The sequence below is a fragment of the Microbacterium aurantiacum genome (assembly GCF_040532595.1).
GTDB lineage: Bacteria > Actinomycetota > Actinomycetes > Actinomycetales > Microbacteriaceae > Microbacterium > Microbacterium chocolatum_B.
The window spans coordinates 279,839-501,382 of the sequence record NZ_JBEVYX010000001.1 but is presented as its reverse complement, the minus strand read 5'-3'; the positions used below and the strand labels follow the sequence as shown (position 1 = coordinate 501,382).

Here is a 221,544-nt window from a genome sequence, read left to right as displayed (position 1 = left end):
AGACCGCCACGTGACGGACGAGGCCGTCGGTGACGAGGTCGCCGAACGCCTGCACGGTCTCCTCGAGCGGGGTGTCCGCGTCGTCGAAGTGGGCGTAGTAGAGGTCGATGGTCTCGGCGCCCAGACGCTGCAGGGAAGCCTCGGCGGCCGCTCGCACGGTGGTGGCCGAGAGGCCGCGGAAGTCGGGATGCTGGCTGACCTTGGTGGCCACGACGACGTCACGGGTGCCGCGCGCGGCGCGCCACTCGCCGATCAGCCGCTCGCTCTCGCCGCCGGTGTGGCCGGGCACCCACGCGCTGTACGCATCGGCGGTGTCGATGAAGTCGCCGCCGCCCTCGACGAAGGCGTCGAGGATCGCGAACGAGGCATCGCGGTCGGCCGTCCAGCCGAAGACGTTGCCGCCGAGGGCGAGGGGGAACACGGACAGGTCGCTGGTGCCGAGTGTCGTCATGCCTCGGTCCAAGCCCGGGTGGGCGGTGTCTATTCCGGATGCCGCGCCCGGCGCCGGCCCACCACGAGGGTCGCGACGCCGCGCCAGCCGACCAGCAGCAGGCCCAGCGTGAGCGTCGCCACGATGACGAAGGCGAGGGCGGTTCCCTGTCCGGACACGGCCCGCAGCAGCATTCCGGCGACGACGGTGGTGACCCAGATCGGGATGCCGGTGCGGATCGGCGTGAGCGGTCGGCGCCAGCCGAACGCGATGAGCCAGCCGAGCGCGAGGGCGACCAGGAACGGCCACGCGGTGATCGCCAGGCCCTCGAGCACCGCTTCGCCGTGGCTGGCGCGTCCGGTGGCGGCGAACGCGATCACGGCGACGACGTCGAGGAGCGCGGCGACGGCGATGGTCCGGGTGTTCAGTCGAGGAGGCACCGTGGCATTCTCGCAGGGACGGCAGCGCCGGCCGCGGCGGGGAGAATGGTCGGGTGAGCAGTTCTTCCTCCCCGTCGTCGTCCACCTCCTCCGATCGCTACGTCGTCGCCACTGACGGTGCGTGCAAGGGCAATCCGGGGCCCGCCGGCTGGGCGTGGGTCGGGGAGGACGGCCACTGGGCGGCGGGTTCGATTCCGAAGGGGACGAACAACATCGGCGAGCTGCTGGGGCTGCTGTACGCGATCACCGATCATGCGGGAGTGCGTGAGCTGGTGGTGCAGGCCGACTCGAAGTACGCCATCGACACGTACGCATCGTGGATGGACGGCCACCGCCGGCGCGGGTGGGTGACGAGTGCCAAGAAGCCGGTCGCCAATCGCGACATCCTCGAGCGCCTCATCGAGGCGCGCGATGCGCGTCGCGCGGCCGGGCTTCCCGATGTGGTCCTCGAGCACGTGCGCGGCCACAGCGGACACGTGCTGAACTCGTGGGCCGACGAGCGCGCGGTGCGCGCCTCGACGCACGCGGCGAAGGGCGAAGAGCTCATCTGGACCTCGCTCCGTGGACTCGAGCGCCTCGACGTGGCGGCGGCGCCGCCACGGTCCGCGGGGGACAAGGCCGGTCGCTGACGGCGGGCGGGTTCAGGCGGGGCAGCTCGGAATGCCGGGCTCGTCCCCCTCGGCTACCGGTGCGGTGACGGCGGCGACGACCTGGACGGCGCGGTCCCAGTAGCGCGCGTAGTGGTTCGGGTCGTCGTTCACCTGGACGCGATGGGCGACGGCGGTCGGGGTGAGCTCTTCGCGGTCGGGTGCATGCTCGGCGAGGGCGGCGTAGAAGAGGGTCGCGGCCGTATACGGGTCGAGGCGCTGGTCGCGGGTGCCCCAGCCATCCTGCTGCTGGAAGAGGCCGATGGAGGTCGTCGGTGTGCCGTCGGGGTTGCGGACGCCGTTCGTCTCCCAATCGCCGTAGGGCAGGTTCCGCAAGGATGATTCGCCCATCGCGGTCATGACGGCGATGGTCTGGTCGCGCTCGCCGAAGCCGAGGTCGCGGCCGGCGCCGATGATGGTGCAGGCGTTGCCGAGCTGTTCGGCGCCGTATCCCGCGACGCGTCGGTCATCGTCGCGCGGGGCGAAGGCGTCGATCGCTGCCGCGGCGAGGAAGAGGCATCCGCTGAGGAGTGCCACCGGGACGAGGATCAGGGCGAGGATGCCGGCGACTCGACGGGCGCGGGGGCGGCCGCGACGGCGTCGCTTCGCGGAGCGGCTCTTGGCCGGGCTCTTCGAGCGGCTGGTCGGGGTGCGGCCCACGGTGTCGTCCTCCTCTCCGCGCGTCGGCGCCTCGCCCAGCGTAGGCGGCGGGTGTGCGCCTCGGCTGTGGATGCGGCGGATCTGTGGAGGGCCTGGGGCGGATTCTCGGCCCGTAGGCTTCGGGTCATGCGTCGTGTGCTCGGAACCGTCACCCTCGCCGCCCTCTGCGCGGGGGTTCTCGCCGCGTGTGCTTCTCGGGAGGTCGACTGGGCGGATGCGGCGGCGCGGGCGGAAGCGTTCCAGGAAGAGCGCACGGGGGATGCGTCGCTCGGCGTGGCGACCACGAATATCGGATCGACGGAGTCCGGTTCGGAGGACGAGACTGTGGTGCGAATGGAGTTCCCCGAGCCCGTTCGTGTCGACGGCTTCACGGTCGTGTGTTTCGGCGATCCGGGGTCGGTGGTGTTCTTCGGGTACACCGTGCGGCAGGGCTCGTCGTGGGTGGGCGGCGCTGCGGCGGAGCTGAACTGCGACGGCGCGGAGACGCGCGTGGCACCGGCGACGCCGTCCGAGCGCGTGGATGCCGTGAGCGTGACCGGTCAGCGGACCGCGGGCAGCGGTGGTGTGCTCGTCGTCCTGATCGACGGCGAGGATTCGGGCGGGGAGTAGCCCGCCGAGGGGTGTCAGAAGGGCGCGGGGTCGGGTGGCGGTGCGCCGCCACCTTCGTCCGGGGGTGGTGCTCCACCTCCGGACGGCATGAATCGCACGAGTGGTGCGGGTGGGTGGTCGATGTAGACCCTGCCGGTGGGGGAGGTCCACTCGAGGACCCCGCCGCCGAGTTGTCGGACGCCCCAGGAGGTGAATTGCTTCATCGAGTGGTGTCTCTGGCAGAGGTGGCAGAGGTTTCGGATGTCCGTCCGCCCGCCGAGGGCGTAGTCGAAGGTGTGGTCGAGTTCGCAGCGGATCGCGGGCCGGCGGCATCCGGGGAACCGGCAGTGCCGGTCCCGGGCCTTCAGGAATCGCGCCATCGACGCCGTCCGCCGGTACGAATCGGTGCACAACACCTGTCCCGACACCGGGTGCACCACGAGACGTTCCCACGACGCGACAGCGCCGGCCAAGGCTCGGGCGGTGGCCGGGTCGATCGGTGCGGACCCGACGAGGTCGGCGGTGGTGGTGTCGTTCGCCGGGCCGTCGTCTTTCCCGAGCAGCGCGAGGGCGGGGACGACGACCTGCACTTTCGCGCGGATCATCCCGAGGGTGCCGTTTCCGTCGCCGTCGATGGTGGGGTCGACCAGGGGTGAGGCGGTGAGGAGCATGTCGCAGAACACGTCCGCGCGGATCTGATCCCGTGTGCGGCAATCCGGCTCCGCTTCGCCAGCGTCCGCGTCGGCCCCGTCGTCGCCGGGTGTGTTGCGGGCGTCGATGATCGACGACGCCTGCTCGTTCAGCCGGTCGCTGATCCCCTCCGCCAGAAGGGTCGGAAGGGTTGCGACGAGTTCCGACATCCCATCGCGCAACGGCGTGACACTCACCCGACGCTCCTCGCGGGCCTTCGCGTGCCGCTCCGCCAACGTGCGGGGGTGCAGCTCCTGCGCGAGGTGGTCGAGACGGTCCTTCACCCTCCCGACGCTCTGCCCCACGCACAACTCCGCCGCAGCCGCGTCGAACTCCGCCCGCGCACCCCGCGGCAACACCGTCCCGCACCGCAACACCGCCGTCGCATGCCCGCGGGTGATCCGGCCCGCCTCCCATGCGGCGAGGGTCGCCGGATAGCACTCGACCCACTCCACCGCCTGGTTGATCTGGACCTGCATCGACCGGTCGGTGGTGAACGTCACCCCGGCAAGCTCGGCAGCGACGGAGCGGTAGACCATCTCCTGCGACCGCACCGACGCCGACTGCCGCTGCGCCACCCGCTCCGCGATCGCCCCCGCCCGCGCCTGGTTCCGGACGTTGCCGACTTCCATCGCGCCCAGCGCCGGGGTCATCGCCTCCGCGTACTGCGCGACCTCATCCAGCTCCGCGAGTTCCTCCTCGCTGAACTCGATAAAGCCGCTCGTATTTATGTTCGAATACTAGCGACGGGCTCCGACATTGACCTAGAACTCTTCACCGAGACTGCATCCTCCCGACGAGACTGCACCTTTCGCTCACAAGCGCCGCTATCTCTCGCCCACAAGCGCGGCTGGCACTCGCCGATGCGTGTGGCGTCAGGTGCCCGCCGGGTCCCATCGGACCGGGGTCGTCTCGCCCGACTCCCAGTCACGGCGCAGCACGCTGTAGGCCACGGAGGCGACCGGGTCTCCGCCCTCGACCGGCCATCCCTCGCGGTAATAAGCCTCCTGCACCCATCCCGCGCGGCGGAACGCCCGCCGCATCGCGACGTTGTCCTCGCGGGTCTGGCCCTCGAACCGGCGGACCTCCGGCATCGTGGAGAAGACATGGTCCGCGCCCAGCGCGAGGATCGTCGCGGCGAGCCCCTTCCCGCGCGCTCGGTCGGCCAGCCGGAGGTCGAACAGGGGCGCCTGGTCGGTCAGATCTTCGAAGCGTAGGAATCCGACCCGCCCCTGCTCGGCGTGGTCGATCCAGTAGGAGTCGTTGTCGTCGTCGCGGAACCGTCCCGCAGCGATCGCCTCGTCCACCCGCTCGCGCGTCGGCTGGGGATCGACGTGGAACGGGAAGCGGTTCGAGGTGAAGAAGTCGACGAGCGCCTCGCGATCGGTGCCCGTCGGATCGATGCGGGTGAGGGAAAGAGCCATCGGACGAGCCTACCGACGCGACGCTGCAGCCGACCATTCCGGCCGACGTAGGCTCGAGGGATGATCACCGCCGACGATGACACGATCGCCGCCTTCTGGACCGAATGCCGTGCGGTGGTCGACGGGCTGCCGGATGCCGCACCCGAGGCGTGGGCGTTCGGCGCGACGCCGGAGCACGCCGATCAGCTCCTCGCCCTCGTCCTGTCGGGAACCAAGACGGCGACCTCGTCGGCGCTGTGGGATTTCGAGGCGGACGGGGAGGACATCCCCGAGGTTGGGAGCTGGAACATCATCCTGGACGGAAGCGGCCGGCCGGCGGCCCTCGTGCAGACCGTCGGCATCACCATCGTGCCGTTCGAGGACGTCACGGCCGCGCACGCTCACGCCGAGGGTGAGGACGACCGGTCGCTCGCGTCGTGGCGCGAGGAGCACGAGCGCTATTGGCGTCGCTACTCCACCAGCAGGAAGGCGTTCGACCGACGGATGCCGATCGTGTGCGAAGACCTGCGCCTGGTCCACGCCCGAGGCGCTCGGGGCATTGACCCCGTGCCGCAGCCCGCCTGACGGGCCGCGACCCGCCTCAGCGACGCACCCCTCAGGCCTGCGCGCCCGCCCGTGTCCCGACCCAGCCGAGCGAGGGCGCGACGTACTTCGCGAACGACTCGACGATCCGCATGTTGAACTCCACGCCCAGCTGGCTGGGGATGGTGATCATGAGGGTGTCGGCGGAGGCGATCGCGGCATCCTGCAGCAGCTGCTCGACGAGGACGTCGGGCTCGGCGGCATAGGACTTGCCGAACGTCGAGGTCATCCCGTCGATCATGCCGATCTGGTCGCCGTCCTGGCGGCCGCCGAAGTACATGTGCTCCTCGGCAGTCGTGATCGGGATGATGGAGCGGCTCACCGACACGCGCGGTTCGCCCGCGTGACCGGCCTCGCGCCAGGCGGCGCGGAACGCGTCGATCTGCTCGGCCTGCAGGATGTCGAACGGACGGCCGTCCGCGGAGGTCAGCAGGGTCGACGACATGAGGTTCACGCCGGTGCGCCCGGCCCACTCCGCCGAATCGCGGTTGCCCGCACCCCACCAGACGCGCGAGCGAAGCCCGGGGGAGTGCGGCTCGATGCGCTGCATGCCGGTCGCGCCGCGGCTGAACGGGCTTGCGGGATCGCGCTCGGCGAGCCCCTCGCCGTCGATCGCGCGGAGGAAGAGGTCCATGTGCGCACGCGCGAGGTCCGCCCCGCGCGGATCGGTCGAGCCGGTGTACCCGAAGGTCTCGTACCCGCGCACGACGGTCTCGGGTGACCCCCGGCTCACGCCGAGCGCGAGGCGCCCGCCGGAGATGAGGTCGACCGCCGCCGCTTCCTCGGCGAGATACAGCGGGTTCTCGTACCGCATATCGATGACACCGGTGCCGACCTCGATGCGCTCGGTCCGGGCGGCGATGGCCGACAGGAGGGGCATGGGCGCCGCCTGCTGCCGCGCGAAGTGATGGACGCGGAAGTACGCGCCGTCGACCCCCAGGTCATCCATCCCCTGCGCGAGGTCGATGGCCTGGAGCATGGAGTCCCCGGCGGTGAGGATGCGTCCGCCGCCGAGCGGGCCGTAGTGGCCGAACGAGAGGGTGCCGAATCGCTGCATGCTCGTCCGAACGTCGCCGACGCGGCATCCATTCCCGTGAATGGGAAGCGCCCCCGCACTGTTCGGGAATGCGTACCATCGGCGGGTGGATCACCGAACGCACCCCCGCCCGACCGCGATCACCCTGCGCCCGATGGCCCTCGCGTACCGCCTGGTCGCGCTCGGCCTGATCGCCACCGGCGTCATCCGGCTCCTCGACCTCTTCACCGCCGACCCCAGCTGGAAGACCCTGCTGTACTTCACGGCCCTCAGCAACGTCGCCGCGACGGTCTGGATGCTGATCCTCGTCGTCGCGACCGTCCGCGACCTCGTCCGGCGGGGCGTGCGCGGCACGACCGAGCCCGCGTCGCGGATCCAGGGTGCGGTGATGATGGCGCTCGTCGTGACGATGCTCGTCTACACCGTCGTGCTGGTCCCGAGCCTCACCCAGGACCCCGCCTACGAGGCCTACACGCTCACCGACTCCCTGGTGCACGTCATCTCGCCCCTCCTCATCGTCGGCGAATGGCTGCTGCTGCGCACCAAGGGACGGATGCGGTGGCTCGACCCGCTCTTCTGGGCCCTCTTCCCCCTCGCCTACCTCGCCTTCGCGTTCACCTACGGCGCACTCGGCGGCGAGTTCGAGCCCGGGGTGAACCACCCCTATCCCTTCATGGACGTCGGCGCGCTCGGCGTCGGTGGGGTGGCGCTGTGGATCCTCGCCCTCGTGGTCGTCCTCGAGGCGTTCGGGTTCCTGCTCGTGGCCATCGACCGGGGGCTCGGTACCCTCGCGGGCAGGCGCACGCAAGAGGTCGCTCCCCTGCGCGCGGAGGGCTAGCGTGTGCCCATGGACACCTCCGCATACGACCTGATCGTCATCGGCGCCGGCCCCGTGGGGGAGAACGTCGCCGACCGCGCCGTCGCCGGGGGGCTCTCCGCCGTCATCGTCGAGTCCGAACTCGTCGGCGGGGAGTGCTCGTACTGGGCGTGCACGCCGTCGAAGGCGCTCCTGCGGCCGATCGCGGCGCTGCGGGCTGCGCGCGGCGTTGACGGCGCGAAGCAGGCGATCACCGGCGAGCTCGACGTCGCGGCCGTGCTCCGCCGCCGCGACCACGCGGTCCACGACTTCAACGACAGCGGGCAGGTCGAGTGGCTGCAGGGTGCGGGGATCGACCTCGTGCGCGGGCACGGTCGCCTCACCGGCGACAAGCAGGTGGAGGTGACGGATGCCGCGGGCGAGGTCGTCGCGACACTCCACGCCCGGCACGCCGTCGCCGTCTGCACCGGCACCTCGGCGGCGATCCCCGACATCCCGGGTCTCGCGGAGGCCGCCCCGTGGACGTCGCGCGAGGCCACCGCGGTGCAGGAGGTCCCCGACTCCCTCGTCGTCATCGGCGGAGGGGTGGTGGCGTGCGAGATGGCGACGGTTTTCGCCGCGCTCGGCAGCACGGTGACGGTGCTCTCGCGCTCGCGGCTGCTCGGAAAGGTCGAACCCTTCGCCTCGGATGCCGTCGCCGAGGGCCTGCGCGACGCCGGCGTCGACATCCGCCTGGGCGCGACCCCCGTGCGGGTCTCGCGTGCGGATGGCGGCGGCGTGATCGTGACCCTCGAGGGCGGCGACGAGGTCCGGGCGGCGGAGGTCCTCGTGGCGACCGGCCGCACGCCGAACACCCGAGGCCTCGGGCTCGAGACCGTCGGCCTCGCCCCGGGAGAGTGGATCGAGGTCGACGACACCCTCCGCGTCGCCGGATCCGAGTGGCTGTACGCCGTCGGCGATGTCAACCACCGCGCGCTGCTGACCCACCAGGGCAAGTACCAGGCGCGGGCGGCGGGCGACGTCATCGCCGCGCGCGCCAAGGGCGCCCCGGTCGACGACGCACCGTGGGGAGCGCATGTCGCGACCGCCGACCACGACGCGGTCCCTCAGGTGACCTTCACCGAGCCGGAGGTCGCCTCCGTCGGGCTCACGGAGCAGGCCGCGCGGGAGGCGGGTCTCGACATCCGCGTCCTCGACTACGACCTGTCGTGGGTGGCAGGCGCCTCTGCGCACGCCGACGCGTACTCGGGAGCCGCACGCGCGATCGTGGACTCGACACGGAACGTCCTCGTGGGAGCGACGTTCGTGGGTCCCGACGTCGCCGAGCTCCTCCAGGCCGCCACGATCGCCGTCGTCGGCGAGGTGCCGATCGACCGCCTGTGGCACGCGGTGCCCGCCTACCCGACGGTCAGCGAGGTCTGGCTGCGCCTCCTCGAGCAATTCGGGCGCCCCGGGTCCTGACCCGCTCACGGCGCTCTAGCCTCGATCCATGAGCAGGCACCCCGTTCCCGATCCCATCGGCCCCGGCGAGGAGTCCGTGTGGGACTACCCCCGTCCTCCGCGTCTGGAGCGCGTCGACGGGCGCGTGACGATCGAGCTCGGCGGCGAGGTCATCCTCGCGACCGACGACGTGGTGCGCGTGCTGGAGACGAGCCACCCACCGACCTACTATCTGCCCGAGGCCGACTTCATCCACGGAGCGCTGACGCCCGCGGCAGGATCCTCCTTCTGCGAGTTCAAGGGCGCGGCCCGCTACTTCGACGTGCACGGCGGCGGGGGAGTCACCCGCGAGCGCGTCGCGTGGTGCTACCCCGATCCGTCGCCCGGATTCGGGGAGCTTCTGGGCCGCGTCGCGGTGTACGCCGGCCCGATGGACCGGTGCACCCTGAACGGCATCGAGGTCGAGCCGCAGCCCGGCGGCTTCTACGGCGGATGGGTGACCCCCGGCATCCGCGGTCCCTTCAAAGGCGGACCCGGCACCCTCGGATGGTGAGGATGCCGGGCCGGCGGCGCTGCTGAGGGGCGCGCGTCAGGCGGTGGCCTCTGAGCGCTTCGGAAGGACCCATCCGGCGCGCGGGAAGTGGCACGTGTACCCGTTCGGGTAGGTGATCAGGTAGTCCTGGTGCTCGGGCTCCGCCTCCCAGAAGGGGCCCGCCTCCTCGATCGTGGTCACGGCCTTGCCGGGCCACAGGCCCGATGCGTCGACGTCGGCGATCGTCTCACGCGCGACGCGCTCCTGCTCGGCATCCAGCGGGAAGATCGCCGAGCGGTAGCTCGAGCCGATGTCGTTGCCCTGGCGGTTGAGCGTCGACGGGTCGTGGATCTGGAAGAAGAACGCGAGGATGTCGCGGTACGTCGTCTGCGTGGGATCGAAGACGATCTCCACCGCCTCGGCGTGGCCGGGGTGGCGACGGTAGGTGGCGTGGTCGTTCTCGCCGCCGGTGTACCCGACGCGGGTGTCGAGGACGCCGGGCTGGCGGCGGATGAGATCCTCCATGCCCCAGAAGCAGCCTCCGGCGAGGACCGCCGTCTCGGTGCCGGGGGTGCGGGTGATCTCTCCGGTGTCGGTGGGTCCGCTGGTCATCGGATTCTCCTTCTTCTCTCTCGGTCGATTCTCTCGCGTGCGACGCCGCAGTGGGCGCTGTCAGGGTCAACGACGGATGCCGTTCATTTGGTCCCGCGAAGCTGGACGTGCGGTGTGAGTTCGGATGCTGGAGACTCGCGCGTCGGTCGGGTAGCGTGCGAGGACACGGGCTGGGGGAGCACGTGCGGAGCGAGACCTGGGGGCACTTCGACGATGACGGCGCAGAACACCCGCACCGCGGCAGATCCGGCCGCGGCGGCGAAACGCAGGAGGCGGCAGGCGCTGCGGAACGTCGCCGTCGCGATGGGCTCGACGGTGCTCGTCGCCGGGTTCCTCGTCGGCGTCTTCTTCGCCTTCGGCGAGGCCGGTGACGTGATCGCCGCGACCCCGGAGGCGACGGCATCCGCCGAGATCGGCGATGCATCGGTGGTCGTGGAGGTCAGCGGAGACCGCATCCGCGTCGGCGCGCCCGAGGCGGCCACCACGATGGCGATCTGGGAGGACTTCGCCTGCGGGCACTGCCGCGAGTACGAGACGCAGATCGGGCCCACGGTGCAGGAGCTGGTGGGCGCCGGAACGCTCGCGGTGGAGTATCACCTGCTGGACTTCATCTCGGACTACAGTGCGGTCGCCGGGAGCGCTGCGGCGTGCGTGGCGACCGAGCAGCCGGATGTGTTCTTCACCGTTCACGCGACGCTCTTCGCCATCCGCGAGAACGCCGAGGACGAGTACACGGCCGACCAGCTCGAGTCCTACCTGGAGACCGCCGGCGTCACCGACGAGGGAGCCCTCGAGTGCATCGGGCAGGCTCGCTACGGCGACTGGGTGGCGCAGAACGCCGGCGCGGCGCGCGACGCCGGTATCACCTCCACACCGACGGTGCGGATCAACGGCGAGGACGTCGGCCGGGTCGACGCGGCGCAGCTCCGGGATCTCGTCGCGCAGGGCGCCGGCTGAGCGTTCCCTCCGAGTCTGCCGGAGCCGCCCGGGCGGCGAGTGGGCGATATATCGTTATGTGTCGTCGGGGTGTCGTTCGGCATCCGTCTCACGCCAGGAGGTCGTCATGAGTGATTCGTTCATGGGTGCAGGATTCGGCGGTTCGCGCGGATTCGGTCCGATGCAGCCCGGAGGTCAGCTGTGGGAGGCGATGGATCAGCTCCGCTCGGCATTCGAGCAGCGTGTCGGCGGCGGTTCGTCGCGGATGGGTCGTGGCGACGTCCGCGCGGCGGTGCTCGCTCTGCTCGCTGAGGCCCCGATGCACGGCTACCAGATCATCCGCGAGATCGAAGAGCGCAGCCACGGGTCGTGGAAGCCGAGTGCCGGGTCGGTCTATCCGACCCTCCAGCTCCTCACCGACGAGGGACTCGTCGTCGCCGAGGAGTCCGGTGGGCGCAAGACCTACGCGCTGACGGATGCCGGGCGCCTCGAGGCCGAGTCGGCCGACCGATCCGCACCGTGGGAGTCGGGTTCGCGCGAGCGCAAGGACCTCACGGCCCTGCCCAAGGCCGGGCTCGAGCTCGCCCAGGCGGCGGCCCAGGTGGGCCGATCGGGCACCGCCGCCCAGCAGGCGGAAGCCGTCGCCGTCCTCGAGGACGCGCGCCGTAAGCTCTACTCGATCCTCGCTCAGGACTGAGCCGGGTGCCGCCGGCGCCCGGGCGCCCGCGTCGGGATCGGGGAGGCCTGATGCCCGACGCCGCCGACATGCGCGCCCGCTATCGCCGCATCCTGCGGTTCGCCCTGCGCTACATGGTGCAGTCGTGGTGGTACGAGCTGTTCCTGCCGCGCTTCGGTCTCTCTGCGATCGCCACGCGCACCCGCGCGCGACGCATGCAGCGGATCGCGCGACAGTTCCACGGGCTCGCCGTCGACCTCGGCGGGCTCATGATCAAGGTCGGGCAGTTCATGTCCTCGCGTCTGGACGTGCTCCCGCCCGAGATCACGAAGGAGCTCGAGGGGCTGCAGGACGAGGTGCCCCCGGTTCCGTTCGCGCAGATCCGCGCGCTCGCCGAGGCCGAGCTCGGGGTCAGCCTCGAGCACGCGTACGCCGCGTTCGACCCGACCCCCGTGGCCGCGGCATCCCTCGGTCAGGCGTATCGGGCGCGGCTGGCGCCCGAGGACGCGGCCCAGACCGGCCTCGACGCCGTCGTGGTCAAGGTCCAGCGCCCCGGGATCGAGCAGATCGTCGCGGTCGACCTCGCGGCGCTGCGGAAGGTCGCCGGGTGGCTCGACCGCGTCCGGTTCGTGTCCGACCACGTCGACCTGCCCACGATCGTCGAGGAGTTCGCCGTCACGAGCGAGGAGGAGATCGACTACCTCCACGAAGCGCAGAACGGGGAGCGATTCGGTGAGATGTTCGCCGGCGACGCCCGCGTCGGTCTTCCCGAGGTGGCGTGGGAGCGCTCGACGCGGCGCGTGCTGACCCTGCAGGACGTCACGGCGATCAAGATCAACGACCTCGACGGGCTCCGCGCCGCCGGGATCGATCCGACGCAGGTGGCCGAGCGCTTCGCCGCGGTCATGTTCGACCAGCTCTTCGGCAACGGGTTCTTCCACGCCGACCCGCACCCCGGCAACATCTTCGTCACGCCCCTCGCCGACGGCGAGTGGGAGCTGACCTTCATCGACTTCGGGATGATGGGCCAGGTGCCCCCGACGCTGCGGCGCGGGCTCCGACGTCTCCTGATCGCGGTGGCCTCACGCGACGGTCGCGGCCTGGTCGACAGCATCCGCGATGTGGGTGTGCTCCTCCCCTCGGCTGAGACCGCCGAGCTCGAGCGGGCCATGAGCACCCTATTCGCGCGCTTCGGCGGGATGGGCGTGTCCGAGCTCGCCGAGGTCGACGAGCGGGAGCTCCGCCGCTTCGCGATCGAGTTCGGCGAGGTCGTGCGGTCGCTGCCGTTCCAGCTCCCGGAGAACTTCCTCCTCATCATCCGCGCGCTCTCGCTCGTATCGGGGATGTGCAGCGCGCTCGACCCCGATTTCAACATCTGGGACTCGGTCGAGCCGTATGCCGCGCAGCTGCTGCGCGAGGAGCGCGGCAACGTGGTGCAGGGGTTCGCACAGGATGCCGTGACCTCGGTGCGGATCGCCGCGCGGCTGCCGCGTCGCATCGACGACCTCGTCGATCGGGCGCAGGAGGGGCGGCTGTCCTTCGAGACGCCGCGGCTCGACCGCCGTGTCGGCGCCGTCGAGCGGGCCGTCCGGCGAGTGGTCTCGGCAGTCGTCTTCGTGGGCCTGTTCATCGGGGGCCTCGTCCTCCGCGCGGACGACCTGGTGTGGGGAACGATCATCGTGCTCGCGTCCGTGCCGCCGCTCCTGCACGCGACGTTCGCGGGGCTCGCGGCACGCAGCCGCGGCCTCGAGTGAGCGGGGGAGGGGCGGCGTACGCTGAGCGGATGCCGCCCGTATCGCCCTCGCCCGCGCGGGCCGAGCTGGCGGCGCTGGCCGCCGGTGCCCGCGACGGATCGCTCGACGCGGCGCTGGTCGATCTGCCGTCGGCTCCGAATCCGCGACCGGCATCCGTGCTCATGCTCTTCGGTGTGCTCGACGCCGTGATGAGCGATCACGCGGCGGCCGACGCGGCCGTCTCGCGCGACCTCGATGTGCTGCTGCTGTCGCGCGCCGAGACGCTCCGCTCGCACCCGGGGCAGATCGCCTTCCCCGGCGGACGACAGGATGCCGGGGATGACGGCCCGGTCGCCGCGGCCCTCCGCGAGGCGCAAGAGGAGACCGGCCTCGACGTCTCGGGCGTCGAGGTCCTCGGCGCTCTGTCGCCGGTGCCGCTCGCCTACTCGCGACACGTCGTGACACCGGTGCTGGCGTGGTGGCGGCATCCGTCGCTCGTGCGCGTGATGGACGAGGCGGAGTCGGCGGAGGTCTTCCGGGCGCCGGTGGCCGACCTGCTCGACCCGGCGCATCGCGGGGTCACGGTCATCCGGCGCGACGGCGGCGAGTGGCGCGGGCCCGCGTTTTTGCTGCCCGGCGCGGACCGCGAGCGTCTCGTGTGGGGATTCACCGGCATGCTGCTGGACGCCCTCTTCGACCGGCTCGGCTGGACGGAGCCGTGGGACGATGATCGCGAGCTGCCGCTGGTGCTGCCGCCCGAGGCGTCCGGCTGAAGGAGGGTAGTTGGCGGGAGTCCTTCGCGCGGGCGATCAGCTCAGCGACTTCCAGTAACAGACGCCTGGATCCATCTCGATAGCGAGGTCGATGAACGCTCGGTCGTCAAGGTCGAGAAAGTCAAGGTGGTTCAGAAACACCAGTCCGCGCTCGAACGCCGCGGCGAACGTCTCAAAGAGCAACGCAAGGCTGGAAAATTCGACCGGATGAGTCGTGTCATCGATCCAGAAATGGCGGATTGGCTGCCCTGTACCGCTGGCGAGATCAATGATGTAGAAGTCTCCTCCGCCGTTTGCCAGAAACGGCAGCCAATCAGGGGACCATCGTGGATCGCTCACAAACGCGCGGTAGTTGGCTACGGCGTCCTCGAGCGACAAGAGATAGAACCCGGGGAAGAGTGCGAGGTCCCCAAGGGATGCATCCCCCAACGACGTGCCATTGCGCCACCCGTATAGGGCTTCGAGCTCGCCGTTCGCCTGCAATCCGATGGTCCTGAGCTCTTCGGAGACCTTGCGTGCTGCTATGCCTGTCTGCAGATGTGCGAGTGCGATGTGCCGATTCAGCAGGCGGAGACGATCCCCGATCGTCCTCAGCGCCTCAGTGAGGCGGGCACTCGTCATGGTTCTGACAGTAGACGCAGCCTGACTCGACATCTTCCGATAGACGCGAAAGATTCGTGCCTTTTCGTCTATTCCACTTCGAAGCAGAAGTATCTCGGCCTGCTGGACGAGAACAAGGTCGAGTCACGTCACGCAATCGACGCGGTGGATGACATCTATCAGCACGCTGAGGGAATTCGCGAGGCGGTACGACGGTACATGTGATCGAGGTCACGACGCCGGTCGGAGCTCACGCACCAGGTTCTTCAGCTCGGCGATCTCGTCTCGGAGAGCCTCAACCTGCGCTTCGGTTGCCGCTGCCGTAGAGGCGCTTTGGTCGGAGACCCGCTCGACGATCCACGACGCCAACGTGGCCGTGACGACTCCGATCAGCGCGATGCCGCCGATCATGAGGCCGAGCGCGACTGCGCGGCCCGCGGCGGTCACGGGTGACAGATCGCCGTATCCGACGGTCGTGATGGTGACGAACGCCCACCAGATGGCATCCCCGAACGTTGTGATGGCGCCGCCGTCCTGCTCCGCGTCGAGCACAGCGAGCCCCGCGATGAGGACGGTCAGTGCGGTGGCGCCGACCGTGTAGAGGACGACTTTTCCGCGAAGCATGTTCCCGGTGTTGCGACTGATGAGCGCGATCACGGTGAGGAACCGCATCAGCCGCAGGGGGCGGAGCATCGGCAGGATCACGATGGCGAGATCGAGGAGATGGCGAGAGAACCAGCGCCAGCGATTCTCGGTGATCCAGAGGCGGGTCACGTAGTCGATCGCGAACAGAGCCCACGTGGTGATCAGCACGATCTCGCAGATGAGGGCGATGACACCATCGGGGCGCGCGACGATCTGTGTGGCGTACGCCACGAGGAACAAGATGGCTGCGATCGTGAGTGGCCACTCGACCGCGCGGTCCCATTTCTGGATTCGCTGTCCGTACATCGGGCGATTATCCCAGCAGGGCTGAGTGAGCCGCATGCCGCAGCCGGTCAGGGAATGGGGACGGCCGCACCGGAGACGATGATCCCCCCGGATGCGGGGATGTCGACGGTGAGGAGGCCGGGTCGGCCGACGTGTGCGCCCTGGTGCACCTCGACCCGGGAGGGGACGGGCACGGCGCCGAGCTCTCGCAGGTAGCCGCCCAGCGCCGCGGCGGCAGAGCCCGTGGCGGGGTCCTCGGTGATGCGGCCGACCGGGAAGATGTTCCGCGCGGCGAACGCGCTGTCGCCGGGGCGGTGCACGACGGTGATCGTCGCCGGCCAGCCGCGGGCATCCATCAGCGTGCGCGCTGCGACCGGGTCGAACGCGAACCGGTCGAAGACCTCGAGATCGGCGATCACGAGAAGTGGATGCGGGTTCCCGGCGTCGGCGATGCGGGGCGGGAGTGCGGGATCCAGGTCATCGGCGGCGAGGCCGAGCAGGTCGAGGATCGCGTCGAGGTCGGCCTCGGGGAGGGGCGTGATCACCGGCGGCCTGCTGGTGAACGCCGCCCGCACGCCGCCGGGCCCGCGCGTCACCGTGATCGGGATATCCCCGACCGGGGTGGCGAACCGGATCGTCGTCGGCAGCGGGCCGAGCGTGTCGCCATCCTCGGCGAGCGCGATGGCCGTGGCGATCGTCGCGTGGCCGCAGAAGGGCACCTCCGCGATCGGGGAGAAGTACCGGATCGCCCGGGCTCCGGCATCCGTCATCCCGGTGAGGAACGCGGTCTCGGCGTAGTCGACCTCAGCGGCGATGCGCTGCATCGTCTCGGGGGAGAGGTCTCGCGCATCGAGGACGACCCCCGCGGGGTTCCCGCCGTCGGCGGACGACGCGAACGCGGCGTAGCGGAGGATGCGCGGGTCGCTCATTCCGCCAGCGTAGGCCGAGTGGCGGGCTCGCGGACGGCCAGGCGCGTGCCCCAGAGGAGCAGCCAGGCGATGACGACGCCGAACCACAGCCACGCCGCGATCCCGCCGATGGTCCCCGTGAGGAACAGCCCGGTCGCGATCGACACCACGAGGCTCACGCCGCCGAGCACGATGACGCCGAGCATCAGCGTCAGAGCCCTCCACGGATGCCGCCGCACGACGCCGAAGCCCGCGAGCGCCCCCGCACGCCCGGCCGCAGCCGCCGGCAGGATGAAGGTCGCCGCGATGGCGGCGAGCAACCCTGCCGGAGCGAACAGCGCCGACAGGACCGCGCCGATCAGCACGAGCACCGCGGCCCAAGCGAGGGCGAGTCCGGCGTGTGCACGGGCGTCCGGGACGACGATCCGCCGCGCCGCCCACGCGGTCGCCGCGAGCTGCAGCGCGAGCGCCAGAGCGGATGCCGCGGCGACGGCCAGAAAGGCCAGAAACGGCATCCGACCGAGGCCGGGATCTGCGGAGAAGCCCTGCGCGAGCGCACCGAGCACGACGGCGGCGCCGAGCACCACCCCGCCGAAGGACCGCGCGCTCATCCGCTCGACCCCCGATCCAGAACGTCGAGAAGCGACCCGTCGTAGAGGGTGCGGTCGCCGACCGTGACGACGACGTCGTCCTGGGCCTCGGCGGTGGACTCGACGCGGATGACCTCGCCGTCCATCGTCTCCCCCTCGCAGGTCACGGCGATCTCGTCCGGACTCGTGCAGACAGGCGCCGTGAGGATGTCGATCCCTTCCTCGAGCAGCACGTCGTTCGCGGCATACCGCACCTCGGCCAGCCGGTCGCCGCCCACGGGGGCGATCGCGGCGACCTGCGAGCATCCGGCCAGGGCGAGCGTGACGGATGCCGCACCCAGGGCGGCGACGACGCGGCGCGTCCGCACGCCCCGCGTCACGAGGCCGCCCTCCGCTCGTGCGCGAGGATGCGCGAACGCTCGGTCATGCGCTGGGCCTCGAGGGCGGCATCCGTGATCGTCTCCAGGTCGAAGGGGGCGGGGAGGAGCAGCTCGGTGTTGCGGTCGAGAGGGGAGCCGCGTCGCATGATCGGCGTCTCCGCCCAGTCGTTCGCGGCGAGCTCCCGCGCCTGCGAGGCGAGGTCGGCGGTACTGCCGGACGCCCCCGGCGTCACCGGCGAGGCGTGGTCGAGCACCGTGGTGAACAGCGACAGGGTGCCGTCACGGTTGTCGACGATCTCGATCACCTGCTGCTGGTGGGGGAAGTCGATGCACGAGGCGGTCGTGATCTCCCAGAACCCGCCGCGATCGCCGGCGCCCGCGGGTCGGGGGTGGGCGAGGATCTGATTCAGGTGCGTATGCCCGTTCAGCCATGCGACGGCGACCGGGAACTCCAGCAGCAGATCGATGACCTCCTGGCCGTGGCGGAGGATCTCGTCCTGACCGGGCCGCTGGGCGGTGTTCTCCATCGTGAGGCTGTTGTGGTGGCTGAGCACCACGACCAGCTTCTGCTCGGTCTCGGCGCGAGTCAGCTCTTCGCGCAGCCACTGGAACTGGACGTCGGGGAGCGCTCCGTCGGGGCCCGCGACGGCGTTGCACGTGTCGAGTCCGAGGGCGCGCACGTGCGGGCTGAGGTCGGCCTTCCACCACGTCTCGCCAGTACGGAGGTTGTCGCGCGTGAAGCCGTGCCCGACCGGACCGGGCTCGGGTTCGGTGACGAAGTGCTCCGCCATGAACTCGCGGGTCTCGAAGATGCGACGCTCGGGGTTCGCCGTCACCGCGCGGAACCCGGGACGACCGAAGGCGAGCCCCGCGGCATCCACGGCCTGCTGGATGGCGCTCGTGCTCGCGCCCCATCCGCCGAGGAACGAGGATGTCGTCGCGGCCAGGGTGTACGCCTTCTGACCGCCGACGGCGAGGGCGTGCAGCGACGGGCTGAGCTCGAACGTGCCGAGGAGGAGCGTGTCGTGGTTGCCGTAGACGGCGTACCAGGGTGCGGGGAGCCCCGGGGAGCGGACGGGCGCGGCGATCGCATCGGCGAGGAGTGTCGGAAGCGTCGGGAAGCCGTAGTCGCCGAACGCCCCACCGGCGGGGTCTCCGGGTCGGTACGCCCACTCGGCATCCGCCCAGGCCTGCACGCCCTGATACTCGCGCCCGGAGGATGCCGGGTCCACGGCGACGCCGTCCATGAGGTCGATGTACCAGCGCAGCTCCAGGTGGGAGTGCATGTCGGCGCTGTCGCCGGTGACGACCGCGGCCCCCATCGGCGCTCCGGTGAGAGGGCTGTACCGGGCATCGGCGAAGGCCTGCACCATCGCCGCGGTCGTGTGCGGGCTGAGCGGATCGTGCGGGTGGAACGCCGACCCCCACGCGGAGTGGTCCTGCACGATCATCGGCTCGATCCGCCCGGGGGACTGCGCGTCGATGACGTGGAGGTCCGAGAGGTGGCCGAGGTACAGGAGCGAGCGCCGACGCGCGGAGCGACCGGCATCCGGCGTCCGCCTCAGGACGTCGAGGCGCGGGATGTACGGTTCGCCGGGGCCGGCGATGAGGCGCCGGTAGCTGCCCTTCTGCACGCCGCCGTAGAGGATCGTCTGCTGCAGCGTGGAGGGGATGTCGGCGACACCGGCCGGGGCGGTCGCGAGCACGCGGGCGAGGTCGTCGACATCGACGCCGAGCGCTGCGGCGAGGACGGCGGCACGGGTGAGGAACTGACGTCGCGAGAGTGAACCCATCGGCGCCTTTCGGGCAGGCGGAGCAGGATGACACACATCATGGCAGACCCGGCACCCGCGAGGGCGAGGGTCAGCCGGCGGCGCGGCGGACGAGGTCGCGGAGGGTCTGCTCCACCTCGTCGGTGACCTCCAGCACGGCGAAGGAGGTCGGCCAGAAGACGCCGTCGTCGAGCAGGGCGTCCTCGTTGAAGCCGATCGATCCGTACCGCGTGTCGAACTTCGAGGCCGGCTGGTAGAAGACGACGACTTTGCCGTCGCGCGCGTACGACGGGAAGCCGTACCAGGTCTTCGGGTCCAGGTGCGGGGCCTCCTCGCGGACGATCTCGTGCAGCCGTTCGGCGATGCCGCGGTCGCGGCCGGTCAGCTCGGCGATGGCGTCGACGCACGCCTGCGCCTCGCGCTTCTTCTTCGCCGATCCGGTCCCGCCCGCGCGTGCCTCGCGCAGCTCCGCCGCGCGCTGCGCCATCGCGGCGCGCTCGGCGTCGCTCCAGGTCCCGTCCTCGCTCTTCGCGTCCTCGTTCGCGCCCATCGTCGTCCTCCTCGTCGTGATCGTTCGGGCCGCGTCGCTGCGCGCCCCGGTTCGCTCGTCTCCTCGTGCGTGTGCAGCATCCGCACACCCGCATCACGGGACAAGTGAACCGGGTTCGTCGGTCAGGCGACACCCCCGGAGCGTGCGAAAGTGGTCCCATGCCGCAGTTCCCGATCGGCCGGCGCATCGCCGCGCGTGGTGTCGCCGCGCGCCGCACCCCCGCGCGCCGCATCCCTGCGAACGGGGTCCGCGCGTGAGCCTCCTCCGCGAGTACGCCGCCGCGCAGGCGCAGCCGACCCTCGCCTTCGGCGCCGACACCGGACCGGGCGTCCGGTTCGACGAGGTCGTCGCGCCCGACGGCACCCTCCGTGCCGCCTGGAAGGGCATGGCCGCCGCGGCCGACCTCACCGCCCTCGACCTCGCGCGCGTGGACGCCGAGATCGCCACCCTCCTCGCCGACGACGGCGTCGGGTACGAGCACTCCGTCCGCGGATCGGTGCCCTGGCGGCTCGATCCCCTGCCCCTGGTGATGGATGCCGCCACCTGGGCGCGACTCGACGTCGGCCTCGCGCAGCGGGCCGAGCTGCTGGGCGCCCTCCTCGGTGATCTCTACGGCCCGCAGCGCACCCTCGCCGAGGGGCTGATCCCGGCCGAGACGGTCTTCGCGCACGCCGGGTACACCCGCCCCCTCGCGCGCGCCTCCGCGCTCGACGCGCACCCCCTGATCCTCACCGGCACCGATCTCGGACGCGACGCGACGGGGGAGTGGCACGTCCTCGCCGATCGGGTGCAGGCCCCTGCGGGTCTCGGCTACGCGCTGGAGAACCGCCGCGTGCTCTCCAGCGTCCTGCCCGAGCTCTACCAGGGCGCGGGGCTGCACCGGCTCGAGCCGTACTTCGGCAGCGTCCGCGCGGCGCTCCTCCAGGCGGCCCCCGCGGGCGTCACCGACCCCCGCATCGTGGTCCTGACCCCCGGAACCTACTCCGAAACCGCGTTCGACCAGGCCTTCCTCGCCAACCTCCTCGGGTTTCCGCTCGTGCAAGGGGAGGACCTCGTCGTGCGCGGCGGCGCGGTGTGGATGAAACCCGCGGGGTTCCCGAGCAACGCGCCGCACGAGAGGGTAGACGTCATCCTCCGCCGCGTCGACGCCGACTGGTGCGATCCGCTGGAGCTGCGCGCCGGCAGCCGCCTCGGGGTCGCCGGTCTCACGGAGGCGGTCCGCCGCGGCACCGTGCGCCTGGTGAACGGCCTCGGCGCCGGCGTGCTCGAGAACCCGGGGCTCATGCCCTTCCTCCCCGTCCTGTGCGATCGGCTCCTCGGCGAGCAGCTGCGCCTGCCCTCGGTGCCGACGTGGTGGTGCGGCGAGGTGGAGGGCCGGGATGCCGTCCTCACCGCCCTCGAGGAGGCCCCCGACTCCGTCATCGTCCGCACCATCGACGGGCGCGCGAGCGAGTTCGACGACCTCGATCCCGCCGACCTCCGCCGCCGTATCCTCGACACGCCCTACCGCTACGTCGGCCAGCAGCGCCTTCCGCTGTCGCACGCGCCCGGCTGGGCGCCGGATGAGAGCGGGGCGATCGAGACCGCGATCGGGGCGCTCCCCGTCACCCTCCGCGCCTTCACCGTGCGTGACGGCGGCGCCTACCGCGCGCTCGTGGGCGGCCTCGCCACGCACGTCGGCGGTGACCCCACCCAGGCGCCGGTGACGAAGGACGTCTGGGTGCTGAAGGCCGCGGAGGACGACCCCGATCAGGGCGTGGCCGCGCCGTCCTTCCTCCCCATCGGGCGTGCGACGCCGATGCTCTCGCCGCGCGCGGTCGAGGACATGTATTGGGCAGGCCGCTACTCCGAGCGCGCCGAGGACCTCGTGCGCCTCGTCCTCACCGCCCGGAGCTACGCCGAACAGCTCGACTTCGGGTCGTCGAGGGACGGGGCGGCGACGCTCTCGGCCCTCATTGCGGCGCTGCAGCGCCTCTGCGGTCACCGGCACGACGACCCGACCGCCGAGCTCCGGTCTCTCCTGACGGATGCCGATCGTCCGGGGAGCGCGGCGCACTCGCTCGGTCATCTCCGAGAGGCCCTGGAGGGTGTCCGCGACCAGCTCTCCGGCGACACATGGCGCGCGTTCGCGGTGACCGACCGTGCCGCGGCGAGCCTGCGAGCGACCCCGCGGGCACGGCAGATCGCGGAGTCGGCGGGACGCATGCTCACCGGCATCCTGTCGCTCCAAGGGGTGACCGCGAGCATGATCCGCGACGACGGATGGCACGCGATCGAAGCGGGCCGCTACCTTGAGCGCGCGGTGCAGCTGTGCGTGCTGCTGGATGCCACCGTGACCACGACCGCGGCGCGACGGGGAGTGGACCGCGCCGTCATGGGCGGCGTCCTCCTCGCCGCCGAGAGCGCGGTGACCCACCGCCGTCGCTACCGCGGCGACCTCGCCGAGGCGGGGGTGCTCGAACTCCTCATCGCGGACGAGGAGAATCCGCGCTCGCTCGCGTTCGCGTTCGCGCGCGTGCGGGAGCACATCGCGAGCCTCTCGGCGTCCACCGGATCCACGCGCCCCGAGCGGATGATCGAGGAGCTCGAGCAGACCCTCGCCACCACCGACGTCGTCGCGCTCGCGCGCGTGGAGGGCGAGCGCCGGGAGGAGCTGGACCGCTTCCTGTCGGAGACCCGCGCGCAGCTGCATCAGATCAGCGAGGCGATCGCGCTCCTGCACTTCTCCGCCGGCCCGCAGCCGCAGGCGCTGTCGGCACTGTCGACCACCGAGCTCGTGGGGGTGGGACCGTGAGATACCGGGTGATCCACCGGACGTCGTACGAGTACGACGCCGACGTCAGCGACAGCTTCGGCATCGCCCACGTCGTGCCCCGCGAGCTCCCCTGGCAGCAGGTGCACTCCCGGGGCGTGGCGATCGAGCCGGTCCCGGCCGACACCGCCGACGATCTCGACGGCTACGGCAACCTCTCGACCTACTACCACGTGACCGAACCGCACCGCCGGCTGCGGGTGGATGCCGAGAGCGAGGTGACGGTCCTCGCGCCGGCCTACGATCCCGCCGCGCTCGCGCAGCCGTGGGAGGCGGCGCGCCCGATGGTGCACCGCGACCTCTCCGACGCGTGGGCGGCGGCGGAGTTCGCGGTCGAGTCGCCGAAGGCGCAGCACGCGTCGGCCGCGCGGGAGTATGCCGCGGCATCCTTCCTCCCCGGGCGAGCGATCGGCGACGCGGTGATCGACCTGACGCACCGGATCTTCCGGGACTTCCGCTACGACGGCAAGGCGACCACGGTCACCAGCACCGTCGCCGACGTTCTCGACGCCCGCGCGGGCGTGTGCCAGGACTTCGCGCACCTCGCCCTGGCGTGCGTGCGCAGCCACGGCCTCGCCGCCCGCTACGTCAGCGGCTACCTCGCCACCCAGCCCCCGCCCGGCAAGGAGCGCGTCTTCGGCGCGGACGCGTCGCACGCGTGGCTCGCAGTGTGGCTGCCGCTGTCGGGGGAGTGGCTCGCGGTCGACCCCACGAACGACCAGGTCGTCGGCGACCGCCACGTCACGACCGCGTGGGGGCGCGATTACGGCGATGTCGCGCCGGTGAAGGGCGTCATCTTCACCGAGGCGAAGCGGTCGACGCTCCGCGTCGCCGTCGACGTCGCACCGCTGGAGGGTGCGGTCGTCTGACGCGAGGCCGGGCGGAGTTCCTCGCGAGCTCAGCCGAGGATGCCGCGGGCGGCCCGAAGGCCCGAGGTCAGCGCCCCCTGGATCGACGGGGTGGAGCGGTGATCGCCCGCGACGTGCAGCCCGGTGCCGATGCGCGAGGGCATCCGGCGACGCATCGGCGGCGGCAGGGCCGGCAGCGCCGCGGGGATGTCGTCGCGGCGGAGGAGGTCCCACCCCTCGGCCACCGGGCCCCACACGTGCCGCAGCTGGGCGCGCACCTCGCGCTCGGTGGCCGCGGGGCGGGCACCGTACAGCACCGTCGCTGCGATCAGGTGTCGGCCCGCGGGGGCGTACGAGGGTGCGGTGCGCGACATCACGACGGTGTTCACGAGCGGACCCGACCGCGTGCCGTCGACCGACAGCAGAGCGGATGCCGGAGCCTCGGCGCCGGCGAACCACCACGTCTGGAGCCCGCGCACCGCGGGCGCGGGGAGTCCCGTGAACGCCTCGACGGCTCCGGGATCGACCGCCACGACGACCTCCTGTGCGCGGACGACGTCGGCGCCGGCGACGTTCAGCTCCCATACGCCGCGGTGCCGCCGGAGGCGCCGTACCGGGTGCGAGAGCCGGATGTCGGCGCCCGCGCGCCCGGCGATCTCAGCGAGCTGCGCGGGGAGGTCGGCGATCCCCCCGGCGGGGAGTCCCGGCCGCCCGAGCGCGAAGAGACGGAGGAGGAGGCGCACGTAGTTCTGACTCGTGCGCCCGTCGTCATCGGCGATGACCCCGGCGAGGAACGGCTCGAGCACCTCCCGCCGGAGCGGTCCGCGCACCCCCGCGGCATCCCATCCGGCGAAGAGTGCGGCGTCGGGCGCGTCGGCGAAGGCGCGCGCCGTGCGTGCCGGGGCGAGCCAGCGCACAAGTGCGGCGATCTCCGAAACCGAGAGCAGTCCGCTCGAGAGGGTGGCCGCCAGATGCTGCGGATGCCGGAGCGGGTGGGCGACGGTCGCGACGCCGGCCGCGCGGCGGACGCGCGCTCCCACGGGGAAGGGTCGCAGCCGGAGGGCGTCGAGGTCGACGACGCCGCGGAGGGCCGGGTACGCGGGGTTGAGCACCTGGAACCCACGATCGAGGAGGAACCCGTCGACCTCGTCCGTGCGCTGTCGGCCGCCGACCCGGTCGGCCGCCTCGAGGACGACGACCTCCCGGCCGGCGCGGGCGAGTTCGAGGGCGCAGCGGAGTCCGGCGAGTCCCGCCCCGATGACGACCACGTCGTGCGCGCGCATGATGCGAGCATAGGAGCCCGCGCGCATTCGCCGATCGAAACCTGGGGGTCTCATCCTCGATGAGCCTATGAGCCGGGTACGTCCTAGGCGGCAGACGGATCCCATCCACGAGTGGCCCCGAGCACTGGCGCATAGCGGCCCGCCGCGGCAGGCTACGACTGTGTCCGCCACTCCCACCGACCGCGCGATACCGAATCTGCCGTCGCGGAATCTCGAGAGCACCGAGGCGTTCTACGCGCGCCTCGGCTTCATCACCGTGTTTCGTGACGACGGGTGGATGATTCTTCACCGCGGCTCGGTGCAGCTCGAGTTCTTCTTGTGGGCCGACCTCGACCCCACGCGGAGCGCAGCGCGCTGCACGGTCCGGGTGGGGGACGTGGATGAACTCGCTGCGACGATCATCGCCGCGGGGATCACGATCACGGACCGGGGATTCCCCCGCTTCCACGAGGTGAGCCACCAACCCTGGGGACTTCGCGCAGGCCACCTCGTCGACCCCGACGGCAACCTCCTCACGCTGATCGAGGAACGCTAGACCGGCGCTCCCGACGATCGACGGGTCGGACGCCCGCCAGGCGCGCGCTCGACGCCTCCTCCGACTCCGTGGCCCTTCGCCAAACGCGGCCCTCATCGTCGCCCAGCGTCGGTACGCTGACGGCACGGGCCGCCCCGACCCCATCGAACCTGAACGAGCGGAGAACGCCGTGGACCCGACCGCACCCGCCTCGCCCTCGCCCGACTCGGAGCCTGGCGCCCCCCTCACCGCGGTGGCGACCGTCGTCGTATCGGATGCCGTGACCAAGGTGGACGCCCTCCAGGTCCTGTCGGTGCTCGCCGGCGCCCGGATCGTGGGGGAGCGGACCGCCTCCCCGCGGGTGCCGCTCGCCGACGGAGCGTGGGCGGAGATCGAGATCCCGAAGTTCGGCGAGGCTCCGCCGCTCGCGATCGACGTCCACGCCGCCGACGAGGCAGTCGCCCGTGCCCAGGCGCGCGCGGTCATCGCCCTGCTCCGCGACGGCGCGGGCTGGTCGGTGCACGGGATGTTCCCCGACGCCTGACCTGTGGACTGAGCCCCGCGACGCGCCCGGGACGCACCACCGGTTTGCCTGCCGCGATGATGGTTAGGTTAGCCTTACCTTCATGAACGTCCGCCTTTCTCGCCGCCCCCGTCTGCTCCTCCCCGCCGCGTCGCTCGCCGCCCTCGCGCTGGTCGCCACCGGATGCGCCTCGCCGGCCGCCGACGCCGCCCCGGAGGCATCCGCCGACGTCGCCACGATCGTCGTGGAGGACGCCCGCCCCACCCTCCTGCAGCTCGAGGAGGGCGGCGAGACGTACTACGAGGAGGACACCGAGATTCCGCGCGAAGCCGTGGAGATCGCCGCGTCCCCCGACGCCGTCGTCACCTTCGACATCGCGACCCTCGACACCCTCGACGCCATCGGCGCCGGGGACGCCGTCGTCGGCATCCCCGACATCGCGCTGCCGGATTACCTCTCGGAGTACGCAGACCTGCCGAAGGTGGGCACGCTCTTCGAGCCGGACTTCGAAGCCGTCGCGGGCCTGGAGCCCGACCTCATCGTCACGGCGGCCCGCAGCACCGGACAGTACGACGCGCTCGCCGAGATCGCCCCCACGATCGACCTCACGGGTACCTACGGGGGCACGTTCGACCCCGCCGCAGGCCTGCGTCGCGCGGCCCAGCTCGGCGAGATCTTCGGCGCCGAGGAGGCGGTCGATGCGGCGACGGCACGCATCGAAGAGCTCGAGTCGGCGATCGAGGACCGGGTCGATGCCACCGCGCTCGTCCTGTCGGTCTCGGGCGGCGAGTACGGCGCCTTCGGCGAGGGATCGCGCTTCGGCTACTTCTTCGACACCCTCGGCTTCACCCCGGCCGTCCCTGCCCTCGAGCTCCCGGGTGCGGAGGCCTCGCCGCACGGCGACACCGTCACGAACGAGTTCCTCCTCGAGACCAACCCCGACTGGATCATCGCGTTCGACCGCGGCGCCGCCACGGGCGAGGGATCGACCGCGGCCGAGACCCTCGACAACGAGCTCGTGCAGCAGACCACCGCCGGCGCCGAGGGTCACATCATCCTCCTGCCCGCGAGCGAGCTGTACATCGTCATCAACGGCCTCACCGCCATCGAGAACGTCCTGACCACGATCGACGCCGCGCTCGCCGCGTGATCCGCGGGAGCGCCGAGTCCTGAAACGTCCCTCTCCCACCGCGCTCATCGTCGCGGGGGTGGTGATCGTCACCGCCCTCGCGACGGTGTCGCTGTTCATCGGTGTCGCCCGCCTCGACGGGTTCGTCTTCTTCGCCAGCAGACTGCCGCGCACCCTCGCGCTGATCCTCGCCGGCGCCGCGTTCGCCATCACCGGGCTGATCATGCAGCTGCTGACCCGGAACCGCTTCGTCGAACCGGGAACGACGGGCGCGACGGATGCCGCGAGCCTCGCCCTCCTGGTCGTGCTGCTGACGACCCCCGGCCTGCCGCTGTGGCTGAAGGCGGTCGCGGCGACCGCCGGTGCCCTTGCGGGCGTCTTCGGCTTCCTCGCGCTCGTGCGTCGCATCCCGTCGCGCTCGAGCGTGCTCGTCCCGATCGTCGGGATCCTCTACGGCGGGGTGATCGGGTCGGTGACGACCTTCTTCGCCTACCGCTCCGATGCCCTGCAGGAGCTGCTGAGCTGGGGGATCGGCGACTTCTCCGGCATCCTCCGAGGACGCTACGAGATGCTCTACCTCGCCGCGGCGGCGGCGCTGGTGGCCTGGATCGCCGCCGACCGGTTCACCGTCGCCGGCCTCGGCGACGACGCCGCGCGCGGACTCGGGCTCGACACCCGCGGCGTCCGGACCCTCGGTGTCGGCATCATCGCGGTCGTCACCGGCGTGATGATGGTCGTCACCGGGGCGATCCCCTTCCTCGGCCTCATCGCCCCGAACGTCGTCAGCCGTCTGATCGGCGACAACATGCGCCGTGCGGTGCCGCTCGTCGCGCTCCTCGGCGCCGCGCTGGTGCTCCTCAGCGACATCATCGGACGGGTCGTGCGCTTCCCGTTCGAGCTGCCGATCTCGGTCGTGATGGGGGTGATCGGCGGGGTGGTCTTCCTCTGGATCCTCCTGCGCACCGCCCGTCCCGCCGACGGCGCCCGACGACCGGCGGCGCGGCGGCGGAAAGCGCGGGTGGACGCATGACGGCCCTCGCTCCGCGCCTGCCCGCCCTCGCCCCTCTGCGGTCGCCACGGCTCCGCCTGACTCTCCTCGCTCTCCTCGCGCTCTCGGCCGTCGCCCTGTACCTCCTCATCGACCTTCCTGCGGCGTGGGAGTACGTCGTGGGCCTCCGCTCCCGCACGGTGATCGGCATGATCCTCGCCGCGGCGGCGGTCGGCGTCTCGACCGTGCTGTTCCAGACGATCACCGCCAATCGCATCCTCACCCCGGGGATCATGGGCTTCGACGCGGTCTACATGGCCATCCAGGTCGTGACCGCGTTCGCGATCGGTCCGGCGCTGCTCGTCGCCGCCCCGCCCCTGGCATCGTGGGGTGTCCAGCTCGTGCTCATGGCGGGCGCCGTCACGGCGCTGTACCTGTGGCTGTTCGTCCGCCTCCGGCTCGACCTGCACGTGATCGTGCTCACCGGCCTTGTCCTCGGCGTCCTCTTCCGATCGGTCACCGCATTCCTCCAGCGGCTGCTGGATCCCGACACGTTCGCCATCGTGCAGAACCTGCTCTTCGCGAGTTTCACCTCCGTCGACCGGGAGCTCCTCCTCCCCGCCGGCATCGTCATCGCCGTCGCGATCGCGTCGCTCTGGCCGATCCGCCGCGCCCTCGACGTGATGTCGCTCGGCGAGACCCGGGCGATCTCGCTCGGCGTCGACCACCGGGCGACCTCCGTGCACGTGATCCTCGTGGTCTCCGCGCTCGTGGCCGCCTCCACGGCGCTCGTCGGTCCCGTCGCGTTCCTCGGGCTCCTCGTGGCCAACCTCGCTTACAGCCTCGTCGGGCACCGCCACGTCCTCAGCATCCCCGCCGCGATCCTGATCGGGGTGCTCACCCTCGTGGGCGGGCAGCTGCTCCTGCAGCACGTCCTCGGCTTCGCCACCGAGCTCCCCGTGGTGATCGAGTTCGCCGGCGGACTCTTCTTCCTCCTCCTCGTCCTGACCGGAAGGGCCCGCTGACATGATCACGATCGACGCCGTCACCAAGAGCCACGGTGCGCTACTCGCCGTCGACGACGTCACCCTCGACATCCGTCCGGGGGTGACGGCCATCATCGGCCCGAACGGCGCGGGTAAGTCCACCCTGCTCGCCGCCGTCGGGCGGCTGGTGGGAACGGATGCCGGAGCGATCGCCGTCGACGGGCGGGACGTCGCGCGCAGCCGCACGCGCGAGATCGCCCGGCTCCTGGCGATCCTCCGCCAGGACAACCACCTGGCGATCCGGCTGAGCGTCGAGGACCTCGTCGCCTACGGACGGTTCCCCCACGGCGGGTCGGGCCGCACCCCCGAGGATCGCGCGCACGTCGAGCGCGCGATCGCCCTCCTCGACCTGGAGGCGGTGCGCACGCGATTCCTCGACGAGCTGTCCGGCGGACAGCGTCAGCGCGCGTTCGTGGCGATGGCGATCGCGCAGGACACACCGCACCTCCTCCTCGACGAGCCGCTGAACAACCTCGATCCCCGGCACGCCGTCGGGCTCCTCCGGCTCGTGCGGGAGCTCGCCGCAGAGCGGGGGCTCACCGTCGTGGTCGTGCTCCACGACATCAACGTCGCCGCGCAGTTCGCCGACGACGTCATCGCCATGCGCGACGGCCGGGTCGTCCACCACGGCCCCGTCGCCGAGGTGGTGACGGCGGAGAATCTCTCCGCGCTCTACGAGACGCCCGCACGCGTGATCGACGTCGAGGGGCGCCGCGTCGTCCTGTGGGAATGAGCCGGGCGCGCTTGGTGCGCCCTCGTGAACGGCATGTGACCGGTACCTGAAAGAGACCTGGGAGAGGCGGGCATCGCCAAACCGGTTCCGGGGGTCGCCCCGAACCTTGCCCGTGACCATCGCCGCATCCCCCCGTCTGCAGCACCTCGGCCACGCCCTCCGCGGCGCCGGTGCGCGCGTGCGCGCGCTCCTGCCCGAAGTGAGCGTCTTCGGCCTCGTCGGGCTCCTCGCCTTCGTCGTGGACGTCGGCGGCTACAACCTGCTGCGAGTGACCGTCCTCCCCGACGGCGTGATCGCGGCGAAGGTCGTCTCGGTCTCGGTCGCCACCATGGTCGCCTGGATCGGCCACCGCACCCTCACCTTCCGTGCCCGCGGCGGCCGCGCGCCGCTGAGCGAACTGGTCCTCTTCGTCTTCGCCAACGCGGGCGGTCTCGCGATCGCGGCCCTGTGCCTGTTCGTCTCCCACGAGGTGCTGGGGTTCACCTCCACGCTCGCCGACAACATCGCCGGCAACGTCGTCGGCCTCGCGCTCGGCACGGCGTTCCGCTACGCCGCGTACCGCCTCATCGTCTTCCGTCCGTCCGTGTCCGCCTCGAAGGAGTAAACCCGTGTCTTCCTTCTCGCTCGCCCTCTCCGGGCTGCTGCCCGCCGATCCTCTCCTCCCGCCCGCACCCGACGAGGCGCCCGCCCTCCCGTCTCCGAACCGCGGCACGCCGGCGGACATCGCCCCCGTCGACACCGCGGCCGCCGTCGACTGGCTCGCCGTGGCGGGGTGGTCGGCGCTGCTGGCCCTCGCCGTCGGGCTCACCGTCGTCGCCGTGACGACGCTGTGGTGGATGCTCTACGCGTGGCGCACGACCGGAACCCTCCGGGGAACCGGCTTCTCCGACGACCCTCTCCCGCCCGCGCACACCTTCACCCTTCTCGTCCCCGGGCGTCACGAGGAGGAGGTGATGGGGCAGACCCTCGACCGGCTCGCCGAGCAGACCCACCCGCACGTGCAGATCATCGCGATCGTCGGGCACGACGACCCCGGCACGGAGGCCGTCGTCCGCGCCGCCGCCGAGCGGCATCCGCACCGCATCGAGGTCGTCGTCGACGACAGCGTGCCCAAGAACAAGCCGAAGGCCCTCAACCGCGCCTTGCCGATCGCGACGGGCGACATCGTCGGGGTCTTCGACGCAGAGGACGAGGTGCACCCCGAGCTCCTCCGTCACATCGATTCGCGCTTCAGCGAGACCGGCGCCGAGGTCGTACAGGGCGGCGTGCAGCTGATGAACTTCCAGACCTCCTGGTGGTCGCTGCGCAACGTCCTGGAGTACTACTTCTGGTTCCGCTCGCGCCTGCACTTCCACGCCGAGTCCCGCTTCATCCCCCTCGGCGGCAACACCGTCTTCGTTCGTCGGGACGCGCTCCTGCGCAACGACGGATGGGATGCCGAGTGCCTCGCCGAGGACTGCGAGCTGGGGGTACGCCTCTCCAGCCAGGGTGCCAAGGTCGTCGTGGCCTACAGCCCCGAGTACGTCACCCGCGAGGAGACCCCGGGCTCGCTCGGATCGCTGTACAAGCAGCGCACGCGCTGGAACCAGGGCTTCCTCCAGGTGCTGAAGAAGGGCGAGTGGCGCAAGCTCCCCACCGCCCGCCAGCGGATGTTCGCGCGGTACCTGTTGGCGATGCCGTTCCTGCAGGCGGCCACCGGGCTCCTCATCCCGCTCTCGGTGCTCCTCATCCTCTTCGCCAAGGTCCCGACCGTCGTGGCGCTGCTCACCTTCATCCCCCTCGCCCCGACCCTCGTGACGGTGGCGGTCGAGATCGCCGGCCTGAACGAGTTCGGTCGGGCCTACGGGCAGAAGGTCCGCGTCCGCGACTACGCGCGCCTCATCCTCGGCACCATCCCGTTCCAGGTCTTCCTCGCCCTGGCGGCGATGCGCGCGGTCGTGCGGGAGCTCCGCGGCGACAACAGCTGGGAGAAGACCGCCCACACCGGAGCGCACCGTGACGACAGCGGAGACACGCCCGCTGCGGTCACCGTCGCGGCACCCGCCGAGGGCGAGCTCGTCGGAGCGGGGGTCGACCGATGACCGTCATCGCCCCCCGTCGCTTCGGCGCTCCGGCGATCGCCGACGGCGTGCGCTCGTCTGCGGATGCCGTCTCCCTGTGGCTCGTCCGGCACCGTGCCGACATTGCCTGGCTGACCCCCGTCCTCCTCATCGCCGCGGCGGTGTCGTTCATCAACATCGGCGGCGCTCCCCAACGCATCGACGACGAGGGCACGTACACCGCACAGGCGTGGGCCGTGCTGAACTTCGGCGAACTCGCCCACTACACCTACTGGTACGACCACCCGCCGCTCGGCTGGCTGCAGATCGCGGGGTACGCCCAGCTCACCGGCGCCTTCGCGCGATGGGACATCGCGGTGCTCGCCGGCCGTGAGGCCGTCATCGTCGCCTCGCTGATCGGGGCGCTGCTCCTCTGGCTCCTCGCCCGGCGGGTGGGGCTCTCCCGGGCCGCCGCGTCGGTGGCCGCCGTGATCTTCTCGCTGTCGCCGCTGGCCCTCCAGTTCCACCGCACGGTGTACCTCGACAACATCGCGGTGCCCTGGCTGCTGCTGGCATTCCTCCTCGCCAGCGAGCGTCGCGCGCAGCTCGCCGCCTTCGCCGGTGCTGCCGTCGCCTTCGGCATCGCCGTGCTGACGAAGGAGACCTTCCTCCTCGCCCTGCCGTTCCTCGCCTGGGTGATGCTGCGCACGTCGCACCGCAGCACCCGGCGCTACACCGTCTCGGTGGCCGCCAGCATCCTCGTCCTCATCGGCGGGAGCTATCTGCTGCTCGCGGCGATCAAGGGCGAGCTCTTCTCGTCGCCCGAGCGCGTGAGCCTCATGGACGGCGTGCTGTTCCAGCTCGTCAACCGCGACGCCAGCGGATCCCTCTTCGACGCCGGGTCTCTGTCGGCGCGGACGCTCGGGATGTGGTGGCAGCTGGACCCGGTGTTCATCGTCACCGCGCTGGTCGCCGCGGCCCTCGCGCTCACCCAGCGGCGCCTCCGGCCCTATGCGGTCCTCGTGCTCGCCCTCACCGCCTTCATGCTCCGCCCGGGCGGCTACCTCCCGGTTCCCTACGTGATCATGCTGATTCCGTTCGGGGCGCTGCTGATCGCCGGCGTCGTCGAGCGGGCGGTGCGCACCCTGTCGCGGAAGACCCGGGACCGGATGCCGCGGGGTCGCCGGATCGTTGCCGGGGCGGTCGTCGCCGCCTTCGCCGCCGCCGCGATCGCCGCGGGACCGCTGTGGTTCGCCCAGCTGCGCGGTTTCGTCCTGTCCGACCTCGACGAGCCGATGCGGGATGCGCAGACCTGGCTCGGCGAGAACGTGGCGAGGGAGGACCGTCTGATCATCGACGACGCCATGTGGGTCGACCTCGTGCAGGCCGGATGGGACCGCGAGAACGTCGTCTGGTACTACAAGCTCGACACCGACCCCGCCGTGGCGGCCCAGTCGCCCAACGGGTGGCGCGACGCCGACTACATCATCACCACCGACTCGATGCGGACGTTCCCCTCGAGCTTCCCGCAGGTGAAGCAGGCGATCGACAACTCCGTCGTCGTCGCGGCATTCGGTTCCGGCCCGCAGGCGGTCGAGGTGCGGCGCGTCGTCCTGGACGGGCCGGGCGCGGCGACCGCCTCCGTCGACGCCGCGGTCCAGACCAACGCCGCACTCGGTGCGCAGGTGGCCGAGAACCCCCGGGTCGCGCTCTCCGACGCCGACCGCGACCTCCTCCGCTCCGGTGCCGTCGACGCGCGCATCTCGGCGCTCCTCGGCTCGCTCGCGGGCGGGGGAGAGGTGGCCGTGGCGGGGCTCCCCGCCGTCGGCGGCGAGGGGGAGGACGCCGTGGGCACCGGCATCCGTCAGGTCGCTCTGTCGGCGGTCGCAGGTTCGGCCGCCGTCGTCGACGGGCGCCCGAGCGCGGAGGCGCAGCTGCTCCTCGACGGCCTCCAGGGGCGGTTCGCCCCGACCGAGGTCGAGGTCGCCGGCGATGCGCTCCTCCTCCGCTTCCCGTTCGCCCTCCAGGCGGTGGTGTCCTGAGCGCCCCGGCGACACGAGACCCCCGCCCCCGACCCGCACCGATGTCCCTCCACCCGAAGAAGGAGAATCCCATGACGAAGTCCCGTTCCCCCCGCCGCTCCGCGCGCACGATCGCCCTGTCCGCCGCGGCCGCCGTCGTCGCCTCGCTCGCCCTCGCCGCGCCCGCCCAGGCCGCCACTGCGGAGACGGACGGCGCCGGGTGGCTGCGGCTCGGTCACCTGTCGCCCGACACGAAGTCCGTCGACGTGCGCGTGTCCGCGCTCGCCGGCGGGTCGACGGAGTTCGAACTCGAGTCCGTCGGGTACGGCGACGTCTCCGACTACACCGAGCTTCCGGCCGGCTCGTACGCGGTGAGCATGGTGCCCGCCGGCGCCGACGAGACCACGGTTCCGGTCCTGTCGTCGACCGTGACCGTGTCGGACGGCGAGGCCGCCACGGTCGCGGCCTACGGTCCGTCCGACGATCTGCAGATCAAGGCCTTCGCGGACGACCTCTCCACTCCCGCCGCGGGCAACGCCCGGATCCGGCTGATCCAGGCGTCGACCCTGACGCCGACCGTCGACGTGGAGACCACCACCGGTGAGCCGATCGCGCGCGACGCGCGGACGGGGACGGCGACCGGCTACGCCGAGATCCCCGCGGGTGCCTGGGAGCTGGCCCTCACCGGCACCGAGGCCTCGGGCATGGCCGACGTCGAGGTCGGAGCGGGGAGCGTCACGACGCTGTTCGTCCTCGACACGGCCGACGGAGGCCTGACCCTGATGCCGGTCCTCGACTCGTCCGCGGTCGGCGACATCCCCGTCGGCGGGGTGCAGACCGGCGGCGGCGGCCTCGCCGCGCTGTTCTCGGCAGCCGCGCCGGCGTCCGCGTTCGCGCTCGGCGCCGGCTTCCCCGTGGCGAAGGCCGTCTGATGCGCCGGGCCACCCTCGCCGTCGTCGCCGTGTCGGCGGTGGCGGTCGTCGCCACGATCGCCGTGCTCGCCGTCGGCAGCGGCGGTGGCCTCCGCGAGGCCGTGACGGCCTCGCCGGAGCCTCCCTCGTCGTCCGCGCCCGTCAGCCCCGAGGAGACTTCTCCGGTATCGGGGACGGATGCCGTCGCCCACGCGGAGGCGTTCCTCGCCGACTGGGTCGATGAGGGGCGTGTCGTCCGCCGCGACGAGGGCGGCGACACCGTCAGCGAAGGCCAGGCCTACGGGCTGCTCGCCGCGGTGGTCGCGCGGGACGAGGCGACCTTCGACGAGATCTGGGACTGGACGCGCGCTGAGCTCGTCCGCCCGGACGCACTGCTCGCGTGGCGCTGGGACAACGGGGCGATCGTCGACGACGAGCCGGCCTCCGACGCCGATCTCGACGCCGCCCGGGCTCTGGTCCAGGCGGGAAGCCTCTTCGGTCGCGACGACCTCACCGCCGACGGTGTGGAGCTCGCCACGGCGCTCCTCGACGAGCTCACCGCCGGCACCGCCTTCGGCACGGTGCTGCTGCCGGGGCTGTGGGCCGCCGATCGCGACCCGGTGCCGTACAACCCCAGCTACGCCTCGCCGGCGGCCTACCCGATCCTCGCCGAGGCGACGGGGGACCCGCGGTGGCAGGAGCTCGCGGAGGGCAGTGCCGCGGTCACCACCGCGGTGCTCGAGACCGCGCCCCTTCCTGCCGACTGGGTGCAGCTGACCGCGGACGGCGCCGTCGAGCCCATGCCGGGCCCCTTCGGCGGCGGCGCGGGCGTGGAGTACGGGTATGACGCGGCGCGTTTCGCGCTCCGCTACGCCGAGTCGTGCGCGGCATCCGATCTCGCGCTGGCCGGGCAGATCCTGCCGACGTTGTCGTACGAGGAGGCCCCGGCCGCCCGCATGGACCTCGGCGGCGGCGCACTGACCGAGGAGACGTCCCCTCTCGCCCTCGCCGCCCGCGCCGCCTCGGCCGCGGCCATCGGCGATGCGTCCGCCGCGCGGACCGATCTCGCCGCCGCCGCGGCTTTCGCGGACGAATACCCCACCTACTACGGCCGTGCGTGGGCGATGCTCGCCGCGGCGATGCTCGGTGACACGCCGATCGGCGGATGCGGCGCCGAGCGGGGCGTGTCGTGAGCGCCGTGCTGACGCGAGCGCGGATCGTCTGGGCGGTCATCGCCGTGGCGATCGTCGCCGTCGTCGCCGGCACCGTCGCGATCGTGTCGGCGACCTCCGCCGGACGCGCCGACGCGGCGCCGACGGCCGTCGTCTCCGAGGAGGAGAATCCGTTCGCCGCCGGTGGCCTCCAGGATCCCGCAGCGGCGACACCGGATGCCGATCGCGGCGTCCCCGTCCGCATCACGGTCCCTTCGATCGGCGTCTCATCCTCTCTCGAGGATCTCGTCCTGGGCGCCGGCGGCGAGCTCACCGACCCCGAGGACTACGACCTCGCGGGCTGGTACACCGACGGCGTCGTCCCGGGGGAGGTGGGGCCGGCCATCATCGCCGGACACATCGACTCACCGACCGGTCCCGCCGTCTTCACGGACCTCCCCGCCGTCGCCGACGGCGCCGAGGTCGTCGTGGAGATGTCGGACGGCTCCGAGGTGCGCTTCGTCGTCAGCGGGCGGATGCAGTCCGAGAAGGCCACGTTCCCCACCGATGCGGTGTACCGGAACGTCCCGACTCCGCAGCTGCGCCTGATCACGTGCGCCGGGTCGTTCGACCCCGCCACCGGCCACTACACCGACAACCTCATCCTGTTCGCCTCGCTCGCCCCCTGACCGCGCGGCCTCACCCGAAGGAGCCCGAACCGTGCTGAACACCCTGGTCGTCATACCGACCTACAACGAGATCGACAACCTCGAGCCGATCGTGGCGCGCGTCCTCGCCGCGAACGCCCACACCGACGTCCTGATCGTCGACGACTCCTCGCCGGACGGCACCGGGGAGCTCGCCGACGCGCTCGCCGAACGGCATCCGGAGGTCCACGTCCTCCACCGGACCGTCAAGGACGGACTCGGCGGCGCGTACCTCGCGGGGTTCGCGTGGGGACTCGCCCGCGGCTACTGGGCACTGGTGGAGATGGACGCCGACGGCTCGCACCGCCCCGAGGACCTCCCGCGCATGGTCGATCAGCTCGTTGAGCACGATCTGGTGCTGGGGTCGCGCTGGGTCCCGGGCGGTCGCGTGGTGAACTGGCCCCGCCGGCGCGAGCTGCTCAGCCGGGGCGGGAACGCCTACGCGCGCACGGTCCTCGCGATCGACGTGCGCGACGCCACGGGCGGGTATCGGGTTTTCCGCGCCGATGCGCTCCGCCGCCTCGATCTCGCCGATGTGGCGTCCCAGGGCTACTGCTTCCAGGTCGATCTCGTCTGGCGTGCGCTGCAGCGGGGGCTGCGGGTCGTGGAGGTGCCGATCGTCTTCGTCGAGCGCGAGCACGGCGAGTCCAAGATGAGCGGGGCGATCGTGGGCGAGTCCCTCATCCGGGTGACGGTCTGGGGACTGCGCCGCGCGGTGCAGAACGCCGTGCGCGTCATCCGCGGCCGGGGCGCACTGCCCTCGGTGCGCGCGGTGTCGCACCGCGTGCTGCCGCGCTGAGAGCGCCGCACGGAAACGCGCATGAGGGTCGGGGCTCCGCGCCCCGACCCTCACGCGCGTTCGGCGAAGACGATGCGGTTGTCGGTGTAGGAGGCCGCGGCGGTGTCGAAGAGCCCGCCGCACGTGATGAGCCGCAGCGTGTCGGCCGCGGTGGCGCCGAAGACCTCGGCCGTGGGGAACGCGTTCTTCGCGACATCCCTGACCTCGGTCACGACGTACTCGTGCACCGAGCCATCGGCCGCGGTCACGGTCACCGCGTCACCCGGGACGAGCTCGTGCAGGCGGAGGAAGACCGCGGGGCCGGTCGGCGAATCCACGTGGCCGGCGATGACGACGGGCCCGCGCCCACCCGGGCGGCCGCCGGGGGTGTACCAGCCGACGTCGTCGAAGTCGACGGGCACCTCCATCGACCCGTCCGCCTGGAGCCCCAGGTCGATGAGCGGCTCGGCGAGATCGATCGCGGGGATCGTCACCTGCGCCGGCGGAGGCTGCTCCACGCTCGGCGACGGCGCGGGCGCCGGGGTGGCGGGCGACGCCGGGGCGGGGGAGGCGGATGCCGTCGCGGGCGGGGCGGGTGCGGCATCCGTCGTGTCCCCGGTCGTGCACGACGTCAGGATGATCGGTAGAAGCACCGCCGCCGCGAGAGCGGCGCCGCGGGCACGACCGCGCCGGGACGCTCCGCGCGTGTGCGCGGAACGCCCCGGCGATGAGGGGGATGCGGTCACGAGGTGGTCGTGCGGCGACGCCACACGACGACACCCGCCGCAGCGGCGAAGACGAGCCCGCCCACGGCGACGCCGGTGACGAGGCCCGTCGACGACGAGGCCGCGGCGGTGCCGCCGGCGCCGGTGTCGACGCCCCCGACCGGGATCGCCGTCAGCTGGCCGCGGACGACGCCCGCGGGGAAGTCGGCCGTGTGCGAGTCGGCGGAGAATCCGGCGGGGTTGGCCTCGATCTCGGCGAGCGAGAAGCCCTCGCCGGTGTCGACGCCGTCGTTCTCGATACCGGTGGTGAAGGGTCCCTGCATGCAGCCGGACGCGGTGCGGGGTCCGTCGCCGACGGGCTCGGGGTTCGGGAACGCGATGCGCGGGGGCCCGGGCTGGCCGGCGTCGGCCTGGTGGATGTGGGTCGCGGTGCGCGCGGGGCTCTCGTAGTCACCGGACACGCCCTCGAGACGGATGTCGTAGCAGATGATCTCCTCGTCGGAGTTGATGCGGAACGTGAAGGTCCCGCTCGCCCCCTCCTCGCCCGGAGCAGCCTCGCCGTCGTTGTTGACGACGTTGCCGGGGGTGGCCATCACGGTGAAGGCGCTCGTGAACGACGAGGGCTCGTCGACCTCGGTGTCGGCGTGCGCGGCGGGACCGGTGAGGAGCAGACCGGCGGCGGCCGCGACTCCGATCGTGACGGCCAGCGGCGATGTCTTCTTCAGCATGTCCTGAACCTTTCGACGGGATGCCGGATGCATCCGTTGCGGGGACATACGCCGCGGATGCGGCATCCGTTCATCGTGTGCCTACGAATTTCACAGTGAACGCTTCGCCGGGAACCGACGTATCCCCCGGGGAGCGGATCGAGAGGAGCACCGTATGCACGCCCCGCGACGACGGACGCCGCCGACCCCCGCGGTCGACGGCGCGGACGCCGACGGTCCCGGGCGCACGCGCCCCGACGCCGCGTTCGACACCGCCGCCGCGTTCGACGCGCACGCCGGGGCGCTCCTCGGGTTCGCGGTGAACGCCGTCCGCGACCGCAGCGTCGCGGAGGACTGCGTGCAGGAGGTGTTCCTGCGGGCATGGCGGGCGCGTGAGCGCTTCGACGCCGATCGGGCGAGCGAGCGCACCTGGCTCTTCGCCATCGCGCGGAACGTCATCGCCGACGCGCTGCGCCAGCGCGCCCGCATGCCGCGCATCGGGTCGGATGCCGACCTCGAAGAGGTCGCCGCGGGGGACGCCGACCCGCTCGAGCGGCTCGCGCTCGTCGAGGCGCTGGCTCGCCTGTCGGACGCGCACCGGGAGGCGGTCGTCGCCGTCCACCTCCACGGACGCACATACCGCGAACTGGCTGAGGCGACCGGAATCCCGGTCGCGACGTGGCGCACCCGCGCGTACCATGCGCTGCGAGCGCTCAGAGGACACCTGGAGCAGACGGAGGGACACGATGCGCGCGCGTGACGAACGGATCGAAGAACTGATCGCCGCCGCGGTGGCGGACGACCTCACGCCGGTCGAGAGGGCCGAGCTCGACGACCTGCGTGCGGTGCACCCCTGGATCGACGACGAGATCGCATCGCTGTCGCGGGTGGCCGCACGGGCGGCGGCCGAGGGGTCCGGCTGGCGCGACCTGCCGGTGAGCGCGGCGCTGCGCGAGCGGGTGCTCGGCTCGGCGTCGGCGGTGACCGCCGCCGGACGTTCGGTCTCCGTCGCGCCGCGTCGCTGGTTCGCGCCGGCGCTCGCCGCCGCCTGCCTCGTGGTCGGGATCGTCACCGGGTTCGGCGTCGCCTCGCTCACCGCCATCGATCCCGAGCCGTCCCTCGCTGAGCCCGCCCCGACGGGTCCGGTCGGCACCCTCGGGGCGGTCGAGCCCGTGGCGATGCGCGCCGATCCGGGCATCGACGTCGACGCCGACGTGATCGCCCACACGTGGGGCACCGAGGCGCTGCTGGAGGTCGAGGGTCTCGCCGTCGGCGAGACCTACGCCGTGGTCTTCGTCGGCGAGGACGGCAGGGAGTACTCCGCCGGTGAGATGCTCGGGTCCGAGGTGCCGATCGTGTGCCGGCTCAACGCGGCGCTCCTCCGCGAAGACGCGGTGCGCATGGAGATCCGGGATGCCGGCTCCGACGTCGTCGCCGGGGCGGAGCTGCCCTCGGCCTGAGTGCGCGGCGGCGGCTCGAGCCCCCCGCCCGAGGGAGGCATCTCCGACGCCCGGGGGAGGTGACGCCCCGGGCGAACCGGCAGGCTGGGGACATGTCCACTCCCCGGCATCCGTCCCCTCGTTCCACCCGCGTCCTCGTCGGCGCCGCGCTCGCCGCGGCCGCCCTCGCGCTCGGCGCCTGTGCACCGGCGGGAGGGGGCGGCGACCCGACCCCGACCGCGGTGACGATCCCCGACACCCCGGTCGGCGCGCAGACGCAGTGGGTGATCGATGAGATCAACGCGGGCGAGGCGAGCAGCGCCGGTGAGGTCGAGGCGCGCTTCGACGAGACCGCGCTCGCCGAGCTCTCGGCCGACGACCTCCTCGCGGTGTTCGGCGAGCTCCGCGCCCTCGGCCCCTGGACGGCGACGTCCTACGAGGGCGATGACGCGCAGGCCGTCGCGGGCATCTCGGCGGGGACGACCGCCCTCGACATGTCCGTCGCGGTCAGCGCCGCCGGGCGCATGACCGGGCTGTTCTTCGCCGAGCCCGCGCCCGAGCGCACGCCCGCGGCCGATCTCGACGACCTGAGGACCCAGGTCGAGGACGCGGGGTCGGTCTCGCTCACGGTCGCCGAGCTCGGCGCAGACGCCCCGGCGCTCGAGATCGGGCCGGGAGGGGCCCACCCCATCGGCTCGGTGTTCAAGCTCTGGGTGCTCCTGGCCGTCGTCGACGCCGTCGAGGCCGGAGCGCTGACGTGGGAGGACACCGTGACGATCGACGCCGAGGTGCGGAGCCTCCCGAGCGGCGAGCTGCAGAACCTCCCCGACGGCACCGAGGTGTCGGTGCGCGAAGCGGCGGAGAAGATGATCGCCATCAGCGACAACACCGCCACGGATGCCCTCATGCGCGCGGTCGGCACGGATGCCGTCACCGCCGCCCTGGCCGAGACCGATTACTCGCGGCTCGCCACCGACGCGCCCTTCCCGACCACGCGAGCCCTCTTCTGGCTCGGCTGGGGAGACGAGGCGCTCGCGGAACGCTGGAGCGCGGCATCCGGTCCGGTGGAACGGGCTGCCGTGTTGGACGACCTCCCGGCCGGGGTGCCGCCCGTGACGGCGGTGGATCCGACGCAGGCGGCCTGGACCGGCGGCGCCGACTGGTTCGCCACCCACGCCGACGTCATCGCCGTTCATGCGGCGCTGCAGGACCGGGCGGCGACCGACGCCGGTGCGCCGCTGCGCGGCATCCTGTCGACGAATCCGGGAATCGAGTTCGCATCCGAATGGGACGTCGCCGCGTACAAGGGTGGGAGCTCGGTCGGCGTACTGGCCGGATCGTGGGTCCTGGAGTCCCCCGGGCGACCCGCGACCGTCGTGGTGGTGACGGCGGCCTCGGAGGACCCGGGCGACCTTCCTGCCCTCCCGACGGTGTTCGGCTTCGCGCAGGACGCCGCCGCCCTGCTGGGCGACGGCGCCACCGGGTGATCCGCGGTCAGTCCTTCGCGGGGAGCTTCCGCAGACCCGCGCGCTGGTGGGCGGCCTTCTTGCCGCTCTTCTCGGACTCGACGATGTAGGCCGGTTCCTTCTCAGTGGCGATGAAATCCTGGTCGGCGAAGGTGAAGTCCGACGTGCGCTTCTCAACGATGCGGCCCTGCGTGCGGCCCTGCGGGGTGTTCCAGCTCACGCGGTCGCCCTTCTGGAGGGCCTTCGGCGCGCTCACGGCTGAACCTCGTCCACATCGTCGCCCTCGTCGACCATGGCGGGCGCGTCTTCGGGGTCGAGGTCGTCGTCCACGTGCACCGACTGGGCGGCGGTGGAGGTGTCCGGTTCGGGACCGGGGGTGCGAGGCGGGATCGAAGCGTCGGTCATGGCGGTAGTCCACCAAATCCGCGTGTCCGGCCGAAGGGGGTTGACGAGCGGGCCTCTCCCTCGGTAAGCGCGATCCGTGCGCGGATCTCAGCGCCGGCGGAGCAGGAGGACACCGTCTCGCAGGGTCACCGCATCGCCGTCGGGCGAGGTTGCGGTGCGCTCGCGGAGCTCCTCGATCTCGACCTCCCACCGCGCCGGATCCAGGGCGAGCGCCGCCCGGTCCTCGCTCGGCGTCGACATCGGCGCGTGACGACCGTAATGGCCCGCCCACGGCGGAGGTTCGGCGTGCCCGATGACCAGCAGGCGACCGCCGGGGACCACCGCGGCCGCCGCACGCCGGAGGATCTCCGTGCGGGGGAGGTCCACCGTGGAGTGCAGGAAGCTCGCCAGCACGAGGTCGGCGGGTTCGAACGCGGCGACCTCGGCGAGGTCGGTCGCGACGAAGCGAGTGCTCTCGCCCACTCCGGCGCCGTCGGCGGCATGGCGTGCCCGCTCCACCGCGGTGGGGGAGATGTCCAAGCCCGTGACCTGCCAGCCGGCGCGCGCCAGCCACACCGCGTCTCCGCCTTCGCCGCAGCCGAGATCGAGCGCGCGACCGGGTGGGAGCGGGGCGACCACGTCGGCGAGGGCCGCGTTGACCCGACCCGACCAGATCGCCGGCCGCTCGGCGTAGCGCGCTTCCCAGTGCGTCGCCGGATCGGTCGGGTCCGCGGCATCCGTTCCGAGGGCGGCGCGGATCTCGTCCTCGACGAGCGTCATATTCGCCCCGGCACCCGCCATCGATCCCTGTCCGAGCGACAGCGGCACGTTCGCGAACGCCGACCCGACGTTGCCGGCGATCCACACGCGCGGGTGCGCGGTGCGGCCCATCGGATCGGCGGCGATCGGGCGGCCCGGTGCCTCGTCGTCGCGGGGGAGGTCGAGGGCGTCCAGATAGGCGTCGCGCGGGCGCGGGATCGCGGCGACGAAGAGCGCGTCGAGCGGGACGGTCGTGCCGTCCGCGAGGGTTACGCCGGTGAGGGGCCCGGGCGCGCCCGTGAGGGCGGTGACCGGGGAAGCCACGATGCGGGTGCCCCGCGCCTCGAGACGACGGCGCGCCTCGTCGTCGAGCGCGAGGCCCTGGCTGAACACGGTCAGATCAGCGCTCCACTGCCGCACCAGATCCGCCTGGTGGATGCCGAGGGGTGAGGTGAGCAGCACGCCGAGTCGCTCGTCCCGCACCTCCCACCCGTGGCAGTACGGGCAGTGCAGGACGCGGGTTCCCCAGTGCTCCGCAAGGCCCGGGATCGCCGGGAGCTCGTCGACGATGCCGCTCGCGGCGATCAGGACGCGGGTCGTGAGCGTGTCGCCGCCGGTGATCGTCACCCGGAGTCCGGCATCCCGATCCGCGGTCGTGTCGGCGACGCCTGTGACCCGAGCGCTCCGGAATTCGACCCCGTAGCGCTCGGCCTCCGCGCGTCCGCGCGCGGTGAGGTCTGCCGGCGGAGCACCATCGAAGCCGACGACCGCGTGCATGTGGGCCGCGAAGCGGTTACGCGGCAGATCGTCGTCCACGACGAGGACCCGGCGACGGGCGCGGCCGAGCATGAGGGCTGCGGCGAGGCCCGCGGGTCCGGATCCGACGATGAGGGCATCCCAGGTGTGCATAGGCCCATCGTGCGAGGAGAAGTGCGATGATGGCAAGCCGATATGCGAAATCAGCAAGAGGAGAACGGGATGGACGAACTCGACCGACTCGGACCGCGCCTGCGCGAGGCCCGTCGTGCCCGTGACTGGACGCTGGAGGACCTGTCGCGCGCGGCCGGAATCTCGCCTAGCACCCTGTCGCGGCTGGAGTCCGGCAAACGCCAGGCGAGCCTCGAGCTCCTGCTGCCGGTGACGCGGGCCCTCGGCATCCGCATCGACGACCTCCTCGTCGAACCCGCACGGGACCCGCGCGTGCGCCGGCCCGCACGACGGGTCGAAGGCATGGTCATCGCGCCGCTCACGGCCGAGCAGTCGCCCGTGCAGGCGTTCAAGATCGTCTACGAGCCCCGCAGCGACGCGCCCGAACCGCGGGTGCACGACGGCTGGGAGTGGCTCTACGTCCTCTCGGGCCGACTGCGCCTGCGTCTCGGCGACGAGGAACTCGACCTCGGGCGCGGCGAGGCGGCGCAGTTCGACACCCGCGAGCCGCACGCGATGTGGGCGCCCGGTCCGCGGCGGACGGAGGTGCTGAGCATCTTCAACGCCGAGGGGGAGCGGCTGCACACGCGCACGTCCGAGGGCTGACGCGGCCGGGGTGCGGGGTGCGGGGCGAACGCGCGGGGTCGGGTTGAGGCGGTCGGCGTCAGGCGGTCGGGTTCAGGCGGTCGGCGCGCGGAGCTCGCGGCCGATCGCGACCCACGCGCGAAGGAATTCCGGCTCGTCGAGGCGGCGGCGCCGCATCCAGCCGGTCACCTCGGCGTTGCATTTGGAGGCGTTGCACGAGCGGCAGGCCGGCACGACGTTCTCGAGCGTGTACCGGCCGCCGCGGGAGATCGGTTGCACGCAGTCCCGCTGCAGGGCCACGCCGTCCGCGCCGCAATAGGCACAGCGACGCCACGCGTCGAGGATGCGCTGCCACTCGGCATCCGTCAGATCGCTCCCGGATGCCGCCACCCGGCGTGTGCGCCGCCGCGCCGCCCGCGCGCGTCGGGATGCGGGAGCGGCCATGCGTCCACGCTACGCCGGGCTTTCGGCGGTTAACGGGACCTACGCCGGGAAACGCCGTTTCGGGGCGTCTCCCGGCGCAGGCCGCGGGGGATCGACGAGGGGTCGAGGCCGGGGTCAGTACCAGCCGACCGCCTGCGAGTGCTGCCACGCGCCGCACGGCGATCCGTAGCGGCCGGCGATGTAGCCGAGGCCCCACGAGATCTGGGTGGCGGCGTTGGTCTCCCAGTCCGCGCCGGCGGAGGCCATCTTGCTGCCGGGCAGCGCCTGCGGGATGCCGTACGCACCGCTGGAGGCGTTGTAGGCCTGCGAGTTCCAGCCGGACTCCTTGTTCCACAGCTCCACGAGGCAGCCGAACTGGTCGTCGCCCCAGCCGTAGCCGCCGAGCATCCCGTACGCGATCGACTGCGCGTCGCCGGCGGGGGTGTAGACACCCGCCGGGCGCGCGGGCGCGGCGGATGCGGCCGAAGAACCGGTCGACGTCGCAGCTTCGGCCGCCGCGGCGGCCTCGGCCTCGGCGGCGGCTGCGGCAGCGGCCTCCTCCTCGGCGAGGCGCTTGGCCTCCTCTTCGGCGGCGATGCGCTCGGCCTCGGCCTTCTGGGCGGCCTCGAGACCGTCGCGGACGGCATCCACGCGCTTCTCGACGGCCGAGACGGCGTCGGCGACCTGCTCGGCGATGCCCGGAAGAAGCGGGGCGGGGAGATCCAGCGACGCGGTCAGGCGCTCGGCGGCATCCTCGAGCTCCGCGGTGTCGATGTCGGTTTCAGTGTCTCCGAGATCGAGGCCGGAGGCGTCCACCGCGGAGGAGACGTCGTCGGATGCCTCGAGGGCGGCATCCGCGTCCGCCAGGGCGGCCCGCACGGCGGTGGAGATCTCGTCGGTGCCCGTGAGGCTCACCACGGGGGTCGGCTCGACGGTGGTGGAGAACGAGGCGAGCGTGATGTCGCCGAAGGAGGAGGTCGAGGCCTCGGCCTCCGAGGTCGGGAGGGCCGTCACGCCGGCGACGGCGATGAGGCTGAACGCCGCCGCGGCGGCGACGATCCCGGCCCGGCGCTGAGCGCGGCGCTGGGCCCGGCGGGAGCGGCGAGTGAGGGCATCTGCAGACATGGAGCGCATAGAAAAGAACCGAATCCGTGGGAATGTCCGCGCCGCGAAATCCGACGCACGGTGCCCTCGGGCGGGCACAAGTCCCCGAGTCTGCCCACCCCGTCTGGGCGCTTCCCGTGTGTTTGCTGGACGCGGCACTCAGAAAGGCGGCCCCTAGGATGGCGCTCGTGCACCGGATCTTCAGCGACAGCGTCGCCTCCGTGTACCCCCTCTACGTCGCCAAACTCGCGCGGAAGGGGCGGACACAGGCCGAGCTCGACGCCGTCATCACATGGCTCACCGGGTACGACGCCGACGATCTCGCGCGCATCCTCGCCGAGGGCGTGACCTTCCGCGACTTCTTCGCCGATGCCCGGATGAACCCGAACGTCGCCCTGATCACCGGGGTGGTCTGCGGCATCCGTGTGGAGGAGATCGAGGACCCGCTGATGCAGCAGATCCGGTACCTCGACAAGCTGGTCGACGAGCTGGCGCGCGGGAAGGCCCTCGAGAAGGTGCTGCGCGGATGACGACGATCGCGTCGTTCCCCTACCTCGGCATCGGGTTCGCTCTGCTGTCCGCGGCGCTGCTCACCGTCGGCAATCACCTGCAGTCGCTCGGCGTGGCCGCGCGGGTGCGCGCGGACCCGGGGGCGGGCGCGGCGGCGCTGTGGTCCCTCGCCCGCCAGCCGCTCTGGGTGATCGGATCGGCGCTGTTCGGGCTCGCGATCCTCGCGCAGCTCGCCGCGCTCGCCTTCGCGCCGCTGATGGTCGTGCAGCCGGTGGGGGTCGCCGCCCTGGTGTTCTCCTCACTCTTGACGGCCGTGATCACCCGTACGCCGCCGCGCCTCGGCGAGATCGGCGCGATCGCGCTGAGCGTCGTCAGCCTCGGGGTCTTCGTGACGGTCGCGGCGGCGGTGAGCACGCAGGCCACGATCACCGACGCGCAGCTCATCGCGGTGCTCGCGGTCCTCGGAGTGGTGCTCGCGCTGACCGGGGCGGCGTTGGTGATGCGCCGCGGACGCGGGCTGCGCGCGGGCGGATACGTGATCCTCGGCGGACTGTTCTCGGGATTCGTCGCCACGCTCGGGAAGACGGTGATCCTCCGCGTGCAGACGGCGGTGGCCGACGCGGACTATCGACTGGACGAGAACAACCTCCTGACCCTCGCGTGCCTGCTCGCCATCGTCGTCGCCGGTGCGCTGTCGATCACGTTCGTGCAGATCGCCCATACCGTCGCTTCACCACAGCTCGTCGTGGCGGGCCTGACGGTCGTCGACCCGTTCGTGGCGGTGGTCATGGGCATCACCGTGCTGGGCGAGGCCGCCGGTGCGCCCGCCTGGAGCTTCGCGGTGTTCGTCCTCGCCGGGGCGGGTGCCCTCGCCGGGGTGTGGCTCCTCGCCCGCTCCGGCGGAGCGACCGACGCCGCCGTCGACGCCACGTCCGCCCGCGTGACCTGACCCGCGGGGCGCGGGCGTACCGAACTCCTCAAGAACGCGGGCGGGGCGGCCTGCGGGCGGGGTTTTCGGGCGCCTGGGCCGTGGATCGGAGGAGTTCGGTACGCGTGTGGTGCGCGCCCGCGCGGTGTGGCTCGGGGCGGGGTGGGTGCGGCTAAACCCGCTGGCGGTGCGGGGTGGGTGCGGCTGAACCCGGGGTGGGTGCGCGGGCGGGGCGTACCGAACTCCTCAAGAACGCGGGCGGGGCGGCCTGAGGGCGGGGTTTCCCGCGGTCGGGCCGCGGATCAGAGGAGTTCGGTAGGAGGCTGGGCCGGGAACGGGAGCCGCGGCGCAGGGTCAGAGGGGCGTGCCGGTGACCGCCTCGTAGGCGCGGTGCGGGCCGGGCGTGCGGCGCTGACCCTCCGCGATCTCGGCGAGCGTCGCCCGCCCGCCGAAGTCCTCGGCGCACAGCGCCTCGAGGGCGGCGCGCAGCTCTGCCGGATCCGCCGCGTTCGGATCGGCGGCGATCCCCGTTCCTGTGCGCTCGAGAGCCGCGGCGCCCGCGAACTGATCGGTCGACATCGGCAGGACGAGCAGCGGCACCCCCTGGCCCACCGCCTCGGTGACGGAGTTGTTGCCGCCGTGGGTGACGGCCGCCCTCGCGCGGGCGAGCAGACGCACCTGCGGGAGGTACTCGCGGACCAGCCAGCCTCCGGGGATCGGTCCGAGCCGATCGATCGGCGTGCTGCCCGTCGCGATCGCGGCGCGTATGCCGGTTGCGGCATGCAGGGTGCGCAGTGCCTCGGCGATGCGCGCGAGGACGTCGTCCCGCACCGACAGGAAGCTGCCGAGGCTCACGTACACGAACGGCTCGTCCGCTGTCAGCCAGACGTCGACCTCGTCGTCCCGCGGTTCGACACGCTGCGCAGACCCGAGGAAGACGTGCGGCGGCAGCTTCCGGCCATCGCCCGCCGTGAGCTCGCCGGGATAGTTGTAGAGGACGGTCTCGCCGTGCAGACGGAAGGCATCCGCCACCGGTGCGGCGTCGGGATCGAGCTCGGCGGCCGCGCTGTTCCACTGGGCGGTGAACCGAGTCGACACCTCGTCGCAGATCGCGCGGAGCGCCGTGAGGCTCGCGTCGTCGGCGGGGAGCGCGGCCGGCCACGACTGCGGATAGCCGTACACCTCGTCGCCCACCGGGAGGGCGGTCGGGTGGCCGAGCACGACATCGGCGTACGGGATGCCGGCCGTGTGGAGGGCTAGGCGCGCGCTGAAGGCGAGGTGGTCGACGAGGATCGCGCTGGGTGCGACCTGTTCCACGACCCGCAGAGTCTCGCGTGCCCGACCCACCGGGTCCCACATGAGGTCGGTGAGACGCTCGCGCGCCTGATACGTCAGCGTCTCGACCATCCCGCGCCGCGTCGCGGCGAAGAAGCCCGCGAGGGAGTCGGCCTCCTCGGCGACCTGGTCCTCGGCGCGGATCACGCCCGCGTTCGCGCCGCGGCCGAGCGGGAGATCGACCCGCCGGAACCCGAAGCGGTGCACCAGGGGCTCCGTCGCGGGCCCTGTGGCGACCACCACGTTCTCCGCGGCATCCGTCCACGCCGTGGCGAGGGTCGCCAGCGGAAGGAGGTGGGAGGCGTAGTCCGGGCTGATGACCAGCAGCGTCATGCCGGGATCCCGGTCGCGGCGCGCACGATCTCCTCTTCCGCCGCGGCGACACCGCGGTAGACGGGGGCGAGGGCTCGCGCCATGGCCTGGATCGTGAAGCGGTCGGCCACGATGCGGCGTGCGCGGCGGGCGAGGTCGTCCTCGGAATCCGCCGCGGCGTCGGCGGCACGGTCGAGCGCTGCGCCCACGGCTTCCGCGAGGCGCGCGGAGTCCCAGGTCGCGGTGAGGAATCCGGTGTCGCCGTCGAGGACGTAGGTCGCGGGTCCGCCGCCGTCCGGGGCGACCACGACGAGCCCCGCGGCCATCGCCTCCAGCAGCGCGAGTCCGAACTCCTCCTTCATGCTCGCGCAGACGTAGGCGCCGCCGGGGGCGGCCCGCCCCGGCATCCCTAGGCGCGCTGCCGCGAGCCACCGGGCGGTGACGTCGTTCGGGCGGTGACCGGCGATGACCAGGCCGCGCGCGGCCCACTCGTCCTCGGGGACGGCATCCGCGATGAGGTCCAGCTGCTCGCGCTCGTCCGGGGAGGGGGTCTCCAGGTCGCCGCCGACGATGAGGAGGTTCGCGCGCGCGGACAGCGCGGAGCCGGCCCACGTCGACACCAGCGTCGCCATCCCCTTGACCTTGTGAAGGCGTCCGACCGAGATGAGCAGCGGGAGGCGCCGACGCTCGGCGGGAAGGGCATCCAGCATCTCGGCGAGGTCGGGACTCGCCCCGGGGTAGGCCGCGGCCGCGACGGCACGGTCGATCACGTCGAGGTCGACGCCCTCGGCGACGACCGTGCGCCGGTCGGCGTGCTCGTCGAGGTCGATCCCGACGAGCTCGCGCATGTCGCGGGCGAGTTCGGGGCGGGGGAAGAAGACGGTGTGGGATGCGGAGGCGGCGAGACCCTGCACGAGCCGTGTGCGGAACCAGAAGTGCTCCCGCTGGTCCACCGCGCCGAATCCGGATCGGGTGAGGGCGCCGGAGCGATCCATCGAGGCGATCACGCTGTGGGGATCGGGGGCGACGGTGAACACGGTCGGGATGCCGAGCTCGCGCGCGACGTCGGCGGCGGCGAGCGATCCGACGTCCGCCATCCGCAGGTGCAGGACGTCGACACGTCCCGCCGCGCGCAGAAGCCGTCGGATGCCGCGGCGAGCCGAGACCCGCAGGGGCCACGCCGCGGCCGACCCGGTCGAGGCCGGACCGAGCGGAACGCGACCGTACACGTGACCCGAGGCCGTGCCGGCGACGGCGAGGAGATCGCCGCCGGCGGCCTGCACGGACCCGCGCGAGAGGGTCAGGACCCGCGTGACCCCGGCACCGCCGAGCCCGGCACCGGCGTCGTCCGCCGGACCGTCCTCGGCCGACAGCAGGGCGTCGCCCAGGCGGACGAGCAGGGTCGCGATTCCGCCGTTGTCGCCCGCGCCCGCGGACGACAGGCTCGGGTCGATGTCGGCGTGGAGGAAGAGCTGCGCCACCGTGAGCCCCTCGCGCGGTGCGGCGGCCGGCGGGGGATCGAGGTCGATCAGCGCGAGACGCGCGACGTCGCCCAGGCGTCCGCCCGCGTCGACGAGGGCGTCCAGCTGTCGTTCGAGCTCGCTCTGGCCGCGGGCGTCGGCGCGCTGCCCGAGAGCGGCGATGGCGGCCTCGCGGACGCCGTCCGTCTCGGCCCCGTCGAACGCGAACCGCCGCAGCGGTGCGTCGGCGGACGGATGCCGCACCAGACCGAGGGTCTCGACCAGGCGTGTGCGCGCGGCGTCGTCCCAGCCGCCGAGGAGCGCGGCCTCGAGCGCGATGACGAGGGTCTCGCCGGCCGGGGACGACCACTTCTCCAGCGTCTGCTGGGCGAGCATCCCGGTGAATCCCCCGTCGGAGACGAGGCGGGCCAGAGCGGCGATCGCGTGCGTCTGCGGCATCGACTGGCCGAGTGCCCACGCGGCGTGCTCGCGCACCCACGGACGCGGGTCGCGCAGCAGCTCGCACAGGAGCACGCCGGCATCCGCGTCCTGCATCTCGGCGAGCGCGTGGACGGCGGCGAGGACGATGATGTCGTCGTCGCCCGCGAGGGCCGCGGTGAGGAGGCGGAGGGTGCGCACCCCGGGGTCGCGGCCGGCTTCCACCGCGAGCTCCTCCGCCGCACGGAGGGCCGAGACGATGGTCGGCGCCTGGGCGATGCGATCGATCGCCATCTGGGTTCCCATGGCGTGAGCGTATCCACTGCCGGAGGGGGTGAGGGTCGCTTGACAACAATGGGCCCCCGTGCTCGCGGCGGGTGTCAGGATGGCCTGGTGAAGGCGGCCCTGATCCTCGGAACGCAGCAGTTCGACGCGCATCCCGCCGTCGTCGACGACGACATCGACGTCTTCATCTTCGTGGAGTCTCCGGCGGTGTTCGAGCGACGCCCGCACCACGCGCACAAGATGGTGCTGATCCTCTCGGCGATGCGCCACACCGCCGCTGCTCTCGAGGCCGCGGGACGACGGGTCGAACGGGTTCCGCTGGCGGAGGGCCGGGGGTTCGCCGACGGCGTCCGGCACCTCGTCCGGACGCACGGCGTCGAGGGTCTCGCCTGGATGAGCGCGACCGACCGTGGGGTGGATGCCCGGCTGCGGCGCCTCTGCGCAGGAGAGGGACTGCGCACGCGGGTGTACCCCGACGGGCTCTTCCTCACCCCCGCCGCCGAGCTCGACGGGTGGTTCGCGGGGCATGCGAGCGCGCGCATGGAGGACTTCTACCGCTGGCAGCGCCGGCGCACCGGCATCCTCATGGACGGGGCGAAGCCCGTCGCGGGGCGATGGAACTTCGACGCCGACAACCGGGAGCCGCTGCCGAAGGGCGGGATCGACATCCCTCCCCTTCCGCCGCTTGCGCACGATGAGATCACCCGGACGGCGATCGCCGAGATCGCCGAGCGGTTCCCCGACCACCCGGGCGACCCCGCACGGTTCTGGCTCCCCGTGACACCGGAGGAGGCGCGCGGCTGGCTCGCCGACTTCGTCGCGCGCCGGCTCGCGCAGTTCGGCCCGTACGAGGACGCGATGGCAGCGGACGAGCCGTTCCTCTTCCACTCGATCCTGAGCCCCGCCCTGAACATCGGGCTGCTGACGGTCGACGAGGTGATCGAGGCGGTGACGGACGCCGAGGGGGTGCCCCTGAACTCCCTCGAGGGATTCGTGCGACAGGTCATCGGCTGGCGCGAATACATGCGCGGCGCCTACCGTGCCTGGCCGCACCTGCGCGACGCCAACCACTTCGCGCTGCGGCGCGAGCTGGAACCGTGGTGGTACGACGGGGACGGAATACCGGATGACCTGCCGGTGCCGGTCCGGACGGTCCTGGAGCGGGTGCTCGAGACCGGGTACGCGCATCACATCGAGCGGCTCATGGTGCTCGGCAACTGGTTCCTGCTGCAGGGATACGCGCCCCGCGCGGTGTACGAGTGGTTCAGCGCCCTCTTCGTCGACGCGTACGAGTGGGTGATGGTCCCCAACGTCCAGGGCATGAGCCAGTACGCGGACGGCGGCGGCGTGGCCACGAAGCCGTACATCTCCGGCGGGGCCTACCTGCAGCGGATGGGATCGTGGTGGCCCTCGCAGAAGGCGGCCCGCGAGTCGAGCTTCACCACCGCGTACTGGGACTTCCTCGCGGCGCACGAGGAGCGTCTGGCGGAGAACCACCGCATGGCCGTGCCGCTCGCGCAGATGCGCAAGCGGCACGGGGAGTGAGGGAAAGACCCCTCAGCGCTTCGGCGTACGGTTCTCCGCGCTGACCATCCAGGACAGCTGCTCGAGGCGGCCGAGGATCTCGTGCAGCAGGTCGGCGCTGGTCGGGTCCTCCTCGTCGATGCCGTCGTGCACCTCGCGGCACGTCGTGCAGACGGCGTCGAGGCGCTCGGTGATGAGGTCGACGACCTCGGTCGTGTCGATCTCGCCCTGCGGGAACTCCGGCAGGGTGGTGGTCTCGGCGACGACGTCGCTGCGGCCGTCCGGAAGGGCGTGCAGTGAGCGCATGCGCTCGGCGATGGTGTCGGCGAACTCGCGTGCGGCATCGATGATCTCGTCGAGCTGGAGGTGCGTGTCGCGGAAGTTGCGGCCGACGACGTTCCAGTGGGCCTGCTTGCCCTGCAGCGACAGCTCGATGAGGTCCACGAGGACCTTCTGCATGCTCTCGCTCAGCTGCTCGGAGGCCTGGAACCCCTGCTCGGCGTTCTGCTCGGCGGTCAGTTCTGCGCCCCGACGCGAGGGGCGGCGCTTGTTGGTCTTGGTCGTGTTCGTGGTCACGAGGACGACGGTAGACCCGACCCGGCGGGCCGTGCGAGGGATTGTCGGAGTGCCGATCACGTGCTAGCGGGGATGCTGCCGCGGCCGCGGGTCACGGGGTTCGGCGGTACAGCACTTCGGGACGCCCCCGCGCGCCGAAGCGGTGGGAGACGGTCGCGCCGCCGGTCGAGGCGAGATGGTCGAGGTAGCGACGGACGGTCGCGCGAGAGGCGCCGAGCGCCTCGGCGAGGCTCCGCGCGCTCACCGGAACCGTGGTGTCGAGCGCCTCGACCACGCGAGCGAGCGTCGACGCCGACAGCCCCTTGGGGAGGGGCGTCGACAGGGGATCGGATGCCGCGACGGGGGGTGCCGCTCCGGGAGGCGTCACGAGCCCGTCGATCTGACCCTGCCCGAGCCCCACCGCCGTCTCCGAGGGGCGGGCGGGGCGTCGGTCGGCGTACTCGGCGAGCCGCGCCGCGAACGCCTCCCTCGTGAAGGGCTTCACGAGGTAGCCCGCCACGTGCGCGGCCAGCGCCTGGCGCACGGTGAAGGTGTCGCGCGCCGAACTGATGACGATGACGTCGACGTCCCATTCCCGGACGAGCCGGAGACGGTGCAGCACCTCGATGCCGCTGAAGTCGGGGAGGTTCATGTCCAGCAGCACGAGATCGACGGCGCGGTCGGCGGCAAGTCGCGCCGCGGCGGCGCCCGTCCGTGCGGTTCCGATGAGGCGGAAGCGCGGCAGCGCGGAGAGATAGGCGGTGTGCAGGCGCACCACTGCCGGGTCGTCGTCGACGATGAGGGTGCGGATCGCCGGCACGCTCGCCCGCGACTCGTCGTCCGCCGTCGTCCCCCCGCTCACCGACGCACCCCCGCGGGGACGGCGGGCATGTCCACGGTGAAGCGGGCGCCGCCCCACGCGGATCGCCCCACCTCGACGGTCCCCGCCCGCGCGGCGATCTCGCGGCGGACGATGTCGAGGCCCACGCCGCGATCCGGCGAGGCCGCCGTGCCCTCCGCCGGCTTCGTGGTCACCCCGCGCTCGAAGATGCGCAGGCGTGCGTCGTCGGGGATGCCGGGCCCGTCGTCGTCGACGACGATGTGCAGGGCGTGCGCATCGGCGACGACCAGCAGCCGGACGCGACCCGCAGCGGCGGCGTGCGCGCTCGCGGCTTCGATCGCGTTGCGGCAGAGGTTCGCGATCACCACGAGATCGGCATCCGCCAGCACCTGCGGCGTCACGGTCGTGAGGGGGTCGAGCTCGAACGCCACCGAGGCGTGCGCGGCGTCGTCGGCGAGACCGGCGACGAGGGCACGGAGGGCCGGATCGGCGACGTCCGGGGCATCCCGGCCGGGCGTCGAGACGGGGGCGATGCCGTCGACGTACTGCAGCGCCGCGTCGGCGTCCCCTTCTGCCACGAGTCCGCGGATGACGTGCAGGCGGGTCCGGAACTCGTGCGTGGCGTCGCGCAGCGCCCCCGCGATCCGCCGCTGCGTCTCGGCTTCGCGCGCGCGTTCCTCCAATCGCCGCACCCGCGCCCGCAGCGCGATCACCAGGGCGGCGCTGATGGCGCATCCGGCCACCACCGATCCGAGCACCCACGGCAGCAGAGCGCCGACCGCCTGATCGAAGTCGGCGGCGATCTCGCTCTCGAGGATGCCGACCGAGGCCGTTCCGACGACGGTCCCGTCCACGATCACGGGCACCTTCGCGCGGAGCGTCGGGCCGAGCGTCCCCGTCTCGGTTCCGACGAACGTCTCGCCCGCGAGGACGTCGGCGGGATCGGTGGATACCTCGAGGCCGCGCTGCGAGGGCGTGGGGTGGGTGAGTCGGATCCCGTCGGCGTCGGTGATCACGACGTAGTCGACACCGGCGGCCTGCTCGATGAGGTCGGCGAGCGGCTGGAGCTCGGACATCGCGGCGGCGCGGTCGCCGGTCACCGCCGCCCTCACCTGATCGAGCGCGGCGAGGCTCTCTGAGACGTCGAGGACCCGTTCGGTCGTCGCCTGCCGCAGGGTCCGCTCCTGCACGGAGGTCGCCACCAGGGTCGTGATCGCCACGCAGGCGAGGACGACGAGGCACTGGACGACGAGCATCGGCAGCAGGCGCAGACGGCGGGTGCCGGTCGAGGTCGTCATCGGCTCCTCCGTCGCGTGCGGCCCGCGCCGCCCCGGGCGTCGTCGCCATGAGCATCAATGAGCGAAAGTCGTCTCGGCTCCCTGCCGGGGGGCGCGCGGTGCGAGTCTACCTCCCACATTCGCGGCCACGACGGCGTCCGCGAGGGAGGCGAAGATGCGTCGGAGAATCACCGGAACGATCGTGGGAGTGCTCGCCGGAGCGCTCTTCCTCACCGCGGCGGTGCACGCCGCCGGAACGGGAGGTGCGGCCAGCCCCCGCACCAAGGTGACCCTCGTGGCCCCCGCGGCCCCCGGCGGGGGGTGGGACGCGTTCGCCCGCGAGGCGCAGCAGGTCATGCGCGCCGACAACATCGCCCAGGGTGTGCAGGTCGTGAACGTCCCGGGGGCCTCCGGCACGATCGGGCTCGCCCAGGTGGCCGAGATGGGTGACCGGCACGACCTGATGATGGTCACCGGCGGCGTCATGGTCGGCGGCATCCTCATCAACGACTCGCAGGTGAGTCTCGAGGACGTCGTCCCCGTGGCACGCCTCGCCGACGACTTCAACGTCCTCGTCGTCCCGGCCGACTCGCCCTACGAGACGCTCGCCGACTTCGCGGAGGACCTCGCTGCGAACCCCGGCGGCACGGCGATCGCCGGCGGGTCCCTGGGCGGCATCGACCACCTCCTCGCCGGGATGCTGGCGAAGGAGGCCGGCGCGGATCCCGCCGCGGTCAACTACCTCGCCTATCCGGGCGGCGGCGAGGTGGTCACGTCGCTCCTGTCGAACACCGCCAAGGCGGGGCTCTCGGGCTACAACGAGTTCCGCGACCAGATCGCCTCCGGCAACCTCCGCGCGCTCGGGATGTCGGCCGAGGAGCCGGTCCCCGGCATCGACGTCCCCACCTTCCGCGAGGAGGGCGTCGATGTGGCCATGTCGAACTGGCGCGGCTACGTCGCCCCGCCCGGGGTGTCCGACGAGGTGCGCGACGAGCTGGTGGCGATGCTCACCGAGCTCCGCGAGACCGAGGCGTGGACCGAGGTGCTCGAGCGGAACGGCTGGGTGGACAGCTTCATGGTGGGCGATGAGTTCGCCGACTTCATCTCCGAGGAAAGCCGCCGCACGGCGCAGATCATCGAGGAGCTCGGACTGTGAGCGCAGGAATCGACCTCGGGCCGGGGAACGACCCGGCCCCGCCCACCACCGGAACCCTGCGGGTGCAGCGGATGCCGCGCTGGTACACCGGCCGGAGCGAGCTGATCGTCGTCGCCGGCGTGATCGCGCTCGCGGTCGCCCTCACCGCCGGCATCGTCACGATGGAGATCCCCGAGGGGACGGCCTTCCCCGGTCCCACGTTCTTCCCGATCATCGTCGCGGTGTTCCTCTACGTCGTGGGGGTCGCCCTCGCGATCGACGTCCTCCGCGCGCCGCGGCGTCCGCACGTCGCGGATGACCCGGTGGAGATCTCGGACGAGATGCTGCGCGACCTCGGCGGCATCGACGCCACGAGCGAGATCCGCGTGGTCTCGCCCGAGGACTCCGCTCCCGGCGCCGGTGCGTCCGCCCGCGGCGCCGTCGACGTGAAGACCGTGGTGATCACGATCGGCGCGCTCGCCGGATTCATCCTCGTCCTCCCGATCGTGGGCTGGCTGCTGTCGGCGGCGGCGCTGTTCTGGGTGATCGCATGGGCCTTCGGCAGTCGCCGCCCGCTCATGGACATCGCCATCGGCGTGATCATGTCGGCATCCGTGCAATTGGCGTTCGGCGCCGGACTCGGGCTGTCGCTGCCCGCCGGCTTCCTGGAAGGAATCCTCTGATGGATCAGCTCGGCAACCTCATGGAGGGGTTCGCGGTCGCCTTCACCCCGCAGAACCTCCTCTTCCTCGTGATCGGCGCGATCCTCGGCACGGCCGTCGGCGTGCTCCCTGGCCTCGGTTCTGCGATGGCCGTGGCGCTCCTCCTCCCGGTCACGTTCAGCCTCGATCCGACCGGTGCCTTCATCATGTTCGCCAGCATCTATTTCGGCGGGCTCTTCGGCGACTCGACGTCCGGCATCCTGCTGAACACACCCGGGAACTCCTCCGCGATCGCGACGACCTTCGAAGGCCATCGCATGGCGAAGGACGGCAGGGCCGCGAAGGCACTCGGCACTTCGGCGATCGGCGCCTTCATCGGCGGCACGATCGCGTGCGTCCTGGTCGTCTTCTTCTCCCCGTACATCGTCCAGCTCGCGACCGTCTTCGGTCCCGCCGAGTACTTCGCCCTCGCGGTGTTCGCGTTCGTGGCGATCTCCGCCGTGGTCGCCGACTCCATCGTCCGCGGCCTGGTCGCCCTCGGGCTCGGCTTCGCGCTCGCGCTGGTGGGGATCGACGGGATGAGCGGCACCGAGCGGTTCACGCTCGGAAGCCCGGTCCTCTTCGACGGCATCTCGATCATCGTGGTGACCGTCGGACTCCTCGCCCTCGGCGAGGTGATCCACGTCGCCTCCCACATCCGTCGCGGCGACGGCCCCGCGCGCCTCGTGAAGCCGACGGGCTCCCCGCTGCTGTCGTGGCGCGAGTGGAGGGCGACGTTCCCGGCGTTCCTCCGCGGCACGGCGTACGGCGTGCCGTTCGGCGCGATCCCCGTCGGCGGATCCGAGGTGCCCACCTTCCTCGCCTACGGCACCGAGAAGAGACTGGCCCGTCGCCGCGGCGACACCGACTTCGGAACGCGCGGCGCGATCCAGGGCGTCGCGGCGCCCGAGGCGGCCGGCAACGCCACGGCGGGCTCGGCGATGGGCGCGCTCCTCGGGCTCGGTCTTCCGACGTCCGCCACCGCGGCCATGATGATCGCGGCCTTCCAGCAGTACGGCATGCAGCCCGGGCCGCTCCTGTTCGAGCGGAGCGGCGACCTGGTCTGGCCACTGCTGGCGAGCCTCTTCCTCGGTCTGATCATCCTGCTGATCATCAACCTGCCCTTCGCGGCGGTGTGGGCGAAGCTCCTCCTCATCCCTCGCCACTACCTCTACGCGGGGATCACGGTCGTCGCGATGCTCGGCATCTACGCCATCGCCTCGCGCCCGGTCGACCTGTGGATGGCACTCGGGATCGGCGTCATCGGCTTCGCGATGCGGCACTTCTCCATCCCGCTCGCTCCCGTGCTCATCGCCGCGATCCTCGGACCCCTCGCCGAGACGCAGCTGCGTCGTGCGCTGGCGGTGTCCGAAGGCGATCCGGCGGTCCTCGTCGCCTCGCCGATCACGATCGTGCTCTACGCCCTCCTCGCGGTGACGGTGGCGCTCAGCGTGATCCAGCACTCCCGCCATGCCGCTCGGGCGCGGGCCGCCGCAAGGGCGGAGCGCATCCCGGTCAGTCGGTGAAGCCGAGGAGCCCTTCGACGTGGAGGGCGCCGTACCCGAGGCCCGCGGCGGCGACGAGGACGAACAGCGAAACCCACAGTCCGCGCACCGCGGCGGCGGCGCGCACCTGCCGACGGAGTGACGCGAAGGCCTCGGCATCCGGAGGTCGGGTGAGGTCGGCCTCCGGCACCGGAGCGCGGCGACCGGTCAGCACGAGCGGAACGGATGCCGCGGCGGCGAGGCGGTCGACCACGATGGCGCGCGCGACCCCCTCCAGGACCGGGCGCCGGCGGCGGAGCCACCGGGTGAGGTCACGGTCGCGCAGCACGACGACATCGGGCGGCGGGTCGACCGATTCGACATGGCGGGCTCCGACCACCACGACGAGGGGGGTGACGGCGACGGCGGGAGCCGGCGGCGCGGGGTGTCCGGTTCGCGGCACCGGGGGCGGGGCCGACAGCACGGTGCGGACGCGCGCGGCCTCCTCTCGCGCGGTGCGGACATAAGGCATCCGCGACCCGTCGACCAGGAGACGGAGGCTCCCGACCCGGACGCGCGCGTCCTGGAGGAACTTCGTGGTGACCGTGTAGACGCCACCCGGGCCGACGAGGACGAGCTCGACGGGCGGACCGTGATCGTCGAGGCGGATCTCGGCGGCGGAGACCCAGTCGGGACCGAGCCGGCGCAGCCGTGCGGCGACGGCGCGTTCCGCCACCGCCCCGACGTACCACGGCAGGGCGTCCTCGCAGACGGGGCTCCGTCCGACCAGACGCGCCCACGCCGTCCGGGGTCGAGCGCGCTCCTGCACCGCCAGACATCGGGCCATGGCCGAGGCGCCGGGCTCGCGCAGGGTGTCGGGGGACATGGCCCGACCTTAGCCATCCCGAGGCCCCGGGGGCAGGGGGAGGAACCCCGGCGTCGTCCTCCCGGGGCCCGGGATCGGCGGCGGCCGGGCCCGGGGCGCGTCCGCCGTCGTAACACGGCGACGCGGGAAGTTGGGCCGCAGCGGAGGGCGGCCCCAAGATGCTCTGACGGAGCGCGCGGGCGGAAACGCGCCGCCGGGGAGGGACGGAACGATGGCGCACGCGGGATTCTCTACGCGACAGGTGCACGGTGCACGAGCGCGCGCGGCCGATCCCCGCGCCACACCCATCTACCTCACGGCGGGGTTCCGCTTCGAGGGCTTCGACGACGCGGCGGCGCTCTTCGGCGGCGCCGACGGATTCGCGTACACGAGGGTCGGAAATCCGACGGTCGACCAGGTCGAGCGCACGCTGGCGGATCTGGAGGGCGGGACTCGGGCGCTGCTCGTCGCCTCCGGACAGGCAGCGACCACGATCGCCCTCCTCAGCCTCGTGTCCGCCGGGGGACACATCCTCGCCTCGACCCACATCTACGAGGGCACGCGAGGACTCCTGCGCGACAACCTCGAGCGGTTCGGCATCGAGGTCGACTTCGTCGACGACATCGACGATCCCCTCGCCTGGGAAGCCGGCATCCGTCCGCACACGCGCGCGCTCTTCGCCGAGTCGATCTCGAACGCCGCGGGTCGCGTGCTCGACGTGGCCGCCGTGGCGGCTGTGGGCCGCCGCCACGGGATCGCCGTCGTCGTGGACAGCACCTTCGCCACGCCCTACCTCCTCCGCCCCATCGAGCACGGCGCCGATGTCGTGGTGCACTCGGCGAGCAAGTTCCTCGCCGGACACGGCAGCGTGCTCGGCGGAGTGATCGTCGACAGCGGACGGTTCGATCCGGTCGCGGCGGCGGAGCACTACCCGCACCTGGTGACCCGCGGCCGGGACGGACGGCCGAGCGCGGCCGAGCGCGCCGGCGGCGACGCGCGCATCGCCTACGCCCGCGACGAGCTCGCGCCGCGGTTCGGACCGACCCCGTCGCCGCTGAATGCGTTCCTCATCGGGCAGGGGCTCGAGACGCTGAGCCTGCGCGTGGAGCGCCAGAGCGCCACAGCCCTCACCGTCGCCCGATGGCTCGCCGCGCACCCGTCGGTCGAGCGCGTCGATCATCCCGGGCTCCCCGATCACCCCTCGCATGATCTCGCCCGCCGCTACCTGCCGGACGGGGCGGGGTCGGTCTTCACGGTGACCCTCGCCGCCGACGACGGCGTCGCAGCGGCGCGCCGCTTCATCGAGGCGCTCGGGCTCATCACACACATGACGCACCTCGGCGATGTGCGCTCGCTGGCTCTGCACCCCGCGTCCACCAGCCACGCCCACCTGACCGACGGCGAGCGCGCCGCCGTCGGGGTGCATCCCGGCACCGTGCGCCTGTCGATCGGCATCGAGGACGTCGACGACCTGATCGCCGACCTCTCCCGTGCGCTGTCAGCGGCGGCGGAGGCGGACCCCGTGCACGGAGGTCCGACGGCGCTCGAGCGGATGCCGGCGGACCGGGTGCCGGCGGATCGGGTGCCGGCGTGAGTCGCCTGCAGCACTTCGGCTGGTTCCTCGCCCGCGGGTTCGGTCCTCACGGCTGGGGCCACCCGTATCTCGACTGGGACTGGCGCTGGACCGCTCCCGAGCTGTACCAGCAGTCCGCGCGCGAACTCGAGCGGGCGGGGTTCGACTTCCTCCTGATCGAGGATGCCCCGTCCCTGGGCTCACCCGAGACGATCGACCTGCGCGTCCGTCACGCGTTCGGCGGACCCAAGCACGATCCGCTGCTCCTCGCTCCCTACCTCTTCCAGGCGACGCAGCACCTCGGGGTGATCCCCACCGTCAACCCCGCCGCGACGCTGCCCTACACCGCCGCGCGCCAGTTCGCGACGCTCCAGCACCTCAGCGATCACCGGCTGGGACTCAACGTCGTCACCGACACCGGCAGTGCGCGGCACTTCGGGGACGCCCCGCCGCTCGCACACGACGCCGCGTACGATCGCGCCGAGGAGTGGCTCGGCGCCTTGCGCGCGCTCTGGCGCAGCTGGCAGGACGGCGCGCTCGTGACAGACCCGGTCTCCGGCGTCTACGCGGACGGCCATCGGATGGAGGCGGTCCGCCACCGCGGGGAGTACTACTCGTTCGACGGGCCGCTCAACGCGCTGCCCTTCGACCGCGGCGACCCGGTGATCGCCTCGCCGGGCGGCTCCGGACGCGGACTCGCTTTCGCGGGGGCGAACTCCGACATCCAGCTCGCGCTCGCGCCGCTCACCGAGGCGAGCGTCCGCGACTACCGTGCGCGCATCCACCGCGCCGCGGCGGAACGCGGACGGGCGGCATCCGACATCCGCATCCTCTTCGCGATCCAGCCGGTGCTCGTGGCGAGTGCGGGGGAGGCCGACCGGCTCGTCGCGGCCTCCGCGCACTCCGACGACGCGGCGCTGCACGAGATCGCACGCCGACAGTCCAGCGACCTCGAGACGGATCTGACGGCCCTCGATCTGGAGGCGCCCCTGCCCGCCGGGATATTCGGGGAGCACGTCTCGCAGGGCAGCGTCCGTCGCCTCGTCGGCGATCGCGACGTCGCCACCGCACCGCTGCGCGCACACCTGACTGCGCTGTCGACCCTGGGGCGCATCTCCGACCGGTCCGGCTTCGTCGGCACCGCCGACGAGTTCGCCGACCTCGTCGAAGAGCTCGGCGAGTGGGGCAACGACGGCATCCTCCTGTGGGGGGATCTGCACCCGGTCACCGTGCATCGGATGCTGGACGAGCTCGTGCCGATCCTCCGGCGTCGCGGCATCCTGCGTCGGGAGTTCGTCCCGGGCGGGCTGCACGCGAACCTCCGGGCCTTCTGAGGTCGACGCGCCCGGGCGGGTGGAGGATGCCGAACGCCCCCGGCGCGCTGTGCGCGGGCCGGGGGCGTTCGGACCTCTCCGAGGAGGTCGGTGTCAGACGAGACCGTTCTCCGACAGCCACGCGGCAGCGATGTCGGGCGTCGATTCCTGGTCCTCGGTGCTCTGGACGTTCAGGGCGACGAGGCCTTCGGGGGTCAGCGCCGCGCTCACCTCGTTGAGGATCTCGGCCGCACCGTCGGGCAGCTCACCGCTGACGACCGGGACGACGTTCGAGGCCAGGAACAGGCCCTCGGGGTCCTCGAGCACGACGAGGTCGCCGGTCTGGATGCGCGGGTCGGCGGTGAAGATGTTCGCGACCTGGATCGTGTTCGCCTCGAGCGCCTCGAAAGTGGTGTCGGCGGTGGGGGAGAACTCCACCGTCACGCCGTAGACCTCCTCGAGTCCGGCCGGGCCGTACGGGCGCTCGGCGAGCTCCGGCGGTCCGCCCAGGGTGATCGGGCCGGCTGCATCGGCGAGGTCGCCGATCTCGACCAGTCCGTTCTCCTCCGCGAAGGCGGCGGTCACGGTGTAGGAGTCCTGATCGGTCGCCGTGGACTGGTCGAGGACGCTCAGGCCCTCCGGGAGGGCGTCGGGGAGCGCCGCGTAGACCTCGTCCGCGGTGCGCGCCTCGGTCTCGGGGTCGAAGTACTGCAGGAGGTTGCCCGAGTACTCCGGGAACAGCGTGATCTCACCCGACTCCAGGGCTGAGATGTACGCGTCGCGCTGGCCCGAGTTGAAGGCGTCGCGCGACACCTCGAACCCGCCGTTCTCCAGCGCCTGAGCATAGATCTCGGCGATGATCTCGTTGGAGTAGTAGGCCTGGGAGCCGATGACGATCGTCTCGCTGGTCTCGCCTCCGGCGCCGGAGTCGTCGGTCTCGGGGGCGAGCGGGTCGCTGGACGCGCACCCGGCAGCGACGAGCGACACACCGGTCAGGAGCGCCGCCGCCAGGGCGAGACGGGACTTCTTTGCTGTGAACATGTGATTTTCCTCTGTTGTGTGATGGTGCGGGGAAGGGGACGATCAGGCGGTCGCGGCGCGGCGGGCCGAGCGCGCGGGACCGGAATGGTGGCGGGTGGCGGCGCGGATGCCGGCGGGCGTGGCCACGCGCTGCCACAGGGCGAAGAGCCCGTCGAGCACGAGCGCGAGGGCGGCGACGAGGATCGCACCGCCGAGGACGATGTCGAAGCGGCGGAGCGGGATGCCGGCGATGATGTACTGCCCGAGCCCGCCGAGGTTGACGTAGGCGGCGATGGTGACGGTCGCCACGACCTGGAGGGTCGCCGCGCGCAGTCCCGCCACGAGGAGGGGGAGCCCGAGCGGCACCTCCACGCGCCACAGCACCTGCCACGGCGTCATCCCCATCGCGCGGGCAGCGTCGATGACCTTCCGGTCGATCGCCTCGAACCCGGCGTAGGCCCCGGCGAGGATCGAGGGGATCGCGAGCAGGACGAACGTGATGACCGCCGCCTCGGCGCTCCGCAGCACGCCCAGGAGGAGGACGAGGAGGATCAGCAGGCCGAATGACGGGATCGCCCGGGCGGCCCCCGAGATCGCCACGGCGATGTCGCGCCCCTTGCCGGTATGGCCGATGGCCCACCCGGCCGGAACGGCGATCAGGGCGGCGACGAGCACCGAGATCACGGTGAACCACAGATGTTCGCCCAGGGCGACCGGGATCGGGGCGAGTCCGCGGCCCGGGTCGCCGGAGAAGATCCAGGCGAAGGCCTCGAGGATGAGGTTCACGCGACGCTCACCTCCAGGGGCACGGCACCGCGACGCGCCCGGCGACGCTGCGCGCGTGTCCACGGCATCGTCACGCGTCCGGCGGCGACGAGCACGAGGTCGATGACCACCGCGATGAGGACCACCGCGACGATTCCGGCGACGACCTCCGCGATGATGCGACGCTGCAGGCCGTTGGTGAAGAGGTAGCCGAGGTTGGTGATGCCCACGAGCGCGCCCACGGTCGCGACGGCGATCGTGCTGACCGCCGTGACGCGCAGGCCCGCGAGGATCACCGGCCCGGCGAGGGGGAAGTCGACCGCGAAGAAGCGTCGCACCGTGCCGTAGCCCATCGCCGTCGCCGACAGCCGGACCGCCGGGTCGACGGCGTCCAGGCCGTCAGCGACGGAGCGGACCATCAGCGCGACGGCGTAGATGGTCAGCGCGAAGATGAGGTTCAACTCCGACCGGTAGAGCGTCCCGAGCACGACGGGCAGGATCGGCAGCAGCGCGAGGGAGGGGATCGTGTAGAGCAGGCCGGTGACGGTCAGGATGCCGCCGCGAAGCCGGGTGAACCGCCACGCGACCCACCCGATCGGCACCGCGACGAGAAACCCCAGGACGATGGCGATCAGCGACTGACGGAGGTGCACCACCGTCAGCTCCCAGATGAGGTCCAGGTTGTTCAGGACCCAGGTCATGGGAGGTCTCCCACGATCGCTCCCTGCGTGCGTCCGGCGCTGTCGACCACCACCGTTCCGCGATCGGTCTTCTTCAGCGTCAGCGCGCGCGATCCGCGGTCGACGCCGATGAAGCTCGCGACGAAGTCCGTCGCCGGATTCTCGATGATCTCGCTGGGGGATCCGACCTGGGCGATCTTCGCGCCCTTCTCGAGGATCACGACCTGATCTCCCAGGAGGAAGGCTTCGTCGATGTCGTGGGTGACGAACACGACGGTCTTCCCCAGTTCGCTCTGCAGGCGGATGAGCTCCTGCTGCAGGTCGGTGCGGACGATGGGGTCCACCGCGCCGAACGGCTCGTCCATCAGAAGGATGTTCGGGTCGGCGGCGAGCCCCCGTGCCACGCCGACGCGCTGCTGCTGGCCCCCGGAAAGCTGGCTCGGGTACCGATCGGCGAGCGCGCGGTCGAGGCCCACGGTGTCCATGAGCTCCAGGGCGCGCTCCCGCGCCCTCTTCCGAGGCGTCCCCTCGAGGACGGGGACGGTCGTGATGTTCTCCACGACGGTGAAGTGGGGCATGAGGCCGGAGTTCTGCATCACGTACCCGATGCTGCGGCGGAGCCGCACGGCATCCTTGTCCAGCACGCTCTCGTCGTCGATGGCGATGTCGCCGCCGGAGGGATCGACCATGCGGTTGATCATGCGCAGCAGCGTGGTCTTGCCGCACCCCGAGGAGCCGACGAAGACGGTGGTCTTGTGGGCGGGGATGACGAGGTCGAAGGCGTCGACGGCGACGGTGCCATCGGGGAATCTCTTGGTGACGGAGCGGAACTCGATCGACATACGGGCCCTTTCCGGAGCGTGGGGACAGCAAACCACACGGGACGGACACCCCGCCCCCCTTGACACAACACAGCGTCATACGCCAGGCCCGGAGCGGACGGAATCGCCGCAGCTAGGCTCGGACCACCCTCGGAAGGAGTCCCCATGTCTCGCGTCCTGCTCATCGGCGGCCACGGAAAGATCGCCCTGCTGCTCGAACCCCTGCTCGCCGACCGCGGCGACACCGTCACCGCCGTCATCCGCAATCCCGATCACGAGAGCGACGTCGCCGCGACCGGCGCGACGCCCCTCGTGGCCGACGTGCAGTCCTTCGACCTCGACCAGCTGACCAACCTGGTCAGCGGCAACGATGCGGTCGTCTGGGCCGCCGGTGCCGGTGGGGGCGACCCCGAGCGCACGCGCGCGGTGGACCGGGATGCCGCGATCCGCTCCATCGACGCCGCCGTGGCCGCGGGGGTCCGCCGCTACGTGATGGTGTCGTACTTCGGAGCGGGCCCCGACCACGGCGTCCCCGAGGACAACGACTTCTACGCCTACGCCGAGGCCAAGGCCGCGGCCGACACGCATCTGAGGGGCAGCGGACTCGACTACACGATCGTCGCGCCCAGCGCCCTCACCCTCGACGAGCCCACGGGGCGCATCGACGTCCGCGCCCAGGACTCCGGCTCCGTCGCGCGCGCCGACGTGGCCGCGGTGATCGCCGCCGTCCTCGCGGACGACCGGACGATCGGGTACACGATCTCGTTCAACACCGGCGACCAGCCGATCGCCGATGCGGTCGCCGACGCCGCATCGTGACCGGGCGGGTCCTCGCGGACGGCGCGATCGTCCGCGCCGCGGTACCGGACGATGCTCCCGGCATCCTGACCTGCATCCAGGCGCTCGCGGTGTACGAGCGGGAGCCGGATGCCGTGGAGAACACCGTCGAGGCGCTGACCGAGACGCTCTTCGGCGCGGACCCGCGTGCGTTCGCGCACGTGGTCGAGCGGGACGGCGAGGTCAAGGGCATCGCGGTCTGGTTCCTCACCTACTCCACGTGGACCGGCCGTCACGGCATCTGGCTCGAGGACCTCTTCGTGCACGAGTCCGAGCGCGGACGCGGGTACGGCAAGAGCCTCCTCGCCGCGCTCGCCGCGGTCTGCGCCGAGCGCGGCTACCCGCGACTGGAGTGGACGGTGCTGGACTGGAATACTCCGGCCGTGGAGTTCTACCGCGCGATCGGCGCCGAGCCGATGAGCGAGTGGACCACGCAGCGGATGACCGGGGACCGGCTCGCCGCCCTCGCGGCGGTGAACGGCTCCCGCGACTGAGAGGAAGCGATCGCATGGTGCAGGTCCGCGTGGCGGGGGTCGCCCTCGATGCCGCCCAACAGCACGTCATCCTCCTGAAGCCCCTCGACGACCTTCCGGGGGAGGGGCGCATCCTGCCGATCTGGATCGGGGCGCAGGAGGCGACCTCGATCCTCGTCGCCGTGGAGGGTGCGCCGGTGCCGCGTCCCCTCGCGCACGATCTCATGCGCGAGATCCTCGACACCCTCGGGGCGACGGTCGATCATGTCGAGGTGACGCGCATCGACGAGGGCACGTACTACGCCGACGTGGTCCTCGACACCCCGGTGGGCTCCCGCGTGGTCGATGCCCGACCGTCGGATGCCGTGGCTCTCGCCTCCCGGACCGGAGCGTCGATCTTCGTGGCCGACGAGGTGCTGGCCGAGGCCGGGGTGATCGACACGGTCACGGGCGAGGACGAGGACGGCGTGCCGCTCGACGCGGAGGAGAGCGTCGACGAGTTCAAGCGCTTCCTGGAGGACGTCGACCCCGACGACTTCCGGGGCTGATCCGGTTCATGTGCGCGGCGGTCACGGCCGCAGGAAACCGGCGGCGCGGATGAGGGCGTCCGGCTCCACCCGGTAGTACGCCCAGCGTCCTCTCTGCTCCCGTGACACGAGGCCGGCCTCGCCCAAGAGGCGCATGTGGTGGGAGACGGTCGGCTGCGACAGGCCCACCGGGGCGGTCAGGTCGCAGATGCACGCCTCCCCGTCCTCGGAGGCGGCGATGAGCGAGATCAGCCGCACCCGGGTGGGATCGCCGAGCGCCTTGAAGATGCGCGCGATCGGCTCGGCATCCGTGGCGGAGAGGGCGTCGGCGCTCGGCGTGGCGCACGATGCGCGGTCGAGGGGCACGAGAGGGAGAGCGGAGGCCATACCTGATGGTGACATATCTATTGACATCTGTCGATGTATCGATGATCCTCGATGCATGGTTGACGCTCGATACGCCCACCCGCACCCCTCCCCCCTCCCGGTCGTCGTGATCGGCGCGGGACCCCAGGGGCTCGCCGCCGCCGCTCATCTCACCGAGCGCGGCGTGCCGTTCCTCCTGCTCGAGGCGGGCGCGGGCCCCGCGTCCGCCGTCGCGGAGTGGGAGCACGTGCGCCTCTTCTCCGCGTGGCCGGAGCTGATCGATGCGGCTGCCGCGCGCCATCTGACCGCACGGGGCTGGGAGGCGCCGACCTCCGGCTACCCCACGGGGGCGCAGTGGATCTCGGGCTACCTCGCGCCGCTCGCGGACGCACTGTCCGCCCGCATCCGCTACGACGCGCGCGTCACCGGTGTCTCCCGCCTCGGCCGAGATCGGCTGGTCGACGCCGGTCGCGGCGACCAGCCGTTCGTCGTCCACACGGTGTCCGCAGACGGGGCCGAGGAGAGGATCCTCGCCCGCGCGGTCGTCGATGCCTCCGGGACGTGGTCATCGCCCAGTCCCGCGGGTGCGGACGGTCTGCCGGCGATCGGCGAGGCGGCCGCCGCCGACCTCCTGTCGTACCGGATCCCGGATTTCCGCGATCGCATCGGTTTCGAAGGGCGGCACACCGTGGTGATCGGGTCCGGTCACTCCGCCATCACCGCCGTCCTCGCCCTTTCGCGGATGGCGCGCCGAGACCCCGGTACGCGTGTGACCTGGGCGCTGCGCCGCGCCGACGCGGGCGGCGCGTACGGCGGTGGCGCCGGTGACGAGCTCCCGGCCCGCGGAGCGCTCGGCGAGCGTGCGCGCGACGCCGTCGGCGCCGGGCTCGTCGATCTGGTCACGGCGTTCCGTGTCGAACGCATCGGGCGCGACGGTGAGCGGGCAGTGCTCATCGCCGAGGACGGACGTACGCTCACCGCCGACCGGGTCGTCGTGCTGACCGGGTTCCGACCCGATCTGTCGTTTCTCGGCGAGCTGCGCCTGGATCTCGACCCCACGCTCCAGGCGCCGCGCCGCATCGCGACCGAGATCGACCCCAACGTCCACTCCTGCGGCTCGGTCGCCGCCACCGGCGCGGCCGATCTCGCTCAGCCCGAACCCGATTTCTACCTCGTCGGGGCGAAGTCGTACGGTCGGGCGCCGACGTTCCTCGCGCTCACCGGCTATGAGCAGGTGCGCAGCGTCGTCGCCGAACTCGCGGGCGATCGCGCGGCTGCCCGGCGCGTGGACCTCGTCCTCCCCGACACCGGCGTGTGCGGCGGGGCAGGGCTGTTCGATGCTCCGGCGGCAACGGCGGAGGGGGGCGGCGGATGCTGCTCGGTGCCGGCTGCAGCGGCATCAGGTGTGCTCCAGATCGGGCGCGCACCCGCGCAGGTGTGAGCGGCCCGCGGGCTCAGTGCGACAGGATCTCCGCGCCGATGCGTGCTCGGACCGCCTCGCGAAGGGGGCGAACGGCATCGAGATCCCACGCCTCCGGGTTGGGGAAGCTCCACTCGAGCAGCTCTCCGCGCACCGGTGCGGGCAAGCTCAGCCCCGGCTTCATCAGCACCACGACGTCGGCATCCTCGAGGTCCTGAGCCGTGACGGCGCGCGGCATGCGATCCGTGATGTCGAGGCCGAGCTCGGCCACGCTCGCCGCGACAGCGGCATTGACCTCGCCCGCGGGGGACAGCCCGGCCGAGACAGCGGTGAACTGCTCGCCGCCGTCGAGCTCGAGGAGGGCCGCGCCGAGCTGGGAGCGGCCGGCGTTGTGCTGGCAGATGAACAGGACGACGGGTGTGCGGCTCATGACCGGGTGGCTTCCGTTTCGGCGGATGGGGCCGTCACCGGGGACGGTGCGGCGACGGGGAAGAGCAGGCGCACGACGAGCAGTCCGACGGCGGCGCCGACCACCTGCGCCCCGATGAACGCCGGAGCGGACGCGGGTGCGATGCCGGCGAACGTGTCGCTGAACATGCGCCCGATCGTGATGGCCGGGTTGGCGAAGCTCGTCGACGACGTGAAGAAGTACGCACCGCCGATGTAGGCGCCGACCGCAGGCGCAGCCCACGCCGAGCGTCCCGTGCGCACGAGCGCGAAGATGACGGTGATGAGGCCGGCGGTCGCCACGACCTCCGACAGCAGGAGGTTCACCGCGGAGCGGTCGGTCGTGCTCCACGCGATCGCGGGCACGTCGAACAGGAGGTTCGCCAGCACCGCGCCGGTGATGCAGCCGACGATCTGCGCGGGGAGGTAGCCCGCCGCCGTCGCCCACGACCGGCGGTGCAGCAGGATGTCGACCAGGGTCACGACCGGGTTGAAGTGCGCGCCGGACACCGGGGCGAAGACGAGGATGAGCACGGTGAGTCCGAACGCCGTCGCGAGGGCGTTCTCGAGCAGCTGCAGGCCGGTGTCGCCCGGGGAGAGGCTCTGGGCGGCGATCCCGGAACCGATGACGACGACGGCGAGTCCGGCGCTGCCGAGGAACTCGCCGATCAGGGCGCGGACGGAGGGCGTCATGCGAGGACGCGGAACGGATGATCGGGCACGCATAGACCATAGTCGATGTTTCCGGCGCGGATAGACTGCCGTCTATGGATTCCGTCGAGCAGGTGCGCGCGCTCGGCGATCCGACGCGCATGCGCATCCTCGCCCTGATCCGGACCGCGCCCGACGGGCGTGCGCTCGTCGGCGATCTCGCCCGTGCGCTCGACCTCCGGCAGCCCACCGTCAGTCATCACATGAAGGCCCTGGCCTCCGCGGGCATCGTGCGCCGCGCGCCGGACGGACGGCGCGTCTGGTACTCCATCGCGCCGGAGGTCGCGGATCGAGTCGACGCGCTCCTCGGGGCGGACGGGGTGGCCGAGGGTGCCCCGGTGCCCGATCTGGACCGCATCGCGAGCGATCTCGACACGCGCTTCCGGGGGGTGTTCGCGCCCGAGACGGTGCGCGCCGTGGTCGCTGAGAGCTACGATCTGCTCGCCGCCGCGGGGTCTCGGCCACTCCTCGCCAGCCGATCGGCGTCCTTCGCCGCATCACGGCTGGAGGCGCTCGCTCGAGTCGGCGACGCCGTCGACGGGAACGCGGATGACGTTCCGACGGTGCTCTTCGTGTGCGTCCAGAACGCGGGCCGTTCGCAGATGGCCGGGGCGATCCTCCGGCGGCTGGCGGGGGACGCCGTGCGTGTCCGGACCGCCGGCTCCCGTCCTTCCGGAGAGGTGCGATCGGCGATCGCGATGACGCTGGATGAGATCGGGGTGGCGCTGGAGGGCGAGTTCCCCAAGCCTCTCACCGATGAGGCGGTGCGCGCCGCCGATGTCGTCATCACTATGGGATGCGGCGACGCCTGCCCGGTCTACCCGGGGCGCCGATACCTGGACTGGGACCTCGAAGACCCCGTGGGGGCATCTCCGGCGCGCATCCGCGCGATCCGCGACGACATCGAGGAGCGGGTGCGGGGGCTCGTGCGCGAGCTCCTCTCCGATCGTTCTCCCGCCGTTCACCCAATTGATAGATGACGGTCTATGCTTTTCTCGAGAGAAAGCGAGACCTCATGACCGCCACCCCCACCGTCCTCTTCGTCTGCGTCCACAACGCCGGACGCTCCCAGATGGCTGCCGGCTACCTGCGCGAGCTCGGGCGCGGTGAGATCGAGGTCCTGTCCGCCGGTTCTGCGCCGAAGGACGCGATCAACCCCGTCGCCGTCGAGGTCATGGCGGAGGAGGGCATCGACATCGCCGCGAACACGCCCAAGGTTCTGACGGTCGAGGCCGTCAAGGAGTCCGACGTCGTCATCACGATGGGGTGCGGCGACGCGTGCCCGATCTTCCCCGGCAAGCGCTACGAGGACTGGGAGCTCGACGACCCGGCCGGTCAGGGCATCGACGCCGTCCGGCCCATCCGCGACGAGATCCGGCGCCGCGTCGAGGCGCTCGTGGCCGACCTCCTCCCCGCTCGGACCGCCTGATGAACGCCGGGCCCGGGCAGGCGCCGCTCCTGTCTCCGGATGCCGTCCTCCACCGCGCGGCGGAGCGCCTGGCCCATCAGTTCGCCGGGATGGTCAGCGAGGAGACCGTCGAGCGCGTCGTCTACGAGTCGTACACGGCCCTCGGGCGCACCGCGCGGGTCTCGACCCATCTCGCCGCGCTCGCGGAGAAGTTCGCGCGCGACCGGCTCACCGCTCTCGCGCAGTCCCGCGGGCTGATCGTCACGACGGTTCCCGAGGTGCTGTACGTCTGCGTGCAGAACTCCGGACGCTCGCAGATGGCCGCGGCGCTCACGCGCCACATCGCGGGAGACCGGGTGCACGTCCGCTCGGCGGGCTCGCAGCCGGGGGAGGGGATCCTCCCGACCGTCGTAGAGGCGCTCGCCGAGATCGGCATCGACGTCTCCGAGGAGTTCCCGAAGCCCCTCACCGACGACGTGGTGCGCGCCGCCGACGCGGTCGTGACGATGGGCTGCGGAGACGCGTGTCCCGTGTATCCGGGCAAGCGGTACCTGGATTGGGAGCTGACCGACCCCGCCGGCCTCTCGCTCGCGGAGGTCCGCGTCGTCCGCGACGACATCCGCGCGCGGATCGTGACGCTGCTCGACGAACTCGGCGCTCCGGGAGAGGTCGCCGCGGGCGTCTGATCGGAGCTGTCGTCCAGCGTGCTCCGGTAAGATGGCGCGGTGCGATTCCTGCGTGTGACGACGACCCCGGCCCCCGCGCCGGCGTTCTCGGTTCCGCTGCACACGGGCACCAACGGCTACATCTCCCGCTGGGGCGCGAACCTGTCCGGCAGCGCGCCGGCATCCCGCCTCCGGTAGGCGCCGGCTCGGGGTCATCGCACGCGTGGCGAGATGGCCGCATCCCGACCGGTGAAGTCATGACGGATGAGGTACGCGGATGCTGTGGGCATCTCTGATTCTTGTCGGCGCCACGTGCGCCGTCGCCGCCCCTGTCGCGCGCGTCGCGGGCCGGGCCGCCGGATGGTGGCTCGCACTTCCCCTGATCGCCGCGGCCGCGATGCTGGCGACGCTCGGGTCCGGAACGGTGTGGGTGCCGTGGATGCCGACCCTCGGGGTCGGGTTCGGCCTGCGCCTGGACGGGCTGTCGCTGCTGTTCTCGCTGATCGTGCTGGTGATCGGCGCACTGGTGCTGATCTATTCGGCCCGCTATCTGCCGAAGGGCCCGAACGCGTCGTTCTTCGTGCTGATGACCGGCTTCGCCGCCGCGATGCTGCTCCTCGTCCTCGCCGACGACCTCGTGCTGATGTTCGTGGCGTGGGAGGCGACGACCCTCTGCTCGTTCTTCCTCATCGCCCGCTCCGGCAGGGACGCGCGTGAACCGGCGATCCGCACGCTTCTCGTCACCGCCGCCGGGGGCCTGAGCCTCCTCGCCGCGGTCGTGGTGATGTGGGTGGGGACGGGCACGACCCGGATCACCGACGTCCTCGTCTCCGACGCCTGGGCACAGCCGGGCTTCGCCATTCCGGTGGCGCTGCTCCTGGCCGGCGCGGTCTTCACCAAGTCCGCCCAGTTCCCGTTCCAGGCGTGGCTGCCCGACTCCATGGTCGCCATCACCCCGGTCTCGGCGTACCTGCACGCCGCGGCGATGGTCAAGGCCGGCATCTACCTCGCCCTGCTGTTCTCCCCGGCCCTCGCCGGGGAGCTCGTCTGGTCGGCGCTCCTCATCACCTCGGGTCTCATCACGGCCGTCTTCGGCGCCGTCACCGCCCTCCGCCAGACCGATCTGAAGGCGCTCCTCGCCTACTCCACGATCAGTCAGCTGGGGCTCCTCGTCGCCATGATCGGCGTCGGCACCCCCGAAGCCCTCACCGCCGCCGTCGTCCACACCGTCGCCCACGCCCTGTTCAAGGCGGCGCTCTTCATGCTCATCGGGGTCATCGACCACGAGGCCGGCACCCGCGACATCCGCGAGCTGGCGAACCTCCGAATCCGGATGCCGATCACCATCGGCGCGCTCGCCCTCGCCGCGGCGTCCATGGCCGGCATCCCGCCGCTGCTCGGGTTCGTCAGCAAGGAGTCGATGTTCGCGGCCTTCATCGAGGCGCCGGGGCCCGTGTGGTTCCCGGTGGTGCTCACGATCGTCGGAGCCCTCACCGCGGTGTTCACCTTCGCGTACTCCGGCCGCATCGTCCTCGGAGCCCTCGGCGGGCGCACCGCCCCCCGCGCCATCCCCGAAGCTCCGGCGCTCTTCTGGGGCGCTCCCGGACTCCTCGCCGCCGCCGGTCTCGTCCTGGGGATCCTGCCCTTCCTGCTCGACGACCTCGTCGCCGCAGGCGCGACCTCGTCGGTCGGGGCTCCCGTGGATGCGTATCTCGAGCTCTGGCACGGGTTCAACCTCCCGCTCGCCGTATCGGCCGCCGTCATCGCGCTCGGAACGGCGATGGTCGTCGGCCGCGCGCGCGTGGAGCGCGTGACCGATCGCCTGCGCTCGCCGGTCTCGGGGCTGGCCGCCGTCGACGCCACGCGCGCGGGCATCATCCGCTTCGGCGGGCTGGTGGGACGCACGACCGGCACGACGAAGCCCGCGCTGCACCTCGGCATCCCCGTCGCCGTCCTCATCGTGATCGCCGCGGTCGGCGTCTTCACGATCCCGCGACTGCCCGAGGTGGTCGGCGACCCGACCGAGCCGATCGACTGGCTACTGCTCGCCCTCGTCGCGGCGGGGACGATCGCCGCGGTCCGCGCCCGCACGCGGATCGCCGCGGTCGTGGTGACCGGTGTGGTGGGGACCAGCATGACGGTGTGGTTCTTCGTCCTCGGGGCCGCCGACGTCGCGATGACCCAGCTGCTCGTCGAGATCCTCACCGTCTGCGTCATGGTGCTGCTGCTGCGCCGCCTCCCGCGCGAATTCGCGCCGTCGCGGGCGAAGCGCCGTCGGATCCTCCCCGCAGCCCTCGCCCTCGGTGCGGGAGCCGCCACGACCCTGGGTGTCTGGGCGCTCACCGGGCGTCGCGAGATGTCGCCGGCGGCGGAGTTCTACCTCAGCGAGGGGGAGACGCTCACCGGCGGGGCGAACATCGTCAACACGATCCTGGTGGACTTCCGCGCGTTCGACACCCTCGGCGAGCTCACGGTGCTCGGGGCCGCGGGCATCGCCATCGCCGCGCTGCTCTACTCGCGCCGGCCGACCCCCGTGCGGTCGTCCCGGCTCCTGCGCGGCACCCCGCTGTCGGATGCCGCGCACAACAGCGTCTTCGTCCGCACCGTCGCGCGCGTCCTGGTGCCGGCGATCGTGCTCCTCTCCGTCATCCTCCTCGTCCGGGGCCACCAGGAGCCGGGCGGCGGGTTCATCGCCGCCCTGATCGGCGGTGCCGGATTCGCGCTGCTCTACCTCGCCGCCCCGAGCGAGTCGGCCGCGCGGATCCGCTGGCCGTTCCTCGCCCTCATCGGGGCGGGCATCGTGATCGGCACGGGAACGGGTCTGCTCGGGTACTTCGACGGCTCATTCCTCCGGCCGCTGAGCGTCGACATCCTCGGGACGAAGCTGACCACCGCGCTCGTGTTCGACGTGGGCGTCTACCTCGCCGTCGTCGGCGTCGTGCTGACCGCGCTGAACCTCCTCGGTCGACAGCACCACACCGAGCGTGAGGAGGGCGGATCCGACTCCGATCCGAGACCCGGTGATGCTGTGAAACCCGACCGCGACTCGAGAAAGGTGGCCTCGCGATGACCGTCGCCCTCACCGCCGGCATCCTCGTCGCCGGCGCCGTCTACCTCTTCCTGCAGCGCGAGATGCTGCGGGTGATCCTCGGCTTCATCCTGCTCGGCAACGCCGCGAACCTCGTCCTGCTGGCCGCGGGCGGCACCGCGCGTCGCGGCGAGCCGTTCGGCACCCCGGCGGACCCGAGCACGATCGCCGATCCGCTGCCGCAGGCGTTCGTGCTGACCGCGATCGTGATCGCGTTCTCCATCACGATCTTCATGCTCGTCCTCGCCGTCACCGGTCGGAACGACGACGACACCTCCGACGGCACCGAGCCGGACGAGGATGGCGACTCCGTGGCGGAGGACGACGGCGTGCACCCGGACGAGGTCGTCGCCGCCGAGAAGGGGATCACCTCGTGAGCGCCGCCCTTCTTCCGCTTTTCGCCGGCCTGCCGATGATCATCGCCGGCGTCCTCGCCTTCACCCCGACCCGTCGTCACATCCACGTCATCGTGATGATGGTGACGATCGCCGCCTCGACGGCGGGCGGCATCCTGCTCATCCTCGACTTCCTCGACGGCGGCGCGATCGCGCACGGTGTCGGCGGATGGGTCGCGGGAATCGCGATCCCCTTCGCCGCCGACATGTTCACGGCCCTCATGCTCACCGTCACCGGCATCCTGTCGCTCACGTGCGCGTGGTTCGCCGTCGCGTCCGGCCGCGCGCAGTCGCGATTCTTCGCTCCGATGCTGCTGGTGCTCCTCGCCGGTGTGAACGGCGCGCTGCTGACGGCTGACCTGTTCAACCTCTTCGTCTTCATCGAGGTCATGCTCCTGCCCTCGTACGGGCTGTTCCTGCTGGCGGCGCCCGACCGCGCGCCGATCCGTCGGATCGCCGGCGCGCGCCTGTACGTGACGATCAACCTGCTCACCTCGACCGTGTTCCTCATCGGCGTCGGGTTCCTGTACGGCACCGCCGGCACCGTGAACATCGCGGAGCTGTCGGGCATGGCCGCCGCCGACGAGACCGTCGCCATCGCCACCGCCGTGTGTCTGTTCGCGCTCGGGATCAAGGCCGCCGTAGTGCCGGTGCACGGTTGGCTCGCCCGCGCCTACCCCACGACCTCGCCGGCGATCACCGCCCTCTTCTCGGGGCTGCACACCAAGGTCGCGATCTTCGCCATCTACCGCGTGTACGCGGTCGTCTTCGACGGCGACCCGCGATTCCTCTGGATCGGGATCGCGGTGTTCGCCGTGACCATGGTCGTCGGCGTGCTCGGGGCGGTGGGGGAGAACACCAGTCGGTCGATCCTGGCGTTCCACATGGTCAGTCAGATCGGCTACATCCTCCTCGGGGTCGCGCTGTTCACCCCGCTCGGTCTCGTCGCGGGCATCTTCTACCTCCTGCACCACATGATCGTGAAGGCGTCGCTGTTCCTCTCGACCGGCGCGGTGGAGGTCCGCTACGGCACCGACAAGCTCGGCGCGTTCCGGGGCGTGGCCAAGACCGAGCCGCTCATCGCCGCGGCGTTCTTCGTCGCTGCTCTGTCGCTGGCGGGGCTCCCGCCCTTCTCCGGGTTCGTCGCGAAGCTCTCCCTCATCGTCGCCGCGCAGGATGCCGGCGAGATCGTGGCGGTCGTCGTGATGATCCTCGTGAGCCTGGTGACCCTCCTGTCCATGCTGAAGATCTGGTCGGGGATGTTCTGGGGCTCGCGCGCCAAGGAGGCCGACGCGTCGATCGACGCGGCTCCGGATGCCACGGCATCCGCGTCCGGTGGGGGCGTCGACACACGCACCCGTACCCGGCCCCGCATCGGCGCGTCGCTCGCGGCTCCGGCCATCGTGCTCGCCGTCATCACCCTCGGACTCGGGCTCGGAGCGGAACTGCTCCTCGGGCTCGCGCAGATCGCCGCGGACGGCCTGCTCGACACCTCCTCCTACGTCGAGGCGGTGCTCGGATCATGACGCAGCTCACCACCTGGCTCACGTGGCCCTTCCGCCTCCTCGGATTCGTGGCGTGGTTCACCAAGGAGGTCATCGTCGCCAACATCGCCGTCCTCCGCGACAACCTGACGCCCGGGCAGGATTCCGCGCCGGGCATCGCGCGGGTTCCCACGCGGTGCGCCACCGACGTCGAGCTCACCGCGCTGGCGGCGCTGGTCACCCTGACCCCCGGCACCCTCACCCTCGGCACGACGATCGAGCCCCGCACCCACGCGCGCGTGCTCTTCGTGCACGGAATGTACTCCGACGGCCCGGACGCCCTGCGCGCCGAGGTCGGTCGGATCGAGGATCACCTCCTGCGCGCCCTCCGTCGGAAGGGGGACCCCCGATGATCGGCCTCGACATCGCCATCGGCATCCTGGCCCTGTCCATGCTCGTGACGACGTACCGGATGCTGACCGGTCCCGACGACGCGGACCGCGTCGTCGCCGCCGACCTTCTGCTCTTCGGCGCCGTCGGGCTGATCGCGGTCATCGGCGTACGGGTGGCGGCCACGTACGCGTTCGACATCGTGCTCGTAGCGACGGTGGTCGGCTTCCTCGCCGCCCTCTCGCTCGCCCGGGCGCTGACGAGGGGGAAGCGATGAGCGAGATCCTGGCCGTTCTCGGCAACGTCTTCGTCGTCCTCGGAGCCCTCGTCTTCGCCACGGCGGCGCTCGGCGTCATGCGCTTTCCGGACGCCTTCACGCGGGTCTCGGCTGTCGGCACCGCCGGGGGGCTCGGCATCGCGCTCGTGGTGGGCGGGGCCTTCCTCGTGCAGCCGTCGGTGCCCGACCTCGTGAAGGTCGTCCTCGCGATCGCGATGCAGCTCACCACCTCCGCGGTCGGGAGCATCGCCATCGCACGGGCGGCGTACCTCTCGCGCTCGCCGCGCCGGCGGCTCGGCTACGACGAGCTCACGCCGGACGAGGACGCGACCGACGGGAGCGGCGCGCCGAGATGATCGCGGTGCGGGATGCCGCTCGACGGGTCCGCGTGCTCCTGGTGGGACGCCACCGCTGGGGGTACGCGACCTCGCGCTTCTCCCGCTACGGCGCCCACACGGTCGAGGTGCACATCTATCCGCCGAGCACCCCGCCGCTCGTGCGCGGGTTCCTGCACGTCGCCCGGCACTGGATCGCCTTCGGGCTGGTGGCGGCGGCGCTGACCGGCCTGCTCACGGCATCCGTGGTGCCGATGAGCTGGCCCGCGGTGTTCGCGATCAAGCTCGTCGCGGTCGTCGTCGCCGCTGCCACCCTGCGGGCGATCACCGCCGACGTGCGCGCGCGGACCAAGACCCTCGCCGGCACGCGGCGGCCGCGCGACGCCGAACCCGACCCGCGGTACGTGCGCACCCTCGAGTGCTGGGTGCGTCTGCGCGAGGGGGAGGAGCGCCTCGATGCCGGGGCGATCTCACCGCGCCAGTTCGCCGCGCGCTGGGCCGCCGAGTACGCCTGACCTCGGCCCGCTTCGACCCCGCCCCGCGGGCCGAACTCCTCAGTTTCGGGGGTCGGGAGGGCCGGTGCGGGGTGGGGAGCGCTCCCGCGACCCGTTTCTGAGGAGTTCGGCCCGCGCTGTCCCGGGTGACCCGGGCCGTAGCCGCTGCGTCGGGGGGCACGCGGGACCGAACCGAACTCCTCAGTTTCGGGGGTCGGGAGGGCCGGTGCGGGGTGGGGTGCGCTCCCGCAACGCGTTTCTGAGGAGTTCGGCCCGCGCGCAACGCGCACTGAGCTGTGCGAGCGTTCGGTGGAGGACGACTCAACAGCGGGGAATGTGGCGGAGGATAGGGGATTCGAACCCCTGAGGGCTTGCACCCAACACGCTTTCCAAGCGTGCGCCATAGGCCACTAGGCGAATCCTCCAGGGCCCCGGAGGGCCGTCGTCCATCCTACCGTGCCGCGAGGGGGTCCTTCGACCGCGGGGGCGCGTAGGCGCTTCCCGGCCGCACGAGCAGCGAGCGCGGCACGACCGCGGCGAGCACCCTTCGCGCCGGCGACGCCGACGCCCGCACCGCGCGCCGCACGTCGTCCGCGGCCCGCACCGCGATCGCTCCCGCACCGGGGTTCCGCGTCCCCGGCGGCGCGTAGCTGGCCCGCTCCATCTCCGTCGCGAGTGCGGTGGTCGCGTCGGCCGGCGCGCCGTGCGCGTCCCGCAGGCGCGCGGCGAACGACCGAGGACTCTCGCTCGTCGGGATGCCGATGCCGACGTCGATCGCGGCATCCTGCACCATCGCCCATGCCGCCGAGACGTCGCCGCCCTCGGCGAGTGCACGCTGCCGGCCGAGTCGCACGCGGTGCACGAGGGCGGGCAGGGCGAGGAACCCGAGGACCAGCAGCACGGCGCCGATCGTGGGAAGCGGGTTCTCACCGGCATCACCGGCTGCGGTGCCGGGAAAGAGGGCATCCGACTCGGCCGGATCGTCGACGTCCACGGGAGCGCCCGGTGTCGCGTCCGGAGCCTGCGGATCGGTGTCGGCCTGATTCTCGGTGACAGATCCGGGGATGCCGGTGCCCGAGGAGAACCCCGTCGGGACGCCGAGGCTCGCCGTCGGCTCGAAGGGGATCCAGCCGATCCCCTCGAAGTGGACCTCCGGCCAGGCATGCAGCTGGTTGCTCGTCACGGAGTACACCGTCTGCGCGTCGATGACGTCGCCGTTCGCCGTGCCGGGGAGGTACCCGATGACGATACGGCTGGGCATGTCCATCGTCCGGGCCATGAGGGCGAAGGCCGACGCGAAGTGCACGCAGTAGCCCTCGCGCTGCTCGAGGAACTCGGCCACGGCCTCGGCGCCGCTGCCGTCGAATCCCTCCTCCACGGGGGCATCCAGCGAGTAGGCGAAGTCGCCGCCGCGGAACCAGCGCTGCAGCGCGATGAGACGGTCGTAGTCGGTGGCGGCCTCGGCGGTGACCTCCTGCGCGAGCGCCGAGATGATCTCGGGGATGTCGGCGGGGAGGGCGCGGAGCTCCTCGTCCTCGGTGCCGGCGGCGGGGACGGCCCGGGCCTGCTCAAGGGTCGGGCGGGGCACATCGGCGAGCACCGTGTACTCCTGCCCCTGCGATCCGCCTGACTGGGCGATCACCGTGCGGTTGGCGGGAGCGGCCGCCCAGTCGCCGTCGAGACCCTCGACCCCGACCGCGGGCCACGGAACGGGGAGCCAGACCGAGTTCAGGTTCACGACGTCCACGGTGGTCGCGGTGGAGGCGAGCGCGACATCCTCCGCCACGGACACCGCGCCGAGCGCCCCCTCCTCCTCGAGGGGGACGGTGCGCACCCGGTCCGGCTCCCATTCGTCGCCTTCGAACGTCGACAGGGTCGTGGCCCGGAGATACGGCGGCACGGACGCGTCGCTGCGCACCTGCAGGACCTCGACGTCGGCGGGACGGCGCAGGTCGTCGCCGAGGGCGAGAGTGGCGTCGATGCCGGGCCCGAACCCGCTCCCGGTGGCCACGGCGGCCCGCGGCTGCGGGAGGAGGGGGGTCGCCGCCACCGCCACGACGAGTCCGACCGCGGCGATGCCGAGCGCCGTCGCGGGGACCCCCGCACGACGTTCGGAGGCGCGGACGAGCGGAAGCTCGCGCGCGCGGGTCTCGGCGCGGAGGAGGAAGAGGATCATCGCGGCCAGGACGACGAATGCCGTGACGTCGACGCGGCCGGGGACGGCGATCGCCGGGATGAGCGAGACGGCGACGATCCCGATCGAGGCGAGGAGCGGCATCCGCGCGGTGAGCACGACGTGGTCGGTGATGAGGGCGAGGAGTCCCATCGCGCCGACGATCACGAACGACAGCGCGAACGTGGCGTTCAGCGGAGCGGAGCCGCGGACGATCTCGTCCATCGCGGCGGGGATCACGAGAGCCGCGGCATCGATCGTGGCCGGCGTCGGGATCACCCAGAGCAGTGCCGTGTCGCCGAGGAAGACGCCCGTGAGGAACATCACCCACACGACCGCGCCCGCGAGACTCGCCCACGCGGGGGCGATCCCGGTGCGCCGCACGAGGACTCCGGTGCCCAGGATGCCGGCGGCGAGGGCGGCCGCGCCCAGGAACCACGCGCCCATCTCGACGACCCGGAGTACGGGGATGAGCGCGGCGACGAGGGTGCCGAGGGCCGCAAGTCCCAGTGTGATGAGGCCCGGGCGCCGGCGTCGGCGGTCGGCGACCCGCCCCCGCGGCGACTCCGCCTGCCCGCCCGTCGTCGGAGCCGGCCGCTCCGCCGTCTCAGTGCGCGACATGGCGCGTCCCCCTTCGACCGGCGTCCGCCCACGCCGCGGCGACGTCGCCGTCGTGCCCGATGACCCCGACACGCCAGCCGGCGGATGCCGCGTGCTCGACCGCGTCGCCGAACGGCTCGGTGCACAGGAGCAGCGGCAGGGCGCTGCGCGACGCGAGCGGCGCGAGCGCGGCGGCATCCCCGGGGCCCAGGCGACCGGTGATGACCACCACCGGTCCGGTCGACGTGTTCGCGAACTGCCGGGTGAGAGCGGCGAGCGCGGAATCGCGGTGCGCGGTGATGAGCGCGAGACGGGTGCGCAGCTCCTCCACCTCCGCGCTGTCGCCGCTGTCGATGCGCTCGGCGAGGATTCCGCCCTCCTCATCGACGACCTCCACGGCGTACCCGTCGCGGACGAGGCGCGCGGTGGCCGAGACGCATGCCGACACGGCGGCGTCGAACGCGGCATCCTCTCCGGCGAGATCCTGCGCCGCCACGCTCCACCGCGGGGCGCCGCGGTCGAGCACGACGGAGGCTTCCGGAGTGGACTCGCTCTCCTCCTGGCGGACCATGAGCTGGTCGCGGTGGGCGGTCGCCCGCCAGTGGATGCGGCGCATCGAGTCGCCCGGCGCGTAGGGCCGTGCGACGAGATTGTCCGCGCCCTGCCCCAGACGGTCGGTCGTGGCGTGCAGGGTGCCGCCGGATTCGCCCGGCGCATCGGTGAGCCCGGTGAGGTCGACGATCGCGGGGGCGACCGTCACCTCGGTGCGGGAGGCGAAGCGCACGCGCCGACGCACCAGCCCGAACGGGTCGGTGAGGGTCACCGTGAGCGGCCCGAGCTCGTGCACGCCGCGGCGGCTGCCGGTGACGGTGTAGACGAAGTCGATCGCCCGCTCTTCCGAGGTGCTGCCCCGAAGGCCCGACGCGAAGGCCGGGAGGACGCCGGCGGCCGTGCCGTCGAGACCGTCGCCGAGGTCGTCGGACCACGTTCCGGGAGGCACGGGCAGGAGGCTCCGCATCCCCACCCGCACGCGCACGCGACTCGGACGCCCCACCGTGACCGTCTCGGGGTCGACGACCCGCCGCGCGGGCTCGGTGCGCCGCACGAGGAGCAGGGACAGGAAGCCGAGCGCCGGCATCGCACCGAGCAGGATGCCGAAGTAGAGCAGTTCCACGATCCCCGATTCGTGCGCGAGCACGATGCACGCGACGGCGAGGACGACCGCCCCCGTTCCGCGGACGGTCAGCGGCCACGCCCGCCGCGCGCGGGCCGGGACGACGGATGCCGCGGGGAGCACCATCAGGCGCGGGCGGCGATCGGCACCCGCACGCTCGCCGCGATCCGGTCGAGGATGGCGGCCACCGCGTCGGCCGCGCCGCTCGCCCGCGCACCGCCGGCCGCCCGGGTCGGGAGGAGCCGGTGGGCGAAGACCGGACCGAGGAGCGCGGTGATGTCGTCCGGGATCACGAAGTCGCGGCCGTCGAGGGCCGCCCAGACCTTCGCGGCGCGCACGAGCTGGAGCGTCGCGCGGGGGCTCGCCCCCAGGCGCAGGTCGCCGTGGCTGCGGGTCGCCTGCGCGAGGGCGACCGCGTAGTCCTCGAGGGCCGGGGCGACGTGCACCGCGCGCGCCGCGGCGATGAGGCCCTCGACCTGCCGCGACGTCACGACGGGGGTCAGCGCATCCAGCGGGTTGGTGGTCTCGCGCTGGCGGAGCATGAGCGCTTCGGCCCGGGCATCCGGGTACCCCATGGAGATGCGCATCATGAAACGGTCGCGCTGCGCCTCGGGGAGGGCGTAGGTGCCCTCCATCTCGAGCGGATTCTGCGTCGCGACGACGAGGAAGGGGGAGGGGAGGCGGTGCGTGCGTCCGTCGACGGTGACCTGCTGCTCCTCCATCGCCTCGAGGAGCGCCGACTGCGTCTTCGGCGACGAGCGGTTGATCTCGTCGGCGATGACGATGTTGGCGAAGATCGCGCCGGACTTGAACTCGAACTCCCGCTCGACCGGGTTGAACACGCTCACGCCGGTCACGTCGCCGGGAAGGAGGTCGGGGGTGAACTGGATGCGGCGCACGCTCGCGTCGACCGATGCGCCGAGCGCGCGGGCGAGCATCGTCTTCCCGACGCCCGGCACGTCCTCGATGAGGAGGTGCCCCTCGGCGAGGAGGCACACCAGAGCACTGCGGATCGCGTCGGGCTTGCCGTCGATGACCGAGCCGATGGAGGTCAGCACGGCGCCGGTGAGGGCCGCGAAGTCGGGGGCGTCCTCTCCGCGGCGCCGCGTGGGAGCGGGGGCGATGTCGGTCACGGAGGGCCTCCTAGCGCGCCGTTCGGGCGGCGGATCGGGCGGACGCGGGCGTCCTCACCCACCCCTCGATGGTAACAACCAGATCACGGTGCGGGGCCTGGGAGATGCCTGCATCGGATGCCGCGCAGGACGCGCGTTCGGCGTCGGGAGGTGTCGGGGGTAGACTGTCCGAAGCTCTCCGCGAGGCGGCATCCAGGCCAACTCCCCCAGGACGGAAACGTAGCAAGGGTAACCAGGCTCTGCCGGGTTCGCGGAGAGTCTTACTTTTCCCGGCGTTCTCAGGAACCGCTCCCCGTCGGCCCCATAGGCTGGAACGCGTGGCGCAGAGCATCTACATCACGTCCGCAGAAGGTCATTCCGGCAAGTCGACGGTCGCCCTCGGCGTCCTCGACGCCCTGAGCCGCGCGACCTCCCGTGTCGGGGTGTTCCGCGCGATCGCGCGGTCGACGCGCGAGCGCGACTACGTGCTGGAGATGCTGCTCGACCACGACGGCGTCGACCTCGCGTACGAGGAGTGCGTCGGGGTCACCTACGACGATGTGCGCGAGGATCCGGATGCCGCGCTCTCGACGATCGTGGAGCGGTACAAGGCCGTCGAGGCCCAGTGCGACGCCGTCGTCATCGTCGGCAGCGACTACACCGACGTCGGGAGTCCCGCGGAGCTGGCGTACAACGCCCGGATCGCGGCGAACCTCGGCGCTCCCGTCCTCCTCGTCCTCGGCGGTCGCGCCGCGCAGGGCCAGGCGGAGCAGCTCGGCGCGACGCTCCCGCGCACCCCGGCCGAGATGGGCCAGATCGCCGATCTCGCCCTCGCCGAGCTCGTCCACGGCCGCGCGCAGCTGTTCGCCGTCATCGCCAACCGCGTCGAGGTGGACGATCAGGACGAGGTCGTCGCCGCCGTCCGCGCCTCGCTCACGTCGGAGCGGAGTCTGGACGCCGCGAACGTGCCCGTGTGGGCGATCCCCGAGGACCGCTTCCTCGTCGCGCCGTCGATGCGCGGCATCCTGCGCGCGGTCGACGGCGAGCTGATCGCCGGCGACCCGGAGCTGCTCACCCGCGAGGCGCTCGGTGTCGTCGTGGCGGCGATGTCGATGGTCAACGTCCTCCCGCGTCTTCTGGAGGGTGCGGTGGTGGTGATCCCCGCCGACCGCTCCGAGGTCCTCCTGGCTGCGCTGCTCGCCAACGCCTCCGGTACCTTCCCGTCCATCTCGGGCATCGTCCTCAACGGCGGGTTCGATCTGCCCGAGCCGGTGCGCCGGCTCATCGACGGACTCGGATCCAACGTCCCGATCATCTCCACCGAGCTCGGCACCTACGACACCGCGGTCCGCGTGATGAACACCCGCGGCCGCCTCGCCGCCGACTCGCAGCGTCGCTACGACACGGCGCTGTCGCTGTTCGAGACCAGCGTGGACACCGAGGAGCTGCTGCGCGCGTTCGGCATGGCGCGGGCCACCGTCGTCACGCCGCTCATGTTCGAGTTCCAGCTGATCGACCGGGCCCGCGCATCGCGCAAGCGCATCGTCCTCCCCGAGGGCGACGACGACCGGGTGCTCCGCGCCGCCGCCACCGTGCTCAAGCGCGGCATCGCCGACCTCGTGATCCTGGGGGAGCCCTTCGAGGTGCGCGCTCGGGCCATCGAGCTCGGCATCGACATCCAGGATGCCGAGGTCCTCTCGCCCTTCGACGCCGTCCACGTCAGCCGGTTCGCCGAGGAGTACGCGCGGCTGCGCGCCCACAAGGGCGTCACCGCCGCGCAGGCGGCCGACACGGTGACGGACGTGTCGTACTTCGGAACGATGATGGTGCACACCGGTCTCGCCGACGGCATGGTCTCGGGGGCGGCGCACACGACCGCGCACACGATTCGTCCGGCCTTCGAGATCATCAAGACCAAGCCCGGGGTCTCGGTGGTCTCCAGCGTCTTCCTGATGGCGCTCGCCGACCGCGTGCTCGTCTACGGCGACTGCGCGGTGATCCCCGACCCGACGGCGCCGCAGCTCGCCGACATCGCCGTGTCCTCCGCCGCCACGGCGGCCCAGTTCGGCATCGAGCCGCGTGTGGCCATGCTCTCCTATTCGACCGGCGAGTCCGGATCGGGAGCCGACGTGGAGAAGGTGCGCGAGGCGACCGCGCTGGTGCGCGAGCGCGCCCCCGAGCTCCTGGTGGAGGGGCCGATCCAGTACGACGCGGCGGCCGACGTCGCTGTGGCTGCGGCGAAGATGCCGGGTTCGCAGGTCGCGGGGCGGGCGACGGTGTTCGTCTTCCCGGACCTCAACACCGGCAACAACACCTACAAGGCCGTGCAGCGCTCGGCGGGTGCGGTGGCGATCGGGCCGGTCCTGCAGGGGCTCAACAAGCCCATCAACGACCTCTCCCGGGGCGCGCTGGTCGAGGACATCGTCAACACGATCGCGATCACCGCGATCCAGGCCCAGGCCGAAGACGCCGACTCCGCGCAGGGAGGGGCCCGATGAGCATCGTCCTCGTCGTCAACAGCGGATCGTCGTCGTTCAAGTACCAGCTCCTGGACGCGGATGCCGAGCGCGTGCTCGCGTCGGGTCTCGTCGAGCGCATCGGCGCCGACGTCGGGCAGGCGCGGCACACCGTCCACGCCGCGCGCACCGATGGCCCCGCCGCCACGATGCACAGCGCCACGTCCACCCGTGAACTGCCGATCCCCGACCACACCGCCGGGTTCCAGGTGATGCTGGACGCGTTCGCCGTCGACGGACCGTCGCTGGCGGAGAACCCGCCGGTCGCGGTCGGCCACCGCGTCGTCCACGGGGGCGCGCGCTTCTTCGCGCCGACGCTCGTCACGCCGCAGGTGCGGTCCGACATCGAGGATCTCGCGGTCCTGGCGCCGCTGCACAACCCGGCTAACCTCGCGGGGATCGTCGCCGCCCAGAGCGCCTTCGGCGACGTCCCCCACGTCGCGGTGTTCGACACCGCCTTCCACCAGACGCTGTCCCCGGCGGCCTACACCTACGCGATCGACCGGGATCTCGCCGCGAAGCACCGCATCCGCCGCTACGGATTTCACGGCACCTCGCACAAGTTCGTCTCGGAGGAGGCCGCCCGGTTCCTCGATCGTGCGCTCTCCGACCTGCGCCAGATCGTCTTCCACCTCGGCAACGGCGCGTCGGTGACCGCGATCGACGGCGGACGCTCGGTGGAGACCTCCATGGGGTTCACACCGCTCGAGGGCCTGGTGATGGGGACGCGTTCGGGCGATCTCGACCCGGCCGTGCTGTTCCAGCTCGCCCGTCGGGAGGGCCTGTCCGTGGACGACCTGGACGATCTCCTCAACAAGCGCAGCGGCATGCTCGGCCTCGCCGGCGCCTCGGATCAGCGCGACATCAAGGACGCCATCGATCGAGGAGATGAGGCGGCCATCCTCGCCTTCGAGGTGTACGTCCACCGCCTCCGCGCCTACGCCGGGGCGTATCTCGCGCAGCTCGGCGGCGCCGACGTGATCTCCTTCACCGCCGGCGTGGGCGAGAACGCGCCGCTGGTGCGAGCGCGCGCGCTGGAGACGCTCGGCTTCGCGGGTGTGGAGATCGACCCCGACCGCAACACCGCGCCGGAGCGCGGCATCCGTCGGATCTCCTCGGATGCCTCGCGCGTGACCGTCCTCGTCGTGCCCACCGACGAGGAGCTCGAGATCGCCCGCCAGACCCTGTCGGTCGCGCGCGGCTGAGAACTCCCGCTGTCGCCGCGACAGCGGGGGCATTACGCTGAGTCGACGGCCTGATGAGGCGCCGCTCGCTGTTGTCCCGTCCCCTCGCCCGAAGGTGTCGCCGTGCCCCCCCACGACCTGCCCGACCTCCTGTCCTACGACGCCGTCCTGTTCGATCTGGACGGTGTGCTGACTCCGACCGCCGAAGTGCACATGCACGCCTGGCAGACCATGTTCGAAGAGCTCTTCGCGGCGTGGGAGATCAGCCCCGCCTACACCGAGCGGGACTACTTCGACCACCTCGACGGGAAGAAGCGCTACGACGGCGTCGCCGCGCTCCTGCGCTCCCGCGACATCGAGGTGCCGTGGGGCGACCCCTCCGATGCGCCGAGCAGCGACACCGTCTGCGGCATCGGCAACCGCAAGAACGCCGTCTTCGAGCGCGTGCTGCGCGCCGACGGCATCGCGCCCTACCCCGGGTCTCTCCGCCTCCTGGACCGGCTCGTCGCGCACGGGATGCCGGTGGCCGTGGTCTCCAGTTCGAAGAACGCGGAGGAGGTGCTGGCCGCGGCCGGCATCCGCGACCGGTTCGAGGTGGTGATGGACGGTGTGATCGCCGAGCGCGACCACCTGGCGTCCAAGCCCGCGCCGGACGTCTTCGTCGAAGCCGCCCGGATGCTCGGCGTCGATCCTGCCCGCAGCGCCGCCGTCGAAGACGCCATCAGCGGCGTCCGCTCGGCTGCCGCCGGCGGCTTCGCGCTCGTCGTCGGCGTGGACCGCGGGGTCGGGGCGGACGACCTCCGCGCCGCCGGAGCCGACGTCGTGGTGACCGACCTCGAGGAGTTCGTCGCATGATCGACCGCGATCGCTTCCCCGTCGACCCGTGGCGCCTGGTCGAGACCTCCTTCCGGCTCGACGACGTCGGCGTCACCGAGACCCTGTTCGCCCTCGGCAACGGCTACCTCGGGATGCGCGGCAACCACCCCGAGGGGCGCTTCGCGCAGGAGCACGGGACCTTCATCAACGGCTTCCACGAGACGTTCCCCATCCGCCACGCCGAGCAGGCGTACGGCTTCGCCGAGGTAGGGCAGACGATCATCAACGCCCCCGACGCCAAGGTGCTCCGGGTGTATGTCGACGACGAGCCGCTGTCGCTGGACGTGGCGGACGTCCGTGATTACGAGCGCGTCCTCGACATGCGCGACGGCATCCTGACGCGTCGCATCCGGTGGATGACGCCCTCCGGCAAGGACGTCCTGATCGACTTCGAGCGGCTCATCTCGTTCGCGGAGAAGCACCTCGCGCTCATGAGTGTCGAAGTCACCGTCCTCAACGCCGACGCACCCGTGACCGTGAGCAGTCAGCTCATCAACCGGCAGGACGGCGAGGACGTCTACGGCGGGACGCCGTCGGCGCCGAAGAAGGCCGGGTTCGATCCGCGCAAGGCCGAGCGCATCAGCGAGCGCGTCCTCCAGCCGCAGGAGTACTGGCAGGACGGCCACCGATCCGCGCTCGCGTACGAGGCGACCGAGTCGGGCATGACGATCTCCGTGGTCGCCGACCACGTGGTGGAGACCGAGAACGACGTCGAAGCACGACACCTCGTCGAACCGGATATCGCCAAGAACGTCTTCCGGGTGGACGCGAAGGCGGGCGTCCCCACGCGGGTGACCAAGCTCGTAGCGTACCACACGTCCCGCGGCGTCCCCGCGCGCGAGCTCGTCGACCGCGGCCGTCGCACGATCGACCGGGCCCTGCGCGTCGGGATCGCGGCGATCGTGGCGGAGCAGCGCGCCTGGATGGAGGCGTTCTGGGAACGCTCGGACGTGCGCATCGGCGGACACGACGACCTGCAGCAGGCCACGCGCTGGTGCCTCTTCCAGCTCGCCCAGGCCTCGGCGCGCGCCGACGGTCAGGGCGTGCCCGCGAAGGGCATGACCGGGTCGGGGTACTCCGGTCACTACTTCTGGGACACCGAGATCTACGTGCTCCCCTTCCTCGCCTACACGACGCCGCAGTGGGCGCGGAACGCGCTGCGGATGCGCTACCTGATGCTGCCGGCGGCGCGCAAGCGCGCCTACCAGCTCAACGAAGCGGGAGCCCTCTTCCCGTGGCGCACCATCAACGGCGAGGAGGCCTCCGCCTACTACGCCGCCGGCACCGCGCAGTACCACATCAACGCCGACGTCAGCTTCGCCCTGGCCAAGTACGTCCGCGCCACCGGGGACGAGGAGTTCCTGCACCGCGAGGGCGTCGACATCGCGGTGGAGACCGCGCGGCTGTGGACCACGCTCGGCTTCTGGCGCCGTGACGACACGGGCGAGGAGAGCTTCCACATCCACGGGGTGACCGGCCCGGACGAGTACACGACGGTCGTCAACGACAACCTCTTCACCAACGTCATGGCGCGCTTCAACCTCCGCTTCGCCGCCCGCACGGTGCGGGAGATGGCCGAGCGCGACGGCGAGGTCTACCGCGTGATGGTCGACCGGCTCGGGCTCGAGCCGGGGGAGGAGGACGACTGGGAGCGCGCGGCCGAGGCCATGCACATCCCCTTCAGCCCCGCCCTCGGCATCCATCCGCAGGATCACGTGTTCCTGGAGCGCGAGATCTGGGACCTGGAGAACACGCCGCCCGAGAAGCGTCCGCTGCTGCTGCACTTCCACCCGCTCGTGATCTACCGCTACCAGGTGCTGAAGCAGGCCGACGTGGTGCTCGCCCTGTTCCTGCAGGGAAACCACTTCTCGCCCGAGGACAAGCTGGCCGACTTCGAGTACTACGACCCGCTGACCACCGGCGACTCGACGCTGTCGGCCGTGGTGCAGTCGATCCTCGCGGCCGAGGTCGGCTACCAGGAGCTCGCGCTGGAGTACTTCCGGCAGTCGATCTTCGTCGACCTCGCCGACCTCCATCACAACGCCGCGGACGGGGTGCACGTCGCCTCGGCGGGCGGGGTGTGGACGGCGCTGGTGAGCGGATTCGGCGGCATGCGCGATCACTTCGGCGAGCTGTCCTTCGATCCGCGTCTGCCCGCCGACTGGCCCGAGCTCGCCTTCACCCTGCACTGGCACGGCACCCGGCTGGAGGTCGTCCTCACGCGGGATGCCCTGCGCCTGCGCGCCGGTGACGGCGATCCGCTCGGGTTCAGCGTGCGCGGCGTCGGCTACGTCATCGGCCCGAACGACGAGGTCGTGGTGCCGCTCGATGACCAGGGGCCGGTGATCCCGGGGCGGCCGTCGCTGAAGGAGCTCGCGGACGCGCGACGCGAGGACGGCAGCATCCTCTCGGCGTCCGTGCCGACGGTGACCACCTCGATCCCGGTCATCGATGCGGCCGGTGAGGTCCCCATCGGGTTGGACGCCTGATCCCGATGGCGATGTCGCAGGCACGCCGTAGGCTGGGGGAGTGACCACCGCCCTCTACCGCCGCTACCGCCCCGAAGCGTTCGGCGAGATGATCGGGCAGTCCCAGGTGACCGACCCGCTCATGACCGCGCTGCGCGGCGACCGCGTCGGGCACGCGTATCTCTTCTCCGGTCCGCGCGGGTGCGGCAAGACGACCTCCGCCCGCATCCTCGCGCGCTGCCTCAACTGCGCCGAGGGGCCCACCGACACCCCGTGCGGCACGTGCGACAGCTGCGTGGAACTCGGCCGCGGCGGCGGCGGGTCGCTCGACGTCGTCGAGATCGACGCGGCCTCCCACAACGGCGTCGACGATGCGCGCGACCTGCGCGAGCGCGCGGTGTTCGCCCCCGCGCGCGACCGGTTCAAGATCTTCATCCTCGACGAGGCCCACATGGTGACCCCGCAGGGGTTCAACGCGCTGCTGAAGCTCGTCGAAGAGCCGCCCGATCACGTCAAGTTCATCTTCGCCACGACCGAACCCGAGAAGGTCATCGGCACGATCCGGTCCCGGACGCACCACTATCCCTTCCGTCTCGTGCCGCCGGCCGCGATGCTCGCGTACGTCGAGGATCTCTGTGCGCAGGAGGGTGTCCGCGTCGACCCGGGCGTGCTGCCCCTCGTGGTCCGCGCCGGCGGCGGCTCGCCGCGCGACACCCTCTCGCTCCTGGACCAGCTCATCGCCGGATCGGATGCCGAGCACGTCGCCTACGCGCGGGCGGTCGCGCTGCTCGGATACACCCACGCGGAGCTCCTCGACGAGGTGGTCGACGCGTTCGCCCTGCAGGACGCCGCCGCGGCCTTCGCCGCGGTCGACCGCGTCGTGCAGACCGGTCAGGATCCGCGTCGCTTCGTCGACGACCTCCTGGAGAGGCTGCGCGACCTCATCGTCGTCGCCGCCACCGGCGAGGGCGCCGCAGCCGTTCTGCGCGGCATCTCCGAGGACGACCTCGCCCGCATGACGAAGCAGGCGGGGTCCTTCGGGACGGCGCGGCTGTCGGCGGTCGCCGACCTCGTCATCGCGACCCTCGACGACATGACAGGCGCGACCTCGCCGCGCCTGCAGCTCGAGCTCATGGTCGCCCGCGTCCTCGCCCGAGGCGGCGGGGCGACGGCGCCCGCCGAGACGGCCGCCGCTGTCCCGGCATCCGCTCCCGCCGTGCGGACGACGACACCGGCGTCCGAGACGCCGCGCCCGGCGCCGGAGTCCGCCCCTGCACCGGTGGCGGCCCCTGCACCGGAGTCCGCGCCCGCATCCGGGTCGGCGGCCGCCCCGCCGACCCCGATGCCGACGGCCGCACCCTCGGCTGCCGCGCCGCCGAGGGCGGAGCCCGAACCCGCCCCGCCCGCGGGGCCGGTGACGCTCGAGCGCGTCCGGGCGGTGTGGCCCGACGTCCTCGGCCGGCTCGAGAAGATCAGCCGCTCGTCCTGGCTGCTCGCCGCGGGCGCCACGGTGCTGGCATACGCGGACGACGTCCTCAGCCTCTCGTTCACCAGCGCGGGCGATGTGGCGAAGTTCAAGCAGCTGCAGGCGGGCAAGGGGCCGAGCGAAGATCTGCGGCAGGCGATCCTCGCCGTCCTCGGTGTCCGCGTGAAGTACCTCGCCCGGCACGACGCCGCGGCGTCCGACACTCCCACGCCCGGGACAGGCGACGGTTCCCCGGCCAAGGGCGGACCGAGCGGCGGGCGAGACGCCGGCACTCCGCCGCGCGGCGCCGGTGCGCCCGCCTCCGCGGGAGCGCGAGTGAGCGCCCCCGCCGCGGCGGCACCGGTGACCGACTGGGCCGTCGCGCCGATCCCCTCCGACGACGATGCGCCGCCGCCCGATCCCGGACCGAGCGCGTCCGTCCCTCCGGCCCAGTTCCCCGTCGATGACGAGCCCGAGGACGTCGACGCGCATCGTGCCCCGGCGCGTGTCGCGACCCTCGCCCCGGCGCCGGCCGGTGTCGCCGACGCCTCCGGTCCGGTGACCGACGCGCCCCCGGAGGAGGACGACGACCTCGACGCGCCCGCGGACGCCGACCTTCCGCCGGTCATCGTCCCGCCCGCGCCGACCGTGACCCCGCGGGCCGCGTCGCGCCAAGACGGCGTCGAGCGGTACGGGGAGGCCGTGGTCCGTCAGGTCCTCGGCGCGACCTTCGTCCGAGAAGAGCCGTACGAGCCGCCCACGAGGTTCAGCTGATGTACGAGGGGATCGTCCAGGACCTCATCGACGAGTTCGGCCGGCTTCCGGGGATCGGGCCGAAGTCGGCCCAGCGCATCGCCTTCCACATCCTCCAGACGCCGCAGTTCGACGTCTCCCACCTCGCCCAGCTCCTCGTCGACGTGCGCGAGCGCGTCCGCTTCTGCGACATCTGCGGCAACGTCTCCGAGCAGCCGCGCTGTGCGATCTGCCGCGACCCCCGGCGCAACCAGACGCTCATCTGCGTGGTGGAGGACGCCAAGGACGTCGCGGCCATCGAGCGCACGCGCGAGTTCCGCGGGCTGTATCACGTCCTCGGTGGCGCGATCAGCCCGATCGCCGGGATCGGACCGGACGACCTGCGCATCGCGCCCCTCATGCAGCGCCTCGCCGACGGCACGGTGCAGGAGGTGATCCTCGCCACCAACCCCAACCTCGAGGGCGAGGCGACGGCGACGTACCTGTCGCGGCTGCTGCACACGCTCGAGATCCGCGTGACCCGGCTGGCGTCGGGTCTCCCTGTCGGCGGTGACCTCGAGTACGCCGATGAGGTCACGCTGGGCCGGGCCTTCGAGGGCCGTCGTTCGGTCTAGTCCGGCTTCCGCCACCCTCGGACGTGGGCGCGCGCCCGCGCGACGCTCGACAGCGACTCGCGCACCGGCTGCCCGATGTAGATGCCGAGCGATGCCCCGACGGCCAGGCTGATACCCACCGTCGCCGCCAGCGCGAGCGTGCTGAACCCCTGCAGCAGGAGCTCGGCGGACCCTCCCGATTCGACGATGCTGAGCAGACCCCGGAAGACCGCCGCCCCCGGCACCATGGGGAGGATCGCGGCGGTCGTGATCGCGACGGACGGGACGTGCAGACGGTAGGCGAGCACGATCCCGACGAAGCTCCCGACGAAGGCACCGATGCCGCTCGCTGCGGCGACATCGAGACCCGCGGACGACGCGATCAGGTAGCCGAGCCAGGCGACGAGGCTGAGAAGGGCGCTCACCGTGATGATGCGGAGCCCGGCGCCGTTGTACACCGCCACCGCGATCGCGATGAGGGCGGCCCCGAAGAACTGCAGGGGCACGGGACCGAACGGGAGGACGTCGTCGGGCGGATCCACCCCGAGCCCCAGCACGCGAGCGGCCTCGAGGCCGGCGAGGATGCCGACGACGACGCCGAGGGTCTGGATCGTGAGCTCCAGGATCCGCCCGGTGGCGGTGAGCGCGAAGCCGTCGATCGCGTCCTGGGCCGCGCCCACCACGGTGAGGCCGGCGAGCATCAGCACCACCCCGGAGGCGACGATGACCGATGGGCGCAGTCCCGCCGCGGCATCCCATCCGGTCATCTCGAGGAGCGGCGACAGAGCCGCGACCAGCGTGAGCACGAACGCGCCCGCGATCTGACTGAAGAAGAACGGCACGCTCGCCTTCGTCAGCAGGTGCTGGGTGAGGGCCGCCACCGCGGCGGCGAGGAAGGCCAGGGCGATCACGAGCCAGTTGACGCCGAACATCACCGCGACCCCGACCGCCAGCAGAGCCTGCGCAGCGATCACGATGAGAGGGCGATAGGCGAAAGGCGTGCGGCGGATCTCGCGGTAGCGCGCCACGGCCGCGTCGAGGTCGAGTCCGGTCCGCACCTCGGTGACGAGAGCCTGCAGGCGCTGCAGCTTCTCATGATCCGGGACGGCCCCGCGGACCACGCGGAGGATCGTGATCGGTCGGGGAGCGCCGCTGCGGTGATACGCCGCGGTGATCGAGTTGTAGGTGACATCCACGTGCACGGGGTCGAGTCCGTACGTCTTGCCGACCCTCACGATCGTGAGGGTGACGTCGCTCGCCGTCGCGCCGGTGACGAGCATCGTCTCGCCGATGCGCACGGCGAGGTCGAGGATCCGCACCGCCAGGGCGTCGTCGATGACGGGGATCGTCTCGGTGAGATCGGACGTCGATCCCGTCGATCTCATCAGGTGTCCGAGTGAGGGCAGCGCCCTCCGCCGACGTCGTTCCATCGCCTCCACGCTTCCCGGGGTCGGCCGTGCTCGGCGGACCTCCTCGATGGTAGTCGTGCCGGTGGACGGCGACCCGCGGGCTCCCGTCACATGCCGGACCGCGCATCGGCGGGTTCCGTAAGATGGACCGTCGGGCGCGGCATCCGTCTGCGCCCGGATCGCACCCGTGCCGCTTCGCGGCGTCCCCAGGAGTTACACCGTGGCCTTGATCGTGCAGAAGTACGGCGGCTCCTCCGTCGCCGACGCGGAGAGCATCAAGCGGGTCGCCAAGCGCATCGTCGACGCCCGCCGCGCCGGTCACGACGTCGTCGTGGCGGTCAGCGCGATGGGCGACACCACGGATGAGCTCCTCGAACTCGCCGCCGAGGTCGCCCCCATCCCGGCCCCGCGCGAGCTCGACATGCTCCTCTCCAGCGGAGAGCGCATCTCGATGGCGCTCCTGGCGATGGCGATTCACTCGATGGGCTTCGAGGCCCGCTCCTTCACGGGATCGCAGGCCGGGATGATCACGACCGCCGACCACGGGTCGGCGCGCATCGTGGACGTCACCCCGATCCGCCTGCGCGAAGCGCTGGACGAGGGCGCCGTCGTCATCGTCGCCGGCTTCCAGGGCTTCAACCGCGACACCCGCGACATCACCACGCTCGGTCGTGGCGGCTCCGACACCACAGCGGTGGCGCTCGCGGCCGCCCTCGAGGCGGACGTCTGCGAGATCTACAGTGACGTCGACGGCATCTTCACAGCGGATCCGCGCGTCGTGCCGAAGGCGCGGAAGCTGCCCGTCGTCTCGGCTGAGGAGATGCTGGAGCTCGCGGCGAACGGGGCGAAGGTGCTCTACATCCGCGCCGTGGAGTACGCGCGCCGTCACGGCGTGCTCATCCACGCACGATCGACGTTCAGCTCCAGCACCGGAACCTACGTGCTGGGCGCCGGGATGAGCATCCCCGACGGGGAAGAGGGAGAGAAGATGGAAGAGCCGATCGTCGCGGGGGTCGCCACCGACCTCAGCCAGGCCAAGATCACCGTCATCGGGGTCCCCGACGTCCCCGGCAAGGCGGCGGAGATCTTCAAGGTCGTCGCGCGCTCGGGCGCCAACGTCGACATGATCGTCCAGAACGTCTCCGCCGCGGCGACCGGACGCACGGACATCTCGTTCACCCTGCCCAAATCGGACTCGGCGGCGGCGCTGAAGGCGCTGGATGCGGTCCGGTCCGAGATCGGATTCGGCAGCCTCGTCCACGACGACCAGATCGGCAAGCTCTCCGTCGTCGGCGCCGGCATGCGCACCCACTCCGGCGTCTCGGCGACCCTCTTCGAGGCGCTCAGCGTCTCCGGCGTCAACATCGAGATGATCTCGACGTCCGAGATCCGCATCTCCGTCGTCGTGCGCGGCGACGACCTCGCCGAGGCGGCGCGCGTCGTGCACACCGCTTACGGCCTGGACGGCGACGTCGACGCCACCGTCTACGCCGGCACCGGCCGCTGACGATCCCGCAGACACCCGCCGACAGTCGCCGCTAGGCTGTGGGCTCCGCTCCGACATACCCGAGGTACCCGTCATGACCCGCATCGCAGACTCAGGACTCTCCGTCGCCGTCGTCGGCGCCACCGGCCAGGTCGGCACGGTGATGCGGGAGATCCTCGCCGAGCGCAACTTCCCCGTCGGCGAGCTGCGCCTGTTCGCCACCGCCCGCTCCGCCGGCACCTCCGTCGACTTCGCCGGTCACACGATCGTGATCGAGGACGTCGCCACCGCCGACCCCGCAGGGATCGACATCGCCCTCTTCTCCGCCGGGGCCACGGGCAGTCGTGCGCACGCGCCGCGGTTCGCGGAAGCAGGCGCGGTCGTCATCGACAACTCCAGCGCCTGGCGCATGGACCCGGACGTTCCTCTCGTGGTCAGCGAGGTCAACCCGCACGCGATCGACGAGGCGCGCAAGGGCATCATCGCCAACCCGAACTGCACCACCATGGCCGCGATGCCCGTGCTGAAGGTCCTCGACGAGGCGGCGGGTCTCGAGCGCCTCGTCGTCTCCACCTATCAGGCGGTGTCCGGCTCCGGACTCGCCGGGGCCCAGGAGCTCCTCGGTCAGGTCGAGGGCGTACTGGCCCAGGGCGACACGCTGCGTCTGGTGCACGACGGCTCCGCCGTCGACTTCCCGCAGCCGGAGAAGTACGTCGCCCCGATCGCGTTCGACGTCATCCCGCTGGCGGGCTCGATCGTCGACGACGGGTGGGAGGAGACCGACGAAGAGAAGAAGCTCCGCAACGAGAGCCGCAAGATCCTCGAGCGCCCGGAGCTGCGCGTCTCGGGCACGTGCGTGCGCGTTCCGGTCTTCACCGGTCACTCGCTGTCGATCAACGCGGAGTTCGCGCGGGAGATCACTCCCGAGCGCGCACGCGAGATCCTCGCCGACGCGCCCGGCGTCTCCCTCGCCGACGTCCCCACCCCGCTCCACGCTGCGGGGAAGGACCCGAGCTTCGTCGGCCGGATCCGCGCCGACCAGGCGGCGCCCGAGGGACGCGGACTGGCGTTGTTCATCTCGAACGACAACCTCCGCAAGGGGGCGGCCCTCAACGCCGTGCAGATCGCGGAGGTCGTCGCGGCGCGGCTCGGCGCGCGCGCCTAGAATCGAACGGTGACCGAAACGCCCTCCGACGCTCTGCCCCATCCCGACGACAGCACCCTGCCCGCGGGCACGGTCGATGTCCTGCTGATCGGCGGCGGGATCATGAGCGCGACCCTCGGCACCATGCTGGCGCGTCTGCAGCCCACGTGGAAGATCGCGGTCTTCGAGCGTCTCCACGACGTCGCCCTGGAGAGCTCCAACGCGTGGAACAACGCCGGCACCGGGCACGCCGCCCTCTGCGAGCTGAACTACATGCCCGAGGCGCCGGACGGGTCGATGGACCCGGCCAAGGCGATCTCCATCAACGAGCAGTTCCAGCAGAGCCGTCAGTTCTGGTCGTCCCTCGTCGACGACGGCGTGCTCGACGCGCCCTCGACGTTCATCAACGCCACCCCGCACATGACCTTCGTCCGGGGGGAGAAGGATGTCGCGTTCCTCCGCAAGCGCTACGAGGTGCTGAAGAAGGAGCCGCTGTTCGCCGGGATCGAGTACTCGGAGGATTCGCGCGTCATCAACCAGTGGGCGCCGCTGCTGATGCACAAGCGTCGCGCCGGGGAGCCGTTCGCCGCGACACGCGTCCCGGCCGGCACGGATGTCGATTTCGGCGCGCTCACCCGCCAGCTCTTCGCGGCCCTCGCCGAGAACGGCGCGGACGTGCGGACCAACACGGAGGTCCGCAAGCTCAAGCGGCTGAAGGACGGGACCTGGCGGGTCGGATACCGCCGTGCGGTCGGACGCACTCCGGGCGAGATCCGCGCGCGCTTCGTCTTCGTCGGCGCGGGCGGATGGGCGCTGAAACTTCTCCAGCGCTCCGGCATCCCCGAGATCTCCGGCTACGGCGTCTTCCCGATCGGCGGGCAGTGGCTGAAGACGGACAACCCCGACCTCGTCGCGAAGCACAAGGCGAAGGTCTATTCCCAGGCATCCGTCGGCGCCCCGCCGATGTCGGTGCCGCACCTGGACACGCGGGTGGTGGACGGCAAGGCCTCCCTGCTGTTCGGCCCGTTCGCGACGTTCAGCCCGAAGTTCCTGAAGAACGGCTCGATGCTCGACATCGTCACGCAGGTGCGTGCGGGGAACATCCTCCCGATGCTGAAGGTGGCCGTCGACAATCCCGGTCTCATCAAGTACCTCGTCAGCGAGCTGCTGAAGGATCACGGCCAGAAGGTCGACAGCCTCCGCGACTTCATGCCCTCGGCCAAGGACGAGGACTGGGAGCTCCTGGATGCCGGGCAGCGCGCACAGGTGATGAAGAAGGACCCGAAGAAGATCGGCGTCCTCCAGTTCGGCACGGAGGTCGTCACGGGCGCCGACGGTTCGATCGCCGGACTCCTGGGGGCGTCCCCGGGCGCCTCGACTGCGGTGTCGATCATGCTGGGGCTGCTGAAGACCTGCTTCCCGGACCGGATCGCCGAGTGGGAGCCGCAGCTGCGCGCCCTGATCCCGAGCTACGGGTCGACTCTCAACACGCGACCGGATGCCGCGGCCGACGTCCTCGAGGAAACCGCGCAGACCCTCGCGCTGCGCGCCTGATCGTCGTCCTCGTCGTCACGTCTTGACGGCGCGGTGGACTCTCTGGCAGAGTTTCATCCGCCCGATTGTTCCCGCTAACAGAAGTGGGAGCCCAGACGCCCACGTCGCTGACGACGTGAGGAAGGAAGTCGCGATGACGCGCACGCGTCGGTTGAAGAGGACATCGATGCTGGCGGCCGCCGGCACGCTCCTCGCCGCGCTCGTGGTGCCGGTGTCCGGTGCCCACGCCGATGTCGGATCAGACCCGATCATCCACTACACCTTCGATGCCGCGAGCGGCGGAGTCGTCTCCGACGTCTCCGGCAACGGCAACGACGCGACGCTGCGTCAGAGCGGCGGCGAGGTGCGTGACGGCATCCTCAGCCTCCCCGGCGGGTCGCGCTCGACGTCGGCATATCTGGAGATCCCGACCGCCGCGCTCGTCGGCAAGAAGGACCTCACGATCTCGACGTGGCTCTCGCCGCGCTCCGGACCCGGTAACGTCGCGGCGGCGTTCATCGGTGCGCCGGTCGCCCAGGGGGCATCGTTCTCGAGCGGCTACTGGCTGCTGAATCCCAGCAACCCCAACGGCTACGTCAAGTCCGTCGTCACCAACGCCGTCAACGCCGGCGCACCCTGGTCCACCGAGATCGGCGCGGGCTCGACAGCCGCCCCCAGCTCCGGGGTCCGCACGCCCCAGGGGATGAGCCTGTACACCACCGTGATCGACGGCACCTCGGGGCAGCTGCGCAGCTACCTCAACGGGCAGCCCGTTCTCACGAGCACGATCGCCCGGGATGTTTCGTCCTTCGGCAGCCAGCTCGTGGCCTACCTCGCCCGATCGACCTACAACGACCCGCACTGGGCCGGCGACGTCGACGACTTCGCCGTCTACGGCACCGCCCTGAGCGCGACCGATGTCGCCGCGATGTTCCAGTCCGATGCCGTCGACCGCGCCGTCGCCGCGGTGTCGGTTCCGGAGCGCGCGGAGGCGGACTTCACCGTGCCGACCACGTCCTACGGCATCGCGGTGGCGTGGGCGTCGGACAGCCCCGCGGTGGCGGTCTCCGGCGGAACGGCCACCGTGACCCGACCGGCTGCGGGCTCGCCTGACGCCCAGGTGACACTGACCGCGACCTTCGGCTCCGGCCCGGATGCCCCGACCCGCACGTACGCCGTGACGGTGCCGGCGCAGCTGTCGGACCAGCAGAAGGCCGATGCCGATCTCGCTGCGGTGTCGATCGCCCAGCCCGACGACATCCGGACCAACTTCTCGGTGTCCACGCGAGGCGCACTCGGATCGACGATCTCCTGGACCATCGCCGAGGGCGGGGACTATGCCGCTCTCCGCACCGGCGTCCGCGACACCGCCGCCACCGTGGAGGTCTCGCGTCCCGCTGCCGGTGCGGACGCGGTCGAGGTCGTCCTCGTCGCGACCGCGAGCTCCGGCTCGGCATCCGCGACGCGTGAGTTCCGTGTCCGCGTGCAGCCGATGCCCGCGGCGGGAGACGCGAACGAAGCCTACGTGTGGGCCTTCTTCACCGGCGAGGGCGCCGGTGCCGAGCAGATCAGCCTCGCGGCCTCGCGCGGCAACGACGCGCTGGCATGGAACACGCTCAACGACGGAGAGCCCCTGTTCTCCTCGACGCTCGGCACCCAGGGGCTGCGCGACCCGTTCATCATCCGCTCTCCCGAGGGCGACCGGTTCTACATGCTGGCCACCGATCTCAAGATCGACGGGCTCCCCGGGGGCTTCCGCACGGCGCAGATCTCCGGATCGACGCACATCGAGGTGTGGGAGTCGAACGACCTGGTGAACTGGTCCGAGCAGCGCCACGTGAAGGTGTCGTCGGACTTCGCCGGCAACACGTGGGCGCCGGAGGCGTACTGGGACGAGGATCTCGACACCTACGTGGTGTTCTGGGCCTCGAACATGTACCCGACCGCGAACCCCGCCGACCGTTCCGACGTCACCTACAACCAGATGATGTACGCCACGACCGACGACTTCGTGACCTTCTCGGAGGCGAAGCCCTGGATCAACGTCCGCCGCGGCAACGGCCTCGGCATGATCGACTCCACGGTCGCGCAGATCGGTGACACCTACTACCGCTTCACGAAGGACGAGGCGTCGATGACGATCCGCCTGGAGAAGTCGACGAAGCTCACGTCCTCCGTCTCCGGCAGCCTCCCCGGCACCACGGGATCCGCGGACCAGTGGACTCTCATCAAGGAGCGGGTGGCCTCGGGCCTTCCGAACGGGGAGCCGGGCGGTACGTACAACCAGGGCGAGGGGCCGAGCATCTTCCCGTCGAATCCCGGTGACGTGAACGGCTTCGACTGGTTCCTCTTCATCGACCAGCCCTCGTACCACGGCGGTCCGAACTACTACATCCCGTTCGGTTCCGACGACCTCACCGACGGAAACTCCTGGCAGCCCCTGGGGTCGAAGCTGCGCGCGAACCTCCCGCAGAACAGCGACGGCGGCAAGCCCCGGCACGGCACGATCATCCCGGTCACCCGCGCGGAGTACCAGAAGGTGCTCGAGGAGTACGCGCCGGACATCGCGGTCGCGTCGGTCGAGGCGATCGCGGTGGAGACGGAGGCGGGAACCGCTCCTGTGCTTCCGCAGGCGTCGCTGAACAAGGCGGACGGCTCCACCGAGACGGTCGCCGTCGAGTGGGAGACCGTCGACCCCGCCGACTACGCCGACGCCGGGTCGTTCACCGTACGCGGTGTGGCGCAGGACGCGTCGCGGATGCCGGTCGAGGCGACCGTCACCGTCACCGCGTCCACCGCGCTCGAGGTCACCGTGGGGACCCGATGCCTCCAGGCCAAGGTGCTCGTCACCGCGACGCTGCGCAACGTCTCCGACACCGCGGTGACCGCGGACGTGTCCACGTCGTACGGAACGCGGACGGTGACGATCGCCCCCGGAAAGGCGGGGTCGTACGCCTTCACCACCCGCCAGGCCGCGATTCCGGCGGGGGAGATCCGCGTCACCGTCGACGGTGAGACGGCCGCGACGGCCTACGGCGCGCATTCCTGCACAGCAGCGCGCTGATCGACCTACCCGGCCGAAGGCCCCCGTCTCCGCTCCGGCGGCGGCGGGGGCCTTCGGTGTGCGGACCATAGACTTCTCCGGTGGCCAAGCTCTACTTCCGCTACGGAGCGATGAACTCCGGCAAGTCGACCTCCCTGCTGCAGGCGGCCTACAACTACGAGGAGCGCGGACAGCACGTCCTCCTGGCCAAGCCCGAGATCGACACCAAGGCGGCCGACCAGATCTCCAGCCGGCTCGGCGTGAGCCGGACCGTCGACTTCCTCATCCGCCCGAACGATGATCTGCGCGCGCTGTTCCGTGAGCATCGCGCGCGGGTGCGGACGCGTCTCGAGGACGCCCTCATCCCGGAGTCCGCCGCCACAGGCGCCACGCCCGACGTGGCGTGCCTCCTCATCGACGAGGCGCAGTTCCTCACGCGCGAGCAGGTGGACGACCTCCTGCGGATCGTCGTGGAGGACGGAGTGCCGGTGCTGGCCTACGGCATCCGCACCGACTTCCAGACGCAGGCCTTCCCCGGGTCGCGGCGGCTCCTCGAGCTCGCGCACACCCTCGAGGAGCTGAAGACCATCTGCCGCTGCGGGAGCAAGGCGCTCTTCAACGCGCGGCTGGTCGGCGGGCGGTTCGTGTTCGACGGCGATCAGGTCGCGATCGACGAGCTGTCCGCCGATCGCGTCACGTACGAGTCGATGTGCGCAGACTGCTACCTGCGGGAGTCCGGAGGACACCTGGGCTGAGAGCCCGCGATCGCTAGGGTGGAGCTATGCGTGTTCTCCTCGCCGGCGGCGCCGGCTACGTCGGTGCCCACACGGCCGTCGCCCTCCTGGATGCCGGTCATGACGCCGTCCTCCTGGACGATCTCTCCAACACCTCCGCCGTCGCGGCGGACCGGATCGCGCAGATCACCGGCAGGACGGCCCCGCTCGTCGTCGGCGACGCGTCCGACGACGAGGTCGTGGCGGGCGTGTTCGACGCCCACGGCCCCTTCGACGCCATCGTGCACCTGGCCGCCTACAAGGCGGTGGGGGAGTCCACGCAGAAGCCGCTGGACTACTACGCCAACAACCTCGACACGACCTTCGCGCTCCTGCGGGTGGGGCTTGCGCGCGGCATCCGCTCCTTCGTGTTCTCGAGCACCGGCACCGTCTACTCCGACCCCGCCGACCTGCCGTTCACCGAGGAGTCGACCACGAGCGTGGACCTCTCCAACCCCTACAGCAAGTCCAAGCGCATGAACGAGGTCGTCCTGGAGGATCTCGCGCGCGTGCAGCCCGACCTCGCGGTCACGGTGCTGCGCTACTTCAATCCGGTCGGAGCCCACCCCAGCGGTCTCATCGGCGAGGACCCCGCGGGCATCCCCAACAACCTGATGCCCTACGTGCAGCGGGTCGCCATCGGCGAGCTCGAGCGCGTCGGGATCTTCGGCGACGACTACGACACCCCGGACGGCACGGGTCTGCGCGACTACATCCACATCGTCGACCTCGCCGCGGGGCATGTCGCGGCGCTGGAGCAGGCCCGGCCGGGCTACGAGGTGTTCAACCTCGGCACCGGCACGCCGGTGAGCGTCTACCAGCTCGTCGCCGCATTCGAGAAGGCCGCGGGGCGAGAACTCCCGAAGGCGGTGCTCCCGCGCCGCCCGGGCGACGTCGCCGCGACCTACTGCGACCCGGCGAAGGCGCGGACCGTGCTCGGCTGGCGGGCGGAGCACGGCATCGACGACGCCGCGCGCGACGCGTGGCGCTGGCAGTCGCAGAACCCGCGGGGCTTCGCCTCGGCCTGATCCCGGGCAGCGGATTCCTCCGGGGGCTTGCTCTGTGGTCTGACCACCTTGTACTGTGGTCCGACCACAACACGGAGGAGCAAGGATGCCGCCTGCGTCACCCGCACGCGCGTGGCAGGTCGTTCTCGAGTCGATCGAGACGGACCTGCTGGAGCAGCGCCTGAAGCCCGGAGACCATCTCCCGCCGGAGCGCGAGCTCGCCTCGACCCTCGGCGTCGGCAGGTCCAGCGTCCGCGAAGCGCTGCGCGTACTCGAGGTCATGGGTCTCATCCGCACCGGCACCGGCTCCGGGCCGAACTCGGGCGCCATCATCATCGCCACTCCCCGGGGAGGGATGTCCGCCCTTCTCCGCCTGCAGGTGGCAGCGCAAGGCTTCCCCCTCGACGACGTCGTGACGACGCGTCTGGTCCTGGAGACCGCGGTCGTCACCGCGCTCGCGGTCGCCCCGGCATCCGACACGTCCGCCGCGCACGCCGTCGTCGCCGCGATGGAGGATCCGAGTCTCAGCGTGGAGGATTTCCTGGCACTCGACGCCCAGCTCCACCTGGCGATGGCCGAGGCCTCCGGCAACGTCGTGATCACGGCGATGATGGCGGGCCTGCGTACGGCGATCGAGTCCTACGTGCAGGCCGGGGCCTCGCGGATCGCCGACTGGGACGCCGCCGCCCGGCGGCTGCGAGCCGAGCACCGCGCGATCCTCTCAGCGGTCGACGACGGCGACGCCGACGCCGCACGCACGCTCATCCACGACCACATCACCGGGTACTACGCCCAGGCTGCGCTCTCGCGTCCGTCCGCGTGACGACGAGCCTCGCACCGCACATCTCCGAGAATCGAAGGAACGAGAATGGTCCGCCGTCAACTGCCCCAGCCCGCGGAGCTCCTCGAGCTCATGCAGTTCAAGAAGCCCGAGCTGAACGCGAAGAAGCGCCGCTTGGAGGCGGCGCTCACCATCGCCGATCTCCGGGTGATCGCCCAGCGCCGCACCCCGAAGGCCGCCTTCGACTACACCGATGGCGCCGCCGAGGGCGAGCTCTCGCTCGGGCGGGCCCGACAGGCCTTCCAGGACGTGGAGTTCCACCCCGACATCCTGCGGCCGGCGGCCGTTGTCGACACCTCCACAGAGATCCTCGGGGGCCGCAGCTCCCTGCCCTTCGGGATCGCCCCGACGGGCTTCACCCGCCTCATGCAGACGGAGGGCGAGTCCGCCGGCGCCGGAGCGGCCGGAGCAGCCGGCATCCCGTTCACCCTCTCGACGCTCGGGACGACCTCGATCGAAGATGTGAAACGTGCCAATCCGCACGGGCGCAACTGGTTCCAGCTCTACGTCATGCGTGACCGCGACGTCTCCTACGGGCTCGTCCGCCGCGCCGCGGAGGCCGGCTTCGACACCCTGCAGTTCACCGTCGACACCCCCATCGCGGGCGCCCGTCTGCGCGACAAGCGCAACGGCTTCTCGATCCCGCCGCAGCTGACGGTCGGGACGATCATCAACGCCCTGCCGCGCCCGTGGTGGTGGATCGACTTCCTCACCACCCCCAAGCTCGAGTTCGCATCGCTCTCCACCACGGGCGGCACCGTCGGGGAGCTCCTCAACGCGGCGATGGACCCGACGATCAGCTACGACGACCTCGACGTCATCCGCGAGATGTGGCCGGGGAAGATCGTCGTCAAGGGTGTGCAGAACGTGGAGGACTCGCGCCGGCTCATCGATCGGGGCGTGGACGGCATCGTCCTGTCCAATCACGGAGGGCGCCAGCTCGATCGTGCCCCGATCCCGTTCCACCTGCTCCCGGAGGTCGTCCGGGAGGTCGGGCGGGATGCGACGGTCATGGTCGACACCGGGATCATGAACGGCGCCGACATCGTCGCGTCGATCGCCCTCGGGGCGAAGTTCACCCTGATCGGACGGGCGTACCTCTACGGACTGATGGCCGGAGGACGCGCGGGGGTCGATCGGACGATCGAGATCCTCCGCAGCGAGATCGAGCGGACGATGACGCTGCTCGGGGTGTCGTCGCTGGAGGAGCTGGAGCCGCGCCACGTGACGCAGCTCACCCGCCTGGTGCCGCGCGGGACGACGGCGGCCGTGGAGGCGTGAGGACGCGCGTCAGCGGACGGGCAGTGTCGGGATGAGCTGCTCGAGATAAGCCGCGGTGTCCTGCCACCCCTCGACGGCGTGGCAGGACACGCCCATCGCGAGCACGGGGTAGTCGTTGCCCTCCGGATCGAGGCGGTCGCCGAGGAAGAGCATGTCGTCGAGGGGGATTCCGGTCTGCTCGGACAAGCGCGTCATGCCGTACGACTTGTCGATACCCCGCTCGGTGATGTCGACGGACGTCGAGCCGCCGGAGCGGACCTCGAGGTCGGGGAGGAGCTCGGCCACGGCCGCGCGCAGGGTGTTCTTCTTCTCGCCCGTCGGATCCCACGCCGCCTTCGCGTCGACGGGTGCTTTCTGCCCGAGCGCGGAGAACGTGATCTGCGAGCCGCGGTCCTCGAGGATGTCGCCCCACGTCTCGCTCTCCCACAGTCCGAGACGGCGCGCCTGCTCCTCGACCGCGCGGAGGGCGCGCTCCTTCTGGTCGTCGGTGAGGGTGCGTGCGTACACGGTCGTCACCTCGCCGTTCTCGAGCCGGTAGTACTGCGTGCCGCAGGTGGGGAGGAGGTGCATCCGCGCGAGGACGTCGGGCGAGGTCTCGGGGAGGCGGTCCACGACCTGCGCGGTGAACTGGGCGAGCTGCCCCCCGGAGATGATCGCGACCTCTACGCGCTCGGCGAGGGCGATGAGCAGGTCGCCGATCCGCGGGTCGATGGCGCTCTTGCTGGGGGCGAGGGTGTCGTCGAGATCGAACGCGACGAGGCGGGGCGCGAGGGTCATGAGGCTTCCGTCCGGTTCGTGATACGCAAGGAGGCTCCGCCCCTCTTCCGTGTGGAGAAGGGGCGGAGCCTCACTGCTGTCGAAGACAGTGTATGTCGGGGTGACAGGATTTGAACCTGCGGCCTCGTCGTCCCGAACGACGCGCGCTACCAAGCTGCGCCACACCCCGTGGCAACCCCCCTAGCCTACCTGATCGAGACCGCATCTCCGAACCGGCGTCGGTGCACGAGGGTCGCGGCGGTGAGTCCGGCGGTGAGGAGGATGACCGACATCCCGGCGATCCCGCGGAGCCCCTGACGGTCGGTGCCGGTCTCGGCGAGCTGCGCCGACGCATGCGGGGCGGCCGGTTCCGCGGGCGTGTCGGGCGCGGCCGGTGCCTCGGTCTCGATCGGCGGCGGCGGAGTCTCCACGCGGGTGATCTGCGTCGGGGAGGCGAAGGCCTCTGTGAAGGCGAAGGCCGAGGCGAGATGCGCGGCGACCACGGGGGACTGCGCCTCGCGGGTGATGCTCCACACCGCCACGTACCACCCGGGCGAGTCCATCGTCCAGCCCGACACCACATGCACCGGCCCGTCGCCCTGCGTCTCCAGGCTCAACTCGCCGACGAGGACCGCTCCGGCGGGGATGTCGGGCGACGGCTCGCCCGGCTCCGCGTCCAGACGGTACACCGCCGCGTGCGCCCGCACGGGCAGACGGTCGCCGTCCGGGGTGCGCGGCCAGTGGGTGAGGTCGCCCTCGACCGTGACGTCGTCGATGAATCTCTCTCCGGGAAGGGCGGTGGACAGCGCCACCGTCGAGATCGTGGGGGAGAAGAGCGGATGCCGCACCTCGTCGTCGCCGGCGACCTCGAACTCGACCGGTCCCGCGGGGCCCGCGGTGTCCTGGCCGCCCGGGGTGGTGAAGTACCGCACGGCCGCCACGGTATCGATGCGGAACCGCCCGTGCGCGGAGACCTCCACGGGGCGGCCCGGAGACGCCTCGGCCGCCGGGGCGACGCTGATCCGGTACTCCTCGCCGGGGACGACGTCGCCGCGCTCGGCTGCGCCGCTGTCGGCGAAGACGGCGCCGACGAGGGTCAGGGTGCCGCGGGCCTCCGCGGCGGAGGTATCCACGCGGACCGCGCCGCCGAGGGGATCGGCGTCGTCGCGGAGGAACACGACCGTCCCCGCGGCATCCGTGACTCCGGGCGTGGCGACGCTGCCCTCGGCGTAGTAGGCGAGCGCCAGCTCCTGCACGCGGGCGTTGTGTGTCGGAGCGAGCCGTGAGAAGGTCCAGTCGATGGCGCCGGCGAGGGAGTCCCCGCGGTAGCCGAAGGTGCGCAGCGTCGTCTCCCAGTCGGCGATCGCCTTGACCGCCCAGCCGACGGCGGCCGCCTGCACCGGGTCCTCGGTCTGGCCGTATCGGGTGACGAGGAAGTTGATGCCGGTGAGCTGCTGCGGGCTGAGGCCGGCGGCGTCGGCACGGACGCCGTGGTCGGTGCTGGTCCCCGTGGGGAGGGGGATGCCGGGCAGGATGCAGTAGGTGTGGACGTCGCCGACGCGCATCGACCCGTGCCAGCCGTGCGTCGAGGTCGGCTGCCACGACCCGAACCCTGCGCCCTGCGTCGCGGCGGTGGCCGCGTGGGCGGGGGCGAGGACCAGGGCGGTGGCGGCGAGGGCGGTCGCGACGCTCAGGGCGAGCATCCGGAGCGCGCGGCGGAGCGGGGAGGCGAGCATGGGGTGCCTTTCGATCGGTTCGTGCTCCCGATCGTGGGCCGCGCCGACCGCCCGCGTCGGCCGCGAGGGCGCAGCCGGGGATAACCCCTCAGCGACCGTGCGGCGTGCGTGGCTGGGGAGGAGGGGCGCTCAGCCGCCCGCGGTGAGGACGATCAGGCTCGCCTCCGGCCGACACGCGAACCGCACGGGGGCGTAGATCGAGTGCCCGAGGCCGGCGCTGACGTTGAGCGGCACCGCGCGGCCGCCGTGCTCCCACGCGCTGAGACCGCGGGCCTGCCGCAGGGGGATGTCGCAGTTGGCGACGAGGGCTCCGTAGCCGGGGACGCGCACCTGCCCGCCGTGGGTGTGGCCCGCGAAGATCGCGTCGGCGCCGAGGTCGATGAAGCCGTCGAGCACACGCCGATAGGGGGCGTGCGTCACCCCCACGCGCAGGGCGGCATCCGTGCTCTGCGTCGCGGCGATCGCCGCGGGCAGGGAGTCCAGGCGGTCCCACCGCCGGTGCGCGTCGCTCACGCCGAAGCCCGCGACGCGCAGGCCCGCGGCCCCGACGACGCCCGCGGCGTTGTTCAGGTCGGTCCACCCGAGGTCGTCCACGAGGAAGGCGTCGAGGGCGTCGGCGTCGATCGCCTGCGCCCTGGGCTGCTGGCGGGACGGCCCGGTGAAGTACTTCAGCGGGTTCCGGGGGGAGGGGGCGACGTGGTCGTTGGACCCGTGGACGAAGAACCCGGGGATGCCGCGGAGCGGGGCGAAGGCCCGGCGGATGCCGACGAGACCCTCGGCGTGACCGAGGTTGTCCCCGGTGTTGATGACGAGGTCGGGGTGCAGATCGACCAGGGCGGCCATCCACCGCTGCTTCCGGTGCTGCCACGGCGCCATGTGGGCATCCGAGACGTGGAGGATGCGGAGGTCGGGTGAGCCTGCGGGGAGGATCGGCAGGGTGTGCTCGCGGACGATGAAGAGGTAGCGCTCGACGGCGACACCCCAGACGGCGGTGGCGACGCCGACGGCCCCCACCGCCCCGAAGGCGGTGAGGGCCGTCCGCGTGACGGTGTGCGTCACTTATCCGTCGCTGTCGGAGTCGGGCGCGGGGCTCTCGCCGCCGCCACCGCCGCCACCGCAGTTGCGGCTGACGTAGTCGACGCTGATCGCGGTGTTCCGGTTGACGAGGGTGCCCGCGGCCGGGTTGGTGCCCGTCGCCTGCTCGCCGCCGCCGGCGTTCTCGTCCTGCTGGCAGCTGCCCGGGCTGACGTTGCCGAACCCGGCGCCCCGCAGTGCCGAGATGGCGGCGCTGAGCGATCCCGAGACCGCCGGCACGGAGATGCCCTGTCCGTTGGAGGGGTTGATCGTGACCGACGTGCCGCCGGCGACGCGCCCGGCACCGGGGCTCTGCGCCGCGACGACGCCCTCGGGCTCGGAGGAGTCGACCGCCTCGCCGACGGTGACGCTGAATCCGGCGTTGCGGAGCGTCGCGGTCGCCTGGTCGATCGACTGGCCGACGACGTTCGGCAGGTCGCGGAGGACCTGACGGGTCAGGTTGTTGTCGGGCGCGGGGAACGGGTTCCCGCCGAAGAGGGAGTTCGCCGCCCCCTGGACGTCACGGGCGATGAAGTAGCGGAGGTTGGAGAGCTGGATGCCGTTGTGCCAGTTGCGGAACATGTCGCCGCCGCCCTCGATGTTGCCCGCCCACACCGCGGTAGAGACGTTGGTCGAGGACTCCACGAGCCACGTCTGCAGCTCTTCGTGGGTACCGGTCTTGCCGATGAGGGGCGTGCCGTCGAAGGGGTTGCCCTGCGCGCCGGTTCCGCCGCCGACCATGACGCCCTCGAGGGCGAAGGCGGCGGTCGCCGCGACACCCGGCTCGAGCACCTGCTCGCACGTGCGCTCGGGGAGCGGCACGTCGTTGCCGTCCGAGTCGGTGACGCTCTCGATGACGCGCGGCTGGCAGTAGACGCCGTTGTTGGCGACGGTGCCGTAGGCGCCCGCCATCGCGATCGGCGAGATGTTGTCATCGCCGATGACCTTGTTGGCCACGCCCATCGTGATGGGCTCGCCGTCTCCGGTGGTGACGCCCATCTTCGTCGCGACGTTGGCGATGTCGCACAGGTCGAGCTCGGAGGCCATCGCGAGGTAGCCCGAGTTCAGCGAGGCCGCGGTGAACTGCAGAGGCGTGCCGACGTACCCGGGGACGCGACCGAAGTTCCCGATCGTGGTGTTCTCCGTGTTGACCCAATCGCCGGTGCACGAATTCGTCATGCGCGGGAACGCGCGGTTGACCCCGTTCAGCACCTCCCGCACGGACTTCCCCTGCTCCAGCCAGTCCACCAGCGTGAAGAGCTTGAACGTCGAGCCCGCGGCGAATCCGCGGGAGCCGCCGTAGGTGCGGTCTCCGGCGAAGACGATGGAGCTGAAGTTGTTGTCGCCGGTGATCGTCTCGTCGAAGCGCGTGTTCTGCGACATCGCGAGGATCTTGCCCGTGGTGTTGTCGATGCTCACGGCGGTCGAGCCGAACTTCATCCCCTCCACCGAGGTGGGGGCGTAGGTCGACATCGAGGCGTTCGCGGCGTTCTGCAGGCGCCAGTCGATCGTCGTGTAGACGTTCAGACCGCCGCGGCGGAGGGCCTCGCGACGCTCCTCGTCGGTCTCGCCGAACGCGGGATCGTTCTCGATGACGCTGCGGACGTACTGGCAGAAGTACTCGCCGCCGGCGGCGGCGGTGCAGCCGGTGCGCGGCGTCGTGACGTTCGGCTCGATCGGTGCGTCGAAGAGCTCGTCGTACTGCTCCTGCGTGATCTTGCCGTCGTCCAGGAGTCGGGAGAGCACGTACTGCTGTCGCTGCTTGGTCAGCGCGTAGCCGTTGTCGGCCCCGTTGCGCTCGTTGCCCGGCTGATCGATGCGGTAGGTGTTCGGGTTCTGCACGATGCCGGCGAGGGTGGTCGCCTGAGCGAGGTTCAGCTCGCCCGCCGTGACACCGAAGTAGCGCTTGGCCGCGGCGTCGATTCCGTAGGTCGTGCCGCCGAAGTTGGCGATGTTGAGGTACCCGAGCATGATTTCGTTCTTCGAGTACCGCTGCTCGAGGGCGATGGCGTAGCGCATCTCCTGGAGCTTGCGCTGGATGCCCTCGGTGCCCGCGGCGGTGGTCGCCTCGAACCAGCACGCCTGCTTCTCCTCCTCGGTCTCGGCGGTGGCTTCGCACCGCTGGACGAGGATGTTCTTCACGTACTGCTGGCTGATCGTCGATCCGCCCTGCGTCTCGCCGCCGCCCTGGACGTTCGAGAGCACGGCGCGTGTCGTGCCGATGAGGTCCACGCCGCCGTGCTGGTAGTACCGGGGGTCCTCACTGGAGAGGATCGCGTCGTACATGACGGGCGCGACCTCGTCGAACTCGACGGGGGAGCGGTTCTGGTCGTAGAACTGCGTCCACTCCTCCCACTCGCCGGAGTCCTGGTTCTTCGTGTACAGCGTCGTCGGCAGCATGAGCTTGTCGATCTCGAGGACGCTGGGGAGATTGTCGAACATCGTGATCGCGCTGGAGGCCGCGTAACCCGACACCGCGATCGCGGGGGTCACCGTGGCGGTGATGAGAACGCCGGCCACGGCGCTGAGGCCGACCAGTCCTGCGAGGCCTCCGAGCACACCGGTGGCCGTGCGTTTGGTATCAGGCATAGGCTTGATCGTAAGGGAGATACCTGGGCGATCCCTCGACAGGCATGCCCTGTGCGCGATCCCCGATCTTCCGCTTCTTTCCGCCGAACACGCCAGGAGTCGCGATGACGACGTGGGAGTACCTCACCACGCCCCTGCTGATCCACAACACCGCCGCCATCCTCAACAACTGGGGCAAGCAGGGCTGGGAGCTCGTGCAGGTGATCTCCGGCCCCGAGGGGGGCCTGGTCGCCTACTTCAAGCGCCCCGTCGGCGGCGGCGACGCCAACGCCGGGCTGGATGCCGCGGCCCAGGCCGCGCGGCAGTTCGAGGGCTGAGCCGGTGCGCGTCTCCGATCGGCTCGCCGAGCTCGGCATCCGTCTTCCCGCGGTGGTGCCCCCGGTCGCCGCGTACATCCCGGCCACCGTCCACGGCGACCTGGTCTACACGTCCGGCCAGCTGCCGATGCGCGAGGGCGTCCTTCCCGAGACGGGCAAGGTCGGCGAGGGCGACGGTCTCGTCGACCCCGCCGCGGCGAAGGACTACGCCCGGACGTGCGCGCTGAACGCGATCGCCGCCGCTGCGGACGTCGCCGGGGGAGTGGACCGCCTCGCCCGCGTGGTGAAGGTCGTCGGGTTCGTGTCGTCGGTCCCCGAGTTCACCGGTCAGCCCGGGGTCATCAATGGCGCCAGCGAGGTCCTCGGCGAGATCTTCGGCGAGGCCGGCCGGCACGCCCGATCCGCGGTGGGGGTTCCGGTTCTGCCGCTCGACTCGCCCGTCGAGGTCGAGGTCGTCTTCGCGCTCGGATAGCTCGCCTCGAGGTCCCGTTCGTGAGGGCCGGCATCCGCTCCTCGTATCGGATGCCGGCCCTCACGTCTGCCGTCACTTCGTGGTGATCTTGGCCTGGATCGTGCTCATGACCATCGTGTCGGCCAGCGTCGTGGTGTCGCCGACCTCGCGTCCCTCCGCGACGTCGCGGAGGAGGCGCCGCATGATCTTCCCGGAGCGCGTCTTGGGGAGCTCGCCCACGATGTAGATGTCGCGTGGCCGGGCGATCGGGCCGATCTGCTCGCCGACCCAGGCGCGGAGCGCGCTCGCCAGGCCCTCCGCGGAGTGCCGATCGAGGTAGCTCTGCTTGAGGATCACGAAGGCCACCACCGCCTGACCGGTCGTCTCGTCGGCGGCGCCGACGACCGCGGCCTCCGCGGTCGCCTCGTGAGCGACGAGCGCCGACTCGATCTCGGCCGTGGAGAGGCGGTGACCGGAGACGTTCATGACGTCGTCGACGCGGCCGAGGAGCCAGATGTCGCCGTCCTCGTCCAGTCGCGCGCCGTCGCCGGCGAAGTAGAAGCCGCGGTCGGCGAACTTCTCCCAGTAGGTCTCCACGAACCGCTCCGGGTCGCCCCAGATGCCGCGGAGCATGCTCGGCCAGGGCTCCGTGACCACGAGCAGGCCCCCGTTCCCGGTGCCCACGTGCTCGCCGGCGTCGTCGACGACGTCGATCGAGATGCCGGGCAGCGGGACCTGTGCCGCGCCGGGCTTGGTCTCGGTGACACCGGGGAGGGCGGAGATCATCATCGCGCCGGTCTCGGTCTGCCACCAGGTGTCGACGATCGGCGTGCGCTCCGCGCCGATGATGTCGCGGTACCAGACCCACGCCTCCGGGTTGATCGGCTCGCCGACCGAGCCGAGGACGCGCAGCGTCGACAGGTCGAAGCCCTGCGGCACCTGGCGGCCGATCTTCATGAACGATCGGATGGCCGTGGGGGCGGTGTAGAACACGGTCACGCCGTACTTCTGGATGATCTCCCACCATCGTCCGGGGTGCGGCGCATCCGGCGTCCCTTCGTAGAGAACCTGTGTCGCGCCGTTGGCCAGGGGGCCGTAGGTGACGTAGGTGTGGCCGGTGATCCATCCGACGTCCGCCGTGCACCAGTACACGTCCGTCTCGGGGTGGATGTCGTGCACGACGCGATTCGTGAAGGCCGCCTGGGTCAGGTAGCCGCCGGAGGTGTGCAGGATGCCCTTCGGCTTTCCCGTCGTCCCCGAAGTGTAGAGGATGAACAGCGGCGTCTCGGCGGGGAAGGCGCGGGCGCCGTGCGTCGCCGACGCCGCCGGCACGACGTCGTGCCACCACAGGTCGCGTCCCGGGGTCCAGTCGACGTCGTTGCCGCCGCGGCGGACGACGATGACGTGCTCGACGGTCTCCTGGATGCCGGAGCCGTTGCGGTCGGCGAGGGCCATGTCCACGGCGGGCTTGAGGGCTGAGACCTTCCCCTTGCGGTAGCCGCCGTCGGCGGTGATGACGACCTTCGCGCCCGCGTCGTCGATGCGCGAGCGGAGGCTGTCGGCCGAGAATCCGCCGAACACGACGGAGTGGATCGCGCCGATGCGGGCCACGGCGAGCATCGCGGCGACCGCCTCCGGGATCATCGGCAGGTAGATCGCGACGCGGTCGCCTTCGCCCACGCCGAGGCCCTCGAGCACGTTCGCGAGCCGGGAGACCTCGGCGGTCAGCTCGGCGTACGTGATCGCGCGCGAGTCGCCGGGCTCTCCCTCCCACAGGAGGGCGACGCGGTCACCGTGTCCCGCCTCGACGTGCCGGTCCAGGCAGTTGTAGGCGACGTTGAGTTCACCGTCGCCGAACCAGCGGGCGAAGGGCGGCGTCGACCAGTCGAGCACTTCGGTGAACGGCGTCTCCCAGTGCAGCTCCCGCGCCTGGTCCGCCCAGAACGCCTCGCGATCCTCGGCGGCGCGCGCGTACAGGTCGGCGGACCCCACGGCCTGGTCGGCGAATCCCTCCGGCGGGGCGAAGCGTCGGGTCTCGTTCAGAAGGTGGTCGATCTGCGGGCTCATCGCGCGCTCCTTTGCGGCCTGAGGTCGGATGCCGGCATCCGGCGAGTCTTCGTCGAAGGCTAGCGACGCTGCGATGCGCGCACTACCTCCGATAGTGGGGAGCGGGATGCGGACGGGGCATCGGTGAGAGGACGGTGAGAATCGCCGGAGCGGCGTTTGGCCGCCCTCGGCGCGTCGCATAAGCTGTCCTACGGCCGAACATCGATTCTGGCATCGGCGACACCCGACCCACCCCCCGAAGTGCGGTGTCGCCCGAGGCGGCATCCCATTCCCCCCATGGGATGCCGCCCCTCTTTTTCCCGGCGGAGTGAGCCGCCCCTCCTCCCCAGTCGCGGGCGGGAGCCCATTCTCCACGGATGACGCGAGGGCCCGCGGCGCCGCGCGTCCCCGCTCCTAACGTCATCGGCATGACCGAGCGCTTCGTCCCCCGCAGGCAGGAACCCGCCCGCGACCCACTGGCGTGGCTGGACGGGTCGGCGCCCCGGGCGACGTGGTGGCAGATCCCCGCGTCGGCTCCGGTCGACTCCGGCGACGTCGGCAGCACGTCGCCGGGGGTCATCCCGCGGATCCCCGACTTCGCTCCGGCCGTCGTGGAGGACGCGCCCGCGGATGAGGCGCCGCCGCTGCCGATCGTGCACCACGCGGCGTGGGAGGAGCTGTCGCACCATCTGCGAGACGGCGCGGTGACGGATCTCTTCGTCAACGGCGCACAGGGCCTGTTCGTCGACCGCGGACACGGAGCCGAACCGGTGCCCGGATGGAGCCTGCACGAGGACGACGTGCGCGATCTGGCGGTGGCCCTCATCGGCGCGGGTGGCCGGCACATCGACGACGCGTCTCCGTGCGTGGATGTGCGCGTGGGCGGGCACCTCCGCGTGCACGCGGTGCTCCCTCCGGTCTCCGGCGGCGGCACGGCCCTGTCCATCCGCGTCGGTCGACGCACGCGCGCCGACCTCGGCGCGCTGCAGGCCGCCGGGATGTTCGATGCGGCCGGTCGCGCACGGCTGGAGGAGATCGTGCGTCGACGGGAGAACGTCCTGGTCTCGGGGGCAGCCGGGGCCGGGAAGACCACGCTCCTCGCGGCGCTCCTCGGGACGGCATCCGCGCGCGAGCGCATCGTCACCATCGAGGACGTCGCCGAGCTCTCCTTCGCCCACCCGCACCATGTGCGGCTCGAGGCGCGCCAGCCGAACCTGGAGGGGGCCGGGGGTATCGGCCTCGCGCGCCTCGTGCGCGAGGCCCTGCGCATGCGCCCCGATCGACTCGTCGTCGGAGAGTGCCGCGGAGAGGAGGTGCGCGAGCTGCTGAGCGCCCTGAACACCGGACACGACGGCGGCGCGGGCACCGTGCACGCGAACGGCCTGGCCGATGTCGCGGCGCGGCTCGAGGCGCTCGGCGCGCTCGCGGGGATGAGCGACCAGGCTCTCGCGCGGCAGGTGGCGAGCGCCCTGCACTGGATCCTGCACGTCGAGCGGGATGCCGCGGGGACCCGACGGCTGCTGAGCATCGGGCGCCCCCGCGTCGGACCCGACGGCCGGCTCGAGATCGAGGAGACCCCGTGGTCCCCGCCGTGACCCCCCGCCCGATGGCGGCGGGAGAGGCGGTGCCCGCGGCGGAGAGCGTCCTCCAGCTCGCCGTCCTGCTCCGCGCCGGAATCGCTCCGCGCCGCGCGTGGGAGTACCTCGCCGGGACCGGGGACCCCGGCGCCGCCCGGGTCGTGGCGGCGGTCGCGGCGGGATCTCCCCTCCCGCACGCGATCCGCGAGGCGGGGGTCTCCGCCGGCGGCACGGGTCGACGGCGCGGCCACCGGAGGCGCCGCCGGGGGACCGAGGCGGGGGAGTGGCGCGAGGTCGGGGCCGCGTGGCAGGTGGCCACCGTCGTCGGGGCGCCTCTGGCGGAGAGCCTCCGCGGTCTCGCCGACGCGCTGCGGGACGCGCGAGCCGCCGCGGACGATGTGCGCATCGCCTTGGCCGAGCCCGCGGGGACCGCCCGGCTCCTGGCGTGGCTCCCGATCGTCGCGGTCGTCCTCGGCGCCCTGCTCGGATTCGACACGCTCGGCATCCTGTTCTCCCACCCCCTGGGGGTCGCCTGCCTCGTCCTCGGAGGACTGCTCATCGTGCTCGCGCATCGGTGGACGATGCGGCTCGTCCGCGCGGCCACCGGGGACGACGCGATTCCCGGGCACCGTGCCGAGCTCCTCGCCATCGCACTGAGCGGCGGCGTCTCGATCGATCGCGCGCTGACGCTCGTCGCCCGGGCGCGGCCCGAGCCGCCGGAGGACGCCGCGCAGGGGCCGAGCGCGCCGCCGCGCGACGACATCGACGCGGTCCTCGCGCTCTCGCGCACGGCCGGCGTCCCCGCCGTGGACCTGCTGCGGGCGTGGGCCGTGCTCGCCCGTCACCGCGCGCGCGTGGACGGACGCCTGCGCGCGGCGCGTCTGTCCACGCGTCTGCTCCTTCCGCTCGGGGTGTGCACACTCCCCGCCTTCCTCCTCCTCGGCGTCGCCCCGATGCTCCTGAGCGTCGTCCGCACGATGCCCTTCACCCTGTGACCTTTCCGTCTGCGATCCGCCACCCGAATAAAGGAGAATCCATGTCCCGGTCCGACGCCCCCATCCCCCTGCTCACCCGTCGGCGCGCTGAGCGCCTGTACCGACCGGCTGCGCGCGGGTTCGCCGACGACGAGGGCGCCGCCACCGCGGAGTACGCCATCGCCACGATGGCTGCGGTCGCCTTCGCCGGACTCCTCGTCGTCATCATGCGCAGCGACGAGGTCCGCGGGATCCTCACCGATCTCATCCGGCGCGCGCTGACCGTGGCGTGATGCGTCCTCGACGACGGATGCCGCACGTCGGCGGTGCGCGCGCGGCATCCGCTCCGCCCGGCCGGGACGATGGGGGCTCGGTCGTGGCCGAGTTCGCCGTCGCCCTCCCGGCGGTGCTGCTGGTCCTCGTCCTCGGAGTCGGCGCGCTGGGGGCGGCGTCCCGCGCCGTGCGGCTGCAGGACGCGGTCGGCGACGCCGCGCGCCTCGCCGCGCGCGGCGAGCCCGATGAACGCGTGCACGCGGCGGTAATCGCCGCCGTCGGCGATGCGTCCGCCACGATCGAGCATCGGGGCGACATCGTGTGCGTCACCGCACGGGCGCCGGCGGCCGTGCGCACCCTCACCGCGACCGGCTGCGCCCTGGCGGGCGGCGGCTGATGCCGTCGACGGTCGCGATGGTCGGCGTCGTGGCCGCGGGCGCGACGCTCGTCGCAGGGCTCGCCGCGGCGGGCTCGGCCGCCGTGCACTCGCAGCGCCTGGCCGGCGCGGCGGACTCCGCCGCCCTTGCCGCCGCCGACACCCTCACGGGTCTGGCGACGGGCGATCCGTGCGTCCGGGCGGGGGATCTCGCGGCGACGGCGGGCGCGGTCGTCGCCGGGTGCGTCATCGACGGATTCGTCGTGACCGTGACCGTGACCGCCCCGTTCGGGGTCTTTCCGGCCGCCGCGACCGCCCGCGCGGGACCCCCTCCCGGCTGAACCCGGCGCCCGCCGCGACGGCGGCTCACAGCATCCGCCCCACCCCACCCCGTGTATGGTGTGCGACGAAGAAAGGACGCCCCCCTTGGCACAAGGCAAGAAGCTCGTCATCGTCGAGTCTCCGACGAAGATGAGGTCGATCCAGGGGTATCTCGGTGACGATTACGAGGTACTCAGCTCCGTCGGACACATCCGCGATCTCGCGGACAAGAAGGACATCCCCGCCGACAAGAAGCAGGCGTACGGCAAGTACTCGATCGACATCGACAACGACTTCGACCCTTACTACGTCGAGAGCGATCGCGGCAAGAAGACCGTCACCGAACTCAAGCGTGCGCTGAAGGGGGCGGACGAGCTCCTGCTCGCCACCGATGAGGATCGCGAAGGCGAAGCCATCGCGTGGCACCTGCTCGAGACGCTGAAGCCGAAGGTGCCCGTCAAGCGGATGGTCTTCCACGAGATCACCAAGGACGCCATCCGCGCCGCCGTCGACAACACCCGCGAGCTCGATCTCGCCCTCGTCGACGCGCAGGAGACCCGCCGCATCCTCGACCGCCTGTACGGCTGGGACGTCAGCCCCGTCCTGTGGTTCAAAGTGCAGCAGGGGACGTCGGCCGGCCGCGTCCAGTCCGCCGCCACGCGTCTGGTCGTCGATCGCGAGCGCGAGCGCATGGCGTTCGTCTCGGCGTCCTACTGGGACATCGCCACCCTCGCCACAGCCGAGGCCGGCGGCTCCTTCTCCGCCCGGCTCGCCCGCGTCGACGGTGCGGCCCTCGCCCGGGGAACCGACTTCGATGACACCGGGGCACTGCGCAAGGCCGTCGTCGTCCTCGACGAGCAGGCCGCGCGCGACCTCTCCGCCGCCATCGAGGCCGCCGGAACGGCATCCGTCGCCTCGGTCGAGGCGAAGCCCGGCACCCGGAGCCCCAAGCCCCCGTTCACCACCTCCACCCTCCAGCAGGAGGCGGGGCGCAAGCTCTCGATGAGCGCGAAGCATGCGATGAGCGTGGCCCAGCGCCTGTACGAGAAGGGCTTCATCACCTACATGCGCACCGACTCCACGGCGCTGGGCACCCAGGCCGTGCAGGCCGCCCGCGCCCAGGCCGTGCAGATGTACGGGGACGCGTCCGTGCCGGCGAACCCCCGCACCTACCGGAACAACGCCAAGAACGCCCAGGAGGCGCACGAGGCGATCCGTCCCTCGGGCGAGACGTTCCGCACCCCCGCGGAGGTGGGCGGCGAGCTCGATCGCGACGAACAGCGTCTGTACGACCTGATCTGGAAGCGGACGATGGCCAGCCAGATGTCCGACGCCAAGTACGAGACGACGACCGTCACGCTGGCCGTCGACGCGGACGGACGGCGCGCGGAGTTCACCGCCTCGGGCACCGTCTACACCTTCAAGGGCTTCCTCGAGGCCTACGAGGAGGGACGCGACGAGAAGCGCAACGAGTCCGACGCGCAGGACGACCAGTCCCTCCCGGCGCTGTCGGTCGGCGACATCCTCGCGCTCTCCGACGTCGAGCCGAAGGGGCACGCCACGAGCCCCAAGCCCCGCTACACCGAGGCGAGCCTGGTCAAGGCGCTCGAGGAGAAGGGCATCGGCCGCCCCTCGACCTTCGCCAGCATCATCGACGTCATCATCAATCGCGGCTATGTCGCCAAGCGCGGTCAGGCCCTGATCCCGAGCTGGTTGGCGTTCAGTGTGGTGCGTCTGCTCGAGCAGCACTTCCCCGACCTGGTCGACTACGACTTCACCGCGGCCCTCGAGGACGACCTCGACGCCATCGCCCGCGGCGAGCAGAGCCGTGTGGCGTGGCTGAAGGAGTTCTACTTCGGCTCCGAGGCGCACGTGGGGCTGCGGAACATCGTCGACAATCTCGGCGAGATCGACGCGCGCGCACTGAACTCGACGCCGATCGGGGATGTCGCCGTGCTCCGCTTCGGGAAGTACGGCCCGTACCTCGAGGTCGCCGACCCGGAGAAGCCGGAGGGCGAGCCCCGACGGGTGAACATCCCCGAGGATCTGGCTCCCGACGAGCTCACCCCGGCCAAGGCGCAGGAGCTCATCGACGCACCGGTCGCGGGCGACCGGGTCCTCGGAGAGAATCCGGCCAACGGAAAGCTGATCATCGTCAAGGACGGTCGCTTCGGGCCCTACGTGCAGGAGATCGACCCGCCCGCCGAGGAGGAGGTCGATCCCGAGACCGGAGAGGTCCGCGAGGTCGTCGCCGAGACCCCGGCGCCGAAGAAGCGCGGTGCGAAGAAGGACGTCGCGCCGAAGCCGCGGACGGCGTCGCTGTTCAAGTCGATGTCGGTCGACGAGATCGACCTCGACACGGCGCTGCGCCTGCTCGAGCTGCCCCGCGAGGTCGGGGTCGACCCCGAGTCCGAGCAGATGATCACCGCCCAGAACGGCCGGTACGGTCCGTACCTGAAGAAGGGCACCGATTCGCGCACACTCACCAGCGAGCAGCAGATCTTCGACATCACGCTCGAGGAGGCGCTCGCGGTCTACGCCCAGCCCAAATACGGCGCCCGCGCGGCATCCAGCGCTCTGAAGGAGTTCGACGCTGACCCGACCAGCGGCAAGCCCATCAAGCTGAAGGACGGCCGCTTCGGGCCGTACGTCACCGACGGGGAGGTCAACGCGACCGTTCCGCGGGGCGAGGATGCGATGGAGATCACCTTCGAGCGCGCCGTGCAGCTGCTCGCGGACAAGCGCGCGAAGGGGCCCGCCCCCAAGCGCGCGACGCGACGGACGACGACGAAGAAGGCCCCGGCGAAGAAGTGAGCGTCCCCGCGCACCCGGCGGACCAGCCGCACGCGGGACTCTTCGTCACCTTCGAGGGCGGCGACGGCGCGGGCAAGACCACGCAGTCCGTGCTCCTGCAGGAGTGGCTCGAGCGTTCCGGTCGCACGGTGGTCCGCACGCGCGAGCCGGGCGGCACGGAGGTCGGCGTGCTGGTGCGCGACATCGTCCTGCACCATCGCGGGGACATCGCGCCCCGCGCCGAGGCGCTCCTCTACGCGGCGGATCGGGCTCACCACATCGCCGCCGTCGTCCGGCCCGCCCTCGCCCGCGGCGAGGTGGTGATCCAGGACCGGTACCTCGATTCGTCCGTGGCGTACCAGGGGGCGGGGCGCGTCCTCGGACGCGACGAAGTGCGCGACCTGTCGCTCTGGGCGACCGAGGGTCTCCTTCCCGACCTCACCGTGCTCCTCGACCTCGACCCGAGAGTGGCTCGGGGACGCCTCGACGCCGACGACAAACCGTTCGATCGGCTCGAAGCCGAGCGAGAGGGCTTCCACGCGCGCGTGCGGGCGGAGTTCCTCGCGCTGGCGGAGGCGGAGCCCGCGCGCTTCCTCGTGCTCGACGCGACGCGACCGGCGGCGGATCTCGCCGCGGCCGTCCGTGCGAGGGTCGGCGACATGCTCCGCCGCTTCCCCGAGGCCCGCGAGGGCGTCGGGGACCGCGGATAGGCTGATGCCCATGGATGCGCCGAGCCTCGATGCGGCCCCTGCGCCGTGGAGCGAGGTGTGGGGCCAGCCCGACGCCGTCGCCACGCTGCGCGAGGCCGTCGACGATCCCTCCGCGATGACGCACGCGTGGCTCATCACGGGTCCGCCGGGCTCGGGCCGATCCACCCTCGCGCACGCATTCGCGGCGGCGCTCATCGCCGAACCGGGCGACGACCATGCGCAGCGACAGGTCCTCGCCGGGACGCACCCCGACCTGACCGCGCTGCGCACCGAAGGCGTCATCATCTCGATCAAGGACGCGCGCTCCCTCGTGGAGCGCTCGTACTTCTCGCCCTCGCTCGGCCGCTTCCGCGTCATCATCATGGAGGATGCCGATCGCATGGCCGAGCGCACCTCCAACGTGCTCTTGAAGGCTCTCGAAGAGCCGCCGGAGCGCACGGTGTGGATCCTGTGCGCACCGAGCGACGCGGACCTCCTCCCCACGATCCGCTCGCGGGTGCGCACGCTGCGCCTGCCCGAACCGGACGTCGCCGACGTCGCCCGTCTCATCTCCGTCCGCACCGGAGCAGACCCGGAGATCGCCGAGCGCTCCGCGCGTCACGCCCAGCGCCACATCGGCATGGCTCAGCGTCTGGCCACCGACGAGGCGGCGCGCGATCGCCGCGATCGGACGCTGCGGGCGGTCCTCGCCGTCCGGGGGGTCGGCGACGCCGTCGAGGTCGCAGGGCGGATCGTGCAGGCCGCCACCGAGGACGCCACCTCCCTCACCGCCGAACGCGACGAGGCCGAGCGCGCGTCGCTCCTGCGCACCCTCGGCGTCCCCGAGGGCGGACCGGTGCCCCCGGCGGTGCGCTCCCAGGTGACCGCTCTGCAGGACGAGCAGAAGCGCCGCGCCACGCGCAGCCTCCGCGACGGCATCGATCGGGTCCTCACCGATCTCGAGTCGATGTTCCGGGACGTGGTCATGCTCCAGTTCGGCCGCGACGATCTCATCAACCGGGAGATGGATGCCGAACTCCGCCACCTCGCCGAGATCTGGTCTCCCGAGCGGACGCTGATCGTCCTCGACGCCATCGGACGAACACGTGAGAACCTGGAGATGAACGCCGCCCCCGCCCTCGCGCTCGAGAGCATGCTGATCACCGTCGCCAGCGGAAGGACCCCGTGAACACCCTCTCTCCCCGTCGTCGCGCGCCCCGGCTCCTCGCCGTCATCGCGGGCCTCGCCGTCTCGACGCTCGCGCTGAGCGGATGCCTGTACGCGATGATCCCCGAGGAGCGGCCGGTCGCCACCTCCAGCGCCTCGCCGGACAGCACCGGCGTCCCCGAGGAGCTCCGCCCCTTCTACGAGCAGACGCTGGAGTGGACGGCGTGCGGAGACGGCATGGAGTGCACGATGGTGCGCGCGCCCCTCGACTACGCCGACCCCGGTGCGGGCGAGATCGAGCTGTCGGTCATCCGCAACCGCGCCGAGGGGGGCGAGGCGATCGGCTCCCTCCTGACCAACCCCGGCGGTCCCGGCGCGAGCGGCGTCGGCTTCATCCGCGACTCGCTCGGGTTCGCCGTGGGGCAGGCGCTCCGCGACAGCTACGACGTCGTCGGCTTCGACCCGCGCGGCGTCGGCGAGTCCACGGCGGTCCGCTGCTTCGACGCCGCCGATATGGATTCCTACCTCTTCGACGTCCCCGAGAACCCCCGCGGCTCCGCCGAGTGGGACGCGGAGCTGACGGCCCGCAACGCGGCGTTCGCCGAGGCCTGCGAGGCGAACAGCGACGGCATCCTGCCGTACATCACCACCGAGAACTCCGCGCGCGACATGGATCTTCTGCGCGGCGTGCTGGGGGACACCGAGCTCAACTACATCGGCTTCTCGTACGGCACCTTCCTCGGGGCGACGTATGCGGAGCTGTTCCCCGAGCGGGCCGGCCGGCTCGTCCTTGACGGGGCGCTCGACCCGTCCGTTCCGGTGACGGAGGTCTCCACCACCCAGGGCGTCGGGTTCGAGTCCGCTCTCCGCGCCTACATGGCCGACTGCCTCACCCAGGATGCGTGCCCGTTCCGGGGTTCCGTCGATGACGCGATGGCCGATCTCGCGACCCTGCTGGCGACCGTCGATGCAGCGCCGCTGGAGAACGTCGACGGACGCCTCCTCGGCGCCGATTCCCTCATGACCGGCATCGTGGCGGCGCTGTACTCGCAGGACAGCTGGAGCTTCCTCACCCAGGGCCTCACCGGTGTCCTGGCCGGCGACCCCGAGGTGGCGTTCATCCTCGCGGACTTCTACTACAACCGTGTCGGCGGCGAGTACCTCGACAACTCGACCGAGGCGTTCCGCGCGTACAACTGCATGGACTACCCGGCGGGCGTGACGGCGGAGGAGGAGGCGGCGGCCGCGGCGGAGCTCGCGGAGCGGGCGCCGACGGTGGCTCCGTACTGGTCCGGGCCCGACACCTGTGCCGATTGGCCCTACCCGCCTTCGGGTACGCGCGACGCCATCGCCGCCGAGGGAGCGCCGCCGATCGTCGTCGTGGGAACGACGAACGACCCCGCCACGCCGTACGAGTGGTCCGAGGCGCTGGCTGCGCAGCTGTCATCGGGCGTCCTCGTGACCCGCGTGGGCGAGGGGCACACGGGCTACAACAAGGGCAACGCGTGCGTGGACGCCGCGGTGGAGGGCTTCTTGATCGACGGGGTGGCGCCCGAGGACGGCCTGCGTTGCGAGTGACGCGCCCGGGGGCGGGCGCCGCGTTCGCGGAGGCATCTCGGACCCTGTAAGATCGGTGATCGTGCATCGCGCGAGCGACGCGCGCCACCTTAGCTCAGACGGCAGAGCGATTCACTCGTAATGAATAGGTCAAGGGTTCGATTCCCTTAGGTGGCTCCATATGGATCAGACGATCGAGGCGATCTTCGAGATCTTCTCGTGGGTCGGCATCGGCCTCGGTGCTCTCCTGCTCGGTCTCGCCCTCATCCTCTATCTCGCTGACGGGACCTGGCTGCCCGTGCGCGCCGTCATCGACGAGGTCGAGGGTGGTCGCGTGGCGCGCTGGCACGACGACGAGGTCGGGGGCGTGAACGAAGCGATCCTCACGGCGGAGCAGGATGCCGGGATCGGCGACGCCGACATGGCGGACCTGTTCTACCGGCGTGGTGTGCGGGGCCGGGTGCGGCTGACGCCGGGGTCTCCCGTGGTTCGCGGCGTGGTCCGTCTGGGCGGAGGGCTCTTCGCGCTCGGGGTCGTCGCGATGATCGCGTCACTGATCCTGCTGTTCGCGCGGGGCTGAGCCGCAGGCGGCGTCGGCGTACTCTCGGAGGATGACCAAGGCGCTGTTCATCGTCGATGTCCAAAACGATTTCACCGAGGGTGGTGCTCTCGCCGTTTCGGGCGGCGACGAGATCGCCCGGCGGATCACCGATCACCTGCGCGCCCATGCCGGTGACTACGCGGTGATCGTCGCCTCCCGCGACTGGCACGACGCCGACCACGACAACGGCGGCCACTTCCATCCGGAGCCCGACTTCGTCGAGACCTGGCCGGTGCACTGCGTCAGCGGTTCGGTCGGAGCCGAGTACGATCCCGAGCTCGACACCCGCGCCGTGACGCACCACGTGAAGAAGGGGCAGGGGATTCCCGCCTACTCGCTCTTCGAGGGCACCACCGACGACGGAGTCCGGGTGTCGGAGCTGCTCGATCGGCATGGCATCGTCGACGTCGACGTCGCGGGTCTCGCCACCGACTACTGCGTCCGCGCCTCGGCTCTGGACGCCCTCGCGCACGGTCGGCGGGTGCGGATCCTGAGTGATCTGGTCGCGGGCGTCGACGCGACCTCGAGCGCCGCGGCGCTCGTCGAGCTGCAACGCGCCGGCGCCGACGTGGCGGAGTCCGCGCCGTGAGCGGCATCCGTCCGCTCCGTGCCGCGGACCGGGACGCATGGCTTCCGCTCTGGAACGCCTACCTCGAGTTCTATCGCGAGGCGCTGTCGTCCGAGCAGACTGCGCTCACCTTCGACCGGCTGATCGACTCCGAGTCGGGCATGCGCGGCGCGATCGCCACCGATGCCGACGATCAGGCGATCGGGTTCGTCCACTGGCTGCCGCACGCCAGCACGTGGAGCCGTGCGGATGTCTGCTACCTCGAGGATCTGTTCGTCGATCCGACCGCGCGGGGCGAGGGCGTCGGGCGCGCGCTCATCAGGCACGTCGAGGAATGGGCGAGGACCGCCGGATGCGCGCACGTGTACTGGCTGACGCAGGCCGGCAACGCCGCCGCGCGCGGCCTCTACGACCGCCTCGCCGAGGACACCGGCTTCGTCCAGTACGTCCTCCGTCCCGAGGAGGCCTGACCACCCGATGGAACGCCGAAGGGCGCCGCCTGAGCGACGCCCTTCCCTGTGCGTGGGCCCCGTGGGGCTCGAACCCACGACCCGCGGATTAAAAGTCCGATGCTCTACCGACTGAGCTAGAGGCCCGCACCGTCCAGCCTACTTCGCGACGCGGGGTGCGATGCGCGTCTACCGCCCGTCGTCGACGGGGACCTCCGCCGTGACGGAGACGCTGGGCGGCGGGCCCTCGCCGCCTCCCACGGTCACCGGGGCGTCATCGCCGTCCCACACCCCGGGCTCGGGGAGTGACGCAGCCCACAGCACCGTCACGACGGCGATGAGCAGCGCGGCGATCCCCGCGATCGTCACCCAGACCAGTCGGCCGATCTGTCGGTCCCCGTGGTACTTCGCCGCGGGATTCGTGCCGGTCTGGACGGATGCGGCCGCCGGCGCCGCTGCGGCGGCCGCTGCCGCTCCCACGAGGGTGACCGGGATCTGATCGGTGACCGGACGCGCGGGAACGGGCGCGGCGTCGAGCTCGGCGACGTCGACCGGGGCGGTGGATTCGTCGATGATCGGCGCGGGCTGAGCCGCCTGGGCGTAGCCGGCCGCGACGACGGCGACCTCGAGAGCACTCGGGCGCTCCTCGGGCCGCAGAGAGGTCATCCGACGCAGCAGGCGCCGCCACCCGGCATCCAGTGTGCGAGGGATGTCGGGCGCGGCCGTCATGCGGGCGACGACCGCGCCGACGCCCTCGACGTCGCCGTAGGGCCGTACCCCCGTCAGGGCCTCGATAAGCAGGAGGCCGAAGGCGTAGATGTCGGCGGGAGGCGCCGGAGGGGCGCCGCGGGCCTGCTCCGGGGCGATGTACGCCGCGGTTCCCATGATCGGGCCCGCGACCGCCTCCTCCGCGTCGAGCAGGTGGGCGATCCCGAAGTCGGCGAGCTTGGCGCGCCAGTCGCGGCTCGGCACGGGCGAGCGCCACAGGAGGACATTCGACGGCTTGAGATCGCGGTGCACGATGCCCGCTTCGTGGGCGACGTACAGGGCCTCGGCGAGATCGGTCGCGATGCCGGCGAGGACGACGGGAGCGACCGGACCCTCGGAGATGAGGTCGCGGAGGGTGATGCCGGAGACGTACTCCATGACGAGATAGCTGATGCCCTCGTCGTCGATGTGCGCATCGAACAGGGTGACCAGGCTGTGGTGGTTCAGCGAGGCGAGGGATGTCGTCTCGGCGCGGACGCGATCGGCGGTCAGGGCGTCGTGGACCGGCCCCCGCATGATCTTGATCGCGACGGGACGGTCCAGGTAGGTGTCGTGGGCGCGGAACACCCGCGCCATCCCCCCCTCGCCGATGCGCTCGAGGAGGCGGTACCGGCGCGCGACGATGTCACCGGTGACCGGTGTCGTCGACCCGCGCAGATCCGTCATGCCATCCCTCCCCGAACCGGGACCCCCGCGGGGGAGGGGAAGCGAGGGCCCCGGTGGTCTTCAAAATCTAGAACCCGGCACGGATACCGATCGGAGGCTTGACGGCGGCCACGTGCGTATGCAACCGCGCCGCCCTGAAGTCTCGGGAAAGTGCGACGCGGCCGCCGGCTCCGTCTCGCACGGTGCCGACGGCCGCGCCGCCCCATTCACCGGCCAGGCACCGGTGAAAAGTGGATCACTGAGCCGGGGGCATCAGGACCGAGTCGATGAGGTAGACCGTGGCGTTGGCGGTCTGCACACCACCACAGATGACGTTGGCGTCGTTGACCATGAACGCGTCACCCGAGCCGGTCACCTCGACCTCGGCGCCCTGCACGGTGGCGTGGGTGCCGGCGATGTCATCCGGGGAGATCTGACCGGGGACGACGTGGTAGGTGAGGATGCTGGTAAGCGTCTCGGTGTCGGTCTGCAGCGACTCGATGACCGCGGGGTCGATGGCGGCGAACGCGTCGTCCACCGGGGCGAAGACGGTGAACTCGCCGCCGTTGAGCGTGTCGACCAGGTCGACCTCGGGGTTGAGCTGGCCGGAGACCGCGGCGGTCAGCGTGGTCAGCAGCGGGTTGTTGGAGGCCGCGGTGGCGACCGGGTCGAGCGCCATGCCCTCGACCGAGCCGGCGCCGTCCGGAACGGCCTCGGCGTAGTCGGCGCAGCCGGGGCCGACGAGCATCGCGGCCGGGTCCATCTCCATGGGCTCTTCGGTCTCCATGGGGGCGGTGGTGGGCTCCATCGGCTCCTCGGTGGTTCCGGCGGTGGTGCCGGCTCCCGAGCAGGCCGTCAGTGCGAACGTCGCCGCGACCGCGAGGGCGAAGCCCGACGAGACACGCTTCGTGGTGATGCTGGACATGACTTCCTCCTGAATGTGATCCGTGTGTGGACCGCTGTGTGTGGTGATTGCACAACCCCTGGGGAGGGGTTCCGCCGGTTGGCGTACACAGGGTCTTCGGCACCCCGGGGGGATCGGATGGGAAGTTTTTTCACGATTGCCTCACGGATGCCGTCTGAGACCCCGCGGATACCGGGCAGAACGGCGTGATGAGGCATGCTTGAACCCATGGTCATCGACGGTGTGGAAGTCCCCGAAGACGGCGCACCCGTCGATCACGTCGGAGAGCTGCTCGTGCGTGTCGCGGCGGGCGACCAGGGCGCGTTCGCGCGCGTGTACGACATGCTCTCGCCCCGGGCCTTCGGGCTCATCCTCCGCGTCCTCGTCGACCGTTCGCAGAGTGAAGAAGTGCTGCAGGAAGTCTTCCTCGAGGTGTGGCAATCCGCCGGGCGCTTCGTTCCGAACAAGGGGCAAGGGAGAACGTGGGTTCTCACGATCGCTCACCGTCGGGCGGTTGATCGCGTGCGAGCGTCGCAGGCGAGCACCGACCGGGATGTGCGCGTGGGGTTCCGCGATCTCGACGTCGCGTACGACGGGGTGGCCGAGCAGGCGCAGCTGCGCATCGAAGGCCTCCAGGTCGCCACGGCGTTGAAGACCCTCCCCGACCCGCAGCGCGAGGCCCTCACCCTTGCGTACTACGGGGGATACAGCCAAAGCGAGATCGCGGCGCTGGTGGGAGCGCCGCTGGGGACGATCAAGACCAGAATGCGCGACGGATTGACGCGCCTACGGGCGGAGATGGGGGTGACGGTGTGAACGAGCAGGAATTCTTCGAGCTCGCGGCGGGCTACGCGCTGAACGCGCTGACGCCTCGTGACCGCGCAGCGTTCGAGCACGCGCTGCAGCAGCATCCCGAGTGGGTGGAGCGGGTGGACGCCGACGTCGCGGCCGCCGCATCCCTCGCCGAGACGGTGCGTGAGGAGGTGCCGCCCCTGACGGCGCGTTCCACGCTGCTGGCGCGCATCGCCGCGACGCCGCAGTCCGCGACGGGACCCGATGCCGGCGCCTTCGGCCATCACGCCTTCGCGGAGATCGTTCCTCCGCGTCCGCCGCTTCCCGATGCGGATGCCGCGCCCGCACGTCGCGACCCGACCCCGTCGACGTCGGTCGTGCAGACCGTGTCGCGACGGAACTGGACGAAGGGACTGTTCGCGCTCGCGGCCTCCCTGGTCCTCCTCGTGACCCTGGGCTGGGGGGCGGCATCCGTCAACGAGTTCGTCAACCGCCCACCGGCGGTCGTGGCCCTCGCCGAGATCGAGTCCGCGCCGGACGCGCAGTCCATCACCGCGGAGGTGACGGGCGGCGGCATCGCGACCGCGCACTGGTCGGCATCCCTCGAGAAGGCCGTCCTGGTCTCGAGCAACCTCCCGGGCATCAGCGCCGATGAGGCGTTCGAGATGTGGGTCGTCGACGCCGACGGTGCAGTCTCCGCGGGCACATTCGCCCCCGAGGACGGGCAGACCACCGTGCTTCTGGACGCGGCGGTCGCCGAGGGTGACGTCATCGCGCTCACTGTCGAGGCGGCGGGCGGCTCGGCGACGGGTCAGCCGACGTCGGATCCGATCGTGGCAATCCCGACGGCCTGAGTCGTTCCCGCGGTCTCTCGAGGCTCCCGCGATCCGGACCGGGTTCGCGGCCGCGGAGTAGCCTTGATCCGATGACTGACGACGCGCGAGGATTCCACAAGCCCGTCCGGCGACCCGCCGAGCTCTTCGACCGCCTGTTCGCGGCTGAGGACCCCGCCGAGGTCTCCCGCGTGGCCCACTCGACGGCACGCGCGCTCGTCTCCCGCGTCCGGGAGGAGCCCGACGCGGGCGTCGTCGAGCGTCTCGTCGCCTTCACCGACCGGAACGGGATCGACGACATCGCCGAGCTCTGGTCGCGGTCCCCGGCGAAGTCGCTCCCCGGAACGCTGTGGCGCCTGTATCTGCTGCAGCTCATGGTGCACGACGACCCGCAGACGGCCGCGGTGACCTATGAGCGCGGTCGGGTCGAGCTCCGCTCGGCCGACCCGGTCGTGGCCGGGGCGCCGACTCCCGCGGGTCCCGAGGAACTGGTCGGTTTGGTCGACATGATCCTGCGCGGTGTGTTCGTCGGCGACTTCGCAGTCGCGCTGGAGCGGGCCGCGGCGTTCTGCCGCGTCCAGGCGTCGGGCGCGAGCCACCTCGCGGACGACTACGAGGGCACGGAGTCGGATCGGGCGTCGGCGTTCACGACGCGCGCGCTGCGGCTTTCCGACTATGCCGGCGATCTCACGGCTTCCGCTGCCCTCTGGCGGCGCGACGCGCTCGTCTAGGGCCGCTCGGACACAGAAGTGCCGGGCCGCAGAACGCCTCTCGGCGCGAGGCCGCTCGCAGCGGCAGAAGATGGAGCCCGGGGTTACTGCGGCCCGGCTGTTCCAGTGTAACGCCAGCCCCACCGCCCGGCATTCCCGCCGATGGTGATCGGCGTCGTACGCTCGTCGAATGGCACTGCGTCACGCCCTCGCGTTCGATCCGATCGCCGTCGACGATCCACGGTCCGATCTCGCCGGAACGATGCGGTCGTTCGATCCGAGAAGTCCCATCGTGCAGATCGGCGACCTGAGCGCGCAGCGCGGGGACGGCGTCTTCGAATCCCTGGGGATGGTCGGGCGCCACGCGCAGGAGGTGTCCGCCCACCTCGCGCGCCTCGCGCATTCGGCGGCGCTCTGCGACCTCCCGGAGCCGAATCTCGCGCAGTGGCGGGAGGCGATCTCCCGTGTCGTCGTTCACGCTCCCGAGACGGGGGAGAGCGTGCTCAAGCTCATCCTCAGCCGCGGGGTCGACGGCGCGGGTGCGCCGACCGCGTGGGTGACGCTCGCCGATGCGCCCGACAGCACAGCGGCGCGGGAACACGGCATCCGGGTGGTGACCCTCGACCGGGGATACACGGCGGATGTCCCCGAGCGGGCGCCCTGGCTGCTCCTCGGCGCCAAGACGCTGTCCTATGCGGTGAACATGGCGGCGATCCGCGAAGCGCGGCGTCGGGGTGCGGATGACGCGGTGTTCCTGTCGTCGGACGGGTACGTCCTCGAGGCCCCCACCGCGTCGGTGATCCTGCGGCGCGACGGCCGCTACCTCACCCCGGAGCCCGCGGCGGGGATCCTCCACGGCACCACCCAGCGGAGCATCTTCTCCTACCTCGGCTCCCTCGGCGTCGACACCGCGTACGCGCGGATCACCCGCGACGAGCTCCGGAGCGCTGACGCCGCGTGGGTGGTCTCGAGCATTCGACTGGCGGCGCCGATCGTTCAGATCGACGGCGAAGAGACGGCGAGGGATGCCGCGATGACGGCATCCCTCAACCGGTACCTGCTCAGCCCTCGCGACTGAGCAGGAAGCTCATCCGAAGCGGCCGGAGACGTAGTCCTCGGTTGCCTGCACGGAGGGTGTCGTGAAGATCGTCGTCGTGTCGTCGTACTCGATGAGCTTGCCGGGCTTGCCGGTGCCGGCGATGTTGAAGAACGCCGTCTTGTCGCTCACACGGGATGCCTGCTGCATGTTGTGCGTGACGATGACGACGGTGTAGTCGTTCTTCAGTTCGCCGATGAGCTCCTCGATCGCGTAGGTCGAGATCGGGTCGAGGGCCGAGCAAGGCTCGTCCATCAGGATGACCTCGGGCGACACCGCGATGGCGCGCGCGATGCACAGACGCTGCTGCTGACCGCCGGACAGACCCGAGCCGGGCTTGTCGAGGCGGTCCTTCACCTCGTTCCAGAGGTTCGCCCCCTGCAGGGACTTCTCCACGAGGGCATCGGCGTCGGACTTGGAGAGCTTCTTGTTGTTGAGCTTCACGCCCGCCAGGACGTTCTCCTTGATCGACATGGTGGGGAAGGGGTTCGGGCGCTGGAAGACCATGCCCACCTGACGGCGGACGAGCACGGGGTCGACGGAAGGACCGTACAGGTTCATGCCGTCGAGCATGACCTCTCCCTCCACGCGGGCCCCGGGAATGACCTCGTGCATGCGGTTGAGGGTCCGCAGGAAGGTGGACTTGCCGCACCCGGACGGGCCGATGAAGGCGGTGACGCTGCGCGGCTCGATGTCGAGCGTGACGCCCTCGACGGCCAGGAAGTCGCCGTAGTAGACGTTCAGGTCGTTGACTTCGATGCTCTTGGACACGTTGTTCCTCTGGATTCGGGTATTCGGGCCGCGCGGACTCAGCGGCCGAGCTTGGGGGCGAAGATGCGCGCGACGAGTCGCGCGATGAGGTTGAGCGCCATGACGATGACGATGAGCACGAGGGCGGCGCCCCAGGCCCGGTCGATGAAGGCGGAGGCGGGGATGCCCTGGTTCATGTACTGCGAGTAGGCGAAGACCGGCAGGGTCGCCATGCGGCCGTCGAAGAGGTTGTAGTTCATCGACGCGGTGATGCCGGCGGTGAGCAGCAGCGGGGCGGTCTCGCCGATGACCCGCGCGACGGCCAGCATCACGCCGGTGGTGATGCCGGCGATCGAGGTGGGGATGACGACCTTGACGATCGTGAGCCACTTGGGCACACCGAGCGCGTACGAGGCTTCGCGCAGCTCGTTGGGGACGAGGCGCAGCATCTCTTCCGTGGCCCGGACGACCACGGGGATCATCAGGACGGCCAGCGCGACCGAGCCCATGATCCCCATGCGGATGCCGGGTCCGAGGAACAGCGCGAACAGGGCGTAGGCGAACAGGCCGGCGACGATCGACGGGATGCCGGTCATGACGTCGACGAGGAACGTGATGCCGCGCGCCAGACGGTTGCCGGCGCCGTACTCCACGAGGTAGATCGCGGTGAACAGTCCGATCGGGATGGAGATGACGGCCGCGGCGAGGGTGATCAGGAGCGTCCCGACGATGGCGTGCAGAATCCCGCCGCCTTCGCCGACGACGTTGCGCATCGAGTTGGTGAAGAACTCCGCGGACAGTGCCGCAACGCCGTTGACGATGACGGTTGTGGCGACCGAGACCAGCGGCAGCATCGCGATGAGGAACGCGATGGTCACGACACCCGTCACGAGCCGGTCGATGCCCTTGCGTCGGCCTTCGACGACGGCCGACACGGTGAAAACGGTCGCGAGGTACAGCAGGGCGCTGACGACCAGCCAGCCGGGGACGTTGAAGTCCCCCGAGGCCAGCGAGACGACGAAGAAGATGAGGGCGGAGGCGCCCGCGGCAAGACCGAGGAGCGCCCACGGCGCCCAGGTGGGGAGCTTGCCGCTGGTGATGCGGCGACTGTCCTCGACCGGAGTGGAGCTCGCGGGGTTCGGCGGCGCGATGGTGGTGGCGCTCATGTCAGTTGGCTCCCGAGAACTCTTTGCGCCGGCTGATCACCCAGCGGGCGACGGCGTTGACGGCGAAGGTGACGATGAACAGGATCAGGCCGGTCGCGATCAGCACGTTGATGTTCGCGCCGTAGGCCTCGGGGAACGTGAGGGCGATGTTCGCCGGGATGGTGGAGGGATTCTCGGACGTGAAGAGCTGGAAGGTCACGACGCCGGTAGCGGAGAGCACGAGGGCGACCGCCATCGTCTCTCCGAGTGCGCGCCCGAGCCCGAGCATCGAGGCCGAGATGATGCCGCTGCGGCCGAAGGGGAAGACGGCCATGGTGATCATCTCCCAGCGCGTGGCGCCGAGGGCGAGCGCTGCCTCCTCGTGGAGCGTCGGCGTCTGCAGGAAGACCTCGCGGCAGATGGCGGTGATGATGGGGGTGACCATCACGGCGAGCACGATCGCCGCGGTGAAGATCGTGCGACCCGTCGCCGATGCGGTCCCGCCGAACAGCGGGAACCAGCCCATGTTCGTGGTGAGCCACACGTACAGGGGCTGCACGGCCGGAGCGAGGACGAGGATGCCCCAGAGGCCGAAGACGACCGAGGGGACGGCCGCGAGGAGGTCGATGATGTATCCGAGGGTCTGCGCGAGCCGGCGGGGCGCGTAGTGCGAGATGAACAGGGCGATGCCCACCGACAGGGGAACGGCCATGAGGAGCGCGAGGAACGACGCCCACACCGTGCCGAAGACGAGCGGCCAGACGTAGCCCCAGAAGTCTGTGCGAAGCAGCGAGGCCGACTCCGGTGTCGCCGTGAGGCCGGGAATCGACTGGATGATGAGGAAGATCGCGACGGCGGCGAGGGTGACGAGGATCATCGATCCCGCGGCCAGCGCGGTGCCCGAGAACCAGCGGTCACCGGGCCGCTGTTTGGCCTTGATGGCCGGGGCTGTCGTGGTCATGGCTTCCTGTTCTCGGGTGTGTGTTCGTGGGAATGGCCGGCCCGTCGCGGTGCGACGGGCCGGCCACACGGTATCAGTCGACGACGATCAGGTCGATCGCGGCGTTGACCTGCTCGCGCAGGGTGTCCGAGATGGGCGCGCTGCCGGCGGCGGCGGCGGCCTCGTCCTGGCCCTCGGGGCTGGCGACGTACTGCAGGTAGCCCTTCACCAGCGGCGCGGCGGCGGTGTCGGTGTACTCCTGGCACGCGATCATGTAGCTGATGAGGACGATCGGGTACACGCCCTCCGCGGTCGACGTGCGGTCGAGCGCGATCGCGAGGTCACCCTCGGTGCGACCCTCTTCGAACGGTGAGGCGTCCACGATGGCCGCGGCGGCCTCGGGCGAGTACTCCACGAACGCGTCGCCGACCTGGACGGCGGCGGTGGACAGGCCCTCTTCGGCGGCGCGCGAGGCGTCCGCGTAGCCGATGGTGCCGTTGCCGCCGGCGACAGCCGAGACGACACCCGAGGTGCCCTGCGCGGCCTCGCCGCTGTTGAACGGCCAGACGCCGTCGGGCTCTTCGGTCCAGACCGAGGGAGCCGCTTCGAAGAGGTAGGCGGTGAAGTTCTCGGTGGTGCCCGAGTCGTCGGCACGGTGGACGGGGGTCACGGCGAGGTCGGGGAGCTCCACGCCCTCGTTCAGTTCGGCGATGGCCGGGTCGTTCCAGTTCGTGATGGTTCCGGCGAACAGGCCCGCGATCACGTCGGCCGACAGGTTCAGCGAGTCGACGCCCTCGAGGTTGAAGATGACGGCGATCGGGGAGATGTAGGTCGGCAGCTCGACGATGCCGGAGCCCTCGACGCAGCCGTCGAAGGGGCCCTCGGCGATCTCGTCCATGGTGAACGCGCGGTCCGAGCCGGCGAACTGGAAGGCGCCCGCTTGGAACGACTCGCGGCCCGCACCGGAGCCGGCCGGGTCGTAGTTGACGGTCACGTCGGCGTTCGCGGTCTGGAAACCGGCGGTCCAGGTCTGGACGGCGACCTCCTGCGAGGAGGCGCCGCCACCCGAGAGGGTGCCGGAGAGGCTCGAGCCGGTGTCGGTGTCGGTACCGGCGTCGGTGGAGCCGCCACCCTCGTTCGCGGCGCAGCCGGCGAGGGCGAGGGAGGCGACGGCGGCGAGGGCGCCGACCTGGGCGAAGCGGGAGATCTTCACTGTGTGAATCCTTCACATGTCAGAGAAACGAAACCCGATCGGGTTTCGGGTTGAGGCCCGGTGCAGGGCACGACCTGACGGTAAGCACGGACTCTTAAGAGCGTGCGCTGTGCGGGTGAACGGAAGGTGAACGACCGGCCGCGAACCGCATTGACTCCTGGCAGCGCCCGGAATCAGACCTTGGGCGCGTGCGTCTCGATCGCGACGATGCCCGATCCGGGGTTCTGCACCGACAGGTGCACGACGGAGAACGCCCCCGGCTCCAGCGCGGACGCGCTGCCGAGGTACGACCCGCGCAGGGTCCCCGTCGCCAGCGCGAGTTCGGCGAGGATGTCGGGGAGGACCGGGCCGTGCGAGCAGAGGATCGTCGGCTTCCGTGCCCGCACGCGCGCGCCGATGACCGATCGCGCGTCGGAGCGGCCCTCCTCCCACGCGTCCTGGCTGATCAGCGGGGTGGTCTCGATCTTCTTCCCCGTCGCCGCCGCCAGGGGGACGACCGTCTTGTGACAGCGGACGGCGGGGGAGGAGATGATCTTCCGCGCGCCGAAAGCCAGGAGCGGCCCGACGATGGACTGCGACTGCTTCTTGCCTCGTGGGGCCAGCGGCCGTGCCGAGTCATCGCCTTCCCACTCCTCCCGAGAGAGCGCCTTGGCGTGGCGGAGGGCGATGATGGGGAAGGTCTGCAGGATGCCCTCGTCGACGAGGCGTGCGAAGTTCTCCAGGATCTCCACGTCGACGGGATAGCTGAGCCGGGTGCGGGCCTTCTTCAGGCTCACCCACTCCAGCGCGGCGATCTCCTTGTTCGGGACGAACGCCGACGCGCGGATCGCCGGCTCGGTGGCCTCGGCGGACCAGTAGTGGACGATCTTCGTGCGCTTGCTGGGCAGGCGATAGCGGGAGACGCCGATCGGCACCCCGAGATTCACCCGGATGCCGGTCTCCTCGTGGATCTCGCGCGCGGCGGTCTCGGCCAGCATCTCGCCGGGATCGACCTTGCCCTTGGGCAGGGTGACGTCCCGGTACTTGGTCCGGTGGATCAGCAGCACGCGGAGCTTGCCGTCCACCACCCGCCAGACCACGCCGCCGGCCGCGTAGATCGCGGTCTCCGTCATCGCACCGCCCGGGCCCGGCGGCGGCGCTGCACCGCCGACATGGAGCGGTCCTGCATGTCGACGAGGAGCTTGCCCTCGGCATCCGTGCTGTGGCGGATCCACTCGCCGTCGGCACCGAGGTGCCACGAGATGGTCTTGTCGCTCATGGCGAGGTCGAACAGCGCGGTGAGCTCCTTCACGTGCCCCGGATCGACGACGCGCACGAGGGCTTCGACGCGACGGTCGAGGTTCCGGTGCATCATGTCGGCGCTGCCGATGTAGACCTGCGGGTCGCCGTCGTTGTCGAACGCGAAGATGCGCGAGTGCTCGAGGTACCGGCCGAGGATGCTGCGGACGGTGATGTTCTCGCTCATCCCGGGCACACCGGGCTTGAGCGAGCAGATGCCGCGCACCCACACCTCGACCGTCACACCGGCCTGGCTCGCCCGGTAGAGCGCGTCGATGATCTGCTCGTCCACCATCGAGTTGACCTTGATGCGCACGCGCGCGGGCTTGCCGTCCTGCGCGTTGTGACGCTCCCTGTCGATGAGGCGCAGGAGGCCTTTCCGCAGGTGGAGGGGGGCGACGAGGAGGCGCTTGAACTTCTTCTCGATGGCGTAGCCCGAGAGCTCGTTGAACAGACGGGTGAGGTCTCGTCCGACCTGGTCGTCGACGGTGAAGAGGCCGAAGTCCTCGTAGATGCGGCTCGTCTTGGGGTTGTAGTTGCCCGTGCCGACGTGGCTGTAGCTGCGGAGCACCCCGTTCTCCTCGCGGATCACGAGCGCGAGCTTGCAGTGGGTCTTCAGGCCCACCAGGCCGTACACGACGTGCACGCCCGCCTTCTCGAGCTTCCGCGCCCAGAGGATGTTGTTCGCCTCGTCAAACCGGGCCTTGATCTCGACCAGCGCCAGCACCTGCTTGCCCGCTTCGGCGGCGTCGATGAGCGCCTGCACGATCGGGCTGTCACCCGAGGTGCGGTACAGGGTCTGCTTGATCGCGAGGACGTGCGGATCCTTCGCCGCCTGCTCGAGGAAGGCCTGGACGCTGGTCGCGAAGGACTCGTACGGATGGTGGACGAGGACGTCGCCCTTGCGGATGGAGGCGAAGATGTCGGCGCGCTCGTTGTTGTCGCCCGGCTGGAAGGCCACGGGGGTCGTCGGCAGGTGGGGCTTGTAGTGCAGGTCCGGCCGATCGATGCGCGCGAGGTCGAACAGGCCGCGCAGGTCGAGGGGGCCGGGGAGGCGGTAGACCTCCTGCGCGGTGATGTCGAGTTCCTTCAGGAGCAGGTCGAGGGTGAGCTCGTCCATGTCGTCGGTGATCTCGAGCCGGATCGGCGGGCCGAAGCGGCGGCGCAGCAGCTCCGCCTCAAGAGCCTGGATGAGATTCTCGGTCTCGTCCTCCTCGATCACGACGTCCTCGTTGCGGGTGAGGCGGAACGCGTGGTGATCGAGCACCTCCATCCCCGGGAACAGATCGTCCAGGTGGTTGGAGATGAGCTCCTCCAGCGGAAGGTAGCGGACGACGCCGTCCTGCGGCTCGAGCTCGACGAAGCGGGGGAGCATCGGCGGCACCTTGAGGCGGGCGAACTCCTGGCGACCGGTGCGGGCGTTGCGGATGCGGATGGCCAGGTTCAGCGACAGCCCGGAGATGTAGGGGAACGGGTGCGCCGGGTCGACGGCGAGCGGCATGAGGACCGGGAACACCTGGGAGTGGAAGTAGTCGTACATCCGCTCGCGGTCGTCCTCGCCGAGGGTGTCCCACGCGACGACCTGGATGCCGGCGTCCGCGAGCGCGGGCTTGACCGCCGAGGTCCACGCCTCGGCGTGCCGGAGCTGCAGGCGGTGCGCCTCGGCGGAGATGTCGGCGAGGACGTCCGCGGGGGAGCGCCCGACGTTGGTCGGGACCGCGAGGCCGGTGACGATGCGCCGCTTGAGCCCGGCGACGCGGACCATGAAGAACTCGTCCAGGTTGCTGGCGAAGATGGCCAGGAAGTTCGCCCGCTCGAGCACGGGCAGGTTCACGTCCTCGGCGAGCTCGAGCACCCGCTGATTGAACGAGAGCCAGCTCACCTCGCGGTCCAGGTAGCGATGCTCGGGGAGGAGGGCGTCGGCCTCTTCGGAGACGTCGAAGTCGTCGTCGTCCGCGTCGATTCCGGGGTCGAGAACCTCTTGTTCGATCACCCCCACATCATGTCAGGGTCGGGTGACGAATGTGTGAACGGATGCCGCCTCAGGCGCCGGTGGTCTCGCGCGGTGCGGGGAGCTGATCCTCTTCGTACACGTTGAAGCGGTACCCGACGTTCCGGACCGTGCCGATGAGCTGCTCCAGGTCGCCGAGCTTCGCGCGCAGGCGTCGCACGTGGACGTCGACGGTGCGCGTGCCGCCGAAGTAGTCGTAGCCCCAGACCTCGCTCAGCAGTTGCTCGCGCGTGAAGACGCGTGAGGGGTGCGTGGCGAAGAAGTGGAGGAGCTGGAACTCCTTGTAGGTCAGGTCCAGGGGCTTCCCGTGCACCTTGGCGGAGTAGGAGGACTCGTCGATGGTGATGCCCGAGGTCTGGATGCGGGTCGACACCTGCTCGGAGTTCTGCCGGCCCACGGCGAGGCGCACCCGCGCGTCGACCTCCGCGGGCCCGGCGGTGACGAGGATGACGTCGTCGACGCCCCAGTCGGGCGAGACCGCGGTGAGGCCGCCCTCGGTGACGATGAGGATGAGCGGGGCGTCCAGGCCCGTGGTGTTGAGGATCTTGCACAGCGACTTCGCGCCGACGAGGTCCACGCGCGCGTCGACGAAGATGATGTCCGCGCTCGGGGCGTTCACCAGCTGCGCGGGCTCGGCGGGGATCTGTCGCACCCGGTGGCTGAGCAGCTCGAGCGCGGGCAGGGCGGGGCCGACTCCGTGCGCGGAGCTCAGGACGAGCAGCTGGGCCAAAAGTCGCCTTCCGGACTCTTCGGGGAATGCGTCGTGCGGGATCAGTCTAGAGCGTTCCCGCGCACGCTCCCGCGCCGGATGCGGTCGGGGGTGGGCGCGCGGGGCGTCCTGGGAGACAATAGCGGGATGACCGTGTCCGACATCATCCCGCGCCGTTCGCGTGCCGGCATCCTCTCGGTGTGGATCGTCGCGGCGATCGCGGGGCTCGCGATCGGCCTCTTCGTGCCGACGGACCTCCGCGCCCCGTGGCTGGCGGTCGCCCTCGGGGCGTGCCTCCTGCTCGGCTTCGCCGTCCAGCTCGCCGGCGGTCGTTCGCACGGCTTCACCGTCCGGGTCGCCGCGAGCGTCGTCGGCGCCCTCGCCGTGCTCGGCATCGTCAGTCTCGGATTCGGGCTGGCGGCGGTCGTCCCGGGCTAAAGTAGCGACATGGACCTTCTCGCGCTCGAAATCTTCTTCCTGGGGCTTCTGGGCCTGGCATCGGTGGGGATCGTGTTCGTCTCCGGTGTGGTGGTGAAGAACCTCTACCGCGGTCAGCGCTGAGCGGGACGCCGTGATCGATCTCCCCACCGACCTCCCCGCCGATCTCGTCCCCCTCTCCTGGCTCATCGGAGTGTGGGAGGGCAGCGGCGTCATCGACTACGCGGGAGGCGATCTGTCGGGCGAGTTCACGCACCGCGTGAGCTTCAGCCACGACGGCGGCGACTACCTGAACTATGCGGCGTCCGCGTGGATCGACCGCGAGGACGGCGGCCGGACGCCGCTGGTGTCGGAGGTCGGGTACTGGCGTCTGACGCGGAACGCCGGGGATGCGGACGCGGGCCCCGCGCTCCTTCCGCCGACGGCGTCCGCGGAACCCCGGACCGTCGAAGACGTCGAGCGGCTGCGCAACGACGCCGACGGGTTCGACATCGAGGCGGCGATCGTGCACTCGGACGGTATCAGCGAGCTGTACCTCGGCCAGATCCGCGGTCCGCGGATCGATCTGGCCACCGACGCCGTCGTCCGGCCCGCGACGGCCAAGGCCTACGCCGCCGCGACCCGCATGTACGGGCTGGTCGACGGACACCTGCTCTGGGCGTGGGACATCGCCGCCCTCGGCCACGAACTCGCCTCCCACGCCTCCGCGCGCCTCGCGAAGGTCGCCTGATGGCCCACGCCGCCGCCTTCTCCGCCGTGCCCGGCGCGGTGATCGTCGACGACGTCCTCCAGCACGTCGGCAACCCGCTGGGCGAGCAGCGCGCCCTCGCCCGCGGCACCGCGCTGGCACCGTTGGGTGATCGCGCGGTGATCGCCGTGGACGGCGAGGACCGGCTCACCTGGCTCGACTCCCTGACCTCTCAGGCGCTCGCTCGACTCGCACCGGGGGAGTCCACCGAACTGCTCGTGCTCGACCCGCAGGGTCGCATCGAGCACGTCGCAGCCGTGGTGGACGACGGATCGACCGCGTGGCTCATCGTCGACCGCGCCGATGCCGAGGGCCTCCTCGCGTGGCTCACCCGGATGCGCTTCCGTCTGCGCGTCCAGCCGAGATCGGCGGATGCCGAGGTCGCCGTCGTCGGCGGCGCCCCCGACGCGCTCTCCCAGGTGGCCCCCGCCGCGCCCGCCGGCACGCCCCTGGTCTGGCACGATCCGTGGCCCGCGATCACCCCGGGAGGACACGGATACGCCGCGGTGGATCCGCACCCGGGCTCCGAGCGGCGCTGGGCCGAGGCCCTGGTCTCGATCGAGGAGCTCGATCGGATCGCCGGTGACGCGGCATCCGGTGCCGTCGACCTCGCGGGCGTCGTCGCCGCCGATGCTCTGCGGGTGGCGGCGTGGCGACCGCGCTGGTCCGGAGAGGTGGACGAGCGCGCGATCCCGCACGAGTCCGACTGGATGCGCACCGCGGTGCACCTGTCCAAGGGCTGCTACCGGGGGCAGGAGACGGTGGCGAAGGTGCACAATCTCGGGCACCCGCCCCGCCGCATGGTCGCTCTGCAGCTCGACGGGAGCGACGCCGCCCTTCCCGAGCACGGCGCGGTCGTCCGTCGCGACGACGACGAGGTCGGAATCGTCACGTCGGCGGCGCGTCACTTCGAAGAGGGTCCCATCGCCCTCGCGGTGCTCCGGCGCGGGGTGCCGGTGGACGCGGCGTTGACCGTCGACGTCGAGGGCATGCGGATCGCGGCGGCCCAGGAGGTCATCGTGCCCCCGGATGCCGGAGCCACGGCGAACGTGCCGCGGATCACCCGGCTGTCGCGTCGCGCACGGGCGACGTGAGCCCGCGGCGCGGTTCCGGACGCGGCCCCGGTGCTGCCGATGCCGATCCGCAGGGCCCCGCCCCGGTGACGCTGCCGATCCGCACGGGCTGGCAGGCGCGTCTGGACCCGACGCCGGCGCTCCGCCGCGTGCGGGACTCCGCGATCCCGATCGTGCAGATCGTGGTCGCCGCCACGGCCGCGTATGCGGTCGCCGCCTACGTCTTCGGTCACCCCGCGCCGCTCCTGGCCGCGACCGTGACGGTGTCGAGCCTCGGGCTCGTACGCGACGCGCGACCGCGCCGCGTCCTCGAGACCGTCATCGGGATGCTCGTGGGCATCATCGTCGCCGAACTGCTCCTTCTTGTGGCGGGGTCGGGGTGGTGGCAGCTCGCCCTCGCCCTCGGCGTGACCCTCGTCGTCGCGCGCTTCCTCTCCGCGCAGGCCTCGTTCGCGATCGCGGCCGCCATCCAGTCGCTCATCGTCATGATCGTCCCCGCGAACGCGCCCTTCCTGCGGCTCGTGGACGGTCTCATCGGCGGTGTGGCGGCGCTGCTCGCGACCGCTCTCATCCCGCGTGACACGGTGCGCATCGAGGTGCGCGATGCGCGGGCCGTGCTGGGGGCGATCGAGGGGGCCGGGACCGCGCTCGTCCAGGCCCTGCGCCGCGGCGACCGGCGCCGCGCCGAACGCGGTCTCGAGAAGGCGCGGGCGATCCAGCCGATCGCCGACGGGTGGCGGGCGTCTGTCGAGTCCGGCCTCGCGATCGCGCGGATCTCCCCGTTCCTGCGTCGTCAGCGCTCGGAGCTCGTGCGCCACGAGTGCGTGCGGGAGGCGGTGGAGCTGGCCGGAAGGAACCTCCGCGTCATCGCCCGGCGCGTGGTCTATCTCTGCGACGACGGCACCCCGCGCCCCGTGGCCGCCGACATCCTCGCCGAGACGCTCCGCGCCGTCCGGGTCCTGACCGACGCCCTCGACGACATCTCGCTCGAGCCGGTCGCGCGGTCGCAGCTCGCGGCCGTCGCCGCCCACCTGGACCCGGCCGAAGTGACACCCGGCGCCTCCCTCGGGGATCAGAACCTCATCGCCGCGATCCGGCCCTTCGTGGTCGACCTCCTGGTCGCCACCGGGATGCCGCCGGGGGAGGCCCGTGCTGCGGTCCCGCGCATCTGATCCCGGGCGGTCGACCGTCAGCCGGGCGCGACCGCGTCCCACGCGACGGTGATCTCGCCGAGTCGGGCGCGGCGGCGCTCGTGCACCGGCCAGCCGTGTGCCGCGACGGCGTTCGCGGTCGCGACCCATCGCTGCCTCGGTCCGAAGGCGCCGAGGCCCGCGGCGCGCTCCCACTCGGCGTCGAGGGCGGCGAGGAAGCGGTGCACGCCCTCGCCCGGCACGTTGCGATGGATGAGCGCCTTCGGCAGTCGCTCCGCCGCCACGAGGGGGGAATCCAGCTCCTCCAGGCGGAGGGAGAACGTCAGGGTGCGGGGGAGGGCGTCGGGCCCCACCGCGATCCACGTGCATACGCGCCCGCGCTCGTCGCACGTCCCCTCCACGAGCAGTCCGTCCGGTGCGAGTCGTCCGGCCATCTGCGACCACGCCGCCGCGACATCCGTCTCGTCGTACTGGCGCAGCACGTTCATCGCGCGGATGACTCCGGCCGCGCGGCCGTCGGGAAGCGGCACCTCGAAGCCGCCGCGCGCGAAGTCCACGCGGGCGTCCGGGGCGAACGCCGTCCCGCCGGCCCGTACCTCGGCGAGCTGGCCCCGGGCGCGCTTCACCCGCTCCGGATCGATCTCGAGTCCGAGCACCTCGACGTCCGGCCGTGTGCGGGCCAGACGCGCGTGCAGCTCGAAAGCGGTCACGCCGCTGGCGCCGTAGCCGAGGTCGACCACGAGCGGATCGGCGAGGCGGCGCAGCTCGGCGCGCGTGGCGATCCAGCGATCGATGCGGCGAAGCCGATTGGTGTGGGTCGTCCCGCGCGTGATGCGGCCCACGGGACCGCGAGCGGGAGCCATCCTTCCATCATGTCAGCGGGGAACCGGTGGCGATGTCGGCGGCCGGGAGGCGACGGATGCGCCCGATATCATGGGGCCCATGACTGCGCCTCACACGCTGATCCTCCTCCGCCACGGCCAGAGCGAGTGGAACGAGCTCAACCTCTTCACCGGGTGGGTCGACGTCCGCCTGACCGAGCAGGGCAAGGCCGAGGCCGCCCGCGGCGGCTCGCTGCTCGCCGAGGCGGGCCTCCTTCCCGACATCCTCCACACCTCCCTCCTGAGCCGCGCGATCCAGACCGCGAACATCGCCCTGGATGCCGCCGATCGCCTCTGGATCCCGGTGACCCGCTCGTGGCGCCTGAACGAGCGTCACTACGGCGCCCTGCAAGGCAAGGACAAGGCGCAGACGCTCGAAGAGTTCGGTCAGGAGCAGTTCATGCTCTGGCGCCGCTCGTTCGACGTGCCGCCGCCCGAGCTCGCCGACGACAGCGAGTGGAGCCAGGTGGGCGACCCGCGTTATGCGGGAATCGACGGGGACGTGCCCCGCACCGAGTCGCTCAAGCTCGTGATCGACCGGCTGCTCCCGTACTGGGACGAGGCGATCGCGCCTGACCTGCGCTCCGGGAAGACCGTGCTCGTCACCGCGCACGGCAACTCGCTGCGCGGACTCGTGAAGCACCTCGAGGGCATCAGCGACGCCGACATCGCCGAGCTGAACATCCCCACCGGCATCCCGCTGGTCTACCGCCTGGACGAGAACCTCGTCCCCCTCGCTCCGGGCGAGTACCTCGACCCCGAGGCTGCGGCGGCGGGAGCTGCGGCTGTGGCCAACCAGGGCAAGAACTGACCTGACGAACGACGGAGCCGGATGCCTCTTCCCGAGGCATCCGGCTCCGTCGTTCGTGCGTGCGGTCAGGCGAGACCGGTCACGGTCTCCGTCGCGATGTCGAGGGCGCCTGTGGGAGCGGTCCAGTCGCCGGTGGAGAGGTAGGCGACCTTCTTCGCCACCGAGACCGCGTGATCGGCGAAGCGCTCGTGGTAGCGGCTCGCGAGGGTGGCGTCGACGGTCGCGGCCGCCTCCCCCTGCCAGCTGTCGCTGAGGACCTTCTCGAAGACGGCGACATGCAGGTCGTCGAGATCGTCGTCGGCGTTGCGGATCTCCTCGACGAGGGCGAGTTCCTGCGTGCGCAGCAGCTCCGTGAGGCGGCGGGCCACCTCGACGTCCAGCTCGCCCATCTTCAGGAACGTCGACTTCAGGCCCTTGGGGATGGCCCGCTCCGGGAAGCGCATGCGGGTGAGCTGGGCGATGTGCTCGGCGATGTCGCCCATGCGCTCGAGGGACGCCGACATCCGCAGGGCGCTCACGACGATGCGCAGGTCGCGGGCCACGGGCTGCTGGCGGGCGAGGATCTCGATGGCCATCTCGTCGAGGGCGAGGGCCTTCTCGTCGATGACGGCGTCCGCGTCGATGACCTCTTCGGCCAGCGCGACGTCGCTCGTGCCGAACGCGCGGGTGGCCTTGTCGATGGCGATGGTGACGAGCTCGGAGATCTCGACGAGGCGGTTCTGCACGTCCTCGAGGGACTGGTGGAAGACTTCGCGCATCCGTGGGACCTTTCTGGATTCCGGGCAGGCGATCGCCTGGCGACGCTGGCGATGATCACCGGCGAAGGTTAACGGGCGGTGCCTGCCCGGTGAATAGTACCCGCACCCCCGGACGGCGGCCGAGACGCCGTCCGCGCGGAGCGCGCCGACACCCTTACGCTGTCACCATGGATTCGCTGCAGCTCGCGCTGCTCGCCCTCCTCGCCGGCATCGTGATCGGGGGCTCCCTTGCCGCACTCGTCGTGACCTCGCTCCGGATCAGGGACCGGGCGCGGGCCGAGACGTCCCGCGAGATCCCCGAGGGGGTCCGCGAGGTCCTCCAGGGGATGGACGACGCCGCCCTGGTCGTCGACGCCTCCTTCACGGTCCTCGCGCTGTCGCCGACCGCCGCCCCGTTCCATTTCGCGCTCGGCGGATCCCTGGCCAGCGAGGAACTGCGCGACGCGATCCGCGTCATCCGCGGCGGCCAGTCGTCCTGGTCCGGCTCCCTCCGCCTCCAGCGCGGCGCTCCGCCCGCCGAACCCCGCCTCGTCGCCGCCCGGGCGACCCGCATCTCGCCGCGGCTTACCCTGCTCGTGCTGCACGACATCACCGAGCGCGAGCGGGTGGAGCAGATGCGGCGCGATTTCGTGGCGAACACGAGTCACGAGCTGAAGACGCCCGTCGGGGCGGTGAGTCTTCTCGCCGAGGCGATCGAGTCGGCCGCCGACGACCCGCCGCAGGTGCGGATCTTCGCCACGCGCCTCTCCGCCGAGGCATCGCGCCTCGCTCAGCTCACGTCCCGCATCCTGAACCTCTCCCGGCTGCAGGCGTCGGACGAGCTCACCGATGAGCGCGACGTCCCCATCGACGAGGTCGTCGCGTCCGCCGTCGACGCCAACGCGATCCTCGCCGACTCGGCCGGCGTCAGCGTCGTACGGGGCGGGGAGCGCGGGCTCTACGTACGCGGCGACGCCCAGGTCCTCGGCGAAGCCGTCGGGAACCTCGTGGCGAACGCCATCGCCTACTCGCCGCGGGGGTCCAAGGTCGGCGTCGGCGTCAGCCTGACGGACGCGATCGTCGAGATCGCGGTCACCGATCGCGGCATCGGCATCGCCGAGGGCGACCAGGAGCGCGTCTTCGAGCGGTTCTACCGTGCCGACCCCGCCCGCGCCCGGCGGACGGGGGGCACGGGACTCGGCCTCGCCATCGTCAAGCACGCCGTCCAGCGTCACGGAGGCGAAGTCCGCCTGTGGTCGCGTCCGGGACGCGGCTCCACCTTCACCATCCGACTGCCCGCCGCCGACGCCCCCGCCGACCATAGCCCCGAGCGCTCCGAGCGCCGCCGCAAGCGCGCGCGCAAGGTCGCCACACCCGTGCCCGCGGCCCTGCCGACGCGCACCGAGAACGGAGACACCGCATGACCGCCGTCCTGATCGTGGAGGACGAGCCCGACCTCGCCGACCCGCTCGCCTACCTCCTGCGGCGCGAGGGATACGAGGTCGAGATCGCCGAGGACGGCCCTGCCGCCCTCACCGCCTTCCGCGAGCGCGGGGCGGACATCGTGCTGCTCGACCTCATGCTGCCCGGCATGCCCGGAACGGAGGTGTGCCGCCAGATCCGATCCAGCTCCACCGTGCCCATCGTGATGCTCACCGCCAAGGATTCCGAGGTCGACATCGTGGTGGGCCTGGAACTCGGCGCCGACGATTACGTCACGAAGCCCTACTCCTCCCGGGAGCTTCTCGCGCGGATGCGGGCAGTGCTCCGGCGCTTCTCCCAGCGGGAGGCCGAACTCGACGAGCGTGTGCTCGAGGGGGGACGCGTCGTCCTCGACATCGACCGCCACACGGTGGCCGTCGACGGGCGCGAGATCAACATGCCCCTGAAGGAGTTCGAGCTTCTCGAAGTTCTGATGCGTAACGCCGGCCGCGTGCTGACCCGCGGTCAGCTGATCGACCGCGTGTGGGGCAGCGACTACTTCGGCGACACCAAGACGCTGGACGTGCACATCAAGCGCATCCGCTCGCGGATCGAGGAGAACCCCGGATCCCCGACGATGCTCGTCACCGTGCGCGGGCTCGGGTATCGCTTCGAGGGCTGACGTCGCCCGGAACGACGAAGGGGCCGGCATCCGAGCGGATGCCGGCCCCCTCGTGTACCCGGGTCACTCCTGCGGGACGAGAGGAGCGAGGTAGTCGAGTTCGCCGTCGAGGACCGGGACGGCCAGGAGCATGCCCTCGGCGTCACCGGACTGGAAGTACCCCGGGATGTTCGCGCCGGGGGGAGTGTCGAGCCCCTCCACCAGGAGCGGCTCCTCGCCGTCGGCGCCGAGGCTGATGGTGGTGCGCGCCGGGACGCGCAGCTCGAGGTCGATGGTCGATCCTTCGCCCAGCTCGACCACGAGGGTGTGCGCGGTGTCGGTCGGGTTGACCACGGCCGCCACGAAGTTGCCGACCGCGCCGGTCTCGTCGGCCACGATGAAGGCGTTGCGGACCTCGAGGGGACCGGAGTCGAAGACGTTGACCCCCTCTGCCGCCGAGTACTGGATCGTGGTGGACTGCGGCGTGAGGAAGGTGCATCCGGTAGCTCCGAGGACCACGGCGGCACCCAGAGCCGCCGACGCGATCAGGCGCGGGCTCCTGGCGGGGCGTCCTTCGCCGATGCGGCGGCGTGTCGAGATCACGGATCCTCCTGATGTGGGGGTTGCGGCTTCCCCATGCATTCTAGGGGCTGGATCCTCGCGCCCGCGTGGCACGCCCGGCCCGGGGGCGGAGAACCTTAGCGTATAAACGCTGTGGTAGTCTGGAGTTTGCCGAAAGGACATAACTCCATGCTTTTTGAGGTTGGCGAGACCGTTGTCTACCCGCACCACGGGGCGGCGACGATCATCGAGGTCAAAGACCGGATTATCCGGGGCGAGACCAAGAAGTACCTGAAGCTCAACGTCACCCAGGGAGACCTCGTCATCGAGGTCCCTGCCGAGAACGTCGATCTGGTCGGCGTCCGCGACGTCATCGGCAAGGAGGGCCTGGACCGCGTTTTCGAGGTCCTGCGCGCCCCCTTCACCGAGGAGCCGACCAACTGGTCGCGCCGGTACAAGGCGAACCTCGAGAAGCTCGCGTCCGGCGACGTCATCAAGGTCAGCGAGGTCGTCCGCGACCTGTGGCGCCGCGATCAGGACCGCGGTCTGTCCGCGGGAGAGAAGCGGATGCTCGCCAAGGCGAAGCAGATCCTCATCTCCGAGCTCGCCCTGGCGGAGAAGACCGACGAGGAGCGCGCGAGCGTCATCCTCGACGAGGTCCTCGCTTCCTGACCACGCCGGTGACCGCGCGCCGGTAGCGTGACGGTGTGAGCATCGCACCCGTCCCGCGTCTGGCCGTCATCGTCGTCGCCGCCGGTTCCGGCACCCGCCTGGCGGCGGGAGCCCCGAAGGCCTTTGTCGGCATCGACGATCGCTCCATCCTGCATCACGCGCTGCGCGGAGTCTTCGCCGCGCCCGAAGCGCAGGTCGTCGTCGTTGCGCCGGCCGGTCGAGAGGGCGACGCGCTCACCGAAGTCGCCGCGACCGCGGGGGACCGCGCGGACCGCGTGACGGTCGTCGTGGGCGGGGAGACCCGCCAGGCATCCGTCGCCGCGGGCCTCGCGGCGCTCTGGGCCGATGTCGAGGTCGTGCTCGTCCACGATGCGGCGCGCGCGCTCACCCCGCCGGAGGTCTTCTCGCGGGTCGCCGAGGCCGTCGATGCGGGCGCGGCGGCCGCCGTCCCGGCCCTGCCCGTCGTCGACACCGTCAAGCGTGTGGCCGCGGGACGTGTGGCGGAATCGGTCGATCGGTCCGATCTGGTCGCCGCGCAGACGCCGCAGGGATTCCGACGTGACGTCCTGGCCTCGGCGTATGCCGCCGCGGAGGCGGACTTCACCGACGACGCGGGGCTCGTCGCCGATCGGGGGGAGACGGTCGTCGTCGTCGCGGGCGATGATCGTGCCTTCAAGATCACGACTCCGGCCGACCTGCTCCGCGCACGCGCCCTCCTCGACGACGCGGCGCCGCAGACGCGATCGGGCGCATCGATCGAGCCCCCGTCGGTCGCGACCCCGCGGGTCGGATTCGGCAGCGACGTGCACGCGTTCGGCGGCGGGGGCGATCTGTGGCTGGCCGGGCTGCACTGGCCGGGGGAGGCCGCGCTCTCCGGGCATTCCGACGGGGACGCCATCGCTCACGCGATCGTCGACGCCCTCCTGTCCGCCGCGGGTCTCGGCGACATCGGCACGCACTTCGGCACCGACAAGCCCGAGTACGCCGGCGCCCACGCGGACGCGTTCCTCGGCCGGACCCGCGCGCTCCTCGCCGAGGCGGGGTGGCGGATCGGGAACGTCTCCGTCCAGGTCCAGGCACGCCGTCCGCGCTTCGCCGCGCGTCGGGTCGAGGCCGAGCGCACGCTGTCCGCGGCTCTCGGGGGCGCCCCGGTGTCGGTCTCGGCCACCACGACGGACGGACTCGGATTCACGGGACGCGGGGACGGGGTCTCCGCGTTCGCCGTGGCCCTCGTGCTCCCGGCCTGACCCGGTCAGATCAGCAGGCCCCCATCGTCGAGACGGCGGGTGAAGTAGGCCGAGAGCGGGTCGGCGACGTAGTCGTCGAAGGGCGCGCACGCGGTGAAGCCTTCGCTGAGATACAGCGTCCGCGCGGCGAGGAACTCCGGGCCGGACCCGGTCTCGAGCCAGAGGCTCCGCAGCCCGCGATCCCGGGCCGACGTCATGATCTGCCGCAGGAGCGCACGTCCGACACCGCGACCGAGGAAGCGCTCCTCCACACGCATCGACTTCACCTCGCCGCGCTCGGCGTCCAAGATCTTCAGGGCGCCGACGCCGGCGAGTTCGTCGTCCACGTACGCGGTCCAGACGGTGACCGAGGGCTGGCGGAGGGCCTCTGCATCCAAGACGTGACAGCTGTCCTCGGGAGTCTGCGCCCGCATCTCCGCCTGGTGACGGGCGACGAGGTCCCGTGATGCGGGGGAGGTCAGGTCATCCACGACGATCGTCGGTGCCGGCATGGGTTCAGGGTGCCACAGCACTGTTTCGCCCGCGTGACGCGCGAACGACGGTGACGGCGTCGATCCGCTATCCCTCGACGGCGAAGGGTGCCGCGTCCCTCGGCGTCCGAGAGCCCCACGCGAGGAGCGCGAGACCTGCTCCGAGCACGGCGAGGCCGATGATCGCGAGGATCGACAGCCGCTCGTCGAGGACGACGATGCCGAGGACCGCGGCGGTCAGCGGTTCGCCGAGCGTCAGTGTCGCCGCGGTCGCCGCCGTCAGTCCGCTGAGGCCCCATGTGAACAGCACGTAGGCGACCGAGATCGTCGCAAGGCCCAGCCACAGCGCCATCACGAGGCCCGCGGGTGTCTGCATCCACGCCAGATCGACGAACGGCACCGCCAGGACGCTCACGGCCGCCGAGCTCGCTCCCATCGCGCCGACGACGGTGAACGGGTCCCACCCCGCATCCAGCAGTCGGCGCTGGGCGTTGGCGATGACCGCGAACGACGCGCCCGCTCCGAGGGAGCCGAGGAGACCGATGCCGTCGGTGCCGCCCGTTCCTCCCGCAGATCCGCCGAAGCCGAGGAGGACGACGCCGGCGGTGGCGAGCGCGGTCGCGGCCATCCACGTCGCGCTCGGCATCCGACGCGTCAACGCCCACTCGAGGAGGCCCGCCAGGATCGGCGCGGACCCGAGGGCGACGACCGTGCCGACGGCGACGCCGTTGCGCTCGGTGCCGAGGAAGAACAGCGGCTGGTACAGCGCCAGGCACAGGCCGGTGAGGACCATGAGGGAGAGCGGACGGATGCCGAACGCCGCGCGCGGGCCGTCGGAGCGCCGCGCGTGCCGGGCCGCGAGGAGGAAGGCGAGGAGCGCGAGACCCGTGCCGCCGATCACCATTCGCATCACCCCGATCGACAGGGGAGTGGTCCCGGACGGACCCAGCGCCTGGGACGTTCCGGTGGTTCCGAAGAGCATCGCGGCGGCGAGGATGGCGATCACATGCACCGCTCCTTTCTACTGCCCCCACGGCGTCGCCACCGCCGCCGGTAGAGTGGTTCGGTGAACGTCCGACTCCACGACAGCAGCACGCAGAGCGTGCGCGCCTTCGTTCCGGCCGATCCGCGACACGTGACGATGTACGTGTGCGGGCCGACCGTGCAGTCCGGACCCCACATCGGGCACCTTCGCGGCGCCCTCGCGTTCGACCTCCTGCGACGCTGGCTGACCCACCGGTTCGGTCGGGTGACGTATGTGCGCAACGTCACCGACATCGATGACAAGGTCCTCCAGAACGCCACAGCCGACGAGCCGTGGTGGGCGCTGGCCTACCGCGTCGAGCGGGAGTTCACCGCCGCGTACGAGGCCATCGGCATCCTTCCGCCGACCTACGAGCCGCGCGCCACCGCATCGATCCCGCAGATGATCGAGCTCATCGGGCGCCTCATCGCGCGCGGGCACGCCTACCCGGCCGAGGGCAGCGTCTACTTCGACGTTCGCTCGTGGCCCGAGTACGGGGTCCTGACCAATCAGCGTCCCGACGCGATGGACTCCTCGCCCGACACCGACGCGGGCAAGCGCGATCCGCTGGACTTCGCGCTCTGGAAGGCAGCCAAGCCCGGTGAGCCCGACGACGCCCGCTGGGACTCGCCGTGGGGAGCGGGGCGGCCGGGCTGGCACATCGAGTGCTCGGCCATGTCGCGCCGCTACGTCGGGCCCGAGTTCGACCTGCACGGCGGCGGGCTCGACCTGCGCTTCCCGCACCACGAGAACGAGCGCGCGCAGTCCACCGCGGCCGGCGACGGCTTCGCCCGGTACTGGGTGCACAACGGCCTGGTGACGGTCGAGGGCCAGAAGATGTCGAAGTCCATCGGCAACGTCATCCTGGCCGCCGACCTCCTCGCCGAGCGCGACCCGCTGGTCGTCCGCTACGCCCTCGCGGCGGCGCACTACCGGTCGAACCTCGACGTCTCGGCCAAGGGACTCGACGAGGCGGAGGCGGCGCTCGGGCGGATCCGCGGGTTCGTCGAGCGCGCGTCCCGGCTCGCTGACGGGCGGGGATCGGATGCCGCACCCTCGCTGCCGGACGCCTTCATCGCGGCGCTGGACGACGACCTCGGGGTGCCGCAAGCGCTCGCCGTCGTGCACGACGCCGTCCGCGCCGGCAACGCGGCCATCGACGCGGACGACGCGGACGGGGCGCGAGAGGCGCTCGGACAGGTGAGCGCCATGATCGGCGTCCTCGGCCTCGACCCCCGCGACCCGCAGTGGCGGACCGCCGACACCTCCGTCGAACAGGCGGCGCTCGACGCGCTCGTGCAGACGATGATCGACCAGCGCGCCCGTGCGCGCGCAGACAAGGACTGGGCGAGCGCCGATCGGATCCGCGATGCCATCGCGGCTGCCGGCATCGCCCTCGAAGACGGTCCCGCCGGGACCCATTGGAGTGTAGGACATGGTTAAGCCAGGGCGCCCCGGCGCGAGCAAGGGCAAGAAGAAGGGCCCCACGAAGGGCACGGGCGGACTCGGGCGGAAGTCCCTCGAGGGCAAGGGACCGACGCCGAAGGCCGAAGACCGCGCCTGGCACGTCGCCGGCAAGCGGAAGGCCGCCGCCGAGCGCTACGCCGCCGCCGGGGGCAAGGGCAAGCCGGGCGCGAAGCCGGGTGGGCAGGGCCCGCGCGGGCAGAAGGCCAAGAGCGCGGACGACACCGAGACGGTGACCGGTCGCAACTCCGTCCTCGAGGCGCTCCGCGCGAAGATCCCCGCGACGGCGTTCTACATCGCGCAGCGCGTGGAGATGGACGACCGCGTCAAGGAGATGCTGTCCATCGCCACGCACCGCGGCATCCCTGTGCTCGAGGTCACGCGGCCCGAGCTCGACCGGATGGCCGGCTTCGACGGCGTGCACCAGGGCGTGGCCCTGAAGGTGCCGCCCTACGAGTACGCCCACCCCCAGGACCTTCTCGAGAAGGTGATCCACTCGAACCGCACGCCGCTCTTCGTCGCACTCGACGGCGTCACCGATCCGCGCAACCTGGGCGCGATCATCCGCTCCACCGGTGCCTTCGGCGGCCACGGTGTCATCCTGCCGCAGCGCCGCTCGGCGAGTGTGAACAGCGCCGCGTGGAAGACCAGCGCCGGTGCCGCCGCCCGCATCCCCGTCGCGCTGGCGGCCAACCTCACCGCGACGCTGAAGGACTTCAAGAAGCAGGGCGTGTTCGTGCTCGGTCTCGCCGGCGACGGCGACGTCTCCCTGCCGGCCCTGGAGCTCGCCGACCGCCCGGTGGTCATCGTCGTCGGGTCCGAGGGCAAGGGTCTGTCACGACTCGTCGCCGAGACGTGCGATCAGATCGTGTCGATCCCGATCGACGCGGCGACCGAGTCCCTCAACGCCGGCATCGCGGCATCCGTCGCGCTGTACCAGGTGTCGACGCTGCGGGCGGCGCCGCGGGAGAGCTGACGCCGCCCGCGCCGCGTCACTCGCCCTTCTTGTACTGGTAGGGGTTGTAGAGGACCTCGAACTCGGGGATCTCGGGGTGCTGCCCGGCGATCCAGTCGTCTCCGACCTCGCGCTCGAGGTACGACACCGTGTCTTCGAGCTTGGCCTTGACGCCGGAGAGGTCTCCCGCCACCAGGCGTCCCTCGCTCTTGACGATCTCGCCTCCCACGAGGACGGTGTGCACGTCACCGCGCTGCGCCTGGTAGACGATCTGGCCCCAGGGGTTGATCAGGGGCGCCCAGGTGGCCGAGTGCTCGTTCTTCAGGAGCACGACGTCGCCGAGCTTGCCCTTCTCGAGCGACCCGATCAGGTGGTCCTTGCCGATCGCCTTCGCGCCGCCGCGGGTGGCCATGTCCACCACCTCCTCGGCGCGGAGCTTCACGTGCGTGACGGTCTCGGCCGGTTCCTTGAGGTGCGCGGTGTAGTGCTCGAGGGCCCGATCGGCGTTGACCGTCGCCCGCATCGCCGAGAACAGGTCGGCGCTGAACCAGACGCTGGTGTCCACCGACAGGGACGCGGGGATGCCGTACCGTCGGAGCTGGTGCACGGGGGGATACCCCTGGCCGCAGGTGTCCTCCGACTCCGTCGCGAGCGACACGTTGCCGCCCGTCGCGGCGATCTTCTGGTACGACTCGGCCGAGAGGGAGGCGGCGTGGACGTAGGTGTACCCCTCCTTCATCACCCCCGCGGAGTAGGCGTTCTTGATCCCCCAGTCGTTCGTCGCGCCCCAGACCCCCGCGTGCGTGGTGACGGGGAGCCCCAGCTCCTCGGCGACGCGGTAGGCGGCGAGCTCCGGGAACTGCTCGTCCTGGTTCGGGACGTCGAAGGCGATCTGCGTCCCGAACATCCGCGAATCGTCGCGTGAGCGGACGAGGAGATCCTGGATGGCCGGGTCCGCGGTCCACTCCCAGGGGCTCTGAGCGAGGTTCCCGTAGGCCAGGACGAACCGCCCGGGCGAGGTCGCGAGGGCCTCGTACGCGGCTTCGCCGTGGTCGAGGGTCCGCAGGCCGTGCGACCAGTCCACGCTCGTGGTCACACCGGACTCGACGGCGTCGAGCGCGGAGATGAGGTTGCCGGCGGCGACGTCTTCGGGGCGGAACTTCGCTCCGTGCTGCAGGTAGTACCAGACGAAGTACTGCGTGAGGGTCCAGTCGGCGCCGTAGGCGCGCATGGCGGTCTGCCACATGTGCCTGTGGGTGTCGACCATGCCGGGCATGACGATGCCCCCGGTGGCGTCGATCTCGAAGGTGCCGTCCGGCACGGTGAGATCGACGCCGACATCGGCGATGGTCCCGTCGACGACCAGCACGTCGCCGCGCGGCAGGACGGTGTGCGCATCGTCCATCGTGAGGACGATGCCGCCCCGCAGGACGACGGGCTGACCTCGGGTGGGCAGCGGTGTTTCGGACATGGACGCTCATCCTCCTTGATTCGCGATGGGTGGGGTGTGTCGGTCAGGGATGCTCCGGAACGAGGGGCAGGTCGCGTCGGGTGACCTCCGCGATCGCCGACCAGTCGAGGTCTGCCAGCGCCGGGTCGGCCAGAGCGGTGTCGAAGACCCGCATCAGAACGGGAAGGGTCGGCGGATGCACGTCCCCGGCGGCGGCGACGGCGGCGGCCAGCTCGAGGTCCTTCCGGCCCAGGGAGATGTGGAACCCGGGCGGATCGTAGGCACCGGAGGCGATGATCGATCCGTAGCCGGTGTAGACCACTCCGCCGAAGAGCGTCTGGGAGAGCAGGGTGGTGAACAGCTCCGGGTCCACGCCCCAGCGCTCTGTCATCGCGACGGACTCGCCGATGGCCTGCATCGCGTGGATGATGTTGTAGTTCACGGCGGCCTTCACCGCGTGCGCGACGGCCGCGCGCTCGGCCACACGCCACACCCGTACCCCGAGCACCTCGAGGAGCGGGCTGACCGCGTCGACCGCCTCGACCGGTCCGGCGGTCATGATGTTCAGCTTCCCGTCGGCGGCGGCGGCGGGTCGTCCGAGCACGGGAGCGGCGATGTACGTCCCCCCGGATGCGGCGACGCGCTCGGTGAGCGATGCGCTCAGGTCGGGGGAGATGGATGCCGTCATGACGACGGTCCGCCCGCGGGTGGCCGCCAGCGCTCGGGCGTCGAGCACCGCCTCCACGGCACGGTCGTCCGCGAGCATGCAGATCGCGACATCCGAGGACAGCGCCTCCGCCGGTGTCGCGGCCGCGCGCCCCCCTCGGGCGACGAGCGGCTCGACGGCGCCGGCGGACCTGTTCCACAGGACGACGTCGTGGCCGGCGTCGATGAGGCGGCCCGCCATGGCCGAGCCCATCGCGCCGAGCCCGAGGAATCCGACGGTGCTCATTCCTCGCCCCGACCCCACGTGGTGTTGCGGTGGGACTGCGCGTCGCGGTTGACGTTCAGCGGACCGTCGACGGTGTAGTACCGCCGCCCGGCGACGATGAGCTCCTCCGCCGGAAACTTCGTGATGACCTCGCAGCCGTCGGCGGTGACGACGACCTCCTCCTCGATGCGCGCTGCGCCCCAGCCGTCGGAGGAGGGCCAGTAGGTCTCGAGGGCGAACACCATGCCCTCCTCGAGCACTTCGGGGTGGTCGAAGGACGTCAGTCGCGAGAAGATCGGCTTCTCCCAGATCGACAGCCCGACGCCGTGGCCGTACTGCAGCGCGAAGGCGGCCATCTCGTCCGGGAACCCGAACTCCTCGGCGCGAGGCCACACCGCGGCGATGTCGGCCGTCGTCGCTCCGGGCCGGACCAGGGCGATGGCCCTGTCCATGTATTCGCGGGCGCGGGTGTAGGCATCGCGCTGCGCCGTGCTGGCGGAGCCGACCGCGAACGTCCGGTAGTAGCAGGTGCGGTAGCCGTTGAAGCTGTGCAGGATGTCGAAGAACGCCGGGTCGCCGGGGCGGATCAGGCGGTCGCTGAAGACGTGGGGGTGCGGGGAGCAGCGCTCGCCGGAGATGGCGTTCACCCCCTCGACGTACTCGGAGCCGAGGTCGTAGAGGGTCTTGGCGACGACGCCGACCGCCTCGTTCTCCCGCACGCCCGGACGCAGGAACCGGTGGAGCTCCTCGTAGGCGGCGTCGACCATGCCCGCCGCCTGGGTGAGGAGGCGGATCTCGTCGCCCGTCTTGATCCGGCGCGCCTCCATGAACACCTGCTGGCCGTCGACGACCTCGATGCCCTCGCGCTGGAGAGCGATGAGCACCGGCATCTCCACCACGTCCACCCCCAGGGGCTCCCCGGCGAGGCCGAATCTCTCCAGTTCGCGCTTGATCTTGCGGGCGACGTCGCCGGCGAGGTCGGCGTCGGGCGGGAACGCCCCCCGCAGCGTCGAGATCCCCGCGCGTGCGCCGCTCTCGAGGCGCGGGCGCTTCGCGCCCTCGTGGGGGGAGTGCGGGTCGGCGTCGGCCTCGGCGGTGGTGACGTCGAGCCAGGGGTTGTAGAGCGCGTGATGCTTGGCGGCGGAGCCGAAGTCCCACACGATCGGATCGGTCTTGCGGGTGAGGAGGGCGAAGCGGATCAGCTTGTCCATCGCCCAGGTCCCGATGTGGGTGCCGCTCATGTAGCGGATGTTCGAGAAGTCGAAGGCGAGGACGGCGCCCAGGTGCGACCGGTCGAGCTCGGCGTGCAGCCGCGCCAGCCGCTCGTCGCGAAGACGCTCGAAATCGACGCGTGCCTCCCAGTCGACCGCGGCGGTCCCCGTGGTTCCGGTGTTCTTCATCGAATCCTCCTCACGCGCCGAGGGCTTGACGTCGTCGCGCCCGTCGGGTTGACTCCAGTAAAGCTGTACTGGACATGCCTGTCCAGCCCTACTTGTTTCTCGAGGAGGAGAAGTGAGCGCACGCACCATCGTCATCGTCGGGGGGACCTCGGGGATCGGCCTCGAACTCGCGCGCGACTGCATCGCCCGCGGCGAGCGGGTGGTCCTCACCGGCCGGGATGCCGAACGCGCCCGGGCGGTCGCGGCGGATCTCGGCGAGGCGGCCACCGGCATGGCGCTCGACATCTCCCAGCCGCACGGCGTCGCTGCGAGCCTCGCGGGCGTCGGGCCGGTGCACGGTCTGGTCCTCGCGGCCATCGAGCGCGACGCGAACACGGTGCGCGAGTACGACGTCGACCGGGCGATGCGGCTCGTGACGCTCAAGCTGGTCGGATACACCGCCGTCGTCCGTGCGCTCCTGGATCGAATGGAAGACTCCGTCGACACGGGCATCGTGCTGTTCGGCGGCCGGGCGAAGGATCTGCCCTACCCGGGCTCGACGACCGTATCGACCATCAACGGCGGGGTGACCGGGCTCGTGAACACGCTCGCGCTGGAACTCGCCCCCATCCGGGTCAACGCCGTGCATCCGGGAATCATCGGCGACAGCCCGTTCTGGGCGACCAAACCGGCGGGCGTCCTCGAGCAGTACGAGCGGCACACTCCGGGCGGGAGGCTGGCCACGATGGCGGATGTCGTGGACGCGACGCAGTTCCTGCTGCGCAACAGGGGCGTCTCGGCGGTCAACCTGCACGTCGATCGCGGAACCGCACTGCTGTAGGCGACGCGCCTCCCGGGGAGCGTGAAGTGCTGCTCTACAATGACGGGACCCGCGCCGCCCGGCTGCGGTCGGAAGGCGAGGCATCGTGAGCGACAGTCTCGGAGCGCGCCTGCGCGAGGTGCGAACGGCCCGTGGCCTGAGCCTGCGCTCGGTGGCCCAGGCCCTCGGCGTCTCGGCATCGCTCCTCTCGCAGGTCGAGATCGGGCGCACGCAGCCGTCGGTCTCGACGCTGTTCGCCCTCGCCGCGCACCTCGGGGTCTCCCTCGACGATCTCGTCGGTCGCGATTCCGGGGTCCCCGGCGCCGCGGATGCCGCATCCGCCGCGCCGGTCGCCGGAGGCCCCGCGGCGACCACCGTCCAGCGGTCGAGCGAGTACCCCGTCATCGAGATGGAGAACGGCGTCCGCTGGGAGAAGCTCGCGGCCACCGCCGACGGGCCTGCGGACGCGCTGCTGGTGACCTATCAGCCGGGGGCGAGCAGCTCGATCGAGGGCAAGCTCATGCGGCATGCGGGCGTGGAGTACGCCTACCTCCTCGAGGGCGAGCTGACGCTGCAGCTGGAGTTCGACACGTTCACTCTGGGCGCCGGCGACTCGCTCAGCTTCGACTCGATGCGGCCGCACATGTTCTCGAACCTCTCGGACCGCCCGGCGAGAGGTGTCTGGTTCGTGTTCGGGCGACGCGCGCACAACCTCGCCGCGCCCGCCGCACCCGGTGTCCTCGTCGAGCCTGCGGTCCCGGCATCGGCCGTCGACGTCCTCCGCGCGATGGAGCGGATGGACTGATCGCCGGCGGGGTGACACCCCGTCTCAGACGGTCGCCGCAGCGGTGCCGGTCGGCGCGCCGTGCCGTGCCGGGCGACGCTCCGTCGCCCGCGGATCGATCAGGGTCTTGATCTGCGTGCGACCTCCCTCGAGCAGTGGACGGAGCGCGCCGTCGACGAGGTCGTCGAGCGGGAGCACCGTCGCCGCGACGTCGGACCAGTCCCCGCGCGCGGCGAGCAGCCGCACCGCCTCCGGGACGTCGGTGGCGAAGACGTGGGCGACCGTGCCGACGATCGTGTACTCGCGGAGCGTCCACGAGCCGAGGGGGAGCGACGGCTCTCCGCGCTGGATCCCGACCGGAACGATCGTCGCTCCCGGCGTCGCGGCGGAGAGGATCGAGTGAAGACCCGCCGCGGACCCGGACACCTCGAAGAACACCTCCGGATCGAACCCGCGCTCGGCGAGGACGTCGGCGAGCGGGGCGGACCCGGCGACCATCGTCTCGGCGGCGCCGAGGGATCGGGCGAGGTCCCGGCGCGCAGGAGTGGTGTCCACGACCAGCACCCGGGCGCCGGTCGCCGCCGCTGCGTGCACGATGAACGCGCCGATGCCGCCGGCGCCCACCACCACCGCGTCCTGCCCGGCGCGCAAGCCGCTGCGCCGCACGGCGTGCACGGCGATCGCCATGGGCTGCGTGAGCCCGAGGGTGTCGGGGGGAAGGCCCGAAGAGCCGACATCGAGGACGACGGATGCCGGGGCGACGACGAACTCGGCGAGGCCTCCGTCCAGGCCGAAGCCGAGGGTGAGATACGACCGGCAGAGGTTCGTCCGTCCGGTCCGGCAGGGCCGGCACTCACCGCACGACACGCCCGCGCCGCAGACGACCGGCGTCCCGGGCGGGAGGCCGGAGACACCGGGCCCCGTCTCCTCGATCGTCCCGGCGAACTCGTGCCCGAGGATCACCGGGGGGCGTGCGAGCACCCGTCCGCGACCGAACTCGGTCGCATCCGACCCGCAGACCCCGGTCACGGCGACGCGGATCAGCACCTCGCCGGCGGAGGGCGTCGGCCTCGGCACCTCCTCGATGCGGAGGTCCCCGACGTCGTGGAGGACCGCGGCCCTCATGGTCCTCACCGCAGCGTGCCGTCGGTGAGCGGCAGCTGCGCGGCGGCCCGCTCGGCGAGCATCTCCGACAGGTGCGCGTCGTACACCGCGAGATGCGCGGGGTGATCGAGGTAGGTGTCCAGATCCTCGGGACGCGCGACGACCGCCGCGACGGCGTAATCCATGCCCCCGGGTCGCAGGTGCAGGTTGGGACCGGCGACATAGGAGAGCAGCTCCGGAATGCCGGCCGCCATCTCGCGCAGCGCCGCGGTGAGGCGATCCACGTCCGCGTCGGTGACACCCTCGCGGAAGCGGAAGGAGACGAGGTGGAGGATCATGCGGGCCCGCTCTCTTCGTCGACGTCGACGAACGTGTCCAGTCACAGTTGACACTGGTCAGCGTAGCTCGCAGAATCCCGGGTGATCAAGCGCGTCGTGTACATCCATGCTGTATCGTGCGGGGAGTCGCACACGTTCACCTCGAGGAAGAGGGAGCTCATGTCCCCCCGCATCGCGATCCTCGGCGCCGGAGCGAACGGCGCCGCCCTCGGCGCCGATCTCATCGCCGCAGGGCTCGACGTCACCCTGATCGAGCAGTGGCCCGCTCACGTGGAGGCGATGCGTGCGGACGGCCTCCGCGTGTTCTCGCCGGACGGCGACCTGCACGTCCATCCCCGCGTCCTGCACCTGTGCGAGGTGGCGGAGCTCACGCAGCCGTTCGACGTCGTGCTGATGCTCATGAAGGCCTACGACACGCCGTGGGCGACGCGCCTCATCGAGCCCTACCTCGCCGGCACCGGTCTTCTCGTCGGCGTGCAGAACGGGATGACCGCGCCCGAGATCGCCGAGGTCGTGGGAGCCGAGCGCACCCTCGGGTGCGTCATCGAGTGCTCGTCGACGATGTCGGAGCCGGGAGTGATCCATCGGCACACCGGTGTGAGCCGCTCGTGGTTCGCGCTCGGCGCCCTCCGCGGCGGCCCGGTGGACCGGGTGGAGGAGATCCGGCGGATCCTCGCCCACGCCGGCACCGTCGCTGTCACTTCGAAGATCGCCGCGGCGAAGTGGATGAAGCTGGTGAGCAACTGCACCCTGCTCGTCCCCTCCGCCCTCCTGGGGCTGCCGATGCTCGACGCGCTCCACGTTCCCGGCTTCCGTCGGGTGATGGTCGCGGCGGGGGAGGAGGCGCTCGCGGTCGGGGAGGCGCTCGGACACGAGACGCTGCCCATCTTCGGCCTCGACGAGGACGACCTGCGCGACCCGCGCGGCGTGGTGGAGGTGATGACGGACCGACTGTTCTCCGGCTTCGTCGTCCCCGGGGCCACCACCACCGTGCTCCAGGACTGGACCAAGGGCCGGCACAGCGAGGTCGACGACCTCAACGGCGAGGTGGTCACCCACGGCGTGCTGTGCGGCATCCCGACCCCGGTCAACGCCGCGATCGTCCGCCTCGCCCTCGAGGTGGAGCAGGGGCGACGGATGCCGTCTCCCGGGCTCATCGACGAGATGCTGGCCGCGGTCGATCACGTCACGCGGTGATCCCCCGCGCCGTCGAAGATCTCCGGCGTCCGCGCGAGGTGACGGCGCGTCCGTCGGATGTGCCCGGCGAGGATCCGCTCGGCCTCGGCGGTGTCGCCGTCGCGGAGCGAGGCGATCATGAGGTGGTGCTCCTCGTGGGCGATCCGGCGGGCATCCGCCGACCAGGACGACACGTAGGCGCGCCGGTAGGGAGCCGTGGAGTTCCACAGGCGCCCGACGAGATCGCCCAGCTGCGCGGTGCGCGCACCGGCGTAGCTGGCGAAGTGGAACGCGGTGTCCAGCGCGAGGAAGGCGTCGGTGTCGTCGCCGGTGGCCGTGATCTGCTCGGCGAGCGTGTGCAGTTCGTCGATGTCGGTCGTGCCGAGATGCGGCGCCGAGTACTGCAGGAGGAGGGGCTCGAGGCGCTCCCGCATGCGGTAGATCTCCTCGCACTCGGCGAGGGTGAGGCGCACCACCCACGCGCCGGCGTTCGGGACCACCGTCACGAGCCCCTCGTACTCCAGCTGCCGGATCGCCTCGCGCACGGGCACGCGACTTGCACCGTACTGCGCGGCGAGATCCTCCTGCCGGATGCGGGCGCCCGGCGGATGGGTGCCGGAGATGATGCCGGCGCGCACGCCGTCGGCGATCCGGATGCCCGCATCGCCGTCACGCGTGCGGGGCGATGCGTCGCTCATTCGGCGGGCCGTGCGGGGTGCCAGAGCCGGGTGCCGCCCTCGCGCTCGTAGGCCTTGCCGTCGGGGAAGCTGACGAGCTCGAACTGCATGCCCCAGGGGCTCCGGAAGTAGAGCCAGTGCTGACCGGCCGAGGCGCCGGCGCTGGCGACGGGAACACCCATGATCTCGACGTCGTGCGCGCGCAGATGCGCGACCGCGGCATCCATGTCGTCGACGTAGAGGGCGAGATGGTGTCCGCCGATGTCGCTGTTGCGGGGCGCGGGGGCCTGGCCGTCCGCGCTGTCGTAGGCGAAGAGCTCCACGTTCGTGCCGTGCCCGAGACGGAAGAAGCGGATCTCGCGGATCTCCGTGCGCGGATGGACGCCGAGCTGGACGCGCATCCACTCGTCGTCGGCACGCTTCGGGCCGAGGGTGTAGATCCGCTCGGCGCCGAGCACGTCCACGAAGAACGCTTCGGCCTCATCGAGGTCGGGGACGGTGAACCCGACGTGGTCCGCACCCCGCATGCCGGGAATCCCCATGGCGACCTCCTCGTGCTCGGTGTCCGAATTGTATCCAGAGGTCGCAGCGGAGTGCCATCCCGTCCCGCCTTCGTTCCTCCGCATGCTTGCGATTGGATGCAATCCGGCGTACCGTTCGATCCACCTACTCGCATGCGCATCGACGGAGACGACATGCCCGAGCACCACCCGCTGCACACCGGCGTCCCCTGGACGGAGCTGCGCACCACCCCGGAGGACTGGGCGGCTGCCGACCCTGCGCTGCTGGCGACCATGCTCGGCCAGCTGCATCTCATCCGCGCGTTCGAGGAGTCCGTGCTCGACCTCGCCGCGCAGGGCCTCGTCCACGGACCGGCGCACTCGAGCATCGGACAGGAGGGCGGCGCGGTCGGCTCGATCGCAGGGCTTCGATCCACGGATGCCGTCAACGGCTCGCATCGCGGGCACCACCAGTTCCTTGCGAAGGCGATCGCGCACGTCTCGGGCGGCGCGCTGCGTCTCGACGGTCTTGTCACCCCTGACCTCCGGGCTCTCCTGCAGCGCACGCTCGCCGAGATCCTCGGGCTCGCTCAGGGCTTCTCGGGCGGACGCGGCGGGTCCATGCATCTGCAGTGGCTGGACGCCGGCGCGCTCGGGACGAACGCGATCGTCGGCGGTGGCGCCCCGATCGCGACGGGCAACGCCTGGGCGCAGAAGCACGCGGGCACCACCGATCTGTCGATCAACTACTTCGGGGACGGTGCCGCGCAGATCGGGTCGATCCTGGAGTCGATGAACCTCGCGGCGGTGTGGAAGCTGCCGGTGATGTACTTCATCGAGAACAACCTGTATGCGGTGTCGACCCATGCCGACGAGGCCAGCGCCGATCCGCGCTTCTCGGTCCGTGGTCAGGGCTTCGCCATCCCGTCGTGGCGCGTGGACGGGATGGACCCGCTCGCGGTCCATCTCGCCTGCCAGGAGGCATTCGCGCGGATGCGGGCGGGGGAGGGGCCGGCGATCGTCGAGGCCGAGGTCTACCGCTACTTCCACCAGAACGGTCCCTACCCGGGAAGCGCCTTCGGCTATCGATCGAAGCAGGAGGAGGGCTCCTGGCGGGCGCGGGACCCGATCGAGCGCGTCGCCACGGAGATGACCCGGCTCGGGCTGCTGACCGAGGATGGCGGCCGAGCGGTGCGGGAGCAGGCCGTTTCCGCGATGGCGGACGCTGTGGCCGCCCTCGTCGAGGAGGACCCCGACAACGCCGGGCGGAACCGCATCCGCCCGTCGCTGTGGCCCGATCCCGCGAACGTGGATCGGGGCGTCCGCGGGGATGCGTCGGAACTCGCAACCCTCGAGGCGCGAGAACCCGCCCCCGGCGAGGGCGAGTGGCGCGAGACGAGGTTCGTCGACGCGGTCGCGGCGGTCATGGACCGGCGGATGTCGACGGACGAGCGCATCATCGTGCTGGGGGAGGACGTGCACCGCCTCAACGGCGGCACCAACGGCGCGACCAAGGGCCTGGCGAAGACCTACGGCCCGGAACGCGTGATCGGCACGCCGATCAGCGAGAACGCGTTCTTCGGGCTCGCCGGCGGCATCGCCCTGGACGGGCGCTTCCGCCCGGTCGTGGAGTTCATGTACCCCGACTTCCTCTGGGTCGCCGCCGACCAGGTGTTCAACCAGGTCGGGAAGGCCCGTCACATGTTCGGCGACAACAACACCCTGCCGCTCGTGCTGCGGACGAAGGTCGCCCTGGGGTCGGGGTACGGGTCGCAGCACCTGATGGACCCGGCGGGGATCTTCGCGACGAGCCCCGGCTGGCGGATCGTCGCAGCATCCTCCGCCGCCGACTACGTCGGGCTCATGAACGCCGCGCTCGCCCTGGAGGACCCGGTGCTGGTCATCGAGCATGTCGACCTGTACGGCGTGACCGACCGGGTGCCCGCCGACGATCTCGACTACGTGATCCCGCCGGGCTCCGCCGCCGTCCGGCGCCGCGGGGCCGAGGTCACGGTGCTGACCTACCTCTCCATGGTCGGGCACGCGCTCGACGCGGTCGAACAGACCGGGGTGGATGCCGAGGTGATCGACCTCCGGTGGCTCGACCGCGCGTCGCTCGACTGGGAGACGATCGGCGAGAGCATCCGGAAGACCAACAACGTCCTGATCGTGGAGCAGGGGGCTCGGGGCACCTCCTACGGCGCCTGGCTCGCCGACGAGCTCCAGCGCCGGTTCTTCGATTGGCTCGACCAGCCGATCGAGCGCGTCACCGGCGGGGAGGCGAGCCCCAGCATCTCGAAGGTGCTCGAGCGCGCCGCGATCGCGCGGACCGAAGAGGTCGTCGCCGGCCTCGAGCGGGTGCGCGAGGGCTGGGGAGGCCGGTCGTGAGCATCACCGTGCGGATGCCGGCGCTCGCCGCCGGAGCCACCGAGGCGGCCGTGCAGACCTGGCTCGTCGCGGTCGGCGACACCGTCAGCGCCGGGCAGCCGCTCGCGGAGATCGAGACCGAGAAGGCGATCGTCGAGTACGAAGCCGAGGAGGCGGGGACCGTCGCCGCGCTCCTGGTCGAGCCGGGGACCTCCGTCGCCGTCGGCGATCCGATCGCCGTGCTCGCCGGGGAGGGGGAGCCGGCTGAGGCACCTCCCGTCCCGGTCTCGACGGTGGCCGCGGCGGCGCCGACGCCCTCGCGGCTGTTCGCGAGCCCCCTGGTGCGCCGCCTCGCACGGGAACGCGGCATCGATCTCACCACCGTCCGCGGGTCGGGTCCGCACGGGCGGATCGTGCGGCGGGACCTCGACGTCCCCGGCGCGGGGGAGTCGTCCGGGACCGCTGCACCGGTCCCGCAGCACGCCCCGGAGCCGCGGGCGACGACACCACCGTCGTCCGCGCCCCGTCCGGCGCCGGCGACCGTGTCCGCGCCGGCGTTCCGCGACGAGTCGCACACGGCCATGCGCCGCGCCATCGCGCGACGGCTGACGGAGAGCGTCACCACCGTGCCGCACTTCTTCCTCACCGCCGACTGCCGCGTCGACGAGCTGGTCGACCTCCGCACCCGCATCAACGCCCGCACCGCCGTGAAGGTGTCCGTGAACGACATCGTGCTGAAAGCGGTGGCGGCGGCGATGACGGATGTCGCCGACGCCAACGCGATCTGGACGCCCGACGCGATCCGACGCTTCGACGCCGTCGACATCGGCGTGGCCGTCTCGATCCCAGGCGGGCTCGTCACGCCCGTGGTGCATGACGTTCGGACGAAGACCCTCGGGGTGATCGCGGCGGAAGTGCGGGACCTCGCCGAGCGCGCCCGCGCCGGACGTCTGAAGCAGCACGAACTGGAGGGCGGGTCGTTCGCCGTGTCGAACCTCGGCATGTACGGCACGACGGAGTTCTCGGCGATCATCAACCCACCGCACGCCGGCATCCTGGCCGTCGGGGCGGCGTCCCCGCGCCCGGTCGTGTCCGCGGAGGGGACCCTCGAGGTCGCCACGGTCATGACGGTGACGCTGTCCGCCGACCATCGGGTCATGGACGGAGCCGTGGCCGCGCAGTGGCTCGCGGCGTTCGTGGGGCACGTGGAGAATCCGCTCGGCCTGCTCCTCTGAGGGAATGCCCTCCCGCCCGCGGCGGTTTCACGACGCGATCCCTCTGACGATCCTTCAGGAAAGGACCTCTCCATGGCACGCATCGCCGTCATCGGTGGCACCGGATACGCGGGAAGCCACATCGTGGCCGAAGCCGTCCGACGCGGTCACACCGTCGTCTCCGTCGCACGCACCCTCCCCGCCGAGCGCGTCGCGGGGGCCACGTACGTCGAGGGCACGATCCTCGACGTCCCGAGCCTGGTCGCCGAGCTCGAGGGCGTCGACGTCGTCGTGTCCACCGTCGCCGCGCGCGGGGACATGCTCGGCAACGTCCGGCGGAACGTCGCCGCCCTGGTCGACCTCCTTCCCGACACCGTCCGGATCGGCGTCATCGGCGGCGCCGGCGGAAGCCTCGTCTCCCCGGGGGGCGAGCGGCTCATCGACCAGCCGTCCTTCACCGAGGAGTACAAGCCCGAGGCGCTCGAGGCCATCGGCATCCTCGAGGACCTCCAGGCCGACGACCGCGGCCACGACTGGTTCTACGTCCACCCCGCGGGCGGATTCGGGGCCTGGAACCCGGGCGAGCGCACCGGGACATACCGCGACGGCGGAGATGTCCTGGTGACGGATGCCGACGGCGAGTCCTTCATCTCCGGCGCCGACCTCGCCGTCGCCGTCGTCGACGAGATCGAGAACCCCCGCCACTCCCGCGAGCGTTTCACCGTCGGCTACTGAGGTCGCGTCAGACGAGGTCGCGCCAGTCGATGTCGTCGTCCTCGTCGACCACGGGGACGGCGGAAGTGACGACCGGGAGCGACATCGTCTCGGTCGATGGGCCCATGAGGGTCGCTTCGTCCCGGCGGTGGCGCAGGACGTCGTCGATGTAGCTCGTCAGCACCTCGGCGAGCGGGACGGAGCGCCCTCGGGTCTGCGACATGTACCAGCGGTGCTCGAGCACCTGGTGGAACACTTCGGCGGGCTCGAGCTTCGCGCGCAGATCGAACGGGATCGCCAGCACCACCGGCTCGAAGACGCGGGTCAGCCACTCGTGCGCCGCCATCTCCTCGTCGGCGCCGAGCCGGGAGATGCGCGCGCGGAACTCGTCGAGGTCGTTCAGCAGGCGCCGAGCCTGGTTCTCCTCGACGTCCAGGCCGGTGAGGCGCAGCAGGCGTCGCTGGTGGTGTCCGGCGTCGACGACCTTGGGCTGGATCGACACGCGTGTGCCGTCGGGGGTCGTCGTGATCGACATCTCGCCGATGTCGAAGCCGATCGCGTTCAGCTTCTGCACGCGCTCGGTCAGACGCCACGCCTCGTCCGAGCCGAAGGTCTCGGTGTCGGTGAGCGCGGCCCACAGCGAGTGGTACGACGACATGATGCCGTCGGCGATCGCGACGGCGTCGACGCCGCCCTCCAGGCGCCCGCCCGCCTCGAGGTCCATGATCTCGCCGGCGATGTTCGTCCGGGCGACGTCGAGGTCGTGGGCGCGCTGTCCGTCGGTCAGACCGGTCTCGTGCAGCTCACCGGTCTCGGCGTCGACGAGGTAGGCGGCGAAGGCGCCGGCGTCGCGGCGGAAGAGGGTGTTCGACAGGGAGACGTCGCCCCAGAAGAATCCGACGTTGTGCAGACGCACGAGGAGCACCGCCAGGGCGTCGACGAGGCGGGTCGCGGTGTCAGGGCGCAGGATCTGCGTGAACAGTGCCCGGTAGGGGAGCGAGAACTTCAGGTGCGCCGTCACGAGTGCCGCCGGGAGCGGTGAGCCCTCGGCATCCGTCCGTCCCGCGATCACCGCGACGCGTTCCACGCACGGCGCGTCGAGGCGGGAGAGGTTCCCGAGCATGTCGTACTCGCGGCGCGCCATCTCCTCGGTCGTCTCCTTGATGGCCACCACGCGCCCGGAGAGGTTCGCGAAGCGCACGAGGTGACGGGAGAGGCCCTTGGGGAGGAAGACGATGTGGTGCGACGGCCAGTCGGCCAGCGGTGTCGACCAGGGGAGGGCGAGCAGGCCCGGATCCACCGAGCTCGCGGTGATGCGCAGTGCGTCGGACATCGGACTCCCGGGGGGCGAGACGGGCGGAAACGGCTGCGGCGCGGAGGGCCGGTAGGACCCTCCGCGCCGCGGTGGTGAGTTTAGTTGCCCGAGATCACCGGAGCGTCGTTGAGGCGCTCGCCGGTCTCCATGTCGAACGCGTGCACGTGGCCCGCGGTCGCGGCGAGGGTGACGGTGTCGCCCGCGTTGGGGTGACGCCGGCCGTCGACACGCGCGACGATGTCGGTGCGCTTGCCGTCGATGTCGGTGTGGCCGTACAGGTAGCCGTCGGCGCCGAGCTCCTCGACGAGGTCGACGGTGACCGAGAGGCCCTTGCCGTCGGCGGGGCCGACGACGATGTCCTCGGGACGGACACCCACGGTGACCTGGCTGCCGTGGGCACGGCCGACGGTGTCGCGGTCGAGCGGGACGACCTCGGAGCCGAACTGCACGCCGCCCTCGGCGAGGTTCGACGGGAACAGGTTCATCGCGGGCGAGCCGATGAAGCCGGCGACGAACACGTTGTTCGGGCGCTCGTAGAGGTCGCGAGGGCTGCCGACCTGCTGGAGGATGCCGTCCTTGAGCACCGCGATGCGGTCGCCCATGGTGAGGGCCTCGGTCTGGTCGTGGGTGACGTAGACGGTCGTGACGCCCAGGCGGCGCTGGAGCGAGGCGATCTGCGTACGCGTCTGGACGCGGAGCTTGGCGTCGAGGTTCGACAGCGGCTCGTCCATGAGGAACACCTGGGGCTGACGCACGATCGCGCGACCCATGGCCACGCGCTGACGCTGACCACCCGAGAGGGCCTTCGGCTTGCGCGTGAGGTACTGCTCGAGGTCGAGGAGCTTGGCGGCCTCGAGGACGCGGGAGGCGCGCTCCTCCTTGCCGACGCCGGCGATCTTCAGGGCGAAGCCCATGTTCTCGGCCACGGTCATGTGGGGGTACAGCGCGTAGTTCTGGAAGACCATCGCGATGTCGCGGTCCTTCGGGGGCACGTCGGTGACGTCGCGGTCGCCGATGAGGATGCGGCCCGAGTTGACCTCTTCGAGGCCGGCGAGCATGCGCAGCGACGTGGACTTGCCGCAGCCGGAGGGGCCGACCAGGACGAGGAACTCGCCGTCGCCCACCTCGAGGTTGAGCTTGTCGACGGCGGCGCGGGTGCCTCCGGGGTACAAGCGGGTTGCGTTGTCGAACGTGACGGACGCCATTGTTCTCTTCTCCTTCACCGGCAGGTACGTGCCGGACGATCCGTAGTGATGGAATGAGCGGGGCTTGACCCGCGCGCCCTTCGTCGGACGCTCCGCTCAGTATGCCACGGACCGCCCGGAGCCGGTACGGCGGACGTGGATGGGGTGTCTGGCCATTTCCCAGAATGGATCGTTAGCATCTTCCTCGGCCGCGAAACGCCCCCGTTCGCCGCCTGCCGGAGGCCCGGCCACACGTCTTGCGAGAGGTTCCATGTCGAGCGACGAAACCCCGAACGCTCCTGCGCCCCGCGACCGCCGAGATGCGGTGCGCGAGAAGGCCCAGCAGGTGCGGGTCCGCCAATCCCGAGCGCGCATCGCGCGATCGGTGGCCCTGGCGTCGGTGGTCGTCGCGGTGGTGGCCGCGGGTGCGGTCGGTGTGACCTACGCGGTGTCGTCGTCGGCGTCCAAGCCCACGCTCAGCCCGGAGAACGTCTCGGGTGACGGCTTCACCGTCTCGGCGGTCGCCGGGGTGAGTATGGTGGCGGAGGACGCCGGCGTGGCCGACGCCCTCGCCGGTGCGGCGACCGCGACCCCGACCCCCGAGGCCGATGCGGAGGAGACCGTCGAGCCGACGCCCGAAGCGACGGCGCGCCCCGCCGTGGACATCCGCGTGTACGTCGACTACCTCTCGACCGGTTCGCGCGAATTCCAGCTGGCCAATGTCCAGCAGCTGTCGCAGTGGGTGGAGGACGGTGCCGCCGAGCTCACCTACTACCCGGTCGCGATGCTCACCGCCAAGTCCAACGGCACCAAGTACTCCCTGCGCGCGGCGGGCGCCGCCGCCTGCGTCGCGACCCACTCGCCGGACGCCTTCTTCGCGTTCAACCAGACGCTGCTGAACCAGCAGCCGAACGTGGAAGAGGACGGGTACACCGACGACGAGCTCGCCGTCATCGCGCAGGCCTCGGGGGTCGAGCGTCCCTCGGTCGTGCGCGAGTGCATCGAAGAGCAGTCCTTCGTCTCCTGGGCGAACTCCGCGACCGAGCGCGCCCTGGAGGGCCTCCCCGACACCGACGGCGTCGCGCTGACGGGAACCCCCACGATCCTCGTCAACGGCACCCCGTACGTGGGCGCGCTGACGGACCCGAAGGAGTTCTCGCAGTTCGTGCTGACGGTCGCGAGCGACACCTACTACCGCGAGGCGGCGACTCCCAGCCCGACGCCGACGTCGTCGGGCACCCCCACGCCCTGACGCGGACCGTGTCGCGGGCGCCGCTAGACTGGGCGCTCTGCCGACGTGGCGCAATTGGTAGCGCACCCGACTTGTAATCGGGCGGTTACGGGTTCAAGTCCCGTCGTCGGCTCGATGACCGCGCGGATGCCGGACCCGGCTGTGTCACGGCTCGCCGGTGCTCTCGCCCTCGGCGGAGCCGTGCTCGTGGGCGTGCTCACCGCCCTCCAGGCGCGGGTGAACGGGCAGCTGGGCGTCCGGCTCGAGGACGGCTTCGTCGCCGCCGCGGTGTCGTTCTCCTCCGGGCTCGTCCTCGTCCTCGCGGTGTGCCTGCTCTCTCCGGCGGGCCGTGCGGGCCTGCGGCGGCTCGCGACCGCCGTGCGCGCGCACGCCGTGCCGTGGTGGATGTGCGCCGGGGGCGCCGCGGGCGCCTTCTCCGTGGCGACCCAGGGACTGACCGTCGGCATCATCGGGGTGGCGCTGTACACGGTGGGGTCCGTCGCCGGCGGGACGGTCGCGGGACTCGTGCTGGACCGCGTCGGCTACGCCCCGGGCGGAGTCCTGGCGGTGACCGTGCCGCGTCTGATCGGCGGGGCGCTCGCGGTGACCGCGGTGGCGCTGGCACTGACCGGCCCCGGTCTGCGCGACATCCCCTGGTGGATGCCGGTGCTGCCGTTCTTCGTCGGCGCGGGAATCGCGTGGCAGCAGGCGACGAACGGTCGGCTGCGGCAGCGCATCGACTCGGCACTGGTGGCGACGCTGGTGAACTTCGCCGGCGGGACGGTCCTGCTCCTCGCCGTGGCCGCTCTCCACGTGATCCTCACCGGCCCGCCCGCACCGGCGCCGACCGACGGCTGGGTCTACCTCGGCGGCGCGCTCGGGGTCGCGTATATCTTCCTGTCGGCGGCGATCGTGCAGAAGACCGGCGTGCTGCTCCTGGGGCTCGGCGTCGTGGTCGGGCAGCTCGTGTCGTCGCTGCTGATCGATCTGGCGTGGCCGGCCCCGGGAACCCCCGGCCCGGCCGAGGGGGCGCTCATGATCGCCCTCGCCCTGGCCTCGGTCGCCGTGGCGGCGGCGCGCCCGCGGCGACGTCGGCGCTGACGGTCAGCGCGCGCCCGGCATCCGTCCGACGAACGCCGTGGGATCGATGGTCTTCCGGTGCGAGGAGCGCTCCTTCGCCGGCTTCCCGCCCACGTAGAGCCAGCCGAGGAGCTCCTCGTTCTTGCGGAGCCCGTGGGCCTTGGCGACCTTCTTCGCGCGGGTGTGCTCGCCGGTGCGCCAGAACACGCCCCACCCGGCGTCGTCCAGCAGCAGGCTGAGCATGTGGGCGACGCCGGTTCCGACGGCCTCCTGCTCCCAGCGCGGCACCTTGCTCTTGCGGTAGCTGGCGACGACCGCGATCACGAGCGGTGCCCGGAGCGCCTTCGAAGACACGCCCTTCTTGCCGTCGGCCTTGTTCAGTGCGCGCCCGAGGAGCAGTCGATCGTCGCCGCGCATCTCGATGAGCCGCCACGGACGGAGCGACGAGTGATCGGCGACCCGCCCCGCCGCGGTGACGAGATCGAGCAGCTCCGGGGGCTCGGGCGCGGCGTCGGTGACCTTGGAGCAGGAGCGGCGCGCGAGCGCCGCCTCGCGGACTCCGGTCATGCGGAGGGTTCGGGCGTGAAGTTCAGCGAGATGGAGTTCATGCAGTAGCGGTCGCCGGTCGGCGTGCCGAAGCCGTCGGGGAAGACGTGCCCCAGGTGCGAGCCGCACGCGGCGCAGCGGACCTCGGTGCGCACCATGCCGTGGCTCCGGTCCTCGATGAGCTCGACCGCTTCGGGACGGATCGACTCGTAGAAGCTCGGCCATCCGCAGTGGGAGTCGAACTTGGTGCCGCTCTTGAACAGTTCGGCGTTGCAGGCCGCGCACGTGTAGAGCCCGGCGCGGCTCTCGTCGAGGAGTTCACCGGTCCACGGACGCTCGGTGCCCGCCTCGCGCAGCACGGCGTACTGCTCGGGGGTCAGTTCGGCGCGCCACTGGTCGTCGTTCTTGTCTACGGCGTAGCTCATGGGTCCTCCGTGCCTCTCCGCGGCACTAGGAACGGCCGCGGTCGTTCCTATTCAACCGTGCGTCGGGGGTCGGTGTTCCCGTGTGACTGGACGTCCGCCGGGAGAATGGGGGGATGGATGCCGCACCCGCCGCCGCGCCCGAGGACGTCGAGGCCGTCCGCGCACGCTACGCGCGGTTCGCCCGCGACGAGGCGCCGGGACGGTCGGCGCTGTACGCCGAGTGGGCGACCGGGGTGGCCGAGGATCCTGAGATCGCCGGGATCCTCGCGCGGATCCCCGCCGTCCGGCGTCAGCCGCCCCTGGTGTTCGCCGTGTCCCGTCTGCTCGGTGCTCCGCTCGAGGGATTCCCCGCGTGGGCGGTGTGGGGGCGTGCGCACGCGGAGGCGCTCATCGTCGAGACCGCCCGGCGCAGCCTGCAGACCAACGAGCCCCTGCGATGCGCGGCCCTTCTTCCGGCGCTGTCCCTCATCGACGGACCCGTCGCCCTGCTCGAGCTCGGCGCCAGCGCGGGCCTGTGCCTCTACCCCGACCGATACTCCTATCGGTTCGACCGCGGCGGGCAGACGCACGCCCTCGATCCCGCCGCGGGCGCGTCGCGCGTCGTCCTCCGCGCGGAGCTGCGGGGACACCCGAGACTGCGGATGCCGCGCATCGGCTGGCGCGGAGGCATCGACCTCGAGCCGCGCGATGCCGCCGACCCCGACGACCGACGGTTCCTCGAGACGCTCGCGTGGCCGGGGGAGGAGGGGCGCGCGGACCGCATCCGTGCCGCTCTGGACATCGCGCGCGACGCTCCGCCGGTGCTCGTGCGCGGGGACGCGTCCGATCCCGCCGTGCTCTCCCGTGCGGCATCCGTCGTCCCCGAGGAGCTGACCCTCGTGGTGACGACCCCGGGCGTCCTCCCGCACATCCCGCGCGCCGGGCGCGAGCGCGTCGTGGAACTCCTCGCCGGCGGCGAGATCGCGGGCCGACCGGTGCGGTGGATCACCGTCGACCCGCCCTCGCTGCACGACGCGTGGCGGGGGCCGGTGCCCGCGGACGCGGAGGGGTTCGTCCTCGCCCTCGACGCGGAACCGCTCGCCGTGGTCGACCCGCTCGGCGCCCGCGTGGTGTGGCGCCACGGATCCGACCGGCCCCGGCGTTAGCGTGAGCGGGTGCCCCTCTCCGACGCCGACCGCGCCCTTCTCGACTTCGAGGCGCAGTGGCACCGTCACGGCGGCGCCAAGGAAGAGGCGATCCGCGCCGAGCTCGCGCTGACGCCGGCGCGGTACTACCAGCTGCTCGGCCGTCTCATCGACACCGCCGAGGCCCAGGCCCACGACCCGATGCTCGTCAAGCGGCTCCGGCGCCTGCGCGACGAGCGCCTGCGCGACCGCGCCGCCCGGGTCCGGCTCGGGTGACCGTCGCTTCGGGGCTCGCGGAGTCGGGCCGGTAGCATCGTCAGGTGCCGAAGAACCGATACCCGAAGGATCGCTTCGACGACGTCCCCGCTCATGGGCGCGTCGGCGCCCACCGCGCCGAGAACCCGCGCATGCGCGCTGGAGCCGTCCTGCTGTGGTCGGCGGTCGCGACGGTCATCCTGATCGTCCTCGGCATCTTCGGGAGTCTCCTGCTCTCCGGCCGCATCGAGCTGTTCCCCGCCGAGGCGGAACCCGCACCGACGGCGACGGCCCCCGCGGTGACGCCCGTCGTCGACACGGCGTACCAGGTGCTCATCCTCAACGCCACGGATGCCGCGGGCCTTGCCACGCAGACGAAGGACGCCGTGGTAGCCGCCGGCTGGGCGGCCGACGACGTGCTCGCCAGCGAAGCCGGCTCGACCGACTTCCCCGAGACCACCGTGTACTACGTCGCCCCCGAGGACGAGGCGGCCGCCGCGGGGCTCGCGGACGTCATCGGCGGTGCGCGCATCGAGCAGAGCGATGCCTACCCCTCGGCGGATCCCGAACGCTCGCAGCTCACGATCGTGCTGGGCGTGGATCGCACCGACGGCGGGGAACCGGCCCCCGACGCCCCCTGATCGGACCCGGTGTTTCGGCGCGGTAAACACTTCGGTTCGGCCGTGTCAACAAGTGCCCTTCGGCCCCGTTCCGGGCCCCGCCGCATGCATACGATGACGCTGTCCCACCAGCAGCAGGAGAGATCAGCATGACCCAGGGCACCGTCAAATGGTTCAACGCCGAGAAGGGCTTCGGCTTCATCACGGTCACGGATGGCCAGGACGTCTTCGTCCACTACTCCAACATCGACATGACCGGCTTCCGCGTCCTCGAGGAGGGGCAGACCGTCGAGTTCACCGTCGGCTCGGGTCAGAAGGGCCCGCAGGCGGAGTCCGTGCGCGTCGTCGCCTGATCCCGTCCACCGCGGCATCCGGCCCGCGTCGTCCTGTGACGCCGTGTGGCGACGCCCGGACCGGTGGCTTGCACTCGAGGGGGTCGAGTGCCAGAATGATTTAGCACTCCGCTTCGTTGAGTGCTAAATCCGTAAGCCACCGTCCTGGGAGGACGAAACCCACATGGCAAAGATCATCGCTTTCGATGAGGAGGCCCGTCGTGGCCTCGAGCGCGGCCTGAACATCCTGGCCGACGCGGTCAAGGTCACCCTGGGCCCCCGCGGCCGCAACGTCGTTCTCGAGAAGAAGTGGGGCGCCCCCACGATCACGAACGACGGCGTCTCGATCGCCAAGGAGATCGAGCTGGACGACCCGTACGAGAAGATCGGCGCGGAGCTCGTCAAGGAGGTCGCCAAGAAGACCGACGACGTCGCCGGTGACGGAACCACCACCGCCACGGTGCTCGCTCAGGCGCTGGTCCGCGAGGGCCTGCGCAACGTCGCCGCCGGCGCCGACCCCATCAGCCTCAAGCGCGGCATCGAGAAGGCCGTCGCGGCCATCACCGCCGAGCTTCTCGACGGCGCCAAGGAGGTCGAGTCGAAGGAGCAGATCGCCGCTACCGCGTCGATCTCCGCCGCCGACCCCGAGATCGGCCAGCTCATCGCCGAGGCGATCGACAAGGTCGGCAAGGAGGGTGTCGTCACCGTCGAGGAGTCCAACACCTTCGGCACCGAGCTCGAGCTCACCGAGGGCATGCGCTTCGACAAGGGCTACCTGAACCCCTACTTCGTCACCGACCCCGAGCGCCAGGAAGCGGTCTTCGAAGACCCCTACATCCTGATCGCCAACCAGAAGATCTCGAACATCAAGGACCTTCTGCCGATCGTCGACAAGGTGATCCAGGACGGCAAGGAGCTCCTCATCATCGCCGAGGACGTCGAGGGCGAAGCCCTCGCGACCCTGGTGCTGAACAAGATCCGCGGCATCTTCAAGTCGGCGGCCGTCAAGGCCCCCGGCTTCGGCGACCGTCGCAAGGCGCAGCTGCAGGACATCGCGATCCTCACCGGCGGCCAGGTCATCACCGAAGAGGTCGGCCTCAAGCTCGAGAACGCGACGCTGGACCTCCTCGGTCGTGCCCGCAAGGTCATCATCACCAAGGACGAGACCACCATCGTCGAGGGGGCCGGCGACGCCGGCCAGATCGAGGGTCGTGTCACCCAGATCCGCCGCGAGATCGACAACACCGACAGCGACTACGACCGCGAGAAGCTCCAGGAGCGCCTCGCGAAGCTCGCCGGCGGCGTCGCCGTCATCAAGGCCGGGGCTGCGACCGAGGTCGAGCTCAAGGAGCGCAAGCACCGCATCGAGGACGCCGTCCGCAACGCGAAGGCGGCCGTCGAAGAGGGCATCGTCCCCGGTGGTGGCGTCGCGCTCATCCAGTCGGGCAAGAAGGCGCTGGACAGCCTCGAGCTGACCGGTGACGAGGCGACCGGCGCGAACATCGTGCGCGTCGCGATCGAGGCCCCGCTCAAGCAGATCGCGCTGAACGCCGGTCTCGAGCCCGGTGTCGTGGCCAACAAGGTCGCGGACCTGCCGGCTGGCCACGGCCTGAACGCCGCCACGGGCGAGTACGGTGACCTGTTCGCACAGGGCATCATCGACCCGGCCAAGGTCACCCGCTCGGCGCTGCAGAACGCCGCGTCCATCGCCGGCCTGTTCCTCACCACCGAGGCCGTCGTCGCCGACAAGCCGGAGAAGGTCGCCGCTCCCGCGGGCGACCCGACCGGTGGGATGGACTTCTGATCCAGCTTCGCTGAATCAGAACGCTATAGCCGTCTGACAGAAGCGCCCCTCCTTCGGGAGGGGCGCTTCTGCGTGTCAGCGGAACAGGCCGGCCGTCGCCATCTCGGTCTCGGCGTACTGCCGACCCGCGGCGCCGAGCGCGGCGCTGATGCCCGCGAGCGCCTCTTCGACGTGGCGCTGGGTGACCCGCCACTGCTCGGCGGCGCCGTGGAAGGCGACGGCGGCGGATCCGGTCCACGTGGACTGCAGGTTCGTCAGCTGCGCCATCATGGCGGTCGACTCCGCCTGGAGGCGTTCGATGGTGCCGCGCACGGCGGCGGACTGGGCGATGACGGCGTCGCTGTCGACGGCGAAGACGGCCATGGAGTTCTCCTTCTGTCGTGGGAAGAGCCTCAGGCTAGGTCGGCCCGCACGCCGCGCGCGGAGCGTTCCCTCACCTGTGCAGAGGGCGCCGGCGTCCGCCGTCTGGGGAGGAGGGGCGAGCGTTCGCGCGCGCGGATACGATCGGCGTCATGGCCTTCGACGGACTGGACCCCGACGCCCCGCGCTTCTATGACGAGCTCGCGGCCGACAACACCCGCGAGTGGTGGCTCGCGCACAAGGCGCGCTACGACGCGGTCGTCCGCGGTCCGTTCGAGGCGCTCGCGGCCGAGCTCGAGCCGGAGTTCGGGCAGCTGAAGATCTTCCGGCCGAACCGCGACGTCCGCTTCAGCGCCGACAAGTCGCCGTACAAGCTCCACATCGGCATGGTGTCCCTCGCGCCGGTCGCGTTCTACCTGCAGCTCTCGGCGTCCGGGATGCTCGTCGGCGGGGGTGCGTACGACGTCCCGCCCGCGGCGCTGGCCCGCTTCCGCGAGCTCGTCGACGACGACCGCCGCGGCCCCGAGGTGGAGGGGCTGCTCGCCGCACTCGCCGAGGACGACCTCGTGCCGATGAGCGAGGACGCCCTGCGCACGGCCCCGCGGGGGTATCCGGTCGACCACCCGCGGATCGGCCTGCTGCGGCTGAAGCACCTCGCGGTCGGACGCACCGAGCCGCTCGCGGACTGGATGTGGGGCCCGGAGGTGTTCGACATCGTCAGCGACGCCTGGCGCGGGGTGGGCATGTGGAACGGATGGCTCGCCCAGAACCTCGGGGACCTGCTCATCCGACCCGACCGCGAGCGCCCCGGTCGACGCGGATGATCAGGCGCCGTCGAGGAGCGCCAGGACCCGTGTCGTGGTGTTCCAGTTCCGGATCGTGAGGCGCGTGTAGATCGGCATCCCGATGATCCGCGTGAGCCGCGAGGAACTCGCGCGGGCCGCCACACGGGAGAAGTAGAGCACCCCGGGCCCGGGTGAGACCCGATCGACCTCGGGGTCCAACTCGGGGATCGCGGCGAGAAGATCCGGCACGGCCGCCGGATCCTTCAGAAACAGCACGTCGCTGCGCAGGTCGGGGTCACCGTGTCCCGCCGGGGCGGCGTCGACGATGGCGGCGAGTTCGTCGCGCGAGCGGACGACGGCCAGGATCGCGTTGCCGAAGCGCTCCTCCAGGACGCGCTCCACGCCGTCCTCGAGCGCGGCGCCGGCGACGGCGTCCGTGGCGAAGAGCACGTTGCCGCTCTGAATGTACGTGCGCACGTCGAGGTAGCCCGCGTCGCGGAACGCGGCCTGCAGCTCCGGCATCCGGATGAGGTTCCTGCCGCCGACGTTGATTCCGCGCAGCAGGGCGACCGCGCCGGCCATCAGAGGAGGTTCGGGATCTTCTGCTCCTCGGCGAGATTCGCGCGGCGGAACCACAGGGTGACGAACGTGGACACGATCACGATGAACAGCGAGTACAGCGCAGGGACGATGAGGATCAGCCCGATGTCAGGGCTGCCCGCGAACGTCAGCAGGACGATCGCGATCGCCAGAGGCCCGTTCTGGATGCCGGTCTCCAGGCCGATCGTGCGGGCGTTGCTCGGGTGCAGACGGATGGCGCGTGCGAGCCCATAGGCGATCGCGATGCCGAAGAGCCCCAGGCCGATCGCCACGAGGTAGGTCTGCCAGGGTGTCGCCGTGAGGAGCGCCCAGTTGCGGGGAACCCACGTGGCCATGAGGAACACGATGAAGAACAGCCCGAAGAACCCGCCGAGGAGCTCGAGCACCGCGCCGATGTTCGCGCTGAACCGCCGCACGAGCATGCCCGCCACAACCGGGATCAGCAGCGTCGCGAGCGTCACGACGATGTTCGTGATCGGGATCTGGAGGTCGGCGCCCTCGGTGAAGATGAACGACCCGTAGAGCGCGAGCATCAGCGGGGTGAGGATCAGCGCCCACAGCGTCGAATTGGTCGTCATGATGACGCTGAGGGCGAGGTTGCCCTTGGAGAAGTAGGTGAAGATGTTGGACGTCGTCCCCGCCGGCACGCACCCCATCAGCAGCGCCCCGATCGCGACCGGGATCGCGTACTCGCGGGGGAGCTGGAAGAGCACCAGCACGACGAGCAGGTAGGCCAGCAGCGGCATGATGCCGAACTGCGTCACGAGTCCGATGATGAGGCCGTAGGGGCGGCGGAGGGCGAGCTTGAAGTCGCGCGGAGTGAGGCCCGCGCCCAGGCCGAACATGATCACGAAGACGAGGCCGACCAGCAGCACCTGCTCGAAGGGGGTGACGACGTCCTGCTCGTTCACGGCGGGCGGCGTCGTGGACGCCAGGACCAGGAGCGCGTTCATGACCGGTCCTCCGGCTGGGAGCGGATCGTGGCGGTGACGGAATCGCGGAGCTCCCGGCGGAGGATCTTCCCGATCGGGCTCTTGGGGAGCTCGTCGACGAACCGCACCGACTTCGGCACCTTGTAGCCGGCGAGCGTCTGCCGGCAGTGCGCGATGACCTCGGCATCCGTCGGTGGGGGATTCTCGGCGACGATGTAGGCGCGGACGGCTTCGCCGGTGGTGTCGTCGAGGATCCCGACCACGCCGACCTCGGTGACGCCGGGCATCGCGGCGATGCACTCCTCGATCTCGTTCGGGTACACGTTGAACCCGCTGACGAGGATCATGTCCTTCTTGCGGTCGACGACGGAGAAGTAGCCCTCGTCGTCCATCTGGGCGATGTCGCCGGTGCGGAGCCACCCGTCGGTGAGGGTCGCGGCCGTCTCATCGGGGCGCTGCCAATAGCCGAGCATGATCTGCGGCCCCCGCGCGAGCAGCTCACCGGGTGTGCCGACGGCCGCCTCGACGCCGTTCTCGTCGACGCAGCGGACGTCGGTGGACGGGACCGGGATGCCGATGGAGCCGTCCTTGCCCTGTCCGCCCAGCGGGTTGAACGTCAGGACCGGGGACGACTCGGTGAGGCCGTAGCCCTCGACGATCGGGGTGCCCGTGGCCTCCCGCCACCGGACGGCCACCGATTCGTGCAGCGCCATGCCGCCCGCGGCCGAGGCGCGCAGGTGCCGGGGCGGGCTGTCGACGAACCAGCGCTCGTTGAGGAGGGCGTTGAAGAGGGTGTTGACCCCGGTCAGCCACGTGATCCTGTAGTTCTCGAACGCGCGTTTGAGGTTGCTGGGCGGGCGCGGCGAGGGGACGAGGATGTTGCGGGCGCCGAGGTGGTAGAAGCCGAGCAGATTCACCGTGAAGGCGAACACGTGGTACAGCGGGAGCGCGGTGAGGACCACCTCGACGCCGGCGCGCATGTGCGTGCCGCACATCGTGACCATCTGCAGGGTGTTGGCGACGAGGTTGCCGTGCGAGAGCATCGCGCCCTTGGCGACCCCGGTCGTTCCGCCGGTGTACTGGAGGGCCGCGAGCGAGTCCGGGCCGATGCCGGCGAGGTATCCCGCTGCTGCGCTGTCACTCTTGCGCTTCCGCCCTTCCGCGAGCGCGGTCTGGAGCCCGGTGTGCGCGACGGTGACGGGCGGCAGCGAGCGGTTCCAGACCTTCTGCACCATGCGGATGACGCCGGCGATGATCGGCGGGAAGAACTCCGCGATCCGCACCGTCACGACCGTCTCGATGCCGGTGGCCGGGATGACCTCGGGAAGACGATCGGCGAACATGTCGATCACGACGAGCGCCTTCGCGCCGGAGTCGGCGAACTGCTTCGTCATCTCGGATGCCGTGTACAGCGGGTTGGTGTTGACCAGGACGCAGCCGGCCTTGAACACCCCGAACGCCACCACCGGGTAGCTCAGGCAGTTCGGCATCTGCACGGCGACGCGGTCGCCCTGGGCGAGGCCCACGACCTCGCGGAGATACGCGGCGAAGTCGTCGGAGAGGGCCTCGACCTGGGCGTAGCTGAGCGAGCCGTTCATGCCGTTGGGCATGCACTGGGTGAATGCCGTGGTGGCGGCGTACTCGGACGCGGCGTGACGGACCATCGCCGGGAGGTGGTCGAAGGCGAGGGCGCCGAGATCGGCCGCGACGCCCTCCGGATAGTGCTCGAGCCAGGGACGGGAAGTCATCTCGGAATCCTTCGGGCGAGGACGACGGCCGACATCCGTCGACCCGCACACCGACGCTGGTGTGTGGGGTTCAGCTTAGTCGGACGCCCGCGGAGGGTGGAGGGATCGTCTCCGGCAGGGGATCGATCGGCTGCGTGTCGCGGTCGAGCTGCTCGGCGGCATCCCGCTTCTGCGACAGCGGGAACCCGACCCGGAACGTCGCGCCGCCCCCGGGCGTGTCGCGGACGTCCACGGATCCGTGGAACGCCTCCACGATCGACGCGACGATGGACAGGCCCAGACCGCTGCCGCCGGTCTCGCGGGTGCGAGAGGTGTCGGCGCGCCAGAAGCGCTGGAAGATCTTGTCCTTGATCTGGTCGGGGATGCCCTCGCCGTGGTCGATGATCTCGATCCAGCCGAGATCGCGCTCGGCGTCCACCCCGAGGCGCAGCTCGATGGGGGAGGTCTCGGGGGTGAAGCGGCGGGCGTTGCCGAGGAGGTTCGTCACGACCTGACGGATCTTGTTCTCGTCGCCGCGGACGACGGGGGCGATGCCGGCGGCGGGGGCGTGGGTGAGCTCTTCCGCGGGCGAGGCGGATGCCGCGGCGTTCGGCTTCGGTCGGCGACGCAGGCGCGAGAGGGCGCCCGTCCGCGCCGGTGCGTCGATCCCGCGCTTGCCGGTGTCGGTCTCGAGCACGGGCCGGGTGATGGGCGCCGTCGGGGGCGCCTCCACGGTGGTGTCGAGCACCGCGATCGGTCGCGACGGGGCGGCCGCGCGGACGTCGAGCGCGGCATCCCGGGCGATCGGGCGGAGGTCGACGTCGGTGATGACCACGTCGCGGCGCTCGTCCAGGCGCGCGAGGGCGAGGAGATCCTCGACGAGGAGACCCATGCGGATCGCCTCCTTCTCGATCCGCTCCATCGACTGCGCGATGTCCTCGTCGCCGCGGATCGCGCCCATGCGGTAGAGCTCCGCGTAGCCGCGGACCGTCACCAGCGGCGTCCGCAGCTCGTGGCTGGCGTCGCCGATGAACCGACGCATCTGCTGCACCGTCGAGTCGCGCTGCGCCAGGGCCCCGTCCACGCGGCTCAGCATCGCGTTGAGGGCGGCCTTGAGGCGCCCGACCTCGGTCGTGCGCGGTTCGACGTCGGTCATGCGGAGGCTGAGGTCTCCCGCGGCGATCGCGTCGGCGGTGGCTTCGACCTGCCCGAGGCTGCGGAACGTGAGGGTCACGAGGGCGCGGGTGAGCACCGCGCCGCCGATGATGATGATGAAGGCGAGGATGCTGTAGATCGCGACGTAGTTGGCCACGACCGCGTTCGTCGGCGCGAGGGGCTGCACGACCATCTGGGTGTAGCTGTCGCGGACGCCGCTGATCTCGATGAACCCGACGCCGGCGAGGTAGGACGGGCCGCCGTCGGTGTTCTTCAGTGTGAAGGGCTCGGAGAGGTTCCGGTAGGTGTCGTCGAGGGTGAATTCGCTCGGGAAGTCCGGCTCGACCAGGCCGCCCCCGCCGGCGGTGGACTGCAGCACGCCGTCGGCGTCGTAGATCGCCACGAAATAGGTCGTGGCCGCCGGCGTCGCCGCGCGCCGCGTGAACGTGGGGACGCCGTCCTCCACCGTGATCTGGAACAGCGGGCTGGTGACGTCGGTGGCCGCCAGCTGGGTCAGCTGCGTCTTCACGCTCGTGACGAGGCTCTCCCGGAGGAAGGCCATCGTGCCGATCCCGGCGGCGAAGAGCCCGACGACGAGCAGGGCGACGGTGACTCCCGTGACCTTCGCGCGGAGGCTCGTGCCGCGCCACCAGCGGGTGACGGCATCCGGGTGGCTGGACAGGGGGTTCCTTCGAGGGGGGAGCGGGCGGACGGCGCGGCGGCGGGGCTCAGGCCGCCTTGCCGGCCTTCAGCATGTAGCCGAAGCCGCGCTTGGTCTGGATGAGCGGCTCGGACGAGTGCGGGTCGATCTTGCGGCGCAGGTAGGAGATGTAGCTCTCCACGATGCCGGCGTCGCCGTTGAAGTCGTACTCCCACACGTGGTCGAGGATCTGCGCCTTGCTGAGCACACGGTTGGGGTTCAGCATCAGATAGCGCAGCAGCTTGAACTCGGTGGGGCTGAGGTCGATGCTGACCTCGCCGACCTGCACATCGTGGGTGTCCTGATCCATGGTCAGCTCGCCCGCGCGGATGACCGACTCCTCGTCGGCCTGCATCGTGCGGCGGAGGATCGCCTGGATGCGCGCGACGATCTCGTCGAGGCTGAAGGGCTTGGTGACGTAGTCGTCGCCGCCGGCGTTGAGGCCGGTGATCTTGTCCTCGGTCTCGTCCTTGGCGGTGAGGAACAGGATCGGTGCGGTGTATCCGGCGCCGCGGAGGCGCTTGGTCACGCTGAACCCATTCATGTCGGGCAGCATGACGTCGAGGACGATGAGGTCGGGTTCCTCCTCCAGGACGGCCGAGATCGTCTGGGCGCCGTTGCCGACGGCCCTGACCTGGTACCCCGCGAAGCGGAGGCTCTGGATGAGCAGGTCGCGGATGTTCGGCTCGTCGTCCACGACGAGGATGCGCGGTGCGGTCATACGGCCCATTATTGTCAGGCTTTGCCCGTCGTGTCTGGATATCGGCCGGTACGGCGCCTCGCGCATAGCGAACGCCGATGATCCGCTCAGGTGGGGCGGATGCCGGATTCAGGCGGCGCTGAGGGTCTCGGCGTCAATGATCGTGTACGCGTAGCCCTGCTCGGCGAGGAAGCGCTGGCGGTTCTGCGCGTAGTCCTGATCGACCGTGTCGCGCGCGATGAGCGTGTAGAAGCTGGCGGTGTGCCCGGACTGCTTCGGGCGCAGCAGCCGGCCCAGACGCTGGGCCTCCTCCTGGCGCGACCCGAACGATCCGGACACCTGGATGGCGACGGATGCCTCGGGGAGGTCGATCGAGAAGTTCGCGACCTTGCTGACCACGAGGGCCGAGATCTCGCCCTCGCGGAACGCCTGGTAGAGCTCCGACCGCTCGTCGACGGGGGTCTGGCCGGTGATCTTCGGGGCGTTCAGCGCCTCGGCGAGGACGTCGATCTGGTCGAGGTACTGCCCGATGATGAGGATGCGCTCGCCGGCGTGGCGGTCGACGAGGCTGCGCACGACGTCGATCTTCGCGGGCGCGGTCGCGGCGAGGCGGTAGCGCTCCTCGTCGGCGGACGCGGCGTACTCGAGCCGGTCGTCGACCGGCAGGTCCACGCGCACCTCGTAGCAGACGGCGGGGGAGATGAAACCCTGCGCCTCGATCTCCTTCCACGGGGCGTCGAAGCGCTTGGGGCCGATGAGGCTGAACACGTCGCCCTCGCGCCCGTCCTCGCGCACGAGCGTCGCGGTGAGGCCCAGGCGGCGGCGCGCTTGCAGATCGGCGGTGAGCTTGAACACCGGGGCGGGGAGGAGGTGCACCTCGTCGTAGACGATGAGGCCCCAGTCCAGCGCGTCGAGGAGGGCGAGGTGGGCGTACTCGCCCTTCCGCTTCGCGGTGAGGATCTGGTACGTCGCGATGGTGACCGGCTTGATCTCCTTCGACGCCCCGGAGTACTCCCCGATCTCCTCGGGGGTGAGACTCGTGCGCTTGAGGAGCTCGTCGCGCCACTGCCGGGCGCTGACGGTGTTGGTGACGAGGATGAGGGTGGTCGTCTTCGTCTCGGCCATCGCGCCGGCGCCGACGAGGGTCTTCCCGGCGCCGCAGGGGAGGACCACGACGCCCGAGCCGCCCTCGCGGAAGGTGTCCACGGCGTGGCGCTGGTAGGGCCGCAGCTCCCACCCCGTCTCGGCGAGGTCGATGGGGTGCGGGGTGCCGGGGGTGTAGCCGGCGAGATCCTCGGCGGGCCAGCCGATCTTCAGAAGCTCCTGCTTGATCTGCCCGCGCGCCCACGCGTCGACGAGGAACGAGTCCGGGGTCGGGTGGCCGATCAGCAGCGGCTGGATGCGCTTGTTCTTCGACACCTCGGCCAGCACCGCGGCATCCGTCGAGCGGAGGACGAGATCGCCGCCCGAGCCGTCCTCGGCCACCGGGGTGCGCTCGATGACGAGCCGGCCGTATCGGCCGACGGTCTCGCGGATGTCGATCGACACCGACGGCGGCACGGGGAAGCGCGAGAACCTGTCGAGGGTCGCGAGCATGTCGTCGGCCTCGTGACCGGCGGCGCGGGCGTTCCACAGGCCCAGGCGCGTGATGCGGTAGGTGTGGATGTGCTCGGGTGCGCGCTCGAGCTCGGCGAAGATCGCGAGTTCGTGCCGCGCCGTCTCGGCGTCGGGGTGCGCCACTTCCAGCAGCACGGTGCGATCGCTCTGCACGATGAGGGGTCCGTCAGCCATAACGTGCCAGTCTACCGGCGGTGAGGCGGTGCGCCTCCGCGCCGCGGACGGATGCCGCGTCAGCGGCGACCGGAGGGCACGGCGTCGGTGGGGACGGCGGCGACGATGCTCGAGATCGGCAGCGTCCGCTCGATGTCGGCGGCGCGGTCGAGGCCCCGCAGGCGTCCCCCGCCGAGACCGGACGCCTCCAGGGTGAAGGTGCGCTCGCTGGAATCGGGGAGGCGGACGGTCACCAGCAGCGTCGCCTTGGCGCGGACGGCCTGGTCGAGCTCGCGCTCGAGCCACGCGCCCTCGCCGGTGTCGGAGTGGCGGGCGCGGAGCGTGGCGATCAGGGGCGCGTAGGCCGTGTGCGGGGCGACGGTCACGGCGGACCGCACGGGCGCGGCCCGGCGGTGCAGCGACTCGGGGGAGCCGTGGGCGTCGACGGCGACGACGGGGTATCGGGCGTCCGCGAGCGCCCAGAAGACCACGTTCCGCTCGGCGCGGGAGCGCAGGGCGCTGCCGTCCGCGACGAGGCCGAGCGGGCGGAGGGCCTGGTCGACCGAGATCGCGTCGACGAGCGCCGCGTCGACGCTCTCGACGCGGGTGAGGCCCGCGGCATCCGTCGACACGCGGACGAGCCCGTGTCGATCGGCGGTCGACTGCACCAGGTAGTCCAACGGCTGCGGGATGCCGGTGAGCGACATCTCCGCGAGGAACGCGCGGATCGACTCCGCCGTCTCGCCCTCGGTGAGGCCCGCCGCCAGGCTCTCCGGGGTGAAGCGATAAGTGGAGGCCTGCGCGCGCGACTCGCGGACCGCGATGCGGCGCAGGCGCATGTCGAGGGCCGGGGCGAGCGGCCCCGGCGCGATGGCGGTGAGGTCGGCCTGGAGATAGAGGCGGTCGATCTCGGCGGGAAGGTGCGGGGCGATCGCCGTGGTGGAGGTCTCCCCGCCCGCGAGGATCGGCGCCGTCCACTCCGGCATCCCGCCGTCGTCGGAGAGAAGCCCCCAGCGGACGGCGATCCGGCGGCTCTGCGCGGCGCGGGCGGGCCAGTCGCGGTCGAGCGGGTACGCCCCCGCCCAGTGCGCGGGCGGCAGGATGTCGCCGGCCTCGGTCGCGAGCCCGGCGGGGAGGCGCGCGCGCCAGCCCTCGACCACTGCGGTCCAGCGCGTCAGGGTCGGCGACTCCAGCCAGCGCTCGCCCGCGCCGGTGATCGTGAAGGCGCGGCCGTCCGAGGCCACGAGGTCGGCGTCCTCGGCGGCGGCGAGCAGGTCGTCGAGCTCCTCGGCGGATCCGACGATGTCGGCCTCGAGGAGCCGTCGCCGATCCAGGGCGCTGACGGGGCCCGCGCCCGTGCGGGAGATCGGGGCGCGACGTGCGGTCACGAGGATCTCGGCGAGGGCGCCCGCCGCGGTGAAGGCGCGCTCGGCCGCTTCCGCCTCGCCGCCCGAGACCGGGGGCGCGGCATCCGGAAGCGCAGTGAAGGCCTCCGGCGTCGTCTCGGCGAGGACGGCCACGCGGGCGGTCACCGACGGGAAGACGGATCCGCTGTCGCCGCGGAGGGCGAGCGTCTCGGAGAGAGCGGGGGTCTCGGGAGCGCCCGCGGGATCGGCGAGGGCGAGCAGGGCCGAGCGGGGGAGCTTCGTCAGCGCGCGATCGATGGAGATCGGGTCAAGGAGACCGTCGGCGGCGTCGAAGAAGTCGCGCCACCCGGCGGCGGGGGAGACGCCGCGTGCGGCGAGGATGACGGCGAGATCGTCGTCACTGCGGGCGGCCAGCCACGTCGCCAGGGCCCGTTCGTCGGAGACCACTCAGTCGCCTCTGTTGGCCCGGGCTCTCCGCACGAAGCTCATGATGAGCACGGCGAGAAGGAGGAGGAAGGCGATCGGCAGGCCGAAGAGCGGGACGAAGGCGACGGCGGGCCAGACGCCGGACTGCATGTCGGCGCCCGAGGAGGAGCCGATCATGATCGCGAAGAAGCACACGACCGACAGGATCAGCAGTCCCAGCGACATGAACGACAGAAGTCGGTCGATCGGACGGATCGGGACATCGTTCCCGGGTGTGCGCGTGCTCATCGGTTTCACCCTACTCCTGTGGACGGACGGTCCTGTCGCGCGGCGGGCGGTGCCGTAGGCTGAAGGGTGGGGTCGACCGGCCCCGCTTTCACGTGTTCTCTCGTGCCCGCACGCCGGGCACCGATTCAGCGAGGTCTCGATGCCCACCGGCAAGGTCAGGTTCTACGACGACGAGAAGGGGTTCGGCTTCATCACCACCGATGACGGCCAGGACGTCTTCCTGCACGCCTCGGCCCTTCCCGCCGGTTCCCCGTCGCCGAAGCAGGGCACCCGCCTCGAGTTCGGCGTCGCCGACGGCAAGCGCGGCCTGCAGGCGCTCTCGGTACGCGTGCTCGAGGCGCCGGTGAGCCTGTCGAAGCGGTCGCGCAAGCCCGCCGACGACATGGCCGTCATCGTCGAAGACCTCGTGAAGCTGCTCGACGGCATCGGCGGTGACCTCCGTCGCGGCCGCTACCCCAGCGGTGCCCACGCCAAGAAGATCGCCGCGGTGCTGCGTAAGGTCGCCGATGACTTCGACGCCTGAGATCCCGTTCGACCCCTCGCTCCTGGACGCACGGGAGCTGGCGCTCGCCGCACTGGCGGAGATCACCCCGGAATCCACCGTCGGTGACGCCGCGGGGTACCGCGCCGAGGGCGACGGTATCGTCTCGCTCCGCTTCGACAACCGGCTCGCCGGGTACCCCGGCTGGTTCTGGACGGTCACCATCGCCCGGGTCGAGGATGCCGAGCCCACCGTGCTCGAGGTCGAACTGCTCCCGGGCGACGGCGCGCTGCTCGCGCCGGAGTGGGTGCCGTGGGCCGAGCGTCTTGCGGAATACCAGGCGGCGCAGGAAGCCGCGGCGCAGGCCGCGGCGGAGGCCGGCGACGACGAGTCGGACGACGACGAGGAGGACGAGGACGATCTCGACGACGTCGACGACCTCGACGCCGCGGACTTCGATGACGACGGCTCGCCCATCCTTCACGCGGGCGACGTCGACGGCGTCGACATCGACGAACTCGCGGACGACGACGAGGACTCGGACGACGAGGACTCGGACGACGAGGACTCGGACGACGAGGACGAAGACGAGTCTGACGACGAGGACGAAGACGAGTCCGACGAGGACTGACCCACGGTCCTCGCCGGTCCGGGGCTCAGCCCCGTCCGGTCAGAGACGCTCGATCGTGTAGTCGATGCAGCGGATGAGCTGACGGACGTCCTCGGGCTCGATCGAGACGAACGTCGCGACCCGCAGCTGGTTGCGACCGAGCTTGCGGTACGGCTCGGTGTCGACGATGCCGTTCTGGCGAAGGCTGGAGGCGATCGCTGAGGCATCCACCGTCGGGTCGAAGTCGATGGTGACGACCACGGGCGAGCGGTCGGCGGCATCCGTCACGAACGGGGTCGCGACCGAGGAGGCCTCGGCCCACTCGTAGAGAGCCGACGACGACTCGCGGGTGCGGGCGTCGGCCCACTGCAGGCCCCCGTTGTCGAGGATCCACGACACCTGCTGCTCGAGCAGGAACAGCGTCGTGAGCGCCGGGGTGTTCAGCGTCTGGTTCAGCCGGGAGTTGTCGAGGGCGTTCTTCAGGCTCAGGAACTCGGGGATGTACCGGCCGGATGCGGCGATCCGCTCGATCCGTTCGATGGCGGCGGGGGAGACCACCGCCATCCACAGGCCGCCGTCCGAGCCGAGGTTCTTCTGGGGGGCGAAGTAGTAGACGTCCGCCTCGTGCATCGACAGATCGATGCCGCCGGCGGCGCTCGTCGCGTCGATGACGGTGAGCGCTCCGCTGTCGCCCTGCACGCGCTGGACGGGTGCGCTGACGCCGGTCGAGGTCTCGTTGTGGGGCCATGCGTAGACGTCGACGCCTTCGACGGCCTCGGGCAGGATGCGGGTGCCCGGGTCGGCTTTGCGGACGTCCGGCGCCTCGAGCCACGGGGTCTTCGCCGCGGCGGCGAACTTGCCGCCGAACTCGCCGAAGACGAGGTTCTGGCTGCGGGTGTCGATCAGGCCGAACGCGGCGGCATCCCAGAATGCGGTCGATCCGCCGTTGCCGAGGATGACCTCGTATCCCTCGGGGGCGCGGAAGAGCTCGCGCAGCCCCGAGCGGACGCGCCCGACGAGGTCCTTCACGGGGGCCTGGCGGTGCGAGGTGCCCAGCAGCGCGGCGCCGGGGCCGACCAGGGCCTCCAGCTGCGCGCCGCGCACCTTGGCCGGACCGCATCCGAAGCGGCCGTCGGTGGGCAGGATCTCGCGAGGGAGCACGACGTGGGGCATGGGTCGATTCTAGGGTGGATAGGCTGTCCTCACCGGCTCGGACGGCGAAGGATGCCCCACATATGACCGATCTCATCGACACCACCGAGATGTATCTGCGCACCATCCTCGAACTCGAGGAGGAGAACATCGTTCCTCTGCGCGCGCGCATCTCCGAACGCCTCGGGCACTCCGGTCCGACGGTGTCGCAGACCATCGGACGCATGGAGCGCGACGGCCTCGTCGTCGTCACCGACACCCGCAGCCTCGAGCTCACCGACGCGGGCCGTCAGAAGGCCGTGGACGTCATGCGCAAGCACCGCCTCGCGGAGCGGCTTCTGTCGGACGTGATCGGCCTCGACTGGGCGTTCGTCCACGAGGAGGCCTGCCGGTGGGAGCACGTGATGAGCGAGCAGGTCGAGCGGCGCCTCGTCGAGCTCCTCGGGCACCCGACCGAGTCGCCGTACGGGAACCCCATCCCGGGCCTCGACCAGCTCGGCGACCTCCCGGCGAAGAACTTCGAGCAGGGCGTCGTCGGGCTCGTCAAGCGCATGAACGAGGCGGGGGAGCCGATCACCGGCACGGTCCGCCGGCTCGCCGAGCCCGCGCAGGTCGACCCCGAGCTGCTGCAGCAGCTGAAGGGCGCCGGTGTGATGCCCGGCGCGCAGGGGTCGTTCCGCTTCAACGAGGGCTACGTGCTGGTCGAGATGGACGGGTCCGACGAGGGCCTGGAGCTTCCCGTCGAGGTCGCGTCGCACATCTTCCTCGTCGCCGACCCCGCCTGACTGTTTTCCGTTCGCATCAACCCGCATCACTCTCACCAGCGTCTTCGTCGACGATCAGGCGAAGGCGCTGGACTTCTACACCGACAAGCTCGGCTTCGTCGTGAAGAACGATGTCCCGCTCGGTGAGCACCGGTGGCTGACGCTCGTGGGGCCCGGGCAGCCGGACGGCCCGGAGCTGCTTCTCGAGCCGGATGAGCATCCTGCGGCGAAGGCGTACACGGCTGCTCTGGCGGACGACGGCATCCCCGCGGCATCCTTCACCGTCGACGATGTCACGGCCGTCTTCGAGGACCTGTCGAACCGCGGCGTCTCCTTCACCCAGAAGCCCACGTCGATGGGGCCCGTGGTGACCGTGGTCCTCGATGACACCTGCGGCAACCTCATCCAGCTGTCGAGTATCGCCTGATGTCCCGCAGGGCGGGGAGATGTCGCTCACCTGGGAATCGTCTCGGACCACCGTCTGAACGTGACTTATTCGTTACCTTCGGGTAGCCTCGGACCGTCCACAGGCGACAAGCCCGCCGTCGGACTCCTCGGAAATTGCCTCCCTGGCTCGTCGTTTCCGAGGCCCCTGACCCGCACGCTGTGCCCCGACACCGAGTGCTGACGAGCCAGCGCCCCCCGGCGCAGAGGCGCCGGAGGAACTATTGGCTGAAGAGAATTCCTCGCCCGAGGGCGAGAACCCAACCGAGGCGACGCCCCCCACTCGTCGTTCCCGCAGGGCCGAGACCCCTGCCGCCCGTCGCACCGCCGCTGTCGCACAGCGGAAGTCCGCCGTCGCCCAGCGCAAGGCCGCCGCGGTCGCCGCGCGCAAGGCCGCTGCGACCGCACCAGTCCGCACGACGCCCAAGGCCCCGAGCCGCGTGACGAAGCCGCTGCGCTCGATGGTGATCCTCAGCATGGTGGGCGGACTTGTCGCCACCGCCGCGATCCCCGCCTTCGCCGCCATGCCGCAGAGTGAGGAGGCGGTCACGCAGCACCAGATCGCCGCCGACAACGCCCAGTCGCTGCTCGTCGCCTCCGACGCCAGCGCCTCGCAGATCCAGCGCGAGAGCTACTCGGCCACCACGCAGGAGGAGATCGACGAGAAGAAGGCGAAGGAAGCGGCCGAGGCCGCCGCCGTCGCCCGCGCCGAGGCCGCCGCCGCTGCGGCCGCCGCCGCGGCATCCTCGTCGACGTCCTCCGTGCCGATGAACATCAGCCTCACCTCGCCCGGAACCGGCGAGGTCCGCTGGCCGCTCCTCACCTTCACCAAGGGTCGCGGCCTCGGGGACTCCGGCTACCACCAGGGCGTCGACCTCCTCGCCGACGGCGGGACCCCCATCTACGCCGCCGCCGCGGGTGTGGTCCGCGTCTCGAGCGAGAGCCACTACGGCTACGGCGTCGCCGTCACCATCGACCACGTCGTGGGCGGCCAGCAGGTCAACACCGTCTACGGTCACATGACCTACGGCAGCCGTCAGGTGCAGGCCGGGCAGTACGTCGAGGCCGGTCAGCTGATCGGACTCGTCGGCAGCACCGGGCGCTCCACCGCCAACCACCTCCACTTCGAGGTGCACATCAACGGGTCGGTCGTCGACCCGTGGGCGTGGCTGCAGGTCAACGCCGGCTGACGGCATCCGTCAGCGTTCGTCGACACGCCACGACGCGTTCACCGGCCTCTGCGCCGGCGCGTCGTGGCGTGGGTTACCCTGAAACCCGACGCTCCACGAAGCGGAGGGGAAGCCGATGGACCGCACACCACGCATCCGCACCATGGATGCGCTCGGACGCCACGTCCTCCGGCATTGCATGAACGGATTCCGCGGCACTGCCGTGGCGCCAAGGCGCTGTCTCTGAGACAGCGCCTTTTTTCATGCCCGTGCGCATCGGGAACGTCGACAGGTCGAATCACCGGGAAGCCGTCCCGGACGTTCGAGAGGATGACGAATGCGCACACTGGTGTTGAACGCCGGATACGAGCCGCTCGCGGTGGTGTCCTTCAAGAGAGCCCTCGTGCTCGTGATGAACGACAAGGCGACCGTGGTCGAACGCCTGGAGGGTGAACCGGTGTGGGCGGCGTCCGGCTCGTACGAACGCCCGGCGGTGATCATCCTCACCCGCTACGTGCGCGTCCCGGGCAGCACCCACGTGCCCGTCACGCGCCGCGGCGTGCTGCGCCGCGACGCCCAGCGCTGCGGGTACTGCGAGAAGAGCGCCACGACGATCGACCACATCCTGCCGCGCTCGCGCGGGGGAGCGGACTCGTGGGAGAACCTCGTCGCCTGCTGCCTGCGCTGCAACAACGTCAAGGGCGACCGGACGCCGCAGGAGATGGGGTGGGAGCTGCGGGTCGTGCCGCGCCCGCCGCGCGGACCGCAGTGGATGGTGCGCGGCACCGACCGTTCGGACCCCCGCTGGGAGCCGTACCTGGCCCTCGCCGCCTGACCTTTCGCCTGCCTGTGCGGCGCAGGCGTCATCCGCGCGTTCGTGTGGCGCTCGCGGCCCCCTCGCGCGCGCAGAGGCGGCGACGAGCGCCACCTGAAGGGCTCCGGAGACGGATGCCGCGGCCGTGCGCGTGTGCGATCAGTCGGCGTCCAGGATCCGCAGCCAGCGGGTGAGGATGAGTTCCAACGCACGCGCATCGTCGGCGCCGAGCTCGTCGAGGAGGCGGTGCTCGTTTGCGAGGTGCTGCGTGATCGCGTCGTCGATGAGCGCGAGGCCCTCGGGGGTCAGCCGCACCATCCGTCGGCGTCCGTCGCCGGGTTCGATGCGACGGTCGACGAGTCCTCGGGCGGCGAGGCGATCCACGCGCTTGGTGAGACCGCCCGTCGTGACCATCGTGTGCGCGGCGAGCTCACCCGCGGGGCGTTCATAGGGGGCGCCGGCGCGGCGGAGCGTGGCGAGCAGGTCGAACTCCGGCTCGGTGAGGTCGAACCGCGCGTAGACCTCGACCAGACGATCGGTCAGTGCGAGTGCGACGCGATGCAGGCGCCCGATGACGCCCTGGGGCGACGGGTCGAGGTCGGGGCGCTCCCGTCGCCAGTCGGCCTGGATGGCGGAGACGTGATCTTCGGCGTCCATCCGCCCATGTTATCTTCCCGGGAAGCTATTGTATCTTCCATGGAAGACAAAACGTGGCGGTGGGTCCTGCTGACGGCGATCGCGCCTGTCGCGTGGGGGAGCACGTATGTCGTCACCCGGAACCTGCTGCCCGCGGAGTCCCCGCTCTGGGGCGGGGTGTTCCGCGCCCTTCCCGCCGGTCTCGTCGTCCTCCTGATCGCTCGCACACTGCCACGGGGGCAGTGGTGGTGGCGCGCGGTGGTGCTCGGCATCCTGAACGTCGGCGGGTTCTTCGTGCTCATCTACGTGGCGGGACAGCGCCTGCCGTCGAGCCTGGCCGCGACGTTGATGTCGACCTCGGCGGCGTGCATGATGCTCTTCGCGTGGCTGCTGCTGAGGCGCCGCCCCGCGCCGGCGGCGGCCCTGGGGGCTCTCGTCGGGCTGGTCGGGGTCGCGATCATGCTGGGTGCCGATCCGGGGTCGGCGGACCCGTGGGGCATCGCGGCGTCCCTCGGGGCGATGGTGGCCTCCTCGATCGGGTTTGTCCTCACGGTGCGATGGGGCGGCGACATCCCGGCTCTGCACATGACGGCGTGGCAGCTCGTCGCGGGCTCCAGCGTGCTGCTGCCGGCGGCGATCCTCGTCGAGGGGCCGCCGCCCCCGCTCGATGCGACGACGGTGCTCGCCTTCGCGTACGTCTCGCTCATCGCCACCGCTCTCGCGTTCGCGGCGTGGTTCACGGGGCTCCGCCACCTCCCGCCGGGCACGGTCGGCGTGGTGGGGCTGCTCAATCCCGTCACCGGCGTCGTCCTCGGGGTCGCGCTGGCGGGCGAGGCCTTCGGCGTGCCCCAGGCCGTCGGTGTCGCGCTGGTGGGCGGTGGCATCCTGCTGGCCGCACAGCCGGCGCGCGCCGCGACCCGTGCCCCGTGAGGCGGGGTGGGTGATCCGCGCGCTCGGGTGGCGCTCGCGGCCGCCTCGCGCGCGCGGAGGCGGCCATTTCTGCCACCTGAAGCGTGCGGACCGATGCGCGCGCGTTCGGGTGGCGCTTGAGGCCGCCTCGCGCTGAAGGCAGCGAGCGGCGGCCGCGGCGGCGATGTCGGAGGGCAGAGATACGTTCGAGATCGACGTAGAGATACGTAGAACATGCGTTCTACACTGGAGAGATGAGGGCGATCGTGCAGGCTACCGCGATGTCGTCCCGCGACGCCGGCACCGGTGCGCGGGCGGACGTGGCGGCGCTGCGCGCGCAGATGGAGCGGATGCAGGGGCGTCGGCTCGACGCTCCGGTGCTGCCGGTGCACCCCGCGCTCGCCTCGCTCCTGCCCGGGGGAGGGCTCCGCCCGGGCGCGGCGTACTCGCTCCCGCGGTCGATGTCGCTGCTGATGGCGCTGCTGGCGACCCCGTCGAGTTCGGGATCGTGGTGCGCGGCGGTCGGGATGCCGCGCTTCGGCGCCGAAGCCGCCGAGGCGCTCGGGGTCGATCTGTCGAAACTCGTGCTGATTCCCGAGCCCGGCCCGCGGTGGCTCGCGGTGACCGCGACGATCGCCGACGTGCTCCCCGTGGTGGCGGTGCGCCCGGCCGGACGCGTGCCCGACGGCGAGATCTCGCGCCTGGCCGGGCGGCTGCGCGAGCGCGGCGCCGTGCTGCTGGTGCAGGGGCCCTGGCCGCAGGCGGAGGCGGCGATCGAGATCGACCAGCCCGATTGGGAGGGACTCGGCCGCGGCCACGGTTACCTCTCCCGCCGCGAGGTGACGCTGCGTGCGTCGAGCAGGCGGTGGCCGAATCAGCGCCGCGCGCGGGTGCTCCTGCCCGACCCGCAGGGCGGGATCTCGTCGGCGCCCGAGCCGCTGGCGACGCTCGAACCGCAGCGCGGGGGCGCGGCATCCGTTCGCGGTGGTGACAGCGGGAGCGAACGCTCTGCGCCCCCGATGCGGGCGGTCGGCTGATGACCGCGCGGGCGCCCGAGCGCAGCATGGTGCTGTGGTTTCCGGACTGGCCGGTCACCGCGCTCCTCCGCGACGGTGAGGGGATGCCGCCGGGAGCGGAGGGACGGCCGATCGCCGTCGTCGAACACAACGCCGTCGTGGCGTGCTCGGCCGACGCCCGCGCCGACGGGGTGCGCCGGGGGCAGCGCCGCCGCGATGCGCAGTCGCGGTGCCCGGGCCTCGTGATCGTCCCCGCCGACGCGATCCGCGACCACCGCGCGTTCTCGCCGGTCGTCTCGGCGGTCGAGGAGCGCGCGCCGGGGGTGCAGGTGCTCCGGGCGGGACTGTGCGCGCTGCGCGCGAAGGGGCCGGCGCGGTACTACGGCGGCGAGGGGGAGGCGGCGCGCGTGCTGCTCGCCGCGCTCGCCGAGCTCGGCCTCGCCGACGTGCGCGCGGGCATCGCCGACGGGCCCTTCACCGCCGAGCAGGCCGCGCGCGCGGCGACCACCCGCGCCGAGCCGGTCTTCTCGGTCCCGGCCGGGGGCGCTGCGGGCTTCCTCGCGCCGCTGTCGGTGTCGGTGCTCGCCGACGCGACGCCGGGCGAACCCGCCCGCGCCGCCGACGACCTGCCCGGACTCCTCGCGCGGCTCGGGGTGCAGACCCTGGGCGGGTTCGCGGCGATGACCCCCGACCGGGTACGCGAGCGGTTCGGCGAGCGCGGCATCCGCCTGCACGCCCTGTCAGCGGGGTGGGACTCGCGCCCGGTCGAGCCCCGCATCCCGCCGCCGGAGCTGCACCGCGAGGTCGGGTTCGAGCCGCCGCTCGAGATCGCCGACCAGGTCGCGTTCGGCATGCGCGTGGCGGCGGAGGAGTTCACCACGCGGCTCGGGGCGATCGACCTGGTATGCACCGAGCTGCGGGTCGAGCTCTTCGGCGACCGCGGCGAGCACAGTCACCGCGTGTGGCTGCATCCGCGCTCCTTCGACGCCGCCGCGATCGTCGACCGGGTGCGCTGGCAGCTCGCCGAGGATCAGGAGGGCCTCCGCAGCGGGGTGACGCGCGTGCGGATCGAACCGGCGGCGGTGGATGCGGCGTCCCATCATGCCCCGGCCCTCTTCGGCGGCGGGCCGGAGGAGCGGGTGCACCACGCCCTCTCGCGCGTGCAGGCGATGCTCGGGCATCGCGGCGTGCTCACCCCCGAGATCGGCGGCGGGCGCTGGCTCGCCGAGCGGCAGGTGCTCGTGCCGTGGGGCGATCGGGTGGGGGCGCAGGCGGCCGTGCGCGCCCGCCCGTGGCCGGGGAGTCTTCCCGAACCGCATCCGGCGACGGTGTTCCTCGAGCCGGTGCCCGCCGACGTCCGCGCGCTCGGCGGCGAGGTGATCGACGTCGACGAGCGGGGGAGCGTCTCGGCGGTGCCGGCCTTCCTCGCCGAGAGCGGGCGGAGCCGCGAGATCACCGCGTGGGCGGGGCCGTGGCCCGTCGTCGAACGCGGATGGGATGCCGCCCGCGCGCGCCGCGCGCACCGCTTCCAGGTCGTCGACGCCGAGGGGGCGGCGTGGCTGCTGGTGTGCGAGGGCGACGCCTGGTGGGTCGAGGGGGCGTACGACTGATGGGCTTCAACAACCCCGGCGTCCCGTGGTCCGAGATGGAGCGGGTGCTGAGCGGTCGACGACGTCCCGGCACGCGGCCGCCCGGCGCCGACGGCGGTGACAGCCCCGCGTGGTCCCACAAGCGCGATTCGTACGTCGCGCAGGGCATCGAGCGACCGACCGAGACCATCCCGTACGCCGAGCTGCACGCGCACTCGTCGTTCTCGTTCCTCGACGGCGCCTCCTCACCCGAGGAGCTCGCCGAGGAGGCCGAGCGCCTGGGGCTCCACGCGCTCGCCGTCACCGACCACGACGGCTTCTACGGCATCGTGCGGTTCGCCGAGGCCGCCGAGACCCTGCAGCTGAAGACGGTGTTCGGATCCGAGCTGTCGCTCGGGCTCCCCGGCCCCCAGAACGGGCAGCCCGACCCCACCGGGCGACATCTCCTCGTCCTCGCCCGCGGGGAGGAGGGCTACCACCGGCTCGCGTCGGCGATCACCCACGCGCAGCTGCGCGGCGGCGAGAAGGGGCGCCCCGCGTACGACCTCGACGAGCTCTCCGCGCTCTGCCGCGAGGGGGACGGCGCGCACTTCGCCGTCCTCACCGGATGCCGGAAGGGCACCGTCCGCCACGCGCTCGCCGAGGAGGGTCCCGCCGGGGCGGCGCGCGCCCTCGACGACCTCGTCGCCCTGTTCGGTCGCGACAGCGTCCACGTCGAACTCACCGATCACGGGAACCCCCGTGACACCCGCGACAACGACGTGCTCGCCGGCCTCGCGCGCGAGCGCGGGCTGCCGCTGCTGGTGACCAACAACGTCCACTACGCGGTCCCGCAGCGCCAGCTCCTCGCCGCCGCGGTCGCCGCCGTCCGCGCCAACCGGGGGCTCGACGAGATCGACGGGTGGCTCCCCGCCCACGCCGGCGCACACCTGCGGTCGGGGCTGGAGATGAGCGAGCGTTTCGTCCGGTATCCCGACGCCGTCGCCCGCACGGTCACCCTCGCCGACGAGCTGGCGTTTCCGCTGCGTCGCGCGAAGCCCGCGCTGCCGAAGCTCCCCGTCCCCGAGGGGCACACCCCCATGTCGTGGCTGCGGCACCTGGTGTGGGAGGCGGTGCCGCGGAAGTACCCCGACCTTCCCGCCGAGGATGCCGCCCGCATCGACCGCGAGCTCGCCGTGATCGAGACGAAAGACTTCCCCGGCTACTTCCTGATCGTCTACGGCATCGTGCAGGAGGCCCGACGCCGCGGCATCCTGTGCCAGGGGAGGGGGTCAGCGGCCAACAGTGCCGTCTGCTACCTGCTCGACATCACCGCCGTCGATGCGATCGCCTACCGACTGCCGTTCGAGCGGTTCCTCTCGAGCCTCCGCGACGAGGAGCCCGACATCGACGTCGACTTCGACTCGGACCGGCGCGAGGAGATCATCCAGTGGGTCTACGGCACGTACGGACGCGACCGTGCGGCGCAGGTGGCGAACGTCATCCAGTACCGGCCGAAGAACGCCGTGCGCGACATGGCCAAGGCGCTGGGGCACTCGCCCGGGCAGCAGGACGCCTGGTCGAAGCAGGTCGAGCGGTGGGGTGCGTCGCTCGAGTCGACGCAGGGGCACGACATCCCGGATCAGGTCATCGAGTTCGCCGGCGAGCTGCTGAAGGCGCCGCGGCACATGGGCATCCACTCCGGCGGCATGGTGCTCACCGACCGGCCCGTGGGCGAGGTCGTGCCGATCGAGCACGCCCGCATGGAGAACCGCACGGTGATCCAGTGGGACAAGGACGACGCCGCGTGGATGGGCCTGGTGAAGTTCGACCTCCTCGGGCTCGGGATGCTCGCAGCGTTGCAGTACTGCTTCGACATGATCCGCGAGTCGACGGGGGAGGTGTGGGAGCTGTCGACGCTGCCGAAGGAAGAGGCGGCGGTGTACGACATGCTGTGCCGCGCCGATTCCATCGGGGTGTTCCAGGTCGAGTCGCGCGCCCAGATGGGGCTGCTGCCGCGCCTGCAGCCGCGGCAGTTCTACGACCTCGTGATCGAGATCGCGCTCATCCGTCCGGGGCCCATCCAGGGCGGCGCGGTGCACCCGTTCGTCCGCCGGAAGCTCGGGATGGAGGAGGTGACCTACCCCCACGAGAAGCTGAAGCCGGTGCTGGAGCGCACCCTCGGCATCCCGGTGTTCCAGGAGCAGCTGATGCAGATGGGCATGGCCGTCGGCGGGCTCACCGGAGAGGATGCCGACCTCCTCCGCCGCGCGATGGGGTCCAAGCGCGGGGTGGAGCGCATCGAGTCGCTGCGGGAGAAGCTGTACGAGGGGATGGCGTCGCACGGCCTCGTCGGCGATGCGGCGGATGAGATCTACACGAAGATCCAGGCGTTCGCGAACTTCGGGTTCGCCGAATCGCACTCGCTGTCGTTCGGGCTGCTGGTGTACGCGTCGTCGTGGATCAAGCTGCACTACCCGGCGGCGTTCCTCGCCGGGCTCCTGCGCGCCCAGCCGATGGGGTTCTACTCGCCGGCCTCCCTCGTCGCCGATGCCCGCCGCCACGGGGTGGAGGTGCGCCGCCCCGACCTCCACGCCTCCCGGGTGACCGCGGTGCTGGAGCCCGTCGTCGACCCGCCGCCCGTCGCGGTCGCGCCCCAGGACGTCACCGTCGCGCCGACCGGCCGGGACTCCTGCACCCACCGCGTGCAGCCGCCGGTGGCGAAGTTCGACCCGAAGGCCCCGGACGAGTACGAGGCGCACCGGCGCGACGGCAACCTCGCCGTGCGCCTGGGCCTGGCCGGAGTGAAGGGCATCGGCGCCGCCGTGGCCGAGCGGATCGTCGCCGCGCGCGACGCGGAGGGCCCCTTCCGCGACCTCCGCGACGTCGTCCGCCGCACCGGGATCACCGCCGCCCAGGTCGAAGCGCTCGCCACCGCGGGGGCGTTCGAGTGCCTCGGCATCACCCGGCGCGAGGCGATCTGGATGGCGGGCTCGGCCGCGCAGGACCGCGCCGAGTACCTCCCGGACTCGATGGTGTCGGTGCAGCCGCCGCTGTTCGCCGATCAGTCGAGCTACGACATCCTCGCCGCCGACCTGTGGGCGACCGGCATCTCCACCGACGACCATCCGCTCGCGCACTACCGGTCGGCGCTGGATGCCCGCGGGGTGCTCACCTCCCGCGAGATGCGCACCCACGAGACCGGTCGGCGGGTCGAGGTCGCGGGGCTCGTCACGCACCGGCAGCGTCCGGCGACGGCATCCGGCGTCACCTTCCTGAACCTCGAGGACGAGCACGGCGTGGTCAACGTCATCTGCTCGGTCGGGGTCTGGAACCGTCATCGCCGTGTCGCCCGCGATGCACCCGCGCTGATCGTGCGGGGGATGCTGGAGCGCTCGCCGGAGGGCGTGACGAACCTCCTCGCCGACCGGTTCGAAGACCTGCGGGTGGGGGTGGTGCACGCCTCGCGCGACTTCCGGTGACCGGTCGCCCCCGACCCCGCACCCAGCCGCCTCGGCCCCGCCGCGGCTCGGCGAGAATGACAGGCATGACCGATCCCCGCATCGACCCGTTCTCCGTCGATCTCGAGGGCACGACCCTGCGTGGCAGCGTCTTCCGAGCGGATGTTGCACACCCGGGCCCCCGCCCCGTCGCCGTGTTCTTCCACGGGTTCGGCGGGACGCGGGTCGAGGCCTCGCGCATGTTCGTCACGCAGGCGCGCCGGCTCACCGCCGCAGGGATCACGGTCGTCACCTACGACCGCGCCGGTCACGGCGAGAGCGACGGGGAGTTCTTCGACACCACCGTCTCGGGCGACATCCGCACCGCGCATCGGGTGCTGGATGTCGTCCGCGCTCTCCCCGGTGTCGACGGCGACGACCTGCACCTCCTCGGTATGAGTCTCGGCGCCGTCATCGCCTCGGTCGTCGCGGCCGAGCAGCAGCCGACCCGGCCGGTCCGGTCGCTGACGATGTGGTCGACCGCGGCGGTGTTCGTCGACGAGATCCGCTCGGGACGGATCCAGGGGATGCCGCTTCACACCCTCGACACCCTCGGCTGGTTCGACTTCCACGGCATGCGGATGGGACCCGCGATGCGCGCCGACGCCGTCGCCTTCGACCCGTACGGACGCGCCGCCGGCTACGAAGGCCCGGCGCTCCTCCTCCACGGCACGGACGATTTCGTCCCCCACACCTACGCCGAGCGCTATGCGACCCCCGAGGTGTTCGGCGACCGTGCCGAGGTCGTCGTCGTCGAGGGCGCCGACCACGGATGGGAGCAGCTCCCGCAGCGCGACGAGCTCCACGACCGCACCACCGCGTTCGTCACCGCCCACGCCGAGTGACCGGCGACGCGCGCGAGCTCAGCCCGCGAGCTGGGCGACGATCTCGGCGCGATCGGTCGTCCCGGCGACCTCGGTGATGCGCCCGCCCTGCACGCGGTAGAAGACGTATTCCGCGACGTTCACGTGACGGCGGGTGGCGGCGATCCCGCGGAAGATCCCGGTGTGCGTTCCCGTGCCCCGCAGGTGCACGGCGATGCGGTCGTCCTCGATGACCACGAGGATGCGGCGCCACTGCCAGTCGGGGAACCCGTGGAACAGGTCGGCGAGATCGTCCACGAACGCGTCCGCACCGCCCGGCAGGTGCGCCCGGCGCACCGCGGGATCGACGAAGGAGCGGATGTCGTCCAGGTCGTGCCGGTTGCAGGTGTCGAGGAAGTCGGCGTACCACTCCCGCAGCTCCCACGACTCCATCGGGCCATTATCCCCGGCGGCCCACGCGGCCCCGGCCCCGGAAGGCCCAGGCCCCCCGGGCTCCCCGGCTGGGTCGGGCGACTCCGTCGGGGCGCTATCGTGATCCGGTGAGTGCGTTCCCGGGTCATGCGCCCGGGGATCGCGACTACCGCCGCCTGGTGATCGGGCTCTTCTTCGCCGGTGTCGCCACCTTCGCGCAGCTCTATTCGCCGCAGGCGGTGCTGCCGCTCATCGCCGTCGAGTTCGCGGTCAGTCCGTCGGTGGCGGCCCTCGCGGTGTCGGTGTCGACCCTCGGGCTCGCCCTCGCGGTGCTCCCGTGGTCGATGGCGGCGGATCGGTGGGGACGCGTCCCGGCGATGGCGGTCGGCATCACCGTCGCCACGGCGATCGGCATCCTCGCGACCTTCGCGCCGACGATCGAGCTGTTCCTCCTCGCCCGATTCCTCGAGGGGGTCGGCCTCGGCGCGATGCCCGCGATCGCGCTGACGTACCTCACCGAGGAGGTCAGTGTCGCGCATACGGTCCGCGTGGCCGGAAGCTACATCGCGGGCACGAGCGTGGGCGGCCTGGTCGGACGGATCGTGGCCGGACCCGTCGCCGACCTCGACATGTGGCGGACCGGTGTGCTCGCGGTCGCGGTCCTCTGCGCGATCAGCGCGGTGGCGTTCCTTCGGCTCACGCCGCGGTCGCGGGGATTCGTCCCCGGCGGGGGAGCACCCGGCGGGGGAGCACCCGGGTTCCGCGCGCTCCGGCGCGGCCTCGCGGTCAATCTCCGCTCGGGTCCGCAGTGGGCGCTCTACGCCCAGGCGTTCCTCCTCATGGGCGGGTTCGTCGCGATCTACAACTACCTGGGCTTCCGTTTGATCGCCGAGCCGTTCGCGCTGCCCCCGGGGCAGGTCAGCCTTCTTTTCGTCGCCTACCTCGCCGGCACCGTGGCGTCCCCGCGTGCGGGCGCGCTCGCGGCGCGGATCGGGCGGCTCCGCGTCTTGGTCGCATCGACTGCCGTGATGGCGCTCGGGGTCGTGGCGACGGCGGGCGGGAGCGTGGTGGTCGTGCTCCTCGGGCTCGTGGTGTTCACCGCGGGTTTCTTCGCCGCGCACGCGATCGCCTCGGGCTGGGCGCCGGTCCTTGCGAACTCCCACGCGCGGGCGCAGGCATCGTCGTTGTACTACCTCGCCTACTACGGCGGGTCGAGCCTGCTCGGCTGGGCCCTCGGCTACGTGCTGAGCGCCTTCGCCTGGCCAGGGGTCGTCGCGGTCGTCGTCGGCATGTGCGCGGTCGCGGCCGTCTGGGCGCTGATCGCCCTGCGCGGCAGCGAGCCGCCGGTCACTCCGCGATCGCCGAGATGAGTGCCCTGCGCCGCGCCGCCCGGTCGCCGGTGATCTCGACCACGCCCGTCGTGGCAGGAATGAGCTCGGCGTCGTCAAGGAGATCGAGCAGCGCGGCATCCGTCGCCTCCCTGAGTTCGAGGTCTTCATCCTCTCCCGGGCGGATGCCGTCGCCCTCGGCGAGCGGAAGGATCGCGAGCAGGTCCACCGCGCGCAGCGCGCTCGCCGTCATCTCCCGCGCACGCGCGATTGCCTCGTCGGATGCCGCGCCCCGGCCGAGCTCGTCGAGCGCGGCGAGATACGCGAGGAAGTCGAGCGGGCCGCGTTCGGCGATGAGGTCGGCGGGCGGATCGTCCTCGAGCCGATCGGCGGCGACGCGCAGCTGCTGCAGGAACATCGCCGGGCCCGGCTGGTCGAACCGTTCGTCGATCAGCTCGAACGGGTCCGGCAGCACCGTGTACGACGGCAGGGCGGCGACGACGTCGCCGATGAGGGTGCTCTTGCCGCTGGCGTGCGTTCCCGAGACCACGATGCGCATGCCGCACTGTAGCGCGGGGACACGGCGACTCCCGGAGTGCGCGGGAGCCCCCTCGTCAAGACCCCTCCCCGCGGCATCCGGCGGGCGTAGCGTCACCCCTATGACCGAGCAGCAGCCGTACACCGTCGTCCGCGAAGAGAGCGAGTGGGAGCTGCGCAGCTACCCGCCGCACGTGATCGCCGAGACCACGGTGACCGGGGTGTCGTTCGAAGACGCCGGCAACCGCGCGTTCGGGCGCCTCGTCGGCTACATCAAGGGCGACAACGTCTCGCGGCAGTCGATCGCGATGACCGCGCCGGTCGTGCAGGGGCGCTCGCCGCAGACGTCCGAGAAGATCGCGATGACGGCACCGGTGGTCCAGACCGGCGACGATGACGAGGGCTTCGTCGTCGCGTTCGTCCTTCCCGCCGAGATTAAGGAAGCGGATGCCCCGGTCCCGACCGATTCGCGCGTGACGATCCGGACCGTCCCCGAGCGACTCGTCGCCGCCACTACCTTCTCGGGTCGCTGGACGGAGGAGTCGTACGCCGAGCACCGCGACGACCTATTCGCCCACGTCCGCGAGGCGGGCTTCGAACCGGTCGGCGAGCCGCAGTTCGCGCGCTTCAACGCCCCATTCATCCCGTGGTTCCTCCGCCGCAACGAGGTGCTGATCGACGTCGCCCCCGCCGGCTGAGGCGGGCGGCTATGTGATCTCGACCGGGTGGAAGTTCACCGGGCCGGGACAGAACCCGTCCGAGGTCGGGGTGTAGGGAATCTCCCACAGGCCATCCCTGACGATCGTGCCCGCACTGTCCGTGATGAGCACACGAACCTCGTTGCCCGGCTCGAGGCCGATCGCCTCCTCACCCGTGTACGGCGGCTCCTGCGGGAGCAGCCATCGTCCGACGCCGTCGGCCGGCACGTCGACCGGCTGGCAGCCGGCCGGAAGGCAGGCGGCGACGGTGCCGTCGCTGACCAGATCGGGGTCGATCTCGAGTTCGACGGGCGCGGTGTAGGCGAAGCCGATCGCCGGACACGCGACGCCGGGCGGCACACACGCGGTCACCATCGTCGTCGCCGCGATGAGCGCGGCTGCTCCCGCGGTGCGTCTCCACATGTTCGGCAACCTATCGCGGATGCCGGGCAACCCGCAGAACGGCCGGTTGGCATCCGTGATGATGAGACAGGATGACGGAATGAGCTCCTATGTCCGCCCTTCGATCGAAGCAACGGTGTTCCTCGATGCCGACGGTGCCGTGGTCGATTACGGAAATCGGTGGCACGGCTCACCTCCGGAGGACACCTATTCGGTCGACACGCACCCCGAGAGGTTCGCACCGATCCACGCTGTCGCTGACGCCCTGATCGCGCACCTCGGAGAGACGTACGACGTCGAGATCGACGAGACTGCGGAGACAGTGGGCGATCTGATGCGTCCCGCATTCCATGACGTGGTGCGCGCCGTACGGATACGGCCTCGTGATGCGACGTGCGCGCCCCTGACGTTCGTCTTCACCGCCTATCCGGGGATCTACATGCATGCGGGTCTGCTGCACGACTTCCACTACCCGATCTGCGGTTGCGATGCATGCGATTCGAACTGGGAGGCCGAAGCGGATGAGCTCGAGCGGCAGGTGTTCGCGGTCGTCAGCGGCAGCTATCGGGAGACCATGACGCGCGGACTTCGATCCTGGGTCGGCTATGCCTTCACCTACCCCGGCGGTACGAGCACCGGGGGACAGTCTCGCTCCCGGGACCTTCCTGCCGAGCGCCTCAGAGCCGCCACACCCATCCTCCGCGAGCTTCCGCACGGATGGGATCCCTGGCCGCACTCGGTCTCGAACTCGTGATCGAGACGCCACGATCGTCGGGGCGAGGGCGAACTTTCGCGAACGCGGGGACTTCTCCGACCATGCTTCGACCCTGACGGTGTGCCCCGCTGATCTCCACCCGTTGACAGGACCCACGCGCCGCACTATCCGTAGGGCGAGCTTCTCGAATCGTAGGCTGGCCCGATGCAGGTGACGATCCGACCCGTCGAGGCGCGAGACGAAGCTCGGTGGTGCGCGCTGTACGCCGGGTACCGCGCGTTCTGCCGTCTTCCCGCAGACAACCATGCCGTCGCAACGACGTGGACCTGGATACGCGACGGCGCGCACGAGCTGTTCGGTCTCGTCGCTGTCGATGACGAGGATCACCCCGTGGGGTTGGCGAACCTGCGATGGTTCGCCCGTCCGTCGACGGCCACCCGAGGGCTCTATCTCGACGATCTCTTCACGGCTCCTGAGGCTCGCGGCTTCGGAGCGGCGACAGCCCTTCTCACTCGCGCCGCACAGATCGCCCACGAGCAGGGCGCCAGCGTCGTGCGCTGGATCACCGCGGCCGACAACACCGCTGCACGCTCGGTATACGACGCGCACGCATCGGCGACTCCCTGGGTCACCTACGACATGACCCCCGCCGGCTGATCGGCGTCTCCACGGCATCCCAACCCTCGCCTTGCATACACCGACGCCCCGCTCGTAGGCTCGAGGCGTGCATTTGTACTTCCTGTGACGGCTGACTGAGGCCCACCGCGCTCGTTGAGTGATCCGAGCTCGCGGCGGCCGCTCGTCATCGACCGCGTACGGGTCGCCGTTCTGTGCGCGCTCGCGCGACTCGCGCAGCGCCGCACATCATCGCCGAGGAATACGAATGCCCACCCTGACCACCCCTCTTCCCGCGCGCCATCGCGCGCAGCTCATCGCCTCCGACATCTCCGTCATCCGCGGAGCCACACCCGTCCTCGCCCACCTCGACCTCACGGTCACGCCGACGTCGCGCGTCGCGATCGTGGGGGAGAACGGGCGCGGCAAGTCCACGCTCCTGCACGTCCTCGCGGGTGCGCTCACGCCCGACGGGGGATCGGTCCAGCAGCTCGGCACGCTCGGTGTCGCCGAGCAGGAGATGCCGGCGGGAGACGACCGCACCGTCGGTGACGCGGTCGCCGAGGCGATCGCCGCGCCGCTCGCGGCACTCGATGCCCTCGATGACGCCGCGGCCGCCCTCGCGGCGGGGGACGCCGACGCCGACGACCGTTACGCCGCAGCTCTCGAGCACGCGGAGGGCCTCGACGCGTGGGACGCGCAGCGCCGCGTCGAGATCGCGCTCGAAGCACTGGACGCAGAAACCGACGCGACCGTCCGCCTCGACGGTCTCTCCGTCGGCCAGCGCTATCGGGTGCGCCTGGCGTGCCTCCTCGGCGCGGACGACGACTTCCTGCTGCTCGACGAGCCGACGAACCATCTCGACCGGAGCGGGCTGGAGTTCCTGACGGCGAAGCTGCGCTCGCGGACCGGGGGTGTGGTCGTCGTCACGCACGACCGCGCCCTCCTGTCCGATGTCGCCGACACCATCGTCGACCTCGACCCGACCCCCGACGGCCGGGCGCGGGTATACGGCGACGGCTACGAAGGCTACCGCGAGGGCCGTCGTGCCGAGCGCGAGCGCTGGGAGCAGGACTACGAGCGGCAACAAGCCGAGATGGCCCGGCTGCAGGACGACCTCAGTGCCGCGCAGAACCGGCTCGTCTCCGGCTGGCGTCCGGACAAGGGCACGAACAAGCACGGTCGCGCTACGCGTGCGGGCGGGCTGGTGCAGAGCGTCCGGCGGCGGCAGGAACAGGTGGATGCGCACCGCATCACGGTTCCCGAACCGCCGTTGCAGCTGCGGTTCCCTCACCTCGCCACGCGCACGGGTGCCGCGCTTCTGACGGTCGAAGCCGTGTCCGTCGCCCACCGTCTGCCGCATCCGGTGAGCTTCGCCCTGTCGCACCGCGGACGTCTCGTGGTGACTGGACCCAACGGCGCGGGGAAGTCCACCCTGCTCGCCGTGGTGGCCGGCGATCTCGCGACGGATGCCGGGACCGTCCGTCGTCCCACCGGCGTACGCCTCGGGTTCCTCCGGCAGGAGACCGCGCTCGCACCCGACGCCCGCGTCAGCGATCTCTTCACCGACCATGTCGATGCGCTCGTCGCGAGCGGGGTCATTCCGGCGAACGCCGCGCTCGGGCTCTCACAGCTCGGGCTTCTGCACGCCCGCGAGACGGGCAAACGTGTCGGGGAGCTGTCGATGGGGCAGCAGCGCCGGCTCGAGCTGGCGCTCGTCCTCGCCGGTCGGCCACATGTCCTGCTGCTCGACGAGCCGACGAACCACCTGTCGATCGCGTTGGTCGATGAGCTGACCGACGCCCTTCAGGCGACGGATGCCGCGGTCATCGTCTCGAGCCACGATCGGCAGCTCCTCCGCGACGTCGCCGACTGGCCGGCGCTGCGGCTGGGCGACGCGACGTGACCTGGTGACGGGCGGGGCCGCTCACGCCCGCGCGAGGGGCCCCGCCACCCACGCCCGCACCTCGCGCGGGCTCCGCAGCCGCACGATCGCGAGGTCGGGCCGCTCTTCCGCGAGCCGCAGCGGCAGTGCGTCGTACTTCTTCCTCGTCCGCACCGCCCACCGCACGATGTGGTCACGCTCAGTGAAGATCGAGCGCAGCGGGGGTTCGACGTTGCCGTTCCAGAGCTCCTCGCGCCGCATCCGTCGTCTCGCGGTGCGGCGCACCACGCGGGGGAGCGTCACCGTGAAGAACGGCAGATCGAGCCAGACGAGCAGGTCGGCGTGCGCGGTGAGCGTGGGGCGTGCTGCCCGGTACTGCCACTCGGTCACCCACGCCGGGGTCTGAACCAGCGCGCGGACGTCGTCGAGGAACGCCTCGCGCGGCACCCAGTTCGGGCCGTGGTAGAGCCCGTCGATCTCGGTGTGCGGCGCGTCGATGGCCGCGGCGATCTGCCGGGCGAGGGTGGTCTTCCCCGCACCGGAGACACCCGCGACCAGCACGCGACGGGGCCGGGACGGCAGGGGATCGTCGAACGCCAACACGCCCTCGATCCTACGAACCGCCCGCACACCGCCCGCCGGGCGCGGGTCACAGCTGAGACAGAAGCTCCCGCATCGTCGCGATCTCTTCGGTCTGCGAGGCGATGATGTCGTTCGCGAGGGCGATGGCATCCGCGTTCTGGCCGTCGTCGACCTCGTCCTGCGCCATGTCGATGGCGCCCTCGTGGTGCTCGATCATCTGCTCGAGGAACAGCCGCGCAGCCTGTATGCCGGTCGCGGCCTCGAGCGCCTCCATGTCGTCTTCGCTCATCATCCCGCCGCCGTGGTGCATGTCGTCCATGTCGGGCATGTCGGCGCCCCAGGCGTCGAGCCACTCCTCCATCTGCTCGATCTCGGGCTGCTGGGCGGCCTTGATCTGCTCGGCGAGCGCGGTGACCTCGGGGTCGATGTCGCTCTTCGCGAGGAGCATGTCCGACATCTCGATGGCCTGCTCGTGGTGGGGGATCATCATCTGCGCGAACATGACGTCCGCACTGTTGGCATCGACCGCCTCAGCCGACGAGGACGAGTGGTCGCCGTGATCCATGCCGGGCATGGTCGGGGCATCACTCGCGCAGCCCGTCAGCGCAAGGGCCGCGGCGAGGGTGACCGCGGCGATCGTCGCAGGGCGCATCGTCTTCGTCATGGGAGTCTCCGTTCGGACGAGGTCTTCCGATTCGTGGCCTTCGGGAATACCCTTGGGGGGTATCCGGGTTCGAGCATACGCCCACCGCCGAGAAACCGCACCCATGGGGAGTGAATCGATGTCCGATCCGCACGCACACCACCGGAGCTCGTCGACGACGGATGCCGCCCTCGGCGATCGGGAAAACCGCGAGGGTCATTCGGCCCACGTAGATCACTCGGCCCACGGCTCGCCGGCGGCCCACAGCAACCACGCGGGCCACAGCGACCACGCCGACGACGCCTCGCACGCCGGCCATTCCGGCCACGCCGGTCACGCCGGACACGCCGACCACGTCGGCCAGTTCCGCCGCCTGTTCTGGATCAACCTGCTCATCGGCATCCCCGTTGTGGCTTTCTCGCCGATGTTCGGGATGCTGCTCGGCTACGACGTCCCCGGATGGGCGATGTGGATCGCGCCCGCGCTCGGCACCGTGATGTACGTCTGGGGCGGGTGGCCGTTCCTCACCGGCGCGGTCAGCGAGCTGCGTTCGCGGGCGCCCGGGATGATGCTGCTGATCGGGCTCGCGATCACCGTGGCGTTCTTCGCCTCCTGGGGTGCGACCCTCGGCATCCTCGATCACGAGCTGGAGTTCTGGTGGGAGCTCGCGCTGCTCATCGTCATCATGCTGCTCGGTCACTGGATCGAGATGCGATCGCTCGCGCAGACCAGTTCCGCGCTCGACTCGCTCGCCGCGCTGATCCCCGATGAGGCGGAGCGCGTCGAGGGAGACGAGGTCGTCACCGTCGCCCCCGCCGACCTGCGGGTGGGGGACGTCGTGGTGGTCCGCCCGGGAGGCAGCGTCCCCGCCGACGGGAAGATCGTCGACGGAAGCGCCGACATGGACGAGTCGATGGTCACAGGCGAATCCCGCCCGGTCGCGCGCACGACCGGCGACTTCGTCACGGCCGGCACCGTCGCCACCGACTCCGGACTTCGGGTCGAGGTCACCGCAACGGGGGATGAGACTACTCTCGCCGGCATCCAGAGGCTGGTCACCGAGGCGCAGACCTCGTCCTCGCGCGCGCAGCGGATCGCCGATCGCGCCGCAGCGCTGCTGTTCTGGTTCGCGCTCGGCGCCGCCGTCGTCACCGCCGTGGTTTGGACGCTCGTCGGCTCTCCCGACGACGCCGTCATCCGCACGATCACCGTCCTGGTCATCGCCTGCCCCCACGCCCTGGGCCTCGCGATCCCGCTGGTCGTCTCCATCGCCACCGAGCGTGCCGCCCGCGGCGGCGTGCTGGTGAAGGACCGGCTCGCGCTCGAGAGCATGCGCACCGTCGACACCGTCCTGTTCGACAAGACCGGCACCCTCACCAAGGGCGAGCCCACCGTCTCGGCTGTCGAGACGGTCGGAGACGTCGATGCGGATGCCGTCCTCGCGCTCGCCGCAGCCGCGGAGTCCGACAGCGAACACCCGCTGGCGAAGGCGATCGTCCGCGCGGCGAAGGAGAAGGACCTCCGCTTGGCGCAGGCGACCGGCTTCACCTCGTCGCCCGCGGTCGGCGTCACCGCCACCGTCGACGGAGCCGAGATCCGCGTCGGCGGGCCGCGCCTCCTCGAGGAGGTCGGCGCAGGCGAGGTTCCGACCGCCGATGAGTGGCGGCAGGACGGCGCGATCATCCTTCACGTCGTCCGCGACGGCGCCGTGATCGGCGGGCTGAAGCTCGCCGACGAGATCCGCCCCGAGTCGCGTGATGCCGTCGACGCGCTGCACGCTCTCGGCGTCCAGGTCGTCATGATCACGGGAGACGCGGATGCCGTGGCGGATGCCGTCGGCGCCGAGCTCGGGATCGATCGGGTGTTCGCGCACGTGCGGCCGGAGGACAAGGCCGACAAGGTCGCGGAGCTGCAGAGGGAGGGTCGGAAGGTCGCGATGGTCGGCGACGGCGTGAACGATGCGCCCGCTCTCGCCCAGGCCGACGTCGGCATCGCGATCGGTGCGGGGACGGATGTCGCGATCGCCTCGGCCGGGGTGATCCTCGCCAGCTCTGACCCGCGCTCGGTGCTGTCGGTGATCGAGCTCTCGCGTGCGACGTATCGGAAGATGAAGCAGAACCTGTGGTGGGCCGCCGGGTACAACTTGCTGTCGGTTCCGCTCGCCGCGGGTGTGCTGGCGCCGATCGGGTTCGTGCTGCCGATGTCGATCGGCGCGATCCTCATGTCGCTGTCGACGGTGGTCGTCGCGCTGAACGCGCAGCTGCTCCGCCGCATCGATCTGACCCCCGAGGCGAGCACCCGCGCGGTGCTGGACCGCCGCGACGCCTGACCGGGGTATCTCCGCTCGGCGCTCGCTCTCGGACGATGTCTCGGTCTACCAATCGCCGAAGAGCGCGTCGTCTCCATCGCGGAGGCGCAGGTAGCTGAGATGTTCCTGCTCGAGTTGCCGCTCCGCACGGCCCGCGTCTGGGGAACCGGCGTGCGGTAGGACCCGGGTGCCGGTGAGATCCAGGGTGGTGGGCGGCGTATCCGCCGAGTAGCCGGTAGGGAGTTCTCCGGGGTCATCCATCAGCTCGATTCCTCGAAGGTCACGGCTCGTGAGGCACGCTCCGGCTGAGTACCCAGCGAAGATCATCCCTGGGGCACGCGTGAGCGCGTGCCCCAGCCTCGCTCGTTCGGCTGCGCGCGCCAGGACGAATGCGTTTCCGCCGACCGCCCAAATCAGGTCGGCAGCGGACAGGACAGCGGGAAGTTTGTGGGAATCCGCGTCCCAATAGTCGCGCAAGTCCAGCTCCGTGACGTCGTATCCGAGTGCATTCAGGTCCAGGACTTCTCGCTCCCAGTTCGCCAGTCTTTCCGGATAAGCGTCGGCGGCGTTCATGATGATCAACGCGCGCTGACGGCCGCGACTACGCAATCGCGCGGCGTTTCTGCCCAATCGGTAGGAACTGCAGTACACCCGCACGCGATCACCCCTTCACTCGCACGACCGCCACCCGGACACTGCTCGATGCTGTTGTGCGAAGTGTCACCATGTCAGAGGCGGCAGGTCATCTCGAGTTCCCGCTGCGTCGGGTTGAGGTTGTACGGCTCACTGCGGCCGGTCTCTTCGAACCCCCGACGCCGGTAGAACCGTCTGGCGCGCCAGTTCTCCTCGTGAACGAAGAGAGTTAGGGTCTCGCCTCGGCTGGCAGCCCAGGCCTGGACGGCATCGAGAATCTGGTCGGCGACTCCTTTCGCGCCGCCTCGGAAGGGTGGGCGCACATACACCGCCGCAAGGACCGGAGCAGTTCCGCCGGCTGGAACGTACGCGCTCATCGTCCCCGCCCAGGTGCCGTCATCCGCGATCGCCGCAACCGTGATGTTGTTCTCTCCGTTGCTGCGACGCACCCGTGCACGCCAGCCTTCCTCGTTCAGCGCGAGTGCATCCTCAACGCGCTCGTTGAAGGCCGTCGGCGCGTCCTGCAGCATCTCGATTCGGATCGACCGCACTTCCGCCCAGTCGGCTTCACGGGCCTCACGAATCTCCACCGGCGCTCCCGCGAAATCCATGTCCCGAGGCTCTCACGCTCGCTGCGCGATGTCAGCCCGCTCGACCGGGTCGGTGTCGTCCCACGCGCGGACGCGATGGATCGTCGCCGACTTCGGGTACGTCCCGCCCGCCCCGCCGATCTCGAACAGGTCGATGAGGAGGAACATCGGATACTCCGGCGCCTGCGCGATCCGCCGCACCACCGCGCCCTCGCAACCGATGACGGTCTCCCCGTTGCCCCAGATCACGGTCCAGGTATGCGCCAGTGACGCGTCGACCGGGATCGGCACCTCGGCCATGTCGGTGACGAGCGATGGATCGTGATGGGCCTTGATCCCGGTCCTCGCTCGGGCCGTCGCACCGACCGCGTCCGCGTCGATCTCGAACAGACAGATCTCTCCCGACTCGTCGGGGCTGCGGTGCTCGGTGCCGACGAGCCACGCGGCGACCATGGTGCCGGCATCCGTCCCTGCGGAGAGCGTCACCTCGACGCGGCCGCGAGACGGCGCGAACAGCAGACGTTCCGGAGTCTCCGTTCGCACTCGTAGACCGTCGCGGTGGCGGTGTGTGCCGCGCTCCGAGCCCACGGGGCCCGAGAACGTGCCCGTCTGCAGGTTCGAGACGCGCAGCGGCGCGTCCTCGGGCCGCCAGTCGGGCTGATCGGCGTCGATCCGCAGCTCCAGTCCCGCATCGACTACGCCGTATCGCGCACGTGCGCGGTCAGGCGTCGTCCACTGCGGCAGGTACTCCGCGACCCACAGCGCGGGATCGAGGCCGTCACGGAAGTCTTCGTCGACGTCGGGAGCGCGCGTCGGTTCGGGAAGGCGATCGGATGCCGTCATGATCGGCGATGCTCGCACACACCCCCGACAGGCGCCCGGTGGCGGCGATCGGCCTGCACCCGCAGCCGCCTCAGGACGGTGACGACACGCGCCGAGCGTGCTCCTCGATCGCCGCGGCGACCGCGTGCGGGTTCTCCCACGCTGTGAAGTGCCCACCCGATTCCAGCCGCTCGAAGGAACGGATGTCGGTGTAGCTCTTCTCGGCGAGCGACCGGGGATAACCGCGCTCGTGGGTGTTGATGAGAATGGATGCCGGAGCGGTGACGATCGGATGATCGTCGAAGTCGTCGGGCTCGGAGTAGCTCCGGAAGCTCGTTCCGATCGATCTCGTGTGCCAGTACAGCGCGACGAGATCGATGACGTCGTCGTCGCTCAGTCGGGAGAACTCCGTCGCAACGCCGCCGTCGCTCCACGCCGCGACCTTCTCGGCGATCCAGGCGAGCAGGCCCACGGGTGAGTCCTGCAGCGCCACGGCGAGGGTGTCCGGTCGCGTGCCCTGCTGGTGTGCGTACCCGCTCTCGGCAGGGTCGCGCGCGGTGGTGAGGTAGGCGCGCTCGGCATCCGTCAGCTCGACGCCTTCCCGCGCTTGCGCGGAATAGGAGGGGTGACTCGCGATGATGCCCGCGACAGCGTGTGGGTAGAGCCCCGCGATCCAGTCGGCCACCGGAGCTCCGATGTCCTCGCCGTAGACGAGGTATCGGGCGTGCCCGGCGTCGTCGGTCATGACGCGGTGGAGGGCTTCGGCGATGCGCCGCGCGCTGAAGGGTTCCGAGGCGGCCGGGGAATGGCCGAACCCCGGAAGGGAGGGCGCCACCAGAGTGCGTCTTCCGTCGATCGCATCGGCGAGCGGCACGAACTGGGCGTAGGAGTAGGGCCACCCGTGGATCGCCAGCACGGGGAGCGCGGTCTCGTCACCCGCGCAATGCATCGCATGGAGGGTGCCGATGTCGGTGGCGTGGAACGTGTGGGTCTCGGCGTTGATGCGACGCTCAAGGGCCCTCCCGTCGTGTCGCTCCACCCAGTGCGTCCGCAACCGCTCCAGCACACGGAGCGGGATGCCGCGGGACCACTCCGGTCCCGGCGATGGGGTCGGCAGTGCCGCGGCGCGCAGCCGCTCCCGAAGGGTGTCCATCTCGGAATCGGTGATGCGCAGCACGCGATGGTCCATCGGTGGCGTCGTCATCGGGCCGTCGTCTTTTCCGCGCGATGGCGGCGCACTCGTGCGCGGGTGGCGCATCGGGCACAGCAGTACTCGCGCCCGCCCTGGGCGGTGTCGATGAACGGGGTGACGCAGGGGTCGCTGGCGCACCGCCGCACTCGCCCCCGCACCCCTGCCGCGAGTGCAGCGAGCAGGGGGCCCGCGATCTCCGCCCAGACGGCGCTGACCGTATCAGTCCGGGATGACCGGTAGCGGATGCCGGAACCGTCGACCACCGGAGTCACCCCGTGCTGCGCCATGGTCTCGTTCGCGAGCGCGAAGGCGCCGGCATCCGAGCCGTCGAGGAGGAGGGCAGCCACCGTGTCGCGGAGCGAACGCGCGTCGGAGATGTCTCTCACATCGACCGCGGACGGAGCGGTCTCGAGGAGGAGGGCCCGGAAGCGGTCCAGGTCGAGCTCCTCGGGCCAGGGGGCTTCGGGGCGGGTGGCGGCCAACGCGACGAGCGGCGTGATGCGGCGGTCTGACATGGCGCCACGGTAGCAGATGTAACGGACACTACCCGTCTATGTCCGTTACGCGGGATCACGGTTCTCGGACAGGGCGCGCGCGGTGAGCGCCGTGCCGCGGTCGTCGTCGTCGCGCAGCGCCAGGAGCAGACGCGTGGCGGCGTCCCCGGGGATCTCGCCGAGCGCCGCGGCCAGGCGCCGCCGTGCCGGGACGGCGCCCTCGGCCAGCTCCCGCGCGATCGCGGCGACCGCCGACGATGCCGCACCGGTCTGAGTAACGAGCTCGCGGAGGGCGTCGGATGCGTCGACGTCGTCCTGCCCGCGGCTGATCATCGCGACCAGGTCATCGATGACCTCGGTGTCGCCGCGTCGTGCGCGGAAGAGAGCCGCGCGACCACGAATGCGGGGATCGGTGTGGGTGGTCGAGCGTGCGATCGCGTTCACGGCCGCGGGCGTCCCGATCTTCTCGAGGGTGTCGAGCGCGCGGCGTCGCGTCATCTCGGCCGGCGAGGCGAGCGCGTCGATCAGGCGGGGCAGCGCGGCGTCTCCTCCCTGAGCGACCTGCCACTGCAGCGCTCCCGCGACGTCGTTGTTGGCCTCCTGCAAGAGCGCCTCGATCAGCACCTGCAGCTCCCCGTCGGTCGACGTGCGTGCCCGGATCACCGCCTGTTGGCGCTGCGACGGGGTGGCACCGTCGAGGCCGCGGAGCAATTCCACCGTCCGCGAGACATCCGACCAGGTCGACGGCTGACTCGCCTGCACCGCCTCGAGTCGGCGGATGAGCTCCGACGAGCGTGCGATCTGGTCGCGCGCGCGGTCGATCAGGTCGGACATCACCTGGTCGGGAGGATAGGAGTCGTCCGAGATGACCGCCGAGATCTGCGCGAGGCTCAGCCCCAGAGAGCGGAGCCCCTCGATGTGCAGGAGCGTCACCAGGTCCGCCTCTTCGTGCTCGCGGTATCCGCTCGCCGTACGCCCCGTCGGGCGCAGGATCCCGACACGGTCGTAGTGTCGCAGCATGCGGGTGCTGATGCCGGTCTGCTGTGCCACGTCGCCGATGAGCATCATGCCTCCGGTCGGGGTGCCGCGCGAAGGGCGACGACGCGCTTCGCTTCGGCCACCGCCTCATCGAACGAGTCGTCGGGGGAATCCATGAGCGCGAGAGTGGCCACCGCGTGTGCGCGCGCTCGGTCGTCGCCCGTCTCGACGGCCCTGTCGAGGGCCGGCCGCGATGGTGCGCCGACGGCGACGAACGCGCGGCTGAGACTCCGTTGCGTGTCATGGGCGCCCCGCCCGAGCTCGGCGACCAGCTCCGCAGCGAGGCGAGGGGCGTCGTCCGGAGGGACGAGGCCCGACGCTGCTCGCCAGGCGGTGCGCGAGACCTCGGCGTCGTCGTCGTGCAGAAGCGCAGCGGTCACCGCGGGCCAGGTCTCGGGGTCGGCGATCTTGGAGAGGGTGTGGAGCGCCTGACTCCGCGCCTGCGGGAGGGGCGAGCGCAGCTCCCGGAGCACGGCGCCCGTGGTGAGGGAGCGGTCTTGCCGGATGAGCGCCCAGGTCAGCATGTCGCGGACCGGGAAGTCGGGCTCGACCGCGCAACGAGCGAGAAGCACGTCGATGAACCCGGTGTCGGGGTGGGTGCCCGCGGTCATGGCGGCCTGCAGGCGGGTGGACGGGCTCGCGTGCGAGAGCGCCGTACCCAGCCGTTCCGCCGCGGTTCGTGTGTGCGATTCATTCATTGGTGGAACCTCCGCACCCCAGTGCACAGCTTGTCACTGTGACAAGGTCAAGCGCGATGACAAGGTTCCACCCACGACTGCCCTCAGCCGCCGGGACCGACGGAGTTGTCCGGCGCCCCGTCGCCGTTCTCGGGAAGGTCGCCGCGCTCGACGGGCTCGCCCGTCGGCATCCGTGGCGCATCCGAGAAGAGCACCTCCAGCTCCGACACCGTCGGCACGTGCACGTTCTGCGCGGCGGTGCGGAGGTCGTCGGTGCTCCCGCCGTTGCCGATGAGGCGCACCAGTGCGCCGTCGCGGACCGCGATGAACTCTTCTGCGGCGTCCACCTGCCGGTACCAGATGCCGTCGGGCTCTTCGGTGCAGGTCACCTCGCCGCTCGGACCGTTCCAGAGGGGGAGTGCCGCGCAACTCTCGGCGTCGAGATCGCCCGACTCCGTGCGGAGCTCGACCATCGCGGCCGACCGCGCGTTGAACCACACCGCTGACATCCCGGTCTCGGCGCTGCCGCCGACCGACTGCGGCTCGAGGTCGTAGCCGTCGACCTTCGTCGTGTAGACGAGGGACGGATCGATGGTCAGCCCTCCCATGCTCGCGGCGATCTGGCCGGCGCTCGCTGTCTCGGCACCCTCGGCACCACCGCCTGCTTCGCTCGCGCACCCGCTAACCACAAGGACGACGGATGCCGCCACCACCGCCGCCGCAATCCCGCGCCCGTGTACCCGCATCCGCTCAGCTCTCCGGGTCGTACATGAACGCCCGCACCTCTTGCGGGCACCGGCACGCCGCGGCGAACTTCGCCGCCCACCGTGTCGCCTCCTCGGGAGTCGGCAGTTCGAGCACCGCGTATCCGCCCTCGATCCGCGCCGTCTCGGGGTACGTGCCCTCGGTCACCGTGCCGTCCGCGTCGACCATCACCGGCGGGATGCTCTCGTCGATGCCGCCGCCGAAGACCCAGACTCCGGCATCCTTCGCCTGGCGAAGCACCTCGTGCGCCGCGTCGGCGACGGCCGGCAGCTCGGCATCCGACACCACCATGGCCGAGCTGGGGAACGAGATCAGGTACTTCGTCATCGGATGCCTCCTCCATACGCGACACGCTTCACTCCATCCTTGCCAGGGATCGGGGTCGCGTCGAGGGGGTGGCCGGGCCGCGACGCCCTCAGCGCAGTACTTCTACGAGCGCGACCCACGAGACGATCACCGCGCTCACGATCGCGAGCAGCGTGCCGGCTGCGACGATGCCGGCGCCGACCGCGAGCCCCGCGAGGAGCGCGGATCCGCCGACGAGGTAGGCGACGGTCGGGAGCCACGCGAGCACGATGTTGACGACGCGCCGCGCGTTCCCCTGTGTGGCGGGGTTGGCGGCGAGGCGAGCCGTTGCGGCCACTTGGAAGATCGCCGAGAACGCCGCGACAACGATCACCCCGATGCCGAACCCGGGAAGAGAGAGGTCAGGCCAGAGGGCGATGGCGGACGCGGTCAGGCCCATCAGCAAGCTGGCGATGCCGGCAGCGAGGCGAGCGGTCAGCGTCGCGGCCTTGATGATCGCGGTGATGTTGACGCTCGCGGCGACGATGACGAGCCCCGCCAGGGCCGAGGTCGCCCCGACCATCGCGACGTTGAAGTCGTGCCACGCGTCGAGGGTCTCCATCAGCGCCTCCCGGTGTCACGCCAGCCGATGGCCGAACTCGGGAACGAGATCAGGTACTTCGTCATCGGATGCCTCCTCCACACGCAACGCGACCCCGCTCATCCTTGCCGGAGAACGGGGTCGCGTCGAGGCGTGATCAGGCGATGCGCGAGCGGTCGTAGGTGTTGCTGGAGTAGCTGAGGATGAAGTAGCCGATGAGGGCGAACAGCCACAGCAGGAAGACCGAGAAGACCGCTCCGTGGCCGAAGCCCTTGCCGAGGCGGAGGGCGACGATGATCGCGAAGACGATGTTCACGATCGGGACGATGTAGAGCAGGGTCCACCAGGCCGAGAGGCCGGCGGCGCGGACGATGAAGAAGGCGGCGACGATCGGGATGAGCGCGGTCCAGCCGGGCTGACCGGCCTTGTTGAGGAAGGGCCACACGGCGGCGACGAAGAGGACGTATCCGATGAAGCCACCGATGAGTCCGCCCGCACCCGCGCCGGAGTTGCCGAGGTTGTCGGAGGTCATCAGGGGAAGAAGCTCGAGAGCGATATGCATGCGCGCGAGCCTAGGGCGGAACCTGTGTGCCGCGTGTGAACACTCCGAAAAGCTGCCGGGGTCCGCGCGTTAACGGGCCTCGCGGGTTGCGATGTTACGCCCGACGACGGGCTCCGACGCGGATGCCGGTGAGGAACGCCACTCCGACGAGCCCGCCGACGAAGAGGGTGAACCCGACCGCGGTGACCGGGGCGATGGCCATCCCGGGGTTTCCGGCCAGGTACGCGAAATCCGTCGCCGGCGCGTAGGCGACCCACCCGCCCGACGCGCTCACCGGAGTCGCAATCCCGACGAGGATCAGCACGAACCCGGCGACGAGCGCGACGGCGGAGACAACCCACCCGATGATCTCGCCGCGACGGCGTGCGGTGTTCATCGTCCGCCCTCCTCTGAGAGCGAGGTCTGCGCAGATCGCTCGCGGTGGATCCGCAACGCCCGCCCGCCCCAGATCGCGAGGGGAATCGCGAACGGCCCCATGACCACGCCGACCAAGCGCCACCCGAACTCGTCCGCAAAGAGGAGAAGGCCCGAGCCGCAGAGATACACGATGATCGCAACGACGATCAGCAAGATCGCCGCGCGCATACTCATGAGAGGCCTCGTGGTCGGCTGACTTGAGACGTTCTCCGCTTCGCTCATCGTCCGACCCTACCCACCCCTCGCCACCCACCCCCGTACACACGACGGCGGGCCCCCGCGTCGAAACGCGAGGGCCCGCAAATCCGGCGGTGCCGGAAGACGTCAGATCACGCCTGGGAGCCGAGGGCGAAGCGAACGGATCCGTCCTGCCCGAGCTCGGCGTCCAGCACGCGGTCGTCGAGTGCCGTGTTGGCGGCCTCGTCGAGGAAGACACGTGCGCCGTCGGTGACGACGACGGTGTCCTGCGGCTCCGGTGCGGGAGCGACGCTGAGCTCGAAGCCGTTCTGGGCGCCGGTGTCGCGGATGCGGACTCC

General features: G+C 71.4%; 225 protein-coding genes, 5 tRNA genes and 1 other RNA gene (2 of these 231 only partly in view). 129 read left to right on the top strand and 102 right to left on the bottom strand.

Translation table 11 applies throughout. The features are described 5' to 3' along the window. Window positions 1-451, bottom strand: partial view of an aldo/keto reductase gene (locus ABXJ56_RS02530; protein ID WP_353998164.1) — the start only. The gene continues 497 nt to the left of window position 1, outside the view; the window shows 451 of its 948 coding nt (coding positions 1-451); it begins with the start codon at window positions 449-451; the stop codon falls past the left edge of the window. 29 nt (window positions 452-480) lie between these two features. Next, window positions 481-870 carry a DUF3054 domain-containing protein gene (locus ABXJ56_RS02525; protein WP_353998163.1) on the bottom strand — a complete coding sequence of 130 codons (390 nt, stop codon included), beginning with the start codon at window positions 868-870 and terminating at the stop codon, window positions 481-483. A gap of 53 nt (window positions 871-923) precedes the next feature. Here ABXJ56_RS02525 and ABXJ56_RS02520 point away from each other — a divergent pair, with 53 nt between their 5' ends. Then, window positions 924-1,499, top strand: a complete 576-nt coding sequence (locus ABXJ56_RS02520) for a ribonuclease H family protein (RefSeq protein WP_353998162.1) — start codon at window positions 924-926, stop codon at window positions 1,497-1,499. Window positions 1,500-1,511: 12 nt separating this feature from the next. On the opposite strand, the gene ABXJ56_RS02515 is transcribed toward ABXJ56_RS02520, so the two are convergent. Next, complete coding sequence (locus ABXJ56_RS02515) at window positions 1,512-2,177, bottom strand: peptidase M23 (protein WP_353998161.1); 666 nt, start codon at window positions 2,175-2,177, stop codon at window positions 1,512-1,514. Window positions 2,178-2,303: 126 nt separating this feature from the next. Here ABXJ56_RS02515 and ABXJ56_RS02510 point away from each other — a divergent pair, with 126 nt between their 5' ends. Continuing rightward, window positions 2,304-2,786, top strand: coding sequence for a hypothetical protein (locus ABXJ56_RS02510; RefSeq protein WP_353998160.1), 483 nt, complete (start codon window positions 2,304-2,306; stop codon window positions 2,784-2,786). A gap of 14 nt (window positions 2,787-2,800) precedes the next feature. On the opposite strand, the gene ABXJ56_RS02505 is transcribed toward ABXJ56_RS02510, so the two are convergent. Further along, window positions 2,801-4,108: an HNH endonuclease gene (locus ABXJ56_RS02505; protein ID WP_353998159.1), complete on the bottom strand. Its 1,308-nt coding sequence runs from the start codon at window positions 4,106-4,108 to the stop codon at window positions 2,801-2,803. Window positions 4,109-4,330: 222 nt separating this feature from the next. After that, complete coding sequence (locus ABXJ56_RS02500; protein ID WP_353998158.1) at window positions 4,331-4,879, bottom strand: GNAT family N-acetyltransferase; 549 nt, start codon at window positions 4,877-4,879, stop codon at window positions 4,331-4,333. 60 nt (window positions 4,880-4,939) lie between these two features. Here ABXJ56_RS02500 and ABXJ56_RS02495 point away from each other — a divergent pair, with 60 nt between their 5' ends. After that, window positions 4,940-5,443 carry an ASCH domain-containing protein gene (locus tag ABXJ56_RS02495; protein WP_353998157.1) on the top strand — a complete coding sequence of 168 codons (504 nt, stop codon included), beginning with the start codon at window positions 4,940-4,942 and terminating at the stop codon, window positions 5,441-5,443. A 31-nt stretch (window positions 5,444-5,474) separates the two neighbouring features. Here the strand turns inward: ABXJ56_RS02495 and ABXJ56_RS02490 are convergent, their stop codons facing one another. Beyond that, complete coding sequence (locus tag ABXJ56_RS02490; protein WP_353998156.1) at window positions 5,475-6,518, bottom strand: LLM class flavin-dependent oxidoreductase; 1,044 nt, start codon at window positions 6,516-6,518, stop codon at window positions 5,475-5,477. Between the two features lie 85 nt (window positions 6,519-6,603). Here ABXJ56_RS02490 and ABXJ56_RS02485 point away from each other — a divergent pair, with 85 nt between their 5' ends. Genes ABXJ56_RS02485 through ABXJ56_RS02475 form a run of 3 tightly spaced genes read left to right on the top strand, consistent with a single transcriptional unit; the run spans window position 6,604 to window position 9,307 of the window. Continuing rightward, a complete protein-coding gene (locus ABXJ56_RS02485) occupies window positions 6,604-7,335 on the top strand; it encodes a Pr6Pr family membrane protein (RefSeq protein ID WP_353998155.1) in 732 nt (243 codons plus the stop codon). 9 nt (window positions 7,336-7,344) lie between these two features. Beyond that, the gene (locus tag ABXJ56_RS02480) at window positions 7,345-8,775 is read left to right on the top strand and encodes a dihydrolipoyl dehydrogenase family protein (RefSeq protein WP_353998154.1); all 1,431 of its coding nucleotides are present in this window, start codon (window positions 7,345-7,347) and stop codon (window positions 8,773-8,775) included. A gap of 28 nt (window positions 8,776-8,803) precedes the next feature. Then, entirely contained in the window at window positions 8,804-9,307 is a 504-nt protein-coding gene (locus tag ABXJ56_RS02475) for a DUF427 domain-containing protein (protein ID WP_353998153.1), read from the top strand. 36 nt (window positions 9,308-9,343) lie between these two features. On the opposite strand, the gene msrA is transcribed toward ABXJ56_RS02475, so the two are convergent. Beyond that, on the bottom strand, window positions 9,344-9,898 hold the full coding sequence (msrA, locus tag ABXJ56_RS02470; protein WP_353998152.1) for a peptide-methionine (S)-S-oxide reductase MsrA: 555 nt from the start codon (window positions 9,896-9,898) through the stop codon (window positions 9,344-9,346). Window positions 9,899-10,111: 213 nt separating this feature from the next. Between msrA and ABXJ56_RS02465 the strand changes: the two genes are divergently transcribed. The 4 genes from ABXJ56_RS02465 (at window position 10,112) to ABXJ56_RS02450 (ending at window position 14,016) form a co-directional block, all read left to right on the top strand. Further along, the gene (locus ABXJ56_RS02465; RefSeq protein ID WP_353998151.1) at window positions 10,112-10,855 is read left to right on the top strand and encodes a DsbA family protein; all 744 of its coding nucleotides are present in this window, start codon (window positions 10,112-10,114) and stop codon (window positions 10,853-10,855) included. Window positions 10,856-10,961: 106 nt separating this feature from the next. Next, window positions 10,962-11,531 (top strand): PadR family transcriptional regulator, encoded by a 570-nt coding sequence (locus ABXJ56_RS02460; protein ID WP_053548050.1) that lies wholly within the window; start codon window positions 10,962-10,964, stop codon window positions 11,529-11,531. A 50-nt stretch (window positions 11,532-11,581) separates the two neighbouring features. Next, window positions 11,582-13,264, top strand: a complete 1,683-nt coding sequence (locus tag ABXJ56_RS02455; protein WP_353998150.1) for an ABC1 kinase family protein — start codon at window positions 11,582-11,584, stop codon at window positions 13,262-13,264. Window positions 13,265-13,293: 29 nt separating this feature from the next. Beyond that, on the top strand, window positions 13,294-14,016 hold the full coding sequence (locus tag ABXJ56_RS02450; RefSeq protein WP_353998149.1) for an NUDIX hydrolase: 723 nt from the start codon (window positions 13,294-13,296) through the stop codon (window positions 14,014-14,016). 36 nt (window positions 14,017-14,052) lie between these two features. Here ABXJ56_RS02450 and ABXJ56_RS02445 read toward each other — a convergent pair whose 3' ends face one another. The 7 genes from ABXJ56_RS02445 to ABXJ56_RS02415 form a co-directional block, all read right to left on the bottom strand. Next, complete coding sequence (locus tag ABXJ56_RS02445) at window positions 14,053-14,637, bottom strand: SMI1/KNR4 family protein (protein WP_353998148.1); 585 nt, start codon at window positions 14,635-14,637, stop codon at window positions 14,053-14,055. A gap of 210 nt (window positions 14,638-14,847) precedes the next feature. Continuing rightward, window positions 14,848-15,567 carry a potassium channel family protein gene (locus ABXJ56_RS02440; RefSeq protein ID WP_353998147.1) on the bottom strand — a complete coding sequence of 240 codons (720 nt, stop codon included), beginning with the start codon at window positions 15,565-15,567 and terminating at the stop codon, window positions 14,848-14,850. A 47-nt stretch (window positions 15,568-15,614) separates the two neighbouring features. Next, window positions 15,615-16,475 carry a PhzF family phenazine biosynthesis protein gene (locus ABXJ56_RS02435; protein ID WP_353998146.1) on the bottom strand — a complete coding sequence of 287 codons (861 nt, stop codon included), beginning with the start codon at window positions 16,473-16,475 and terminating at the stop codon, window positions 15,615-15,617. Next, window positions 16,472-17,065: a hypothetical protein gene (locus ABXJ56_RS02430; RefSeq protein ID WP_353998145.1), complete on the bottom strand. Its 594-nt coding sequence runs from the start codon at window positions 17,063-17,065 to the stop codon at window positions 16,472-16,474. Before ABXJ56_RS02430 ends, ABXJ56_RS02435 begins: the two co-directional genes overlap by 4 nt. Further along, window positions 17,062-17,424, bottom strand: a complete 363-nt coding sequence (locus ABXJ56_RS02425) for a hypothetical protein (RefSeq protein WP_353998144.1) — start codon at window positions 17,422-17,424, stop codon at window positions 17,062-17,064. The genes ABXJ56_RS02430 and ABXJ56_RS02425 overlap by 4 nt, the downstream gene beginning before the upstream one ends. After that, a complete protein-coding gene (locus tag ABXJ56_RS02420) occupies window positions 17,421-19,217 on the bottom strand; it encodes a TIGR03767 family metallophosphoesterase (RefSeq protein WP_353998143.1) in 1,797 nt (598 codons plus the stop codon). The genes ABXJ56_RS02425 and ABXJ56_RS02420 overlap by 4 nt, the downstream gene beginning before the upstream one ends. 70 nt (window positions 19,218-19,287) lie before the next feature. After that, complete coding sequence (locus tag ABXJ56_RS02415; protein WP_353998142.1) at window positions 19,288-19,746, bottom strand: iron chaperone; 459 nt, start codon at window positions 19,744-19,746, stop codon at window positions 19,288-19,290. 253 nt (window positions 19,747-19,999) lie between these two features. On the opposite strand from ABXJ56_RS02415, the gene ABXJ56_RS02410 reads away from it, so the two are divergent. Both ABXJ56_RS02410 and ABXJ56_RS02405 read left to right on the top strand, forming a co-directional pair. Continuing rightward, entirely contained in the window at window positions 20,000-22,540 is a 2,541-nt protein-coding gene (locus ABXJ56_RS02410) for a circularly permuted type 2 ATP-grasp protein (protein ID WP_353998141.1), read from the top strand. Further along, window positions 22,537-23,427: a transglutaminase family protein gene (locus ABXJ56_RS02405; RefSeq protein ID WP_353998140.1), complete on the top strand. Its 891-nt coding sequence runs from the start codon at window positions 22,537-22,539 to the stop codon at window positions 23,425-23,427. Before ABXJ56_RS02410 ends, ABXJ56_RS02405 begins: the two co-directional genes overlap by 4 nt. A gap of 29 nt (window positions 23,428-23,456) precedes the next feature. Here the strand turns inward: ABXJ56_RS02405 and ABXJ56_RS02400 are convergent, their stop codons facing one another. Continuing rightward, window positions 23,457-24,689, bottom strand: coding sequence for an NAD(P)/FAD-dependent oxidoreductase (locus ABXJ56_RS02400; RefSeq protein ID WP_353998139.1), 1,233 nt, complete (start codon window positions 24,687-24,689; stop codon window positions 23,457-23,459). A gap of 160 nt (window positions 24,690-24,849) precedes the next feature. Here ABXJ56_RS02400 and ABXJ56_RS02395 point away from each other — a divergent pair, with 160 nt between their 5' ends. The 13 genes from ABXJ56_RS02395 to ABXJ56_RS02335 all read left to right on the top strand — a co-directional run bounded on the left by ABXJ56_RS02395 (window position 24,850) and on the right by ABXJ56_RS02335 (window position 37,250). After that, window positions 24,850-25,224, top strand: a complete 375-nt coding sequence (locus ABXJ56_RS02395) for a bleomycin resistance protein (protein WP_353998138.1) — start codon at window positions 24,850-24,852, stop codon at window positions 25,222-25,224. Between the two features lie 169 nt (window positions 25,225-25,393). Further along, a complete protein-coding gene (locus ABXJ56_RS02390) occupies window positions 25,394-25,747 on the top strand; it encodes a hypothetical protein (RefSeq protein ID WP_353998137.1) in 354 nt (117 codons plus the stop codon). A gap of 82 nt (window positions 25,748-25,829) precedes the next feature. Continuing rightward, window positions 25,830-26,876 (top strand): siderophore ABC transporter substrate-binding protein, encoded by a 1,047-nt coding sequence (locus ABXJ56_RS02385; RefSeq protein ID WP_353998136.1) that lies wholly within the window; start codon window positions 25,830-25,832, stop codon window positions 26,874-26,876. 58 nt (window positions 26,877-26,934) lie between these two features. Next, a complete protein-coding gene (locus tag ABXJ56_RS02380; RefSeq protein ID WP_353998135.1) occupies window positions 26,935-27,885 on the top strand; it encodes an iron chelate uptake ABC transporter family permease subunit in 951 nt (316 codons plus the stop codon). Beyond that, complete coding sequence (locus ABXJ56_RS02375) at window positions 27,882-28,868, top strand: iron chelate uptake ABC transporter family permease subunit (RefSeq protein WP_353998134.1); 987 nt, start codon at window positions 27,882-27,884, stop codon at window positions 28,866-28,868. Before ABXJ56_RS02380 ends, ABXJ56_RS02375 begins: the two co-directional genes overlap by 4 nt. 1 nt (window position 28,869) lies before the next feature. Then, on the top strand, window positions 28,870-29,622 hold the full coding sequence (locus tag ABXJ56_RS02370; protein ID WP_353998133.1) for an iron ABC transporter ATP-binding protein: 753 nt from the start codon (window positions 28,870-28,872) through the stop codon (window positions 29,620-29,622). Window positions 29,623-29,734: 112 nt separating this feature from the next. Next, window positions 29,735-30,226: a GtrA family protein gene (locus ABXJ56_RS02365; RefSeq protein WP_353998132.1), complete on the top strand. Its 492-nt coding sequence runs from the start codon at window positions 29,735-29,737 to the stop codon at window positions 30,224-30,226. Between the two features lie 4 nt (window positions 30,227-30,230). After that, complete coding sequence (locus ABXJ56_RS02360) at window positions 30,231-31,703, top strand: glycosyltransferase (protein ID WP_353998131.1); 1,473 nt, start codon at window positions 30,231-30,233, stop codon at window positions 31,701-31,703. After that, the gene (locus ABXJ56_RS02355; RefSeq protein ID WP_353998130.1) at window positions 31,700-33,703 is read left to right on the top strand and encodes an ArnT family glycosyltransferase; all 2,004 of its coding nucleotides are present in this window, start codon (window positions 31,700-31,702) and stop codon (window positions 33,701-33,703) included. Before ABXJ56_RS02360 ends, ABXJ56_RS02355 begins: the two co-directional genes overlap by 4 nt. A gap of 71 nt (window positions 33,704-33,774) precedes the next feature. Beyond that, window positions 33,775-34,614 carry a DUF4397 domain-containing protein gene (locus ABXJ56_RS02350; RefSeq protein WP_353998129.1) on the top strand — a complete coding sequence of 280 codons (840 nt, stop codon included), beginning with the start codon at window positions 33,775-33,777 and terminating at the stop codon, window positions 34,612-34,614. Further along, window positions 34,614-35,786 (top strand): glycosyl hydrolase family 8, encoded by a 1,173-nt coding sequence (locus ABXJ56_RS02345; protein ID WP_353998128.1) that lies wholly within the window; start codon window positions 34,614-34,616, stop codon window positions 35,784-35,786. The genes ABXJ56_RS02350 and ABXJ56_RS02345 overlap by 1 nt, the downstream gene beginning before the upstream one ends. After that, a complete protein-coding gene (locus tag ABXJ56_RS02340; protein ID WP_353998127.1) occupies window positions 35,783-36,433 on the top strand; it encodes a sortase domain-containing protein in 651 nt (216 codons plus the stop codon). The genes ABXJ56_RS02345 and ABXJ56_RS02340 overlap by 4 nt, the downstream gene beginning before the upstream one ends. Before the next feature lie 31 nt (window positions 36,434-36,464). Continuing rightward, the gene (locus ABXJ56_RS02335; RefSeq protein ID WP_435404945.1) at window positions 36,465-37,250 is read left to right on the top strand and encodes a polyprenol monophosphomannose synthase; all 786 of its coding nucleotides are present in this window, start codon (window positions 36,465-36,467) and stop codon (window positions 37,248-37,250) included. Window positions 37,251-37,300: 50 nt separating this feature from the next. Here ABXJ56_RS02335 and ABXJ56_RS02330 read toward each other — a convergent pair whose 3' ends face one another. Beyond that, window positions 37,301-37,975 (bottom strand): class F sortase, encoded by a 675-nt coding sequence (locus tag ABXJ56_RS02330; protein WP_353998126.1) that lies wholly within the window; start codon window positions 37,973-37,975, stop codon window positions 37,301-37,303. After that, on the bottom strand, window positions 37,972-38,682 hold the full coding sequence (locus tag ABXJ56_RS02325) for a CHRD domain-containing protein (RefSeq protein ID WP_353998125.1): 711 nt from the start codon (window positions 38,680-38,682) through the stop codon (window positions 37,972-37,974). Before ABXJ56_RS02325 ends, ABXJ56_RS02330 begins: the two co-directional genes overlap by 4 nt. Before the next feature lie 154 nt (window positions 38,683-38,836). Between ABXJ56_RS02325 and ABXJ56_RS02320 the strand changes: the two genes are divergently transcribed. From ABXJ56_RS02320 to ABXJ56_RS02310, 3 genes are all read left to right on the top strand, one after another. After that, complete coding sequence (locus ABXJ56_RS02320) at window positions 38,837-39,421, top strand: RNA polymerase sigma factor (protein WP_353998124.1); 585 nt, start codon at window positions 38,837-38,839, stop codon at window positions 39,419-39,421. Beyond that, window positions 39,408-40,121 carry a hypothetical protein gene (locus tag ABXJ56_RS02315; RefSeq protein ID WP_353998123.1) on the top strand — a complete coding sequence of 238 codons (714 nt, stop codon included), beginning with the start codon at window positions 39,408-39,410 and terminating at the stop codon, window positions 40,119-40,121. The genes ABXJ56_RS02320 and ABXJ56_RS02315 overlap by 14 nt, the downstream gene beginning before the upstream one ends. A 92-nt stretch (window positions 40,122-40,213) precedes the next feature. Further along, window positions 40,214-41,587: a serine hydrolase gene (locus ABXJ56_RS02310; RefSeq protein ID WP_353998122.1), complete on the top strand. Its 1,374-nt coding sequence runs from the start codon at window positions 40,214-40,216 to the stop codon at window positions 41,585-41,587. A gap of 7 nt (window positions 41,588-41,594) precedes the next feature. On the opposite strand, the gene ABXJ56_RS02305 is transcribed toward ABXJ56_RS02310, so the two are convergent. From ABXJ56_RS02305 to ABXJ56_RS02295, 3 genes are all read right to left on the bottom strand, one after another. After that, window positions 41,595-41,822: a DUF2945 domain-containing protein gene (locus tag ABXJ56_RS02305; protein ID WP_053548032.1), complete on the bottom strand. Its 228-nt coding sequence runs from the start codon at window positions 41,820-41,822 to the stop codon at window positions 41,595-41,597. Further along, the gene (locus tag ABXJ56_RS02300; RefSeq protein WP_156305201.1) at window positions 41,819-41,971 is read right to left on the bottom strand and encodes a hypothetical protein; all 153 of its coding nucleotides are present in this window, start codon (window positions 41,969-41,971) and stop codon (window positions 41,819-41,821) included. The genes ABXJ56_RS02305 and ABXJ56_RS02300 overlap by 4 nt, the downstream gene beginning before the upstream one ends. 87 nt (window positions 41,972-42,058) lie before the next feature. Next, window positions 42,059-43,618, bottom strand: coding sequence for a bifunctional NAD(P)/FAD-dependent oxidoreductase/class I SAM-dependent methyltransferase (locus ABXJ56_RS02295; RefSeq protein ID WP_353998121.1), 1,560 nt, complete (start codon window positions 43,616-43,618; stop codon window positions 42,059-42,061). 69 nt (window positions 43,619-43,687) lie between these two features. Here ABXJ56_RS02295 and ABXJ56_RS02290 point away from each other — a divergent pair, with 69 nt between their 5' ends. After that, window positions 43,688-44,242, top strand: coding sequence for a helix-turn-helix domain-containing protein (locus tag ABXJ56_RS02290; protein ID WP_353998120.1), 555 nt, complete (start codon window positions 43,688-43,690; stop codon window positions 44,240-44,242). Between the two features lie 72 nt (window positions 44,243-44,314). Here ABXJ56_RS02290 and ABXJ56_RS02285 read toward each other — a convergent pair whose 3' ends face one another. Beyond that, window positions 44,315-44,665 carry an HNH endonuclease gene (locus tag ABXJ56_RS02285; RefSeq protein ID WP_353998119.1) on the bottom strand — a complete coding sequence of 117 codons (351 nt, stop codon included), beginning with the start codon at window positions 44,663-44,665 and terminating at the stop codon, window positions 44,315-44,317. Window positions 44,666-44,779: 114 nt separating this feature from the next. Next, entirely contained in the window at window positions 44,780-45,769 is a 990-nt protein-coding gene (locus ABXJ56_RS02280; RefSeq protein WP_353998118.1) for a lytic transglycosylase domain-containing protein, read from the bottom strand. Window positions 45,770-45,936: 167 nt separating this feature from the next. On the opposite strand from ABXJ56_RS02280, the gene ABXJ56_RS02275 reads away from it, so the two are divergent. Together ABXJ56_RS02275 and ABXJ56_RS02270 are read left to right on the top strand one after the other, a co-directional pair. Beyond that, a complete protein-coding gene (locus ABXJ56_RS02275) occupies window positions 45,937-46,278 on the top strand; it encodes a DUF2200 domain-containing protein (RefSeq protein ID WP_353998117.1) in 342 nt (113 codons plus the stop codon). Continuing rightward, window positions 46,275-47,207 carry a multidrug DMT transporter permease gene (locus ABXJ56_RS02270; RefSeq protein ID WP_353998116.1) on the top strand — a complete coding sequence of 311 codons (933 nt, stop codon included), beginning with the start codon at window positions 46,275-46,277 and terminating at the stop codon, window positions 47,205-47,207. The genes ABXJ56_RS02275 and ABXJ56_RS02270 overlap by 4 nt, the downstream gene beginning before the upstream one ends. Before the next feature lie 333 nt (window positions 47,208-47,540). Here the strand turns inward: ABXJ56_RS02270 and ABXJ56_RS02265 are convergent, their stop codons facing one another. Then, on the bottom strand, window positions 47,541-48,854 hold the full coding sequence (locus ABXJ56_RS02265) for a glycosyltransferase (protein WP_353998115.1): 1,314 nt from the start codon (window positions 48,852-48,854) through the stop codon (window positions 47,541-47,543). Then, entirely contained in the window at window positions 48,851-51,037 is a 2,187-nt protein-coding gene (locus tag ABXJ56_RS02260) for a glycosyltransferase (protein WP_353998114.1), read from the bottom strand. The genes ABXJ56_RS02265 and ABXJ56_RS02260 overlap by 4 nt, the downstream gene beginning before the upstream one ends. A gap of 87 nt (window positions 51,038-51,124) precedes the next feature. Here ABXJ56_RS02260 and ABXJ56_RS02255 point away from each other — a divergent pair, with 87 nt between their 5' ends. After that, a complete protein-coding gene (locus ABXJ56_RS02255; RefSeq protein ID WP_353998113.1) occupies window positions 51,125-52,561 on the top strand; it encodes a cryptochrome/photolyase family protein in 1,437 nt (478 codons plus the stop codon). Between the two features lie 12 nt (window positions 52,562-52,573). Here ABXJ56_RS02255 and ABXJ56_RS02250 read toward each other — a convergent pair whose 3' ends face one another. The 3 genes from ABXJ56_RS02250 to ABXJ56_RS02240 all read right to left on the bottom strand — a co-directional run bounded on the left by ABXJ56_RS02250 (window position 52,574) and on the right by ABXJ56_RS02240 (window position 55,234). Beyond that, window positions 52,574-53,116: a Dps family protein gene (locus ABXJ56_RS02250; protein WP_353998112.1), complete on the bottom strand. Its 543-nt coding sequence runs from the start codon at window positions 53,114-53,116 to the stop codon at window positions 52,574-52,576. A 91-nt stretch (window positions 53,117-53,207) separates the two neighbouring features. Then, entirely contained in the window at window positions 53,208-53,957 is a 750-nt protein-coding gene (locus ABXJ56_RS02245) for a response regulator (RefSeq protein ID WP_353998111.1), read from the bottom strand. After that, a complete protein-coding gene (locus tag ABXJ56_RS02240; RefSeq protein WP_353998110.1) occupies window positions 53,954-55,234 on the bottom strand; it encodes a sensor histidine kinase in 1,281 nt (426 codons plus the stop codon). Before ABXJ56_RS02240 ends, ABXJ56_RS02245 begins: the two co-directional genes overlap by 4 nt. Before the next feature lie 154 nt (window positions 55,235-55,388). Between ABXJ56_RS02240 and ABXJ56_RS02235 the strand changes: the two genes are divergently transcribed. Genes ABXJ56_RS02235 through ABXJ56_RS02225 form a run of 3 tightly spaced genes read left to right on the top strand, consistent with a single transcriptional unit; the run spans window position 55,389 to window position 58,575 of the window. Next, window positions 55,389-56,369 carry a Bug family tripartite tricarboxylate transporter substrate binding protein gene (locus ABXJ56_RS02235; protein WP_353998109.1) on the top strand — a complete coding sequence of 327 codons (981 nt, stop codon included), beginning with the start codon at window positions 55,389-55,391 and terminating at the stop codon, window positions 56,367-56,369. Beyond that, entirely contained in the window at window positions 56,366-57,031 is a 666-nt protein-coding gene (locus ABXJ56_RS02230) for a tripartite tricarboxylate transporter TctB family protein (protein WP_353998108.1), read from the top strand. The genes ABXJ56_RS02235 and ABXJ56_RS02230 overlap by 4 nt, the downstream gene beginning before the upstream one ends. Then, window positions 57,031-58,575 (top strand): tripartite tricarboxylate transporter permease, encoded by a 1,545-nt coding sequence (locus ABXJ56_RS02225; RefSeq protein ID WP_353998107.1) that lies wholly within the window; start codon window positions 57,031-57,033, stop codon window positions 58,573-58,575. Before ABXJ56_RS02230 ends, ABXJ56_RS02225 begins: the two co-directional genes overlap by 1 nt. Here ABXJ56_RS02225 and ABXJ56_RS02220 read toward each other — a convergent pair. Continuing rightward, complete coding sequence (locus tag ABXJ56_RS02220) at window positions 58,565-59,419, bottom strand: hypothetical protein (protein WP_353998106.1); 855 nt, start codon at window positions 59,417-59,419, stop codon at window positions 58,565-58,567. The genes ABXJ56_RS02225 and ABXJ56_RS02220 overlap by 11 nt on opposite strands. Window positions 59,420-59,630: 211 nt before the next feature. Between ABXJ56_RS02220 and ABXJ56_RS02215 the strand changes: the two genes are divergently transcribed. Continuing rightward, on the top strand, window positions 59,631-60,992 hold the full coding sequence (locus tag ABXJ56_RS02215) for an O-acetylhomoserine aminocarboxypropyltransferase/cysteine synthase family protein (protein WP_353998105.1): 1,362 nt from the start codon (window positions 59,631-59,633) through the stop codon (window positions 60,990-60,992). Then, the gene (locus tag ABXJ56_RS02210; RefSeq protein ID WP_353998104.1) at window positions 60,989-62,305 is read left to right on the top strand and encodes an LLM class flavin-dependent oxidoreductase; all 1,317 of its coding nucleotides are present in this window, start codon (window positions 60,989-60,991) and stop codon (window positions 62,303-62,305) included. Before ABXJ56_RS02215 ends, ABXJ56_RS02210 begins: the two co-directional genes overlap by 4 nt. Before the next feature lie 93 nt (window positions 62,306-62,398). Here the strand turns inward: ABXJ56_RS02210 and ABXJ56_RS02205 are convergent, their stop codons facing one another. From ABXJ56_RS02205 to ABXJ56_RS02190, 4 genes are read right to left on the bottom strand one after another with little or no spacing between them, the layout of a single operon-like run. Further along, window positions 62,399-63,325, bottom strand: a complete 927-nt coding sequence (locus ABXJ56_RS02205) for an ABC transporter substrate-binding protein (RefSeq protein ID WP_353998103.1) — start codon at window positions 63,323-63,325, stop codon at window positions 62,399-62,401. Window positions 63,326-63,367: 42 nt separating this feature from the next. Further along, on the bottom strand, window positions 63,368-64,090 hold the full coding sequence (locus ABXJ56_RS02200; protein ID WP_353998102.1) for an ABC transporter permease: 723 nt from the start codon (window positions 64,088-64,090) through the stop codon (window positions 63,368-63,370). Continuing rightward, window positions 64,087-64,770, bottom strand: a complete 684-nt coding sequence (locus ABXJ56_RS02195) for an ABC transporter permease (RefSeq protein ID WP_353998101.1) — start codon at window positions 64,768-64,770, stop codon at window positions 64,087-64,089. Before ABXJ56_RS02195 ends, ABXJ56_RS02200 begins: the two co-directional genes overlap by 4 nt. Beyond that, window positions 64,767-65,591 (bottom strand): ABC transporter ATP-binding protein, encoded by an 825-nt coding sequence (locus ABXJ56_RS02190; protein WP_353998100.1) that lies wholly within the window; start codon window positions 65,589-65,591, stop codon window positions 64,767-64,769. The genes ABXJ56_RS02195 and ABXJ56_RS02190 overlap by 4 nt, the downstream gene beginning before the upstream one ends. A gap of 144 nt (window positions 65,592-65,735) precedes the next feature. Between ABXJ56_RS02190 and ABXJ56_RS02185 the strand changes: the two genes are divergently transcribed. Genes ABXJ56_RS02185 through ABXJ56_RS02175 form a run of 3 tightly spaced genes read left to right on the top strand, consistent with a single transcriptional unit; the run spans window position 65,736 to window position 67,428 of the window. Continuing rightward, a complete protein-coding gene (locus ABXJ56_RS02185) occupies window positions 65,736-66,389 on the top strand; it encodes an NAD(P)H-binding protein (protein WP_353998099.1) in 654 nt (217 codons plus the stop codon). Further along, window positions 66,386-66,901, top strand: coding sequence for a GNAT family N-acetyltransferase (locus ABXJ56_RS02180; protein WP_353998098.1), 516 nt, complete (start codon window positions 66,386-66,388; stop codon window positions 66,899-66,901). The genes ABXJ56_RS02185 and ABXJ56_RS02180 overlap by 4 nt, the downstream gene beginning before the upstream one ends. 14 nt (window positions 66,902-66,915) lie before the next feature. Next, window positions 66,916-67,428: a bifunctional nuclease family protein gene (locus ABXJ56_RS02175; RefSeq protein WP_353998097.1), complete on the top strand. Its 513-nt coding sequence runs from the start codon at window positions 66,916-66,918 to the stop codon at window positions 67,426-67,428. Window positions 67,429-67,449: 21 nt separating this feature from the next. Here ABXJ56_RS02175 and ABXJ56_RS02170 read toward each other — a convergent pair whose 3' ends face one another. Further along, window positions 67,450-67,794, bottom strand: a complete 345-nt coding sequence (locus tag ABXJ56_RS02170) for an ArsR/SmtB family transcription factor (protein ID WP_353998096.1) — start codon at window positions 67,792-67,794, stop codon at window positions 67,450-67,452. Between the two features lie 55 nt (window positions 67,795-67,849). Here ABXJ56_RS02170 and ABXJ56_RS02165 point away from each other — a divergent pair, with 55 nt between their 5' ends. Beyond that, on the top strand, window positions 67,850-69,214 hold the full coding sequence (locus tag ABXJ56_RS02165) for an NAD(P)-binding domain-containing protein (RefSeq protein WP_353998095.1): 1,365 nt from the start codon (window positions 67,850-67,852) through the stop codon (window positions 69,212-69,214). A 13-nt stretch (window positions 69,215-69,227) separates the two neighbouring features. On the opposite strand, the gene ABXJ56_RS02160 is transcribed toward ABXJ56_RS02165, so the two are convergent. Next, complete coding sequence (locus ABXJ56_RS02160) at window positions 69,228-69,623, bottom strand: low molecular weight phosphatase family protein (RefSeq protein WP_353998094.1); 396 nt, start codon at window positions 69,621-69,623, stop codon at window positions 69,228-69,230. Then, complete coding sequence (locus ABXJ56_RS02155; RefSeq protein WP_353998093.1) at window positions 69,620-70,333, bottom strand: MIP/aquaporin family protein; 714 nt, start codon at window positions 70,331-70,333, stop codon at window positions 69,620-69,622. The genes ABXJ56_RS02160 and ABXJ56_RS02155 overlap by 4 nt, the downstream gene beginning before the upstream one ends. A 74-nt stretch (window positions 70,334-70,407) precedes the next feature. Here ABXJ56_RS02155 and ABXJ56_RS02150 point away from each other — a divergent pair, with 74 nt between their 5' ends. The 11 genes from ABXJ56_RS02150 to ABXJ56_RS02100 all read left to right on the top strand — a co-directional run bounded on the left by ABXJ56_RS02150 (window position 70,408) and on the right by ABXJ56_RS02100 (window position 78,908). After that, window positions 70,408-71,331 (top strand): metalloregulator ArsR/SmtB family transcription factor, encoded by a 924-nt coding sequence (locus ABXJ56_RS02150; RefSeq protein WP_353998092.1) that lies wholly within the window; start codon window positions 70,408-70,410, stop codon window positions 71,329-71,331. 35 nt (window positions 71,332-71,366) lie between these two features. Beyond that, a complete protein-coding gene (locus tag ABXJ56_RS02145) occupies window positions 71,367-71,780 on the top strand; it encodes an arsenate reductase ArsC (RefSeq protein ID WP_353998091.1) in 414 nt (137 codons plus the stop codon). After that, window positions 71,780-72,445, top strand: coding sequence for an arsenate reductase ArsC (locus ABXJ56_RS02140; RefSeq protein WP_353998090.1), 666 nt, complete (start codon window positions 71,780-71,782; stop codon window positions 72,443-72,445). The genes ABXJ56_RS02145 and ABXJ56_RS02140 overlap by 1 nt, the downstream gene beginning before the upstream one ends. Window positions 72,446-72,484: 39 nt before the next feature. After that, on the top strand, window positions 72,485-72,622 hold the full coding sequence (locus ABXJ56_RS02135; RefSeq protein WP_353998089.1) for a hypothetical protein: 138 nt from the start codon (window positions 72,485-72,487) through the stop codon (window positions 72,620-72,622). Between the two features lie 79 nt (window positions 72,623-72,701). Further along, window positions 72,702-75,494 carry a DUF4040 family protein gene (locus ABXJ56_RS02130; RefSeq protein WP_353998088.1) on the top strand — a complete coding sequence of 931 codons (2,793 nt, stop codon included), beginning with the start codon at window positions 72,702-72,704 and terminating at the stop codon, window positions 75,492-75,494. Then, on the top strand, window positions 75,491-75,889 hold the full coding sequence (locus ABXJ56_RS02125) for a cation:proton antiporter subunit C (protein WP_353998087.1): 399 nt from the start codon (window positions 75,491-75,493) through the stop codon (window positions 75,887-75,889). The genes ABXJ56_RS02130 and ABXJ56_RS02125 overlap by 4 nt, the downstream gene beginning before the upstream one ends. Then, the gene (locus ABXJ56_RS02120; protein WP_353998086.1) at window positions 75,886-77,433 is read left to right on the top strand and encodes a monovalent cation/H+ antiporter subunit D family protein; all 1,548 of its coding nucleotides are present in this window, start codon (window positions 75,886-75,888) and stop codon (window positions 77,431-77,433) included. The genes ABXJ56_RS02125 and ABXJ56_RS02120 overlap by 4 nt, the downstream gene beginning before the upstream one ends. Continuing rightward, window positions 77,430-77,804: a Na+/H+ antiporter subunit E gene (locus ABXJ56_RS02115; protein ID WP_353998085.1), complete on the top strand. Its 375-nt coding sequence runs from the start codon at window positions 77,430-77,432 to the stop codon at window positions 77,802-77,804. Before ABXJ56_RS02120 ends, ABXJ56_RS02115 begins: the two co-directional genes overlap by 4 nt. After that, window positions 77,801-78,058 carry a monovalent cation/H+ antiporter complex subunit F gene (locus ABXJ56_RS02110; RefSeq protein WP_053547851.1) on the top strand — a complete coding sequence of 86 codons (258 nt, stop codon included), beginning with the start codon at window positions 77,801-77,803 and terminating at the stop codon, window positions 78,056-78,058. Before ABXJ56_RS02115 ends, ABXJ56_RS02110 begins: the two co-directional genes overlap by 4 nt. Beyond that, a complete protein-coding gene (locus tag ABXJ56_RS02105) occupies window positions 78,055-78,414 on the top strand; it encodes a cation:proton antiporter (RefSeq protein WP_353998084.1) in 360 nt (119 codons plus the stop codon). The genes ABXJ56_RS02110 and ABXJ56_RS02105 overlap by 4 nt, the downstream gene beginning before the upstream one ends. A gap of 5 nt (window positions 78,415-78,419) precedes the next feature. Further along, on the top strand, window positions 78,420-78,908 hold the full coding sequence (locus ABXJ56_RS02100; RefSeq protein WP_353998083.1) for a DUF6611 family protein: 489 nt from the start codon (window positions 78,420-78,422) through the stop codon (window positions 78,906-78,908). Between the two features lie 316 nt (window positions 78,909-79,224). On the opposite strand, the gene ABXJ56_RS02095 is transcribed toward ABXJ56_RS02100, so the two are convergent. The 4 genes from ABXJ56_RS02095 to ABXJ56_RS02080 all read right to left on the bottom strand — a co-directional run bounded on the left by ABXJ56_RS02095 (window position 79,225) and on the right by ABXJ56_RS02080 (window position 83,958). Continuing rightward, window positions 79,225-79,312: transfer RNA gene (locus ABXJ56_RS02095), tRNA-Ser, on the bottom strand. Window positions 79,313-79,338: 26 nt separating this feature from the next. Further along, window positions 79,339-81,681 (bottom strand): DUF3488 and transglutaminase-like domain-containing protein, encoded by a 2,343-nt coding sequence (locus ABXJ56_RS02090; RefSeq protein WP_353998082.1) that lies wholly within the window; start codon window positions 81,679-81,681, stop codon window positions 79,339-79,341. Next, the gene (locus ABXJ56_RS02085) at window positions 81,668-82,960 is read right to left on the bottom strand and encodes a DUF58 domain-containing protein (RefSeq protein ID WP_353998081.1); all 1,293 of its coding nucleotides are present in this window, start codon (window positions 82,958-82,960) and stop codon (window positions 81,668-81,670) included. The genes ABXJ56_RS02090 and ABXJ56_RS02085 overlap by 14 nt, the downstream gene beginning before the upstream one ends. After that, window positions 82,960-83,958: an AAA family ATPase gene (locus tag ABXJ56_RS02080; protein WP_435404983.1), complete on the bottom strand. Its 999-nt coding sequence runs from the start codon at window positions 83,956-83,958 to the stop codon at window positions 82,960-82,962. Before ABXJ56_RS02080 ends, ABXJ56_RS02085 begins: the two co-directional genes overlap by 1 nt. Before the next feature lie 178 nt (window positions 83,959-84,136). On the opposite strand from ABXJ56_RS02080, the gene ffs reads away from it, so the two are divergent. The 7 genes from ffs (at window position 84,137) to recR (ending at window position 93,822) form a co-directional block, all read left to right on the top strand. Further along, window positions 84,137-84,233, top strand: an RNA gene (ffs, locus tag ABXJ56_RS02075) — signal recognition particle sRNA small type. Between the two features lie 51 nt (window positions 84,234-84,284). Continuing rightward, window positions 84,285-86,444 carry a phosphate acetyltransferase gene (gene pta / locus ABXJ56_RS02070; protein ID WP_353998080.1) on the top strand — a complete coding sequence of 720 codons (2,160 nt, stop codon included), beginning with the start codon at window positions 84,285-84,287 and terminating at the stop codon, window positions 86,442-86,444. Then, window positions 86,441-87,667, top strand: a complete 1,227-nt coding sequence (locus tag ABXJ56_RS02065) for an acetate/propionate family kinase (protein ID WP_353998079.1) — start codon at window positions 86,441-86,443, stop codon at window positions 87,665-87,667. The genes pta and ABXJ56_RS02065 overlap by 4 nt, the downstream gene beginning before the upstream one ends. Before the next feature lie 102 nt (window positions 87,668-87,769). After that, window positions 87,770-88,501 carry an HAD family hydrolase gene (locus ABXJ56_RS02060; protein ID WP_353998078.1) on the top strand — a complete coding sequence of 244 codons (732 nt, stop codon included), beginning with the start codon at window positions 87,770-87,772 and terminating at the stop codon, window positions 88,499-88,501. After that, a complete protein-coding gene (locus tag ABXJ56_RS02055) occupies window positions 88,498-91,011 on the top strand; it encodes a glycoside hydrolase family 65 protein (protein ID WP_353998077.1) in 2,514 nt (837 codons plus the stop codon). Before ABXJ56_RS02060 ends, ABXJ56_RS02055 begins: the two co-directional genes overlap by 4 nt. A gap of 40 nt (window positions 91,012-91,051) precedes the next feature. Then, complete coding sequence (locus ABXJ56_RS02050; protein ID WP_353998076.1) at window positions 91,052-93,229, top strand: DNA polymerase III subunit gamma and tau; 2,178 nt, start codon at window positions 91,052-91,054, stop codon at window positions 93,227-93,229. Beyond that, window positions 93,229-93,822, top strand: coding sequence for a recombination mediator RecR (gene recR, locus ABXJ56_RS02045; protein WP_053547861.1), 594 nt, complete (start codon window positions 93,229-93,231; stop codon window positions 93,820-93,822). Before ABXJ56_RS02050 ends, recR begins: the two co-directional genes overlap by 1 nt. On the opposite strand, the gene ABXJ56_RS02040 is transcribed toward recR, so the two are convergent. Beyond that, window positions 93,819-95,186, bottom strand: a complete 1,368-nt coding sequence (locus ABXJ56_RS02040; protein WP_353998075.1) for a threonine/serine ThrE exporter family protein — start codon at window positions 95,184-95,186, stop codon at window positions 93,819-93,821. The genes recR and ABXJ56_RS02040 overlap by 4 nt on opposite strands. A 244-nt stretch (window positions 95,187-95,430) precedes the next feature. On the opposite strand from ABXJ56_RS02040, the gene ABXJ56_RS02035 reads away from it, so the two are divergent. The 8 genes from ABXJ56_RS02035 to ABXJ56_RS02000 all read left to right on the top strand — a co-directional run bounded on the left by ABXJ56_RS02035 (window position 95,431) and on the right by ABXJ56_RS02000 (window position 106,318). Beyond that, window positions 95,431-96,717, top strand: a complete 1,287-nt coding sequence (locus ABXJ56_RS02035) for an aspartate kinase (protein WP_353998074.1) — start codon at window positions 95,431-95,433, stop codon at window positions 96,715-96,717. Window positions 96,718-96,790: 73 nt separating this feature from the next. Beyond that, the gene (locus ABXJ56_RS02030) at window positions 96,791-97,861 is read left to right on the top strand and encodes an aspartate-semialdehyde dehydrogenase (protein WP_353998073.1); all 1,071 of its coding nucleotides are present in this window, start codon (window positions 96,791-96,793) and stop codon (window positions 97,859-97,861) included. 57 nt (window positions 97,862-97,918) lie between these two features. Next, window positions 97,919-99,394: a malate:quinone oxidoreductase gene (locus tag ABXJ56_RS02025; protein ID WP_353999943.1), complete on the top strand. Its 1,476-nt coding sequence runs from the start codon at window positions 97,919-97,921 to the stop codon at window positions 99,392-99,394. A 133-nt stretch (window positions 99,395-99,527) separates the two neighbouring features. Beyond that, a complete protein-coding gene (locus ABXJ56_RS02020; protein ID WP_353998072.1) occupies window positions 99,528-102,437 on the top strand; it encodes an immunoglobulin-like domain-containing protein in 2,910 nt (969 codons plus the stop codon). A gap of 80 nt (window positions 102,438-102,517) precedes the next feature. Next, a complete protein-coding gene (locus ABXJ56_RS02015; protein WP_353998071.1) occupies window positions 102,518-103,171 on the top strand; it encodes a thymidine kinase in 654 nt (217 codons plus the stop codon). A 26-nt stretch (window positions 103,172-103,197) separates the two neighbouring features. Further along, window positions 103,198-104,217 carry a UDP-glucose 4-epimerase GalE gene (galE, locus tag ABXJ56_RS02010; protein WP_353998070.1) on the top strand — a complete coding sequence of 340 codons (1,020 nt, stop codon included), beginning with the start codon at window positions 103,198-103,200 and terminating at the stop codon, window positions 104,215-104,217. Between the two features lie 85 nt (window positions 104,218-104,302). Then, window positions 104,303-105,019 (top strand): FadR/GntR family transcriptional regulator, encoded by a 717-nt coding sequence (locus tag ABXJ56_RS02005; RefSeq protein WP_353998069.1) that lies wholly within the window; start codon window positions 104,303-104,305, stop codon window positions 105,017-105,019. A gap of 45 nt (window positions 105,020-105,064) precedes the next feature. Continuing rightward, window positions 105,065-106,318, top strand: a complete 1,254-nt coding sequence (locus ABXJ56_RS02000; protein WP_353998068.1) for an alpha-hydroxy acid oxidase — start codon at window positions 105,065-105,067, stop codon at window positions 106,316-106,318. A gap of 9 nt (window positions 106,319-106,327) precedes the next feature. Here the strand turns inward: ABXJ56_RS02000 and ABXJ56_RS01995 are convergent, their stop codons facing one another. From ABXJ56_RS01995 to ABXJ56_RS01975, 5 genes are all read right to left on the bottom strand, one after another. Beyond that, on the bottom strand, window positions 106,328-107,095 hold the full coding sequence (locus ABXJ56_RS01995) for an HAD-IIB family hydrolase (RefSeq protein ID WP_353998067.1): 768 nt from the start codon (window positions 107,093-107,095) through the stop codon (window positions 106,328-106,330). 95 nt (window positions 107,096-107,190) lie between these two features. Next, window positions 107,191-107,264, bottom strand: a tRNA-Pro gene (locus tag ABXJ56_RS01990). Between the two features lie 16 nt (window positions 107,265-107,280). Further along, window positions 107,281-108,810, bottom strand: a complete 1,530-nt coding sequence (locus ABXJ56_RS01985) for a hypothetical protein (RefSeq protein ID WP_353998066.1) — start codon at window positions 108,808-108,810, stop codon at window positions 107,281-107,283. Between the two features lie 129 nt (window positions 108,811-108,939). After that, window positions 108,940-109,869, bottom strand: a complete 930-nt coding sequence (locus ABXJ56_RS01980) for a metallophosphoesterase (protein ID WP_353998065.1) — start codon at window positions 109,867-109,869, stop codon at window positions 108,940-108,942. After that, window positions 109,870-112,473: a transglycosylase domain-containing protein gene (locus ABXJ56_RS01975; RefSeq protein ID WP_353998064.1), complete on the bottom strand. Its 2,604-nt coding sequence runs from the start codon at window positions 112,471-112,473 to the stop codon at window positions 109,870-109,872. A gap of 104 nt (window positions 112,474-112,577) precedes the next feature. Between ABXJ56_RS01975 and ABXJ56_RS01970 the strand changes: the two genes are divergently transcribed. Both ABXJ56_RS01970 and ABXJ56_RS01965 read left to right on the top strand, forming a co-directional pair. Then, on the top strand, window positions 112,578-112,790 hold the full coding sequence (locus ABXJ56_RS01970; RefSeq protein WP_353998063.1) for a hypothetical protein: 213 nt from the start codon (window positions 112,578-112,580) through the stop codon (window positions 112,788-112,790). Then, window positions 112,753-113,262: a RidA family protein gene (locus ABXJ56_RS01965; protein WP_435404941.1), complete on the top strand. Its 510-nt coding sequence runs from the start codon at window positions 112,753-112,755 to the stop codon at window positions 113,260-113,262. Before ABXJ56_RS01970 ends, ABXJ56_RS01965 begins: the two co-directional genes overlap by 38 nt. Window positions 113,263-113,334: 72 nt before the next feature. Here the strand turns inward: ABXJ56_RS01965 and acs are convergent, their stop codons facing one another. Continuing rightward, window positions 113,335-115,308, bottom strand: a complete 1,974-nt coding sequence (acs, locus tag ABXJ56_RS01960; protein WP_353998061.1) for an acetate--CoA ligase — start codon at window positions 115,306-115,308, stop codon at window positions 113,335-113,337. 407 nt (window positions 115,309-115,715) lie between these two features. On the opposite strand from acs, the gene ABXJ56_RS01955 reads away from it, so the two are divergent. From ABXJ56_RS01955 to ABXJ56_RS01895, 13 genes are all read left to right on the top strand, one after another. Beyond that, a complete protein-coding gene (locus ABXJ56_RS01955; RefSeq protein WP_353998060.1) occupies window positions 115,716-116,882 on the top strand; it encodes a TadA family conjugal transfer-associated ATPase in 1,167 nt (388 codons plus the stop codon). Next, a complete protein-coding gene (locus ABXJ56_RS01950) occupies window positions 116,867-117,859 on the top strand; it encodes a type II secretion system F family protein (protein WP_435404940.1) in 993 nt (330 codons plus the stop codon). The genes ABXJ56_RS01955 and ABXJ56_RS01950 overlap by 16 nt, the downstream gene beginning before the upstream one ends. Window positions 117,860-117,900: 41 nt before the next feature. Beyond that, a complete protein-coding gene (locus tag ABXJ56_RS01945) occupies window positions 117,901-118,131 on the top strand; it encodes a DUF4244 domain-containing protein (protein WP_353998059.1) in 231 nt (76 codons plus the stop codon). Then, complete coding sequence (locus ABXJ56_RS01940) at window positions 118,131-118,508, top strand: TadE family type IV pilus minor pilin (RefSeq protein ID WP_353998058.1); 378 nt, start codon at window positions 118,131-118,133, stop codon at window positions 118,506-118,508. Before ABXJ56_RS01945 ends, ABXJ56_RS01940 begins: the two co-directional genes overlap by 1 nt. After that, the gene (locus ABXJ56_RS01935) at window positions 118,508-118,828 is read left to right on the top strand and encodes a helicase (protein ID WP_353998057.1); all 321 of its coding nucleotides are present in this window, start codon (window positions 118,508-118,510) and stop codon (window positions 118,826-118,828) included. Before ABXJ56_RS01940 ends, ABXJ56_RS01935 begins: the two co-directional genes overlap by 1 nt. Window positions 118,829-118,913: 85 nt before the next feature. After that, the gene (topA, locus tag ABXJ56_RS01930) at window positions 118,914-121,622 is read left to right on the top strand and encodes a type I DNA topoisomerase (protein ID WP_353998056.1); all 2,709 of its coding nucleotides are present in this window, start codon (window positions 118,914-118,916) and stop codon (window positions 121,620-121,622) included. Then, window positions 121,619-122,311 carry a dTMP kinase gene (gene tmk, locus ABXJ56_RS01925; RefSeq protein WP_353998055.1) on the top strand — a complete coding sequence of 231 codons (693 nt, stop codon included), beginning with the start codon at window positions 121,619-121,621 and terminating at the stop codon, window positions 122,309-122,311. Before topA ends, tmk begins: the two co-directional genes overlap by 4 nt. Window positions 122,312-122,321: 10 nt before the next feature. Then, the gene (locus ABXJ56_RS01920) at window positions 122,322-123,479 is read left to right on the top strand and encodes a DNA polymerase III subunit delta' (RefSeq protein ID WP_353998054.1); all 1,158 of its coding nucleotides are present in this window, start codon (window positions 122,322-122,324) and stop codon (window positions 123,477-123,479) included. After that, the gene (locus ABXJ56_RS01915; RefSeq protein ID WP_353998053.1) at window positions 123,476-125,035 is read left to right on the top strand and encodes an alpha/beta hydrolase; all 1,560 of its coding nucleotides are present in this window, start codon (window positions 123,476-123,478) and stop codon (window positions 125,033-125,035) included. The genes ABXJ56_RS01920 and ABXJ56_RS01915 overlap by 4 nt, the downstream gene beginning before the upstream one ends. Window positions 125,036-125,118: 83 nt before the next feature. After that, window positions 125,119-125,194, top strand: a tRNA-Thr gene (locus tag ABXJ56_RS01910). 1 nt (window position 125,195) lies between these two features. Then, window positions 125,196-125,594, top strand: coding sequence for a hypothetical protein (locus ABXJ56_RS01905; protein WP_353998052.1), 399 nt, complete (start codon window positions 125,196-125,198; stop codon window positions 125,592-125,594). A gap of 31 nt (window positions 125,595-125,625) precedes the next feature. Further along, the gene (locus ABXJ56_RS01900) at window positions 125,626-126,204 is read left to right on the top strand and encodes an isochorismatase family protein (RefSeq protein ID WP_353998051.1); all 579 of its coding nucleotides are present in this window, start codon (window positions 125,626-125,628) and stop codon (window positions 126,202-126,204) included. Then, the gene (locus tag ABXJ56_RS01895) at window positions 126,201-126,653 is read left to right on the top strand and encodes a GNAT family N-acetyltransferase (RefSeq protein WP_353998050.1); all 453 of its coding nucleotides are present in this window, start codon (window positions 126,201-126,203) and stop codon (window positions 126,651-126,653) included. The genes ABXJ56_RS01900 and ABXJ56_RS01895 overlap by 4 nt, the downstream gene beginning before the upstream one ends. A gap of 53 nt (window positions 126,654-126,706) precedes the next feature. On the opposite strand, the gene ABXJ56_RS01890 is transcribed toward ABXJ56_RS01895, so the two are convergent. The 3 genes from ABXJ56_RS01890 to ABXJ56_RS01880 all read right to left on the bottom strand — a co-directional run bounded on the left by ABXJ56_RS01890 (window position 126,707) and on the right by ABXJ56_RS01880 (window position 128,970). Next, a tRNA-Lys gene (locus ABXJ56_RS01890) sits at window positions 126,707-126,779 on the bottom strand. A gap of 42 nt (window positions 126,780-126,821) precedes the next feature. Further along, window positions 126,822-128,066 carry a serine/threonine-protein kinase gene (locus tag ABXJ56_RS01885; RefSeq protein ID WP_353998049.1) on the bottom strand — a complete coding sequence of 415 codons (1,245 nt, stop codon included), beginning with the start codon at window positions 128,064-128,066 and terminating at the stop codon, window positions 126,822-126,824. A gap of 235 nt (window positions 128,067-128,301) precedes the next feature. Then, entirely contained in the window at window positions 128,302-128,970 is a 669-nt protein-coding gene (locus tag ABXJ56_RS01880; RefSeq protein WP_353998048.1) for a fasciclin domain-containing protein, read from the bottom strand. Window positions 128,971-129,165: 195 nt separating this feature from the next. Here ABXJ56_RS01880 and sigK point away from each other — a divergent pair, with 195 nt between their 5' ends. From sigK to ABXJ56_RS01860, 4 genes are all read left to right on the top strand, one after another. Further along, window positions 129,166-129,765 carry an ECF RNA polymerase sigma factor SigK gene (sigK, locus tag ABXJ56_RS01875; RefSeq protein WP_353998047.1) on the top strand — a complete coding sequence of 200 codons (600 nt, stop codon included), beginning with the start codon at window positions 129,166-129,168 and terminating at the stop codon, window positions 129,763-129,765. After that, window positions 129,762-130,595 (top strand): anti-sigma factor, encoded by an 834-nt coding sequence (locus ABXJ56_RS01870; protein ID WP_353998046.1) that lies wholly within the window; start codon window positions 129,762-129,764, stop codon window positions 130,593-130,595. Before sigK ends, ABXJ56_RS01870 begins: the two co-directional genes overlap by 4 nt. 71 nt (window positions 130,596-130,666) lie before the next feature. Then, window positions 130,667-131,305 carry a DNA-directed RNA polymerase subunit beta gene (locus ABXJ56_RS01865; protein WP_353998045.1) on the top strand — a complete coding sequence of 213 codons (639 nt, stop codon included), beginning with the start codon at window positions 130,667-130,669 and terminating at the stop codon, window positions 131,303-131,305. A gap of 169 nt (window positions 131,306-131,474) precedes the next feature. Continuing rightward, window positions 131,475-132,362: an aminodeoxychorismate lyase gene (locus ABXJ56_RS01860; protein ID WP_353998044.1), complete on the top strand. Its 888-nt coding sequence runs from the start codon at window positions 131,475-131,477 to the stop codon at window positions 132,360-132,362. Window positions 132,363-132,371: 9 nt separating this feature from the next. Here the strand turns inward: ABXJ56_RS01860 and pstB are convergent, their stop codons facing one another. The 7 genes from pstB to ABXJ56_RS01825 all read right to left on the bottom strand — a co-directional run bounded on the left by pstB (window position 132,372) and on the right by ABXJ56_RS01825 (window position 140,447). Next, entirely contained in the window at window positions 132,372-133,151 is a 780-nt protein-coding gene (gene pstB, locus ABXJ56_RS01855) for a phosphate ABC transporter ATP-binding protein PstB (RefSeq protein ID WP_353998043.1), read from the bottom strand. A 38-nt stretch (window positions 133,152-133,189) separates the two neighbouring features. Continuing rightward, the gene (gene pstA / locus ABXJ56_RS01850) at window positions 133,190-134,296 is read right to left on the bottom strand and encodes a phosphate ABC transporter permease PstA (RefSeq protein WP_353998042.1); all 1,107 of its coding nucleotides are present in this window, start codon (window positions 134,294-134,296) and stop codon (window positions 133,190-133,192) included. 1 nt (window position 134,297) lies between these two features. After that, entirely contained in the window at window positions 134,298-135,236 is a 939-nt protein-coding gene (gene pstC, locus ABXJ56_RS01845) for a phosphate ABC transporter permease subunit PstC (RefSeq protein WP_353998041.1), read from the bottom strand. 73 nt (window positions 135,237-135,309) lie between these two features. Beyond that, window positions 135,310-136,428, bottom strand: a complete 1,119-nt coding sequence (gene pstS, locus ABXJ56_RS01840) for a phosphate ABC transporter substrate-binding protein PstS (RefSeq protein ID WP_353998040.1) — start codon at window positions 136,426-136,428, stop codon at window positions 135,310-135,312. Between the two features lie 173 nt (window positions 136,429-136,601). Next, complete coding sequence (locus ABXJ56_RS01835) at window positions 136,602-137,540, bottom strand: NUDIX hydrolase (protein ID WP_353998039.1); 939 nt, start codon at window positions 137,538-137,540, stop codon at window positions 136,602-136,604. After that, on the bottom strand, window positions 137,537-139,699 hold the full coding sequence (locus ABXJ56_RS01830) for an RNA degradosome polyphosphate kinase (RefSeq protein ID WP_353998038.1): 2,163 nt from the start codon (window positions 139,697-139,699) through the stop codon (window positions 137,537-137,539). The genes ABXJ56_RS01835 and ABXJ56_RS01830 overlap by 4 nt, the downstream gene beginning before the upstream one ends. 49 nt (window positions 139,700-139,748) lie before the next feature. Beyond that, window positions 139,749-140,447, bottom strand: a complete 699-nt coding sequence (locus ABXJ56_RS01825; RefSeq protein WP_353998037.1) for a response regulator transcription factor — start codon at window positions 140,445-140,447, stop codon at window positions 139,749-139,751. A gap of 126 nt (window positions 140,448-140,573) precedes the next feature. Between ABXJ56_RS01825 and ABXJ56_RS01820 the strand changes: the two genes are divergently transcribed. The 4 genes from ABXJ56_RS01820 (at window position 140,574) to ABXJ56_RS01805 (ending at window position 143,857) form a co-directional block, all read left to right on the top strand. Then, window positions 140,574-140,864, top strand: a complete 291-nt coding sequence (locus ABXJ56_RS01820; protein ID WP_353998036.1) for a hypothetical protein — start codon at window positions 140,574-140,576, stop codon at window positions 140,862-140,864. A gap of 133 nt (window positions 140,865-140,997) precedes the next feature. After that, a complete protein-coding gene (locus ABXJ56_RS01815; protein ID WP_353998035.1) occupies window positions 140,998-141,594 on the top strand; it encodes an FABP family protein in 597 nt (198 codons plus the stop codon). Next, window positions 141,594-142,706: a CAF17-like 4Fe-4S cluster assembly/insertion protein YgfZ gene (locus ABXJ56_RS01810; RefSeq protein ID WP_353998034.1), complete on the top strand. Its 1,113-nt coding sequence runs from the start codon at window positions 141,594-141,596 to the stop codon at window positions 142,704-142,706. Before ABXJ56_RS01815 ends, ABXJ56_RS01810 begins: the two co-directional genes overlap by 1 nt. Further along, window positions 142,703-143,857, top strand: coding sequence for an FUSC family protein (locus ABXJ56_RS01805; RefSeq protein WP_353998033.1), 1,155 nt, complete (start codon window positions 142,703-142,705; stop codon window positions 143,855-143,857). Before ABXJ56_RS01810 ends, ABXJ56_RS01805 begins: the two co-directional genes overlap by 4 nt. A 17-nt stretch (window positions 143,858-143,874) precedes the next feature. Here ABXJ56_RS01805 and ABXJ56_RS01800 read toward each other — a convergent pair whose 3' ends face one another. After that, a complete protein-coding gene (locus ABXJ56_RS01800; protein ID WP_353998032.1) occupies window positions 143,875-144,699 on the bottom strand; it encodes a class I SAM-dependent methyltransferase in 825 nt (274 codons plus the stop codon). 79 nt (window positions 144,700-144,778) lie between these two features. On the opposite strand from ABXJ56_RS01800, the gene ABXJ56_RS01795 reads away from it, so the two are divergent. Next, window positions 144,779-145,528, top strand: a complete 750-nt coding sequence (locus ABXJ56_RS01795) for a phosphoglyceromutase (RefSeq protein WP_353998031.1) — start codon at window positions 144,779-144,781, stop codon at window positions 145,526-145,528. A gap of 65 nt (window positions 145,529-145,593) precedes the next feature. Here ABXJ56_RS01795 and phoU read toward each other — a convergent pair whose 3' ends face one another. Beyond that, window positions 145,594-146,286: a phosphate signaling complex protein PhoU gene (phoU, locus tag ABXJ56_RS01790; protein ID WP_353998030.1), complete on the bottom strand. Its 693-nt coding sequence runs from the start codon at window positions 146,284-146,286 to the stop codon at window positions 145,594-145,596. Between the two features lie 167 nt (window positions 146,287-146,453). On the opposite strand from phoU, the gene ABXJ56_RS01785 reads away from it, so the two are divergent. Both ABXJ56_RS01785 and ABXJ56_RS01780 read left to right on the top strand, forming a co-directional pair. Further along, entirely contained in the window at window positions 146,454-147,689 is a 1,236-nt protein-coding gene (locus ABXJ56_RS01785; protein ID WP_353998029.1) for a sensor histidine kinase, read from the top strand. Continuing rightward, the gene (locus tag ABXJ56_RS01780; protein ID WP_353998028.1) at window positions 147,686-148,369 is read left to right on the top strand and encodes a response regulator transcription factor; all 684 of its coding nucleotides are present in this window, start codon (window positions 147,686-147,688) and stop codon (window positions 148,367-148,369) included. The genes ABXJ56_RS01785 and ABXJ56_RS01780 overlap by 4 nt, the downstream gene beginning before the upstream one ends. Before the next feature lie 63 nt (window positions 148,370-148,432). Here the strand turns inward: ABXJ56_RS01780 and ABXJ56_RS01775 are convergent, their stop codons facing one another. Further along, window positions 148,433-148,951 carry a DNA modification methylase gene (locus ABXJ56_RS01775; RefSeq protein ID WP_353998027.1) on the bottom strand — a complete coding sequence of 173 codons (519 nt, stop codon included), beginning with the start codon at window positions 148,949-148,951 and terminating at the stop codon, window positions 148,433-148,435. A 147-nt stretch (window positions 148,952-149,098) separates the two neighbouring features. Between ABXJ56_RS01775 and ABXJ56_RS01770 the strand changes: the two genes are divergently transcribed. Together ABXJ56_RS01770 and ispD are read left to right on the top strand one after the other, a co-directional pair. Beyond that, window positions 149,099-149,581, top strand: a complete 483-nt coding sequence (locus ABXJ56_RS01770) for a CarD family transcriptional regulator (RefSeq protein ID WP_053547905.1) — start codon at window positions 149,099-149,101, stop codon at window positions 149,579-149,581. A gap of 35 nt (window positions 149,582-149,616) precedes the next feature. Then, window positions 149,617-150,828 carry a 2-C-methyl-D-erythritol 4-phosphate cytidylyltransferase gene (gene ispD, locus ABXJ56_RS01765; RefSeq protein ID WP_353998026.1) on the top strand — a complete coding sequence of 404 codons (1,212 nt, stop codon included), beginning with the start codon at window positions 149,617-149,619 and terminating at the stop codon, window positions 150,826-150,828. 5 nt (window positions 150,829-150,833) lie between these two features. Here the strand turns inward: ispD and ABXJ56_RS01760 are convergent, their stop codons facing one another. Together ABXJ56_RS01760 and ABXJ56_RS01755 are read right to left on the bottom strand one after the other, a co-directional pair. After that, window positions 150,834-151,319, bottom strand: coding sequence for a GNAT family N-acetyltransferase (locus ABXJ56_RS01760; RefSeq protein WP_353998025.1), 486 nt, complete (start codon window positions 151,317-151,319; stop codon window positions 150,834-150,836). A 67-nt stretch (window positions 151,320-151,386) separates the two neighbouring features. Next, entirely contained in the window at window positions 151,387-152,310 is a 924-nt protein-coding gene (locus ABXJ56_RS01755; RefSeq protein WP_353998024.1) for a DMT family transporter, read from the bottom strand. Window positions 152,311-152,364: 54 nt separating this feature from the next. On the opposite strand from ABXJ56_RS01755, the gene cysS reads away from it, so the two are divergent. Together cysS and rlmB are read left to right on the top strand one after the other, a co-directional pair. After that, on the top strand, window positions 152,365-153,765 hold the full coding sequence (gene cysS / locus ABXJ56_RS01750) for a cysteine--tRNA ligase (RefSeq protein ID WP_353998023.1): 1,401 nt from the start codon (window positions 152,365-152,367) through the stop codon (window positions 153,763-153,765). Beyond that, a complete protein-coding gene (rlmB, locus tag ABXJ56_RS01745) occupies window positions 153,758-154,762 on the top strand; it encodes a 23S rRNA (guanosine(2251)-2'-O)-methyltransferase RlmB (protein ID WP_353998022.1) in 1,005 nt (334 codons plus the stop codon). Before cysS ends, rlmB begins: the two co-directional genes overlap by 8 nt. 16 nt (window positions 154,763-154,778) lie before the next feature. On the opposite strand, the gene ABXJ56_RS01740 is transcribed toward rlmB, so the two are convergent. The 3 genes from ABXJ56_RS01740 to ABXJ56_RS01730 are packed head-to-tail and all read right to left on the bottom strand — an operon-like array spanning window position 154,779 to window position 158,522. Further along, window positions 154,779-156,212 (bottom strand): amidohydrolase family protein, encoded by a 1,434-nt coding sequence (locus tag ABXJ56_RS01740; RefSeq protein WP_353998021.1) that lies wholly within the window; start codon window positions 156,210-156,212, stop codon window positions 154,779-154,781. 43 nt (window positions 156,213-156,255) lie between these two features. After that, window positions 156,256-157,143, bottom strand: a complete 888-nt coding sequence (locus ABXJ56_RS01735; protein WP_353998020.1) for an NAD(P)-dependent oxidoreductase — start codon at window positions 157,141-157,143, stop codon at window positions 156,256-156,258. Continuing rightward, window positions 157,140-158,522, bottom strand: coding sequence for a M24 family metallopeptidase (locus ABXJ56_RS01730; RefSeq protein WP_353998019.1), 1,383 nt, complete (start codon window positions 158,520-158,522; stop codon window positions 157,140-157,142). The genes ABXJ56_RS01735 and ABXJ56_RS01730 overlap by 4 nt, the downstream gene beginning before the upstream one ends. Window positions 158,523-158,634: 112 nt before the next feature. Here ABXJ56_RS01730 and ABXJ56_RS01725 point away from each other — a divergent pair, with 112 nt between their 5' ends. Further along, window positions 158,635-159,342 (top strand): SDR family NAD(P)-dependent oxidoreductase, encoded by a 708-nt coding sequence (locus tag ABXJ56_RS01725; RefSeq protein ID WP_353998018.1) that lies wholly within the window; start codon window positions 158,635-158,637, stop codon window positions 159,340-159,342. 85 nt (window positions 159,343-159,427) lie between these two features. Beyond that, a complete protein-coding gene (locus ABXJ56_RS01720; RefSeq protein ID WP_353998017.1) occupies window positions 159,428-160,126 on the top strand; it encodes a helix-turn-helix domain-containing protein in 699 nt (232 codons plus the stop codon). A 24-nt stretch (window positions 160,127-160,150) separates the two neighbouring features. On the opposite strand, the gene ABXJ56_RS01715 is transcribed toward ABXJ56_RS01720, so the two are convergent. After that, window positions 160,151-161,230 (bottom strand): zinc-dependent alcohol dehydrogenase, encoded by a 1,080-nt coding sequence (locus tag ABXJ56_RS01715; protein ID WP_353998016.1) that lies wholly within the window; start codon window positions 161,228-161,230, stop codon window positions 160,151-160,153. Window positions 161,231-161,235: 5 nt separating this feature from the next. Continuing rightward, window positions 161,236-161,547 (bottom strand): Dabb family protein, encoded by a 312-nt coding sequence (locus ABXJ56_RS01710; RefSeq protein WP_353998015.1) that lies wholly within the window; start codon window positions 161,545-161,547, stop codon window positions 161,236-161,238. A 159-nt stretch (window positions 161,548-161,706) separates the two neighbouring features. On the opposite strand from ABXJ56_RS01710, the gene ABXJ56_RS01705 reads away from it, so the two are divergent. Next, complete coding sequence (locus tag ABXJ56_RS01705; RefSeq protein WP_353998014.1) at window positions 161,707-162,744, top strand: ketopantoate reductase family protein; 1,038 nt, start codon at window positions 161,707-161,709, stop codon at window positions 162,742-162,744. On the opposite strand, the gene ABXJ56_RS01700 is transcribed toward ABXJ56_RS01705, so the two are convergent. Continuing rightward, on the bottom strand, window positions 162,729-163,421 hold the full coding sequence (locus ABXJ56_RS01700; RefSeq protein WP_353998013.1) for a GntR family transcriptional regulator: 693 nt from the start codon (window positions 163,419-163,421) through the stop codon (window positions 162,729-162,731). The two genes, ABXJ56_RS01705 and ABXJ56_RS01700, sit on opposite strands and share 16 nt — an antisense overlap. Next, a complete protein-coding gene (locus ABXJ56_RS01695; RefSeq protein ID WP_353998012.1) occupies window positions 163,418-163,942 on the bottom strand; it encodes a VOC family protein in 525 nt (174 codons plus the stop codon). The genes ABXJ56_RS01700 and ABXJ56_RS01695 overlap by 4 nt, the downstream gene beginning before the upstream one ends. A 153-nt stretch (window positions 163,943-164,095) precedes the next feature. On the opposite strand from ABXJ56_RS01695, the gene ABXJ56_RS01690 reads away from it, so the two are divergent. The 3 genes from ABXJ56_RS01690 to ABXJ56_RS01680 all read left to right on the top strand — a co-directional run bounded on the left by ABXJ56_RS01690 (window position 164,096) and on the right by ABXJ56_RS01680 (window position 168,216). Beyond that, the gene (locus ABXJ56_RS01690; RefSeq protein WP_353998011.1) at window positions 164,096-166,288 is read left to right on the top strand and encodes an alpha-ketoacid dehydrogenase subunit alpha/beta; all 2,193 of its coding nucleotides are present in this window, start codon (window positions 164,096-164,098) and stop codon (window positions 166,286-166,288) included. After that, window positions 166,285-167,502, top strand: a complete 1,218-nt coding sequence (locus ABXJ56_RS01685) for a dihydrolipoamide acetyltransferase family protein (protein ID WP_353998010.1) — start codon at window positions 166,285-166,287, stop codon at window positions 167,500-167,502. Before ABXJ56_RS01690 ends, ABXJ56_RS01685 begins: the two co-directional genes overlap by 4 nt. A gap of 72 nt (window positions 167,503-167,574) precedes the next feature. Continuing rightward, window positions 167,575-168,216: an NAD(P)-dependent oxidoreductase gene (locus ABXJ56_RS01680; protein ID WP_353998009.1), complete on the top strand. Its 642-nt coding sequence runs from the start codon at window positions 167,575-167,577 to the stop codon at window positions 168,214-168,216. A gap of 7 nt (window positions 168,217-168,223) precedes the next feature. Here the strand turns inward: ABXJ56_RS01680 and ABXJ56_RS01675 are convergent, their stop codons facing one another. Further along, a complete protein-coding gene (locus tag ABXJ56_RS01675) occupies window positions 168,224-169,528 on the bottom strand; it encodes a DUF4032 domain-containing protein (RefSeq protein WP_353998008.1) in 1,305 nt (434 codons plus the stop codon). Window positions 169,529-169,608: 80 nt separating this feature from the next. After that, a complete protein-coding gene (locus ABXJ56_RS01670) occupies window positions 169,609-170,715 on the bottom strand; it encodes an ABC transporter ATP-binding protein (protein WP_353998007.1) in 1,107 nt (368 codons plus the stop codon). Between the two features lie 250 nt (window positions 170,716-170,965). Here ABXJ56_RS01670 and ABXJ56_RS01665 point away from each other — a divergent pair, with 250 nt between their 5' ends. From ABXJ56_RS01665 to ABXJ56_RS01655, 3 genes are all read left to right on the top strand, one after another. Continuing rightward, the gene (locus ABXJ56_RS01665; RefSeq protein ID WP_353998006.1) at window positions 170,966-171,946 is read left to right on the top strand and encodes a DsbA family protein; all 981 of its coding nucleotides are present in this window, start codon (window positions 170,966-170,968) and stop codon (window positions 171,944-171,946) included. Between the two features lie 39 nt (window positions 171,947-171,985). Then, a tRNA-Thr gene (locus ABXJ56_RS01660) sits at window positions 171,986-172,058 on the top strand. A 14-nt stretch (window positions 172,059-172,072) separates the two neighbouring features. After that, complete coding sequence (locus ABXJ56_RS01655; RefSeq protein WP_353998005.1) at window positions 172,073-173,026, top strand: DMT family transporter; 954 nt, start codon at window positions 172,073-172,075, stop codon at window positions 173,024-173,026. A gap of 3 nt (window positions 173,027-173,029) precedes the next feature. Here the strand turns inward: ABXJ56_RS01655 and ABXJ56_RS01650 are convergent, their stop codons facing one another. After that, the gene (locus tag ABXJ56_RS01650; protein ID WP_353998004.1) at window positions 173,030-173,572 is read right to left on the bottom strand and encodes a nitroreductase family protein; all 543 of its coding nucleotides are present in this window, start codon (window positions 173,570-173,572) and stop codon (window positions 173,030-173,032) included. Continuing rightward, window positions 173,569-173,976, bottom strand: coding sequence for a peptide-methionine (R)-S-oxide reductase MsrB (gene msrB / locus ABXJ56_RS01645; RefSeq protein ID WP_353998003.1), 408 nt, complete (start codon window positions 173,974-173,976; stop codon window positions 173,569-173,571). The genes ABXJ56_RS01650 and msrB overlap by 4 nt, the downstream gene beginning before the upstream one ends. A gap of 113 nt (window positions 173,977-174,089) precedes the next feature. Here msrB and ABXJ56_RS01640 point away from each other — a divergent pair, with 113 nt between their 5' ends. From ABXJ56_RS01640 to groL, 5 genes are all read left to right on the top strand, one after another. Continuing rightward, window positions 174,090-175,121 carry a DUF2332 domain-containing protein gene (locus ABXJ56_RS01640; RefSeq protein ID WP_353998002.1) on the top strand — a complete coding sequence of 344 codons (1,032 nt, stop codon included), beginning with the start codon at window positions 174,090-174,092 and terminating at the stop codon, window positions 175,119-175,121. Window positions 175,122-175,130: 9 nt separating this feature from the next. Further along, entirely contained in the window at window positions 175,131-175,376 is a 246-nt protein-coding gene (locus tag ABXJ56_RS01635; RefSeq protein ID WP_353998001.1) for a DUF3263 domain-containing protein, read from the top strand. Between the two features lie 44 nt (window positions 175,377-175,420). Next, on the top strand, window positions 175,421-175,996 hold the full coding sequence (locus ABXJ56_RS01630) for a LytR C-terminal domain-containing protein (RefSeq protein ID WP_353998000.1): 576 nt from the start codon (window positions 175,421-175,423) through the stop codon (window positions 175,994-175,996). 128 nt (window positions 175,997-176,124) lie between these two features. Further along, window positions 176,125-176,328 carry a cold-shock protein gene (locus tag ABXJ56_RS01625; protein WP_053547918.1) on the top strand — a complete coding sequence of 68 codons (204 nt, stop codon included), beginning with the start codon at window positions 176,125-176,127 and terminating at the stop codon, window positions 176,326-176,328. 163 nt (window positions 176,329-176,491) lie between these two features. Then, complete coding sequence (groL, locus tag ABXJ56_RS01620) at window positions 176,492-178,111, top strand: chaperonin GroEL (protein WP_353997999.1); 1,620 nt, start codon at window positions 176,492-176,494, stop codon at window positions 178,109-178,111. 75 nt (window positions 178,112-178,186) lie between these two features. Here the strand turns inward: groL and ABXJ56_RS01615 are convergent, their stop codons facing one another. After that, window positions 178,187-178,474: a WXG100 family type VII secretion target gene (locus ABXJ56_RS01615; protein WP_053547920.1), complete on the bottom strand. Its 288-nt coding sequence runs from the start codon at window positions 178,472-178,474 to the stop codon at window positions 178,187-178,189. A gap of 149 nt (window positions 178,475-178,623) precedes the next feature. Here ABXJ56_RS01615 and ABXJ56_RS01610 point away from each other — a divergent pair, with 149 nt between their 5' ends. Next, on the top strand, window positions 178,624-179,295 hold the full coding sequence (locus ABXJ56_RS01610) for a DUF2461 domain-containing protein (protein ID WP_353997998.1): 672 nt from the start codon (window positions 178,624-178,626) through the stop codon (window positions 179,293-179,295). On the opposite strand, the gene ABXJ56_RS01605 is transcribed toward ABXJ56_RS01610, so the two are convergent. From ABXJ56_RS01605 to ABXJ56_RS01570, 8 genes are all read right to left on the bottom strand, one after another. Next, window positions 179,296-179,838: a DUF1697 domain-containing protein gene (locus ABXJ56_RS01605; protein ID WP_353997997.1), complete on the bottom strand. Its 543-nt coding sequence runs from the start codon at window positions 179,836-179,838 to the stop codon at window positions 179,296-179,298. Beyond that, the gene (locus tag ABXJ56_RS01600; protein ID WP_353997996.1) at window positions 179,838-180,809 is read right to left on the bottom strand and encodes a bile acid:sodium symporter family protein; all 972 of its coding nucleotides are present in this window, start codon (window positions 180,807-180,809) and stop codon (window positions 179,838-179,840) included. The genes ABXJ56_RS01605 and ABXJ56_RS01600 overlap by 1 nt, the downstream gene beginning before the upstream one ends. Further along, window positions 180,806-182,536: an AMP-binding protein gene (locus ABXJ56_RS01595; RefSeq protein WP_353997995.1), complete on the bottom strand. Its 1,731-nt coding sequence runs from the start codon at window positions 182,534-182,536 to the stop codon at window positions 180,806-180,808. The genes ABXJ56_RS01600 and ABXJ56_RS01595 overlap by 4 nt, the downstream gene beginning before the upstream one ends. A 70-nt stretch (window positions 182,537-182,606) precedes the next feature. Then, complete coding sequence (locus tag ABXJ56_RS01590; RefSeq protein WP_353997994.1) at window positions 182,607-184,232, bottom strand: sensor histidine kinase; 1,626 nt, start codon at window positions 184,230-184,232, stop codon at window positions 182,607-182,609. Window positions 184,233-184,398: 166 nt separating this feature from the next. Continuing rightward, entirely contained in the window at window positions 184,399-185,091 is a 693-nt protein-coding gene (locus ABXJ56_RS01585; RefSeq protein ID WP_353997993.1) for a response regulator transcription factor, read from the bottom strand. A 108-nt stretch (window positions 185,092-185,199) separates the two neighbouring features. Beyond that, entirely contained in the window at window positions 185,200-186,861 is a 1,662-nt protein-coding gene (locus ABXJ56_RS01580) for a DNA repair helicase XPB (RefSeq protein ID WP_353997992.1), read from the bottom strand. A 59-nt stretch (window positions 186,862-186,920) separates the two neighbouring features. Beyond that, on the bottom strand, window positions 186,921-188,654 hold the full coding sequence (locus ABXJ56_RS01575; protein WP_353997991.1) for a helicase-associated domain-containing protein: 1,734 nt from the start codon (window positions 188,652-188,654) through the stop codon (window positions 186,921-186,923). After that, window positions 188,655-188,921 (bottom strand): multidrug ABC transporter ATPase, encoded by a 267-nt coding sequence (locus tag ABXJ56_RS01570; protein WP_353997990.1) that lies wholly within the window; start codon window positions 188,919-188,921, stop codon window positions 188,655-188,657. 139 nt (window positions 188,922-189,060) lie between these two features. Between ABXJ56_RS01570 and ABXJ56_RS01565 the strand changes: the two genes are divergently transcribed. After that, complete coding sequence (locus ABXJ56_RS01565) at window positions 189,061-189,444, top strand: cold-shock protein (RefSeq protein ID WP_301134998.1); 384 nt, start codon at window positions 189,061-189,063, stop codon at window positions 189,442-189,444. After that, window positions 189,428-190,033, top strand: a complete 606-nt coding sequence (locus ABXJ56_RS01560; protein WP_353997989.1) for a DUF3027 domain-containing protein — start codon at window positions 189,428-189,430, stop codon at window positions 190,031-190,033. The genes ABXJ56_RS01565 and ABXJ56_RS01560 overlap by 17 nt, the downstream gene beginning before the upstream one ends. Before the next feature lie 39 nt (window positions 190,034-190,072). Here the strand turns inward: ABXJ56_RS01560 and serC are convergent, their stop codons facing one another. After that, window positions 190,073-191,185, bottom strand: a complete 1,113-nt coding sequence (serC, locus tag ABXJ56_RS01555) for a phosphoserine transaminase (RefSeq protein WP_353997988.1) — start codon at window positions 191,183-191,185, stop codon at window positions 190,073-190,075. Between the two features lie 62 nt (window positions 191,186-191,247). Between serC and ABXJ56_RS01550 the strand changes: the two genes are divergently transcribed. From ABXJ56_RS01550 to ABXJ56_RS01535, 4 genes are all read left to right on the top strand, one after another. Beyond that, window positions 191,248-191,949, top strand: coding sequence for a metal-dependent transcriptional regulator (locus ABXJ56_RS01550; protein WP_353997987.1), 702 nt, complete (start codon window positions 191,248-191,250; stop codon window positions 191,947-191,949). A gap of 25 nt (window positions 191,950-191,974) precedes the next feature. Then, window positions 191,975-192,355 carry a VOC family protein gene (locus tag ABXJ56_RS01545; RefSeq protein WP_353999941.1) on the top strand — a complete coding sequence of 127 codons (381 nt, stop codon included), beginning with the start codon at window positions 191,975-191,977 and terminating at the stop codon, window positions 192,353-192,355. A 241-nt stretch (window positions 192,356-192,596) separates the two neighbouring features. Further along, window positions 192,597-193,562 carry a M23 family metallopeptidase gene (locus ABXJ56_RS01540; RefSeq protein WP_353997986.1) on the top strand — a complete coding sequence of 322 codons (966 nt, stop codon included), beginning with the start codon at window positions 192,597-192,599 and terminating at the stop codon, window positions 193,560-193,562. Between the two features lie 316 nt (window positions 193,563-193,878). After that, the gene (locus ABXJ56_RS01535) at window positions 193,879-194,376 is read left to right on the top strand and encodes an HNH endonuclease (protein ID WP_353997985.1); all 498 of its coding nucleotides are present in this window, start codon (window positions 193,879-193,881) and stop codon (window positions 194,374-194,376) included. Window positions 194,377-194,514: 138 nt separating this feature from the next. Here ABXJ56_RS01535 and ABXJ56_RS01530 read toward each other — a convergent pair whose 3' ends face one another. Next, the gene (locus ABXJ56_RS01530) at window positions 194,515-195,012 is read right to left on the bottom strand and encodes a MarR family winged helix-turn-helix transcriptional regulator (RefSeq protein WP_353997984.1); all 498 of its coding nucleotides are present in this window, start codon (window positions 195,010-195,012) and stop codon (window positions 194,515-194,517) included. A 39-nt stretch (window positions 195,013-195,051) separates the two neighbouring features. On the opposite strand from ABXJ56_RS01530, the gene ABXJ56_RS01525 reads away from it, so the two are divergent. The 5 genes from ABXJ56_RS01525 to ABXJ56_RS01505 all read left to right on the top strand — a co-directional run bounded on the left by ABXJ56_RS01525 (window position 195,052) and on the right by ABXJ56_RS01505 (window position 202,829). Next, the gene (locus ABXJ56_RS01525; protein ID WP_353997983.1) at window positions 195,052-195,921 is read left to right on the top strand and encodes an EamA family transporter; all 870 of its coding nucleotides are present in this window, start codon (window positions 195,052-195,054) and stop codon (window positions 195,919-195,921) included. Between the two features lie 260 nt (window positions 195,922-196,181). Further along, window positions 196,182-196,937 (top strand): hypothetical protein, encoded by a 756-nt coding sequence (locus ABXJ56_RS01520; protein WP_353997982.1) that lies wholly within the window; start codon window positions 196,182-196,184, stop codon window positions 196,935-196,937. Then, on the top strand, window positions 196,937-198,526 hold the full coding sequence (locus ABXJ56_RS01515; RefSeq protein ID WP_353997981.1) for a DNA polymerase Y family protein: 1,590 nt from the start codon (window positions 196,937-196,939) through the stop codon (window positions 198,524-198,526). Before ABXJ56_RS01520 ends, ABXJ56_RS01515 begins: the two co-directional genes overlap by 1 nt. Beyond that, window positions 198,526-201,966: an error-prone DNA polymerase gene (locus tag ABXJ56_RS01510; protein WP_353999940.1), complete on the top strand. Its 3,441-nt coding sequence runs from the start codon at window positions 198,526-198,528 to the stop codon at window positions 201,964-201,966. Before ABXJ56_RS01515 ends, ABXJ56_RS01510 begins: the two co-directional genes overlap by 1 nt. A 65-nt stretch (window positions 201,967-202,031) precedes the next feature. Further along, entirely contained in the window at window positions 202,032-202,829 is a 798-nt protein-coding gene (locus tag ABXJ56_RS01505) for an alpha/beta hydrolase (protein ID WP_353997980.1), read from the top strand. Window positions 202,830-202,847: 18 nt separating this feature from the next. Here the strand turns inward: ABXJ56_RS01505 and ABXJ56_RS01500 are convergent, their stop codons facing one another. Then, complete coding sequence (locus ABXJ56_RS01500) at window positions 202,848-203,240, bottom strand: ester cyclase (RefSeq protein WP_353997979.1); 393 nt, start codon at window positions 203,238-203,240, stop codon at window positions 202,848-202,850. 107 nt (window positions 203,241-203,347) lie between these two features. Between ABXJ56_RS01500 and ABXJ56_RS01495 the strand changes: the two genes are divergently transcribed. Next, the gene (locus ABXJ56_RS01495) at window positions 203,348-204,589 is read left to right on the top strand and encodes an MFS transporter (RefSeq protein WP_353997978.1); all 1,242 of its coding nucleotides are present in this window, start codon (window positions 203,348-203,350) and stop codon (window positions 204,587-204,589) included. On the opposite strand, the gene ABXJ56_RS01490 is transcribed toward ABXJ56_RS01495, so the two are convergent. After that, a complete protein-coding gene (locus tag ABXJ56_RS01490; RefSeq protein ID WP_353997977.1) occupies window positions 204,567-205,106 on the bottom strand; it encodes a hypothetical protein in 540 nt (179 codons plus the stop codon). The two genes, ABXJ56_RS01495 and ABXJ56_RS01490, sit on opposite strands and share 23 nt — an antisense overlap. A gap of 100 nt (window positions 205,107-205,206) precedes the next feature. Here ABXJ56_RS01490 and ABXJ56_RS01485 point away from each other — a divergent pair, with 100 nt between their 5' ends. Then, window positions 205,207-205,782 carry an SOUL family heme-binding protein gene (locus ABXJ56_RS01485; protein WP_353997976.1) on the top strand — a complete coding sequence of 192 codons (576 nt, stop codon included), beginning with the start codon at window positions 205,207-205,209 and terminating at the stop codon, window positions 205,780-205,782. A 9-nt stretch (window positions 205,783-205,791) separates the two neighbouring features. On the opposite strand, the gene ABXJ56_RS01480 is transcribed toward ABXJ56_RS01485, so the two are convergent. Beyond that, on the bottom strand, window positions 205,792-206,205 hold the full coding sequence (locus tag ABXJ56_RS01480; RefSeq protein WP_353997975.1) for a hypothetical protein: 414 nt from the start codon (window positions 206,203-206,205) through the stop codon (window positions 205,792-205,794). Window positions 206,206-206,284: 79 nt separating this feature from the next. Here ABXJ56_RS01480 and ABXJ56_RS01475 point away from each other — a divergent pair, with 79 nt between their 5' ends. The 3 genes from ABXJ56_RS01475 (at window position 206,285) to ABXJ56_RS01465 (ending at window position 209,420) form a co-directional block, all read left to right on the top strand. Beyond that, complete coding sequence (locus ABXJ56_RS01475; RefSeq protein WP_353997974.1) at window positions 206,285-206,938, top strand: DUF6226 family protein; 654 nt, start codon at window positions 206,285-206,287, stop codon at window positions 206,936-206,938. Window positions 206,939-207,103: 165 nt separating this feature from the next. After that, window positions 207,104-207,556: a GNAT family N-acetyltransferase gene (locus ABXJ56_RS01470; protein ID WP_353997973.1), complete on the top strand. Its 453-nt coding sequence runs from the start codon at window positions 207,104-207,106 to the stop codon at window positions 207,554-207,556. 226 nt (window positions 207,557-207,782) lie between these two features. Next, on the top strand, window positions 207,783-209,420 hold the full coding sequence (locus tag ABXJ56_RS01465; protein ID WP_353997972.1) for an ABC-F family ATP-binding cassette domain-containing protein: 1,638 nt from the start codon (window positions 207,783-207,785) through the stop codon (window positions 209,418-209,420). A 21-nt stretch (window positions 209,421-209,441) separates the two neighbouring features. Here the strand turns inward: ABXJ56_RS01465 and ABXJ56_RS01460 are convergent, their stop codons facing one another. Next, complete coding sequence (locus ABXJ56_RS01460) at window positions 209,442-210,002, bottom strand: AAA family ATPase (protein ID WP_353997971.1); 561 nt, start codon at window positions 210,000-210,002, stop codon at window positions 209,442-209,444. A gap of 46 nt (window positions 210,003-210,048) precedes the next feature. Next, on the bottom strand, window positions 210,049-210,645 hold the full coding sequence (locus ABXJ56_RS01455) for a DUF305 domain-containing protein (RefSeq protein WP_353997970.1): 597 nt from the start codon (window positions 210,643-210,645) through the stop codon (window positions 210,049-210,051). Window positions 210,646-210,763: 118 nt separating this feature from the next. On the opposite strand from ABXJ56_RS01455, the gene ABXJ56_RS01450 reads away from it, so the two are divergent. Next, window positions 210,764-212,953: a heavy metal translocating P-type ATPase gene (locus ABXJ56_RS01450; RefSeq protein WP_353997969.1), complete on the top strand. Its 2,190-nt coding sequence runs from the start codon at window positions 210,764-210,766 to the stop codon at window positions 212,951-212,953. Window positions 212,954-212,998: 45 nt separating this feature from the next. Here the strand turns inward: ABXJ56_RS01450 and ABXJ56_RS01445 are convergent, their stop codons facing one another. The 14 genes from ABXJ56_RS01445 to ABXJ56_RS01380 all read right to left on the bottom strand — a co-directional run. Further along, complete coding sequence (locus ABXJ56_RS01445; RefSeq protein ID WP_353997968.1) at window positions 212,999-213,505, bottom strand: Type 1 glutamine amidotransferase-like domain-containing protein; 507 nt, start codon at window positions 213,503-213,505, stop codon at window positions 212,999-213,001. 155 nt (window positions 213,506-213,660) lie between these two features. Then, complete coding sequence (locus tag ABXJ56_RS01440; protein WP_353997967.1) at window positions 213,661-214,176, bottom strand: GNAT family N-acetyltransferase; 516 nt, start codon at window positions 214,174-214,176, stop codon at window positions 213,661-213,663. Window positions 214,177-214,188: 12 nt separating this feature from the next. Beyond that, complete coding sequence (locus ABXJ56_RS01435) at window positions 214,189-214,998, bottom strand: hypothetical protein (RefSeq protein ID WP_353997966.1); 810 nt, start codon at window positions 214,996-214,998, stop codon at window positions 214,189-214,191. Window positions 214,999-215,068: 70 nt separating this feature from the next. Beyond that, window positions 215,069-216,181, bottom strand: coding sequence for an epoxide hydrolase family protein (locus ABXJ56_RS01430; protein ID WP_353997965.1), 1,113 nt, complete (start codon window positions 216,179-216,181; stop codon window positions 215,069-215,071). Beyond that, the gene (locus ABXJ56_RS01425) at window positions 216,178-216,684 is read right to left on the bottom strand and encodes a CGNR zinc finger domain-containing protein (protein ID WP_353997964.1); all 507 of its coding nucleotides are present in this window, start codon (window positions 216,682-216,684) and stop codon (window positions 216,178-216,180) included. The genes ABXJ56_RS01430 and ABXJ56_RS01425 overlap by 4 nt, the downstream gene beginning before the upstream one ends. A 45-nt stretch (window positions 216,685-216,729) precedes the next feature. Then, window positions 216,730-217,713, bottom strand: a complete 984-nt coding sequence (locus ABXJ56_RS01420) for a HEAT repeat domain-containing protein (protein ID WP_353997963.1) — start codon at window positions 217,711-217,713, stop codon at window positions 216,730-216,732. 14 nt (window positions 217,714-217,727) lie between these two features. Continuing rightward, window positions 217,728-218,399, bottom strand: coding sequence for a HEAT repeat domain-containing protein (locus ABXJ56_RS01415; RefSeq protein WP_353997962.1), 672 nt, complete (start codon window positions 218,397-218,399; stop codon window positions 217,728-217,730). A gap of 83 nt (window positions 218,400-218,482) precedes the next feature. Next, entirely contained in the window at window positions 218,483-219,124 is a 642-nt protein-coding gene (locus ABXJ56_RS01410) for a hypothetical protein (protein ID WP_353997961.1), read from the bottom strand. Window positions 219,125-219,128: 4 nt separating this feature from the next. Further along, the gene (locus ABXJ56_RS01405) at window positions 219,129-219,470 is read right to left on the bottom strand and encodes a YciI family protein (RefSeq protein ID WP_353997960.1); all 342 of its coding nucleotides are present in this window, start codon (window positions 219,468-219,470) and stop codon (window positions 219,129-219,131) included. 88 nt (window positions 219,471-219,558) lie between these two features. Continuing rightward, the gene (locus tag ABXJ56_RS01400; RefSeq protein WP_353997959.1) at window positions 219,559-220,050 is read right to left on the bottom strand and encodes a hypothetical protein; all 492 of its coding nucleotides are present in this window, start codon (window positions 220,048-220,050) and stop codon (window positions 219,559-219,561) included. Window positions 220,051-220,186: 136 nt separating this feature from the next. Beyond that, the gene (locus tag ABXJ56_RS01395) at window positions 220,187-220,591 is read right to left on the bottom strand and encodes a DUF5684 domain-containing protein (RefSeq protein WP_353997958.1); all 405 of its coding nucleotides are present in this window, start codon (window positions 220,589-220,591) and stop codon (window positions 220,187-220,189) included. A gap of 94 nt (window positions 220,592-220,685) precedes the next feature. Beyond that, window positions 220,686-220,967: a hypothetical protein gene (locus tag ABXJ56_RS01390; RefSeq protein WP_353997957.1), complete on the bottom strand. Its 282-nt coding sequence runs from the start codon at window positions 220,965-220,967 to the stop codon at window positions 220,686-220,688. After that, window positions 220,964-221,230, bottom strand: a complete 267-nt coding sequence (locus tag ABXJ56_RS01385) for a hypothetical protein (RefSeq protein ID WP_353997956.1) — start codon at window positions 221,228-221,230, stop codon at window positions 220,964-220,966. The genes ABXJ56_RS01390 and ABXJ56_RS01385 overlap by 4 nt, the downstream gene beginning before the upstream one ends. Before the next feature lie 107 nt (window positions 221,231-221,337). Continuing rightward, a protein-coding gene (locus tag ABXJ56_RS01380) for a Fe-S cluster assembly protein HesB (protein WP_236967648.1) crosses the window boundary here: on the bottom strand, window positions 221,338-221,544 show its 3' portion. 66 nt of this gene lie beyond the right edge of the window; 207 of the gene's 273 nt are visible here — the last part of the coding sequence; its start codon lies off the right edge, out of view; its stop codon occupies window positions 221,338-221,340.

Excerpts from the sequence above, each read along its gene's own strand:
- ABXJ56_RS02510 (WP_353998160.1), top strand. The coding sequence starts at position 2,304 with ATGCGTCGTGTGCTCGGAACCGTCACCCTCGCCGCCCTCTGCGCGGGG.
- ABXJ56_RS02505 (WP_353998159.1), bottom strand. The coding sequence starts at position 4,108 with ATGACCCCGGCGCTGGGCGCGATGGAAGTCGGCAACGTCCGGAACCAG.
- ABXJ56_RS02500 (WP_353998158.1), bottom strand. The coding sequence starts at position 4,879 with ATGGCTCTTTCCCTCACCCGCATCGATCCGACGGGCACCGATCGCGAG.
- ABXJ56_RS02495 (WP_353998157.1), top strand. The coding sequence starts at position 4,940 with ATGATCACCGCCGACGATGACACGATCGCCGCCTTCTGGACCGAATGC.
- ABXJ56_RS02490 (WP_353998156.1), bottom strand. The coding sequence starts at position 6,518 with ATGCAGCGATTCGGCACCCTCTCGTTCGGCCACTACGGCCCGCTCGGC.
- ABXJ56_RS02480 (WP_353998154.1), top strand. The coding sequence starts at position 7,345 with ATGGACACCTCCGCATACGACCTGATCGTCATCGGCGCCGGCCCCGTG.
- ABXJ56_RS02475 (WP_353998153.1), top strand. The coding sequence starts at position 8,804 with ATGAGCAGGCACCCCGTTCCCGATCCCATCGGCCCCGGCGAGGAGTCC.
- msrA (WP_353998152.1), bottom strand. The coding sequence starts at position 9,898 with ATGACCAGCGGACCCACCGACACCGGAGAGATCACCCGCACCCCCGGC.
- ABXJ56_RS02465 (WP_353998151.1), top strand. The coding sequence starts at position 10,112 with ATGACGGCGCAGAACACCCGCACCGCGGCAGATCCGGCCGCGGCGGCG.
- ABXJ56_RS02460 (WP_053548050.1), top strand. The coding sequence starts at position 10,962 with ATGAGTGATTCGTTCATGGGTGCAGGATTCGGCGGTTCGCGCGGATTC.
- ABXJ56_RS02455 (WP_353998150.1), top strand. The coding sequence starts at position 11,582 with ATGCCCGACGCCGCCGACATGCGCGCCCGCTATCGCCGCATCCTGCGG.
- ABXJ56_RS02450 (WP_353998149.1), top strand. The coding sequence starts at position 13,294 with ATGCCGCCCGTATCGCCCTCGCCCGCGCGGGCCGAGCTGGCGGCGCTG.
- ABXJ56_RS02445 (WP_353998148.1), bottom strand. The coding sequence starts at position 14,637 with ATGACGAGTGCCCGCCTCACTGAGGCGCTGAGGACGATCGGGGATCGT.
- ABXJ56_RS02440 (WP_353998147.1), bottom strand. The coding sequence starts at position 15,567 with ATGTACGGACAGCGAATCCAGAAATGGGACCGCGCGGTCGAGTGGCCA.
- ABXJ56_RS02435 (WP_353998146.1), bottom strand. The coding sequence starts at position 16,475 with ATGAGCGACCCGCGCATCCTCCGCTACGCCGCGTTCGCGTCGTCCGCC.
- ABXJ56_RS02430 (WP_353998145.1), bottom strand. The coding sequence starts at position 17,065 with ATGAGCGCGCGGTCCTTCGGCGGGGTGGTGCTCGGCGCCGCCGTCGTG.
- ABXJ56_RS02420 (WP_353998143.1), bottom strand. The coding sequence starts at position 19,217 with ATGGGTTCACTCTCGCGACGTCAGTTCCTCACCCGTGCCGCCGTCCTC.
- ABXJ56_RS02415 (WP_353998142.1), bottom strand. The coding sequence starts at position 19,746 with ATGGGCGCGAACGAGGACGCGAAGAGCGAGGACGGGACCTGGAGCGAC.
- ABXJ56_RS02400 (WP_353998139.1), bottom strand. The coding sequence starts at position 24,689 with ATGCGCGCGCACGACGTGGTCGTCATCGGGGCGGGACTCGCCGGACTC.
- ABXJ56_RS02385 (WP_353998136.1), top strand. The coding sequence starts at position 25,830 with ATGAACGTCCGCCTTTCTCGCCGCCCCCGTCTGCTCCTCCCCGCCGCG.
- ABXJ56_RS02375 (WP_353998134.1), top strand. The coding sequence starts at position 27,882 with ATGACGGCCCTCGCTCCGCGCCTGCCCGCCCTCGCCCCTCTGCGGTCG.
- ABXJ56_RS02370 (WP_353998133.1), top strand. The coding sequence starts at position 28,870 with ATGATCACGATCGACGCCGTCACCAAGAGCCACGGTGCGCTACTCGCC.
- ABXJ56_RS02355 (WP_353998130.1), top strand. The coding sequence starts at position 31,700 with ATGACCGTCATCGCCCCCCGTCGCTTCGGCGCTCCGGCGATCGCCGAC.
- ABXJ56_RS02350 (WP_353998129.1), top strand. The coding sequence starts at position 33,775 with ATGACGAAGTCCCGTTCCCCCCGCCGCTCCGCGCGCACGATCGCCCTG.
- ABXJ56_RS02345 (WP_353998128.1), top strand. The coding sequence starts at position 34,614 with ATGCGCCGGGCCACCCTCGCCGTCGTCGCCGTGTCGGCGGTGGCGGTC.
- ABXJ56_RS02325 (WP_353998125.1), bottom strand. The coding sequence starts at position 38,682 with ATGCTGAAGAAGACATCGCCGCTGGCCGTCACGATCGGAGTCGCGGCC.
- ABXJ56_RS02320 (WP_353998124.1), top strand. The coding sequence starts at position 38,837 with ATGCACGCCCCGCGACGACGGACGCCGCCGACCCCCGCGGTCGACGGC.
- ABXJ56_RS02315 (WP_353998123.1), top strand. The coding sequence starts at position 39,408 with ATGCGCGCGCGTGACGAACGGATCGAAGAACTGATCGCCGCCGCGGTG.
- ABXJ56_RS02310 (WP_353998122.1), top strand. The coding sequence starts at position 40,214 with ATGTCCACTCCCCGGCATCCGTCCCCTCGTTCCACCCGCGTCCTCGTC.
- ABXJ56_RS02300 (WP_156305201.1), bottom strand. The coding sequence starts at position 41,971 with ATGACCGACGCTTCGATCCCGCCTCGCACCCCCGGTCCCGAACCGGAC.
- ABXJ56_RS02295 (WP_353998121.1), bottom strand. The coding sequence starts at position 43,618 with ATGCACACCTGGGATGCCCTCATCGTCGGATCCGGACCCGCGGGCCTC.
- ABXJ56_RS02290 (WP_353998120.1), top strand. The coding sequence starts at position 43,688 with ATGGACGAACTCGACCGACTCGGACCGCGCCTGCGCGAGGCCCGTCGT.
- ABXJ56_RS02285 (WP_353998119.1), bottom strand. The coding sequence starts at position 44,665 with ATGGCCGCTCCCGCATCCCGACGCGCGCGGGCGGCGCGGCGGCGCACA.
- ABXJ56_RS02280 (WP_353998118.1), bottom strand. The coding sequence starts at position 45,769 with ATGTCTGCAGATGCCCTCACTCGCCGCTCCCGCCGGGCCCAGCGCCGC.
- ABXJ56_RS02270 (WP_353998116.1), top strand. The coding sequence starts at position 46,275 with ATGACGACGATCGCGTCGTTCCCCTACCTCGGCATCGGGTTCGCTCTG.
- ABXJ56_RS02265 (WP_353998115.1), bottom strand. The coding sequence starts at position 48,854 with ATGACGCTGCTGGTCATCAGCCCGGACTACGCCTCCCACCTCCTTCCG.
- ABXJ56_RS02260 (WP_353998114.1), bottom strand. The coding sequence starts at position 51,037 with ATGGGAACCCAGATGGCGATCGATCGCATCGCCCAGGCGCCGACCATC.
- ABXJ56_RS02240 (WP_353998110.1), bottom strand. The coding sequence starts at position 55,234 with ATGACGACCTCGACCGGCACCCGCCGTCTGCGCCTGCTGCCGATGCTC.
- ABXJ56_RS02235 (WP_353998109.1), top strand. The coding sequence starts at position 55,389 with ATGCGTCGGAGAATCACCGGAACGATCGTGGGAGTGCTCGCCGGAGCG.
- ABXJ56_RS02225 (WP_353998107.1), top strand. The coding sequence starts at position 57,031 with ATGGATCAGCTCGGCAACCTCATGGAGGGGTTCGCGGTCGCCTTCACC.
- ABXJ56_RS02220 (WP_353998106.1), bottom strand. The coding sequence starts at position 59,419 with ATGTCCCCCGACACCCTGCGCGAGCCCGGCGCCTCGGCCATGGCCCGA.
- ABXJ56_RS02215 (WP_353998105.1), top strand. The coding sequence starts at position 59,631 with ATGGCGCACGCGGGATTCTCTACGCGACAGGTGCACGGTGCACGAGCG.
- ABXJ56_RS02205 (WP_353998103.1), bottom strand. The coding sequence starts at position 63,325 with ATGTTCACAGCAAAGAAGTCCCGTCTCGCCCTGGCGGCGGCGCTCCTG.
- ABXJ56_RS02195 (WP_353998101.1), bottom strand. The coding sequence starts at position 64,770 with ATGACCTGGGTCCTGAACAACCTGGACCTCATCTGGGAGCTGACGGTG.
- ABXJ56_RS02190 (WP_353998100.1), bottom strand. The coding sequence starts at position 65,591 with ATGTCGATCGAGTTCCGCTCCGTCACCAAGAGATTCCCCGATGGCACC.
- ABXJ56_RS02185 (WP_353998099.1), top strand. The coding sequence starts at position 65,736 with ATGTCTCGCGTCCTGCTCATCGGCGGCCACGGAAAGATCGCCCTGCTG.
- ABXJ56_RS02175 (WP_353998097.1), top strand. The coding sequence starts at position 66,916 with ATGGTGCAGGTCCGCGTGGCGGGGGTCGCCCTCGATGCCGCCCAACAG.
- ABXJ56_RS02170 (WP_353998096.1), bottom strand. The coding sequence starts at position 67,794 with ATGGCCTCCGCTCTCCCTCTCGTGCCCCTCGACCGCGCATCGTGCGCC.
- ABXJ56_RS02165 (WP_353998095.1), top strand. The coding sequence starts at position 67,850 with ATGGTTGACGCTCGATACGCCCACCCGCACCCCTCCCCCCTCCCGGTC.
- ABXJ56_RS02160 (WP_353998094.1), bottom strand. The coding sequence starts at position 69,623 with ATGAGCCGCACACCCGTCGTCCTGTTCATCTGCCAGCACAACGCCGGC.
- ABXJ56_RS02155 (WP_353998093.1), bottom strand. The coding sequence starts at position 70,333 with ATGACGCCCTCCGTCCGCGCCCTGATCGGCGAGTTCCTCGGCAGCGCC.
- ABXJ56_RS02150 (WP_353998092.1), top strand. The coding sequence starts at position 70,408 with ATGGATTCCGTCGAGCAGGTGCGCGCGCTCGGCGATCCGACGCGCATG.
- ABXJ56_RS02145 (WP_353998091.1), top strand. The coding sequence starts at position 71,367 with ATGACCGCCACCCCCACCGTCCTCTTCGTCTGCGTCCACAACGCCGGA.
- ABXJ56_RS02140 (WP_353998090.1), top strand. The coding sequence starts at position 71,780 with ATGAACGCCGGGCCCGGGCAGGCGCCGCTCCTGTCTCCGGATGCCGTC.
- ABXJ56_RS02130 (WP_353998088.1), top strand. The coding sequence starts at position 72,702 with ATGCTGTGGGCATCTCTGATTCTTGTCGGCGCCACGTGCGCCGTCGCC.
- ABXJ56_RS02125 (WP_353998087.1), top strand. The coding sequence starts at position 75,491 with ATGACCGTCGCCCTCACCGCCGGCATCCTCGTCGCCGGCGCCGTCTAC.
- ABXJ56_RS02115 (WP_353998085.1), top strand. The coding sequence starts at position 77,430 with ATGACGCAGCTCACCACCTGGCTCACGTGGCCCTTCCGCCTCCTCGGA.
- ABXJ56_RS02110 (WP_053547851.1), top strand. The coding sequence starts at position 77,801 with ATGATCGGCCTCGACATCGCCATCGGCATCCTGGCCCTGTCCATGCTC.
- ABXJ56_RS02105 (WP_353998084.1), top strand. The coding sequence starts at position 78,055 with ATGAGCGAGATCCTGGCCGTTCTCGGCAACGTCTTCGTCGTCCTCGGA.
- ABXJ56_RS02090 (WP_353998082.1), bottom strand. The coding sequence starts at position 81,681 with ATGTCGCGCACTGAGACGGCGGAGCGGCCGGCTCCGACGACGGGCGGG.
- ABXJ56_RS02085 (WP_353998081.1), bottom strand. The coding sequence starts at position 82,960 with ATGGTGCTCCCCGCGGCATCCGTCGTCCCGGCCCGCGCGCGGCGGGCG.
- ABXJ56_RS02065 (WP_353998079.1), top strand. The coding sequence starts at position 86,441 with ATGAGCATCGTCCTCGTCGTCAACAGCGGATCGTCGTCGTTCAAGTAC.
- ABXJ56_RS02055 (WP_353998077.1), top strand. The coding sequence starts at position 88,498 with ATGATCGACCGCGATCGCTTCCCCGTCGACCCGTGGCGCCTGGTCGAG.
- recR (WP_053547861.1), top strand. The coding sequence starts at position 93,229 with ATGTACGAGGGGATCGTCCAGGACCTCATCGACGAGTTCGGCCGGCTT.
- ABXJ56_RS02040 (WP_353998075.1), bottom strand. The coding sequence starts at position 95,186 with ATGAGATCGACGGGATCGACGTCCGATCTCACCGAGACGATCCCCGTC.
- ABXJ56_RS02030 (WP_353998073.1), top strand. The coding sequence starts at position 96,791 with ATGACCCGCATCGCAGACTCAGGACTCTCCGTCGCCGTCGTCGGCGCC.
- ABXJ56_RS02020 (WP_353998072.1), top strand. The coding sequence starts at position 99,528 with ATGACGCGCACGCGTCGGTTGAAGAGGACATCGATGCTGGCGGCCGCC.
- galE (WP_353998070.1), top strand. The coding sequence starts at position 103,198 with ATGCGTGTTCTCCTCGCCGGCGGCGCCGGCTACGTCGGTGCCCACACG.
- ABXJ56_RS02005 (WP_353998069.1), top strand. The coding sequence starts at position 104,303 with ATGCCGCCTGCGTCACCCGCACGCGCGTGGCAGGTCGTTCTCGAGTCG.
- ABXJ56_RS02000 (WP_353998068.1), top strand. The coding sequence starts at position 105,065 with ATGGTCCGCCGTCAACTGCCCCAGCCCGCGGAGCTCCTCGAGCTCATG.
- ABXJ56_RS01995 (WP_353998067.1), bottom strand. The coding sequence starts at position 107,095 with ATGACCCTCGCGCCCCGCCTCGTCGCGTTCGATCTCGACGACACCCTC.
- ABXJ56_RS01985 (WP_353998066.1), bottom strand. The coding sequence starts at position 108,810 with ATGCTCGCCTCCCCGCTCCGCCGCGCGCTCCGGATGCTCGCCCTGAGC.
- ABXJ56_RS01975 (WP_353998064.1), bottom strand. The coding sequence starts at position 112,473 with ATGCCTGATACCAAACGCACGGCCACCGGTGTGCTCGGAGGCCTCGCA.
- ABXJ56_RS01970 (WP_353998063.1), top strand. The coding sequence starts at position 112,578 with ATGACGACGTGGGAGTACCTCACCACGCCCCTGCTGATCCACAACACC.
- ABXJ56_RS01965 (WP_435404941.1), top strand. The coding sequence starts at position 112,753 with ATGCCGCGGCCCAGGCCGCGCGGCAGTTCGAGGGCTGAGCCGGTGCGC.
- acs (WP_353998061.1), bottom strand. The coding sequence starts at position 115,308 with ATGAGCCCGCAGATCGACCACCTTCTGAACGAGACCCGACGCTTCGCC.
- ABXJ56_RS01955 (WP_353998060.1), top strand. The coding sequence starts at position 115,716 with ATGACCGAGCGCTTCGTCCCCCGCAGGCAGGAACCCGCCCGCGACCCA.
- ABXJ56_RS01945 (WP_353998059.1), top strand. The coding sequence starts at position 117,901 with ATGTCCCGGTCCGACGCCCCCATCCCCCTGCTCACCCGTCGGCGCGCT.
- ABXJ56_RS01940 (WP_353998058.1), top strand. The coding sequence starts at position 118,131 with ATGCGTCCTCGACGACGGATGCCGCACGTCGGCGGTGCGCGCGCGGCA.
- ABXJ56_RS01935 (WP_353998057.1), top strand. The coding sequence starts at position 118,508 with ATGCCGTCGACGGTCGCGATGGTCGGCGTCGTGGCCGCGGGCGCGACG.
- ABXJ56_RS01920 (WP_353998054.1), top strand. The coding sequence starts at position 122,322 with ATGGATGCGCCGAGCCTCGATGCGGCCCCTGCGCCGTGGAGCGAGGTG.
- ABXJ56_RS01905 (WP_353998052.1), top strand. The coding sequence starts at position 125,196 with ATGGATCAGACGATCGAGGCGATCTTCGAGATCTTCTCGTGGGTCGGC.
- ABXJ56_RS01900 (WP_353998051.1), top strand. The coding sequence starts at position 125,626 with ATGACCAAGGCGCTGTTCATCGTCGATGTCCAAAACGATTTCACCGAG.
- ABXJ56_RS01885 (WP_353998049.1), bottom strand. The coding sequence starts at position 128,066 with ATGACGGATCTGCGCGGGTCGACGACACCGGTCACCGGTGACATCGTC.
- ABXJ56_RS01880 (WP_353998048.1), bottom strand. The coding sequence starts at position 128,970 with ATGTCCAGCATCACCACGAAGCGTGTCTCGTCGGGCTTCGCCCTCGCG.
- sigK (WP_353998047.1), top strand. The coding sequence starts at position 129,166 with ATGCTTGAACCCATGGTCATCGACGGTGTGGAAGTCCCCGAAGACGGC.
- ABXJ56_RS01865 (WP_353998045.1), top strand. The coding sequence starts at position 130,667 with ATGACTGACGACGCGCGAGGATTCCACAAGCCCGTCCGGCGACCCGCC.
- ABXJ56_RS01860 (WP_353998044.1), top strand. The coding sequence starts at position 131,475 with ATGGCACTGCGTCACGCCCTCGCGTTCGATCCGATCGCCGTCGACGAT.
- pstA (WP_353998042.1), bottom strand. The coding sequence starts at position 134,296 with ATGAGCGCCACCACCATCGCGCCGCCGAACCCCGCGAGCTCCACTCCG.
- pstC (WP_353998041.1), bottom strand. The coding sequence starts at position 135,236 with ATGACCACGACAGCCCCGGCCATCAAGGCCAAACAGCGGCCCGGTGAC.
- ABXJ56_RS01835 (WP_353998039.1), bottom strand. The coding sequence starts at position 137,540 with ATGACGGAGACCGCGATCTACGCGGCCGGCGGCGTGGTCTGGCGGGTG.
- ABXJ56_RS01820 (WP_353998036.1), top strand. The coding sequence starts at position 140,574 with ATGACCGTGTCCGACATCATCCCGCGCCGTTCGCGTGCCGGCATCCTC.
- ABXJ56_RS01810 (WP_353998034.1), top strand. The coding sequence starts at position 141,594 with ATGGCCCACGCCGCCGCCTTCTCCGCCGTGCCCGGCGCGGTGATCGTC.
- ABXJ56_RS01800 (WP_353998032.1), bottom strand. The coding sequence starts at position 144,699 with ATGGCTCCCGCTCGCGGTCCCGTGGGCCGCATCACGCGCGGGACGACC.
- ABXJ56_RS01795 (WP_353998031.1), top strand. The coding sequence starts at position 144,779 with ATGACTGCGCCTCACACGCTGATCCTCCTCCGCCACGGCCAGAGCGAG.
- phoU (WP_353998030.1), bottom strand. The coding sequence starts at position 146,286 with ATGCGCGAAGTCTTCCACCAGTCCCTCGAGGACGTGCAGAACCGCCTC.
- ABXJ56_RS01785 (WP_353998029.1), top strand. The coding sequence starts at position 146,454 with ATGGATTCGCTGCAGCTCGCGCTGCTCGCCCTCCTCGCCGGCATCGTG.
- ABXJ56_RS01780 (WP_353998028.1), top strand. The coding sequence starts at position 147,686 with ATGACCGCCGTCCTGATCGTGGAGGACGAGCCCGACCTCGCCGACCCG.
- ABXJ56_RS01770 (WP_053547905.1), top strand. The coding sequence starts at position 149,099 with ATGCTTTTTGAGGTTGGCGAGACCGTTGTCTACCCGCACCACGGGGCG.
- ABXJ56_RS01760 (WP_353998025.1), bottom strand. The coding sequence starts at position 151,319 with ATGCCGGCACCGACGATCGTCGTGGATGACCTGACCTCCCCCGCATCA.
- rlmB (WP_353998022.1), top strand. The coding sequence starts at position 153,758 with ATGGTTAAGCCAGGGCGCCCCGGCGCGAGCAAGGGCAAGAAGAAGGGC.
- ABXJ56_RS01740 (WP_353998021.1), bottom strand. The coding sequence starts at position 156,212 with ATGTCCGAAACACCGCTGCCCACCCGAGGTCAGCCCGTCGTCCTGCGG.
- ABXJ56_RS01735 (WP_353998020.1), bottom strand. The coding sequence starts at position 157,143 with ATGAGCACCGTCGGATTCCTCGGGCTCGGCGCGATGGGCTCGGCCATG.
- ABXJ56_RS01730 (WP_353998019.1), bottom strand. The coding sequence starts at position 158,522 with ATGAAGAACACCGGAACCACGGGGACCGCCGCGGTCGACTGGGAGGCA.
- ABXJ56_RS01715 (WP_353998016.1), bottom strand. The coding sequence starts at position 161,230 with ATGAGGGCCGCGGTCCTCCACGACGTCGGGGACCTCCGCATCGAGGAG.
- ABXJ56_RS01710 (WP_353998015.1), bottom strand. The coding sequence starts at position 161,547 with ATGATCCTCCACCTCGTCTCCTTCCGCTTCCGCGAGGGTGTCACCGAC.
- ABXJ56_RS01705 (WP_353998014.1), top strand. The coding sequence starts at position 161,707 with ATGTCCCCCCGCATCGCGATCCTCGGCGCCGGAGCGAACGGCGCCGCC.
- ABXJ56_RS01700 (WP_353998013.1), bottom strand. The coding sequence starts at position 163,421 with ATGAGCGACGCATCGCCCCGCACGCGTGACGGCGATGCGGGCATCCGG.
- ABXJ56_RS01695 (WP_353998012.1), bottom strand. The coding sequence starts at position 163,942 with ATGGGGATTCCCGGCATGCGGGGTGCGGACCACGTCGGGTTCACCGTC.
- ABXJ56_RS01690 (WP_353998011.1), top strand. The coding sequence starts at position 164,096 with ATGCCCGAGCACCACCCGCTGCACACCGGCGTCCCCTGGACGGAGCTG.
- ABXJ56_RS01680 (WP_353998009.1), top strand. The coding sequence starts at position 167,575 with ATGGCACGCATCGCCGTCATCGGTGGCACCGGATACGCGGGAAGCCAC.
- ABXJ56_RS01675 (WP_353998008.1), bottom strand. The coding sequence starts at position 169,528 with ATGTCCGACGCACTGCGCATCACCGCGAGCTCGGTGGATCCGGGCCTG.
- ABXJ56_RS01670 (WP_353998007.1), bottom strand. The coding sequence starts at position 170,715 with ATGGCGTCCGTCACGTTCGACAACGCAACCCGCTTGTACCCCGGAGGC.
- ABXJ56_RS01665 (WP_353998006.1), top strand. The coding sequence starts at position 170,966 with ATGTCGAGCGACGAAACCCCGAACGCTCCTGCGCCCCGCGACCGCCGA.
- ABXJ56_RS01655 (WP_353998005.1), top strand. The coding sequence starts at position 172,073 with ATGCCGGACCCGGCTGTGTCACGGCTCGCCGGTGCTCTCGCCCTCGGC.
- ABXJ56_RS01650 (WP_353998004.1), bottom strand. The coding sequence starts at position 173,572 with ATGACCGGAGTCCGCGAGGCGGCGCTCGCGCGCCGCTCCTGCTCCAAG.
- msrB (WP_353998003.1), bottom strand. The coding sequence starts at position 173,976 with ATGAGCTACGCCGTAGACAAGAACGACGACCAGTGGCGCGCCGAACTG.
- ABXJ56_RS01640 (WP_353998002.1), top strand. The coding sequence starts at position 174,090 with ATGGATGCCGCACCCGCCGCCGCGCCCGAGGACGTCGAGGCCGTCCGC.
- ABXJ56_RS01625 (WP_053547918.1), top strand. The coding sequence starts at position 176,125 with ATGACCCAGGGCACCGTCAAATGGTTCAACGCCGAGAAGGGCTTCGGC.
- groL (WP_353997999.1), top strand. The coding sequence starts at position 176,492 with ATGGCAAAGATCATCGCTTTCGATGAGGAGGCCCGTCGTGGCCTCGAG.
- ABXJ56_RS01615 (WP_053547920.1), bottom strand. The coding sequence starts at position 178,474 with ATGGCCGTCTTCGCCGTCGACAGCGACGCCGTCATCGCCCAGTCCGCC.
- ABXJ56_RS01610 (WP_353997998.1), top strand. The coding sequence starts at position 178,624 with ATGGCCTTCGACGGACTGGACCCCGACGCCCCGCGCTTCTATGACGAG.
- ABXJ56_RS01605 (WP_353997997.1), bottom strand. The coding sequence starts at position 179,838 with ATGGCCGGCGCGGTCGCCCTGCTGCGCGGAATCAACGTCGGCGGCAGG.
- ABXJ56_RS01600 (WP_353997996.1), bottom strand. The coding sequence starts at position 180,809 with ATGAACGCGCTCCTGGTCCTGGCGTCCACGACGCCGCCCGCCGTGAAC.
- ABXJ56_RS01595 (WP_353997995.1), bottom strand. The coding sequence starts at position 182,536 with ATGACTTCCCGTCCCTGGCTCGAGCACTATCCGGAGGGCGTCGCGGCC.
- ABXJ56_RS01590 (WP_353997994.1), bottom strand. The coding sequence starts at position 184,232 with ATGGCCTTCCTCCGGGAGAGCCTCGTCACGAGCGTGAAGACGCAGCTG.
- ABXJ56_RS01585 (WP_353997993.1), bottom strand. The coding sequence starts at position 185,091 with ATGACCGCACCGCGCATCCTCGTCGTGGACGACGAGCCGAACATCCGC.
- ABXJ56_RS01580 (WP_353997992.1), bottom strand. The coding sequence starts at position 186,861 with ATGGCTGACGGACCCCTCATCGTGCAGAGCGATCGCACCGTGCTGCTG.
- ABXJ56_RS01570 (WP_353997990.1), bottom strand. The coding sequence starts at position 188,921 with ATGAGCACGCGCACACCCGGGAACGATGTCCCGATCCGTCCGATCGAC.
- ABXJ56_RS01565 (WP_301134998.1), top strand. The coding sequence starts at position 189,061 with ATGCCCACCGGCAAGGTCAGGTTCTACGACGACGAGAAGGGGTTCGGC.
- ABXJ56_RS01560 (WP_353997989.1), top strand. The coding sequence starts at position 189,428 with ATGACTTCGACGCCTGAGATCCCGTTCGACCCCTCGCTCCTGGACGCA.
- serC (WP_353997988.1), bottom strand. The coding sequence starts at position 191,185 with ATGCCCCACGTCGTGCTCCCTCGCGAGATCCTGCCCACCGACGGCCGC.
- ABXJ56_RS01550 (WP_353997987.1), top strand. The coding sequence starts at position 191,248 with ATGACCGATCTCATCGACACCACCGAGATGTATCTGCGCACCATCCTC.
- ABXJ56_RS01535 (WP_353997985.1), top strand. The coding sequence starts at position 193,879 with ATGCGCACACTGGTGTTGAACGCCGGATACGAGCCGCTCGCGGTGGTG.
- ABXJ56_RS01530 (WP_353997984.1), bottom strand. The coding sequence starts at position 195,012 with ATGGACGCCGAAGATCACGTCTCCGCCATCCAGGCCGACTGGCGACGG.
- ABXJ56_RS01525 (WP_353997983.1), top strand. The coding sequence starts at position 195,052 with ATGGAAGACAAAACGTGGCGGTGGGTCCTGCTGACGGCGATCGCGCCT.
- ABXJ56_RS01520 (WP_353997982.1), top strand. The coding sequence starts at position 196,182 with ATGTCGTCCCGCGACGCCGGCACCGGTGCGCGGGCGGACGTGGCGGCG.
- ABXJ56_RS01515 (WP_353997981.1), top strand. The coding sequence starts at position 196,937 with ATGACCGCGCGGGCGCCCGAGCGCAGCATGGTGCTGTGGTTTCCGGAC.
- ABXJ56_RS01510 (WP_353999940.1), top strand. The coding sequence starts at position 198,526 with ATGGGCTTCAACAACCCCGGCGTCCCGTGGTCCGAGATGGAGCGGGTG.
- ABXJ56_RS01505 (WP_353997980.1), top strand. The coding sequence starts at position 202,032 with ATGACCGATCCCCGCATCGACCCGTTCTCCGTCGATCTCGAGGGCACG.
- ABXJ56_RS01500 (WP_353997979.1), bottom strand. The coding sequence starts at position 203,240 with ATGGAGTCGTGGGAGCTGCGGGAGTGGTACGCCGACTTCCTCGACACC.
- ABXJ56_RS01490 (WP_353997977.1), bottom strand. The coding sequence starts at position 205,106 with ATGCGCATCGTGGTCTCGGGAACGCACGCCAGCGGCAAGAGCACCCTC.
- ABXJ56_RS01485 (WP_353997976.1), top strand. The coding sequence starts at position 205,207 with ATGACCGAGCAGCAGCCGTACACCGTCGTCCGCGAAGAGAGCGAGTGG.
- ABXJ56_RS01480 (WP_353997975.1), bottom strand. The coding sequence starts at position 206,205 with ATGTGGAGACGCACCGCGGGAGCAGCCGCGCTCATCGCGGCGACGACG.
- ABXJ56_RS01475 (WP_353997974.1), top strand. The coding sequence starts at position 206,285 with ATGAGCTCCTATGTCCGCCCTTCGATCGAAGCAACGGTGTTCCTCGAT.
- ABXJ56_RS01470 (WP_353997973.1), top strand. The coding sequence starts at position 207,104 with ATGCAGGTGACGATCCGACCCGTCGAGGCGCGAGACGAAGCTCGGTGG.
- ABXJ56_RS01465 (WP_353997972.1), top strand. The coding sequence starts at position 207,783 with ATGCCCACCCTGACCACCCCTCTTCCCGCGCGCCATCGCGCGCAGCTC.
- ABXJ56_RS01455 (WP_353997970.1), bottom strand. The coding sequence starts at position 210,645 with ATGACGAAGACGATGCGCCCTGCGACGATCGCCGCGGTCACCCTCGCC.
- ABXJ56_RS01450 (WP_353997969.1), top strand. The coding sequence starts at position 210,764 with ATGTCCGATCCGCACGCACACCACCGGAGCTCGTCGACGACGGATGCC.
- ABXJ56_RS01445 (WP_353997968.1), bottom strand. The coding sequence starts at position 213,505 with ATGAACGCCGCCGACGCTTATCCGGAAAGACTGGCGAACTGGGAGCGA.
- ABXJ56_RS01440 (WP_353997967.1), bottom strand. The coding sequence starts at position 214,176 with ATGGATTTCGCGGGAGCGCCGGTGGAGATTCGTGAGGCCCGTGAAGCC.
- ABXJ56_RS01435 (WP_353997966.1), bottom strand. The coding sequence starts at position 214,998 with ATGACGGCATCCGATCGCCTTCCCGAACCGACGCGCGCTCCCGACGTC.
- ABXJ56_RS01430 (WP_353997965.1), bottom strand. The coding sequence starts at position 216,181 with ATGACGACGCCACCGATGGACCATCGCGTGCTGCGCATCACCGATTCC.
- ABXJ56_RS01425 (WP_353997964.1), bottom strand. The coding sequence starts at position 216,684 with ATGTCAGACCGCCGCATCACGCCGCTCGTCGCGTTGGCCGCCACCCGC.
- ABXJ56_RS01415 (WP_353997962.1), bottom strand. The coding sequence starts at position 218,399 with ATGAATGAATCGCACACACGAACCGCGGCGGAACGGCTGGGTACGGCG.
- ABXJ56_RS01410 (WP_353997961.1), bottom strand. The coding sequence starts at position 219,124 with ATGCGGGTACACGGGCGCGGGATTGCGGCGGCGGTGGTGGCGGCATCC.
- ABXJ56_RS01405 (WP_353997960.1), bottom strand. The coding sequence starts at position 219,470 with ATGACGAAGTACCTGATCTCGTTCCCCAGCTCGGCCATGGTGGTGTCG.
- ABXJ56_RS01400 (WP_353997959.1), bottom strand. The coding sequence starts at position 220,050 with ATGGAGACCCTCGACGCGTGGCACGACTTCAACGTCGCGATGGTCGGG.
- ABXJ56_RS01395 (WP_353997958.1), bottom strand. The coding sequence starts at position 220,591 with ATGCATATCGCTCTCGAGCTTCTTCCCCTGATGACCTCCGACAACCTC.
- ABXJ56_RS01390 (WP_353997957.1), bottom strand. The coding sequence starts at position 220,967 with ATGAACACCGCACGCCGTCGCGGCGAGATCATCGGGTGGGTTGTCTCC.
- ABXJ56_RS01385 (WP_353997956.1), bottom strand. The coding sequence starts at position 221,230 with ATGAGCGAAGCGGAGAACGTCTCAAGTCAGCCGACCACGAGGCCTCTC.